The sequence below is a fragment of the Nocardioides marmoriginsengisoli genome (assembly GCF_003725695.1).
Classification (GTDB): Bacteria; Actinomycetota; Actinomycetes; order Propionibacteriales; family Nocardioidaceae; genus Marmoricola; species Marmoricola marmoriginsengisoli.
Genome location: NZ_RJSE01000007.1, coordinates 1361455 through 1584716, shown reverse-complemented (window position 1 = coordinate 1584716; position 223262 = coordinate 1361455). Strand labels below are relative to the sequence as shown.

The following is a 223262-nucleotide window of genomic DNA, read 5'->3' as shown; positions in this document are numbered from 1 at the left end:
GACAGGCTCGACGTCCGAGCGCACGTCACCGCGTCTCGACAAGCTCGACGTCCGAGACCGTCCCCGCAGATCGCCTACCCCGGACATCGAGCCTGTCGAGATGCCCGGACACCCGCAGTCAGGAGTCGAATCCCAACCCCAACCGATCCATCGTCTTCAGCCACAGGTTCTCCTTGCCGCCGTTCGCATCGGCCCGGGCCAGCGACCAGGTGGTCAGCCCGATCCCGGCCCAGCGCACCGGCTCCGGCGGGAACGGCAGCGGCTTCTCGCGCACCATCCGCAGCGAGGTCCGCTCGGTCTCCTCACCGGCGAGCTGGTCCAGCGCGACCTCGGCGGCGAACCGGGTGGCCGCCACCCCGAGGCCGGTGAAGCCGAGCGCGTAGGCGACCTGGCCGTCGTACGCGGTGCCGTGGAAGGCGGTGAACCGGGTGCAGGTGTCGATCACCCCGCCCCAGGAGTGCGTGAACGGCAGCCCCTCGAGCTGCGGGAAGGTCGCGAAGAAGTGCTCGGCGAGGACGTCGAAGGTCTCCGGTCGCTGGTCGTACGCCGGGCCCTGGCGGCTGCCGTAGTGGTAGATCGCGTCGTACCCGCCCCAGAGGATCCGGCCGTCCCGGGTGGTGCGGTAGTAGTGGAACCGGTTCGTCCGGTCGCCGATCCCCTCGCGCCCGGGCCAGCCGATCGCCGCACGCTGCTCGGTGCTCAGCGGCGCGGTCATCAGCGCGTAGTCGTAGACCGGCACGGTCATCAGCCGCAGCCGGCGCAGCAGCGGTCGGAACGCGTTGGTCGCCAGCATCACCCGCCGGGCGACCACGGATCCTCCGGACGTGCGCACCTCGACCCGGCCGCGGACGGTGCCGTGCGGCAGCCGACGCAGGCCCGAGACCGGAGTGCCCTCGTGGATCCGCACGCCCCGGCGCAGGCACGCCTCGCGCAGCCCCCAGGCCAGCCTGGCCGGCTCGAGGATCGCGGAATCCGGGTCGTGCAAGGCCCCCAGGTACGTCGGCGAGTCGACCCGCGCCCGGACCGCGGCGGCGTCCAGCAACGTCAGCCGGCTGTCGTGCTCGACCGCCTCCGCCTGCTCGTCGGCCAGCCCGGCCACCTGCTCGGGCAGGGTGGCCACGCTCAGCGCACCGGCGCGGACGAAGTCGCAGTCGATCCCTTCGTCCGCGATCGTCGTCCCGATCGCGTCCAGGTTCTCCCGGCCGAGCCGGACCAGCGTCGCCAGCTCCTCCGGCCACCGCGAGAGCCCGTTGCCGAAGCCGTGCGTCAGGCTCGCCTCGCAGAAGCCCCCGTTGCGCCCGCTCGCCGCGTGCCCGCAGGTCTCCCCCTCCAGGAGCAGCACGTCCCGCCCGGGTTCGCGCGTCACCGCCAGCAGCGCGGTCCAGAGCCCGAGGTAGCCGCCGCCGACGACCACCAGGTCGGCGCTGGTGTCCCCGACCAGCGGCGGAGCGGCGTCGGGACGGGAGCCGTCGTCGAGCCAGTACGGCGTCGGCGCGGCGCCGCGCAGGGACGAATGGGTCGAGCTCACGCCGCCAGCGCCCGGGCCTTCCGGCGGTTGTTCACCTCACCGCCGAGCACGATCGCGATCGAGATCAGGAACATGATCGTGCCGATCACGTTCACCTGCATCGGGACCCCGCGCTGGGCGGCGCCGTACACGAACATCGGGAACGTGGTCGTCTGGCCGGCGTTGAGGTTGGTGATGATGAAGTCGTCGAAGGAGAGCGAGAAACTCAGCAGCGCGGCACCGAGGATGCCGGGCAGCACCAGCGGGAAGGTGACCCGCCAGAACGTCTGCGACTCGGTCGCGTAGAGATCCATCGCCGCCTGCTCGAGGTTCGAGTCGAGTCCGGTCAGCCGCGCCTTCACGGTGACGACGACGAAGGACAGGCAGAACATCACGTGCGCGATGAAGATCGTCCAGAAGCCGAGGCTGAAGCCGACCGAGAGGAAGAGCGCCAGCAGCGACGAGCCCATCACGATCTCCGGCGAGGCCATCGGCAGGAAGATGATCACGTTGGAGGCGGACTTCCCCTTGAAGTCGTGCCGCACCATCGCGAACGCGGCGAGGGTGCCCAGGATCGTCGCGACGATCGTGGCGAGCAGACCGATCTCGGCGCTCTTCCCCACGGCCGCGCACATCCCGTCGGGCTTGCACATCCCGGTCCAGTTGTTCCAGGTGAAGTTCTGGAAGGCGTAGAGGTTCCGCGACTTGGAGTTGTCGTTGAAGCTCATCAGGATGACGACCGCGATCGGAACGAACATGTAGACCAGCACCAGCAGGCCGAGCGCCATCACCAGGTGGTCGCCGATCCAGCGCTTGATCCGCCCGAAGCCGCTCATACGAGGTCCTCCGTCCCGGCGGTGCGGACGTAGGCCATCACCATGCCGACGATGATCAGCATCAGGATCACCGACAACGCGCCGGCGGCTGCGTAGTCACTGGTCTTGGTGAACAGGTCCTGGATCACGTTGCCGGCCATCCGGGTGTTCGGGTTCCCGAGCAGCTGCGCGTTGACGTAGTCGCCCGCTGCCGGGATGAACGTGAGCAGCGTCCCGGCGACGACGCCCGGCAGCGAGAGCGGCCAGGTCACCTTGAAGAAGGCCCGGACCGGCGAGGCGTAGAGGTCTCCGGCCGCCTCGATCAGCCGGCCGTCGATCTTCTCCAGGCTCGCGTAGAGCGGCAGCACCATGAACGGCAGGAAGTTGTACGTCAGCCCTGCGATCACCGCGACCGGGGTGGCGAGCAGCCGGTCGTCGGCGCCGAGGATGTGGACCGACTGCAACGCGTCCACCACGAACCCGTCGTCGGCCAGGATCAGCTTCCACGAGAGCGTCCGCAGCAGGAAGCTGGTGAAGAACGGCGCGATCACCAGGACCAGCAGCAGGGTGCGCCACCGCCCGCCCTTGAAGGCGATGGCGTAGGCGAGCAGGTAGCCGAGGACCAGGCAGATCAGGGTGGCGATGCCGGCGTACCCGAGCGAGCGGAGCAGAGGCTCCCAGTAGTCCTTGATCGCGTCGACGAAGTTCGCGAAGTGGTACGTCATGTCGTAGCCGCCCAGGACCGACCCGTTCGGGTCGTACAGGCTGGTCGCGAGCAGCGAGTAGAACGGGACGACGAAGAACAGGCCGAGCCAGAGCGCCCCGGGCAGGATCAACCAGTAGCCGGTGAGCTTCCGCCGCGGCCGGACGGCGGGCGCGCGCGGCGGCGGGGCCGCTTCCGGCGCTTGGACCGCCATCTCAGGCCTCCTCGATCCCGGCGTTCACGTCCTGGCTGGCGTCGAGCAGGAAGGCGAACTCGGGCCGCCAGGAGACGTCGACGGCGGTGCCGACCGGGATGATCCCGCGGACCCCGGTGTTCTGCTCGAAGGCCATCAGCTCCTGGCCCCAGGGCATCCGGACCAGGTACTGGGTGCTGACCCCGACGAAGCTGACGTCGGTCACGTACGCCCCGGTCATGTGGTTGCCGGGGGCGTCGATCGGCTGGCCGGCCGGTGCGATCAGCACCTTCTCGGGACGGATGCCGACCCAGCCGTCGCCGTGGTCGGCGTGCGCCCGATCCGCCGGGATCGAGACGACGGTGCCTTCCATCTGGACCTTCACGACGTCACCCTCGCGGCCGATGATCTTGCCGGCGATCAGGTTCGACTGGCCGAGGAAGTTCGCGACGAAGGTGGTGGCCGGGTTCTCGTACAGCTCGGTCGGCGATCCCATCTGCTCGATGACCCCGGCGTTCATCACCGCGATCGTGTCCGCCATCGTCATCGCCTCCTCCTGGTCGTGCGTGACGTGCACGAAGGTGAGGCCGACCTCGGTCTGGATCCGTTTGATCTCGAGCTGCATGGAACGGCGGAGCTTGAGGTCGAGGGCGCCGAGCGGCTCGTCCAGGAGCAGCACCTCGGGCCGGTTGATCAGCGCGCGTGCCAGGGCGACCCGCTGCTGCTGACCCCCGGAGAGCTGCGGCGGCTTCTTCCGGGCCTGGCTGGTCAGCTCGACCAGCGCGAGCATCTCGTCGACCTGCCGGGCCACCTCCGGCGACCTGCGCCGGCGGAGACCGAAGGCGACATTCTCGTAGATGTCGAGGTGCGGGAAGAGCGCGTAGTTCTGGAAGACGGTGTTGACCGGCCGCCGGTAAGGCTTCTCGTAGGTGACGTCGAGGTCGCCCAGGTGGATCGAGCCGGAGGTCGGCGTGTCCAGCCCCGCGACCATCCGGAGCGTCGTGGTCTTGCCGCAGCCGGACGGGCCGAGCAGCGCGAAGAACGACCCCTGCGGGACGACGAGGTCCAGCGACTTCACGGCGGTGAAGGTCGCGAACTCCTTGGTGAGCTTCGAGATCCGCAGGTCGCGGTCAGCCACTGATGACATCGGAAAAGTCTCCTTCGTAGCGACGGGCCTGCGCCTCGGTGAGTGCCATGAACCCGCTGGTCCGCGACAAGGTCTCCTCGTCCGGGAAGATCAGGTTCTTCAGGGTCTTGTTCTTCAGGAGGTCGGGATCGATCTTCTCCATCTCCGCCTCGGCGCCCTTGACCGGACAGATGTAGTAGACGTAGTCAGCGAGCCGGGCGGCGATCTCCGGCTCGTAGTAGTAGTCGATCCACTTCTCGGCGTTCTCCTTGTGAGTCGCCAGGTTCGGGATCAGCATGTTGTCGGCCCAGATCATCAGGCCCTCCTCCGGCGTGACGAAGACCAGGTCCTCGTTCTCCGCCGCGGCCACGTCGCCGGACCAGGCCTCGCAGGCCAGGATGTTGCCGGCCGAGAGGTCCTGGATGTACTCGTTCCCGGTGAACGCCCGGATCTGGCCGTCGCCGCGCGCCTTCTTCAGCGTCTCGACGCCCTTCTCCCAGTCGGCGTCGGTGAAATCGGACGGGTCTGCGCCGTTGATCAGCAGCATGAATCCCATCGTGTCCCGCATCTCGCTGAGCAGGGAGATCCGGCCCTTGAGGTCGTCGCGGGTCAACAGGTCGGCGAACGACCGGACCTCCTTGACCTTCTTCTTGTTGTAGGCAATGCCGGTCAGCCCGCTCTGCCACGGCGCGGAGAAGTCGCGCCCGGGGTCCCAGCCCGGTGCCTTGAGCGCGTCGATCACGTTCGCGTGCAGGTTCGGCACCTTGGCCGCGTCGAGCTTCTGGATCCAGCCGACCTGGATCATCCTGGCCGCCATCCAGTCGGTCAGCATGAACATGTCCCGCTTGGAGGACTCGCAGCTGCCGAGCTGGTTGCTGACCTTGGCGAAGAAGTCGTTGTTGTCGTTGACGTCGATGTCGTAGCGGACCTTGATCCCGGTGCGCTTCTCGAAGTCCTGGAGCGTCGTCGGCTCGTCCTCGTCCATGTAGCCGGGCCAGTTCGAGATGATCAGCTGCTTCTCGCTGGCCGACAAGTCCTTCGCGAAGCAGTCGGCCGGATCCTGCGTGCGGTCCGACGTCCCGAAGAACGGCAGCTTCAGCGCCGCCAGGCTACCCACGCCGAACGCGGCACCGGCGGCCCCCTTGAGGACCGTCCTGCGGCTGATCCGGGAATCTCCAGGCACGAACTCTCCCCTCTCGCTATTGCGAGGATCGTGACACGGGTCACGCCCTTCGACAAGGGATTCCGTCGTGAAGTTCTTGTTTCGCAACGAAAACCATCCGAAGAACTTGCCTTGCGCGAGCGCTGACGGGACGATTGCCGCATGGGTGACTCCGACCAGGGCCAATTTCGTCGCAAGACACCGCTCGACGACGTCTCGAAGGCGATCATCGAGCAGCTCCAGCAGGACGGCCGGCGCGCCTACGCCCGGATCGGCGAGGCGGTCGGGCTCTCCGAGGCCGCCGTCCGGCAGCGGGTGCAGCGGCTCATCGACTCCGGCGTGATGCAGATCGTCGCCGTCACCGATCCGATGGAGCTCGGGTTCGCCCGGCAGGCGATGATCGGCCTGCACGTGGACGGCCCGCTGGAACCGGTCGCCGACGCCCTCGCCGAGATGGCGGAGATCGAGTACGTCGTGATCACCGCTGGCGGATTCGACATCCTCGTCGAGGCGGTCTGCGAGAGCGACGAGCACCTCCTGGAGGTGCTCTCCTCCCGGATCCGGACGATCGAGGGCGTCCGCAGCACGGAGACCTTCGTCTACCTCAAGCTCCGCAAGCAGACCTACTCCTGGGGCGTCCGCTGAGCGTCGCTCTCTGGGGGGAGACCGCAGGCGACCTCCCCGCGGTACGCCCGCCTCTGGAGGGCCCGGCCGACGTCGACGTGGTGATCGTCGGCGGCGGCTTCACGGGCCTCTGGACCGCGTACTACCTGAGCAGGGCCGACCCCGCGCTGCGGATCGCGATCCTGGAGGCCGAGACCGTCGGCTTCGGCGCGTCCGGGCGGAACGGCGGCTGGTGCAGCGCCCTCTTCCCGACCCCGTGGAAGCGGCTGGTCGCGCGCTCCTCCCCCGCCGAGGCGCTCCGCCTGCACCGGGAGATGGCCGCGACGGTCCGCGAGGTCGGCCGGGTACTGACCGCTGAAGGCATCGACGCCGACTACGCGCCGGGCGGGACGGTCGTGCTGGCCCGGTCTGCGCCGCAATGGCGGCGACTGTCCGAGGAGGTCGCCACCGCGCACGCCCGCGGGCTCGGCGAGGACGACCTCCGCCTGCTCGACCGGGACGAGGCCCGGTCCCGGCTGGCGGCGACCGACGTCGTCGGCGGCACCTTCACCCCGCACTGCGCGGCGATCCACCCGGTGAAGCTGGTGCGCGGGCTGGCCGACGCCGTCGAGCGGGCCGGCGTCCGGATCCACGAGAGCACCCGGGTGACCGCGATCGGGCCAGGTCACGTCGACACCCCCGCCGGCCGGGTCCGCGCCGGGATCGTCGTCCGGGCGACCGAGGCCTGGACCGCGCGGCTGCCAGCCACCCGGCGCGCGATCGCTCCGGTGTACTCGCTGATGGTGGCGACCGAGCCGCTGAGCGCCGAGGCGTGGGAATCGATCGGCCTCACCGACCGGCCCACGTTCAGCGACGGCCGGCACGTGGTGATCTACGGTCAGCGCACCGCCGACGGGCGGCTGGCGTTCGGGGGCCGCGGAGCGCCGTACCACTGGGCTTCGCGGATCAAGCCGTCCTACGACGCAGCGCCGCGGGTGCACGCGCTGCTGCGGCGCACCCTCACCGACCTGCTCCCCCAGCTCGGCGCGCCGGAGTTCACCCACGCCTGGGGCGGATCGCTCGGCATCGCCCGCGACTGGGCCGCCTCCGTCGGCCTGGACCGGAGCACCGGCCAGGCCTGGGCGGGCGGGTACGTCGGCGACGGGGTCGGGACGACCAACCTGGCCGGCCGCACCCTGGCCGACCTGATCACCGGCGCCTCCTCCGACCTGACCACGTTGCCCTGGGTCGACCACCGCAGCCCCCGCTGGGAGCCGGAGCCGTTCCGCTGGCTCGGCATCAACGCCGGCCTCCAGGCGATGCGCCTCGCCGACGCCGAGGAGCGCGTCACCCGCCGGCCCAGCCTGGTCGCCCGCGCGATGTCCCCCCTCATCCACGGCTAGACCGGCCCAGGCACCCGGACGTCGAGCCCCGGACGTCGAGCCTGTCGAGACGCCCGCGCCCACCCACAAACTCAGCCGACATCCCGCGACTTCGACAAACCGGGCAGGTCGTCCAACCGATCGTCGATCAACGCCTGTCGCTTCGGACGCCCCCAGCCCTGGACCTGCTTCTCCCTCAGGAACGCGTCCTCGATGCGCGAGTACTCCTCGAACCACACCAGCCGAACCGGCGTACGACGTCGGGTGTACCGACTGCCCAGCTTGAGGTTGTGCTCGATGATCCGGCGTTCGAGGTCCCAGGTGCTTCCGACGTAGTACGAACCGTCGCAGCACTCGACCATGTAGACGTAGGGCATCCGGTCAGGCTGGCCCGACTCCCCCGCCGGACGGCGGTCGGGAGGTAGGCCTGTGGACAGACGTGGGCTACTCCCTGCCTGTGGGCGCCGCGTCTCGACAGGCTCGACGTCCGGGGCGGCCGACGTCCGGGGGCAGGCTCGACGTCCGGGGCGGGCGACGTCCGGAGCGGCCGGGGCGGGCCGATGACTGGGCTCTCGGGCGTGACCGCGGTCACGTTCGCTCGTTCACAGAGCACGGGGATCTCACCAACTCCAGGAGTCACGCATGCCCGAGCTGTCCCGCCGTACCTTGATCGCCACCGGACTCGGCGGGGGCGCCGTGCTGGCGATGAGCCAGTGGAGCGAGGCTGTTGCTGCCGGGGCGCCGTTCGTGCACGGCGTCGCCTCCGGTGACCCGCTGCCGAACGCGGTGATCCTGTGGACCCGGATCACGCCGTCGGTCGAGGCGACCCCGGGCTCGGGCGCCGGACCGGTCGTCAGCGTCGACTGGGAGGTCTCCACCAACGCCTCGTTCAGCGGCATCGTCGCCAGCGGGACGACCAGCGCCGGCCCGGACACCGACCACACCGTGCACGTCGACGCCGGCGGGCTGCAGCCCGGGACGAAGTACTGGTACCGCTTCCGCGCCCTCGACGCGACCTCGCCGGTGGGCCGGACCAAGACCGCGGCAGCACCGGGCACCAGTACGCCGGTCCGGTTCGGCGTGGTCTCCTGCGCGAACTACAACTGGGGCTACTTCACCGGCTACCAGCACCTGGCCCAGGAGCCCGACCTGGACAGCGTGCTGCACCTCGGCGACTACATCTACGAGTACGCCCCCGGCGGCGTCCTGGCCAAGGACATCCCGAAGACGGTGCGGACGGCCGAGCCGCAGCGCGAGTGCCTGACCCTGACCGACTACCGGATCCGGCACGGCTTCTACAAGCTCGAGCCGAACCTCCAGCAGCTGCATGCCGCGCACCCGATGGTGGCGGTCTGGGACGACCACGAGATCGCCAACGACACCTGGAAGAACGGCGCCGAGAACCACGACCCGGCCACCGAGGGCGACTGGGCCACCCGGGCGTCCGCGGGCCGCCGCGCCTGGCTGGAGTGGCTGCCGGTCCGGCACACCGACCCCGACGACTGGTACCGGATCAACCGGCGGCTGCGCTTCGGCGACCTGGTCGACCTCTGGATGCTCGACGAGCGCCGTTTCCGCGACCAGCCGCCGAAGAGCCTGCTGTTCGGGTACGGCGCGGCAGGCGGTCTCCTGGGCGGCACCTCCAGCAAGCCCGGCCGCGGCATGATCGGCGAGGACCAGACGCACTGGCTGGTCGACGGTCTCGCCGCGAGCAGCGCGAAGTGGAAGGTCGTCGGCAACCAGGTGCCGTTCTACCCGACCGTCCTGCTCGCCTCGGTCCCCGGACAGATCACCGACGTGCTCGGCCCGCAGCTCTCGAAGGTCTTCGAGCAGCCGCTGGTCCAGCTCCAGGTCGAGGACTGGAACGGCTTCCTCGACGAGCGCCAGCGGATCGTCGACGGGATGGCCGGGGTCGACAACGTCGTCATCCTCACCGGTGACGTGCACCAGAGCTACGCCAGCGAGATCCCGGTGAAGCCGAGCAAGTACCTGCTCGACCGGAAGTCCGCGGCCGTCGAGTACATCACCCCCGGGGTGGCGAGCCCGTCGCTGCAGACCCAGATCAACCAGATCGCCCCGGGCATCGGGACCCTGCTGAACACGGTGCTGGCCACCAACGACCTGCTGGCGAACCCCTGGGTGAAGTACTCCGAGGGCTTCAAGGCCGGCTACCTGGTCGTCGACTTCAGCAGCACCCGGGTCCAGGCCGACTTCCACCACCTCGCCGACAACTCCAAACCGAACACCACGGTGAAGGTCGCGGCGTCGTACCAGACCCTGGCCGGGACCAAGCGCGTCACGAAGGCTCCTGGACCGCTGAGCTGACGCCGTCGGGAGGGCCCCGTTTGCGTCCGGGCCCGTAGTTCGCAAGGGTTGTCCCATGGTGGGACGGATCCCCGTGATGGACGTGACGCCCGTGGTCGAGCGCGGGCGCTATCCCGCCAAGTCCATCGTCGGCGAGTCCTTCGCCGTCACCGCGGTGGTGTTCCGCGAGGGCCACGACCAGCTCGGGGCCGACGTGGTGCTCACCGACCCCGCGGGCGTGCGCCGCGATCCCGTCCGGATGCTTCCGGTCCCGGTGGGCGTCGACCGGCGCGCGGCCACGGTCGCGGCCGACACCCTCGGCGCCTGGACGTTCACGATCGAGTCCTGGAGCGACCCGCTCGCCACCTGGAGCCACGACGCCGGCATCAAGATCCGTGCCGGGGTCGACGTCGAGCTGATGTTCACCGAGGGCGCCGAGCTGCTGGAGCGCTGGGGACGCGAGACCCAGGCCCCGAAGGACGCGCGCGCGATCATCCTGGACACGATCACGGCCCTTCGCGACAGCGCCCGCCCGGTCGAGGTCCGGCTGGCGGCAGCCGAGGACCCGGCCGTGCTCGAGCTGATGGCGGCGTACCCGCTGCGCGAGCTGCTCTCGGTCGACGGCCCCTACCCGTTGCAGGTCGAGCGGGAGCGCGCGCTGGTCGGGTCCTGGTACGAGTTCTTCCCGCGCTCCGAGGGCGCGGTCGCGCACGCCGACGGGAGCATCACCCCCGGCACCCTCAGGACGGCGGCGAAGCGGCTCGACGCGGTCGCCGCGATGGGCTTCGACGTGGTCTACCTGCCCCCGATCCACCCGATCGGCGAGGTCAACCGCAAGGGCCGGAACAACTCGCTGACCCCGACCGCGACCGACGTCGGCTCGCCGTGGGCGATCGGCGCGAAGGCCGGCGGGCACGACAAGGTGCACCCCGACCTCGGCACCCTGAAGGACTTCGACGCGTTCGTGAAGCGGGCCACCGCGCTCGGCCTCGAGGTCGCCCTCGACCTCGCCCTCCAAGCCGCGCCGGACCACCCGTGGGTGCAGGCGCACCCGGAGTGGTTCACTACCCGCGCCGACGGCACCATCGCGTACGCCGAGAACCCGCCGAAGAAGTACCAGGACATCTACCCGGTCAACTTCGACAACGACCCCGAGGGCATCTACGCCGAGGTGCTCCGCATCGTCCGGCACTGGATGAAGCACGGCGTCCGGATCTTCCGGGTCGACAACCCGCACACCAAGCCGCTGGCGTTCTGGGAGCGGCTGCTCGGCGAGCTCCGCGCGACCGACCCGGACGTGCTCTTCCTGGCCGAGGCGTTCACCAAGCCGCCGATGATGCACGCCCTGGCCAAGATCGGTTTCCACCAGAGCTACACCTACTTCACCTGGCGCAACACCCGCCGCGAGGTCGAGTCCTACCTGCGCGAGCTGGCCGAGGAGTCGGCGGCGTTCTTCCGGCCGAACTTCTTCGTCAACACCCCGGACATCCTGCACGAGTTCCTCCAGCACGGCGGTCCGGCGGCGTTCCGGATCCGCGCCGTCCTCGCCGCCACCGGGTCACCCTCGTGGGGCGTGTACGCCGGCTTCGAGCTCTGCGAGCGGATGGCGGTGCGGCCGGGCAGCGAGGAGTACCTCGACTCGGAGAAGTACGAGGTCAAGGTCCGCGACTGGGAGGGCGCCGAGGCCGAGGGCCGGTCGCTGGCGCCGTACCTGACCCGGCTCAACGAGCTCCGCCGGCAGCACCCCGCGCTCCGGCAGCTGCGCGACCTGGTCGTGCACGACAGCGGCAACGAGAACATCGTGTGCTTCAGCAAGCGGGCACGTCCGGGCGTCTCGACAGGCTCGACGTCCGGAGGGGCACGTCCGGGCGTCTCGACAGGCTCGACGTCCGGGGCCGGCACCGACCTCGTCATCGTGGTGCTCAACCTCGACCCGCACTCCGCCCACGAGACGATGGTGCGCCTCGACCTGGCCGCCCTCGGCCTCCCCGGGGACGCGGTCCTCGAGGTGCACGACGAGCTCTCCGGACAGACCTGGTCTTGGGGCGCCGACAACTACGTCCGCCTCGACCCTTCCGTCGAGGTGGCCCACATCCTGAGCGTGAGGCTGAACCAGTGACCGGGCAAGCGACCGAGCAGACCACCGAACTCGCCCTGATCAACGAGGAGGCCGAGCACCTCGCCGAGCAGCCCGAGTGGTTCAAGACCGCGGTCTTCTACGAGGTGCTGGTCCGGTCCTTCAAGGACTCCGACGGCGACGGCGTCGGCGACTTCCGCGGCCTGACCGAGAAGCTCGACTACCTGCAGTGGCTCGGCGTCGACTGCCTCTGGGTACCGCCGTTCTTCACCTCGCCGCTGCGCGACGGCGGGTACGACGTCGCCGACTACACCAACATCCTCCCGGAGTGCGGCACCGTCGAGGACTTCGGCGCCTTCCTCGACGCCGCGCACGCCCGGGGCATGCGGGTGATCATCGACTTCGTGATGAACCACACCAGCGACGCGCACCCGTGGTTCCAGGCCAGCCGGAACGACCCGGACGGCGAGTACGGCGACTTCTACGTCTGGAGCGACACCGACGAGGAGTACGCCGACGCCCGGGTGATCTTCGTCGACACCGAGCCGTCCAACTGGACCTGGGACCCGGTCCGCGGCCAGTACTTCTGGCACCGGTTCTTCTCGCACCAGCCGGACCTGAACTTCGACAACCCGAAGGTCCTGCAGGCGATGCTCGACGCGATGGCGTTCTGGCTGGACCTGGGCCTCGACGGCTTCCGGCTGGACGCGGTGCCCTACCTGTTCGAGCGCCCGGGGACCAACGGCGAGAACCTCCCCGAGACCCACGAGGTGCTCAAGCAGGTACGCCGGTTCGTCGACGAGAACTACCCCGGGACGGTGCTGCTCTGCGAGGCCAACCAGTGGCCGACCGACGTGGTGGAGTACTTCGGCCCCGAGGCCCAGGAGGACGGCAGCGTCCTCGGCACCGAGTGCCACATGGCGTTCCACTTCCCGGTGATGCCGCGGATCTTCATGGCGGTCCGCCGCGAGTCGCGCTACCCGATCTCGGAGATCATGGAGCAGACGCCGGCGATCCCGGAGAACTGCCAGTGGGGCATCTTCCTGCGCAACCACGACGAGCTGACCCTGGAGATGGTCACCGACGAGGACCGCGACTACATGTGGTCCGAGTACGCCGCCGACCCGCGGATGAAGGCGAACATCGGCATCCGCCGCCGGCTGGCGCCGCTGCTGGAGAACGACACCAACCGGATGGAGCTGTTCACCGCGCTGCTGCTCTCGCTGCCCGGCTCCCCGGTCCTCTACTACGGCGACGAGATCGGGATGGGCGACAACATCTGGCTCGGCGACCGGGACGGCGTCCGCACCCCGATGCAGTGGACCTCGGACCGCAACGGCGGCTTCTCCGCGGCCACCCCGGGCCGGCTGCACCTGCCGGTGATTCAGGATCCGGTTTTCGGGTACCAGTCAGTCAATGTGGAAGCCGAGCTCGACAACTCCTCCTCGCTGCTGCACTGGACCCGGCGGATGATCCACACCCGCAAGCAGCACCCGTGCTTCGGCCTGGGCGAGTTCCATGACCTGGGCGGCACCAACCCGTCCGTGCTCTCCTACGTCCGCGAGTACGCCTGGACGGACGCGGACGGCGCGGCCCACAAGGACACCGTCCTGTGCGTCAACAACCTGTCCCGGTTCCCGCAACCGGTCGAGCTGGACCTGCGCCGCTGGGAGGGCGTCACCCCGGTCGAGCTGCTCGGCGGCGTCCGGTTCCCGCAGATCGGCGAGCTCCCCTACCTGCTCACCCTCGGCGGCTACGGCTTCTACTGGATCCGTCTCCCGGAGGTAGCCGATGACGCCTGAGGAGCAGCTCGCGTCCTATCTCTCCGGAGCCCGGTGGTTCGGCGGCAAGTCCCGCCCGTTCGAGGTCGCCGGCATGACCGTGATCGAGCTCGCCCCGGGCGTCAGCACCAATCTGGTGACGGTCTCGTCCGGTGACTCCGAGGACGTCTACCAGGTCCCGCTCTCCTCCTACGACGAGCCGCAGGAGCGGCTGGCCCACGCCCGAGTCGGCGCCTGGGACGACCGGCACCACTACGACGCGGTGCACGACCGCGACGCCATGCACGTCTGGCTGCGGGCCTTCGCCGGCGAGGCGGTGGCGGACGCGCGGGTCTCGTTCCGCCGTACCGACGACCACGCGCTGGACACCAGCACCCACTCGACGCTCTACTCCGGCGAGCAGAGCAACTCCTCGCTGGCCTTCGGCGAGGACAGCCTGCTCAAGATCTTCCGCCGGCTCACCCCGGGGCTGAATCCGGACATCGAGATCCACGAGGCGCTGACCCGGGCCGGCAACCCGCACATCGCGGCGCTGCACGGGTACGCCGCGATCACCACCGCGGCCGGGGACGAGCTCCAGCTCGCGATGCTGCAGCAGTTCCTGCGGACCGCGAGCGACGGCTGGGAGCTGGCGCTCGCGAGCGCACGCAACCTGTTCACCCAGGCCGACCTGCACGCCGAGACCGTGCACGTGGAGGAGGCCGGCGGTGACTTCGCCGCGGAGGCGCACCGCCTCGGCGCCACCCTGGCCGAGGTGCACGGCGTCCTGGCAGAGGCCTTCGGGACCTCGCCGCTCGACCTCGGCGAGGTCGCCCGGACGATGGGCCGGCGCTTCCACGAGGCCGTCGAGATCGTCCCCGAGCTTGCCGGTCTCAAGGACGGCCTGCTCGCCGAGTTCGCCGCCCTCGCCGGTGTCACGGACCCGGAGAGCGCCCAGCGGGTGCACGGCGACCTGCACCTGGGCCAGACCTTGCGCACCTCGGTCGGCTGGAAGCTGGTCGACTTCGAGGGCGAGCCCGTCAAGGACCTCGCCGAGCGGCGACTGCCGGACTCCCCGTGGCGCGACGTCGCCGGGATGATCCGCTCCTTCGACTACGCCGCCGCCACCGTGGCCCGCGACCTCGGCTCCACCAGCGACGAGGCGGCCCAGGTCTCCTACCGCTCGGGCGAGTGGACGGCGCACAACACCCAGGCCTTCCTGAGCGGGTACGCCGAGCAGCGGCAGCGGCCGATCTCGGCGGCCGAGCAGGTCCTGCTGGCCGCGTACGTCGCCGACAAGGCGGTCTACGAGGCGACGTACGAGGCGCGCAACCGTCCAGGGTGGCTGGCGATCCCGCTGACCGCCCTGACCGCACTCGGACAGGCCCGGCCATGACCCGCCCCGAGCTGGGCGACCTCGACCTGCACCTGATCGGCGAGGGGCGGCACCACCGGCTCTGGGAGGCGCTCGGCGCGCACCCGTACGGCGGCGGCGTCCGGTTCGCGGTCTGGGCCCCGAACGCCCGCGAGGTCCGCCTGGTCGGCGACTTCAACGGCTGGGACCGGGCGACGATGCCGATGTCGCGCCGACCGGGCTCCGGGATCTGGGAGATCGTCGTGCCCGGCGTCGCCGCCGGCAGCCGCTACAAGTACGTGGTCGCCGGCGCCGACGGCGTCTGGACCGACCGCGCCGACCCGATGGCCGTCCACACCGCGGTCCCCCCGGAGACCCACTCGGTGGTCTTCGAGAGCAGCCACGCCTGGTCCGACGGCGCCTGGATGGAGAGCCGGGCGGCGGACTCGGCGGACCGGCCGATGTCGATCTACGAGGTGCACCTCGGCTCCTGGCGCAAGGGCCTCTCCTACGACGACCTGGCCGAGCAGCTGACGGCGTACGTGGTCGAGCTGGGCTTCACCCACGTCGAGCTGCTCCCGGTGATGGAGCACCCGTACGGCGGCTCCTGGGGCTACCAGGTGACCTCCTACTTCGCCCCGACGTCGCGGTTCGGCGACCCGGACGGCTTCCGGCGCCTGGTCGACGCCCTGCACCGGGCCGGCATCGGGGTGATCCTGGACTGGGTCCCGGCGCACTTCCCGAAGGACGAGTTCGCGCTCGCCCGCTTCGACGGCACCGCGCTCTACGAGGACCCGAACCCGTCCCGCGGCGAGCACCCGGACTGGGGAACCCTGGTCTTCGACTTCGGGCGGCTCGAGATCCGCAACTTCCTGATCGCGAACGCGCTCTACTGGCTCACCGAGTTCCACGTCGACGGGCTGCGGGTCGACGCGGTCGCCTCGATGCTCTACCTCGACTACTCCCGCGACCCGGGGTCCTGGAGCCCGAACGTGCACGGCGGCCGCGAGAACCTGGAGGCAGTGGCGTTCGTGCAGGAGCTCAACCGGGCCGTCGCGGCCGAGGTCCCCGGCGCGCTGGTGATCGCCGAGGAGTCGACCTCCTGGCCGGGGGTGACCGCGCCCGCGGATCCGGGCACCGGCCTCGGCTTCGACTTCAAGTGGAACATGGGCTGGATGCACGACACCCTCGGCTACTTCGAGCGGGACCCGATGTACCGCGCGCACCACCACCGGCAGCTCACCTTCAGCCTCGTCTACGCCTTCTCCGAGCACTACGTGCTGCCGATCAGCCACGACGAGGTGGTCCACGGCAAGGGGTCGCTGCTGCGCAAGATGCCCGGCGACCGCTGGAAGCAGCTGGCCGGCGTCCGGTCGTTCCTGGCCTACCAGTGGGCGCACCCCGGCAAGAAGCTGCTCTTCATGGGCTCCGAGTTCGCCCAGGACAACGAGTGGGCCGAGTCCGGCGAGCTCGACTGGTGGCTGCTCGGCCAGGACGACGCGGCGTCGACCCACGGCGGCGTCCGGGCCCTCGTCGGCGACCTCAACCGCCGGTACGCCGGCTCGCCGGCCCTGTGGGAGCAGGACGTCACCCCGGCCGGGTTCACCTGGCTCGCGGCGGACGATGCCGCCGCGAACGTGGTCGCGTTCGTGCGCTGGAGCAGGTCCGGCGAGGCCCTGGTCTGCGTCGGCAACTTCTCCGGGCGACCGCACGAGGACTACCGCCTGCCGCTGCCGCGCGCCGGCGCGTGGGACGAGGTGCTCAACACCGACGCCGAGAGCTACGGCGGCTCCGGCGTCGGCAACCTCGGCGTCGTCACCGCCACCGCCCAGCCGTACGGCGACCAGCCGGCGAGCGCCACCCTGCGGCTCCCCCCGCTCGGGGTGCTCTGGCTGACGCCGCGCCCGGCCTGAGTCAGCCTTCGGGCAGGTCGACGAGCAGGTTCGCCATGTCCACCACCGGGCGGTAGCCGAGCCGCTCGTAGACGCCGTTCGAGGTGGCGTTGGCGGCGTCGGTGAACAGGCAGACCCGGGACCCGCCGGCCAGCAGCCGTGCCGAGACCTCGGCGACCGCCGCTGCGGCGTACCCGTGGCCGCGGTGCTCGTCCGGCGTGTACACCGGCCCGATCCGGGCGACCCCGAAGCTCGGCGGGTTGAAGCCGGTCACGTGCACCGGCACCCCCTCCGGGTCCTCCCAGAACCAGATCTCTCCGGCCGCGATCCGTTTCGCCAGGGAGTCCCGGCTCTCGATCGGCGGAGGGTGCGGGTCGTGGCGTCCGGCCTGGGCGGCCGCGGCGGCGCCGAACGCGTCGAACCAGCGGTGCGCCAGGTCCAGGTCCTCGGGGCCGGCGCTCCGCAAGCGACCCGAGGCTGCCCGGGCCGGGACCAGCTCCTCGACCTCCTGCAACCGCATCTGCTCGGCCTGGCGGACGGTGCCGCCCACGGCCTCGGCGTACGCGATCGCGCACACCTCGACGGCCGGCAGCGCCCCGTTCACCGCGCCGACCGGCTCGCCGCGGTCCGCGAGCACCCGCCCCAGCTCGGCCGCTGCGTCCTCGGGCATCGTCAGCAGGTAGAGCGGGTACGGCTCGAACGGGGCTGTCCGCATCCCGGCACCGACCACCTGCCCGGCCTCGTCGCGCACCACCAGCCACCAGGAGGCGAAGCCCGCGTCGACCGGGACGCCACCGGTCCCGTCGCGTTGCATCCGGGCGGCAACGCTCGCCACCACGGTGCTGCCGGTCGGGTTCGCGGCGAGGTGGTCGGCCGCGGCAGCCAGGAAGCCTTCCGCATCCGGGTGGAACTCCAGGGTCGTCATCCGCCGAGGCTGCCACCGGTGTTCCACCGGGGCCAACTGGTTTTCTGGAGCCCGGAGCCCGCCCGTAGCATTGCGCCCATGACCGAGACCCAGCACCCGTCCGCGAACCCGACGACCGCAGCGCCCGCCGCGGTCGACGTACCGGACAAGCCGGCGCTGGAGGGTCTGGAGGCCACCTGGGCGGCGAAGTGGAAGGCCGACGACACCTACGCCTTCGACCGCACCCAGCCGCGCGCGAACGTCTACTCGATCGACACTCCCCCGCCGACGGTCTCGGGCAGCCTGCACGTCGGGCACGTCTTCTCCTACACCCACACCGACCTGATCGCCCGCTACCAGCGGATGCAGGGCAAGTCGGTGTTCTACCCGATGGGCTGGGACGACAACGGCCTGCCGACCGAGCGCCGGGTGCAGAACTACTACGGCGTCCGTTGCGACCCGTCGCTGCCGTACGACGCCGACTTCACCCCGCCGGAGAAGCCCGACCCGAAGAAGCAGATCCCGATCTCGCGGCCGAACTTCATCGCCCTCTGCGAGGAGCTCGTCGAGCAGGACGAGGCGGTCTTCGAGTCGCTGTGGCGCACCCTGGGCCTCTCGGTGGACTGGAAGGAGCACTACACGACCATCGGCAAGAAGGCCCAGACCGTCAGCCAGCGCGCCTTCCTGCGCAACTTCGCCCGCGGCGAGGCCTACCTGCAGGACGCCCCGACGCTCTGGGACGTCACCTTCCAGACCGCGGTCGCCCAGGCCGAGCTGGAGGCCCGCGAGTACGCCGGCGCCTACCACCGGGTGGCGTTCCACCGTGCTGGCGGCGACCCGATCTACATCGAGACCACCCGCCCCGAGCTGATCCCGGCCTGCGTCGCGCTGATCGCGCACCCGGACGACGAGCGCTACCAGGGACTCTTCGGCAGCACGGTCACCTCGCCGGTCTTCGGCGTCGAGGTCCCGGTGGTGGCGCACGAGGCCGCCGAGCCGGACAAGGGCGCCGGCATCGCGATGTGCTGCACCTTCGGCGACCTGACCGACGTCCAGTGGTGGCGCGAGCTCCAGCTCCCGGTCCGCACCGTGATCGGTCGCGACGGCCGGATCCTGCGGGAGACCCCGGAGTGGCTCGCCGCGCCCGCTGCCGCGAAGGCCTATGCCGACCTGGCCGGCAAGACCACCTTCAGCGCCCGCGAGGAGATGGTGGCCAAGCTCCGCGAGTCCGGCGACCTGGACGGTGAGCCGAAGCCGACCCAGCGGATGGCGAACTTCTTCGAGAAGGGTGACAAGCCGCTGGAGATCGTCGCGACCCGCCAGTGGTACATCCGCAACGGCGGCCGGGACGCCGACCTGCGCTCCGAGCTGATCGCCGACGGCGATGCGATCACCTGGGTGCCGGCCCACATGAAGCACCGCTACGACAACTGGGTCGGCGGCCTGAACGGCGACTGGCTGATCTCGCGGCAGCGCTTCTTCGGGATCCCGTTCCCGGTCTGGTACCCGCTGGACGCCGACGGCGAGCCCGACTACGACCACCCGCTGATGCCGGCCGAAGCCGCTTTGCCGGTGGACCCGTCCACCGATGCGCCGGAAGGCTTCACCGAGTCCCAGCGCGGTCAGGCGAACGGCTTCATCGGCGACCCGGACGTGATGGACACCTGGGCGACCTCGTCGCTGACCCCGCAGATCGCCTGCGGCTGGGAGTCGGACGCGGACCTGTTCGAGCGCACCTTCCCGATGGACCTCTGCACCCAGGGCCACGACATCATCCGCACCTGGCTGTTCTCCCGGGTCGTCCGGGCGCACCACGAGAACGGCGTGGTCCCGTGGTCGCACGCGATGATGTCCGGCTTCGTGATGGACCCGGACCGCAAGAAGATGTCGAAGTCCAAGGGCAACGTCGTGGTACCGACCGAGATCCTGGAGAAGTTCGGCGCCGACGCCGTCCGCTGGCGCGCCGCGATGGCCCGCCCCGGTCTGGACTCGCCGTTCGACGAGGCCCAGATGAAGGTCGGCCGCCGGCTCGCGATGAAGGTGCTGAACGCGTCGAAGTTCGTCCTCGGCGGCTTCGGCGACACCGACACCTCCCCCGCGCTGATCACCGAGGCGATCGACCTCGCCCTGCTCGCGCAGCTCCGCACCGTGATCACCCGGGCGACCGAGGCGTTCGACGTCTACGACTACACCACCGCCCTCGAGGCGATCGAGAAGTTCTTCTGGGAGTTCTGCGACGACTACCTCGAGCTGGTCAAGGAGCGGGCCTACGACGAGGGCGGCAGCCCCGAGACCGCCTCGGCCCGCGCCGCCCTGGTCACCGCGCTGCACGTCCAGCTCCGCCTGCTCGCGCCGTTCCTGCCGTACGTGACCGAGGAGGTCTGGTCGTGGTGGGGGTCGGCCAACGCGGGCGGCGGTTCGGTGCACCGGGCGCCCTGGCCGACGACGGACGACCTCGGCGCCGTCGACGCGGGCGACCCGGCGATGCTCCCCGCGGTCGCGGCCGCGCTCGGAGGCATCCGCGGCGCCAAGTCGCAGGCGAAGGTCTCGATGAAGACCGAGATCACCCGCGCCGTGGTCTCCGGTCCCGCCGACCTGGTCGCCGCCGCCGAGGCGGCCGCCGCCGACCTGAAGAACGTCGGCCGGATCACCGGCGACCTGGTCTTCACGCCGACCGACGCGACCGAGCTGGCCGTCGAGGCCGAGCTGGCCCCGGTGGTCGAAGCCTGACGCGAGCCCCGGACGTCGAGCCTGTCGAGACGCGGTGAGGTGTGGCTGGGTCCCAGCGCACCTCACCGGGTTTCGAGCTTAGGCCGACTTCTTGGCCTTCTTCTCGGGCTCGCGCGGAATCAGCGTCGGGTTGACGTTGTCGGCAACGACCTCGCCGGTGACGACGACCTTGGCGATGTCCTCGCGCGAGGGCACCTCGTACATCACGTTGAGGAGCACCTCCTCGATGATCGCGCGGAGTCCGCGTGCACCGGTGCCCCGCTCCATCGCCTTGTCGGCGATCGCGGTGATGGCGTCGTCGGTGAACTCCAGCTCGACGCCGTCGAGCTCGAAGAGCTTCTGGTACTGCTTGAGCAGCGCGTTGCGCGGCTCGGTCAGGATCTGCACCAGGGCCGGGTTGTCGAGCTTGTTGACGCTGGCGATCAGCGGCAACCGGCCGATGAACTCGGGGATCAGGCCGAACTTCACCAGGTCCTCGGGACGGACCTGGGCGAACATCTCGTCCGCCTCCATCTCCTTGGAACCGCGCATCTCGGCGGTGAACCCGAGGGTCTTCTTGCCGACCCGCTGCTCGACGATGTGCTCGAGCCCGGCGAACGCACCGCCGACGATGAACAGGATGTTCGTGGTGTCGATCTGGATGAATTCCTGGTGCGGGTGCTTCCGGCCGCCCTGCGGCGGCACCGAGGCAGTAGTGCCCTCGAGGATCTTCAGCAGCGCCTGCTGGACGCCTTCACCGGAGACGTCGCGGGTGATCGACGGGTTCTCGGCCTTGCGGGCCACCTTGTCGATCTCGTCGATGTAGATGATCCCGGTCTCGGCCTTCTTGACGTCGTAGTCCGCGGCCTGGATCAGCTTGAGCAGGATGTTCTCGACGTCCTCGCCGACATACCCTGCCTCGGTGAGCGCGGTGGCGTCGGCGATCGCGAACGGCACGTTCAGCATCCGGGCGAGGGTCTGCGCGAGGTAGGTCTTGCCGCAACCGGTCGGACCCATCACCAGGATGTTGGACTTGGCGACCTCGACGACGTCTTCCTTGCCCTTCGAGGTGCCGGCGGCAACACCGGACTGGACCCGCTTGTAGTGGTTGTAGACCGCCACCGCGAGGGACTTCTTCGCCTGCTCCTGGCCGATCACGTACGAGTTCAGGAACTCGAAGATCTCCCGGGGCTTGGGCAGCTCCTCGAGACCGACCTCGCTGGTCTCGTTGAGCTCCTCCTCGATGATCTCGTTGCAGAGGTCGATGCACTCGTCGCAGATGTACACGCCGGGGCCGGCGATCAGCTTCTTGACCTGCTTCTGGCTCTTTCCGCAGAAAGAGCACTTGAGCAGGTCCCCACCGTCACCGATGCGTGCCACTGGCGGCCACTCCCCTCATCCTTGTCGACAGCCCGTCGACGGAACTCACCGAACCGGTCACGTGCGTGCACGCCCGGCCTCGTTGTCCTGACCGTACTCCGTCAAGGCGACGAATTCGGCCATAAGGACAACTGGACACGACAGAAACTCCGTACTGCGCTCAGGCGAGCGCCGGCACCTTCCGCGACTCCAGGATGGAGTCGATCAGGCCGTACTCCATCGCGCCGGCGGCGGTCAGGATCTTGTCGCGCTCGATGTCCCGGCTGACCTCTTCGGTCGACTTGCCCGAGTGCTCGGAGATCAGCTGCTCGAGAAGCTCGCGCATCCGGAGGATCTCGTTGGCCTGGATCTCGATGTCCGAGGACTGCCCGTAGGTGCCCTCGGTGTACGGCTGGTGGATCAGGATCCGGCTGTTCGGCAGCGCCATCCGCTTGCCCGGCGTACCGGCGGCGAGCAGGATCGCGGCGGCCGAGGCGGCCTGGCCCAGGCAGACCGTCTGCACGTCCGGCTGGATGAACTTCATCGTGTCGTAGATCGCCGTCATCGCGGTGAACGAGCCACCGGGCGAGTTGATGTAGATCGAGATGTCGCGCGCCGGGTCCATCGACTCCAGGCAGAGCAGCTGCGCCATCACCGCGTTGGCGATGTCGTCGCTGATCGGGGTGCCGAGGAAGATGATCCGGTCCTCGAAGAGCTTGGCGTACGGGTCGATCCGGCGGATGCCGTACGACGTGCGCTCTTCCCACTGCGGGATGTAGTAGTTCATCGTGTCCTCAGTCCTTGTTGCGAGCCGGACGGCCCTGGTCGGCGGCTTCCCGGGCACTGGTGATCACCTTGTCGATGAACCCGTACTCCAGGGCCTGGTCGGCGGTGAACCAGCGGTCCCGGTCGGCGTCGGTCTCGATCTGCTCGACCGGCTGGCCGGTGTGCTCGGCGATCAGGTCCAGCAGGACCTTCTTGATGTGCAGCGACTGCTGGGCCTGGATCTTGATGTCCGAGGCCGAGCCGCCCATGCCGCCCGAGGGCTGGTGCATCATGATCCGCGCGTGCGGGAGGGCGTACCGCTTGCCCTTCGTCCCGGCGCAGAGCAGGAACTGCCCCATCGAGGCCGCCAGGCCCATGCCGACCGTGGCGACGTCGTTGGGGATGTAGTTCATCGTGTCGTAGATCGCCATGCCGGCGTCCACCGAGCCGCCCGGGCTGTTGATGTAGAGGAAGATGTCGGCCTCGGGGTCCTCCGCCGACAGCAGCAGCAGCTGGGCGCAGATCGCGTTGGCGTTCTGGTCGCGCACCTCCGACCCGAGGAAGATCGTGCGCTCCTTGAGCAGGCGCTGGTAGATGTGGTCGTCAAGCCCGTACGACGCGGCGCCGCCGTTCATCTGAGGCGCGGAGGTCATCTGGGGAGTCAGGATCTCGTTCACGTCCACGACACTAGACGGAGCCCTCGTCAAATCCACGGGCAATAGGCCCTTGTTCGCTCACGGCGGATTCTGCCCGCCGTACCCGAGCCTAGGCGCCTTCGACGGCTGCCTTGATCCGCTCCAGGGTCGCGGCGATGCCGGCGTTGAGCTCGTCGTCGTGCCCGGCGGCACCGCCGATGAGCGGCCCCATCAGCTTCGTCGCGACCGTGTACGCCGGCAGCACCCGTCGGCCGGAGACCTTGGTCCCGGTCGCGGTCGGCTCCAGCTCGTAGACCCAGGTCGCGCCGCTCTCCCGGGTCTTCCAGGCCACCGCCTGGTTCGGCTCCCAGCGCACCACCTTCGAGGTGGTCGGCCAGGCGACGGCCTTGCGGCGGTTGATCCCGATGATGTTCGCGCCGAGGCCGGGCCGGCCGAGCACGAACGCCTTGCGCAGCTCGGGGCTGAACTCGGGCATCCGGCCGAGGTCGGCGAGGACCGCCCAGACCTTCTCGGGGGCGGCGGCGATCTCGACGCTGGCGGCTACGGCGGGGGGTTCATCTCAGCTCCTGGTGTTCGCGAGCCAGCCCCGCAGGGCGGCGTACACGTCGTCGTGGTTGAGCAGGTCGAAGTGGTCGGCACCGGGCACGTGCAGCACGTCGGCGCCGGGGAAGATCTCGACGTCGCCGGGAAGCAGCCCGACAGCGGAACGGTACGGGACCAGGTAGTCGCCGATCGTCGCGGCCATCGGGCTGGTCGGCGACTTGCCCAGCGTCGCCGCCACCAGGTGGTACCGGGCGTGCGGGACCGCCGCGACGTCCTCGGGCATCCCGTCGTGCAGGTCGAGGACGCCCACCGAACGCTGCTCGAACACCCGGGCCAGCGGCATCAGCTCCGGGGCGTGTGCGGCGAGGCGGATGCCGCGGGCGATCGAGCGCTCGACCGGCGACCCGGTGTGCGGTCCGCCGAGCGTGACGATGTCGGTGACCCGCTCGGTCCAGGGCTCGTCGACGTCGAGGGCGACCGCGCAGGCCGCCCGGGCGATCAGGGCACCCATCGAGTGCCCGACCAGCGCGATCCGGCGGACCTCGGTCGGCCAGTCCTGCACCAAGCGGGTCAGCAGCGAGCTCAGCGCCACCCCGGTCTCGGCCAGGGAGAGCCCGGTGTTGGCGCGGACGTAGACCGGCGTCCAGCCTTCGTCCTCGGCCAGCCGGGTGCCGTACGACGACGTGGTGCTGCCGTCCTCGCGCTTCGGACGGCTGCGCCGGTCCCAGTAGCTCTCGGTCTCGCAGAGCCCGTGCAGGAAGACCACGATCGCGTCCGAGGGCTCGGGGAACGCCTCCGCGAGCCCGGCCGGCGTCAGCGCGACGTCCCGGCCGTCGCGGCGGACGCCGATCTCGATGGCCAGCGGGGACCCGTCGGCGACCAGCTTGTCCCCGATCAGGCCGTTGACCGCGGAGACCACGAACCGGCCCCGCGGGGAGGCCTCGATCCGGGGGCCGACGCCGAGCTTGTCCGCCTGGCGCATCGCGAGGGCGGTGGCTCTGAGCCCGAGCCCGATGCCGACGTACACGCTCGTCGCGATCCCGTCGTGGAGCCGGTGCGCCAGGAACGGCCGCGGTGCCGGGCCGCCGGCGACCCGGTCGAGCACGGTGTGCACCCGCTCGCTGACCGCCGCGTGCACGTCCCGGACGCCGCCGAGGACCAGCAGGTCGAGGTGCTCGGTCGCCAGGGCCGTGGCCTCCAGGACGCTGGCTGCCGACGCTGGTGTGGTCATGTGCCAAGACAACGCAGCCCCGGATCGCAAGTCAACGATCCGGGGCTGCGGTCTTGATCACATTCAGTGAACAGATGTTCACTCAGTCTCGGCGGGCTCCTCCGCGGCCGTGGCGGCCTCGGCAGCGGCAGCCTCGGCGGCCGCGATCTCCTCGGCGGAGGCGATGGTGCCGTCCGGGCGCAGGTTCTTCAGCTCGACGTGACCACCGGCCGAGTCGGTCACCTTGGCGCCCTCGACGATCAGCGCGAGCGCCTTGCCGCGGACGACCTCGGCCACCATCTCGGGGATGTGGTTGTGCTCGACCATGTGCTTGACGAACTCGTCGGGGTTCTGGCCGGACTGCTGGGCGCGGCGCATCAGGTGCTGCGACAGCTCCGCCTGGTCGACCCCGAGCTCCTCGGACTTCGCGACCTCGTCGAGCAGGAACTGCGCCGCCATCGCGTCGCGGACCCGCTTCTCCAGGTCGGCCTCGAACTCGTCGACGGTCTGCTTCTCGTTGTCGAGGTACTGCTCCATCGTCATGCCGGCGTACATCAGCTGCTGCTCGATCTCGCCCTTGCGCTCGGCGAGCTCGGAGGCGACAGCGCCCTCGGGCAGCGGGATCTCGGCGCTGTCGAGCAGCTTCTCCAGGACGGCGTCGCGGGCGGCGGCCGCCTGCTCCAGGCGCTTGCCGCGCTCCAGGCGGGTCTTCACGTCCTCGCGCAGCTCGTCGGCGGTGTCGAACTCCGACGCGGTCTGAGCGAACTCGTCGTCGAACGCCGGCAGCTCCTGCTCCTTGACCGAGCCGACCTTGACGGTCACGTCGACGTCCTCGCCGGCCAGGTCGCCGCCGAGGAGCTGGCTCACGAAGGTGGCTTCCTCACCGGCGGAGAGGCCGCGCAGGGCGTCGTCGACGCCGTCGAGCATGTCGCCCGCGCCGACCTTGTACGAGTAACCGGTGACCTCGCCGCCCTCGACGACCTCGCCGTCCTTGGAGGCGACCAGGTCGATCGAGACGATGTCGCCGTCCGCAGCCGCGCGCTCGACGTCGTTCAGGGTCGCGAACCGCTCACGGAGCGCCTCGACCTGCTCGTCGATGTCCTCGTCGCTGAGCACGATCGCGTCCACGTTGACCGCCAGGTCGTCGTACGACGGCAGGTCGATGCTCGGCCGGACGTCGACCTCAGCGGTGAACTCCAGGGTGTCGTTGTCCTCGAGCTTGGTGATGTCGATCTCCGGCTGGGCCAGCGGCTGCAGGTCGTTCTCCTGCAGCGCCTGCACGTACAGCTTCGGGAGCGCGTCGTTGATCGCCTCGTCGAGGACGGCGCCGCGGCCGACCTGGCGGTCGATCACCGAGGGCGGAACCTTGCCCTTGCGGAATCCGGGGACGTTCACCTGCTTCGCGATCCGCTGGTAGGCCGCGTCGAGGCTCGGCTTGAGCTCTTCGAACGGGACCTCGATGGTGAGCTTCGCCCGGGTGGGGTTCAGCGTCTCGACGGCGCTCTTCACAGGTGTTCTCCTTGTAACGGATGGTCGTGGTGCGATCGGGGCGCCCAGAGTTGCGTCAGATCGCATCCGGGCGCGCGGCACCGACGAGTCAGCCTACTTCAGCGACCTGGCCGCCCCGAAATCGCGCCCGCCGACCAGGATCGGCACTCGGCCGATCAGTCGGGGCGACAGGACTCGAACCTGCGGTCTCCTGCTCCCAAAGCAGGCGCGCTAGCCACTACGCTACGCCCCGTTCTCGACCCGCGAACGAGCCGAGCGACGAGTCTAGAGGACTGCCGACATGCGAGCGCTACGGGTGCTGTGGCACCATATGGCCGCAGCCTTTTCGCGACGCCTCACGGCTCCGGGAGAAGACTCGGGGATGTAGCTCAATGGTAGAGCTCCAGTCTTCCAAACTGACTACGCGGGTTCGATTCCCGTCATCCCCTCACAGACAGAAATAGCAGGTCAGGGCCGGGTTTGGTACCCCGGGCTGATGGGTCTAGCGGCGTCACTGATCGGCACTCGTGCCGATCAGTGCCCAACGCGCGCAAAGGAACGACCCTCATGACCGCAACCGACCGAACCCCGCAACGCCCCGTAAACGCCATCGCGCCACGCCCAAGCACAACGGAGCCGGCGCAGTCCGCCGCCTCGACTCCGGGCGCCGGCAGGCCCGCGAAACCGACGCCGACGGCGTCCGCCGGCCAGCATCCGCCGCGAGCTGCACGGTTGGAGTGCCGACGTCGGCCAACGGGCTAGCGTATCTCCGTGCGCAATGCTGACGATGACTTCGAGTACGACGTGGCCCTCTCGTTCGCGGGCGAACAACGCGAGTACGTCGCCGCTGTCGCGACGGAGCTCCGGTTCGCCGGCCTTAGCGTCTTCTATGACGAATTCGAGATCGTCCGACTCTGGGGCAAGGATCTTTCTGAGCATCTGGACTACGTGTACAACCGAGCCGCACGATTCTGCGTGATCTTTGCGTCAAGCCAGTATGCAGAAAAGGCCTGGACGACACATGAGCGCCGATCCGCCCAAGCTCGGGCCCTTGAGAGTTCATCTGAGTACATCTTGCCTGCACGTTTCGACAGCACGGCAATACCGGGCCTGCGCTCAACCGTTCAATACGTCGACCTCGCAGAGGTCGAACCGACCGGTCTCGCAAACATGATTGCCCAGAAGGTTGGGCGCAAACAGAGGAAGAACTTCGTACCGCCGGTGCCGGACCTTCTTTGGGAGGAACTCGGCCTAACTCAGCGCTGGCAAATGGACGCCGCTGCGCGCATCGCTCGAAGCTTGGTGGCTTCGCTTAATCGATTCACGACCGACGAACTCCACGCCGTGACCGCAGTGTTCGTCGATGGCTGCAAGCACAAGCTGCCAGAGAACATCCATGTCCAAGCCGAGGTCATCTCACGCGAACTCAACCAGCCGATCGCGGAGGTCATGAACACCCTGGGCGGCCTTCGTCCGTTCGGGGTACAGGTTGAACTGCGCGAGATGTCAGACCCCGACGCGCATCCTGGTGAGGCATCCGTGAATCTGCGCTGGGGCCCAAGGGCGTGGCCATCAGAGGAAGACTGGGAAAGCCCCGACGCCGAGGAACGCGACGATTTCTACCAGACCCAAACCCTGCCTGTGCTGCTAGCGATGTTCGAGCGCATGCGGGTGGACGGCGGATGCCTTATCTGTCATCCGGAGATGTTGGATCGTCTCGACTTCTCGGGTTTGTCGTCTGAACTCGCACGCTGACCCGTGCCGATCCGTGCCCATCCGTGCCCATCCGTGCCCAACGTCCCAATAGACCAGTCGGTTCGGGCCGGAAACTGGCGATCCTGGTCAGGTCGAGTGTTAGCGACTTCCAGGTCAGACGCCACAACACGGGGCCTGACCTGCACGAACGCTGTAACCGGTGAACCGCTTCCAAACTGACTACGCGGGTTCGATTCCCGTCATCCCCTCCAGACCCGACTCAACCAGCCCGCGCCTTGCCGAAGCGCTGGTACGCCGCCTGCTTGGTAACACCGAGGGCCGCCCCGATCATCAGCCACGGGTCTCCGGCTTCTCTGGCAGCGGCTACGGCGTCGCTCAACTCCTGCTCGGCGGCATCGATAGCCTTCTGAGCGGCGATGATCCGACGAAAATGAACGGCATCTCGAAACCCTTCAGCGTCGAGGTCCAGATCATCCAGCCCGGCATCCGGGGGTGCGTGGTGCTTGGTCGTCATGCGTCGCCTCACAAGTAGTCGTAGTAGCGCTTCCGCAATCGCTGCGCATGGATCACCAGGTCCGGCACCAAAGCTGGAACCGCCACCAATTCGATAAGCGTCCCGGAAGCATCCGGGCCAATCACCACCAGCCGCTCCTCGCCGTCGCACTCAAGGCGCCGCGCCCGGATCGCGAACTCCCACGCGTGCCGAATCGCCTCATCAGTGATGCCGTGCTTACGAGCCGATTCCGCGATCTCCACGCGTAAAGACAATCTTTACACGCAGACCGACGCTCCTCAAGACATCCGACCTGTGGAGAGCACGGCACCAGGTGCCGTTGTGGACGGAGAACCTGCTACAGCGTGACGCTCGAGACCGGGTGCCAGCTCAACGTGTCGTCCGCGCGGAGCACCAGGAATTCCGGCGGGCTCGCGTTCGACATCGCCACGATCTTGACGTCCTCGTCTGGCCCGTCCTTGACCAGCTGACCCGCCACGGTCGGGTTCAGGGGGATCACCTGGGTCCGCGCCTCGGCCGCCGCCTTGGCACCGGCGGCGGACTTCTCGGCCGAGGTCGCGATTCCGCGAGCGAGCACGTCTGCCGCTGAGGTCAGTGCAAGCAGAGCGAGCAGCGCGACGATCATCGCGGTCACCTCACCGGAGGAGAAGTCCGTCTTCCCGACCTTGTCGGTGACGAGCGTGACGATCGTGGTGACCAACGGAGCAAGGACGATCATCACCTTGGTCAGGCTGAAGGCCGGCGCTTCGACGACCTGGCCCTCCTTGGACTCCTTCGAAGTGTTCAGGAAGAAGTCGACGACCTTGGATGCAGGCATGGCTGACCTCCGCACGGATCAGAGGGAGAGGGCTCTCCCGTTCACAGCATCGTGGCACGGCGAAAAGTCCCCGACGATGGCCCGTTCTGCCCATGCGATTTCGTCGGAAACACGCCGAAGAGCGTACGAATCGCCAGCCCTAGCCGGCAGCCCGCGCCGCCTTCACCGCCGGCATCACGGTCTCGCACACCAGCCGCAGGCTCTCCCAGGACGGTTCCGTCGGCAGGCCGCCGCAGAGCGGGTGGCTGCTGACCACCCGGATCTCCCGGCTCAGGCACTTCGCGATCAGGTCGTCCGGGGTCTCGACGACGTACACGCCGGCTGCCCGCATCTCCTCGACCGATTCCGAGGCGTCCCGGACCAGCGACTTCGTGGTGTTCTGCCAGGCGTTGTACCCGCGCGCCTCGGCGAGCAGGTAGGCGCCGTTCTCGGCCCAGAACCGGTCCGGGTCCTCGGAGCAGAACACCGTCGCCGGGCCCCCGGGCGGGAGCAGCACGAAGCCCGGTTCCCGCCCCAGCGCGCGGCACTCCTGCTGGTAGAGCTCCTTCAGCGACGGGTCGGCGGCCTGCGGCTGGAAGTGCAGCCCGAGGCGGGCGGCCCGGCGCGCGGCCGCCTTCGACCCGCCGCCGTAGAACAGCACCGGATCCCGGTACGGCGTCGGCAGCACCCGCACGGTGCGCCCCCGGTAGTCGAACGGCTCGCCGGTCCAGGCCTGCCGCAGGACCCCGATCGCGGACTCGATGTCGGCCCCGCGGGTCTCCCACGGCGCTCCGAACATCGCGTACTCCTCGGGGCGGTACCCCAGCCCGATCGTGTAGCTGACCCGACCGCCGGAGAGCTGGTCCAGGACCGCGATGTCCTCGGCCAGCCGGATCGGGTCGTAGAGGTTGGCCAGCAGCGCGGCCACCGAGATCGGGACGGTGCGGGTCCGGGCTGCGACCGCGGACGCCGCCAGCAGCGGGCTGGGCAGGTAGCCGTCGGTGGTCGCGTGGTGCTCGGAGAGCACGATCGCGTCCTGCCCGTGCTCCTCCAGGTACGACGCCTGCTCCAGGCAGCGCGCGAACATCTCCTGGTGCCGGGCCAGGGCCTCCCCCGGCGCGCGGAAGTCGTACCGGGTCACGAACGCGGTCATGGGTGCCTCTCGTCGGCGGCCTGCTCGAGCATGCGGGCACCTTAGTGGGCGAGGTGCGAGGACCGCCGGTGAACGAGCACGAGGGCTCCGTCGTCGTTGCTGCTGGCCAGCTCGTCGATCAGCTTCCGGGCGCCGCGCTGGTAGCCCGACGGGAACAGCAGCTGGCCCCGCCCGGCCAGCTTGTCGATACCGCTGGCGATGTCCCGGCTGACGGTCTCGACCAGGCCGTCGGTGTACATCAGCAGAGCGTCGTCGGGCATCAGCCGGCCGCGGACGACCTCGAAGGCGCTGTCCGGGATCAGACCGAGGACCGGTCCGTCGGAGTCGAGCACCGACCAGCGTCCCGAGCCGGCGTGCAGCCAGACCGCCGGCGGGTGTCCGGCCTTGCGGAGCTCGAAGTCCCCGGTGCGCAGGCTCAGGTGCAGGTGGATCGCGGTGGCGAAGCCCTCCTGCCACTCCTGGCGCAGCAGGTACTCGTTCGCCTCGCAGAGGAACCGTTCCGGCGCGACCGCGGAGGCCAGCCCGCCGAAAGCACCGGAGAGCAGCAGCGACCGGGTGCCGGCCTCGATGCCCTTCCCGGAGACGTCGACGACGATCAGGTCCAGCGTCGAGCCGTCGGTGGCCTTGCTGGCCACGATGAAGTCGCCGCCGAACGAGGTGCCGCCGGCCGAGCGGGAGGCCGACTCGACGTGCCAGCCGGACGGCAGACCGGGGATCGTGCCCTGGTTCGCGATCCGGTCCCGTAGGTCGACGAACATCGACTCGCCCCGCGGACCGGCCACGCCCAGCTTGGTACGGCGGAACGAGGTCACCATGATCAGCAGCGCGATCGCGAACGTGATCAGCACCCGGACGACGGTGACCAGGGTGATCTCGGGCAGGGCCAGCGTCAGGACCAGCACGCCGATCAGGCAGAGGCCGACCAGCCACGGCAGCGTCCGCGGGCCCAGCCACAGGCTGGCCAGCACGATCGGCAGGAACATCGCCGTCTGCGGTACGACGTCCGGGCTGAGCAGGCCGCCGGCGACCAGGCCGGCGGTCAGCAGCACCAGGAACACGAAGGCCGGGTGATCGGAATCGACCATCTGCCGCTGCAGCCGGACGACCCGGGCGCGGGCGCGCTCGCGGGGACCTGCGACGAGGTCGCTCATCCCGGGCATCGCTCGTCCCCCTCGGTTCCGATCTGGGTCAGCCTACGGCCCGGGAGCGAAAGACGGGCTGGCATCGCGGGCACCAGAACAGGTTTCGCCCGACCAGGATCTCGGTCCGCACCCGCGCGCCGCAGACCAGGCACTCCTGTCCCGACCGCCGGTACACGTAGACCTCACCGCCGTGGTCGTCCTTCCGCGGCGGCCTGCCCATCGCCTCCGGGGTGTGCTCGGGACGCACCGTGTCGATCCGACCGGTCAGCACGCCGTACTCCATCAGCTCGACCAGGTCCGCCCACAGCCGCTGGAACTGCGGTCGGCGCAGCGTCCGGCCGGGACGCAACGGGTGGATCTTGTGCCGGAAGAGGATCTCGGCCCGGTAGACGTTGCCGACGCCGGCGACAACACCCTGGTCCATCAGCAGGTCGCCGATCGGCCGGTTGCTCCGCGAGATCCACGTCCAGGCGCGGTCCCACGCCTGGGGGTCCGGCTTGAGCGGGTCCGCACCGAGCTTGTCGAGGATCGCGGCGCGCTTCTCGGCGCCGATCAGGTCGCACTGGGTCGCGCCGCGCAGGTCGGCGTACCCGGTCTCGTTCTGCAGCCGCACCCGGACCTGGCCGACGGTGACGGCCGGCGGCGTGCCCGGGTACAGGTCGAACTTCCCGATCAGGCCCAGGTGGACATGCAGGTAGCGCTCGCCGGCGAACTCGACGAACAGGTGCTTGCCGGCCGAATCGGCACGGACCACCTCACCCCCGTCGAGCAGCGCCGCGTCGGCCGCGAACCGGCCCTGGGGGCTGCTGACCCGGACCGGCCGGCCGGCGAACGCGGCGTCCAGGTCGTTCGCGAGCTTGAGGAGGGTGTGGCCCTCAGGCATCCGCGCCCGGGTCCGAGAAGTGACCCACGGCGGACTCGGGCAGCGGCGGCAGCTCCCGGGTGGTCTCGTAGTCGGCCATCATCGCGATCCGCCGGACGTGCCGCTCCTCGTCGGTGAACGGGGTCGCCAGGAAGACCTCGACGAAGCTCGTCATGTCCTCCAGGCTGTGCATCCGGCCGCCGACCGAGATCACGTTGGCGTTGTTGTGCTCGCGGGCGAGCACCGCCGTCTCCTTGCTCCAGACGAGGGCCGAGCGGACGCCGATCACCTTGTTCGCGGCGATCTGCTCACCGTTCCCGGAGCCGCCGATCACGACGCCGAGGCTGCCCGGGTCGTTCACCACGCCCTCGGCGGCCCGGATGCAGAAGACCGGGTAGTCGTCGAGGGCGTCGTACACGAACGGTCCGTGGTCGATCGGCTCGTGGCCGTTGTCGCGGAGCCAGCCGAGCAGGTGGTCCTTGAGCTCGAGGCCGGCATGATCGGATCCCAGGTGCACGCGCATGGCGTCAGGGTATCGAGGCTCCGAGCAACGACGTCGAGAGGGCGACCGGCAGCTCTGCGGCACGCGGGGTCCAGTCGTGGACCACGGCCGAGCGGGCGACCAGGTCGTGCAGCGCGCGACGGTCCCGCTGCACCACGGCGAGCAGGCAGCCGAGTCCGCCCAGGCCGAGGCTGACCGGGAACATCAGCGTCCTGGCGAGTGCGGCCCCGGGCCGCAGCGGACTGCCGTCCCAGCTGACCACCCGCAGGCCGAGCAGCGCCTTGCCGGGCGTCCGGCCGGCGACCTCGAGGCAGAGGAAGACGAACAGGAACCCGGTCGCGACGAACGCCGCGACCCAGCCGGGCGCCGACGCGTCGACCGTGATCGAGCGGTCCAGCACGGTGCGCCCGAGGTAGTCGATGCCGGCCAGCACCAGGGTGCCCGCGGTCAGCATCGCCCAGGCGTCGACCAGCACTGCGATCGCCCGCGGCACCACGCCGGCGTACCGGCCGCTGACGTCCAGGCGCCCGTCGGCCCCGACCCGCGGCTCCTCGGTCCGCAGCAGCGGCGGCGCGTGCGACCAGATCCGGCGCTTGCGGCGCAGCAGCGCGTCCAGGACCTGACCGGCGACGACGTCGACCACCAGCACCTGCCGGCGGGCGAGGTCCAGCGCCGACCCGGCGAACCGGCCGGTGCTGGCCGCCACGATGTCCGGTACGCCGGAGCGCCGGACCAGCGCCTCGACGTCGGCCGTCGCCAGCAGCTTGTCGATGTCGACCCGGGCCAGCAGCCGCTCCACGTCGACCCGGTCCAGCAACCGGTCGACGTCGATCCGGTCGAGCAGCGCATTGACGTCGATGTGGTCCAGCACGGTGTCCGGGTCGATGGTGTCGAGCACCTTGCCGGTCACCGCGCCGGTGAGCCGGCCGAGCACCGACTGCTGCTCCGGCCCGGTCACGACGCCGCCTCGGTCGCGGAACGGCCGGACATCCACCCGGCGCCCACGGCGACCAGTGCGCCTACGACCATCGCGACCAGGACGCCGGAGCGCAGGTCGGAGACGACCACGTCCCAGATCACCCGGGTGACCTCGGGGTCGCCGGACGATCCCGCCAGCGCCGAGCGCACCCAGGCGAGCAGCAGCAGGAGCAGGATCATCGCGACTGCGGAGACGGTGCCGAGGGATCGCAGGGTCCGCCAGCGCCGGCCGCTCAGCACGAGCGCCAGGACCGCTGCCGCGAGGCAGGCGATCGGCAGCCAGAACCCGGCCGCCTTCAGCGTCTCGTAGGCGAACCGGGCGTTGTCCAGGTCGTCCGCCTTGACCAGCGCGAACGACGTGTCCACCGTCGGCAGCCGGCTCAGGCCCACCGGCAGCCCCTGGCGCTGCAGGGCGGCCCGGATCGTGTTGAGCACGGTGCCGAGCTCGATGCTGACCCGGCCCTCGTCGTCCAGGATCGCCCCGCGCCGCCCCTCCAGGACGGCGACCAGCTGGGCGTGGGCGGACCGGTTGGCCTCCCGCCACGCGTCCGCGAAGTACGGGCTCTCCACGGTCGTGACGACGACCGCCCGGACGGCACGCTCGAGCTGCGGGCGGACGGCGTCGGCCAGGGCGTCGTACCCGAGCCGGCGCAGGACGTCACCGATCCGCGGATCGTCGGCGGAACCCTCGACCAGCTTGACCGTCTCGCGGGTGAGGTGCTTGACCGCCGCCTTCTTCACCACCGGGTCGCTGGCGAGCGGAGCCACCGTGTCGACGTACCGGTCGGTGTCGCTGAGGACGCTCGCGGTCCAGGACGAGAGCATGCCCAGCGGGAGCAGCAGCGCGACCAGGGCGACAGCGCCCCGGACCAGGACGACGCGGATCAGACTCTGGCCGGCCAACCGGTCCTCCTTCGAGCGACAAGCACACGGATGCACTCGGACAGCGCCATGATGGCACCCCGAGACCCCTCCGTACGACGAAAGGACCGCCGTGAGCCCCACCGGGGACACCTCCACCGACCTGACCCTGCTCGGCGTGATCCTGGCGGCGCTGGGCCTGACCGCGCGGGTCGTCGCGCTCGGCGTGATCCCCGGCGGACGCCGACCCTCGACCGGGATGGCCTGGCTGCTGCTGGTCCTGCTCTCCCCGCTGATCGGGCTGGTCGCGTTCTGGTTCTTCGGGTCGAACCACGTCGGCAAGTCCAGGCGCCGCCGGCTGAGCGAGGTCAACGAACGGATCCGGGCGGCCACGGCGGCGGTCCCGGAGGCGAGCACCGACCTGCGGCCGAGCGTGCTCGGCGTGACCCGGCTGAACCGGACGCTGACCTCGTTGCCCGTCACGCCCGGCAACGCGGTGACCGTGCTCGAGGACTACCGCGGCTCGATCACCGAGATGGCGGCCGCGGTCCGCGCGGCCCGCGAGTACGTGCACGTCGAGTTCTACATCACCGCCTGGGACGAGGTGACCGAGCCGCTCCTCGATGCCCTCGCCGAGGCGGCCGAGCGCGGCGTCGAGGTGCGGCTGCTCTTCGACCACCTCGGCTCACGCGGCATCCCCGGATACCAGGACCTGCTGACCCGCCTCGACGCCACCGGGATCAGGTACCACCCGATGCTCCCGATCGAGCCGTTGCGCGGCCGGTTCCGCCGCCCGGACCTGCGCAACCACCGCAAGCTGCTCGTCGTCGACGGGTCGGTCGGCTTCACCGGCTCCCAGAACCTGACCGAGCCCGGCTACAACAAGCCGAAGAACCACAAGGTCGGCCGCGCGTGGGTCGAGCTGATGGTGCGGCTCGAAGGCCCGGTCGTCGCCGAGCTCGACGCGGTGTTCGCCTCCGACTGGTTGCTGGAGAGCGGCGAGCCTCTGGAGGTCCGGGTCCGGACCGCGCCGGGCAGTGCGGACGTCGACGCGGCCGGCGTCCTCGCCCAGGTGGTGCCGAGCGGTCCCGGCTACGACACCGAGAACAACCTGCGGATGTTCACCAGCCTGATCTACGCGGCCGAGCGCCGGATCTCGCTGACCAGCCCGTACTTCGTCCCCGACGAGTCGCTGCTGTACGCCGTCACGACAGCAGCCCAGCGCGGCGTCGAGGTGGAGCTCTTCGTCAGCGAGGAGTCCGACCAGTTCATGGTCGGGCACGCCCAGTCGTCGTACTACCGCGCCCTGCTCGAGGCCGGCATCACCGTCCGGCTCTACCCCGCGCCGTACGTGCTGCACTCGAAGCACTTCACCATCGACGACGACGTCGCGGTGATCGGGTCGAGCAACATGGACCTGCGCTCGTTCGCGCTGAACTACGAGGTCTCGCTGCTGATGCTCGGCGAGGACGTGGTCCGCCGGATGCGGACCGTCGAGGACCACTACCGGTCGCTGTCCCGGACGCTGACGCTCGACGAGTGGTCGCGACGGCCGGCCCGGCTGAAGTACCTGGACAACGTGATGCGGCTGACCGCGGCGCTGCAGTAGGGCTACCGGTACTGGCCGAGGAAGCCGGCGATCTGCCGGGTCAGCGGCTCGGCCGCGTCGAAGACGTCGACCTGGCGCCAGAACCCGTGGACCTGGCCGAGGTACCGGGTGGCGGTGACCACGACGCCGAGCTCGGCGAGCCGGCGGGCCAGCTCCTCGCCCTCGTCGCGCAGCGGGTCGTGCTCGGCGGTGACCACCAGCGTCGGGGGCAGCGTGCCCAGCCGGTCGCTGAGCAGCGGCGCCAGGTCGGGATTGACCAGGTCGGCCTCGGTGGCGGCGTACTGGTCCCAGTACCAGGCCGCCTCGTCCGGGTCGAAGCCCACGCCGGTGGACCGGTAGGAGTCGAAGCCCGCCGACGGGTCCAGGAACGGGTAGGTCAGCGCGACGGCCGCGAACCGGCCGGGATTGCGGAGCGCGGCCACCAGGGCCAGGTTCCCGCCGGCGCTGTCGCCGTGCACGAACCAAGGCCCGGACAGGCCGAGACCGGCGGCCTCGCGCCCCAGCCAGCCGAGCACGGTGTCCACATCGTCCGGTGCCGCCGGGAAGCGGTGCTCGGGCGGCCGCCGGTAGTCGACGCTGAGGACCGCCGTCCCGGACCGGTTCGCCAGGCGCCGGGCGGCGGCGTCGTGCACGTCGATGTCGTGGAAGACGAACCCGCCGCCGTGCAGGTGCACGGTCACGGCGGTCGCTCCGGCCGGGCGGTAGAGGCGGCAGCGAACCCCGTCGGCATCGATCTCGTCGACCCGGTCCACCGCCTCCCGGGGAGCGGCCGCGGCCACGGCGCGCGCCTCGGCCCGGGCGGCCACGATCCCGTCGGCGTCCAGCTGCTCGCTGACGTACTCCGCCACCGCGGCCCGCGCCTGCGGGTAGAGCGTCACGCTCAGCGCCCCATCAACGCGTCCAGAGCCACCGTCATCGCCGCGGCCAACCGGAAGTCCAGCCGCGGGTCGGGCACCTGGACCTGGTACCGGTCGCGCATCGAGAACTGCCGGTCGACGTGCATCACCGGGCGGCCGGCCTGGTCGACGAAGTCGAAGTGGAAGGTGAAGGGCAGCTCGATGAAGCGCCGGATGATCGCGATCGCCTGGTTGCGCTCCTGGCCGATCGCGTCCAGCCCGTGCGGGCCGTTGAGGTGGAAGGTCGAGCGCAGCAGGCTCTTGCCGAAGTCCTTGCGGAAGAAGCCGATCGCGTCGCCGCGCTCGTCGTACACGTCGTAGCCGGAGGAGAGGTCGATGACCTGGCGGGCCTTGAAGGAGAACACCGCCCGGGTGCGCTGCTCGTCGGAGTAGAAGGTCACCTGCTCCTTGAACGCCATCCGCTTCTGCTGCGCGAACGCGATCAGGTCGCCCGGACCGCCGTCGGGTCCGACCCCGCGGATCTCGTAGCGGTTCACCATCAGGGTGAGCTTCTGCTTCATGAAGAAGGCGGGCAGGTGCATCGGCGGCTCGTGCTTGGGCTCGGTCACGGGGTAAACCCTAGTTCCTGGTCCTAGGCTGCGAGCATGGCGATCTTCGGTTGGTCCGTGCTGTTCCTGGTCTTCGTCGACGAGCTGCTGGCGATCTCCGCCGCGGCGACGTGGGGCGAGTACCAGGGCGGCACCCCGCTGGCGATCGCGGCCGCACTCGCGGTGGTCGTCGTCTGGTACCTGTTCGCCTCGCCCAAGGCCCGGTACGGCGGCCGCTGGGTGCGCCCGGTCGTCAAGGTGCTGGTCTTCACGCTCGCCTCGGTCGGCCTGTGGGTCTCCGGGCACGAGACCCTGGCGATCGCCTACTTCGCGTTCTCCGTGCTGATCAACGCGCTGGCGCAGCTGCCGTCCATCAAGGTGCTGGTCACCGACTAGGAGTCCAGCCGGGCGAGCTCCTCCTCGATCACCGACGGGTCCAGCTTGGTGAACACGGGCGTCGGCTTGGCGACCGGGGTGCCGACCACGAGCGGACGCCGCTCCCACGCCGGTACGCCGGTGTAGTCACCGGTGAGGATCGGGTAGCCCGCTCCCCCGTCGAGGTCGTCGGCCTCGACGATCCGCGGCATCGGCGCGATCTCCCCGCTGCCGCCGAAGGTCGCGTCGACGGCGTTCGCCGAGAACGGCAGGAACGGCGACAGGATCAGGTTGAGGTCGGAGACGCACTGCGCGATGACGTGCAGCACGGTGCCCAGTCGCTCACGGTTCTCCTCGCCCTTGAGCTTCCACGGCTCGGTGTCGGTCACGTACTTGTTGACCTCGCCGACCAGCCGCATCGCCTCGCTGATCGCCGCCTTCTGCCGGTGCCGCCCGATCAGCTCACCGACCGCGCCGAACCCGGCGTCGACGGCGGCCAGCAGCTCGGCGTCCTCGGTGGTCAGCGCGCCGGCCGGCGGGATCGCCTCGAAGTTCTTGTTGATCAGGGTCGCGGTCCGGTTGACCAGGTTGCCCCAGCCGGCGACGAGCTCGTCGTTGGTACGCCGGACGAACTCGGCCCAGGTGAAGTCCGAGTCCTGGTTCTCCGGCCCCGCTGCCGCGACGAAGTACCGGAACGCGTCCGGCTGGTAGCGGGACAGCAGGTCGTGGACGTAGATCACGACCCGCTTCGAGGAGGAGAACTTCTTGCCCTCCATCGTCAGGAACTCGCTGGAGACGACCTCGGTCGGCAGGTTCAGCTCCCCGTACGCGTGCAGCGAACCGCCCTTGTCGCCCTTGCCGGCGTAGGCCAGCAGCTCGGCCGGCCAGATCTGGCTGTGGAAGGTGATGTTGTCCTTGCCCATGAAGTAGTAGCTCAGCGCCTCCGGCGAGTTCCACCACTGCCGCCAGGCCTCGGGGTCGTCCCCGCGCCGGGCCCACTCGATCGACGCCGACAGGTAGCCGATCACCGCGTCGAACCAGACGTAGAGCCGCTTGGTCGGGTTGTCCCGCCAGCCGTCCAGCGGGATCGGGATCCCCCAGTCGATGTCCCGCGACATCGCCCGCGGCCGGATGTCCTCGAGGATGTTCTGGCTGAACTTGATCACGTTGGGACGCCAGGTCCCGCTGGCCTCGCGCTCGTCGAGCCAGGTCTTGAGCGCCTCGGCGAGCGCCGGCAGGTCCAGGAAGAAGTGCTGGGTCTCGATGAACTCCGGAGTCTCGCCGTTGATCTTCGAACGCGGGTTCTTCAGGTCGGCCGGGTCGAGCTGGTTGCCGCAGTTGTCGCACTGGTCGCCGCGGGCGCCGTCGTACCCGCAGATCGGGCAGGTGCCCTCGATGTAGCGGTCCGGGAGCGTCCGGCCGGTCGACGGCGAGATCGCGCCCTTGGTCGTCCGCTCCAGGAAGTAGCCGTTCTCGAAGACCCCGGTGAACAGCTCCTGGACGACCGCGGTGTGGTTGCGGGTCGTCGTCCGGGTGTAGAGGTCGTAGGAGATCCCCAGAGCGGCCAGGTCACCGGCGATGATCCGGTGGTTCTGGTCGGCCAGCTGCTGCGGCGTCATCCCGGCCTCGTCGGCCGCGATCAGGATCGGGGTGCCGTGCTCGTCGGTCCCCGAGACCATCAGCACGTCGTGGCCCGCCATCCGCATGTACCGGCTGAACACGTCGGAGGGAACGCCGAAACCGGCGACGTGCCCGATGTGCCGGGGCCCGTTCGCGTACGGCCAGGCAACGGCGGAGAGGACTCGGGTCATGACGTTGATCCTAGTGAGCGGCGGCGGCGTGCCTGTACCGCCCCGACCGCCCTAGCTGAAGTCCAGCTCGCCCGTGCGGGTGCGCTTGAGCTCGAAGAAGTGCGGGTACGCCGCCAGCGCGACCGCGCCGTCCCAGAGCTTGCCGGCCTCCTCGCCGCGCGGGATGGCGCTGAGCACCGGCCCGAAGAAGGCGGTCCCGTTGATCGCGATCGTCGGGGTGCCGACGTCGTCGCCGACCTGGTCCATGCCCTCGTGGTGCGACGCGGCGACCGCCTCGTCCAGCGAGGAGTCGTCCATCGCGTCGGCCAGCTCGGACTCGAGGCCGACCTCGGCCAGGACCGCCTCGATCATGTCCCGGTCGATCGGCAGCTTCTGGTGGTGGATCCGGGTGCCGAAGGCGTTGTAGAGCGGGAACAGCACCTCGTCGCCATGCTTGGCCGACGCGGCGATCAGCACCCGCACGGGGCCCCAGGCCGGTGCCAGCAGCTCGCGGTACTGCTCCGGGATGTCCTTGTCCTTGTTCAGGTACGCCAGGCTCATCACGTGCCACTTCACGTGGACGTCGCGGACCTTCTCGACCTCGAGGATCCAGCGAGACGTGATCCAGGCGAACGGGCACAGCGGGTCGAACCAGAAGTCTGCGGTTCCGGTCGCGGCGTCAGAAGTCGTCATGACTGCCGCAACCCGGCGCCGCCGACCGGTATTCCCACGAGCACCACCACAAAAGCGACGTTGCGGAACAGAACGCCGGGCCGGCAACAAAAACGTAACGCCGACCCGCCGTCCGTCCGTTGTAAATCGCGGGGACCGCGCCTACAAAGAGAGAGCACCTACCCGGGCCCCCAGTCCGGGAGACAACGAGATGGGGTACCTCATGAACACCTTCAAGGACCTTGCACCCACCGAGACCGACGCCTCCGGTGTCGTCGGCGGAGCGGCCTTCCTGGACATCGGACCGGCCGTGATCGCCCTCGTCGGCGGCATCCTCGTGACCGTCTTCGGCCACATCGACTGACCCTGCTCAACGACCGCCGGGTCTTCACCGCGAACGGCGTCGTCTTCACGGTCGCCGACCTCGTACGACGTGCGCGGGTCGGCGACCGCGGAGCAGCCGTCACGGCGGCGAGCGCGGAGCGCGCCGAGGAGGACTTCCGCAGAGCGCGCGGCCTGCTGACCGCAGATCAGCTGGAGGCATGGCTGGCCGCGTGGGACCTCACCGGTGACGACTTCCGGAGCTGGACCCGGGACGCAGCCGCCGGCACCTCCACGGCGTCCGACTGGTGCACGCTGCTGTGCTCGGGCACCTTCGACGCGATCACCGCGGAGGTGGTGAGCGCCGCCGCGGCCGCCTGCGAGCTCGGTGCCGCCCCCATGGACGCGGCCGGCTTCGACCCGGCCGGCTGGACCGACCGGCTGATCGGTGCGAGCACCACGACCGAGGCGCTGACCTCGGCGATCGAGTCGCGTCGACTCGACTGGACCCACCTGGACACCCTCAGCGTCACGACCGAGCGCCGCGAGGTCGCCGAGGAGCTGCGCCACCAGGTCCTCCACGACGGAGCCGACCTGCGCGACGCCGCCCGCCGGGCAGGGACGTCGGCGCAGGAATCCGCCGACGTCCTCGGCAGCATCGGCGCGCCGAACCTCCGCGCCGCTCTGGCGGGAGCCCGCACCGGAGAGCTGGTCGGACCCGTCCAGGCCGATCCCGGCTGGGCCCTCGTCACCGTGGTCGCCCGCACCGAACCGACGCTGGCCGACCCGGCGACCCGGGGTCGTGCCGAGGCCGTCGTCCGGGCCGACGCCCTCTCCCGGGCCGTGGCGCGGCACATCGGGACCTGAGCAGCGATGGATCTCGGATCACGCCTGCCGGCCGGGCTCCTCGACCTCGACGACGCCCCGTTCGAGGTACGCCGGCTGATCGCCGGGGCTCTCGGCGCCGCGCACCACGACCTCGGCGACGAGCTCGTGACGGAGGGCGCCGTCCCCGACACCGTCCACATCGTCGTCCGCGGCCGGGCCCGGGCGAGCGCTCGCGGTCACGACGGGGCCGAGGTCCAGCTCGGGCTGCTGGGGCCCGGCGCACTGATCGCACCGGAGGCGGCCGCCCGGGAGCCGTCACCGGTGAGCGTCCGCGCCACCGGGCCGCTGCAGACGCTGACGTTGCACGGCACGATCGCGAGGTCGCTGACCAAGCTCTGGCCACCGACCGGAGCGGCCTTCCGCGACGCCACGATCGCGCCCCCGCCGGAGCGGCGCCGCCGGCGCCGGCACGCGCGGCTCCCCGATCCGCCGGCTTCCGATCCCGTTGGCGCCGCGCCCCCGGCGGCGGAGACCGCGTCCAGCGACGACTGGGCGCCCTTCCGCTCCCGCAAGCGCCCCCGGGTGCCGCAGGTCTTCGCGCTCGACCAGATGGACTGCGGCGCGGCGGCACTGGCAGCGATCTGCCGCGCCTTCGGCCACCCGGTCAGCCTGGTCGCGGTCCGGGAGGCCGTGTCGTCGGCCTCGGACGGCACCAGCCTGCTCGGCCTCCACCACGGCGCCCAGGCGCTGGGCCTGACCTCGGCGATGACGACGGTCTCGCCGTCGCGCCTCGACGAGCTGCCCCTCCCGGCGCTCTGCCACGTCGACGGCAACCACTGGGTGGTGCTCGACAAGGTCGACCGCAAGCAGGTCCGGGTGATGGATCCGGTCGGGTCCTCCGGGTCGCTGAGCCGGTCGGCCTTCGAGGAACGCTTCACCGGCTTCGCGCTGCTGACGGCACCCACCGAGAAGCTGGCCGAGGCACCGGTCGCATCCTCCGGCGGACCGTTCTTCCGGCCGTTCCTGCGGGCCGAGTGGCCGGCGATCACGATCGCCACCCTCTGCGGGATCGGCATCGCCGCATCGACCCTCGCGGTACCGCTGTCCAGCAAGTGGGTGATCGAGAAGGTCATCCAGCGCGACGACACCGCCTCGCTGCTCCCGGTGATGCTGATCGTGCTCGGCGTCCTCGGGCTCGCGGCCGGCCTCACCGTGGTCCAGCGGTACGTGATCACCCGCGCGGCGCTGCGGATCGACCGGGCCAGCCTCGACCGGGTCGCCGAGACGCTGCTCGCCCTCCCGGTGACGTTCTTCGCGAACCGCAGGACCGGCGACATCGAGCGCCGGCTCAACGGCCTGCGCGAGGTGCGCAGCTTCTTCCTGACCCGTGGGGTCGGCGCCTTCGTGGCACTCTTCCAGGTCGTCGGGGCCTGGGCGATCATGGCGCACTGGGACGTCCGGCTGCCGGCCGTCTACCTCGTGGTCGTCCCGTTCTACCTGGTGCTGATGTACATCTCGCGGCGCAAGCTGCGCCCGGCCTTCCAGAGCCTCGAGGAATCCTGGGGCCGCTACAAGTCCCGCCAGATCGACGCGATCCGCGGGATCGACACGGTGAAGGCCACCGGCGCCGAACCCCAGCTCCAGCGACGCCTCGCCGGCCAGTTCGACGACCTCGCCGGCCGGCTGTTCAGTGCCGACTTCACGATCATGCTCTACGAGGGCGCGCTCGCGGTGGTGGCGCTGGTGCCGCTCGCGCTGGCGATCTCCTACGGCTCCTACCAGGTCGTCGAGGGCACCATCCCGATCAGCGAGTACGTCCCGTTCCTGTCCCTGGTGATGCTGACCAGCGCGCCGCTGACCCAGCTGCTGTCGCTGTGGGACGTCTTCCAGCAGGGCCGGGTGCTCCTCGACCGTCTCGGCGAGTTCGTCGACCACCGGCCCGAGCAGGTCGGCGAGGGCATCGCGCCGGCACCGGGCGACGGCCGGGTCCGGTTCGACCGGGTCGGCTTCCGGCATCCCGGCGCGACCGGCCGGCGGGTGCTGGACGACATCACCCTGCAGGCGGGCCCCGGCGAGACCGTCGCGATCGTCGGGCGGTCGGGCGCCGGCAAGAGCACCCTGCTGCTCCTGCTCGCCGCGCTGCTGCAGCCCGAGTCCGGCACGATCACCTGCGACGGCGTCGACCTCGCCGGCATCGACCTGCGAGCGCACCGGCGCCGCCTCGGGATCGTGCTCCAGGACAGTCACCTCTTCGACGGCACGATCGCGGAGAACATCGCCGTCGGCGCGGACGAGGTCGACCCCGAGCGGCTCGCGCGGGCGGCTCGCGCGGCGACCGCGGACGACTTCGTACGCCGGTTGCCGCTCGGCTACCAGACCCGGGTGGGCGAGCGCGGCACCCGGCTCTCCGGCGGCGAGCGGCAGCGCATCTGCGTCGCCCGCGCGCTCTACCGGGACCCGACGATCCTGCTGCTCGACGAGGCCACCAGCGCCCTCGACGCCGAGTCCGAGGCGGCCCTGCAGGCGAGCCTGCGCGCGGCAGCCGCGGATCGCACGGTCTTCGTCGTCGCGCACCGGCTCTCGACGGTCCGCGACGCCGACCAGATCCTGGTCCTCGACGCCGGCCGGGTGGCCGAGCGCGGCACCCATGCCGAGCTGCTGGAGCGCCGCGGCCTCTACTTCGAGCTCGCGGCCGACCAGGTCGGCTGACCTACTTGATCGTGAAGGTCTTGGTCAGGCTCCGGGCCTCGACCCGGTACGAGCCGAGGTAGCTGACCGTCAGCGGCCGGTTGCCGGCGTACAGCCAGTCCGGGGAGAAGGTGACCTTGCCGCGGACCAGCGGCAGGGTGCGCTTGGTCCCGGCCCGGTTCGTGAGCACCACGTCGCCGCGCACCGGGCTGACCCCGTTGGCCAGCACCGTGACGGTGACCGAGCGGTGCGCCTTGGACTTGACGTAGATCCGGGCGAGCGAACGCACCGCCGTCCGCGGCTTGAGAACCCGGTCGATCGGGGTGTAGCCGAGCTTGGAGTAGCGGACCTGCACGCTGAGCCGGACACCCGGGTCGGTCAGCGTCGGGGTGTACGACGCGGCGGTCGCACCCGGGATCGCCTTGCCGTCGCGGAACCACTGGTAGGTGGTGGTCACGTCGGTCGGATCGGTCACGCCCGGCTTGACGCTGAGCGCGCGGCCGACGTACGGCGAGCCGGAGAGCACCGGCTCCTTCCCGACGCTGAGCTTCTCCGGACCGACCGCGGTGGTCGCCTCGGAACGGGCCTGCGCATCCGTGTAGCCGGGGCGCGAGCCCACCGAGACCACCCGGATCGCCTTGCCGAGCTGGGCCGGCTTGAGGGTGAGGGTGGCCTTCGAGCCGCCCGGGATGTAGACGCCGTTGGCGAACCAGGCCCACTTCGACGCCGACGGCGCCGGTGCCCAGGTCGGTGCCGAGGCGGCCAGCACCGCGCCGACCTTGGGGATGCCGCTGATCACCGGGGTCGCCGCGACGTCCATCGTGCCGGGCACCGTGGCCGCGGTCGCCTTGGAGACGCTGCTCCCGGTCCGGTAGCCGGACTTGCTGGCGGTGACCTTGACCGTGAACGCCGCGCCGACCTGGGTTGCCGACGGAACGTACGACGAGGCCGTCGCACCGGCGATCGCCTTGCCTCCGGCGAGCCACTGGTAGGCGTAGCTGGCACCCGTCTTGCTCCAGGTGCCCGGCTTGGCCGTCAGCTTCTTGTCGACCTGCGGCGTTCCGACGACGGTCGGCGGCGCGGTCGCGGTGATCGCCTCGTCGACGAGGTGGATGAAGCCGGTCGGCCAGCCTCCACCGGCCCGGACGATCTTGCGCCAGTCGAAGTCACCCCGGTAGTGGTCCTCGGAGATGATGATCGTGTTGGCGTCGATCACCTGCTCGACGTACGCGACGTGGTTGCTGCTCCACCACGCGACGGAGCCGACCGTCGGCGTCTGGTTGGTCTTGGACTTGAAGACGACGCCCCAGTTGCGGGCGTCACCGCTGCCCGACCACGGACGGGTCTCGGGCATGCCGGCCTTGATCATCCGGTAGGCCATGTAGTTGGTGCAGTTGTGGCCGGAGTACATCCGCCACCACATCTTCTTGTAGTTGGTCGGGCCGTAGCCGAAGCTGCTGTACCCGGCCTTCGCGCACGCCGTGAACCCCTTGCAGAGGAGCGTCGAGGTGGCCTGCGCGGACGGGGCCGTCACCAGCAGCCCGAGGAGCAACCCGAGCAGGGTCGCCACGAGGGCAGGGAGGCATACGCGACGGGACGGCACATCCGTACGCTAGAGCAACTTTCGTCACTCTGACTACCACCTTCACCAAACTACAGCGCTGCGACACGCCGTTACACCGCTGTCATTCTTGAACTTCCTCTGCCCTATTTCTGACGCTTCGGCGCGGGTGAGAGGATGCGTCGCATGCCAGGAACCAACCTCACTCGCGACGAGGCGCAGACCCGCGCCCGGTTGATCGACGTCGACTCCTACACCATCGAGCTCGACCTCACGACCAGCGAGACGACCTTCGCGTCCACGACCACCATCGAGTTCACCTCGACCCAGCCCGGCGGCAGCACGTTCGCCGACCTGGTCGATGCCGAGATCCACGAGATCACCCTGAACGGGGTCTCCCTGGATCCCGCCCAGGTGTACGCCGACAGCCGGATCCAGCTCGACGGCCTGCACGTCGAGAACGTGCTCGTCGTCCGTGCCGACTGCACCTACAGCAACAGCGGCGAGGGCCTGCACCGGTTCGTCGACCCTGCCGACGACCGGGTCTACCTCTACAGCCAGTTCGAGGTGCCGGACGCGCGCCGGGTCTACACGACCTTCGAGCAGCCCGACCTGAAGAGCGTCTTCACCTTCCACGTCACCGCACCCGAGCACTGGAAGGTCGTCTCGAACGCGCCGACCCCGGAGCCCTCCCCCGCCGGCGCCGGCAAGGCGGTCTGGAGCTTCGCGACCACCAAGAAGATGTCGACGTACATCACCGCGCTCGTCGCCGGTGAGTACTACGAGGTCCAGGACGTCTACGAGGGCAAGTTCGGCACGATCCCGCTGGGCCACTACTGCCGCCAGTCGCTGGTCGAGTTCCTCGACCGCGACCGCGAGGAGATCGTCAAGCTCACCAAGCAGGGATTCGCCTTCTTCGAGGAGGCGTTCGACTTCCCCTACCCGTTCGAGAAGTACGACCAGCTCTACGTCCCCGAGTACAACATGGGCGCGATGGAGAACGCCGGCGCCGTGACGCTGCGCGACGAGTACCTCCCCCGCAGCCGCCAGCCGCGCTCGTTCTACGAGTTCCGCTGCAGCGTGATCCTGCACGAGATGGCGCACATGTGGTTCGGCGACCTGGTCACGATGAAGTGGTGGGACGACCTCTGGCTCAACGAGTCCTTCGCCGAGTGGGCCTGCTACCACGCCGAGGTCGAGGCCACCGAGTTCACCGACTCCTGGACCGGCTTCGCCAACGCCCGCAAGCAGACCGGCTACCGCCAGGACCAGCTGCCCAGCACGCACCCGATCGCGGCCGACAACTACGACCTGCACGCGGTCGAGGTCAACTTCGACATGATCACCTACGCCAAGGGCGCCTCGGTGCTCAAGCAGCTGGTCGCCTGGGTCGGGCTGGAGCCGTTCCTGGCCGGCCTGCGCCAGTACTTCAAGGACCACGCGTACGGCAACGCCGAGTACACCGACCTGCTGGCCGCGCTGGAGAAGTCCTCCGGTCGCGAGCTCCAGGGCTGGGCGACGGAGTGGCTGCAGACCGCCGGCGTGAACACCCTGACGCCGGAGTTCGAGCTCGACGCCGACGGCGGCTACACCTCGTTCTCGGTCCTCCAGACCGCCGACCCGGACTGGCCGACGCTGCGCCGGCACCGGATCGGCATCGGCCTCTACGACCTGGTCGAGGGCCGGCTGGTCCGCCGTACGGCGATCGAGACCGACATCGAGGGCGCCTCCACCGCGATCACCGAGCTGGTCGGCCTCCGGCAGCCCGACCTGCTGCTGCTCAACGACGAGGACCTGGCCTACGCCAAGATCCGGCTCGACGAGCGGTCGCTGGCGACCGTGGTCGACGGCCTCGGCAAGCTGGACGACTCGCTCGCCCGGGCTTTGTGCTGGGGCGCCGCCTGGGACATGACCCGGGACGCCGAGATGTCGGCCACCGACTTCGTGCAGCTGGTGCTCGCGAACATCGGCTCGGAGACCGACGCCTGGGGCATCAGCCGGATCCCGATGTACGCCGCCCAGGCGGCCAACTCCTTCTCCGCGCCGGCCAACCGGGCAGCGCTGAAGGATCGCTGGGAGCGCGGCCTGCGCACCCTGCTGACCGAGGCCGAGCCGGGCAGCGACGCCCAGCTCACCTTCGCCCGGACGTACGCCGGCGCGGCCGTGAGCGACGGCGCCCTGACCGAGCTCGAGCAGCTGCTCGACGGGTCGCTGGCCTTCGACGGCCTGGCCGTCGACCAGGACCTGCGCTGGACGCTGATCGGCGCCCTCGCCCGGGCCGGCCGCGGCGACGCCCGGATCGACACCGAGCTCGCCGGCGACAACACCATCTCCGGCCAGGAGAAGGCCGCCGCCGCCCGGGCCGCACGCCCGACCGCGGAGGCGAAGGCTGAGGCCTGGCAGGCAGCCGTCGTGGCGACCGACACCGCCAACGAGACGCACCGCTCGATCGTGGGCGCGTTCAACGCCCACGACCAGGACGACGTCCTGACGCCGTACGTCGCGAAGTACCTGGAGGCAGCCGAGACGCTCTGGGAGCACCTCGGCACCCACAAGGCGTCGGTGGCCCTGGAGGCCCTGTTCCCGCGTCAGCTCGCCTCGGCGGAGCTGCTGACCCAGGTCGACGCCTGGCTCTCCACGACGACTGCCAACCCCGGCGCGAAGCGCTACATCGCCGAGGGCCGCGCCGACGTCGCCCGCTACCTGAAGGGTCAGTCCAAAGACGCCCGTTGAGTAGGCCCGTTCTGCAGCACGAGTAGGCCCTTCTTGCGCGCCAGCGGCCCGGTCACCTGCGTACCGCGGGCCACGAGGGCCTACTCAAGGAACGGAAAGGGCCTGCTCAACTACTGCTGTGCAGGGTCTCCGGCTGGCGGGCGGCGTCGGCCAGTTGGTTGACCCCGCGCGTGATACCGCCGACGAGGTCACCCTGGGCGAACGCGGACTCCATCGCGGCCGCGGCGAGGCGGACGGCGTCGTCCGCGAGCACCCGGCGTACGACGGACCCGGTGACGATCTCCAGCAGCCGCGCCGCCGGGTCGACCATGATCAGGACGCTGCGCGCCGGGGCGATCAGCGAGGCGTGCAGGCGTTGCGCGAAGGCGCCGTGGTCCGACTCGGCAGCGCCGACGAAGACCGAGAACTCGTAGCGGCTGACGGTCTCGGCGGCGCGAATCGCGCGGTCGATCTCGTAACGCTGGTCGGCGGAGAAGCCGTCACCACTTGCCACTGGTGCCACCTCGGTCGGCCTCGGCCGCCTCGATCTGCTTGTCGGTCAGCTCCTCGGCGGACTCGACGCCCTTGCGCGGGCCGCCGAACCACTCCGGCTCCGAGCGCCAGGCCTGACCGGGCTCGTAGCCCTTGTCCTTGATCATCGACGGCAGCGCCGCGAGCAGCGCGATCACCGCGAACAGGCCGACCGGGATCAGCACCAGGACGACCAGGAACTCCAGGCCGGAGACGTGCGGAGCGTCGTCCCACGCGGCCGGGGTGTCCGCGACAGCGGCCACCGGCAGCGACACCAGGGCGACCATGCCGACCGCGAACGCGATCACGGCGCGACGCGCCCGGGTCCGGGATGAGGCGGTACGGGTCTTGTCCTGGGCCTGGCGTGTGCTCACACACCGAAGGATACTCAGTGCGGCGCCGGTCGAGCACCTCAGCACCCGTTATGGTCGCCCCATGTCCGTCGCACAGAGCCTGATCCCGATGACCGACACCTGCATCCGGGGCGGCGACGAGAGCTGGACCTGTGCCGCGGTCCTCGACTGGACCGGCAACAAGGACCTGGCCCACGCGGCCGGCTGGCTGATCGGGAAGCCGTTCGCGATCCTCTGGCTGGTCATCCTCGGCCTGGTGGCCCGCTGGCTGCTGCTCAAGCTGATCGACCGCCTGGTCAACCGGGCGATCGGCGGCGTGGTGCCGACCAAGCTCGCCAAGGGCCCCCTCGGCGGCTTCGCGGATCCGGGCGGGGAGCCGGGAGCCCACCGCCGGGTGCAGCGCGCCCGGACCATGGGCAGCCTGCTCAAGAGCATCGTCACCGGCCTGATCTTCGTCGTCGTGCTGATGATGGCGATCTCCGAGCTCGGCTACGACATCGCGCCGCTGATCGCCAGCGCCGGCATCGTCGGCGTCGCGCTCGGCTTCGGCGCGCAGAGCCTGGTGAAGGACTTCCTCTCCGGCATCTTCATGATCTTCGAGGACCAGGTCGGCGTCGGCGACACCGTGAACCTCGGCGAGGCCAGCGGCACGGTCGAGGCGGTCAGCCTGCGGGTGACCCGGCTGCGCGACGTCGACGGCACCGTCTGGTACGTCCGCAACGGCGAGATCCTCCGGGTCGGCAACCAGTCCCAGAACTGGTCGCGCTCGGTGCTCGACGTCACCGTCGGGTACAAGGAGGACATCGCGAAGGTCCGCCGCCTCCTCAAGGAGGTGGCCCACGAGCTGGCCGACGACAAGAAGTTCCGCGACCAGATCATCGAGGAGCCGGACGTCTGGGGCGTCCAGTCCCTCGGCCCCGACTCGGTCGTGGTCCGGGTGACCATCAAGACGATGCCGCAGCAGCAGTGGAAGATCCTGCGCGAGATGCGCGAGCGGGTCAAGGCCCGGTTCGATGCCGAGGGCATCATCATGCCGCTCCCGCAACGGGTGGTCTCGCAGGACCCGACCAAGCCGCAGTAGGCGCCCCTGAGCACCCGTACTCAGGCCGGCTGAGTGCCGGCGCGGATGCTCCACGGCCGGCCGCGGCCGACGATGAGGGCATGAGCAAGCTCCTCGATCCCCTCGCCTGCCCGGACTGCCGCTCGCTGCTGGACCCCTCGTCGGTCTGCACCGGATGCGGCCTCGCCCTCATCGGACCGGACGCCTCGGCGCTCTGGCAGCACCTGATCAGCGCCGACCGGCTGATCGAGAGGCTCCGTCTCGCACCGGCGTTAGCGGCAGCGCCGGCAGCACCGGCGCCACCGATCAGGACCCTCGACCTCCCCGCCGCCCCGCCGCGCGCGTCGTCGACCCAGCCGTCGGCCGCTCCCCCGCGGGTCTCGACGTTCTCGGCCCAGGTGGTCCTGCTCGCCGTCGGCGGGCTCTGCCTGCTGGTCGCGGCCGCGGTCTTCGTCGCGGTGAGCTGGAGCGACCTCGGCCTCGGCGGCCGGACCCTCGTGATGACCGCGATCACCCTGCTGGTCGGCGGCATCGCGGTGGCCCTGACCCGGCGCGGGCTGCGCGGCGGCGCGGAGACGCTGTGGCTGCTGACCGGGGCTCTCGTCGCGATCGACGTCGTCGCCGCCCGCTGGGCCGGCCTGATCGACGACCTCGCTCCTCGGCACGTGGCCGCCCTGCTCGGCGGGATCCTGCTGCTCGGATCGACCGCCGTCGCCGCGTGGGCCACCACGACCGCCACCCGCCGACTGAGCGGACCGGTCCTCGGCGCCGGCCTCGGCGCCCTGCTGCTGACCGCTACCGAGGCCTGGGCCGCCGACCGGGCCGAGGTGGCGACCGCGATCACCGTGCCGCTGCTGCTCGGCACGGCAGTCCTGCTCGGGGGCTCGTTCGCCGGCCGGTTGCGTCCGCTCGGCTATGCGGTCGGCACGATCGGCGTCCTGAGCTGGGCGATCCTGGTCGGCCAGGGCCTCGACCGGACCGGGATCGACGCCGCCGACTGGTGGCAGCACCTCCGCGGGTGGCCGCTCCTGGTCGCCGCACTCTGGGCCGCTCCCTGGGCCGCCGCACCGACTGCCGTGCGGCGGATCCCGGAACCCGTCCGGTACGTCGCCGCGTCCGCCGCTCTGCTCAGCCTGGTCGCCTTCACGCTCGGTGGGACCCTGGACGCCGATCCCCAGACGATGCTGCTCTCCGGCGTGGCCCTGAGCCTGGCCGGGGTGGCGGCGATCGCACCGCGGGTCTGGGCACGGCCCGCCGCGGCGATGACCCTCGGTGCCGGCCTGACCGCCGGCCTCCTCACCGCGAGCCGCCCCCTCGACGTTCTCCTGCAGCTCCCGACCACCGGTCCCGCTTTCGCACTGAACCTGGGCGAGCAGCTGCCGCGGACGACCTGGGAGGTGGCGTCCTGGACCGCCCCGCTGATCGCGACGGTCGCCGTCCTGACCGCGCTGAGCCTGATCCGGCACCTTCCCGAGGCGGCCCGAGCCGAGGCCCGGACCGCGTGGCTGGTCGGCGCCCCGGCAGTGGTCGCGCTCGGCCTGGTCACCGCCGTCCTGGAGCAGGGCCCGACGCTGCTCCCGGCGGTGCTCACCTGGGCCGCCCTCACCGCGGTCGCGGCCGCCCTCGCCGTCGCCGGCCGGAACACACCGGTCGCTCTGGTCGGCGGCCTCGTCGTCACCGCCTACCTGGTCGCCGTCGGAATCAGGCTCGCGGTGCCCTCGCACCTCCTGGTCGGCCTGTTCGCCACCCTGGTTGCCGGAGTCCTCTCCGCAGCCGCGACCCGGACCCGCGCCGATCGCCTCGACGGCGTCCTGGAGCCGTTCCTGGCCGGTGCGGCCGTCGTCCTGGCCGGCTTCGCGGCCACGCACTGGCCCTACCTGGCGCACGCGACCGGTGACACCGCCGCCCTCACCCTGGCGCTGCTGATGGCCGCCGTCGGCCTCGCCGCGGCCCCGATCGGCCGGACCCCGGCCACCCGGGTCACCCTGGAGCTCACCGCACTGCTCTGCGCGCTCACCGCACCGTTCTTCGCGAACTCCGACGTCGTCGTCGCCCTGACGCTGAGCGTCACCGGTTCGGCCGTCGCCCTGGTCTCGATCCTGAACCGCGACCGGGACCGGCTCTCCTGGCTGGCCGCGGCGCTGCTCGCGGTCGCGACCCTGTACCGGCTCGCCGACGGCGCAGTCGCGCCCGAGTTGTACGCCGTCCCGGCCGCCGCCGTCCTCGTCACCGCCGGCGTCTGGAGGCTGCTTCGCGACGAGCCGGTGAGCAGCTGGCGCGCCCTCGGCAGCGGACTGACCGTCGGCCTGGTGCCGAGCCTGCTGCTCACCCTGGAGGACCCGGTCTCGGTCCGGGGCGCGCTCGTCGCCGCTGCCGGAGTGGCCGCGCTCGCCGTCGGTATCCGGCAGCGCTGGGGAGCTCCGTTCCTGGCCGGCGCGGCGGTCGTGGGGATCCTGGCGGTCCGCCACCTCGGCCCCGAGGCCGCGGCGCTCCCCCGGTGGATCTCGCTGGGCTCGGTCGGCGTGGCGCTGCTGCTCGTCGGGATCACCTGGGAGGCCCGTCGTCGCGACGCGGTGGCGGCGGAGCGGTACCTGGCTGACCTGCGTTGAACCCGGCTCGGCACAATGGACCCATGGCAACGTTCTATGACGAGATCGGCGGGATGGAGACGATCACCGCGATCGTGCACCGCTTCTACGAAGGTGTTGCCGCCGACGAGGCCCTGCGACCGATGTACCCCGAGGAGGACCTCGGTCCTGCCGAGGAGCGCTTCCGGTTGTTCCTGGCGCAGTACTGGGGCGGGCCGACGACGTACTCCGAGACCCGCGGGCACCCGCGGCTGCGGATGCGGCACGCGCCGTTCGAGGTCACCCCGGCCGCGGCCGGGCTGTGGTTGAAGCACTTCCGCGCCGGCCTGGACAGCGTCGACCTGACCCCTGAGCAGGACGCCCAGTTCTGGGACTACGTGACGCACGCGGCGCAGTTCATGGTGAACACGCCCGAGGGCTGAGCCCTAGCCGAGGCCGGAGAGCGCGAGCTGCTCGAGCAGCCGCCCGTGGTGGTCCGGCGGCAGCGGAGCTGAGCGCTGGGTGTCGGGGTCGAACCCGACCGCGACCACCTGGCTCCTCGCCAGCACGGCGTCGCCGTCCCGGATCTCGCTGGCGAACACCGCCGAGGTCCTGCCGACCTTGCTGATCCAGTTGTGCGCCTCGTACGGTTCCGCCCGGTAGGTGATCGGGCGGAGGAAGTCGACGTCGATCCGGGCCACCACGAACGCACCGAAGACGTCGCCCTCCTGGTGGAACGACCGGGTGTAGGCGATCCGGGACTCCTGGAAGTACTCGATGAACTTCACGTTGTTCACGTGGTGGTAGGTGTCCAGGTCGGACCAGCGGACGTGCACCGGGTAGACGTGCTGCGACCGGCCCTCCGCGGTGAGCGCCGTCCGGGGCTCGGCCGGCTCGACGTACGCCGCCAGGGCATCACGCTCCTCGGCACCGAGTCGCCGCGGCGCTCCGGTCGCCAGCGACATCGGCGCCAGCCGGGACCACGCCCGCAGGTAGACGACCCGCCCCTCGGGAGTCTCGTCGTAGATCTCGTACGCCGTCGTGAACGAGCCCGCGCGCACCTCGCTGACCCAGGTATCGATCAGCACCGGGCGCTTGCGGTACTTCAGCGGCGCCGCGAAGTCGAGCTCGTGCCGCACCACGACGACGCCCTCCTCCGGACGGCTACCGACGATCTTCCGCACCTCGGCCAGCATCGCGATCCGGGCCTCCTGGAGGTAGTCCACGTAGGCGACGTTGTTGATGTGGCCGAGCAGGTCCATGTCGGCCCAGCGCAGCGGGCACTCGTAGGTGTGACGCACACCCCAGATCCAACCATCAGAACTGGTTCTAAGATGACGGAGGACAGCCGCAGAGTTGTCCACCTCACAGACGATGATCGGAGAACCACCCATGCCCGAGGCAGTGATCGTTTCCGCAGCCAGGACCCCCATCGGCCGCGCGAACAAGGGCTCGCTCAAGGAGTTCCGTCCCGACGACCTCAGCGCCCTGATCATCAAGGCGGCCCTGGACAAGATCCCCGGGCTCGACCCGAGCACGATCAACGACCTGATCCTCGGCTGCGGTCTCCCGGGCGGCGAGGCCGGCAACAACATGGGCCGGATCGTCTCGACGCTGCTCGGCTACGAGATCCCCGGCACCACGATCACCCGGTACTGCTCCTCCTCGGTGCAGACCTCCCGGATGGCGTTCCACGCGATCAAGGCCGGCGAGGGCGACGTCTTCATCTCGGCCGGCGTCGAGACCGTGTCCCGCTTCCAGTTCGGCACCTCGGACCACCTCCCGAACACCAAGAACCCGATCTTCGCCGACGCCCAGCAGCGCACCGAGGAGTACGCCAAGGGCGGCCAGGACTGGCACGACCCGCGCGAAGACGGCCTGGTCCCGGACATCTACATCGCGATGGGCCAGACCGCGGAGAACGTCGCCCGCCTGCGCGGCCTGAAGCGCCAGGAGCTCGACGAGTTCGCGGTGCGCAGCCAGAACCTCGCCGAGAAGGCGATCGCGGACGGCTTCTGGGCCCGTGAGATCACCCCGGTGACCCTGGCCGACGGCACCGTCGTCACGGCCGACGACGGCCCGCGCGCGGGCGTCACCTACGACGCGATCGCCGGCCTGGACCCGGTCTTCCGCCCCGACGGCGTGGTCACCGCGGGCAACTGCTGCGCCCTGAACGACGGCGCCGCCGCGGTGATCGTGATGTCCGACACGAAGGCCAAGGAGCTCGGCCTGACCCCGCTCGCGCGGATCGTCTCCACCGGCGTCACCGGCCTCTCCCCCGAGATCATGGGCCTGGGCCCGGTCGAGGCGACCAAGCAGGCGCTGAAGCACGCGAACATGTCCATCGGCGACATCGACCTGGTCGAGATCAACGAGGCGTTCGCCGCGCAGGTCGTGCCGTCGTACCAGGACCTGGGCATCGACATCGACCGGCTCAACGTCAACGGCGGCGCGATCGCGGTCGGCCACCCGTTCGGCATGACCGGCGCCCGGCTGCAGAACACCATGCTCAACTCGCTGGAGTGGCACGACAAGTCCACCGGCCTGATCACCATGTGCGTGGGTGGCGGCCAGGGCATGGCGATGATCCTCGAGCGCGTCTGATCCAACGACGAAGCGCCCCGGACCCAGTGGGTCCGGGGCGCTTTCGCTTGGGCTCAGGCCTGCGGGGCCTCGAGCACGGCCTCCACGGCGAGGTGGATCTTCACCGCGTCGCCGATCAGGAGCTTGCCGCCGTCGAGCGGGATGTTGAAGTCGACGCCGAAGTCCTTGCGGCTGATCTCGGTGGTCGCCTCGAAACCGATCCGGGTGCCGCCCCACGGGTCCTTGTCGATGCCGAGGAACTCGACGTCCAGGTCGACCTCACGGGCGACGCCCTTGATGGTGAGGGTGCCCTTGGCGGTCGCGCCGTCGAAGGAGAGCGACGAGAACGTCATCGGGCCGGTGTTCTCGGTGTCGAAGAAGTCGCCCGAGCGCAGGTGGCCGTCGCGCTGCTCGTCGCGGGTGTTGATCGAGTTCAGGTCGATGGTCGCCTCGGCGGCGGTCTCCGCCAGGGTGGTGCCGGTGGTGAGCTTGCCCTCGAACTTCTCGAACTGGCCGCGGACCTTGCTCATCAGGTGACGAACGGTGAAGCCGACCTCGGAGTGGCTGGGGTCGATGGTCCAGACGCCGGCGACGACGTCGGTGCTGGGAGCGGTGCTGGTCATGTGAGTGCCTCTTCCTGAGATCCTGGTTAGTTGAACTTTCAACTCTTGAACGACCTTAGCATCAGGTCGTACAAAGTTCAACTACTGGCGCGGCGAGATATTCCCGGGGCTCGTCAGGCTTAGACTCCCGCCCATGACCGGATCAGAAACACGTTGGCTGGATCCCGACCAGCAGAACGACTGGCGTGCCTACCTGGTCGGCTCGACCCTGCTGATGGACACCCTGGATCGGGAGATGCGCACCGAGCACGGCATCTCGATGGCCGAGTACGAGATCCTGGTCCGGCTCTCGGAACGCCCGGACAAGACGCTGCGGATGGCGCAGATCGCCGAGTCGATGCAGCACTCGCGGAGCCGGGTGACGCACACGGTGAGCCGGATGGAGAAGGCCGGGCTGATCCGTCGCGAGGCCGCCGAGGGTGACAAGCGCGGCGTCGACGCGGTGATGACCGCGGCCGGCTGGGAGCTGCTCCAGGCCGCCGCGCACACCCATGTCGCCGGCGTCCGGGCGCACTTCGTCGACCTGGCCGACAAGGACGACTTCGCCGCCCTCGGCCGGGTGATGAACGCGGTCAGCGATCAGCTGCTCGAGGAGAACCCGAAGTTCGAGGACATCCGCGAGCACTGAGCCCTAGTCGCGGGTCAGCCGCCGGTGGGTGACCCGGTGCGGCCGGGCCGCCTCGACGCCGAGGCGCTCGATCTTGTTCTCCTCGTACGACGCGAAGTTGCCCTCGAACCAGAACCAGTTGCCCGGCTCGTCCTCGGTGCCCTCCCACGCCAGGATGTGCGTCGCCGTACGGTCCAGGAACCACCGGTCGTGCGAGGTGATCACGGCGCAGCCGGGGAACTCCAGCAGCGCGTCCTCCAGCGAGGAGAGCGTCTCGACGTCCAGGTCGTTGGTGGGCTCGTCGAGGAGCAGCATGTTGCCGCCCATCTTCAGGGTCAGCGCCAGGTTGAGGCGGTTCCGCTCACCACCGGAGAGCACCCCCGCCTTCTTCTGCTGGTCGGGCCCCTTGAAGCCGAACGACGCGACGTAGGCGCGCGAGTTCATCTCGAAGTTGGCGACCTTGATGAAGTCCAGGCCGTCCGAGACGACCTCCCAGACGTTCTTGTTCGGGTCGATGCCGCCCCGGCTCTGGTCGACGTAGGAGATCTTGACGGTCTGCCCGACGGTGAGCGAGCCCGAGTCCGGCTGCTCCTGCCCGACGATCATCCGGAAGAGGGTCGTCTTGCCGACGCCGTTGGGGCCGATGACGCCGACGATGCCGGCCTTCGGCAGCGAGAACGACAGGTCGTCGATCAGGATCCGGCCCTCGAAGCCCTTGGTGAGCTTGTCGGACTCCAGGACCACGTCGCCCAGGCGCGGACCGGCCGGGATGTTGATCTCGGAGGTGTCGATCTTCCGCATCCGGTCGGCCTCGGCCGCCATCTCCTCGTACCGCGCCAACCGGGACTTGCTCTTGGTCTGGCGCGCCTTCGCGTTGGAGCGGACCCAGTCGAGCTCGCGCTCGAGCATCTTGGCGCGCTTGGCGTCCTTCTGCCCCTCGATCTTGAGGCGTTCCTTCTTCGTCTCCAGGTACGTCGTGTAGTTGCCCTCGTACGGGTGGGTCTGGCCCCGGTCGAGCTCGAGGATCCAGCTGGCCACGTTGTCGAGGAAGTACCGGTCGTGGGTGACGGCCAGGACCGCCCCCGGGTACGACGCCAGGTGACCCTCCAGCCACTGCACCGACTCGGCGTCCAGGTGGTTGGTGGGCTCGTCGAGCAGCAGCAGCGACGGCTGCTGCAGGAGCAGCTTGCAGAGCGCCACCCGGCGGCGCTCGCCACCGGACAGGTTGTCGACGATCGCGTCCGGCGGCGGGCAGCGCAGCGCGTCCATGGCCTGGTCGAGGCGGCTCTCCAGGTCCCAGGCGTTGATGTTGTCGAGCTCGGTCTGCAGATCGCCGGTCTCGGCCATCAGGGCGTCCTGATCGGCGTCCGGGTCGCCCATCTCCATGTAGGCCTCTTCGAGGCGCTTCATCTTGGCCAGGACGTCGCCGACCGCCTCCTCGACGTTCTCCAGGACGGTCTTGCCCTCGGTCAGCGGCGGCTCCTGCTGGAGCATGCCGACCGTCGCCCCCGGGTCGAGCAGCGCGTCGCCGTTGTTGGCCTTGTCCAGCCCCGCCATGATCTTGAGCAGCGTGGACTTGCCGGTGCCGTTCGGGCCGACCACGCCGATCTTGGCGCCGTGCAGGAACGACAACGTCACGTTGTCGAGGACCACCTTGTCGCCGTGAGCCTTACGGACATTGCGCAACGTGTAGACGTACTCACCCATAACCGAGAAGCCTACGGGCCGCGCGCCCCGGATCACGCAGCGGGTTCGCGCCCCGGATCAGGCAGGGCGTTCCCGTCCGAGTCCAGCCGCGGACCGACCGGGTCGTAGGAGTGCACCAGCTCACGGACGCCCTCGTCCAGGGCCTGCTCGGCCACCGGAGCCCGGGTCGACCGGGCGAACGCGCTGGTGCCCTTGCTCAGGTCGTGGCCGACGAAGGTCGCGTCCACCAGCCAGCTCACCGACGCCTGCTGGTCCTCGCGCTCCCACACGTCGACGCGGACCCGGCCGTGCACCACCACCGCGTCGCCCTTGCGGACCGAGTCGGCCACGTTGCGACCGAGGCCGCGCCAGCAATTCACCGTGTACCAGGAGGTCTGGCCCTCCACCCAGTCACCGCCCTTGAGGTACCGCGGCGTGCAGCCCACCCGGAACGACGCGCACTGGGTGTCGCCGACGTCCCGGACGTCCACCTCGTTGCCGACCCATCCCTGCAAGGTCACGTAGGTCTCGTTCATCTCGTCCTCCTCCAACTAGTAGTCGGAGCAAGCCTGGAGAACCGTCGACCTCGGTGCCGCTCGGCGCCGGAGGCCTGTGCACAACCCTCGGGCCCGAGGGCCCTGTGGACTCAGCCGCGAGCGGTCTTCAGCCCCTCGACGGTCGTCCGGTAGGCGTCGAGCTCGACCCGGAGCGGTCCGACGACCAGCTCCTCGGTCACCTCGTCGACGGCCTTGCGCAGCCGGACGTCCGCCTGGTGCGCGCGGCGCTTGGCGCTCCGCGAGACCAGGGCGTGGCACGCCGCGGAAAGCAGCAGCCCGAGTCCGACACCGCCGGCGAGCAGCAAGGTCGGGACCGGGATATCGGCGAGCTCCGGGCTGGGCACGTCCAGCTTGAGGAAGTCGACCGCCGCCAGCGCGACCAGCCAGAGACCGCCGGCGACCGCGGCCAGCAGCAGCAACCACTGGATGCCGCGGACGGCGCGGGTCCAGAGCGGGATCCGGCTGACGCCGAGGTCGGTCGAGCCGACCGCCCGGTCCAGCCGGTCGTCGAGCTCGGCGAGGCGCGAGGTCGAGGCCCGCCGTACCGCCGTCGCCCACGGGCGGCTCAGGTCGGCGGACAGCCGGTCGGAGAGCTGGCGCACCGCGGAGTCGACCCGCGCGTGCTGGACCTGGTTGGCGTCCGGAAGCGCCACCCGCGCGCTCGCGAGCAGGTCCTTGCCGGAGGCGCCGAGGTCCAGGTTGAGCTTCTTCAGCGGGTCGCGCCGCAACCGGGAGAGCCAGGAGGTGACCGGCCAGCCGGTCGCCCGCTGGGCCCGGATCAGGCTGGCGCGCTGGACGGCGTCCACGACGATCGGCACCCCGGCCGCGTCGGCGATCGCGTCCCGGACCTCCACCTGGTCGCGATCGGTCACCTGGGGAGCCGGCGCGGTGCCGCTGACCGCGCTCAGGGAGGCGGTCACCTCGGTGAGGTTGGTCGAGATCCGGGCCTTGGTGGCGGCCTTGTCGGCGACCCGCTTGGTGATCGCCCGGCGCAGCTCGTCGATGCCGATGCCCTCGCGCGCCGAGACCGCGATCAGGGTAATGCCCTGGAGGCCGTCGGCGTCGAGCAGCCGGCGCAGGTCCGCGACCATGCCGTCGCGCCGGTCCTCGGCCACCTCGTCGATGTGGTTGAGCACGACCATCATCACGCCCTGGTGGGCGGCCAGCGGCCGCAGGAAGCCGTCATGGATGGCGGCGTCGGCGTACTTCTGCGGATCCAGGACCCAGATCAGCAGGTCGGCGAGCCGGACCAGGCGGTCGACCTCGAGGTGGTGCGAGACCTCGGTCGAGTCGTGGTCGGGCATGTCGAGCAGCACCAGGCCGTTCATGTCCTTCGCCTCGCGGCCGGTGTCGAGCATCGAGTCCCGGACGACCTGGTGGCGCGGCGGGATGCCGAGCCACTCCAGCAGCTCGCCGGCACCGTCGGTACCCCAGGTGCACGCGGTCGCCCACGAGGTGGTCGGACGCCGGACGCCGACCGAGGCCAGGTCCAGCCCGACGAGGGCGTTGAAGGTGGAGGACTTGCCCGAGCCCGTCGCCCCGCCGAGCGCGACCACGGTGTGGTCGGCGGAGAGCCGCAGCCGCTCGCTGGCCCGGGTGACCACCTCGGCCGCGGGATCGAGCAGCGCGTCGTCGAGGCGACCCCGAGCCGCACCGACAGCGGCATCGAGGCCCTTCACGCGGACGCCGATGTCGGTACCGCGGGTGACCAACTTCTTGGCACCCTCAAGCAAGGAGGTCATGCGCTCAGCCTACCGACCTCAGGTGAGGTGGGACGCGAAGCGGATGTCGTCGATGTGCCGGGCGCCGGCACGCAGCTCCTCCTCGGCCGTCGCGGAGAGCGCGAGCGCGTCGAGCAGGTCGCCGAACCGGCGGCGCTCGCTCTCCAGCAGGTGCAGCATCCGCAGGTTCAGGTCCTCGCGCGCCCGCTCGATCAGCCGGCGTACGGCCTGGTCACCGAAGACGGCCTCCAGGATCTTCTGGCCGAGGACCGCGGAGCCGCCGGCGATGCCGACCTCGGCACCGGTGACACCACCGGTGGAGGCGAAGACCGTCACCATCAGCGCGACCGAGAGGCCGTTGACGCCGTACGCCAGGAACCGTGCGGTGGAGCGCTTGTCGGCCCCCTCGTCGCGGACCATGTCGAGGACGCCCTGCTGCCACTCGCGGATCACCGTCTCGGCGCGCGGGCGCAGGTCGCGGGAGGCCCGGGAGAGGTCCTGCTCGGTGGCACCCAGCAGGTCCCGGCCGGCCGCGATCATCCGCCAGGCCGCGTCGGTGCGCTCGGCGGCGGCCTCGGCGTGCTCCAGGATCAGCGTCTGCAGCCCGGACTCGACCGCCACGGTCACCCGCTCGGCGTGCTGCGGCTGACCCTTGACCGCGTTGGTGACCCGGTCGCGGAGCCAGCTCACCTTCGACTCCAGCGTCTTGAGCAGCTCGCCGGTGCCGACGAACTCCTGCCAGCGGGCGAGCACCTCGCCGCGCAGCAGGGTGCCGTCGGCGCAGGCGTGGTCGATCTCGTTCAGCGCGGCCTCGTACGACGCCTCCGCGTCGCGACGCAGCCGCCCGGCGATCTCGACCTGGTCGTGGCAGGCGTCGGCGACCGCGTAGGTCCGGGTCGACAGGGACCGGATCGCCCCCTCCAGCGTCGTCCGTACGACGGCCTGGCGCGCGCCCGCGTCGGCCGCGAGCGAGCTCAGCCAGGCCCGGATCTCCCGGACCGTCGTCGAGGGCAGCAGCCCGGCCTCGTCGACCTTCCCCTCCGGCACGATGAAGAGCGGCGAGTCCCGCAGCCCGCGCGCGCTGAGCATCCGGGCCAGGTGCGTGCTGACCTCCTCGATCGCGCTCGGCGCGGTCCGGTCCAGCACGATCGCGACGGCGGCGCTGCGGTCGGCCGCCTGCTTGAGGAACTCCCACGGGACCTGGTCGGCGTACCGGGCGGCGGAGGTGACGAAGAGCCACAGGTCGGCCGCGCCGAGTAGCTGCGCGGCCAGGGTCCGGTTCTGCTCCTCCACGGAATCGATGTCCGGCGCGTCCAGGACCGCGAGCCCCGGTGGGATCGCCTCGGACCGGACCAGCTGAAGCCGGCCGGTGTCGGTCGAGGCCTCCAGGGTGCGCTCGAGGTCGGGCAGGATCCGCGCCTCCTCGAACCACTCCGCGTCGGCCGGGTTGAAGACCAGCACCGGCGACCGGGTGGTCGGCCGGAGCACGCCGGGCAGCGTCACCCGGGCGCCGACGAGCGAGTTGACCAGGGTCGACTTGCCGGCGCCGGTGGAGCCGCCGACCACGGTCAGCAGCGGCGCGTCGATCTGGATCAGCCGGGGCAGGATGTAGTCCTCGAGCTGGTCGAGCATCTCCACGCGGGCCTTGCGGGCGATCTCGACGTCCGGGATCTCCAGCGGCAGCCGGGCGGACTCCAGCGCCTCGCGCAGCCGGACCAGGGTCGACAGCATCTGGGCCGCTGCCTGGGCGGACAAGGGTGAGGCGTTCATCGGAGTGCTCCTGCAACCTGGGGCCAGACCAACTGGGGTCGAAGCGCGAACATGCGTTGGACGTGGGCCTGGCCTAATTCCTCGTAGCGCGCGGGGGCCGTGCCGCGCAGGAAGCGGTGGTGCAGGAAGCCGAGCTCGATCGCCTCCACCTGGTAGCTCTTCATCGCGGCCAGCGCCTCCGGACCACCGTGCCGCGCCGCGTGCTTCCGACAGGCCTTGCGGGCGGGGATGCGGGTCAGCCACGGCACCTCGCGCGCGTCCAGGAACCCGCGGCCGGCGCAGTCGGTCAGCGAGGTGGCCAGCAGCACCCCCTCGCGACGCCGGGACCAGACCGCGAACGCGACCATCACGAAGAACGCCGGCACCATCAGCAGCAGGTACGCCGCGATCGCACCGCTGCCGCCGTCGATCAGCAGCGAGCCGTTCCAGGCGGCGTGCGACCCGACCGCGAGCAGGTAGCCGAGGGTCGGCGCGAGGATCCGGACCTGCCGCGACCGGCTGCCGACCGCGATACCGACTCCGATCCCGACGAACGCGGTGAAGAAGGGGTGCGCGAACGGGCTGCCGATCCCGCGGACCACGAAGAGCGCGATCGCGTTGTCGAGGCCGCCCGGCTGGTTGTCCTCGCCGATGTAGGCCGAGCTCAGGTAGAGGATGTTCTCGGTGAACGCGAAGCCGACGCCGACCATGCCGGCGTACACGATCCCGTCGAGGATGCCGTCGAGCTCCGCGCGCCGGTAGAGCAGGAGCAGCAGGATGAAGAGCCCCTTGGCGGCCTCCTCGGTGACCGGAGCCACCAGGACCGACTCGACCGCCTCGCCCGGGCCGAACGCGAACGCGTCGAAGGCCTGCAGGAAGATCGCCGCGCTGGTCGCGATGAACGCGCCCCAGCCCAGGCCGAGCAGCAGCAGCGAGCGCGGTTCGGGCTCGTAGCGGTCCAGCCACAGGTAGCAGCCGATCACCGGACCGACCGGGATCGCGGCCAGCACCAGGCCGATCGCGACCGCGTCCGGAGCCCCGGAGGCGAGCAGGATCACGGCCATCAGGACGGCACCCAGGAGCAACGCCGCACCGAGGGTCACGGTGAAGGCGATATTGCTCCGGGCGCTGCGCATGGGCGGAAGCCTATCGGCAGAGCTCCGGCGACAAAGTCAGGCGAGATGTCCCTGTTTGTCGTCGTACAGTGGCGGGATGCAGAACACCGCCGACGACCAGCCCAGCAGCGACGCTCCGCGCACCGAGAACCACGACCAGCCGGTGCCCGAGAAGTACGCCGCGTTCATGCGGACCGGCTGGGGCGAGCGCGAGCTCGACCTGCCCCCGCACCCGGTCGCCGACCCGGCCGCGAGCCGGCGGGCCCGCCTGGCCGCGATGTTCCCCGACGAGCGGCTGGTGATCCCGGCGGGTGTGTTCAAGACCCGCGCCAACGACACCGACTACCGGTTCCGCTCCGACTCCGCGCACACCCACCTGACCGGCAACCAGACCAGCGACGCGGTGCTGGTGATCGAGGACGGCGAGTCCACCCTGTACGCCCGCCCGCGCAGCTCGCGGGACACCGACGAGTTCTTCCGGGACCGCCAGTACGGCGAGCTCTGGGCCGGGCGCCGGCCCTCGCTGAACGAGATCTCGGCATCCCTCGGGATCACCACCCGGCACGTCGACGAGCTCGCCGCCCGGTTGGAGGGCGAGGCCAAGACCCGCGTCCTGCGCGGCGTGGACCCCCGGGTCGACACCGCCGTCGGAGCCGACCCCGGTCGCGACGACGACTTCGCCCGGGTGCTCTCCGAGCTCCGTCTGATCAAGGACGACTGGGAGGTCGCCGAGCTTCAGCACGCCTGCGACATCACCACGTTCGGCTTCGAGGACAGCGTCCGCGAGTGGGACCGGGTGCTCGAGTTCGGCGAGCGCTGGATCGAGGGGACCTTCTTCCGCCGGGCCCGGGCGATGGGCAACGACATCGGCTACGACTCGATCGTCGGCGGCGGCCGGCACGCGACCACGCTGCACTGGATCGACAACTCCGGCCCGCTGGTCCCCGGTGAGCTGATGCTCCTCGACATGGGCGCCGAGGCGTCGTCGCTCTACACCGCCGACGTGACCCGGACGCTGCCGATCATCGGCACGTTCACCCCGCTGCAGCGCGAGCTGTACGAGATCGTGCTGGCCTCCCAGCAGGCCGGCATCGACGCGGTCCGGCCGGGTGCCCACTTCCGCGATCCGCACCACGCCGCGATGGACGTGCTGGTGCACGCGCTCGCCGACCTCAAGCTGCTGCCCTGCTCCGCCGAGGAGGCGCTCGCCCCGGACAGCAAGGTCTACGCCCGCTGGACGCTGCACAGCACCAGCCACATGCTCGGTCTGGACGTGCACGACTGCGCTGCCGCGAGCAACGAGGCCTACACCGAGGCGAACCTGGCCGAGGGCATGGTGCTCACCGTCGAGCCGGGGCTGTACTTCCAGGAGGACGACCTGCTGGTCCCCGAGGAGCTCCGCGGGATCGGCATCCGGATCGAGGACGACGTGCTGGTCACCGCCGAGGGCAACCGCAACCTCTCGGCCGCGCTCCCCCGCGAGGCGGACGCGATCGAGCAGTGGATGGCGGAGCTGCGCGGCTGATCAGCCCAGGCGCGCGCAGACGCCCGGCTGCGGCGATCCCCGGAACCGGGCGCTGATCCAGTTCAGCGCGTCCGGGATGAAGACCGCGAACCCGCCGACGTGCTCCAGGCCGGTGTACTGGTGGTACGTCACCGCGGCGCCGCGGGCGCAGTAGCTCCGCGCCAGGTTCTTCACGTCGTCGGTGACGATGATCCCGTCACCGGTCCGGTCCAGCTTCGCCGAGGCCAGGAACAGCGGCGTCGTCGGCGGATTCCCCTGGCCCATCACCAGCTTCTTCCGGATCGTGACGAACTCGGCGATCTTGTCGAAGCTGCTGTACTGCGGCTTCATCAGCTTGGCGAAGGTCAGGCCCGGGTAGACCCCGAGCACGTCGACGATGCACTGGTCCGCGACCCGGGCGAAGATCTTCTTGCCGTAGTCGCTGGCGTACTTGTCCAGGTCGACGTCGTAGGCGCGGGCCAGGCCGACCAGGCCGAGCGGGATCGCACCCGCCCAGAGCAGCGAGCCGTCGGCGTACTCGAGGTTGTGCGGCAGGTCCGTCGGCACCCCGCCGGCGGCGGCACCGACCAGGCGGCGGTTGACGTCCGGCGCGTACGACGGCGCGAGCTCCGCGGCCCACTCGGTCGCGATCGAGCCGCCCGAGTAGCCCACCATCGCGGCCTTCGTGGTGGCGTCGAGGCCGTAGGACTTGTCGTTGAGGGCGGCCCGGATGCCGTCGAGCGTGTTCATCCCGGATTCGCGGCCGGCCGCGAAGTGCCGCTGGGTGCCCTCGTAATCGGGCACCACCACCGTGTAGCCGCTCAGGATGTAGCCGAGCAGGGCGCTCTGCTCCCCCGCGGTCGCGCCTCCGGAGAGGTTGAAGCCGCCGGAGAAGAAGTACGACGGCGTGCACTGCTGACCCAGGGCGTCGTACTCGTACTGGTAGGAGACCAGGCGCGGCTCCGGGAACGTCTTGAACACCGGCGGGACCACGGTCGCCACGGTCACGGTCGGCTCCCCCGCCGTACCGGTCGTGCGGTAGAGCAGCTGGGTGACCTTCAGCGGGGTCGGCAGCCCGACGTAGTGGTGGGTGACCACCCGACGCTTGAGCACCGTCCCCGGGGCGAACGAACCCAGCGGCTCGGACCCCGTGTAGGAGTAGAACGGGTCGTCGTCGGGCAGCGTCGCCGCGGTCGCCGGTGCGGCCTGGACGCCGATCCCCGCGAGTGCGGCGATCAGGGCGACGGCGAGGACGAGGGTGAGACGACGCACGGTGACTCCTCCGGGGCTCAACGACAGGTGCTCGGAGCAGCCTTCCCTGCGAATCGGGCTTTTGTCCAGGCGAGCAAATCGGAGAGCATCGGTGACTCCGGGGCGATGATCGTGACGTGCCCCAGCTTCTTGTAGGTGCGGTAGTCGAGCGGGCCGCCGCTTCCGGAGGCGCACCGCTGGGCGACGTACGCGTCCTGCGTCGCCGGGAGCACCAGTGCGTCGGTGGTGCCCTGGGCGATCAGCACGGGCGCGTCGATCTTCCCGGTCGGGCTGTTCTCCGCCAGGCGCGCGCCGAGCGAGCCGGAGTCGGGGTCCCGGGAGTAGTAGTTCTTCGCCAGCGCGGGTGACTGCGCCAGGTCGATCAGCGGCTGGGTGTCGGAGATGCAGTGGTCCGCCATCTCGCGGAGCGGTTCGAGGGCCGCGACCCGGACGTAGTCCTCGAAGTCCAGGCTCGGGTAGGCGGCCGAGTACGACGCGATCAGGTAGGCGCCGAAGACGACCCCGCCCGGTGCGCTCGCCAGGTTGCGCGCCAGTGCGCCGAGGTTGGTGGCCGGTGCGATACCGGCGACGCCGACTACGTCGACGTCCTTGGCGTACGTCGGCGCGAGGATGCCCGCCCAGAGCGCGGCGTGACCGCCCTGGGAGTGCCCCCAGACGACGGTCTTCGACTGCAGCGACACCTCGGAGAACTGGCGGGCGGCCCGGACCGAGTCCAGCACCGACCGGCCTTCGCCCTGGCCGATCAGGTAGGGGTGGGGTCCCCGGGTGCCCAGGCCGACGTAGTCGGTGGCGACCACGACCCAGCCCTGCTCCACCACGTTGTCGAGGTCGGCGATCGCGCCGAAGGTGAGCTGATCCATCTGCACCGACGGGGCGCAGTCCTGAGCGACCCCGGTCGTTCCGTGCGCCCAGGCGAGGACGGGCCGCTCGCCCTCCACGCCGGACTTCGCGATCACCAGCGCACTGGCGACCGCGGGCTCGCCCTTGTCCCGGGTGGTCGTGTAGAGGATCCGCCACGCCCGGGTGTCGTCGGGCAGGGCGCCGAAGGCTTCCTCGGAGCGGATCAGCGTCCCGGGCTTGCTGGGCAGCTCGGCCGGCGCGGCGTAGAAGTCGACGACCGGGCGCTCCCCGGGATCATCGGACTTCGGCCTGGTGAGCAGCACGAGCACGGCCACGACCACGCCGATCAGGGCGAGGACGGCCACGGTGCGGATGCGGGCGGAGGGGCTCATCGGCGCCATCCTCCCATCTCGGTGGTAGGGATCGGCGCATCGGAGGTGCGCATAGAGTGCGCGAATGCCGATCACCCCCGACCCCACGGCGGTCCACCGCGAGGCCGCCGAGCACTGGTTCGTCTCCCGGGGTCTCCCCTACTTCGTCGACGACACCCGCACGGCGGTCCGCCAGCGGCTGAGCCGGCGCCGCCTGCTCGGCCTCGCCGCGGTGGCGGCCGCCGTCGCCGCGGCCACCGCCGTCGGCACGGCCTGGTGGTGGCAGGACGCCAGCAACAGCGTGCTGACCGCGGTGGTGGCGGCCGGGATCCCGCTGGTCGGCTACGCCTTCCGGTCCCTGCACGCGGGCTCGGTGGCCCGCTGGGCGATCGGTCGCACGTTCTCCTCGCTCGGCCTGCTGATCCCGCTGGTCACCAAGGCGCTGCCGTTGCTGCTGCTGTTCGTGACCTTCCTGTTCATCAACACCGAGGTCTGGCAGGTCGCGTCCTCCCTGGACGACGGCGTCCTCTGGGTCGCGGTGCTGCTCTTCGCGGCGGTCGCGGTGGCGTTCCTGCTGGTCCGGCTCCCCGAGGAGCTCGACCAGGTCGACGACGTGATGACCGGGGAGCTGCTGGTGGCGGCCTGCGCCGGGACGCCGCTGGACACCGAGGCGGTCCGATGCGCGGCCGAGGTCGACGACCGGACCCTGCTGGAACGGGCCCAGGTCACCGGGCTGGCGAAGGCGAACCTGGTGGTCGCGCTGCTGATCTCCCAGGCGCTCCAGGTGCTGCTGCTCAGCCTGGCGATGTTCACCTTCTTCCTCGTCTTCGGAGCGGTCGCGATCAACGACGACGTGATCACGTCCTGGCTCGGTCACCCCTCCACCCCGTTCGTGGACTGGTTCCCGGTGCTGACCCACGAGCTCGTCCGGGTCGCGACGTTCCTGGCCGCGTTCTCCGGGCTCTACTTCACCGTCTACGCGGTCAGCGACGAGACCTACCGGAGCCAGTTCTTCGGCTCGTTGATGAAGCAGCTGCACCGGGCCGTCGGGGTTCGGACCGTTTACCGCTGCCTCGCGTAGCGAGCACTGTCCGAAAGTCCAGAGACGGGGCACCGCCCTGGAGCCGCACCCCCTTCCCAAGCGCTGCGAAACATGGTGAGGTTTTACAAACCACCAACGTTTGTAAACAACCGAACGAGGCCCCATGTCGCAGACCGCCCTGCCGCCAGCGCCCCAGCCCGTCCTCGGGCTCCCGGACCCCGGCGAGAAGGTCCCGCAGCTCGCCTGGCCGACGGCGGCCCTGTACGCCGGCACCCTGGCACTCTTCGCCGCCGAGGCGTACGGCGTCCTCGCGGGCGACTGGTCGCGCTGGCTGACGGTGCCGATCGGGGCCGCGGTCACGTTCCTGATGTTCAGCGTGCTGCACGAGTCGACCCACCACGCGATCAGCACCAACACCCGGGTCAACGACGCCTTCGGGCACCTCTCGATGCCGTTCGTGGTGCTCTGGACGACGTTCCCGGTGGTCAAGTTCATCCACATCGAGCACCACCGCAACACCAACGAGCCGATGACGATCGATCCGGACAACTGGACCAGCGCCGGGCCGGCCTGGCAGCTGCCGCTGCGCTGGGCCACCATCGACCTCTGGTACCTGGTCTTCTACCTCAAGGGCATCGCGCACCGGCCCCGGCAGGAGGCGGCTCTCGCCCTGACGACCTTCGTGGTCGTGATCGCGGGGATGACGGTCGGGATGACCACCGGGTACGCCGCCGAGATCCTCTGGCTCTACCTGATCCCCCAGCGGATCGGCCTGGTCGTCCTCGCCTGGTGGTTCGACTACCTGCCGCACCACGGCCTGACTGTCACCCAGCGCGAGAACAAGTACCAGGCGACCCGGGTGCGGGTCGGCGGCGAGTTCTGGCTGACCCCGTTGTTCGTCTACCAGAACTACCACCTGGTCCATCACCTGCACCCGAGCGTGCCGTTCTACCGCTACGTGCGGGCCTGGCGCCGCAACGAGCAGGCCTACCTGGACCGCAACGCGGCCATCTCGACCTGGTTCGGCCGGTCGCTGACCCCGACCGAGTACCGCACCTGGCGCCGGCTGACCGACGACCTCGGACCGACCCCCGACCGGGCCTCGGCGCAGCGGCCGGTGTTCCACCCGTTGCGGGTCCGCTCGGTCGCGAGGCTGACCGAGGACAGCACGGTCGTGACCTTCGACGTACCGGCGGACCTGGAGCACGAGTACCGCTACGTCCAGGGCCAGCACATCACCCTGCGCGCGGTCATCGACGGGGCCGACGTCCGGCGCAGCTACTCGATTATCGAGCCGGTCTCCGCCAACACGCTGCGGGTCGCGGTGAAGCGGATCGAGGGCGGCGTGTTCTCCACGTACGTCCACCGCGACCTGGTGGCCGACGACATCCTCGACGTGATGTCGCCGACCGGGCGTTTCCACCTCGCGCTCGACGCCTCCGCGCGGCGGAGCTACGTGGCGGTCGCGGCGGGCTCGGGGATCACCCCGCTGATGTCGATCATCGCGACCACGCTGGAGGCGGAGCCGGAGAGCACCTTCACGCTCGTGTACGGCAACCGCACCCCGCGGTCGGCGATGTTCGGTCCCCAGCTGGACGCCCTCGCCGGAGACCGGCTCACCGTCCACCACGTGCTGTCCCGGACGCCGGGAGCACCGCTCGAGGGCCGGGTCACCGCCGAGCTGGTGCACGAGCTGGCGCCCCACGACGTCGACGCCTGGTTCCTGTGCGGGCCGCAGGAGCTGGTGGACTCGCTGAGCGCGTCGATCGACGGCACCGTGCTCACCGAGGTCTTCCACACCGAGCCCTCCCAGGTCGAGGTCGGCGTCGACATCGAGAGCCAGGTGACGGTCGCGCTGGACGGCGTCGAGACCACCTTCGGGTTGCGCTCCACCGGCGACACGATCCTGGACGCCGCGATGCAGCAGGGCCTCGAGCCGCCGTACTCGTGCGCCGGCGGTGCCTGCGGGACGTGCCGCGCGAAGGTGCTGCTCGGCAAGGCCGTGATGGACCAGAACCACGCGCTCGACGAGGACGAGATCGCCACCGGCTACGTGCTGACCTGCCAGGCGCACCCGGTCAGCGAGGAGCTGCGGATCGACTACGACGCCTAGGACCGCGTTCCGGCCCGGCACCGTCCCTGCCTGCAATAATCAGCCGCGGAGCCCGGGGGTTCGGTCGGCCAGTCGCGCGACCACACTCTCGGTCCCGGCCCCCGTAGCTCAGCTGGATAGAGCAAGAGCCTTCTAATCTCTAGGTCGCACGTTCGAATCGTGCCGGGGGCGCCCGTTCCTCGTTCGCACGGCCCTTTGGAGCGTCCTGGTTTGATCGGGGCAGTGTCCGGGTACGTCCCGGTCACCCCCTGAACGGGCGCCCGACTTGAGCGGGCGTCCTACGAAGCCCGCCTCGCCGTACCGCACTGCGACGAGGCGGGCTTCGCTCGTCAGCGCCGGATCTCACCGTGCAATTTCCGGCGAATTCACCCACTGAACGGTGATTCGCACCACCTCGTACGCGTGTCGTGGCCAGGCTGACCCCTGCCACTGACGTAGAAAAGTGGTGGGCCAGCCGAGTATGAGTCGGCTGGCCCTCAATTCTTCCCGGACGCCGCCACGTAGCCGTCGATCTCCGCGCAGAGCTCGCGCTTGTACGCGTCGTCGGCGAACGACGCCCCGACGGCCGCCTTCGCCAGGTCCCCGAGACCGGCCTCGTCGAGGTCGAGCAGGTCCGCGGCGATCGCGTACTCCTGGTTCAGCGAGGTCGAGAACATCGGCGGGTCGTCGCTGTTCACCGTGACCACCACGCCCGCGTCGCGGAACGCGGCGATCGGGTGCTCGGCCAGGGTCGCCACCGCCCGGGTCGCGATGTTCGAGGACGGGCAGACCTCCAGCGGGATCCCGGTCTCGGCCAGGTGGGCGAGCAGCTCCGGATCGGTGGCGGCCGAGGTCCCGTGACCGATCCGCTCGGCGCCGAGCACCCGGATCGCGTCCCAGATCGTCTCCGGTCCGGTCGTCTCCCCCGCGTGCGGGACGCTGTGCAGCCCGGCCGCCCGCGCCGCGTCGAAGTGCGGCTTGAACTGCGGCCGCGGTACGCCGACCTCGGGACCGCCGAGGCCGAAGCCGACCAGCCCGTCGGTCGGGTGCTTCAGCGCGTACTCCAGGGTCGCCTCGGCGGCCGGCAGACCGCTCTCGCCCGGGATGTCGTAGATCCACTGCAGCCGGAGCCCGAAGTCGCGCAGCGCCGCCGTACGGGCGTCCTCGATCGCCTCGCTGTACGCCTCGATCGGGATCCCCCGGATCACCGAGGTGTACGGGGTACAGGTCAGCTCGGCGTACCGCAGCGACTGGCCCTCGGCCATCTCCCGGGCGACCTCGTAGGTCAGCAGCCGGATGTCCTCCGGCGTCCGGATCAGGTCGACGACGGCGAGGTAGACCTCGATGAAGTGGCCGAAGTCGGTGAACTCGAAGAACGCTGCCAGCGCCTCCGGGTCGCTCGGCACGGTGCCGGGATACCGCTGGGCCAGCTCGGCGACCGCCCGGGGCGAGGCCGAACCGACGTGGTGGACGTGCAGCTCGGCCTTCGGGAGCCCGGCGATGAACGAGGTCAGATCAGTCACCAGGACACTTTAGGACCCGTTGTCGACCGCGTTCTCGATCTGCGACACCAGGTCGCCGATGCTGGATCCCGTCAGCTCCTTGCCGTCGACGAAGACCGTCGGGGTGCCCTGGATGCCCTGGTCCGTCATCGCCTGGGACGCGGCGGCGAAGAACGCCGTGTCCTGGGTCTTCATCGCCTTCCGCACGGCCGCGTTGTCGCCGCCCGCCTTCGTGACGAGCTTCGCGATGTCCGCGTCGGTGGTCTTGTCCGCCGACCCCTCGTAGGGCTGGTTCTCGTAGAACAGGTCGTGCAGCTTGAGCGCCGCGTTCGGGCTGGCGTTCTTCAGCACCGCCGCCCACGCGTTCAGGGCCCGCGCCGAGTACGTCGTCTGGGTGAGCAGGTTGATCGGCCGGTACTCGACCTGGACCTTGCCCTTCGCGGCGTTCTCGCGGAGGAACTCGCGGGTGGAGTCCTCGAGCTCGCGGCAGTACGGGCAGAGGAAGTCCTCGTAGACGACGACCTTGACCGGGGCGGTCGTCTTGCCGACGAGGACCGAGCCGTCACCGATCGCGACCTCGACGCTGGAGTTGTCTCCCGGAGCGGTGTCGTCGGAGGAGTACCACGCGCCGGCCGCGACGATCGCGCCGAGCACCACCAGGATGCCGGCCACGATGGCGACTCGCTTGTTGCGCTCCTTGCGCGCCTGGTCGGCGCGGATCGCGGCGGCCTTCTCGGCCCGGTTGCTCTCACGGTTCTGCTTGGACATCTGTTCCCTGCTTCTGGATCTCGTGCGTGGATGGAAAGAGGAGGGTGTCCACGGCATACGGCGTCCGCGGCCGTACGACGAGGAGGAGGGAGAGCGCCATCAGCCCGACGTCGCGGGCGATCTCCCAGGGGTACTTGCTGAACGCGTCGGGATCCGGGCCGCCGTCGCCGAAGCAACCGCAGTTGATCGCGATCCCGCGGCTCCAGACCGAGATGATCCCGACGATGAACGCGACCTGCAGCAGCGCCGAGAGGGCGCCGCTGAACCGGGTCAGCAGCCCGAGGATCAGGCACACCCCGAGGACGACCTCGAGCATCGGCAGCACCCGCCCGACGGTGTCCGCCATCCCGGTCGGCAGCAGCTGGTAGGCGCGCACCGCGGTCACGCTGGACTCGGGGTGCGGGAGCTTCAGCAGACCTGCGTAGACCCACACCCCGCCGACGACGAGTCGGGCCGCGAGGCCGGTCCAGCGGAGCATTCCTCCAATGTAGGGGCGAGTCCTGAAGCGAACCTGAGTAGGCTCCGCAACGTGAATGACCGACTGGTGTGGATCGACTGCGAGATGACCGGACTCGACCTGGGCGCGGATGCGTTGATCGAGGTGGCGGCCCTGGTGACCGACTTCGACCTCAACGTGCTCGGAGACGGGATCGACGTGATCATCGCGCCACCCCCCGGCGCGCTGGAGCAGATGGTGCCGTTCGTGCACGACATGCACGTCAAGTCGGGACTGCTCGACGAGCTCGGCACCGGGACCACGATGGCGGACGCCCAGGAGCGCGTGCTCGCCTACATCCGGGAGCACTGCCCCGACGGCAGCCGGCCGCCGCTGGCGGGCAACACCGTCGCCACCGACCGCTCGTTCCTGGCCCGCGACATGCCCGAGCTGGAGGCGTTCCTGCACTACCGGATCGTCGACGTCTCCTCGATCAAGGAGCTGTCGCGGCGCTGGTTCCCGAAGACCTACTTCAACGCCCCGGCGAAAACCGGCGGGCACCGCGCGCTGGCCGACATCCAGGAGAGCATCGAGGAGCTGCGCTTCTACCGGGAGGCGGTCTTCAAGCCGTCGCCGGGCATCGACGCCGACGAGGCCAAGCGGATCGCGGCGGTCCACCAGGGCGCTCTGACGGGCGCGACGAAACCCGGTTAAACGCAGACCGATTCATTCGGTATGCTCTTCCCTGCTCGTGCCGGTGGCGCGAGCGATGGTGGGTATAGCTCAGCTGGTAGAGCGCCGCCTTGTGGTGGCGGATGTCGCGGGTTCAAGTCCCGTTACTCACCCTGAGACGAGGAACCCCGTCGGATTCTCCGGCGGGGTTCCTCGCATTTCCGGATACGCCTCGACCGTCCCGTTCCGCAATGTGATCCAGGTCACGGCGGCGTTGGCGTCAGAAGGCGATCCGCGCGAGGTCTTCCTGGCGAGAGTCCCCTCCCCTCCCAGGGGGCTAGTCCTCCCAGGAGACGCCTGTGCCCAGCCCCGACGAGACCCCTCCCCGGCACCGCAAGCCTGGTCGCGCGCAGAAGCGCGGCCGTGCGATCCCCGGCCGCCGCATCCGCGACGGCGGGCCTGCCGACTGCGGCTGCCCGCCCGGCTACCACGAGTACGGCGCGCACGCGCCCGGGGCGTGGCCGGACGCCGACATCAACCCGCCACCACCGGGCGCGTACCCGGTCGAGGACCTGGCCGGGATGTCGACCGGCGCCGCCGCACTGCTGCTGCACCGGGCTACCCTCGAGGCGGAGGCCGAGGCAGCCACCTGCGCGCACATCGTGATCACCCGGGACGTCGCGACCGGGGTGGTCACCTCCAGCGGCCCGTTCGACACCGGCCTGGAGGCGCTGACCTCGGCGCACGACTTCCTGGAGCGCCAGCGCGCCGCCGACCCCGCCCGGGCGTTCACCCTGACCGTCGCACCGCTGTTCCCGCACTGACGGGGACTCCCGGCTGAATCTGCCCGGTTCTCGGGGCGGTGCGTCGAGCCGGCGGCCCTGCGGAGGTCAGCCCTCCTGCAGGGTCGTCGGTGCCCCGTGCACGCTCGGGATGGTGCCGAGACGGCCCTTCTGGAAGTCCTCGAACGCCTGCATGACCTCGGCCTTGGTGTTCATCACGAACGGGCCCGCCATCGCGATCGGCTCCCGGATCGGCTTGCCGCCGAGCACGATCACGTCGAAGGCCGGCGTACGGCTGTCCTGGGTCCTGGAACCCTCGACGGTGACGAAGTCGCCCTTGCCGAGCACCGCGAGGTTGCCCATCCGCAGCGGCTTCTTCTCCAGGCCGACCGTGCCGTGCCCGGAGAGGACGTAGACCAGCGCGTTGTACTCCGGGTCCCAGGGCAGCTCGAGCTGGGCACCCGGGGAGACGGTGGCGTGCACCATCGTCATCGGCGTGTACGTCGACCCAGGACCCTCGGTCGCGCCCAGGTTGCCCGCGATCACCCGGACCAGGGCGCCGGCGTCGGCGGAGGTGGTCAGCCCGACCTGGCCGGAGCGGATGTCCTGGTAGTGCGGCGCGTTCCACTTGGCGTCCTTGGGCAGGTTCACCCAGAGCTGGATGCCGTGGAAGAGGCCGCCCTTCTGGACGAGCCACTCCGGCGGCGCCTCGATGTGCAGCAGCCCCGCGCCGGCGGTCATCCACTGGGTGTCACCGTTGGTGATGGTGCCGCCGCCGCCGTGGCTGTCCTGGTGGTCGAAGACGCCGTCGATGATGTAGGTGACGGTCTCGAAGCCGCGGTGCGGGTGCCAGGGAGTCCCCTTGGGCTCTCCGGGTGCGTACTCGACCTCGCCCATCTGATCCATGTGGATGAAGGGGTCGAGGTCCCGCAGGTCGACACCGGCGAAGGCCCGGCGTACCGGGAACCCCTCGCCCTCGTAGCCCGAGGGGGCGTCGATGATCTGCTTGACAGGGCGGACCGTGTCGCCGAGCCCGGGAACGGGCAGACGGTTCAGCACGGTCAGGTCGTCGACTGTTACGGCTGGCATGCCTCAAAGATTAGTTCAAGATTAAACTAAATGCAAGGGTCTGATTCAGGGACAGACACCGAGCACCCAGAGGTCGTCCGCCTCGGACTCGTTGTGGTTCGTCCGCCAGGCCTCCAGGAACGGCAGCCGCACGGTGGCGTCGTCACTGAACCGGTGCACGACCACGGCCGAGCCGAGGCGCCCCTCGGGCCACGACGCCGTCGGCACGCAGTCGGGCTGCGCGGCGCGATCGGCGACGGACCAGGTCGGTGCCACCCGGGGCAGCGCCTCCGCCGGCGCGGAGGACGGACTGACCGCCATCGCGCTGCCGACCAGCAGCACCCCGGACAGGGTCGCGAAGACCAGCGCCCGCGGCACCAGCACCCGCAGCACGGTCGACCCCAGCGAACGGGCCGGACGCGGCCGCTGCGCGAGCCGGAGTGCCGGCCGGAGGGAGGGGACGTCCATGCCAGGTCAACGAGGCAGTCCGGGGATGCGTTATGTCCCGGTGACACACGACACGTCCCGATTGCTCCACTACGGTGCTCCTATGAGCTCGCGGGGGAACTCCTACGACGTCGTGATCGTGGGCGGCGGACACAACGGCCTGACCGCGGCGGCGTACCTGGCCCGGGCCGGGCTCTCCACGCTGGTCCTGGAACGGCTCTCCCACGTGGGAGGCGCGGCGGTCAGCACCGAGGCGTTCCCGGGGATGGGCGCGCGGCTGTCCCGGTACTCCTACCTGGTCTCGCTGCTGCCCGAGAGCATCGCCCGCGACCTCGACCTCAACGTCGAGCTGCGCTCGCGGGCGGTGGCGTCGTACTCCCCCGCCTTCCGCGACGGACGCAACGTCGGCCTGCTGGTCGAGCACGAGCCCGGTCCGGCCACCGCGCAGTCGTTCCGGGACCTGACCGGAGGCACCGAGGAGTACGCCGCCTGGCAGCAGTTCTACGCCGAGGTCGCCGAGGTCGCGGCCCGGGTCGCGCCGACGCTGACCCAGCCGCTGCTGACCGCCCGCGCGATGGCGTCCGGTATCGGGGAGGAGATCTGGTCGGCGCTGGTCGAGCGCCCGATCGGCGAGGTCATCGAGGCGCGCTTCGCCGACGACCTGGTCCGCGGCGTGGTCGCCACCGATGCCCTGATCGGCACCTTCGCCGACGTCCACGACCCGTCGCTGATCCAGAACCGCTGCTTCCTCTACCACCTGATCGGCAACGGCACCGGCGAGTGGCGGGTGCCGGTGCGCGGGATGGGCGCGGTCACCGACGCGATGGCGCGCGCGGCAGTCGAAGCAGGTGCCGAGATCCTGACCGGCGCCGGGGTCAGCGCGATCCGTGCGGACGCCGGTGGTGACGGTGCGGGCGGCGCCGAGGTCACCTGGCACGACGGCTCCCGCGAGCACAGCGTCCGGGCCGGAACGGTGCTCAGCAACGTCGCACCGTGGGTGCTCCGGATCCTGCTCGGGGAGGACGCCGCCGTCGACACCAAGCCGGCGGGCGCACAGCTCAAGATCAACTTCCTGCTCTCCCGGCTCCCCCGCCTCAAGTCCGGGGTCGACCCGCGGACCGCCTTCGCCGGGACCTTCCACGTCGCCGAGGAGTACGGCGCCCTGGCGACCGCGTACGCCGAGGCCGCCGCCGGCCGGGTGCCGAGCACGCCGCCGGGCGAGCTGTACTGCCACTCGCTGACCGACCCGTCGATCCTCGGTGGGCTCGCCGACTACGGGTCGCACACGCTGACCTACTTCGGCTTGCACATGCCCGAGGCGCTCTTCGCGGTCGACACGGAGACCCGCCGGCTGGACGCCGTACGGCGCGCGATCGATGCCATCGACGCGCACCTGATGGAACCGCTGCTCAGCTGCGTGATGACCGACCAGGCCGGCAACCTCTGCGTCGAGGCCAAGTTCCCGCAGGACGTCGAGGCCGATCTGGCCATGCCCGGCGGCCACATCTTCCACGGCGACCTGGCCTGGCCGTGGGCGTCGAACCGCGAGGCGCTGGAGACCCCGGCGCAGCAGTGGGGCGTCGCCACCGACGTCGGCTCGGTGCTGCTGTGCGGCTCCGGATCGCGTCGCGGCGGGGCCGTCAGCGGCCTCGGCGGGCACAACGCGGCGCAGGCGGTTCTGGCACTCCGGTAGGCGAGCGCCCGAGGGTGCCCCCCGATTTCAGTTCCGCCGGAACCGCTGCTAAAGTTTGCACCGCTTCAGGCGCCAATAGCTCAATTGGCAGAGCAGCTGACTCTTAATCAGCGGGTTCGGGGTTCAAGTCCCTGTTGGCGCACAGCAAGCACGAGGAAGCCCCCTCCCGACCTAGGTCGGGAGGGGGCTTCCTCGATGTTCAGGGCCTGTTCGGGCCTCTCCCTAGGGAGCCGGCAGGACCACGTCCGCGAGCACCAGGTTGTGGTCCGAGGGCGTCGTCCGGGTCCCGGGCAGGAACCGGTTGATCACGTTCTCGTACCGCAGGCTGCCGCGGAAGCCCTTGAGCATGAGGTAGTCCGCGCGGGTCGCGACTCCGGAGGCGTTCGCCACCGAGGTCGAGTGGTTGTCCTGGTTGGTCGGGTACTTGAAGTTGACCTTGGTGACGGCCGCCATCGCGTCGTAGTAGCCGCCGCGGACGAAGGTCGGCGGCGCCTCGATGTCGCAGGCCGGCTCGTCGCAGAACGGCTCCCGCTTGTAGCGGAAGTCGCCGCCCACGATCACCGGGACGTTGTCGCGGTTTATCCGGGCGAGCTCCGCGATGGCGTCCCGGGCCTGGACGCCGGTGGACGCCTTCTGCGAGTACGCGCTCGCCGCGGTGTTCTCCAGGAAGTGCACCGAGGACACGATCACCGAGCGCTCCACGGCCGCGGGGTCGGCGTCCTTCACCTTGAGCCGGGCCCACGGCGTGACCAGCGGCTTGTTCGGCGGCCGGGGGTTCGGGCCGACCTCGAAGGTGTTGTTCGCGACGAGGTCGAAGTAGGTGTTCCGGTAGAGGATCTGCTGGTCGGACGCCAGGATCGAGTCCACCTTCGACCAGGTGCTGCCGAGGGCGCGGGCCACCGACTCGGCCGTGGCCGCGTTGGCCTCCTGGAGGAGCACCACCTGAAGGCCGTGGTCGCCGATGTTGTCGGCGATCGTGGCCAGCCGGGCCCCGGTCGGGTTCGCCTCGACGTTGTAGGTGCCGACCCGGAACTTGTCACCGGTGCCCGGGTCCGGAGCCTTCGGGAACGCGTAGATGAACTGGTTGTGCGGGATGTCGGTCGGCTTGCAGGCGTTGTTCGCCTGCATCTGCGCGTAGACCGGGTTCGCGTAGGCGACGCCCATCATCTTGTCGCCGATCTTCGGCACGGTCGGCAGCTTCAGGGTGGCGCTCCGCGCGGTCTGGCCGAACCAGCCACCGCCGACGTACGTGGCGGCGCCGGGGAACCTGCCGAACGGGGCCGCGTTCCACAGCACCCGGTAGCGCGAGGCGAACGAGGTGTACGGCCAGCTGAAGGTCACCCCGTCGGTGATCCCGGTCCCGGTCATCGCGACCGGGTTGGCACGCTTGTTGGTGAAGCGGAGGCCCTTGGGCGTCGACCACTTGCCGGCGACCCGGCCCTTGAAGGCGCGCACCTGGACGTACGACGTCACGCAGCGGTTCAGCGTCGGGGAGGTCGCCCGCGGGACGCGTGCCGCGATCGGCTTGGCCCGCGCGAGTCCGGCCTTGGAGGACGCCCAGCGCACCTGGTAGATCGTGCCGCGCACGGCCTTCCAGCGCACCGTGAGCTTGGAGTTGTACCAATCCGCGGAGACCGAGGTGACACCGCTGACCTTGGCCACCGCGGCCTCGGCCGAGGGGGCCGTGAGACCGACGACCACAGCGACAGCCAGAGCCACCGCCGCCGAGACACGCATACGAGAAAACACGGGGATCCCTTCGAGCATTAAACCGTCGATCCAGACTAGGTCGGGCGCGCCCGTACTGCAGCCGTATTCGGAACTGTTGCGTACCGATCCGTACCTCTCGCGCCGTTATGCCGGAGATCGGCCATTTGTGCCCGGATCCGAGGATTTCTAGGAGCTGTACGGGATCACCAGGCGCGCGAAGACCAGGTTGTGGTCGCTCGGCGTGACGTGATCCGTCACGTACCAGTTCGTGACGTTCTCGTAGTACGCGCTGCCGTTGAATCCGCGGAGCAGGATGTAGTCGGCGCGCGGCGAGGAGGGGTAGACGAGCTGGTCCGCGCCGGTGTGCGCGTTGACGGTGTTGTAGTCGATGCCGACCTTCTGGACCGCGGCCATCGCGTCGTAGAACCCGTTCCGGATGTACGTCGGCTGCCCCTCGACGTGCTCCTGGTCGAGCGGGTCGTCGGCGTACGGCTCCCGGACGCCCTGCAGGTCTCCGGAGAGCACCAGCGGCACGCCGACCACGGCGGGTTCGCCGTTGATCTCGCCGAGCAGAGCGACGGCCTCGTCGTGCGCGTCCTTCTTCTGCGCGGCCCGGTCGGCCCCGTCGAGGGTGGTGTGCACCGCCACGACGACGAGGTCCTGGTCCTTGTCCGGGTCACTCGGGGCGACCTGGGAGAAGCGCGCCCACGGGGTCAGGATCGGAACTCCGGGTCCCGGCGCATCGCCCCCGAACTCGCCGCTGGAAACCAGGCTGAACACGTCCGAGCGGTAGAGGATCCGCTGGTCCGGGTCGCCGGCGCTCGCGACCGCCGTCCAGCCGGTGTTGCCGGGAAGCAGGTTCAGGGCGTCCACGATGTCGGTGGCGGTCTGCGCGTGCGCCTCGACCAGGGCGACCACCTGAAGGTCGCGCTGGTCGATGTTGGCGACGATCGAGGCGATCCGGGCGGAGGCCGTCGGCAGGGTCGGCGAGGCCTCGACGTTGTAGTTGCCGAACGAGAACGCGTCCCCGGTGCCCGGGTCGGGAGCCTTCGGGAAGACCCGGATGTACTGCTGGGACGGGATGTCGGTCGGCTTGCAGGCGTTGTTCGCCTGGATCTTCGCGAACACCGGGTTCGCGTAGGCGACGCCCATCATCTTGTCGCCCGGCTCCGGCACGGTCGGCAGCGCCAGGGTGGTGCTCGTCGCGGTCTGCGGCATCCAAGTGCCGGTCGGGCTGTTCACGTACGTCACCGGACCGGGGAACTTGCCGGAGACGGCCGCGTTCCAGACCACCCGGTACCGCGACGCGTAGGCGGTCCGCGGCCAGCTGAACTTCACCCCGTTGGGCACTCCGGTCCCGGTCATCGTGATGGGTCCCGGACGCGTGTTCGTGAACAGGAGCTTCTTCGTGGTCGACCACGCCCCGGCCTTGCGACCGCGGACGGCTCGGACCTGGACGTACGCCGGCACGCACCGGTTGAGGGTCGGTGAGGTCGCGGAGGTGGCCGTGGTGCCGTAGATCTTGGCCTTCGCCAGCTTGGCGGGCGCGGCAGCCCAGCGCACCTGGTAGCGCGCCCGGGCGACGCGCTTCCACCTCACCTTGAGCTTGGAGTTGAACCAGTCCTGACCGGCGGCGGCCAGGCCGCCGACCTTCGGCACCGACGCCGCCTTCGCCTCGGCGGCGGGGATCGCCAGGCCGACGACGAGCGCAGCGAGCAGGGCGAGCACGAGAGGGAGACGAGTGCGCACGGCCATCCTTCGGGAGAGAGGCTCAAATGCTAGGCGGGCACGCGGTCCGGGCGTCGGCGAATCCGGCAATCCGGCTCAGGCGCGCAGCAGCACCCGCACCGCGCGCATCGCCGCGGCGACGTCCGCCTCGCCACCCGCGATGATCCGGGCCCAGCAGTACGTACTGGTCACCGAGACGAGCACCTCCGCAAGCTCGCGCGGGTTCGGTCCGGCAGGGTCCGACCCGTAGCCGGCCAGCGTCAGCCGGTCGGTGGCCCAGTCCCCCAGCGCGACCACCAGCGGAGCGTCCGGCTCGAGCAGGGCGCGGAGCGCGAGGGTCGGTTCGGCGGCCAGGAACCGGCGCAACGGCTGGAACTCGCTGGTCACCTGCATGAACGCGGCGATGGTGTCCAGGGCGTGCTCGGTGTCCCCGGGCTCGGACTGGTCCGCCAGCCACTGCAGCGCCTGCCGGCTCAGGTTCCAGAGCACCTGCCCGACCAGCCGCTCGCGGTCGCCGTACCAGCGGTAGAGGGTGGCGCGACTGACGCCCGCCTCCAGCGCGAGGATCTGCATGTCGATCCGCTGGCCGGCCAGGAACTGCCGTGTCGCCGTCGCCAGGACGATCTCCGGAGTGGTGGCCCCGTCTGCGCCACCGGGGGTCACTCGCAACTCGCGTTGCAGCTGCATGGCCAAGTCCATGGCGCCATCCTAGTTGACGGTGAGACATTCCGTGATTATGTTTCACGCCATGCGCCGACCTCGAGCCACGGCCCTACGCCTCCCTGCGGCGTTGCTGCTCGCCCTGGTGACCGTGACCGCTCCCGCGCTCGCCGGCTCGCGGGCGATCCCGATCCCGTCCGACCCGCGGGACGCCATGCTGCACCCGTTCACCGGAAGCCCCGCGACCGCCCGCCCGCTCCCCCGGCAGAACATCCCCCAGCACCCGTTCATGGCGCGCAACGAGGAGAACAACCTCCACAACGACGCCTACCAGTCCGACACCTACAACCGGCCCGGGCCGCTGGGACGCAATCTCAAGGTCACCAGCACCGCCTTCCTGGCGGACTGCGGTTCGGTCACGTTCGACCGCGCCGGGCGGATCATCACGGTCTGCGTCGGCATCACCGGAGCCACCCTGCGGGTGCTCGACCCGACCACGCTGGCCACCCTGGCGTCGTACAACCTGCCGGCCCGGAAGAACCCGCTGTCGTTCTCGTTCCAGAACTTCTCCGGCGGCGGCTACTTCTACCTCGACAACGCCGACCGCGCGGTGGTTCCCACGTTCAACGGGCACATCCTCACGCTCCGGTACGACGGCGCCAAGCTGGTCAAGGTGCGCGACATCGACGTCTCCGGGGTCGCCCGGGGCTCGGGCATCCAGTCGGCCCTCCCGGACTGGGCCGGCCGGCTCTGGTTCGTCACGGTCTCCGGCAAGGTCGGCATGATCACCACCGCCGGCGTCGTGCGCAGCGTCGCGCTACCGGCCGGCGAGACCATCGCGAACAGCTTCGCGATGGACGAGTCCGGCGGCGTCTTCATCGTCTCCACGCACGCGCTGTACCGGTTCGACGTGACCCGCGGTCGGCCGTCGGTCACCTGGCGCCGGACCTACGACAACGGGTCCCGGATCAAGCCCGGCCAGGTCAGCCAAGGGAGCGGCACCACCCCGACGCTGATCGGCTCCGCCTCGTCGAAGGGCGGCGGCTCGATCGCGATCACCGACAACGCCGACCCGCGGATGAACGTCCTGGTCTTCCGGCGCGGCAAGGCCGGACCGGGGCCGGCGCTCTGCAAGCAGCCGATCTTCGGCGCCGACAAGGGCTCCGACGAGAACAGCCTCGTCTCGGTGCCCGGCGGGCTGATCGCCGAGAACAACTACGGCTACACCGGCCCGCTGCCGAAGAACGTGACCACCCGTTCCCCGGACACCGAGCCGGGCCTCGTCAAGGTCGCCGTCGACTACCGCAACGGTGGCTGCCACATCGCCTGGAACAACACCACCATCCGGATCCCGACCCTGGTCAGCAAGGCCAGCCTCGCGACCGGCCTGCTCTACGCCTACACCCACCCGAGCGCCGCCGAGCTGCCCTGGAAGGGCCTCCCGCTGGCCAACGCGCTCGCCCCCGAGTCCTGGTTCCTGACCGCGGTCGACCTGCGCACCGGACGCCAGGTGTGGTCCCGGCTGGTCGGCACCAACCTCGGGTACAACAACAACTACGCCCCGGTGACCCTCGGCCGGGACGGGGCCGCGTACGTCGGCACGCTGGGCGGTCTGGTCCGGATCGCCGACACCCGCTGATCGATCGGGTCCGGCCCGAGTCGGGCACTACTCTGAGCCCTGGTCCACGTTGCCGAAGGAGGCCGGATTGACCAGGGTTCAGGCACTCCGCCTCGTCGCGCTGCTGGCGGCGATGTTCGGCCTGGGGCTCGGCGCCATCCTCTACGGACCTGAGGGCGGGCACATCGGCTACATGTGGCCGGTCGGGCTGGCAACCGGCGTCCTGATCCTGGTGCCGCGCCGCCTGGTGCCGATCCTGTGCGTCACGATCGCGCTGCTGGCGACCGCGTCGTTCGCGATCGGCGACTTCGACACCAGCATCGCGGCCGGCTTCGGTCTCGGGATCGCTCTGGAGGCACTGGTCACCCAACGGGTCATCACGGTCGGCTGGTCACGGCGGTGGAGCCTCGCCGAGGTGAACGACCTCGGTCGGTACGCGCTCGCCTGCACGGCCGGCGCCCTGGTCGGAGCACTCGTCTTCGCCGGTGTCGCGCAGCTCAACGACTTCGCGGTGCCCTGGCGGATCGGTGTCGCCACCTTCACCACCCACCTCGCCAGCCAGGCCGTCCTGGTGGCGCTCTTCCGCGACCACAAGGGGCCGCGGACGTCGTACGGGGCGACCGAGCGGATACTGGTCTGGTCGGTGACGCTCGGCTACACGGTGGTCGCGTTCATCCCGACCGAGCTCCCGAGTCTCGCGTTCCTGATCATCCCGCTGCTCGGCTGGGTCGCCTTCCGGGCACCGACCCGCGAGTCGCTGCTGCTGCTGGTCGCGGTGGCCAGCATCTCCAGCACGATGAGCAACGAAGGACTCGGACCGTTCTCGGACGGGTACCTGGTCAACCGGCTCGACCCGGAGTTCCGCTACCTCCCGCAGCAGTCCTTCCTGATCGCCTGCGCGATGGTCACGATCCCGTTCTCGATGGCGGTGGCGATGCAGCGGTGGAGCGCTCTGCAGGCCCTGCGCGAGCGCGCCCGCAGCGAGCTCCTGGTCCAGAGCGCCCGCGGCATCGCGATCATCGGCACCGACCGGCTGGGACGGATCAACCTGTTCAGCCCCGGCGCCGTCTCGATCCTCGGGTTCGAGCCGGAGGAGGTCTACGGCCAGTCCACCCGGATGTTCCACACCGAGGCCGAGCTGGCCCGGCACGCCGAGGAGCTCGGCTCCGACCCGACGTACGTCTCGGTCGTCCAGGCGACCGGCCAGCTCCCGCCGGGAACGGCCCGGGTCTGGCAATTCGTGCGCAAGGACGGCATCCCGCGCACGCTCTCCACGATCCTCAGCCCGGTCACCGACGACAACGGGGACTTCATCGGCTACGTCGCCACCGCCGACGACATCACCGACCGCATCGACGCCGAGGCAGCCCTGGAGAAGGCGTTGCGCACCGAGCGCCGGGCGGTCCGGCGGCTGACCGAGATCGACCAGGTCAAGGACGCGTTCGTCTCGTCGGTGAGCCACGAGCTGCGGACGCCGATCACCAACATCGTCGGGTACCTCGAGCTGATGATGGACGGCGTGTACGGCGAGCCGAGCGCCCGGCAGGCCGACGCGATGGCCCGCATCGACATGAACAGCCGGCGGCTGCTGACCCTGATCGACGACCTGCTGACGCTGTCGAGCATGGAGAGCATCGACCACCGGCGGCGGCGCAGTCAGGTCGACCTGGGAGCGGTGGTCCGGCGCGCCGAGGAGATCGTCCGCCCCAGTCTCGACCAGCGCGACCTGCGCCTCGACCTCGAGCTTCCCGCAGAACCGGTCACCGTCGTCGGCGACGCCGGCGAGCTCGAACGGCTGGTGATCAACCTCGCCACCAACGCGGTGAAGTTCACTCCGGACGGCGGTCGGATCGTCGTCCGCCTCCTCCCGGGCACCGGGACCGCCGGCCCGGCCCTGGAGGTCGTGGACACCGGCATCGGCATCCACGCCGAGGACAAGGCGATGCTGTTCACCCGCTTCTTCCGGACCAGTCACGCGCACGAGCTCGGCGTCCCCGGCAGCGGGCTCGGGCTCTCCATCGCCAAGGCGATCGCGGACGTGCACGGAGGGACGATCAGCGCCGAGTCCGTGCACGGAGCCGGGTCGACGTTCCGGGTCGACTTCCCGGAGTCGGCCTAGGCAGGTGGGATGCGGCGCCACCCCGGGCCGGTGAGGAACTTCTTGCGCTGGGCGGGAGTGAGGTCGGCGGGTTCGCCGTCGTCGCCCCGGACCGGGCCGCCCGACGACTCCAGCAGCCGCCATTCCTCGTCCTGGCGCACGACGCCGAAGCGCAGTTGACTCCAGCTGCCTGATCCGGTGGCCTCGGTCGCGTCGTGGGCGAAGACCTCCACGTCGACGCGATGTGGACGTCCCGGATCGCCGTGGGGTGCCGATCTGATCCACATCTCGAGGCTGGTGTCGTAGTGCTGCCCCCACCCGAGCTTTCGGAGCCCGTCGAGCTCCAGGGTCAGGTAGCTACGAAGCTCCGTCGGCATTGCCCGTGCGGCGACCAGCCTCAGCATCTGCTCGGCGGAGAAGCCGGGACGAGAATCCGTGAAGAGATGTGCGACTGCGAGCGCGAACGTCTCAGCCTCCAGCCGACTCGGACCAGCGGCCGCCACCTCCGCGACACGTGCCAGGGACGGCTGGCCTGACAGCGCACCGGGAACCTCATTCGCCGGCGCGGCGGTGGTCAGCGGTGTGAAGGGCGGTCCGTCGGGCATCGTCGTGACCTTGGCAGCGGGTCCACCCTTGGCCTGATCTCCGTCGTTGCTGCACCCGGAGATCAGTACTGCCCCGAGCAGGGCTCCGGCGACGACCCGGCGGTTCATCGGAAGAGTCCGTTCAGAGTGCCCTGGAAGACCTTGGCGTAGCCGGCTTGGCCCAGGTCGTTGGGATGGAACGATTTCGGGCTGATCGGATTGCCATGACCGCCGTAGCCGATCGCGACCCCGTTGATCCAGGGGCGGCCGCTGCAGACGTTGTGACCACGGAAGGCGTCCCGGACACGCTGCCCTACCGACCAGACGCCAGCAGCCTTGGCGGCCGCTGTGATCCGGGCGTTGAGCCGGGAGGCGAGCCGCGCGATCATGTTGCGCTCGTCGGCCGTGAACCTGAGGCAGACGAAGTCCGACGACACGTCACCCGGCTCGACCACCGAGGGATAGCCCCCGACGACGATGTCGGCGAACGGCTGCGCCTTGCGGACCTCACGGTAGACGGTCCGCAACAGCGCCTGGACCCGATCGATCCGCTCGACCAGGTCACGCTCTCTCGAGACGCAGTTCTGTCGAACGCACTCCTCCAACGCACCCACGAACCCGACGTCGTTCCCGCCGATCGTCAGCGTGACCAGTTGCGGCGAGCCGCGACGAGATCCGAACACCTTGTTCATCGTCTTCACCTGCTCGCGCACCCCCGGCACTCGCGCACCTGAGCAGGCCGGGTGCGAGATCAGCGCGCGAGCGACCTTGTTGATGGCGTAGGGCCAGGCGCTCGTGCTCCGCAAGCACCGGTAGTCCGTGTACTGGCGGCGCGACCCGAGACCGGCGGAGTACGAATCCCCCAGGGAGACCTGCACGCTGTGCATCGCCCATCCCCGCATCCGGGTAACCGCACTGGTGCGCCAGGCGCCGCGCAGGAAACCCCGCGCTCCCCGCATCCGGAACTCGTAGCGGCGCCCCTGCTCCAACCCCTGGAAGGTCCACGCGGGCTTCGTCACCGGGTAGGGCAGGTCCTCCCAGACGAGCTTGCCGTTGCTCATCCGCCGCTGGGCGACCAGGTAGGCGTTGGCGTGGGCGGACCGGCTCCAGGTCGTGCTGCCGACCTTGCCGCCGTACAGGGAGTTGCCGCCGGCAGTCACCTTGATCGACTTGATCGGGCCCGGCTTCGGCCCGGTCACCGTCGCGCGGGTCACCGGACCCGCTCTCCCGACGCTCGACCCCTTCACCGGCACCAGGCGGAACTCGTAGCGCCCGCCGGCGGTGAGCTGCTTCGAGACCCAGCCGTTCGCGGCGACGGCGTACGGCATCCGCCGCCAGGCCTCGCGCCTGTCGCGCAAGCGCTGCTCGACATACATCCCGGTGGATCCGGTGGCGGCGCGGTTCCAGGTCAGTGCGACCTGGTCCGCGCCGGGCTCGAGGGTGGCCGCAGGCCCCGGGACCGACCACGACCTGGTCCCCGAGACGTCCGGCCCGGCCGACCCGATGCCGATCCTGGCGAGAGCCTGGGAGACCCGCTGCGCGATCAGCGCCTCGCCCGTCGAGTTGGGGTGGGTGCCGTCCCAGGTGTGGCGGGCGGGATCCCAGCCGTCTCCGGTGCGGGCGGTCACGACCCGCTCGGTTCCGGTGTCGAGGCGGTCCGCCAGCGCCCGCAGACGACTCGCGTAGTCCGCGGCCTGGGCGCGGAGCTGGTACTTCCTGGACCAGGGGTCGTACCTGGTCGGCACCTCCCCGACGACCACGTCGAGTCCGGGCCGGGCGGCGCGTGCCCGGGCGATGTAGGTCCGCACGTTCGCGATCGTCGCCAGCGGCGAGGTCAGGTGGCTGAGGTCGTTGCCGCCCAGCATCACCACCAGGACGTCGGGCTTCGTGCTCCGCACCTGCGCGGCGATGGTGCCGACGCCGCTCCGGTACGAGTCGCCCCAGCCGGCGGCGTGCGCGGTCGCGGGGAAGCCGGCCGCGTAGGAGCGGGACCCGGGACGGCGGTTGACCACGTCGTACAGGTCCGAGCGGGTGCCGACGAAGGAGGAACCGGGAGCCGTCCGGGCGAGCTTCGCCCACAGCCGGTACCGCCAGGTGTAGTCGCCCGCAGAACCCTGAGTGATCGAGTCGCCGGTGATCAGGATCCGGTGGCGGTCCGCGGCCTGCGCAGGTTCGACCGGCCCGAGCGGAGAGACCACCACGGCGATCAGGCAGGTCAGCAGCAGTCCTCGCAGGGAGCGACGCACCGGACTCACCGGCCCGTTCCGCGTGCGAACGCGCGCCAGCCGAGTCCGGCCAGGGTCCTTGCGCGGTCCTCGGCCGTGAAGGTGCGGACGTCGGTCCGGGCCTGCTCCGGCTGCGGCAGCTCGCCCGGCCTGATGCTCACCACCCGCCAGCCCGAGGGGGTCCAGGCGACCACGCCGCCGACCCGCGACCAGCGGCTGGTGCCGGCCACCGTGAGCGGCGCCGCGACCTCCACCATCACCTCGGCGGGCGCCCGGGCGTCGCCCGAGAGGCCGAGCACGCGGTAGGCACCGGACTCGGCAGCGAAGTCGTCACCCGGGACACGCTGCATGCCGGCCAGCAGCTGAGCGTCCGCCGGGTTGACCGAGGCGCCGCCGACCGCACGGACCGCGCCGCTCGGATCGGCTGCCGCGGCCGGCGAGCCGATCAACCACGCGGCGTACCCGGCGAAGGCCGCGACCGCGCCGTCCGGCGTCCGGGTGCGACCCAGGGCGACCTCGGTGGTCAGGTCGCCGACGGCGTCGTCGACGACGACGGTGCCCTGCTGCAGCGGCGCCGCACTCGGCGCCCGCGGACCAGCAGCCGGCACCGATGCACGGGCGTCGCTCCCGGCGCCCGGGAGCCGCAACGCGGCGCCCCCGATCAATCCGATCGCGGTGCTGACGAGCAGCACCGCTCCGACTCCGGCACCGACCCGCCGGTCGCGCTTCCGAACACTCCACATGTCGCCTCCCGAGATGGCCGTCAGGCCGGTCCGTCCAGGCGTCTGCCTGGGTGCCGGGAATTGTGGTCACCCTCGGGGGTGGTCCGGGCGAGGTCGCTCGCGACCTGTGGATAACCTGCCGCCGGAGCGGGGCTGCTAGAGGTAGAGCCCGGTGGGACTGTCGCCCAACCGGTCGGCGGCGACCGCGTGGATGTCGCGTTCGCGGACGACGATGTAGACCTCGCCGTGCACCTCGACCTCGGCCTTGTCGTCGGGATCGAACAGAACCCGGTCCTCGACCTGGACGGCCCGGACCAGCGATCCGACGGCCACGACCTTGCACCAGGACAGCCGCTTGCCGCCCATCTCCGCGGTCGCCGGGATCAGGATGCCGCCGCTGGAGCGACGTTCACCGGCCTCGCGGTCGAGGGCGACCAGGACGCGGTCGTTCAGCATCCGGATCGGGATCTTCTCGGCGTCGACCCCGGTCGACGCGGCAGGCTTGGGTTTGGTCACTGAGGTTGTTACTTGACGATCTTGCGGATCAGCGCGAAGACGACGATGACGCCCGCGACGCCGCCGACGACCTTGATGATGTTGTCCTGGCGCGGCGCACCGTTGGCGTCGACGAAGTAGCCCTTGACCTGGTTGACCTCGCGCTTGGCGATCGTCTTGGGGCTGGTCCGGTAGGCGAGCTGGTCGATCGTCGAGGCCAACCGCTCACGGGTCAGCGCGATGTCGCTCTCGATCGAGCTCAGGTTCTTCTCTGCCACGACCACTCCTCATTGCTCGGACGTCTGCGACGGAACGTTACCGTGTCTGCCATGACCGAACGCAGTGAGGGAATCAATCAGTACAGCCCGGCTCGTGCCTCGGCCGCGCCCGGAGCGAAGCGAGGACGCGGATGAGTCTCAGACTGTCCCCTGGCGACACGGCTCCCGACTTCGACCTGAGCACCGATACCGGAACCGTCCGGCTCAAGGACCTCCGCGGCACGAAGGTGATCGTGTACTTCTACCCGGCGGCGATGACCCCCGGGTGCACCAAGCAGGCCTGCGACTTCACCGAGTCGCTGAACACGCTGGAGAAGGCCGGGTACACGGTCGTCGGCATCTCGCCGGACAAGCCCGAGAAGCTGGCCAAGTTCCGCGAGCGCGACGGGCTGACGATCACGCTCGCCTCCGACCCCGACAAGTCCGTGATGACGTCGTACGGCGCCTTCGGTGAGAAGAAGCTCTACGGGAAGCTCGTCCAGGGAGTCATCCGCTCCACGATCGTGGTGGACGAGAAGGGCAAGGTCGAGCTGGCGCAGTACAACGTCAAGGCGACCGGGCACGTGGGCAAGCTGCGCCGGGATCTCGGGCTGGACGGCTGACGACCTAAACTCGTCGCCGAGCCGGAGTGGTGGAATTTGGTAGACACGCCAGACTTAGGATCTGGTGCCTTCGGGCGTGGGGGTTCAAGTCCCCCCTTCGGCACTCACCCAGCGAGCGCAACCGTCACGATCGGGGCGATCGCCCGCACCGACTTCCCGCGGTGCGAGATCAGGTCCTTCTGCTCGGCGGTCATCTCAGCGCTGGTGAGCTCGCCGTCCTGGTCGTCGGGGACGAAGAGGACGTCGTACCCGAAGCCGCCCTCGCCGCGGAGTTCCCGGATCACCCGGCCGCGCATCACCCCGTCGACGACCTCCTCGCGCACCTGACCGTCGGGTCCGGCGTGCACGAGCGCGACGGCGCAGCGGAACTCCGCCCCACGGCGCTCGTCCGGTACGTCGGCCAGCTGGTCGAGCAGCAGCCGGTTGTTGCGCGCGTCGTCCTTCGGCGGACCCGACCACCGGGCCGAGAGCACCCCGGGCATCCCGTTGAGGGCGTCCACGCAGAGTCCGCTGTCGTCGGCGATCGACGGCAGCCCGGAGACCGCGAAGCCGGCGCGAGCCTTCAGCAGCGCGTTGCCGGCGAAGTCCGGCTCGTCCTCCACCGGTTCGTCGTACGCCGGCACGTCGTCCAGGCCGAGCACCCGCAGCCCCGGCAGCGTCTCACCGAGGATCCGCTCCATCTCGGCGATCTTCTTGGGGTTGCGGGACGCGAGGAAGATTTCGACAGGCTCGATCACCGGGCCGCCCGGAGTGCTTCCTGCTGGAGCCGGGTCAGGTCGGCGCAGCCCTTCTCGGCGAGCGCGAGCAGGGCGTCCAGCTCGGCGCGGTCGAAGGGGGCTCCTTCGGCGGTGCCCTGCACCTCGATGAAGGACCCGGCCCCGTTCATGACGACGTTCATGTCGGTCTCGGCGCGGACGTCTTCCTCGTAGGGGAGGTCGAGCCGCGGGACCCCGTCGATGATGCCGACCGAGACCGCCGCGACCGACCCGGTCAGCGGCTCGCCCGCCAGCGCGCCCTGCGCCTTGAGGTGGGCCACCGCGTCGGCGAGGGCGACGTACGCCCCGGTGATCGCCGCGGTGCGGGTGCCGCCGTCGGCCTGGAGCACGTCGCAGTCCAGCACGATCGTGTTCTCCCCGAGCGCCTGGTAGTCGATCGCGGAGCGCAGCGACCGGCCGATCAGCCGGGAGATCTCGTGGGTGCGGCCGCCGATCTTGCCCTTGACCGACTCGCGGTCCGAGCGGGTGTTCGTCGCGGACGGGAGCATCGCGTACTCGGCGGTCACCCAGCCGAGTCCCGAGCCCTTGCGCCAGCGCGGCACCCCGACCGAGGCCGAGGCGGCGCAGAGCACCTTGGTCCGACCGAACTCGACCAGCACCGATCCGGCGGGGTGGTCCTGCCAGTTGCGGGTGAAGGTGATCTGTCGGAGCTCGTCGTCGGCACGGCCGTCTGCGCGGGTCATGGGAGGAGCGTACTGAGACACGAAGACGCCGGCGCTCTCGGGAGGGAGTGCGCCGGCGTCGTCCGTGGGGGTGCCTACTTCAGCTCGGCCCGGAGCATCCGCCAGGTGCCGACTGCCAGCGGGATGCCGACCCAGATCACCGCGGTGACCCCGAGCTGGGTCCACTCCTGACCGGTCAGGCTCTCGGCGCCGTCGAACAGCGGCGTCTGCGCGGTCCCGAGGTCGAACCAGGCCGCCTTGTCCGCGAACGCCGGCCAGATCCCGCCGATGATGCCGAAGATCGTCGGGAGCGCGAAGTACAGGACGATCGCGGCTGCGCTGTTCAGCAGCACCAGACCGAACCCGAGCCCCTGCAGGATCCCGAGGATCTGGAGCATCCCGAAGGTGCCGAGGTCGAGACTGCTGAAGTCGTCGAACGCCCCGCTGCCGCCCAGGACCAGCGCCGACAACAGCGCCACGACCATGGCGAGCACATACGCGCCGAGGCCGATGACCAGAGCAGCGGCAACCTTCGCCGTCAGAATCCTGCTCCGGTGCGGCTCAAGCGTGAACGTCACCATCGCCGTCCGCTGTCCCCACTCCTGGGTGATCAGCAGGATCGCCATCACCGGGAGGAGGAAGCCCTGCGGAGTGGCCGCGAAGCCCGAGAAGTTCGAGAACGTCTTGTCGGCGTCCTTGGCGAACACGCCAAACAGGACGATGGCAAGCGTGGTGACGATCCCGATGATGGCGAGCAGCCAGAGCCCTGCCCGGGTGTCGTACATCTTGCGCAGCTCGACCCGGATCAGCCGTGACAACGGGACGGCCGGCGTCTGCGACACGTCGAGCGTGTCGGGGAGGGCAGTCGTGGTGCTCATGCGGGGGCTCCTTGCTGGGTGGTACCGGTGGTGCCGACGGGCTCGCGCGCATCGTCGGCGGTGAGCTCGAGGAACAGTTCTTCGAGGCCCGCGCCTTCTGCGGGCTTCAGCTCCATCAGGACGACACCGGCCGCAGCGGCCACACGGCCGACGTCGATCGGGTCGACCTCGGCACGGAATCCGCCGTCGCCGGACGCGCTGGCCTTGATCCCGGCCTCACCGAGGGCTGCCGTCAACTTCTCCGGGGACTCCGCCTTCACGAACGTCCCGGCGGTCTGCAGCAGCTCGGCCTTGGTCCCCTGGGCGACGATCCGGCCGCGGCCGATCAGGACCAGCTCGTCGGCGATCATCTCGACCTCGTGCAGCAGGTGCGAGGACAGCAGCACCGTCCCGCCGCGCTCGGCGTACCCGCGCAACAGGGTGCGCATCCAGTGGATGCCGGCCGGGTCGAGACCATTCGCCGGCTCGTCCAGGATCAGCACCGACGGGTCGCCGATCAGCGCGTTCGCCAGCCCGAGACGCTGACGCATGCCGAGCGAGTAGTTCCGCACCCGTCGTCCGGACTCGTTCTCGGTGAGTCCGACCAGCGTGAGCATCTCGTCGACCCGGGATTCGGGAAGTCCCATGGTCAGGGCGCTGAGCGCGAGCACCTCGCGGCCGGTGCGGCCGGCGTGCTGGGCCGAGGCATCCAGCAGGACGCCGACGTGCCGTCCCGGGTTGGGGATGTCGGCGTAGTTGTGGCCGCCGATGGTCGACGTACCGCGGTCCGGCGGGGTGAGCCCGACCATGATCCGCATGCTGGTGGACTTGCCCGCTCCGTTCGGCCCGAGGAAGCCGGTGACCCGGCCCGCCTCGGCGACGAAGGAGACGTCGTCCACGGCTTTGAAGCCGCCGTAGGTCTTGGAGACACCTTCGAATTTGATCATGGGTCAAGCCTGCCCGATCGCACCTACGACCACATCGGCCCAGAGGCTCGATCCGGGGTAGACGAAAGTAGGGGTCGCCCCGAACCCGTGGGCACTGTCGCGGCGCGCGCCCGCGCCCCTAGTCTCGGATCGTGCTCCAGGCCGTTCCCGAGAACTACAACCAGCCGCTGACCCGATGGGGTCACAGCTGGCGCACCTTCCTCTGCCTGGTCATCTCCGGCGTCGCCTGGGCCAGCGTCGTGGCACGGCAGTGGGAGGACTTCCAGGCGTGGTTCTGGCTCGACCTGGGTGTCGGGCTCGCCTCGTTCGTGCTGGTCAGTTTCCGACGCCGGTGGCCGGTCCCGGTCGCGGCGATCCTGAGCCTGACCGGCCTGGTCTCGATGACGGCCGCCGGGCCGGCCACCCTGGCCGTGGTGTCGCTGGCGACACGGCGCAAGCTCCCGTCGATCATCCTCGTCAGCCTGCTCAGCATCGTCTGCGGCCAGGCGTACACGCACTACCAGCCGGCGTACTCCAGCGAGGACCCGGCGTGGCTGAGCTTCGCCTTCCTGCTGCTCATGACCATCGCCGTCGCCGTCTTCGGGATGTACATCGGGTCCCGGCGCGAGCTGGTCTGGACGCTGCGCGAGCGCGCCCACCAGGCCGAGTCCGAGCAGGAGCTCCGGGTCAGTCAGGCACGCTCCGGCGAGCGGGAGCGGATCGCGCGGGAGATGCACGACGTGCTGGCGCACCGGATCTCCCTGGTCACCATGCACGCCGGCGCGCTCGCCTACCGCACCGACCTGCCGCCCGAGCAGATCCGCGAGACCGCGAAGCTGATCCAGGAGAAGGCGCACGAGGCACTGACCGACCTGCGCCAGGTGCTCGGGGTGCTCCGCGACGACGGCATCGGCGACCGGCCGCAACCGACGCTCTGCGACCTGCCCGCACTCATCGAGGAGGCCGCCGGCAGTGGGATGCGGATCGACTTCGCCAGCGAGATCGAGGACGGTACGCCGCCCAGCGACCAGATCGGCCGGACGATCTACCGGATCGTCCAGGAGGCGCTGACCAACGCCCGCAAGCACGCGGTCGGCAGCCACGTGACGGTGCGGATCGTCGGCGACGAGGAGAGCGGCGTGACGGTCACGATCCGCAACGGCATCCGGGTCGGTTCGCTGGGGATGCCGACCACCCCCGGAGCCGGCCTCGGCCTGGTCGGGGTCCGCGAACGCGCCGCCCTGGCCGGCGGCACCCTGGAGGTCAGCCGCACCGCGGACACCTTCACCCTGAGATGCTGGCTCCCGTGGACATGATTCGGGTACTGATCGTCGATGACGATCCCCTGGTGCGCAGCGGCCTGACGATGATCCTCGGCGGCAGCCCGAACCTCGCGGTCGTCGCCCAGGCGGCCGACGGATCAGCCGGCCTGGACGCGGTGGCGGAGCACCGGCCGGACGTCGTCCTGATCGACATCCGGATGCCGGTGATGGACGGCATCGAGGCCACCAAGGCGCTCGTCGAGCTGGACGACCCGCCGAAGGTGATCGTGCTGACCACCTTCGACGCCGACGACTACGTGCTCCGCGCCCTGGCCGCCGGGGCGAGCGGGTTCCTGCTCAAGGACACCGCGCCCGAGGCCATCGTCGAGGCGATCCACAAGGTGGCCGACGGTGAGCCGATGCTCTCCCCCAGCGTGACCAACACGCTCATCCAGCAGGTCACCACCCAGCACGCTCCCGAGCGGAGCAACGCCGCCCTCGAACGGCTCTCCCGGCTCACCGAGCGCGAGCACGAGGTCGCGCTGGCGGTCGGCCGCGGGCTCAGCAACGCCGAGATCGCCCAGGAGCTCTTCCTGAGCGTGCCCACCGTGAAGGCGCACATCGGCAGGCTGTTCACCAAGCTCGACGTCGAGAACCGGGTGCAGATCGCGTTGTGCGTGCACGACGCGGGGTTGAGCTGAGTCTGCACGGACGTCACCACATCTCGACTGCTCGGTCGCCGAGTTCGTGCCTCACTTCGGCGCTCGCTGCTCGATGACCGACGATCAGATCCGCTGGCGCGTCTCTGATCAGATCTCGTACGTCGTCCCCGGCTCGGCCAGCTCGGTCGGGCCGTCGTACGTGAGGTGCGCCTCGGCCAGCATCACCTGGGCGTCGTGCCACGGCGGGACGTGGGTCAGCACCAGTCGGCGGGCATCGGCCTGGGTGGCCATCACCCCGGCCTCGGCGCCGGTCAGGTGCAGGTCCGGCGGGTTGGCGTGGCCCTCGATGAACGACGCCTCGCAGAGGAAGAAGTCTGCGTCGCGCGCGGTCTCGACCAGCGCGTCGCAGGTCCCGGTGTCGCCGGAGTAGGCCAGCGTGCGGCCGTCGGCCCGGATCCGCAGCCCGTACGCCGGCACCGGGTGCGCGACCTGCCGGGCGGTCACCTCGAACGGCCCGACCTGGAACGTCTCCTCGGGGTACAGGGTGAAGTCGAACTCCTCGTTCATCCCCGGGTCCTCGTCGAGGTCGTACGCCTTGGCCATCCGGCGGTCGGTGTCCACCGGACCCCACACCGGAATCTTCGGCTGGGCGCCGGTCGGGTGGTACTTGCGCAGCACGTAGAAGCCGCAGAGGTCGAGGCAGTGGTCGGCGTGCAGGTGCGAGATCAGCACGGCATCGACGGTGACCGGGTCGATGTACCGGTGCAGCACGCCCAGCGCGCCGCTGCCCAGGTCGAGCAGCACCCGGAAGGTGGCGCCCTCGTGCTCGGTCTCCAGCAGGTAGCAGCTCGCGGGCGAGTCCGGGCCCGGGTAGGAGCCCGAGGCCCCGATCACGGTCAGCCTCACAGGCCCACCACCCGGGAGATGACCGGGGCGCCCCCGGCGAACTGCGCGACGGACTCGAGCTCGGGGCCGAGGAACCGGCGGCCGATCGCGGCGAAGTCGTCCGGCTGGCCGGTGGTCAGGAACCGGTGCACCGGGTCGGTCGCCACGGCGTGCTCGAGGCCGCCCTCGGTGAGCACCCGGTAGACGTCCTTGGCGCACTCCTCGGCACTGCTGACCAGGGTGACGTTGTCGCCCATCACGTAGGAGATCACGCCGGTCAGCAACGGGTAGTGGGTGCAGCCGAGCACCAGGGTGTCGACGTCGGCCGCGACCAGCGGGTCCAGGTACTCGTGCGCGGCGGCCAGCAGCTCCGGTCCCCCGGTCACTCCCTGCTCGACGAACTCCACGAACAGCGGGCAGGCCTGGGTGGTCAGGGTGACCTGGGGCGCTGCGGCGAAGGCGTCGTCGTACGCCTGCGAGTCGGCGGTGGCCCGGGTGGAGATCACTCCGATCCGGCCGCTGCGCGTCGCTGCGACCGCTCGCCGGGTGGCCGGCAGGATCACCTCGACCACCGGGACGTCGTACCGCTCGCGGGCGTCGCGGAGCATCGCCGCGCTGGCGGAGTTGCAGGCGATGACGAGCATCTTCACGCCTTGCTCGACCAGGTGGTCCAGGCACTCCAGCGCGTACTCGCGGACCTCGCCGATCGGCTTGGGGCCGTAGGGCTGGCGAGCAGTGTCTCCGAGGTACAGCACCGACTCGTGCGGCAACTGGTCGATCACCGCGCGGGCCACGGTGAGGCCACCGAAGCCGGAGTCGAAGATGCCAATCGGAGCGTCCGCCACCCCGCAAGGTTAGTGGGCCGGGCGAGAAATGGGCACGACCGCGACCGAAGTCACGTCCCGGCGCGTTGCCCCGCGGATTTCACGCGCAGGCCGATCGCGAAAACGCTCAGTCCGAGCACCGCGAGGCCGGCCCCCACCAGGCTCGGGGAGCGGTAGCCGTGACCGGCCTCGATCACCACCGAGCCGAGCCAGGCGCCGAGCCCGTTGGCGACGTTCAGCGCCGAGTGGTTCAGCGCCGCGCCCAGCATCTGCGCGTCGCCGGCTGCGCTCATCAGCCGGATCTGCAGGTTGATCGCGAGCACCGAGCCGAGCACGCCGATGCCGCCGACCAGGACCCACAGCAGCAGCGGCAGACCGGCGAGGGCGAAGACCAGCAGCAGGGTCAGCACCGAGGCCGCGAAGCCGACCAGCACCGAGCGCACCACGTCCCAGTCGGCCAGCCGGCCCGCCAGCCAGGCTCCGAAGACCGAGCCGATCCCGAACGAGAGCAGGAACCACGGGATCGCCGAGCGGGGCAGGTCGGCGACGTCGGTGACCAGCGGCGCGACGTAGCTGTACATCGCGAAGATCCCGCCGAAGCCGATCATCCCGGCGGACAGCGCGAACAGCACCTGCGGCTTGGTCAGCGCCTGCAGCTCGCCGCGGATCGTGGCATCGGGGTTGCCGTGGCTGCGCGGCACGAACATCAGCAACCCGAGGACCGTGACCACGGTGATCCCCAGCACCGCCCAGTACGCCGACCGCCAGCCGAGGCCCTGCCCGAGCCAGGTGCTCGCCGGCACCCCGGCGACGGTGGCCACCGACAGGCCGAGCATCACGCCGCTGACCGCGCGACCCTTGCGCTCCTCGGGCACCAGCGAGGCGGCGATCAGCGACGCCACCCCGAAGTACGCGCCGTGCGGCAGCCCCGCCAGGAACCGGGCCGCGAGCACCTGCTCGTACCCCTGGGCCAGCGCGGTGACCGCGTTGCCGAGCCCGAGCGCGAGCACCAGCCCGATCGCCAGTCCGCGACGCGGCAGCCGGGCACCGAGCGCGACGATCACCGGGGCGCCGACCACCACGCCGAGCGCGTACGCCGTGATGATGTGCCCGGTCTTCGGGATCGAGGTGTCGATGCCGCGGGCGATCTCGGGGAGCAGGCCCATCGTCACGAACTCGGTGGTGCCGATCGCGAACCCGCCCAGCGCCAGCGCGGTGATCGCCAGGCCGACGTGCGCGCCGTGCACCCGCTCGGTGCCCGCGGCGGGCTTGTTCAGGAGACTCACCACAGGTCAAGCGTTCCGGGGTCGCAATCATTCCGGCAACCCGATTTCCCGCGGGGATCGATGCAGCGCACGAACTGATCGTTGCGCATCCGGGCCCGCGGTGTTTGGATCGATCGGTCAGGGGCGGCTCGGCGCAACCCGTGGAGTCGTCTTGTTATTCGGGTGAAAGAGATGACACATGCCTCGCAGCAAGCGAGCCGCATGGGGAGCTCTGGCAGCTATCGCTGGCCTGCTCTCCACGTCGGCACTGATGAGCACCACGGCGTACGCCGATCGGCAGGACCCGGGAACGGGCTCCGGCGACGCGACCACCGGCGACGTCCGCACCGTCGGACCGGACTACAACGGCGGCAAGCAGCTGAGCCTCACCAAGGGCATGGCCAAGCAGCGGTCCCGCAGCTCCGCCGCGGCGGAAGCCTCCGCGGAGGTCGGTACGTCGAAGACCTGGCTGGCGCTGAACGACGTCACCGGCCAGATCTACCTGAAGAGCTACACGATGCGAGGCCTCGGCGACCACATCCAGGTGTGGGTGGCCGACGACACCAAGTTCCCGGCCGGCGACTGCCGTGACAACCTCGGCCTGAGCGACATCACCGACGCCCAGGTCTCGAGCTTCGTGCACGAGTTCGACACCAACATCTACCCGACCGAGTCGGCCGCCTTCTCGGTGCCGCCGTCGCGCGACGGCACCGGTGGCGCGGACCTGGCCGGCCAGATCGGCCAGCCGGCCGACTACTGGAAGGTCGACGCCGGCCAGTCCGACGACATCGTCGTGCTCGTCGACAACGTGAAGGACGCGAACTACTACGACCCGAGCACCCCGGACGGGCAGACCTACATCGCCGGCTTCTTCTACTCGGTCTTCAACGAGTACGTCGACCGCAACGTGATGACCATCGACGCCTTCGACTGGCTGCACCGCACCGGCGCCACCCCGCCGGACGACAGCGCCACCGCGCCGTACACCGCGTGCACCGCCGACCTGGGCAGCAACCGCCCGCTCGGCCAGTCCAAGCCGCACCTGTACGAGGGCACCTTCGCCCACGAGTACCAGCACCTGCTGGAGTACTACGCCGACGCCGACGAGGAGTCCTGGATCAACGAGGGCCTCTCCGACTGGGCGCAGACGCTGGTCGGCTACGTGGACCCGTCGATCGCCCCGGACAAGCCGGGCGCCGACAGCCACCTGTCCTGCTTCCAGGGCTTCGCCGACCCCGCCTTCGGCGGACCCGAGAACTCGCTCACCGAGTGGCAGGACCAGGGCGGACCGGAGATCCTCTGCGACTACGGTGCGGCGTACTCGTTCATGGAGTACCTGGCCAGCCACTACGGCGAGGCCTTCATGAGCAAGCTGCACACCAACCCGGGCAACGGGCTGGCCGGCCTGGACGCCGTCCTCAAGGCCTCCGCGCCCAAGGTCAAGGGCAAGCCGGGGCCGCACAAGACGGCGATGCAGACGCTGCACGACTGGGCGGCCGCGATGGCGCTCGACTCGGCCGCGCAGCGCAAGCACACCATCCGCGGCGGCGTCTTCAAGTGGCTGACCATCGCGTCGATGAACGCGAAGATCAACTGGGACAACGCGCAGGCCTACAGCACCCCGGGCGCCCCGCCGAACGGTTCGGACTACGTCCGGCTCCGGAAGGCGAACGGCTCCTACCTGGGCGCCAAGGACCTGCGGTCGCTCACCTTCGACGGTGCGTCGACGCTGGCTCCGACGCCGGTGGAGTGGACCGAGAGCGCGACGCCTCCGGACGCCACCACCGACACCACCACCTGCGACAACACCGGTAACGGTGCCGGCCCGGCCGCGCTCTACTCCGGCTGCGGGGAGAACCTGGACCGGTCGATCGTCCGGTCGGTCGCGGTTCCCTCCGGTGGTGCCACCCTCTCCTTCGACGCCCTCTGGGACGCCGAGGACCAGTGGGACTACGGCTTCGTCCAGGTCTCCGCCGACGGCGGCAAGACCTGGCAGAGCCTGGCGACCGCGGACACCACCACCGAGCACGACCCCGGTGCCGTGGCCGCCGTCGTGGAGAACCTGCCCGGCTTCACCGGTGACAGCGGGTCCTGGAAGACCGAGACGGCGGACCTGTCGGCGTACGCCGGCAAGAACGTCCTGGTCGGGTTCCGCTACATCACCGACTCCGGGGTCAACGAGGCCGGCTTCTGGGTGCGCAACATCAAGGTCGGTGCCACCGAGCTGCCGAGCACTCTCGCGGGCTGGCAGACGATCTCGCAGGCGAACCCGACCAAGGTCGCCGGCTACACCGTCCAGCTCGTGGCGTACGACGGCCGCGGCCGGTCCTGGTACACCTCGGTCAAGCTGAACAGCGCGTTCGACGGCAGGCTCAACGCCTTCGACCTGTTCCGCAAGCTCGGCTTCCGGGCGACGACCGTCGGCGCGATCGTGACCCAGGACGACCCGACCGAGAGCGTGACGCAGTACGCGCGCTACCAGCTGAAGGTCAACGGGGTGCTCCAGCCGGGAGGCTAGGCACCGGGCCGGACGTTGAGCTTGTCGAAACGCCTCACCGCGTCTCGACAAGCTCGACGTCCGGGCTACCTCGACGTCCGGGCTCGCTCGACGTTCGGGGGCTACTTACCCGCGCTTGCGCAACAGCCACCACAGGCCGACCACCGGGAGCACCAGCGGCACCCAGCCGTAGCCGGCGCCGAAGTCCGACCAGACGCTGGCCTCGGGGAACTTGTCGGTCCAGACGAGGCTGCTCAGCCCGACCGCGACGACGCCGACCAGCTCGAAGGTGACCGTCGCCAGCGCGATCGTACGGCGGTTCGTGGCGAGCGCCCAGGTGGCGACCACGTAGACGACGGCGGCGATGATCGAGAGCGTGTACGGGAACGGCGCCTCGGTGAACTTGGTGGTCAGCTCGAACGACGCCCGGCCGCTGGCCGCGAACGCGAGCACGCCGTAGACGAAGACCAGCAACCGGCCGAGACCGTTGCGGGTGGTGCCGACCTCAGACATGCCCGGCCCAGATGTCGTGCAGCCGGAGGAAGAGCGCCGGCAGCACCAGGACGGCGACCAGCAGCACCGCGGTGCCGCTCCGGCTCTTCTCCGAGGCCGACCAGACGAAGCCGATCGGCAGGATCACCAGGGCGCCGACCAGGTAGCCGAGGTAGGGGCCGACGGCGACGCCGGGGTGGTCGCCGAACAGCCGGGCCAGCCCCCAGACGAACTGGACGACCAGGCCGATCTCGATCCCGACCAGGCCGAAGAAGCTGATGTTGCCCGGCTGGCGGTTGCGGATGATCTCCACGATCAGCGACAGCGCGGTCAGCCCGCAGAGGATCCCCAGACCCCAGTGCAGATCGCTCATGCCCAGAGCTGGCCTTCGAGCCGCTCCTCGGCCTCGTCGATGGTGCCCTCGTAGGCACCCGTCGACAGGTACTTCCAACCGCCGTCGGCGACCACGAACGCGATGTCGGCGCGCTCCCCCGCCTTCACGGCCTTCGCCGCCTGGCCGAGCGCGGCGTGCAGGATCGCGCCGGTGGAGATGCCGGCGAAGATGCCTTCGGACTCGAGCAGCTCCCGGACCCGGCGGACCGCGTCCCGCGGTCCCACCGAGAACCGGGTGTCGATCAGCGAGGCGTCGTACAGCTCGGGGACGAAGCCCTCGTCGAGGTTGCGCAGGCCGTAGACCAGCTCGCCGTACCGGGGCTCCGCCGCGACGATCCGCACGTCCGGCTTGGCCTTGCGGAAGAAGCGGGAGACGCCCATCAGGGTGCCGGTGGTGCCGAGGCCGGCGACGAAGTGGGTGATCTCCGGGAGGTCGGCGAGGAGCTCCGGGCCGGTGCCCTCCTCGTGCGCCAGCGCGTTGGCGGCGTTGCCGTACTGGTAGAGCATCACCCAGTCGGGGTGCTCGGCGGACATCTGCTTCGCCACCCGGACCGCCTCGTTGGAGCCGCCCGCGGCCGGCGAGGAGTAGATCTCCGCACCCCACATCCGGAGCAGCTGGCGACGCTCCTCGGAGGTGTTCTCCGGCATCACGAAGACGGTCCGGTAGCCCTTGAGCTTGGCGGCCATCGCCAGGCTGATCCCGGTGTTGCCCGAGGTCGGCTCCAGGATCGTGCAGCCCGGACGGAGCAGTCCGTCCTTCTCACCCTGCTCGATCATCTTCAGGGCCGGGCGGTCCTTGATCGATCCGGTCGGGTTGCGGTCCTCGAGCTTGGCCCAGATCCGGACGTCGGGGCTGGGCGAGAGCCGCGGGAGTCCGATCAGCGGAGTCCCGCCGACCGATTCCAGCAGGCTGTCGTAACGCACTAGCGGGCCGCCGGCTCCGCCTGATCGCCGGCTCCGCCGGCAACGGCCGGCAGCACGACGACCTGGTCGCCGTCGGCGACCGCGGTCTCGAGCCCACCGGTGAAGCGGACGTCCTCGTCGTTGACGTAGACGTTCACGAAGCGGCGCAGGTCACCGTTCTCCAGGAGCCGGTCCCGGAGACCCGGGTGGTTCGCCTCGAGATCGTCGATGAGCGCGGACAGGGTGGCGCCGTCGGCGTTCACCGCCTTCTCGCCGCCGGTGTACGTGCGCAGGATCGTGGGGATCCGGACCTCGATGGGCATTGCTCTTCCTCAGTTCTCTGTATCGCCGATGGCGACGTCTTCTTCGGTGACGTTTCCGTCAATGATCCTGTACGACCTGAACTCCACAGGGCCCTCACTATTCCCGTGAGCGGCTGTGGAGACCAACACGTAGTGCGCGCCGGGCTCGTTGGCCAGGCCGATGTCGGTCCGGCTCGGGTAGGCCTCGGTCGCGGTGTGCGAGTGGTAGATCACCACCGGCTCCTCGTCGCGGTCCCACATCTCCTTGTAGAGCGCGAGCAGCTCGGTCGAGTCGAACTCGTAGAACGTCGGCGACCCGGCGGCGTTGATCATCGGCACGTGCCGGCTGGGCACGTCGGAGCCCTCGGCCCCGGCCACGATCCCGCAGGCCTCGTCGGGGTGGTCACGCTTGGCGTGCGCGACGATCGCGTCGTACGTCGCCTGGTCGAGTCTCAGCACGTGGACAAGCCTAGGCGGTGCCCCGGACCGGCTCGACCGCTGCCCGGCCCTCGGACGGTTGCGCCGGGTGCCGGACGGCTACCGAGCCGCCTGGACCAGGGTCTCCTGGAGGAAGCCGACCCACTCGTAGATGTCGTGCACCTGCGCCTGCGGGTCGTCGTCCGGGAGCGCGTGCCAGCGCGCCTCGTCGCCGTCCTCGATCCCGAGCCGGGTGGCGATCGCCAGCCGCATGTCGGTGAACGACCGCATCCAGGTCAGGGTGAGCTGCTGGTCGAGCTCGACGTCGATGAACATCCCGTCCTCGGGCTGGTCGTCGAGGCCGGCCTCCTCGAGGGTGTCGATGATCGCCGCGGCACCGGCCGCCTTGCCGTTGCGCAGGTCCGTCTCGGTGTAGCGGCGGAACTCGGCCGCGGCCTCGTCGTCGGACGGGTACGCCGTCGGGAAGAGCCGCAGCAGCACCGGGTCCTCCGGGGCGCGCGTCGGCCCGGAGAAGTCGAGGAGCGCCTCCAGGGGATCCTGCGTCTCCGGCGCGGCGGCCTCGTTGCGGAGCAGCTCGATCAGCTGGCTGGCCAGCGAGCGCAGCAGGTCGGCCTCGAAGGCGGTGAAGGTCGCGAGCGCGTGGCCGGACCTGCGGTGACGCGTGAACCCGCTCACGCGTCCGCCTGCTGCATCGTCGCCCAGAGGCCGTACTCGTGCATCGCCTGCACGTCGCGCTCCATCTCCTCGCGGCTGCCGGTCGAGACCACGGACTTGCCGTCGTTGTGCACTTCGAGCATCAGCTTCTCGGCCTTCTTCTTCGAGTAGCCGAAGTACTTGGTGAACACGAACGAGACGTACGACATCAGGTTGACCGGGTCGTTCCAGACGATCGTGACCCACGGCGTGGCCAGCACGGTGAGGTCGTCGGTCACCGGCTCGTCGAGCTCGACGGGGCTGGGAGCGGACATGGGTCCAGCCTACGGTGCGCCGGCCGACGGTTCTGTCGGTGCGTGCCGACTACGGTGGCCGCATGCCCACCCACATCGGCTTCCTGCGCGCGGTCAACATCGGCAAGCGCCCGTACAAGACCGCCGACCTGCGCGCGGCGCTGACCGCTGCCGGGTACGACGACGTCGACACCTACATCCAGACCGGCAACGTCCGGGTGGGTTCGCCGCTGCGCTCCCGCGCCAAGATCGAGGCCGAGCTCGAAGGAGTCTTCCTCGCCGATCGCGGCTTCGAGGTGCCGACGATGGTCTTCACCCCCGCCGAGCTCCGCGCCGTCGCCGCCGAGGCCGACGAGATCGCCGAGCAGGGCTACACCTCGGGTCACTACATCAACCTGCTGAAGCGCCCGATCCCCGCCGACCTGCTCGACGAGCTGACCGAGCTCACCCAGGAGGGCGTGCGGTTCGTGGCCAGCGACCGGGCCATGCACCTGCTCTACGACATCCCGTTCGGGACCGCGAAACCCGCCACCGCCCGGGCGAACAAGATCATCGGCGTCGCGACCAACCGGAGCGCCAAGGTGATCCGGGAGATCGCCGAGCGGTGGTGCTGAGCCTCAGCGGAAGGCGGCCTTCCGGGCGGCTCGTCGCAGCGTCGCCAGGATCGCCGGGCCGGTGACCAGGATCAGCACGGCGTTGGTCAGCGCTCGGCCGAGGTCCCACCCCAGCGCCGTGGTCACCGTGAAGACGGCGAAGTGCTGGAGGTTCTCCAGCAGCGGAGCTCCGGGGACGAAGCTGATCGAGGTGTCCTCGCCCAGGTTGTAGGGCCAGAAGGACAGGTTCTGCAGGACGCCGTAGAGCAACCCGGCGAAGGCGCCGTACGCCGCCAGCATCAGCAGCTCGACCCGGCCGGTGGCCCGCGGCAGCAAGCCGGCGAGCAGGCCGACCAGGGACGCGCCGAGCATCTGGTACGGCAGCCAGGGTCCGACTCCCCCGGTGATCAGCGCCGAGCCGAAGAGCGTGGTGGCGCCGAGCACGAAGCCGAAGCCGGCACCGAAGACCCGGCCCGCCAGCACCAGCAGGAAGAACACCGTCTCCAGGCCGGCCGTGCCCGCGCCGAGCGGACGGATCGCCGCCCCCACCGCGGACAGCACCCCGAGCATCGCGACTGCCTTGGGGTCGAGGCCGCCCTCGCTGATCTCGAACAGCACCACGGCGAGCACCACCGGGAGCACCAGCCCGAGGATCAACGGTGCGGCGGTGTTGGTGGCCAGCACCGAGTCCGCCGAGACCAGCAGCGGCCAGCAGAACGCCAGCAGCGCGGCCACCGCGGCTACCGCGATCGCGACCGTCGAGCGCGGGCGCAGCCGGATCGCCGGCGGCGTGCGCACGGTCTCCGTCACGGCCGTCATCGTGGACCCTCGCCGACGTGCGCGACCGCGTCCGCCACCGTGAGCAGCCCGTGCCCGAGCACCTTGGCGACCTGCGGCGCGAACGCCGGGCTCGAGGTGACCACCTCGCTGGTCGGGCCGTCGGCCACGATCTCGCCGGCCGCGATCACCAGCACCCGGTCCGCGCTCTCGGCGACGAACTCGACGTCGTGGGTCGACAGCAGGATCGACCGGCCACGACCGGCCAGCTCGCGCAGCACCTCGGCCAGGACCGCCTTGCCCTGGTAGTCGAGACCGCGGGTCGGCTCGTCGAGCAGCAGCACCGCCGGATCCGCGCTCAGCTGGATCGCCAGCACCAGGGCGAGCCGCTGCCCCTCGGACAGGTCCCGCGGGTGCAGCCGGCCGTCGATCTCCGGGACGATCCGGTCGAGGAGCGCCCGGCAGGTGCCCGGCGCGGCGCCCGTCTCCTGGTCGGCCTGGGCGCACTCCTCGCCGACCGTCGGCAGGTAGAGCAGGTCGGCCGGGGTCTGCGGGACCAGGCCGACCCGGGTCCGTCGTACGGCGGGAGCGAGGTCGGCGGGGTCGCCGCCCTCGGCGAGGGCGACCGTTCCCGACGTCCTGGTCCCGGAGCCCTGGAGCGCCCAGAGCAGACTGGACTTGCCGGAGCCGTTGCGGCCCATCAGCGCGGTCACCGACCCGGCGTGCACCTGCAGGTCGACCTCGCGGACGGCGACCAGGTCGTGGTGGTGGACGGAGAGCTTCGCGGCGGAGAGGAGCGGACGAGCGCCTCCAGCTACGTCGGGACGTCTCGACAGGCTCGACGTCCGGGCAGGCGGCGCGTCCGCGAGCGCGCGGCGCAATCCTGCCCCGGCCCTCCAGGCGTCGCGAACCGACATCGGCAGCGGCTCCCAGCCGGCCCAGCGGCCGAGCTCGACCACCGGCGGGGCGATCGTCGACGTCCGCATCATCGCCGCGGGCAGCCCGGACTCGACCCGGCCGTCGACGACGTGGACCACCCGGTCGGCATAGGCGAGCACCCGCTCGACCCGGTGCTCGGCGATCACCACGGTCACGGCCAGGTCGTGGACCAGGCGGGTGATCGCCGCGAGCACCTCCTCCGCCCCGGTCGGGTCGAGCGCCGAGGTCGGCTCGTCGAGGACCAGCACCCGCGGGTGCGCGGTGAGCACCGACCCGATCGCGACCCGCTGCTGCTGGCCGCCGGAGAGGTCCGCGAGGGCGGCGTCACGCAGGTCGGCGATGCCGAGCAGGTCGAGGGTCTCCTCGACGCGCTTGCGCATCACGTCCGGTGCGAGCCCGAGCTGCTCCATCCCGTAGGCGAGCTCCTCCTCGACGGTGTCGGTGACGAACCCGGCGAGCGGGTCCTGACCGACCACTCCGACCAGGTCGGCGAGGTCGCGCGGCCGGTGGTCCCGGGTGTCGCGGCCGTGCACCCGGACCGAACCGGTGAGCGTCCCGCCGGTGAAGTGCGGCACCAGCCCGTTGAGCGCGCCGAGCAGCGAGCTCTTCCCGGAGCCGGTGCGCCCGACGACGAGGACGAGCTCGCCCTCCTCGATCGTCAGGTCGACGTCGCGGAGCACCGGCCCGGCCGCGTCGGCGTAGGTCACCGAGACGCCGGCCAGCTCGACCGCAATGCCGTCGTGGGTCGTCATCGGGCACGCACCTTCGGCGTCGGCGGGGTGACGAACGCGGGCAGCGCGGCGACCAGGACACCCACGGTCGCCAGGATCGGGAGCCCCGGAGCGGCGAGCGGCTGCAGCGGCATCACCATCAGCGCGGGCGTGGCCTGCTGGCTGAGCACGGCTCCGGTGGCGGCGGCGACCCCGGCGAGCACGGTGACCGTCTCCGCCCAGCGCCACGGGTCGCGGCGGTAGCGGGTCACCCGGATCTCCCGGCCGCCGAGGGCCATCCCGCCGAACGCGAGCAGCATCCCGAGGACCAGGACCGGTACGCCGGACCAGCCGGGCGTCCGGGTCGGGTCCAGGACGCCGTACATGCCGAACGCGATCGCGAGGAGTCCGATCAGTGTCGAGCCGCCGATCGCCAACCGGCCGGCCGCGCCGCTGCTCGCCTCCCGCCGGCTGCCGTAGCCGCGCGACTCCATCGCGGAGGCCAGCATCAGCGACCGGTCCAGGGTGTCCTGGAGCACCGGCAGCGCCACCTGCGGCACGGCCCGGAGCCCGCGCCCGGACTGGCCGCGGAGCAGCCGGGCCCGGAGCACCCGCTGGACGCTCTCGGCGAGCTGCGGCGCCACGCTGACCGAGACGACCACCGCGGTGCCGACCTCGTGCAGCGCGTGCGGCATCGAGCGGAGCAGGCGCTTGGGGTTGGCCAGGGCGTTCGCGCCGCCGATCGCGATCACCAGGATGCCGAGCTTGGCCCCCTGGAGCGCGGCGCCGATCCAGCCCTCGAGGTAGATGGTGCCGAAGAGGTTGATCCCGTCCGCCCAGCTCGGCAGGGCGACCTCCGGCAGCGGCAGCACCTTGATGGTGCCGAACTTCAGGCCGACCAGCACGTGCCAGAAGATCCGGACGACGACGATCACGATCCCGAGGATGACGTAGAGCCGGAACGCCCGCGCCCACGGCGAGTCCGAGCGACGCGCGACCACCACCAGCCAGACGACGGCGAGGATCAGCGCGAGCAGCAGCGGGTTGGTGGTCAGGCTCGCGGCGACCGCGAGCCCGATCGCCCAGCCCCACCAGGCCAGCGGGTGCAGCGATCGCGGGAGTCGACCGGCCGTCATCTCAGCCTCGGCGGCGGGCTACCGCAGTCGCGCCGCCGGCCAGCGCGAGCACGCCGACCAGGAGGACGCCGAACACCCAGGAGATGCCGCCGTCGTCGTCCGAGGCAGCAGCGCCCTGGGACGCCGACGACGAGGCGTCAGCCGAGGCGGACGGTCCGGCGACCGGGTCGGAGGTGCTGGTGCCCGGGGCAACGGGGGTCGAGCCCGAGGTCGGGGTCGAGCCCGAGGTCGCGGTCGGGGTCGCGGCGGCCGACGTACTGGGGGTCCCGCTCGGTGTCGCGGTCGTGGTCGCCGTCGGGCTGGGCTTCCGGGTGGGCCGCTTGGTCGGGGTCGGCTTCGGCTTCTGGGTGGGCTTGGGGGCCACGGTGGCGAAGGCCGCCGGCGGCGCCTGGCTGGGCGCGGTCCTGTTGCCGAACCGCCAGCCCTCGACCGAACCCGGCGCCGGGTCGTAGGTACCGGCTCCCTCACCGCTGTAGCGCCAGGACCCGCCGCGCTCGGCGTGGTAGTAGTTCCAGTACCGGCCGCCCCAGCAAGGGCCGCTTCCGGGCGCGCCGTTGATCTCGCAGACGGTGTCGCTCGGGCTCCGCTCCGAGTTCCAGCTGAAGCCGGCGGCCTCGAGCGCACGGAGGCCGGAGCTCGGATCGCCCGGCGCGCACCCGGTCTCGATGTGGTCGTCCGGGAACTGCACCACCACCGTGACACCGCTGCGCCCCGAGCAGACGGCGGCCTCGGCCGGGGCCTGGCCGACGTACCCGGCAGCCAGGGCCAGCAGGCCGGCCAGCAGGAAGCGCTTCATGATCTCTCTCCAGGTCTGCGACGCGAACCTGGAAGGGAGTCCCCCAGGCTCCGTCCCGCGACCTCGACGGGTGGTGGGAGCCGTACCGAGCGCTCAGGTGTTCCGGCTCGTCGCCGGGCTTCCGGCGACCTACGGCTGCGGGTCAGCGCCGGCATCGGACCGGCTTCCCCTGCGCGCTACGGGGGTGAATCTACACCGCGACCGGCCCAGCTCCAGGCGTACGCCGGGTCCTCGACGGCCCGACCGCCCTCGCCGAGCTCCAGCGGCCGGAAGGTGTCGACCATGACCGCCAGCTCGTCGAAGTACTCCGCCCCGATCGACGCCTCGATCGACGAGGGCTGCGGACCGTGCGCGTAACCGCCTGGGTGCAGGGAGATCGACCCGATGCCGATCCCGCTGCCCTTGCGCGCCTCGTAGTCGCCGGCGACGTAGAACATCACCTCGTCCGAGTCGACGTTCGAGTGGTAGTACGGCACCGGGATCGAGTCCGGGTGGTAGTCGACCTTGCGCGGGCAGAAGTTGCAGACGACGAAGTTGTACCCCTCGAAGACCTGGTGCACCGGCGGCGGCTGGTGCACCTTGCCGGTGATCGGCATGAAGTCCTCGACGTTGAAGGTGTAGGGATAGAGGCAGCCGTCCCAACCGACCACGTCGAACGGGTGCGTCGCGTAGGTCAGGCGGGTGCCGACCAGACCGCCCGGCCCGCTGCCGCGGTGCTTGACGAGCACCTCGACGTCGGTGACCGGTTCGGACGTCGAGCCTGTCGAGACGAGGGTGCCGGTCGGACCGTACAGGTCGCGCTCGCAGTACGGCGCGTGCTCGAGCAGCTGGCCGAACCGGGACAGGTAGCGCTTCGGCGGGCCGATGTGGCTGTTCGCCTCGATCGCGTAGAGCCGGCTCGGCTCCGCGGGGACCCAGCGGTGCGTGGTCGCCCGCGGGATCAGCACGTAGTCCCCGGACCGGTAGCCGAGGACGCCGAAGACGGTCTCCACGGTGCCGCTCCCCGACTCGACGTAGACGCACTCGTCGCCGACCGCGTTGCGGTACAGCGGGGAGGTCGCGTCGGCGACGACGTACGAGATCCGGACGTCGGCGTTGCCGAGGACCAGGCGGCGGTGCTCGACCGGGTTGGAGCCCGCCGGCAGGTCGTGGAGCTTGAGGTGCCGGGGCTTCAGCGGATGGTTCGGGACCGTGCTCAGGTCGGGGAGCTCCCAGACCGTGCTGCCGACGATCGCCGACGGCACCCCGGAGTGGTAGAGCAGCGAGGAGTCCGAGGAGAAGCCCTCCTCGCCCATCAGCTCTTCGTACCGCAGCGAGCCGTCCGGGGCCCGGAACGCGGTATGACGGGTCTTCGGCACCTCTCCGACTGATCTGTAATACGCCACGTCGACAGCCTGCCACGAGTTCGGGCATCTCGACAGGCTCGACGTCCGGACCAGTCGATGTCCGGACCCGTCGTCCGGGCCGGACGTCCGGGCGGACCGGTTAGCGTGGCGGGGTGAGCGCTCCTACCTGGCTGACCGGATTCATCGACGACGCGGCGATCTTCCCGCCGGGCAACCTCCCCCTCGGCCGGGCCGTCGCCGAGCACCGGGAGCACCGGAGCGCCGAGTACGCCGACCTGGTCGGCTCGTTCGTGGTCGGCGACGGCAAGGTCCCCGAGCTGATCGACGTGCTGGACGAGCAGGACCATGCCGAGCCGCTGGACGTGAACGTGGTCGTCAGCGGCGGCGCCGGGGCGATCGCGCCGTCCGTGCGCTGGGCCAGCCGGGCACCGTCGCTGCGGCTGCGGGCCCTCGAGTTCGCGCTCCGCGACGAGGACGACCTGGCGCACAACGCGCGCCGGGTGCTCACCGCCCTGGACGCAGTCGAGGAGGACCTCTCCGAGGTCCAGGTGTACGTCGAGCTGCCGCGCTGGACGGTGGGCACGCACGGCTGGCTGAGCGCACTGGACGTGCTCGCGACCGCGGAGCTCCGGGCGAAGTTCCGCACCGGCGGCGTCGAGGCGGAGATGGTGCCCTCGGTGGCCGACCTCGCGACCGGCATCGACGCGGTGCTCGACCGGGAGCTGCCGTTCAAGTGCACGGCCGGCCTGCACCACGCGCTCGGTCAGGTCGACGCCACGGGCGTCCGCCAGCACGGCTTCCTCAACGTCCTGGTCGCGACCCGGGTCTGCCTCGACGGCGGTGACACCGCGGCGGCGCTGGCCGAGGAGCGCGCCGAGGTGCTGCTCGACGGGATCGACACCGAGACGCTGGCCCGGACCCGGCGCTGGTTCACCAGCTTCGGCAGCTGCAGCATCCTGGAACCGCACGACGACCTCGTCGACCTCGGCCTGGTGGAGGCGCGATGAGCTGGGTCACGGGGGCGGCCGGGTCGCTCTTCGACCTCGACAACCTCCCCTACGGCGTCTTCTCGTACGCCGGCCAGGAACCGCGGGTGGGGGTCCGGATCGGCGACTTCGTGATGGATGCCAGCGCGGTGGCGGCGTACGGGGGCGACCCCGGCGACGGCCCGCACCTCGCGGAGGTATGGAGCCGGCCGTCGCTGAACCCGTTCCTCGCCCTGGGCCGCGAGGCCTGGGACATCGCCCGCGACTGGTTGATCGAGGTGCTCGGCAACGACGTGCACGAGCCCCGTACGGCGGCGCACCTGATCCCGCTGGACAGGGTGACCCTGCACCTGCCGTTCGAGGTCGCCGACTACGTCGACTTCTACGCCTCGGTGCAGCACGCCACCAACGTCGGCCGGATCTTCCGCCCCGACGGGGAGGCGCTGACCCCGAACTGGCGGCACCTGCCGATCGGCTACCACGGCCGGGCCGGGACCGTCGTCGTCTCCGGGACGCCGGTACGACGACCGGTGGGTCAGGGCCGCCCGGGTGCGGGAGAAGCACGGCCGGCGTTCGGGCCGAGCCGCAGGCTGGACATCGAGGCCGAGCTGGGCTTCGTGGTCGGCGTGCCGAGCACCCAGGGCGACCGGGTGCCGGCGAGCGCGTTCGCCGACCACGTCTTCGGGGTGACCCCGCTCAACGACTGGTCGGCGCGGGACATCCAGGCCTGGGAGTACGTGCCGCTCGGGCCGTTCCTGGGCAAGTCCTTCGCCACCTCGATCTCGCCGTGGGTGACGCCGCTGGCCGCGCTGGAGGCGGCCCGGGTCGACCTCCCGGCCCAGGACCCGGAGCCGCTGGAGTACCTGCGGGTCGGCGAGCGCGCCGGCTTCGACATCGCCTACGAGGTGCTGCTCAACGGCGAGGTGGTCAGCCGACCGCCGTACGCGGCGATGTACTGGTCCCCTGCCCAGATGCTGGCGCACCTGACCGTCAACGGCGCCTCGCTGCGGACCGGCGACCTCTACGCCTCCGGCACGATCAGCGGTGACGAACGCGACCAGCGCGGATCGTTCCTGGAGCTCTCCTGGGGCGGGTCCGAGCCGTTCGCGCTGAGCGACGGCCGCGCGCGCACCTTCCTCGAGGACGGCGACGAGATCGTCCTCCGGGCCACCGCCCCGGGGGTCCTCGGCGGCCGGATCGGTTTGGGCGAAGTGACCGGAAAGATCTCACCTTCATAACGTCTCGGATACGGGATGGAATCTCCTTCGCCGAACCTGACGAGATGTCGATTCGCGGGACTAGGGTCAGCGCATGACGACCCGAAATGTGTGGAAAACCCTGGCCCTGACCTCCGTCCTGGGACTGGCCCTGGCCGCCTGCGGCGACTCCGGCGACGACGGCAAGACCGGAAGCGCCGACATCGGCCTGATCAACGCCGGCACGCTGACCGTCTGCTCCGACGTCCCGTACCCGCCGTTCGAGGACTTCGACAAGTCGTCCCCCACGGGCTACAAGGGCTTCGACATCGACGTCGTCTCGGCGATCGCCGAGAAGCTGGACGTCAAGGTCGCCGTGAAGGACTCCGACTTCGACGCGCTGCAGAGCGGTGTGCTGCTCAACGGTCGCCAGTGCGACCTCGGCGCCAGCGCGATGACGATCACCGACGAGCGCAAGAAGAACCTGCTGTTCAGCGACGGGTACTACACCTCCAAGCAGTCCCTCCTGGTCCCGACCGGTTCGGACGTCAAGAGCATCGCCGACCTGTCCGGCGTCAAGGTCGGCGTCCAGAAGGGCACCACCGGCGAGACGTACACCAAGGAGAACGCCCCGGACGCCAAGCCGGTCCAGTTCGCCGACGACGGCAAGATGTACCTGGCGCTCAAGGCCGGCACGATCGAGGCGATCCTGCAGGACCTGCCGGTGAACCTCGACCACCAGAACGACCCCAAGGAGCCCGGCAAGTACACGGTCGTCGAGACCTACGACACCGCCGAGGAGTACGGCTTCGCTGCCCGCAAGGACAACCAGAAGCTGATGGACGCGATCAACGAGCAGCTCGCCGCGATCAAGTCCGACGGCGAGTACCAGAAGATCTACGACACCTACTTCGCCGTCAAGTGACCTGGTGAAGCGCAGCACCAAGCGGCGGCTCCGGCACGGCGCGCTCTACGCGCTGTTGCTCGGAGCTGTCGCAGCCATCGCCCTGCTCGCCGACTGGAAGGCGATCCAGACCAACTTCCTCGACAAGGACGTCCTGGCGAGCATCTGGCCCGAGATCGTGACCGAAGGCGCCAGGAACACCGTCGTGTACACGGCGATCGCGTTCGTCGGCGGCCTGGTGCTGGCCCTCGCGCTCGCCCTGATGAAGTTGTCACCGGTGGCGCCGTACCGCTGGATCGCCACCGCCTACATCGAGTTCTTCCGCGGCCTGCCGGTGCTGATCGTGATCATCGCGTTCGCGTTCGCCGTCCCGATCGCGTTCGGCTCCACGTTGCCCGGCGGTTCCCGCGGCGCCGCTGTCATCGCGCTGATCGCGGTCTCGGCGGCCTACATGGCCGAGACCCTGCGTGCCGGCATCCAAGCCGTCCCCAAGGGCCAGATCGAGGCGGCGCGGTCCCTCGGGATGAGCGAGACGCGGACGCTGGTCTCGGTCGTGCTCCCGCAGGCGGTCCGGATCGTGATCCCGCCGCTGACCAACGAGTTCGTGCTGCTGCTCAAGGACACCTCGCTGATCCAGGTCGCCGGAGTCGGACTCGGCGAGAGCGAGCTCACCAACTTCGCGTCGGACAACCTGAACATCACCAGCAACGGGACTCCCCTGCTGGCCGCAGCCATCTTGTACCTGATCATCACGTTGCCGCTGACGCGCGTGGTGGCCTACCTCGAACGTCGTACCCAGAAGGCACGGTGAGGACATGACAGCCGCCATCGAGGTGCGCGACCTGCACAAGTACTTCGGCGAGAACGAGGTGCTCAAGGGCATCGACTTCACCGTCGAGCAGGGGCAGGTCGTCTGCGTGATCGGCCCGTCCGGATCCGGCAAGTCGACGCTGCTGCGCTGCGTGAACCGGCTGGAGGAGCCGACGTCCGGTGTGGTCCTGATCGAGGGCGAGGACATCACCGACCCCGAGGTCGACCTCAACAAGGTCCGCAGCCGGATCGGGATGGTGTTCCAGTCGTTCAACCTGTTCCCGCACATGACCGTGCTGGAGAACCTGTGCATCGCCCAGAAGCGCGCCAAGAAGCGGAGCAAGGCCGAGGCCGAGCAGGTCGCCCGGGCCAACCTGGAGAAGGTCGGCCTCTCGGACAAGGTCGATGCCTACCCGGCCCACCTCTCCGGTGGTCAGCAGCAGCGGGTGGCGATCGCCCGGGCACTCTCGATGGACCCGGACATGATGCTCTTCGACGAGCCCACCAGCGCGCTGGACCCGGAGCTGGTCGGCGACGTGCTCGACGTGATGCGCCGCCTGGCCGGCGAGGGCATGACGATGATGGTCGTGACCCACGAGATGGGTTTCGCCCGCGAGGTCGGGGACAAGCTCGTCTTCATGGACGGCGGCGTGATCGTCGAGGAGGGGGTGCCGCGGGAGGTGCTGACCAACCCGCAGCACGTGCGGACCCAGCAGTTCCTCTCCAAGGTGCTCTGAGCCGCCGGGCGATCAGTCCTTCGGCAGCAGGAACGATGCGTGCCAGGTCTGCCGGTTCCGACCGGACTCGGGGATGAGCCCCTGCTCGGCCAGGTACGGCACCATCTTCTCGCCCATCCAGGCGATGGTGGCCCGGTAGTTCGGGTTGCCGAGGGCGGCGCGGCGGCCGACGGCCGGGTCGATGCCGACGGACTTGTAGACGTCCGGGTGCACCAGCGACCGCATCGTCACGTACGCCGCCTGCGCGACGACGAACTGGTGCCACTTCAGCTCGCGCTTGGTGATCCCGACCAGGGACTTCTCCAGCTCGTCTCGGGCGAAGGAGACGTGCCGGGCCTCCTCGACGACGTGGATCCGGGAGATCATCCGGACCATCGGCTGGATCCGCTCGTCGTGCATCATGTCCCGCTGCCACCGGTCCACGGGCTCCTCACCGATCAGCGTCGAGGCGTAGGCACTGGCGCCGCGCAGCACCTGCGGGACGAGGTGGCCCATCCGGCGCGCGGCCGGCCGCGGTCCGTACGCCGGCACCCCGAACCGGCCGATGGCGCGGCCGAACATCGTCGAGTGCCGGCACTCGTCGGCGATCTCGGTGAGCTCGTAGTGCGTCCGCGCGCTCCGCGGGTCGTTGCGGTAGACGTCCTTGAGCAGGAGCTGCATCAGCACGATCTCGAACCAGAGGCCGACGCTGGCGATCGAGGCGATCTCGTGCTTGGACAGCTCGATCCGCTGCTCCTCGGCGAGCCCGTCCCACAGCGGGGTGCCGTAGAGCGACATCCGCTCCGGCTGCATCCACCAGAGACCCGGCACCGGCGGGGCGTCCCAGTCGACGTCGACGTCCGGGTCGTAGGACTGACGCGCGGAGGACTTGAGCAGGCGGTCGACCAGCGCGGAGTCGGCGGTGTCGGCTGTCAGGGTCATGAGGCTCCTCGGAGAGTCCGGAAACTCGGAGAGTCCGGAAACATAAGCGTTACTATCGGTAACAGGTACTGCTAAGGTTACCCGCATGGCATCGCTAGTCAAGGGCGGATCGAGCAAGGACGGCGACGGGCGCAGCACCCGTTGGGACGAGCACCGCGAGGCTCGCCGGGCGGAGCTGGTCGCGGCCGCGGTCAGCGCGATCGACACCCACGGCCCGAACGCGTCGATCGCCGAGGTCGCCGCGTCCGCGGGGGTCAGCAAGCCGGTGCTGTACCGCTACTTCGCCGACAAGGACGACCTCTACCGGGCCGTCGGGCAGTGGGGCGCCCAGCAGGTGATCGATCGTCTGGTGCCGATCCTGACCGGTGCCGTCGAGGTCGGCGACGGCAGCATGCGCGGACGGATGCTCGCCGGCTGCGAGGACTACCTCGAGTTCCTCGACGAGCACCCGCAGGTCTTCCTGCTGCTCGTCGAGCACCGCTCCGCGAACGACCCGCTCGCGGACGGCAAGGACCAGATCGCCAGCACGCTCGCGAAGCTGATGGGCGACACCCTGCGCCGGCTCGGCGTCGACGCCGCCGGAGCGGAGCCCTGGGCCCACGGCCTGATCGGGATGGGGCTGGCCGTCGGCGAGTGGCGGATCCGCCGCGACATCATGAGCCGCGAGGCCACCGCCGGCTATCTCGCGACCTTCGTCTGGCACGCCTTCAGCGGGTACGCCGCCGAGGTCGGCGTGGCGATGGGGACGACGGGCGAGCTCCGCGTCCTCCCGGACGCGACCGAGCCCCGGTCCCGGCGGAAGGACGCCCGGTGACCGGACGGCGGGAGGCCGGCGAGGAGTACGCCGGCCCGGCCCAGGTGCTCGGCGACTCCCCCGAGCCGATCGACGTCGAGGTCCAGCTCCGCGGCCACTTCGAACCCAACGACGGCCGCTTCCACTGGTACGGCCGGATCGCCGCCAACGAGGCCCTCGACGCGCAGCACCGCTCCGGGGCCCGGGTCGCGCTGCGGACGCCGTACGGGATCGCCGCCGGGAAGATCGCCGACGTGGACCCGTGGGGACGGTTCCGGATCACCGGCCTCGGCACTCCCCCGTTCTGACCTGACGGCGTGGCTCGCCGACACCCGGGTCGCGCCTGCCTAGGCTTGCCCGCATGCCCTGCGACTACTGCGGACAGCAGTTCGACCCGATCTCCACCCGCTGGCTCTGCCCGCACTGCCACATGAAGGCGAACTGCTGCGACGGAGCACCGCTGGCCGAGCGGGTCTGCGAGCTGCCCGCGAGCTAGGCCGCTCAGAGGTTCCCGCGCTTCTCCTGCTCGCGCTCGATCGCCTCGAACAGCGCCTTGAAGTTGCCCTTGCCGAAGCCCAGCGACCCGTGCCGCTCGATCAGCTCGAAGAACACCGTCGGGCGGTCGCCGAGCGGGCGGGTGAAGATCTGCAGCAGGTACCCGTCCTCGTCGCGATCGACCAGAATGCCTCGCGACTTGAGCTCCTCGATCGGGACCCGCACCTCGCCGATCCGGCGGCGAAGCTCGGGGTCGTCGTAGTAGGAGTCAGGCGTCTCCAGGAACTCCACCCCGTTCGCGCGCAGGGCGTCGACGCTCGCCAGGATGTCCTCGGTCGCCACCGCCAGGTGCTGGGCACCGGCGCCGCGGTAGAACTCCAGGTACTCGTCGATCTGGCTCTTGCGCGCCGCGATCGCGGGCTCGTTGAGCGGGAACTTCACCCGGTGGTTGCCGTTCGCGACCACCTTGCTCATCAGCGCGGAGTAGTCGGTGGCGATGTCGTCGCCGATGAACTCCGCCATGTTCACGAACCCCATCACCCGGTTGTAGAACGAGACCCACTCGTCCATCGCACCGAGCTCGACGTTGCCGACGATGTGGTCCAGGGCCGCGAACACCCGGAGCGGCCGGGTCATGCTCGACGACCGGGCGACGTAGCCCGGCAGATACGGACCCGCGTACGTCGTCCCGCCGACCTCGCGCTGGACCAGGGTGTGCCGGGTCTCGCCGTACGTCGCGATCGCGGCGACCCGCACCGTCCCGAACTCGTCGGTGCGGTCCTCCGGCTCCAGCAGCACCGTCGCGCCGGCCGATCGGGCCTGGGCGATGCAGCGGTCGACGTCCGGCACCTCGAGCGCGATGTCGACCACGCCGTCCCCGTGCCGGCGGTGGTGGTCGGCGAGCGGACTGTCCGGGTCGACCGCACCCATCACCACGAACCGGATCGACCCCGAGGCCAGCACGAACGCCTTGTGGTCCCGGTTGCCGGTCTCCGGACCGGAGTAGGCGACCAGCTCCATCCCCCAGGCCGCCTGGTAGTAGTGCGCCGTCTGGGTGGCGTTGCCGACCACGAAGACGATCGCGTCCCACCCGGTCACCGGGAAGACGTCGCCCGCCTCGTCGTACTCGACCAGGCCCACCAGCTGCCGCAGCTGCTCCAAGGTCAGGTCGGCCCGCAGCTCATCCGTCGTCAAAGTCATGGCTCAGGATCGATCGAACCTGCCACTCTGCGCAACACATCGCCGAAACAGTGAACACTCTGTACAGTCTTGAGCATGACCCTGGACGCCTTGGACGTCACTCTGCTCGATCTCTTCACCGCCGAGCCGCGGATCGGCGCCCTGGAGGCCTCCCGCCGCCTGGGGATCGCCCGCGGCACCGTCACCGCCCGGCTGGACCGCCTGGAGCGCTCCGGAGTGATCACCAGCTGGGGCCCGCACCTCGATCCGGCCGCGCTCGGCCACCCGGTCACCGCGTTCCTGACCCTGGAGATCCGCCAGGGCGCCGGCCACGACGTCGTTGGCGAGCACCTGGCGACCATTCCGGAGGTGCTCGAGGTCTGCACCATCACCGGCGCCGGCGACCTGTGGTGCCGGGTGGTGGCCCGCAGCAACGCCGACCTGCAGACGGTGATCGACCGCGCCCTGGGGCACCCGGGCATCGTCCGGTCGTCGACCGTGATCGCCCTGGCCACGCAGGTCCCCTACCGGGTGCTGCCGCTGGTCACGAGCTCTTCCGGGTAGCCCACTCGCGGACCTTGTCGATCCGCGCCTGCAGCTGACCCGCGGTCGCGGTCGCCGCGGCCGGGCCGCCGCACTCCTTGCGCAGCGCCGCGTGGGTCACCCCGTGCGGCTGTCCGGTGCGGTGGTTCCAGGCGGCGACCAGGCCGTTCAACTCACGACGCAGGATCGCCAGCCGCTCGTGCGCGATCACGTCCGGCTCCGGGTCCGGCTGGATCGAGAGGGCTGCACCGCCGGCCTTGCGCTCACGGCCCTGCTTCTGCCGGTTCTGCAGCAGGCTGCGCACCTGGTCGGGCTCGAGCAGCCCCGGGATGCCGAGGAAGTCCATCTCCTCCTCCGAGCCGACGTGCACCTCGCCGGCGTGGCCGAACTCGGCGCCGTCGTACAGCACGTGCGCGAAGGTCGCCTGCGAGCCGAGCGCCTCGAACGGCACCAGGGCCTCCTCGGCCATCGCGGTCTCGCCGGCCTGGGCCCGCGCCATCATCGCGTCCTCGGCGGCGAAGATGTCGCCCTCGTCGGCGACCTTGCGCCCCAGGACGTGGTCGCGCTCCACCTCCATCTCCGAGGCGAAGCCGAGCAGCGAGGCCGCCGAGGGCAGGAAGATCGAGGCGGTCTCGCCGCGGGTGCGCGCGCGCACGAACCGGCCCACCGCCTGGGCGAAGAAGAGCGGCGTGGAGATGGTCGTCGCGTACACCCCGACCGCGAGCCTCGGTACGTCGACGCCCTCGGAGACCATCCGGACCGCGACCATCCAGCGCGCGTCGCCGGCCGCGAACTTCGCGATCCGCTTGGACGAGGACTTCTCGTCGGAGAGCACCACGACCGGCTTCTCCCCGGAGATCGAGGCGAGCACGGCGGCGTACGCGCGCGCCGAGTCCTGGTCGGTGGCGATCACCAGCCCGCCGGCGTCGTGGACGTTCTTGCGCACCTCGGTGAGCCGCTTGTCGGCGGCGGCGAGCACTGCGGCGATCCACTCCCCGCCCGGGTCCAGCGCGGTCCGCAGCGCGTGCGCGGCCATGTCCTTGGTGAGCGGCTCGCCCAGCCGCGCCGAGACCTCGTCACCGGCGCGGGTCCGCCACTGGAGGTCGCCGCCGTACGCCCAGAAGAGGACCGGCCGGACGACGTGGTCGCGCAGCGCGTGACCGTAGCCGTAGGTGTAGTCCGCAGCCGAGCGCGGGACGCCGTCGTCGCCGGGGGCGTAGGTGACGAACGGGATCGGGTTGATGTCGGAGCGGAACGGCGTCCCGGTCAGCGCCAGCCGCCGCCGGGCCGGCTCGAACGCCTCCCGGACCGCGTCGCCCCAGGACAGCGCGTCGCCGGCGTGGTGGATCTCGTCGAGGATCACCAGGGTCTTGAACCGCTCGGTGCGGATCCGCATCGCCAGCGGGTTGGTCGCGACCCCCGCGTAGGTGACCGCGATCCCGATGAAGTCGTTGCTGGTCTTTCCCTTGCCGCCCGAGTACGCCGGGTCGATCGGGATCCCGACCCGGGCGGCTGCCTCGGCCCACTGGGTCTTCAGGTGCTCGGTGGGCGCCACGATCGTGATCCGATCGATCACCCGCCGGGAGAGCAGCTCGGCGGCGATGGTCAGCGCGAAGGTCGTCTTCCCGGCGCCCGGCGTCGCCACCGCCAGGAAGTCGCGCGGGTCGGATGCGAAGTACTGCTGCAGAGCGTCGCTCTGCCAGGCCCGCAGGCTCTGCACGGTCCCCCAGGCGGCCCGGGCCGGGTACGCCGGGGAGAGCTTGTCGAGCGGTGCTGGCGGGTTGAGGTCGAGTTCGTCGGGAGTGTCGCTGCCGGTCAACGTCCGGCCCGATAGCGCATGAACGACGCGACCATCCGGGTCCGCTGCCCCGGGGTGAAGTGGTTCATGCAGGAGTCGTAGGAGTAGTCCATGAAGTTGGTGACCGGGTCCGGGACCGGCTCCGGGAGCGGCTGGCCGGGCAGGTAGTCCGGCGGCAACTCGGTGGGGCAGGTGTCCCGGGTCTTGTCGCAGGCGAAGCTCGGCTGACCCTCCGGCGCGGTGTCCGCGACGTAGTCGCCCGGCGCCTCGCAGCCGCCCTCGAAGGTGTGCAGCAGGCCGAGCCAGTGGCCGGTCTCGTGCACCACGGTGTCGCCGAGGTTGTAGCCCCGCGCGCGGCCGCCCGGGAGCGTCTCGACGTTGATGGTGACGCCGTCCAGCTTCGGGTACCGGCCGGCCAGCCACGGGAACCGGGCGAAGCCGAGGAGTGCCTGACCCGCCGACTTCTCGTTGTTCAGGTAGATGTTCAGCACCTGGCGCTTGCCGCGGTGGAGCTTCCGCTTCATCTGCTTGTCGGCCGCGGATCCCGGACGCGCGTGGAACCACTTGTCGTTGCGCGAGATCGTGATCGAGTGCAGCTGGAACTCGATCCCGGTCGGGGTCATCGAGGAGTTCTGCCGGCCGTTGAACGCGCCCCGGAGGGTGTAGAACATCCGCCGCGCACCGGTCCTGGTGATCTTCCGGTCGGCCTTGTGGCGACCGTGGATCACGTGGATCCGGACCCAGATCCGGATCTTCGCCGGCAGCGGCGCCGCGCCGGTCCGCGCGGCGCGCGCCCGGGCGGTGCTCAGCGTCGAGGCCATCTCGGCGGCGACCTGCTCCTTGACGGCCTTGCTCACCGCGGGGGTGTCGGCCGGGCCGCGGGCGGCGGTCGGCGTACCGGAACCGGCCAGGCAGACCGGGGCCGCGACCACGGCGTCAGCGGGCGTGGACAGAGCCACCGGGCCCGCGAGCAGCGCGATCGAGACCAGGCCGATGGCGAAGCGCGAACGACGGAGGTCGATCGAGGGAGCCCTCACGCGGAGCCGCCTTCCGGGGTGCCGTCCTGCATGCTTTCCCAGATCTCCTTGCAGTCGGGGCAGACCGGGAACTTCTGCGGGTCCCGACTCGGAACCCACACCTTCCCGCAGAGCGCGATCACCGGAGTGCCGTTGACCATGGCCTCCATGAGCTTGTCCTTGGGCACGTAGTGCGAGAACCGCTCGTGGTCGCCCTCATCGTTGGTGAGGTGCTCCTCGGCGACGGACTCGTCCTCCAGGACGTCCGTCCCGAAACCGGCTCTCCGCTGGACGCTCATCGGGGAATCCTAGCGCGAGGCTCAGTTCATCGTCGGCTCGGAGGGCATCGTGGCGAGCATCGCGAGCTGGCCGCCCTGGCGGCGCAGCACGGTGGCCCAGAGCCCGGCGGGGTCGGCCCCGAACGCGTCGGACTCCTCGGCCGGGACGACGTACCAGGCGCCGTCGGCGATCTCGTCCTCGAGCTGACCCGCGGACCAGCCCGCGTAGCCGGCGAAGATCCGGAGACTCGACACCGCCGAGGCCAGCAGCTCGACCGGTACGTCGAGGTCGACCAGCCCGGTCGAGGCGAACACCCGTCGCCAGCCGACCGGCTCGTCGTCGTCGGGAACGTTCGCGACCGCGAGCGCGCTGTCGGTCTCGACCGGCCCGCCGGAGAACAGCACGTCCGGCCCGGAGACGACGCCCGCCCACGGCTGCAGCACCGCGGCCACCTCGAGGTCGGTCGGCCGGTTCAGCACCACCCCGAGCGCGCCGTCGTGACCGGCGTCGAGGAGCAGCACGATCGTGCGCGCGAAGTTCGGGTCGCTCATCGTCGGTGCGGCGACCAGCAGACTCCCAGCTACCGGCTCCATGTCCCTATGGTCGCACTCATGACGAATCCCCGGGGCCTCAAAGGGAGGGGAGGCACCCGGGGATCGTCGTGGGAGTTCGGATCAGGCGGCGAGAACCGCGCGGATCCGATCGACGAGGGAGGGAGTTGCCACTGCGTCGACATTCGGGGATCCGGTCGGCACGGGCGCGCCGATCCGGGCGTTGCGGGAGACCCGCTCACCGGCACGAGCCGCCGAGGCGCTCTCGTCGCTGGCGAGACCGGCCGCCGAGGCCAGCTTGAGCCATTCCTTCTCCTGGGCCCGGCCCAGCGCCGCCGCCATCTCCGGGTCGCTCGGCGACTCGGTGTAGCGGTCGATGATCAGGCGGATGCCCGGCGCCTCCTGGCTGGACTTGCTCCAGGCGTGCGTGATCGCGGCCTCCAGGTCCAGCGGCTGAGCCATCAGCTCGCGCTCGATGTTGCCGGACAGGCGGGCGTGCCACTTCAGGCTCAGCGCTGCGATCAGGTCGAGCTCGTCGTGGAACGTCTCGGGGACGCCCGGAAGGTCCATCGGCAGGACGCCGTCGAGGCGCAGGTCTGCGGTGTCGATAACGGTTTGGAGGATCTCTCCGCGGTGATGGAAAGCGTTCCAGGTCATGGTCCACATCCTTTCTCATTCACATACCGTTGGTACGTACTCAGAGTATGCAGACGATCCGGCGGAGGCAATCCAGATCGGCGTTCCGCGACCGTGACGTCTCACACATACCGCCGGTCGGTTCTAGACTGAGGGAATGCCATCCCGCTCACCGGCCGAGAAGATCCGCGCCACGCTCCCCAAGGTGCCGAAGGTCCCGGTCGTCTCCCGGCGGGCGCAGTACTCGGCCTCGACCAAGCGCGCCCTGGTCGACGAAGCCCTCAAGCTCTTCACCGATCAGGGGTACGCCGCCACCAGCCTGGACGCGATCGTGACCGCCGCCCGGGTCACCAAGGGCGCGCTCTACCACCACTTCACCGGCAAGCAGGCGGTCTTCGAGGCCGTCTTCGAGCAGATCGAGGCGGATGCCTCCGCCCAGATCCGGACCGCCCTCAAGAAGTCCAAGGACCCCTGGGACAAGGCCCTGATCGGCCTGCGCGCGTTCCTGCAGATCGTCCAGGACGCGTCGTACCAGCGCGTGGTCATCCAGGAGGGTCCGGCAGTGCTCGGCTACGAGCGGTTCCGCGAGCAGGAGGAGCGCTCCAGCTACGGGCTGGTCCAGGAGATGGTGCGACTGGTCCTCGAGGACTCCGCCTACGACCTCTCCGAGGACATGCTCGAGACCTTCAGCCGGATCTTCTTCGGTGCGATGTCCGCGGCCGGGGAATCGGTCAGCACCGCGGCCAACCCGAAGGTCGCCGTGGCGCAGGTCGAGACCGCGATCGCGTTCATCCTCGCCGGTCTGCGCTCGCTCGCCGAGAGCGGCGTCGCGCTACCGGACCCCGAGGACTTGCTCCCCGACGACGAGGACGACGAGTAGCGCCGCTACTTGAAGGTGACCTTGCCGCCCTGGCTGTCGCGGGGCAGCAGCTCGATCCAGACGTGCCCGGCCGGCACCTTGAGCGGGCCGGCGGCGGTGTTCAGCACCAGCGGCGACTCACGGGTCTCCTTGGCCCAGGTGCCCCGGACGACCTGGCCGTTGTGGAAGAGCAGCAGCTGGCCCTTGCCGAAGAACAGCGTCTCCGGCACCGGGTTGCCCGCCGGATCGCGGTAGCCGGCGTCACCCTCGCGGGTCCGCAGCACCAGCACCGAGTCGGCCTTGAACTGGTCGCCGGCGCGGGCGTAGGTGTCGGTGTTCAGGTACTTCTTGCCGTTCCACTTGAACTTCGTGGTGGTGATCGGGCTGAACCGCACCGAGACGCTGGTGGCCGGTGCGACGCCGACGAAGTCGGACTCCGAGCCCCACGGCAGGTAGCTGGCCGGGACGAGCGCCTTCTTCTTCAGCGACTTCGCGAACTTCGGCAGGTCGATGAAGACGCTGTGCAGCGCGTCGTGCTCGGAGGAGTCCCGGTAGGTGCCGGCGACGCCCTCCTCGTAGAAGCGGACTCCGGCCCGGGCCAGCCGGCGCTTCGTCGGCGGAGCGGCGCCGCTGGCGACGAGCGCGGCGTGGGTCGGCGTGACGATGCCGATGTCGGAGGCGCGCGCCGAGCGGACCGGGCCGGCCTTCTTGGGGAGCTTGGAGTAGAACGCGGTCGCCAGCCGGGTGTAGCCGCCCTCGACCATCTCCTCGACCACCAGGTCCGCCGAGCCGAGCCCGTACTGCGGGTCGCTGGCCTGGGAGTTGTCGATCTTGACCACGATCACCGGGTGGTCCGGCGTCTCCGTCTCCACCGGGAGGCCGGTCAGCGGCCAGACCGCAGCGAGCTCGGTGCCGCCCTCGGTCGGCTGCGAGTCAGGACGCTCGGCCTTCTTCTCCTTGCCGCCGCAGCCGGCGAGCACCAGGCTCGCGGCGAGCAGCAGGGTCAGCGCGGTCAGGGCGCTGCGACGGGTACGGGAGGTCCGGGACGCACGTGCTCTCATGGCGCCAAGCATGACGGAGGCCCCCTCCCGAATCCGGGAGGGGGCCTCGCGTGTTGGAAAGTCGTGTGTGTTAGGTGACTTTCGTCAGATCTTGGCGCCGCCGTCGACGTACAGGGTCTGACCGGTGATGTACGACGCCTCGTCGCTGCAGAGGAATGCGGCCGCGGCGGCGATGTCCTCGGGGAAGCCGACCCGGCGGACCGGGTTCGCCTCGGCGTTGAGCTTGCGGAACTCGTCGACGTCCATCTTGAGCCGGCGAGCGGTGTCGTCGGTCATCTCGGTGGCGATGAATCCGGGCGCGATCGCGTTCACGTTCACGCCGAACGGGCCGAGCTCCAGCGCCAGGGTCTTGGTGAAGCCCTGGACGCCGGCCTTCGCGGCCGAGTAGTTCGCCTGGCCGCGGTTGCCGTTGGCGGAGATGCTCGAGAGGTTCAGGATCTTGCCGTACTTCTGGTCCACGAACGTCTTCTGCGCGGCCTTGCTCATCAGGAACGCGCCCTTGAGGTGCACGTTCATCACCGAGTCCCAGTCGTCCTCGGTGAGCTTGAAGAGCAGGTTGTCGCGGGTGATGCCGGCGTTGTTGATGATCACGTGCAGGCCGCCGAGCTCGTCGATGACCCGGGCCACGCCGGCGTCGACCGAGGCCGCGTCGGTGACGTTGACGCCCACTCCGATCGCCTGGGCGGCGCCACCGAGACCGGCTGCCGTCTCGGCCGCCTGCTCCTCGTTGATGTCGAAGATGGCGACTGCGGCGCCCTCGTCGGCGAACCGCTTGGCGGTGCCGGCGCCGATCCCGCGCGCCGCTCCGGTGATGATGGCGACGCGACCGTCGTAACGACCCATGAATGCTCCTTGTTCAGATTCGGTGTGACGCGCTCGCCCTGCGAGCGGCACCGCCACTCTAGGTCCTGCACCGCGCCGTACCGAGGTCGGTCGACGCACCTGGACCGGCAACCGCTTAGGCTGCACCCCGTGGGAAAAGCCAACTTCATGTTCGGGGGGGCGTGTGCACTCGCACTCGCAGTCGCGACGTGGGTGGTCTCCTACGTCCAGGACCTGCCGATCCGGGATCCGGACGGCGTCGTCGTACCGGCGTACATCCAGATCCCTGCGATCCTCGGACTGGCCTGGTTGCTGGACGTGCTGCCGCGCGCGATCGGTCGCAGCCGGACCGACTGGAGCGGGTTCCGGGACCGCTTCGCCGAGGTCGTCCAGGAGCGCTGGAACCGCCGGCACACCGTGTTCGCCCTCACCGGCCTGGCGACCTGGTACGTCTCGTACGCCGCGTTCCGCAACCTCAAGAGCTACGTGCCGTTCGTCAACGAGCACATCTGGGACGAGCGCCTGGAGAGGATCGACCACGCGCTCTGGTTCGGCAACGACCCGGCCAACGTGCTGCACAGCATCTTCGGCACGTCGTGGGCCGCGGAGTTCTTCTCGTTCATCTACGTCTCCTGGATCGTGCTGGTGCCGGTCTCGATCGCGATCGCGCTGATCTTCACCCGCGCGCCGGCGGCCGGTTCCTGGTACGTCACCGCGATCTCGCTGTGCTGGGGCCTGGGCGCCGTCGGCTACTTCAGCCTGCCGACCCTCGGCCCGGCGTACAGCTACCCCGCCGACTTCACCGACCTGAAGCGGACCTACACCGAGCAGCTGGTCGACAACCTGCTCCGCGACCGGATGCTGGTCGTGCCGGGGGTGCCGCCGTTCGGCGGTCCGGGCGGCGACCCGCACGGCACCAACGTGCTGCAGACGATCGCCGCGTTCCCGTCGCTGCACGTCGGGATCATGGTCACGATCTCGCTCTTCCTCACCCTGATCGTCGCGCCGAAGGCGGCCCGGATCGTCTCCTGGACCTACCTGGGGCTGACGATCGTGGCCACCATCTACTTCGGCTGGCACTTCTCGCTGGACGCGCTCGGCGGCTTCGTCCTCGGCGCCCTGGCCGTGTACCTGGCGGCGCTCGGCACCGGCAACCACGTCAACGGGATACCGAAGCTGATCGAGCGCGGAACCCGCAAGGACTTCGACGGGGACGAGGATCAGCTGAGCGAGGACGCCAGCCGGCTCGCGTAGTCCGCGGACTCGGCGGCATCGGCGTACTTCGTCCGCGGCCAGAAGAAGCCCTTGAGCCCGTCGCCCTTGGTCCGGGGTACGACGTGGCAGTGCAGGTGCGGCACGGACTGCGAGACGGTGTTGTTCATCGCCACGAATGATCCCTGGGCGCCCAGGGCGTCGAGCATCGCGGTCGCCAGCCGCTGGGCGCGCTCGAGGAACCCGTCGCGCAGCCCGGCCGGCAGGTCCGGGAGGGTGACCAGGTGCTGCCGCGGCACCAGCAGGGCGTGCCCCTTGAAGAGCGGGCGGATGTCGAGGAACGCCACGAAGTCGTCGTCGGCGAGGACGACGTCGGCCGGTGTCGCGCCGGCGGCGATGTCGCAGAAGAGGCAGGTCATCCGGTGAGGCTACTCAGGAACGACGACCTGGACACCCAGCGTCTGCGCCGCGGTCGCGAGGGGCCGGTCGAGCGTGACCAGCGGGACTCCGAGCCGGGCAGCCAGGTGGACGTAGGGAGCGTCGTAGAAGGAGAGGTTGTGGCGTCGGCCCCACACCCACGCCAGCAGGTCGGACTGGACGGCGCTGTACCGCACCCGGCGGGCAACCACTCGTTCGGCGTGCGCGTCGGCCGCCTCACGGGTCAGGTGGCCCGCTCGCTCGAATTTGCCGAGCGTGCGAAGCACCTCCAACGGTGCGTGAGACGGTGCCGCCCAGTCGAGATCGGTCTCCAGCGCCGCCCGAGCACGAGCACCCGATTCCGTGCTGTCGAGGAACGACATCGCCCAGGCCGACGCGTCCACGACGATCAACGGTCCGGCTCGGCGCGATCGATGCCGAAACCGCCGTCTCGACCCTCACGAACGATGGCCACGGGATCGAGCCCGGTCGCTGCCACGTCGATCCTGAACTCCGCAGGCGGCCAGAACAGATCCACCTTCGACCCCAGCTGCGCTTCCCGTACCACGACATCGAGCAGGTACGCCTGCATCGACTGACCGCGGGTGCGTGCCTGCTCGGCGAGCAGATCACGGATGTCGTCGGGAACGTCTCGGATCTGAAGTGCAACCGTCATGCATGCATTTTACATGCGCGGCGCAGAAGGTCGACCCAGCTTCAGAACGCCGTGCACGACCAGGCCCGCCAGCAACGCCCAGAACGCTGCCCCCACTCCCCCGAACGCCACCCCGCTGGCGGCGACGACGAACGTGACCACCGCGGCCTCGCGGCCGGTCTCGGACTCGGTCGCACCCTTCAGCGCTCCGCCCAGGGTGCCCAGCAGCGCCAGCCCGGCGACCACCTCGACGAGCCCGTGCGGAGCCGCGGAGACCACGCCGACCAAGGCGGTCGACACGGCGGCCAGGACCAGGTAGGCCCACCCGGAGGTGTACGCCGCGATCCAGCGCCGGTCACGGTCCGGGTGCGACTCCGGCGAGGCCGCCATCGCCGCGGTGATCGCGGCCAGGTTGACCGCGTGCCCGCCCGCCATCGCACCGGCCGCGGTGCCCAGGCCGGTCACCGTCATCGACTCGCGCCACGGCACCCGGTAGCCGAAGGTCGCCAGCACCGCGACGCCAGGGACGTTCTGCGAGGCCATCGTGACGACGTACAGGGGGACGGCGAGGCCGACGACCGCCTGCCAGTTCAGGGTCGGCTCGGTCCAGACGACCTGCGGCGCCAGGCTGAGGTCCGGGGCGCCGTGGTCGACGAGGTAGCCGGTGATCACCACCAGGGTGGCCACGAAGGCTCCCGGCACCGCGAGCTTCGGCGCCACCCGCAGCAGCACCACCCAGACCACCAGGATCGGGGCCACCAGGAACGGCCGGTCGAGCAGCACCCGGACCGGCTCCACGCAGATCGAGAGCAGGACGCCGGCCAGCATCGCCTGCGCGATCGGCGTCGGGATCGCCGCGATCAGGTCGCCGAGCCGGGGCCAGAGCGCGGTCAGCAGGATCAGCGCGCCGACGACCAGGAAGGCTCCGACCGCCGCGCGCCAGCCGCCTTCGACGGCGCCCGAGCTGACCAGGAGCGCGGCACCCGGGGTGGACCAGGCGAGCACCAGCGGGATCCGGTGCCTCCGGGACAGCCAGATGACGCCGACCGCCTGGGCGATCAGGAGCGCGAGCAGCCCGGAGGCCGCCTGCTCCGAGGTGGCCCCGACCGCCTGCAGCCCGGCCAGCACCACCGCGAACGAGCTGGCGAAGCCGACCAGCGCCAGCATCACCCCGGCCAGGACCGGCTGGAGTCGATCCGCTGTCATGGCAGCACCCTAGGGGCAGCTGTGGACAACGCCTGGTGATTTCTCGCGGGGTCCGATTGCATGGGCGGATGACCGAGGCCCGGATCACCCACATCGGCGGACCCACCGCGCTCCTCGAGGTCGCCGGCTGGCGGATCCTGACCGACCCGACCTTCGACCCGCCCGGCAAGCGCTACTTCTTCGGCTGGGGCACGACCTCGCGCAAGTTGGTCGGCCCGTCGATGGCGGCCGACGAGCTCGGGCCGATCGACGCGGCGCTGGTCTCGCACCACCACCACGGCGACAACCTGGACCCGTCGGCGGCGGCCCTGCTGCCCTCCTGGGGTACGACGGTCACCACCGTCAAGGGAGCGGCGAAGCTCGGTCGCGGCGCGGTCGGCCTGGCTGCGTGGGACACCTTCACCCTGGAGGCCCCGGGCAAGCCGACGATCACGATCACCGCGACGCCCTGCCGGCACGGCCCGGTCGGCAGCGACCCGATCACCGGGCCGGTGATCGGTTTCGCGCTGGCCTGGGAGGGCCAGCAGCACGGCCAGCTCTGGATCACCGGCGACACCGTGCTCTACCCGGCGCTGCGCGAGGTCCCGCAGCGGATCTCCGTCGGCACGCTGCTGCTGCACCTCGGGTCGGTCCGGTTCCGCTACCTCTCCGGCTGGCTGCGCTACACGATGGACGCCCGGGAAGGCGCCAAGCTGATCGACCTGGTGGCGCCGACGCACGTAGTCCCGGTGCACTACGAGGGCTGGTCGCACTTCCAGCAGGGTCGCGGCCCGGCCGAGCCGGTGCTGGCCACGTCGTCGTACGCGGACCGGATCAGCTGGCTCGACCCCGGCGAGGCTACGACGCTGGAGGTCTGAGGGACCGCTCACCCGAGGTGCTGGGCCAGCCTCTCCAGCAGGCCCCGGCTCCCGGCCTCGCGGTTCGGCCCGTCGGCGTGGAACCGGTCGAAGAAGACGCCGTGCTCGACGTGCGTGAACCGGGTCCCGCCGCCGTCGATCGGTTCGAGCTCCAGTGTGGCCACGGACGTCGACATGTGCACCCCGTCGAGCCACATGTCGTACGTAGTGACGATGCGGACGTGCTCGACGATGTCGGTGTAGGTCGCCTCGTACCGCGAGAGCGGACCGTCGTGGAACCTGCCCTCGGCGACGTCGCGCCCGCCGACCCGGAAGTCGAAGGCCCACTCACCGGCCACGAAGGCGTCGCCGGCACCGAACCAGTCCCGCTTCTGCGCCTCCTCGGCGAAAGCGCCCCAGACGCGTTCCACCGGAGCGGGGTAGTCACGGGTCAGGGTGAAGCCGGCGTGGGCCAGGCGTCGTTCGATCGTCACGGGTGTCCTCCTAGCGGGTGAAGGTGACGTGGGTGGTGCCGCTCTCGGCGACCTCGGAGCGGACCGCATGGGTGCGGTCGAGGCCGCGGAGGTCGTCCCAGAACCGGGTGCCCGCCCCGAGCAGGACCGGAGCGATCGCGACGTGCAGCTGATCGACCAGCCCGGCGCGCAGGAACTCCCGCGCCGTACCGACTCCGCCGCCGACGCGCACGTCCCGGCCGTCGGCAGTCGCGGTCGCCTCGGCCAGCACCTCGGCGATCGGGGCGCTGCGGAAGTGGAAGGTCGTCCCGCCCTGCATCGCGATCGGCGGGCGCGGCGCGGTGTGGCTCAGGACGTAGACCGGGCAGCCGAACGGCGGCAGGTCTCCCCACCAGCCCTTCCACTCCGGGTCGTCGGGGAACGAGTGCAGTCCGAACATGGCCGCCCCCATGATCTCGGCACCGAGGCCCTCGAAGTAGGCGGCGGCGTAGGAGTCGTCGACGCCGGTCGTGCCCTCGGCGTCGGCGTTGCCCAGGACGCGGCGCTGGAACGTGCGGGTGGCGGCATAGGCGCCGGTGAGCCGGTCCCAGTCGGCGCCCATCGGGTTGTCCGGCGTCGCCTCCCCCGCGGCGAAGCCGTCCAGCGAGATGTTCAGGTCGATACGAACGCGGGTCATGTCATCAATCCTTCGGGGTCGTGCGGGTCAGGTGGACGCCGAGCCGGTCGGCCTGGCGTTCGGCCGGCGTGCGCTGCTCGCCGAGCCACAGGTGCAGGACGTCGAGCGCTCCCGGGCGCAGGCTCACGGTGCGGACCCGTCCGTGCTTCTCCGAGGTCACCACGCCCGCGTCCTCCAGGATGCGCAGGTGCTGCAGGAGTGATGGCAGCGCCATCGAGAACGGAGCGGCCAGCTCGGAGACGACGGCCGGCGACGATGCCAGCCGCTCCACGACAGCGCGACGCGTCGGGTCCGCGAGAGCGCGGAGCACGGCGTCGAGCTCGTCGTGATACTTAGGCATATGCCTAACTATTAGCCAAGACCGCGGATCCGTCAACCCGCGCGGCCTCCTGCGGTCAGTCCTCGGGGAGGGTGAGCCGCGGACTGGCCGCGAGCGCCAGGAGCTCCGCGACGCTCGGCGTCCTCGCCGACGCGGTTCCAGAAACGACGTTGTTGCCCCAGACCCCGGCGGCGTCGACGGCGACGGCGAGTCCGTCCGCGCGCTCGGCGACGACGGCACGGCCGCCGCCGTCCTCGTAGTACACGACGACGCGGGCCTTGCGGACGCCGGCGGGGAGGGCGCCGTCGTACGGGCGCCAGCCGTCGTGGGCGAGCACGATCTGCGGCTTCTCGTCGTGCTCGGGCGCGACCACCTCCAGCTGTACGACGCCGAGCGCGTCCCCGGTCGTCCAGCCGAGCTTGGTGCCGAGGCTCGTCAGCTCCTTCGCCCGGCAGTCGTACCCCGCCTGGACGTTGTCGTTCCGCTCGCTGCCGACCGGTTCGAGGTGCCTGCCGGCCGGATCCAGGACCGCCGCCGCGGCTGCCCGATAGGAGGCGAGCGCGGCGACGACCTCGGGGGTCTCGGCGTACTCCCGTGAGCCCGACAAGGGCGTCACCCCCTGCCCCCGTCGGACGGTGATCACGCACGGGTCGGTCGTCGGTGTCGTATCCGGCGTGACGGCTCCGGACGGGCTCGCCGCCGGCTGCAGCGCCGGATCGCCGGAGCCCCGCGGGGCGAGGAGCGGCACGGTCACGGCGACGGACCCGACGGCCACGACAGCGGTCGTCAGACCGGCGACGCTCCGGGCCCGGCGACGGCGCAGCGCGAGGCGTCCGCGGCGGATGTCGAGGAGCGGGTCGGCGACCGGCACCGGCGCACGCTGGCCGAGGTCGCGGAGGCGGTCGGTGAGCACATCGAGGTCGTTCATCGGTTTTCTCCTGGGTCGTCGTGGGTGGTCGAGGTCCCGGCCAGCTCGGGACTGAGGATGCGGCGGAGCGACGCGAGCGCGGCCGAGGTCTGGCTCTTGACGGTCCCGGTCCCGACGTTGAGATCGGCTGCGGTCTCCTCGATCGAGAGCCCCCAGTAGTGGCGCAGCACCACTACCCGGCGCTGCCCGGCCGGGAGCGCTCGGAGCGCGGCCCAGAGGTCGTCGTCCTCCTCCGCTCCCAGCCCCGGGCTCGGTGAGTCCGGCGGCTCCGCGGTCGGCCGCTCCCGGCGCCACGGCCGCCGGCCCTCGTCGATGTGGCCGTTGACGAGCATCCTTCGTACGTACGCGTCGACGGTGTCGAGGCGCGACACCCGCGGCCAGGCGACGTACAGCTTGGCGAGGGTCTCCTGCACGAGGTCCTCGGCGCGGTGCGAGTCACCGCAGAGCAGCCAGGCGCTCCGGAAGAGGTGGGGACGGCGCGCCGCGACGTACGCCCCGAACTCCTCGTCCCGCAGCACGCGTCCACCCTTCTCCTCGGCCCTCATCCACCTTGACGGAAGTCGGGGCACCAAAGGTTGGCTCAAGTCTGCGCCGATCTCAGCCGCCCCCGCGACCGCCGTCTGGCTGTGCGAGGATCGCGAGCACCAGCGGAGGAGGACGAGCGTGGCGTACATCGAGGCTTCGGAGCGCAGCCGCCTGTCGGTGGCCGCCGCCCGGGCGGTGATGGCGCGCGACGGCGTGGCCGCGACCACCGTTCGTGCCGTAGCCGCCGAGGCCGGCGTCCCGCTGGGGACCCTGCAGTACGTCTTCCCCACCAAGGAGCTGCTGCTCAAGGCCGTGATCGAGGACGTGGTCGACGAGATTGCCGCTCTCCTGGCGGCGTCGCTCCCGACCGAGGGCGGACTGGCGCGAGCGATCCGGGAGGGCATGGAGGCGTTCTGGGCGACCCTGGTGACCGATCAGGTCCAGCTGCAGATCATGCAGGGCGAGCTGCTCAACTACAGCCTCCGCAAGACCGGGCACGAGCACCTGGCCCAGTGGCAGTACGACCGCTACCGCACGGTGCTCGCCGACTGGTGCGAGCGAGCCGCGACGGCCGCCGGCGAGACCACGGCGATCCCGTTCGACCGACTCGCGCGAGTGCTCCTCGCCGGCGTGGACGGACTGATCCTGCAGTACGTCTGCGAACCGGACGACCAGCGCGCGGGTGAGGACCTGGCGCTCGTCGTCGCGATGGTGGTCGACGCCGCCCGGATCGAGCCTGGTCGCTGACCCGGTCGCGGGTTGCCACGGGTGGACGTGTCGCCTAAAGTCAGTCATACGACTGACTTAGGAGCACCGTGGAAGAAGCAGCAGATGTAGTGGTGGTGGGTGCCGGCCTGTCGGGCCTGATCGCGGCACGCGAGCTCCGACGTGCCGGACTCGAGGTCCTCGTGCTGGAAGCCGCTGATCGGTGCGGCGGGCGCGCGTACTCGGTGACCTCCAGCCTCGGGTCGCGTCTCGACCTGGGCGGGCAGTGGGTGGGGCACGATCATCACCGCCTAGCGGCACTGGCGGACGAGCTCGGCGCCACTCGCTTCGTGATGCACAGCGGCCTGGCACCGAGGATCGTCGACGGCGTCGGCCGGGTGCGCCTGTTCTCACCGTCGCTCCTGACCGCAGCGGCCGCGCTCGCCCTCCTGAACCTGGCCCGCCGTACGCGCAACCCGGAGGCGTGGGCGACGACCAGCGTGCACGCCTGGCTCCAGAAGGTGCCCGGTCGCGCCCGCCGCCTGCTGGAGGTCACGGCGCTGATCTCCTGGACGGCCGACCTCGAGCGCATCTCGGTCCGCACCATGATGAGCCTCGTCCGGAAGCAGGGAGGACTCCTCACCATGCTGTCCACCAAGGGCGGAGCCCAGGACGGCCTGATCACCGAAGGAGTCGGCCACCTGGTGGACCACCTGGCCGACGACCTAGGAGACCTGGTGCGCACCGGTACGACGGTCACGACCGTCACCCGGAGCGCTGACTCCGTGACCGTGCAGACGTCGGCCGGCTCTGTTCGCGCGCGCCGCGTCGTCATCGCAGTCCCCCCGCCCACGGCCGCACGCATCGCGCACGACCCCGAGCTGCCACCGGAGCGGATCGGCCTGCAGCAGGGCACCTTCCTGGGGTCGGTGTACAAGGCGATCGCCGTCTACCCCGACCCCTTCTGGCGCACGTCGTCGACCGGCGAGCTGCTGCTGCTCGACTCCCCCGGAGTCGCGGTCTTCGACACCTCGGCACCCGGCGGACCCGGCCACCTCTGCCTCCTCGTCGGCGGCCCCGATGCTCGCGATCTCGACGACCTCGACCCGACCGAGCGCCGGGAGTCGTTGCTCGGGCGCATCGCGGAGCACCTCGGTGCCGGCGTCCTGGAACCGGCGGACTGGCACGAGAAGGCCTGGCACCTCGACCCGCACGCGGGCGGCGGGTACATCGCCATTCCGGCACGCGGATCACTCCAGGACCAGCTGCCGATGTCGGCCCGGCCGGTCGGACGGGTGCACTGGGCGGGAACCGAGACGGCCTCCGAGCATCCCGGCTACCTCGACGGCGCCATCGAGGCGGGCGAGCGGGCAGCCGGCGAGGTGGTCGCCGCGCTCGCGGGCGCGAGCTGACCTGACGCCGACCAAGGCCAGAGCCTCCCCGGCAATGCCGAGGAGGCTCTGGTTCAAGAGGGCTGGAGCCGGCGTCGCCGCCGGCCCGGCTGGGTGGAGCTGGCGGGAATCGAACCCGCGTCCTTGAGCGCCGTACCAGGTCTTCTCCGGGTGCAGTCTGCAATGGCGTGTTTCTCGGCCCCGGCGCTTGCACAGACACGTGCGCCGACGGGCTCAGCCGGGATTAAGTCCCGATCAACCCTCCCCGCGGAAGTTGATCAGCAAGCCTTCTGGATGACGCCAGGATCTGGGACGAAGGCGGATGCCCAGTCTGACGCTTCGATCACTGCTCAGGCAGCGAGAGCGAAGGAACTGCGAGTGTTGTTGGCAGTTATAGGTTTCCAACGAACGTTTACGAGATGACGTTGGCTTCTCGACCCGCTTCTCCTGGGACTAACGTCCCTAGTCGAAACCAATCAGCCCCTCTTGAGTTGTGGGACCAGTCTACGGGGCGGCGCCGAGGCAGCGCGAATGGTTAGCCGGCCAGGTGTCCCTGGTCGACGGCCTGGATGCTGCCGTGCACCGAGGCGGCGTCGTCCGACGCCAGGAACGCGATCACCGCGGCGACGCTGTCGGCGGTCATCATTCCGCGCTTCGCGGCGACCCGCATGATCAGCTCCCAGTCGGCTCCCTCGGGGACCGAGATGGTCTGCACCTGGGCGGTGTCCATCCCCCCGGGGCAGACGCAGTTCACCCGCAGCGGCGCGTTCAGGTACTCGACCGCCAGCGCCTTGGTGAGACCGACGATGCCGTGCTTGGCCGCCGTGTACGCCGCGGAGTAGGCCTCCCCCATCAGCCCGGCCACCGAGGCGACGTTGACGATGTTCCCGCCGACCTCGAGCAGGTGCGGGATCGCGGCCTGGGCGACGTAGAACGCACCGCTGAGGTTGAGCGCGATGTCGTGGGCCCACTCCTCGTCCGTGGTCTCGGTGGTGATCCGGAAGTCGTGCCGGCCGGCGTTGTTCACCACCACGTCCAGGCGCCCGTACGCCGCCACCGCGGCCGCGACCGCCGCCCGGCAGTCCGCGGGCGAGGTGATGTCGTGGGAGCCGAAGGCGACCTCACCGGGCAGGTCCGCGCAGGAAGCCGCCACCTCCGCCAGCAGCTCGGCGTTCCGCGACGCCGCGTAGACCTTCCCGCCGCCGGCCGCGAACCGGCGTACGGTCGCGGCGCCGAGGCCGGAGGATGCTCCGGTGACGAGGATGGATCGTCCGGTGAAGGAATTCATGCGCACAGCCAACCGTGTCTCCGAGCCGCTCGCAGCGAAACCACAGGGACGGATTCTGGGAGGTTGTCCACACTCTCCGAACAGCCCTGGCGCCTCGAACATCTGTTCGATAGCGTTTTCGTCATGACCACTCTCCTCGACGCACCACCGACATGAAACCGACGGCATCCACTTCACTCAGCGGGAATGACGTGCTCCGGGGTTGGTGTCGGGTCCGGCGTTGGCTCCGGGTCCGGAGTCGGGTCCGGAGTCGGATCGGGCGTCGGGGTGGGATCCGGCAGTGGATCGAGTTCCGCACCGGTCAGGTAGCTGCCGGCCAGGTCGAAGGTCCGGTCCAGTCCCGGCCCCTGGTACCTGATCGATCCGAGCACGTCGAAGCTGACGACCGGACGGCCGTACACCAGGATGCTGCGCGAGAGGTCGGTGCGGAACTGGCCGCCGTTGGACTGGTGCGCGTCCAGGTAGCCGTCGAGGCTGGCGCTCAACCAGATGCTGACGTCGACCGTCGTCCCGGCGAGCACGGCCCGGGGCTCCACGATCTCGAAGCTGTTCGGCGTCACGACCACGCTCGGCTCGCTGGCCAGGACGGCCGGCGGCACCCGGTAGACGGCCACCTGGCTGACGGCGTCGCCGACCCGGTTGGACGCGCTGACCTGGAAGCGCACCGGCGCTGCGATGTAGCCGAGCTGGGCGAGCCTGGCGAGGGAGACCGAGAACCGCGGCGTCGAGGAGGTCGCCACCGGACCTCCGAGCTCGGGCGACGACAGCGTGTACGTGACTTTCCCGGACAGCGAGGTGACGGCCGGGGTGACGATCTCGACGCGGTTCCCGACCTGGGCCGCGGTCGGCCGCTGCGGGGCGGGTGCCGGGACCAGGCATCCGGCCCGCCGGCCGAGGCGTCGCAGTCCGGCCCGGTCGCCGGCGCCGTAGTGCGCGGGGCCGCGATCGAGGACCACGGAGTTCATCACCTGCCGCCTGTCCCGGACGTCGTCGAGGCCGAGCACGTGACCGAGCTCGTGCAGCGCGACCAGGTACTGCTTGCGTGCCGACATCCGGAAGATCCGGGCGGCGTCGAAGACCACGAACCCGGACCTGGCGACCCGGAACCCGCGCGCGCTCCGCTCGGTGTCGTACCCGCCCACGGCGGCCAGCCGGGCCACCCGCGGCAGCAGCGCCGAGCGCCGCTCACCGACACCGCGGTAAGCCCAGGTGATGACGAGGTCCGCGCCGGCGGCGCGCGACACCGCACGTCCCCGGACGTCCGGAACCGCCCGGGTGGAGCCCAGGTAGCGGAACCGGATCCCGCTGGCGCGAGCGGCTTCACCGATGGCGCGACGCACCCGTTGGACCGACGCCGGGCCGGCGAGCCCGTTGGTGTTGATCCGGTAGGTGATCGGCGTGCACGGGTTCCAGCGAATCGGCTCGGACGGGCGCCCTTGCACCTGGTAGAAGCGGTAGCCCGATCCGGCTCCGACGGCCGGCGAAAAGCTCAGGACGACGGCCACGACCAGCACCAGGATTGCGGCGCCACTCGACCTACGTACCCGAGCCATAGTGCGGATCACAGCAGATGTCGCGGGCGAGCACCACCCGCGGCACACCCGCGTGACCGAGACCTACCGTTGTGTCCCGATTTCATTCGAGCATCACCACCGGACGGTGCAGCGCCTTCATGTCGTCGGCCACCAGGTCGTCCAGGCGAACGTCAGGGTCGGACATCTCTGCTCGCGGATAGCTGATGCCGCCGTTGGGCCCGTTCGACACGATGAGGCCTTGGGCGGCCGGGATCCAGAGGGGCTCGCCCGCGGGTCGGCCCGCGCCCGGATTGACCGGCGGAACGGACGCATCACCATCGAGCGGCGACAGCATCAGCGCGACGGCCGTGCCGACCGGGATCGCCTTCGCCGCATCGCGCGGCCCGGCAGCGCCGAGCAGTTGGGCGTAGACCATCCGAGACTTCGGCACCGTTCCCTTCAGCACGCCCTCCACCCGCACCGCCATCACCGTGGTCCGACCACCGGGATCGTTCTCGAACTCGCGGTAGTGCGGACCTTCCGCAAATCCCGCTACCGAACCAACGACCCCGAGCTCAAGCTGTGGGACCGGGAGGTAGTCGCGGATCGGTTGCTTCGAGGTCATCGCAAGGTTGGCAACGCTGGAGTAGAGGCCGTACGTCCGCTCCGCCGCTACCCCCGGGGCTGAGTCGACGAGCGCGGACAACGATCGTGCATCCGCCTGATGGCTGCTGTCCGGCGAGGAACCGCAGCCGGATGCTGCGAGCGCGAGGATCAGCGTGCCCGCCAGCACGCGCAGGGGTGGTTTCATCACGTCTCCATCGGTCGGGCGCCTCTAGGAAGCGGCAGCTTCGGGATCGACGAATCAGTCCCTTAGATGCTGTGACACCCAGAAACCCCGGTGAGTACGCGGATCCCGAAGAAAGTTCGGAAACGTCAGGCGCCGAACAAGCCCACCGCGTTGTGCCAGCACACCTTGGCCAGCCAGGCCTCGTCGAGACCGGGGGCGGTGCCGAGGAGGCGGGCGAGTCCTTCCAGCTGGTGGCCGTACTCGTAGGGCAGGTTCGGGAAGTCGCTGCCGTAGAGGATCTTGTCGCCCAGCGTCGCGAGGCGCGGAGCCAGCTCGTCGGGGAACGGGACGAAGAAGTCGGTGAAGACCATCGTCGTGTCCAGGTAGGTGTGCTCGTAGGCCTCGGCGAGGTCGAAGAACTCGGCGAACTCGGGGGCGCCCAGGTGCGCGACGATCACCCGGAGGTCGGGGAAGAGTCGGAGCAGCCGGGCCAGGTGCTCGGGGCCGGTGAACGCGTTGCCGACCGGCCCGGAGCCGACGTGGATCACGATCGGCGTCCCGGCCGCTTGGAGCACCTCCCAGGCCGGTGACAGGGCCGGGTCGTCGAGCAGGAACTCCCCCACCTGGTTGTGCAGCTTGAAGATCTCGACACCCTCGGCGATCGCGGCGGCGACGTACTCGCCCACGCCCGGCTCCGGGTAGAAGGTGGCCGAGCGCAGGTTCTCGGGAACCTCGGCGGCGAACTCGGCCGCCCAGGTGTTCAGGTAGGCGGCCACGCCGGGCTTGTGCGCGTAGGGCAGTGCAGAGAAGCGCCGTACGCCGAAGGAGCGCAGCTGCTCGACCCGTTCCTGGACGCTGCCGCGGTAGCGGATCGGCCACTCCCGCCCGATCTTCGGGCCGGCCTCGTCGAACTGGCGCCAGACCGCCGCCTGGATGTTCGCCGGCAGGAAGTGCACGTGCACGTCGAACAGGCCCGGGATGCCCAGGTCGCTCGGGGTCACTCAGCACCCTTCATGCGACGACCCAGCGCCTGCTGCTTCTCCCGGTCGGCCTGGCGACCGGCGAGCGCCTGCCGCTTGTCGTAGGTCTTCTTGCCGCGGGCCAGGGCGATCTCCACCTTGGCGCGGCCGTCCAGGAAGTACATCGACAGCGGCACCAAGGTGAACCCGCGCTCCTTCACCTTCGCGTCGATCTTGTCGATCTCGTGCCGGTTGAGCAGCATCTTGCGGACCCGCCGCGGCTCGTGGTTCGTCCAGGTGCCCTGGGTGTACTCCGGGATGTGCACGCCGTGCAGGAACGCCTCGCCGTCGTGGATCTCGGCGAAGCCGTCACCCAGGGTCGCGCGACCGGCGCGCAGCGACTTCACCTCGGTGCCGACGAGGACCAGTCCGGCCTCGAAGACGTCCTCGACGTGGTAGTCGTAACGCGCCTTGCGGTTCTGCGCAATCAGCTTGCGCCCTTGTTCCTTGGGCATGAGAGAGAAATCTACATGTAGTTCTGAGGGTTCACCGGGTTGCCGTTGATCATCACGGTGAAGTGCAGGTGGCAGCCGGTCGACCAGCCGGTCGTGCCGGCGTACGCGATCGTCTCGCCGCGCTTGACCTTGTCGCCGGTCCGCGCCTTGTACGAGCTGATGTGGTTGTAGATCAGCGTCATGTTCTTGCCGTTGACCTTGCCGACGTCGAGGAACAGCCGGTTGCCCCAGACGTCGGAGTAGTACTCCTCGATCACGGTGCCGCTGGCGGCGGCCCGCTCCGGGACCCCGCACGGCGCGTGGAAGTCGTCGCCGTCGTGGAGGCTGTAGTAGCCGTAGATCGGGTGCACCCGGTAGCCGTACGGCGAGGTGATGTACGAGTTCGCGACCGGCGGCAGCAGGAACCCGCCGGAGTTGCCGGAGAAGCCGTTGCCGGACTGCTGCTTGGCGCGGGCCAGGATCAGCCGCTTGATCCGGGCGTCCTCCTTCTTCAGCTGCTGCAGCTTGCGCAGGTCCACCGCCCGGGCGGCGCGCGCCTGCGAGGCCGCGGCCTGGCGCTGCGCCACGAAGCTGGCGACCTGGGCGCGGTTGGTCTCGGCCTTCTCCTCCAGCGCCTTCTTGCGCGCGAGGTTCACCGCGGCCGCCTGGCGCTGCTCGGCGACGATGGCTTTGGCCGCGGCGACCTTGCCCTTCTGGACCGTGAGCTGGTTCTGCTTCGCCTTCAGCTCGTAGAGCATGTCCGCCTGCTGATCCATCAGGTTCCCGACGGCGTGCAGCTGGGTGCCCATGTCGTTGATGTCGCGGGCGTGCAGGATCGCGGAGAGACCCAGCAGCCGCGGGTCTCCCTTCTGGAAGTTCTCCGCCACCACCAGGCTGATCTCGTCACGCTTGTTCGCGACGTCCTCGATGCCGGCGGCCAGGTCGGCCTCGGCCTGGGCGAGCGCCGCCTGGGCGGCGACCAGCTTCGCCTGCATCTGGGTGTCGAGCACCCGGGCGGCGGTCAGCTCGCCCTGGGTCTTGGCCAGCGCCTTCTGCGCGAGGGCCAGCTTGCCCTGGGCGGCGGTCAGCCGCTTCGTCGCCGCGGTGAAGGCCGAGCTGGACTCCTCCAGCGCACCGGTCGCGTTCTTCAGGCCCTTCTTCACCTGGTTCTGCTTGTCGCGCAGGTCGTCGGCCCGGGCGGAGAGCATCGCCGGCCCGGTTGCGAGCGCGACGGTGCTCAGGAATGCCAGCGTCCAGGAGACGCGACGACGGGTGTTGCGGGGAAGAGTGCGTACCACCGGTCAGCCTGTTCAAATTGGGGAAGAAGTGAACAGAGTGACGTTAACCCGCCGATCTCAGACTTTGAGGTATTTGCGGGTCATCACGAGTGTCGGGATCAGCGTGATCACGACGCCCAGCACCGAGATCGCCCCGAGCGCCTGCCCCAGATCGGCCCACCCGATCCAGTCGGTGACCTGGAAGTTGTGCCGGAGCCGGTCCCGGATCACGAACTGCATCACCGCGCCGATGGTCGCCCCGGAGAGCACGATCGCGATCGCCGCGGCCGCCAGCGTCTCCAGCAGGAACGGCAGCGAGATGTACAGCGTCGAGGCGCCGACCAGCCGCATGATGCCGATCTCCTTGCGCCGCGCGAACGCCGCCAGCCGGATCGTGTTGCCGACCTGCAGGATCGCGGCCATCAGCAGGAACGCCGCGATCGAGATCGCGCCCCACTTCATCCAGGTGATCGCGTTGTAGATCGGTTGCAGCACGGTCCGCAGGTCCTCGACCGCCTCGACGCCGTCCATGCCCTTGAGCGCGCTCTCGACCTCGAGGTAGTTCCGCGGGTTCTTCAGCGTGACCCGGTAGGACTCCTGCATGTCGTCGGCGGTCACCACCGAGGAGATCGTCGAGTCCTTGTCGTCGGTGATGTAGACCCGCTTGAAGATCGCGAAGGCCTCGTCCTTGGTCCGGAAGTCGTAGGTGTCGACCTCGGGGTGGGACTTGAGGACGTCCTCGATCGCCGACTTCTGCGCCTGGTCCGCCTCGCCCGAGGTGCAGTGCTCCTTCTTGATGTTCGCGTCGTTGCACAGGTAGACGGTGATCTGCAGCCGGCTCCCCCAGTACTTCTCGGTCTTGTCGGCCTGGGCGTTCAGCAGCAGGCCCATCCCGACCAGGGTCAGCGAGATGAAGATGGTCACGACGACCGCGATGGTCATCGAGACGTTGCGCTGGAGCCCGATCCGGGTTTCCGTGAAGACATACTTCAGTTGCATAGCTGCAGTGCAGCCTTTCTAGTGCTGGAACCCGTAGACACCACGGGACTGGTCACGGACGACGGTGCCGTCGGACAGCTCGATCACCCGCTTGCGCATCTGGTCCACGATGCCGGCGTCGTGGGTCGCCATCACCACCGTGGTGCCGGTCCGGTTGATCCGGTCCAGGAGCTTCATGATCCCGACGCTGGTCGTCGGGTCGAGGTTTCCGGTGGGCTCGTCGGCGATCAGGATCATCGGCCGGTTCACGAACGCGCGGGCGATCGCCACCCGCTGCTGCTCGCCACCGGAGAGCTCGTCGGGCATCCGGTCACCCTTGCCCTCCAGGCCGACCAGCTCCAGGGTCTCCGGTACGACGGCCGCGATGTGGCTGCGCGGCTTGCCGATCACCTGGAGTGCGAACGCGACGTTCTCGGCGACGGTCTTGTTCGGCAGCAACCGGAAGTCCTGGAAGACGGTGCCGATCTTGCGGCGCAGCGCCGGCACCTTCCAGCTCGCCATCCGGTTGATCTCCTTGCCGGCGACGTAGACCCGGCCGTCGTTGGGCCGTGCCTCCCGGATCACCAGGCGCAGGAAGGTCGACTTGCCCGACCCGGAGGCGCCGACGAGGAAGACGAACTCGCCCTTCTCGACATCGACGTTCACGTTGGAGAGGGCGGCGCGGTTCTGGCCGGGGTACGTGGTGGAGACGTTCTCGAATCTGATCACAGTGCTCCCGAGTTTAGGCGAGCCGGTTCAACCTGCCCGGGACGCAGGCGGCTTCGGTGTTTCGTCTACCGTCTCTGCATGCGCACCCGCCGACTCGTCACGCTGGCGCTGGTCGCCGTGACAGTGCTCGCGGGCTGCAGCGACGGCGATCCGGCGGCACCCGTCTCGTCGGCGCCTCGGGCGATCAAGGACCTCGATCCGGCCTCGATGAGCCTGGTCCGGGTCGAGTTCTGCGACCTGGTGCCGGTCGCGGCCGTCCGAACGGCCCTGGGCAGCGAGCCGCGCACACCCGACGAGTGGCGCAACGGCGATCCGATCCCGGGCGGCGGCCCGGGCGGGATCGGCCACGAGTTCGGCTGCTCCTGGACCTCGCCCGCCGGACGGATCGCCCGCGCCTGGGTCTTCGCCCGGCCGATCGCGCCGGCGTACGCCCGGACGCTGGTCCGAGCGGCCGGCCGGAAGACGGGCTGCACGACGACGGCCAGCGCCTTCGGCGAACCCGGCCTCCTCCAGTCCTGCTCCGGACCGGGCAAGAGCCTGGTGGCGCGGCACGCCGGTCTCTTCCAGGACACCTGGCTGAGCTGCGAGGTGACTCAGACGAGCACCCGCAAGGCGGTCACGGCGCGTGCCGACGCCTGGTGCTCCGCGGTCGCCTCGGCGCTGGACACCAGCAAGTAGGCGTCAGTCCTTCAGCTCGGCCCCGCGGCGCCAGCGGATCCCGGCCTCCAGGAAGGCGTCGATGTCGCCGTCCAGGACGGACTGCGGGTTGCCGGACTCGTACTCGGTGCGCAGGTCCTTGACCATCTGGTAAGGGTTCAGCACGTAGTTGCGCATCTGGTCGCCCCAGCTGGCCTGGACGTCGCCCTTGAGCTCGTCGAGGTGCGCCTTCTCCTCGGCCTTCTTCAGGGCGAGCAGCTTGGCCTTCAGGACCACCATCGCGGAGGCCTTGTTCTGCAGCTGCGACTTCTCGTTCTGGCAGGACACCACGACGCCGGTCGGCAGGTGGGTCAGCCGGACCGCGGAGTCGGTGGTGTTGACCGACTGGCCGCCGGGGCCGCCCGACCTGTACACGTCGACCCGGATGTCCTCGTCGGGGATGTCGATCTCGTCGGTCTGCTCCAGCACCGGGACCACCTCGACCGCGGCGAAGCTGGTCTGCCGGCGGCCCTGGTTGTCGAACGGGCTGATCCGGACCAGGCGGTGGGTGCCGGCCTCGACCGAGAGCGTCCCGTAGGCGTACGGCGCGTGCACCGCGAAGGTCGCGGACTTCAGGCCGGCCTCCTCGGCGTACGAGGTGTCGAAGACCTCGACCGGGTAGCCGTTGCGCTCGGCCCAGCGGGTGTACATCCGCATCAGCATCTCGGTGAAGTCGGCGGCATCGACGCCGCCCGCGCCGGCCCGGAGGCTGACGATCGCCTCGCGGGCGTCGTACTCGCCGGAGAGCAGGGTGCGGACCTCGAGGGTCTCGACCGCCTTGGCGATCCGGTCCAGCTCGTAGTCGGCGTCCGCCAGCGCGGACTCGTCCGCCTCCTCGGTCGCCATTTCGAACATCAGCTCCACGTCCTCGAGCCGGGTGCTCAGCGCGGTGAAGCGGTCGAGCTCGCCCTGCAGCGTGGAGAGCCGGCCGGTCACGCGCTGGGCGTTGGCCTGGTCGTCCCACAGGTTCGGGTCGGCGACGTCTTCGCCCAGGCTCGCGATCTCCACCCGCATGGCGTCGAGGTCGAGCACCTTGCCGATCGTGCCCATGGTCGCCTGGAGCTGCTTGATCTCGGAGTCGTAGTCGCGTGTAGCCACAAGAGAGAAGGTTACCTGGCTCGCCAGGCAACCTTCTCTCTTGCTGGGCCGCAGCTAGCGCTTGACGGTGATCGCCTTGCCCGCGGCGGTGGCCGCCAGGTACTTGGCGTCACCCGCGTACCCGATCGCGACCTTCCAGCCGCCCTTGGCCAGCTTCGGCACCGTGACGGTCACGACGCCGGCCTTCAGGGTGCCGACGACCTTCTTCTTCGCGGCACCCTTGCTGAGCGTCAAGGTCACCTTGCCGGTGGCCTTGACCAGGCCGGCCGGGGTCGCCACCGTCACCTTGTAGGTACCGGCCTTCTTCGAGGTCGGCACCTTCACCGCGGCGCCCGAAGCCTTGGCCTTCGCCTTGGCAACGGTCAGCGTTCCGGCCTTGGAGAACGACACGATCTGGTCGTCACCGGCGTAGCTGACCGTGAACGGGTACGAGCCCGGCACCAGCTTGGCCACGGTGAAGACCGCCGCGTTCTGCGCGACCTGCACCGGGTACGACGCCCCGCCGACCGTGAGGGTGGCGGTGCCTGCGGGGAGCCGGCCGAACTTGTTGGCGATCGCCACCGTGATCTTCGGCGCCGTGCCGTAGGCGACCGTCGGAGCCGTCACCGTCTGGGTGGAGACGACCGCGCCCGGGAGCCCGCCGAAGAAGTCGTCCAGCTTGGCCAGCGCGTCCTGGGCGAACGTCACGTTGTCGCGCGCCTGGGAGAGCTGGGTGGCCTGCGGAGCGGTCAGCGTGGACTCGTCGGCCGGGATCGGGAAGCTCAGGCCGAGCTGCGCCGACGGCTTGGTGAACCACCACTCAGACATGTACTCCCGGAAGGTCGGCAGGCCGGTCGAGGCGTCCAGGTTCTGCTGGATCCACTGCCGCTTCACGGCGGTGCTCGACGGGTTGGTGCCGGTCCCGCGCTGGTAGTTGATCAGGAACGGCACCTGGAGCTTGCGGACCACGTCGGGGAACGCGGCCAGGTCGCCGTTCGGGTAGTAGGAGACCCGGCTCCCGGTGTTCGGGTCGTACTCGGTGACCAGGTTGCGGAACGAGGACCGGACCACGTCGCCGTACACGTACGACGGACGGAAGTTGAAGGTCGAGCCGCTGTTGGCGTTGTCCCGGACGTGGATCGGGTTGGACCCGCCGTTGGTGCCGTTGGTGGTGCCGCCGTCGAGGACCAGGTCGAAGTTGTAGACCGTGGTGACGCCGTTCTCCTGGGCCTCCTCGTTCACGTGCTTGAGCACGGCCCGGGTGTTGTGGCACCAGGTCCCGCCGAAGAGCAGCACGAAGTTCTTGTCCGCGGTGTCCTTGATGCTCAGCAGGTGCAGCAGCTCGGGGTAGGTGATCTGCTTGACCCGCCAGCCGTCGGCGTTGTCGGCGTCGTCGAGGATGTTGCCGCCGTACCGGGCGTCATCGGTGTAGGAGAGGTCGTGCTTCCGGTTGGCCGCGTCCTTCCACCAGTGGAACTGGTCCAGCTGGTCGATCGCCGCGGCGCCGCCGGTGACGCCGGCGAGCGCCGCCGTCACGGCGGTGCCGACCGAACCGGTGGCGGTCGCGGAGAGGTTGACGCCCTTGACGATCTTGTCGGCCTGACCGCCCGAGGTGTTGTCCTTGTCGTAGACGAAGAACACGTCGTCGGCTGCCGCCACCGGCGGTGCCGCCGGGCTGCTGCGGTAGTCCCACAGCGGGTCGACCGCGTCGTTGACTACGGTGTCGTCGGCGCTGACCGTGGCGGTGGTCTGAGCGGCGTTCGGCACCGACTTGATGCCGTTGCCGAGGTACTGGCCCAGCGCGTTCTTCCAGATGTTGCCGTAGATCGTCTGCGACCCCGTCGCCAGGTTGATGCCGCCCGGGTTGCGGGTGTCGAGGTTCTTGACCCCGGTCTGACCGGTCAGGTTCGGGTCGAACCAGTAGACCTTGACCGCACCCGCTGCCTTGGCTGCGGCCTCGGCGGCGACCACCTTGGCCGGGAAGTCGGCGTCAGCGGCCGAGCCGATCAGGAACGCGTACTGGCCGGACTGCTGGAGCAGCCACTGGAAGCGGTCGTAGGTGACCGTCTCCAGGACCGGGCTCGCCGACAGGCCCGGGAAGGTGTCGGAGAGGTAGGTGGTGTCGACCGCGGTGGCGGCGCCCCGGACCGGGGCGGCTCCGCTGGTGGCGGCGAGGGCGCCGGCGGCCAGGGGGCTGCCGGCGACCGCGAGGCCGAGGGTCGCGGCGACCAGGCGGCGCCGCAGGTGGGTGGTGCTCATGACAAGGGATTCCTGTTCTGTCGGGTGAGGTGCTTCTGTTGGCGGTGCTCGGATGAGGGGTGGTTCAGGAGGCGGACGGCTTGCGGGACTTCCCGAAGACCGAGTAGCCGGCGAAGGTGATCAGGCCGGCCCCGGCGAGACCGCCGAGGATCAGCAGGCCGGCGCCGGAGCCGCCCTGCTTCGCCGACGAGGAGTCGCCGCTGGAACCGGCGGCGAGGGTGACCTCGTCGGTGGCCCCGTCAGTGGCCCCGTCGATGGACCCGTCGGTCGCGCCGTCGGTGGCCTCCGGTGCGGCGCCCTTCGCCTGGGCATCCGGGGTGCTGCCGTCGGTCGGCGTGGCACCGGCGGTGGCTCCGGTCCCGGCGTCGGGGGTGGAGCCGGTGGTCGACCCGGTCGCCGAACTGCCGCCCTTCGTCGTGGGCGACTTGGTGCCCGACGGCTTGGACGTGCCGGACGGCTTCGGGGTGCTGGACGACTTCGGCGGCTTCGGGGTGGAGCCCCCGGTGGAGCCGCCGTTCTTCTTGGCGAGCCACTGCTTGTAGCCGGTGGCCCGGTCCCACTCGGTCCACGGGATCGACTGGCCGTCGGCGTACCGAACCCGGTTGTTGTCGAAGTCGAAGTAGGCCCCCGGGATGTAGGTGCAGGCCTCGTCGTCGTACCCGGGCAGGGTGTCCTCGCCGTCGGTGTAGGTCTGCCCGTCGTCACCCTTGACGGTGATCGGGTGCGGGTTGTCCGCGGGGTTCGTGATCGCCTGGGCCGACGGGGCCAGCGCAAGCGTGGCCAGGGCCAGAACGGTCGCAGCCAGGGCTGCCGGGATGACGCGCTTCATTGCTTTCTCCTGATGGGTTGGTCGCCGGCTCAGGCCGACGTGGACAGATGGGTGGGTTGGTGGGTCGCCTCGTCGGCGTCGAAGACCTCGTCGTCGAGCAGGCCCGTCTGGCGGGCGACGATGGTGGCGCTGACCGCCGCCGCGGTGACGTTGGTCGCGGTGCGGGCCATGTCGGCGATCGTGCTGATCGGGAGCGTGACGGCGATGAAGTCCAGCGGCAGGCCGGCAGCGGCGAAGACGGTCGCTGCCGCCACGGTCGCGGTGCCGGGGACGCCCGCCGTACCGATCGAGACCAGCGTGCCGAGGATCGCCAGGACGACGTAGTCCTTCACGGAGTAGTCGATCCCGTAGGCGTTGATCCCCCAGACCGCGATCAGCATCGGCCAGATCCCGGCGCACCCGGGCATCCCGATCGTGGTGCCCAGCGGGGCCGTGAAGTGCGCGATCTCGGGGTGCACGCCGACCCGCCTGGTGAGCACGTCGGTCGTCACCGGCAGGGTGCCGACGCTGCTCTGGGTGGAGAACGCGGTCGCCTGCGCCGGGAAGATCTTTCGGAAGAACCTGGTCGGCGAGACGTCCGCGAAGACCCGGAGCAGCACGCTGTTGAACGCGAAGGTGTGCACGAAGCAGGTCGCCCAGGCCAGGCCGAGGAGCCCGATCAGGGACCAGAACTTGTCGCCGAGGTTGGTCGAGTTCGCCACCACGGTCGCGGTCAGCGCGACGATCGCGTACGGCGTCAGCCCGATCACGAAGCCGACGGCCTTGAAGACGACCAGCTTCAGCGCCTCGATGCCGTCGCGGAACGGCCGGACGGAGGCGGCGTCGCGCTCCGCCAGGGTCAGGTAGGCGATCGCGACCGTTACCGAGATCAGGATCACCGGGATGATGTGGTTGGCCCCGAAGTCGCCGACCACGTTGGACGGGAAGAAGTCGACGACCACCTGGGTGAAGTCCTGGACCGAGTTCTGCAGCACCGAGAGCTGCTGCCCGCCGATGGTCTCGTCGACGCCGCTCCCGGTGGCCGAGGCCAGTCCGACGCCGAGTGCCAGGACGACGGCGACCGCGTTGCTGAGCAGCAGCCAGCCGATCGAGCGCAGGCCGATCGTGCGGAGCCGGTCGATGCTGCCGAGGGAGGCGATGCTGGAGATGATCGCCACCGCGATCAGCGGCGCCACCACGGCGAGCAGGACGTTGATGTAGATCCGTCCGATCGGCTCGATGTACGCCACGTGGTCACGGGCGAGGAGGCCGATCGGGATGCCGACGGCGAGCGCGATCAGCGTCAGCACGCTGAAGTTCGTCCGCCGCCGCCGAAGCAGGTGCAGGCCGACGAACACGACGACCACTCCCGCGAGCACAGCTAGGTCCGGCCACTTCACTGGTCGATCTCCTTGTCATTTATGTTTACTAAGTTAGGTGACTTTATAGATATCAGATCGGAGCCCCGGACGCGCGTCCATTCCGGAATCGGAGACGCAGGACCTCAGAGGGGCGGCAGCGGCCTCGGGTCGGGGGCGGGGAGCCCGTCCGCGCCGTAGGTCCACCGCGGACCCGCGTCGACCAGCTCCCGGACACCGTCGAGCAGCCGGTCGACGTCCGAGCCCGAGGAACCGAGGCCGAGACTCGCCCGGACCGCCGTACGGCCCTCGTTGAGCCGGTCCAGCAGCGGGTGCGCGCAGAAGCGGCCGTCCCGGACGCCGATGCCGTGCTCGGCGGAGAGGTAGTGCGCGACCAGCTCGGCGGGATAGCCGTCGACGACGAAGGTGACCAGGCCGACCACGTCGACCTCACCGGACCAGAGCTCCAGCAGCCGGACCCCGTCGATACCGCCGAGGCCGTCGGCGAGCCGGGTCCGGAGCGTGCTCTCGTGGCGCTCGAGCGCACCGTCGGGCAACCCGGCGAGAGCCTCGCACGCCGCCGCCAGCGCCACCGCGCCGACGACGTTCGGGGTGCCGCCCTCGTGGCGGGCCGGGGCGTCGGCCCAGGTCGTCCGGGTGACCGTCACCCGGCGGACCGCTCCCCCGCCGGCCACGTACGGCGGCGCCGCGTCCAGCCAGTCCCGGCGACCGATCAGCACGCCGGCACCGTATGGCGCGTAGAGCTTGTGCCCGGAGAACGCGAGGTAGTCCAGGTCGAGGGAGCCCAGGTCGATCCGCCGGTGCGGGACCAGCTGGGCGCCGTCGACCGCGATCCGGGCGCCGTGCCGGTGCGCGATCGCGGTCAGCTCGGCCAGCGGCAGCACCTCGCCGGTCACGTTCGAGGCGCCGGTCACCGCGAGCAGCGCGGCCGGCTTCCGGGCGAGCTCCTGCTCGAGCGCGGCGAGCGTGTCCGCCACCGTCTCCCGGGCCGCGACGACCCGGCTGCCGAGCGCCTGCCAGGGCAGCAGGTTGGCGTGGTGCTCGAGGTCGAGGTGGACCACGGACCCGGGACCCCAGTCCGGCACCGCGGACGCGAGCAGCCCGAAGGCGTCGGTGGTGTTGCGGACGATCTGCACCACGTCGTCGGCCCGGGCGCCGACGAACTCGCCGATCCGCCGACGGGCCGCCTCGTAGGCGGCGGTGCTGACCATCGACGCGTACCCGGCACCGCGGTGGACGCTGGAGTACGACGGCAGGAAGTCCGCCACCCGGTCGGCGACCGCCGTCAGCGCCGGAGCACTGGCGGCGAAGTCGAGGTTCACGTAGCGGGTCGAACCGCCGGTCACCAGCGGCACCTGCTGGTCGGCACCGACGAGCGCGGCCAGCGGAGCGAGCTGCGGGTCGGCAGGCAGGTCGGCGGGGAGAAGTTCTTGGAGGGGCACGGTCCGGTTCCATCGTCCAGGGACCCGAGGGCGAGTCCACGCTTGCCCGACTGCACGGCGCAGCAGGCCACGTCCTCACCCGGGGCACCCCACCGTGGAAGGAGGGTTGCCGACTGACCAGCCGGGGCTTCGCATCAGTACTCGTGACGTTGAAAGAACACTAACACACTCGACTTAGATGTCAATTCACGGCGCGTCGCGCTCCAGAACCTCCTCGAAGCGGAGCTGCTCCAACCCGAGCGGGTCCTCGGCACCCTCCTCGATCTCGTCCCAGGTCCGCGGGGCCGCCACCGTCGGGAACTCCCGCCCGCGCAGCGAGTACGGCGCGATGGTGGTCTTGGCGCCGACGTTCTGGGACCAGTCGAAGAACACCTTGCCGCCGCGGCGTGCCTTCGTCATCTGCGAGACCACCAGGGACGGCTTCGCCGCTTCGAGCTCCTCGGCGATCCCCTTCGCGTAGTCGCGGATCTCGTCGGAGGACCGCGAGCCGTCCAGGTCGGCGTACAGGTGCAGGCCCTTGGAGCCGCTGGTCACCGCGGTCGTCTCCAGGCCGTCGGCGGCGAGCCGCTCACGCACCAGCAGCGCCACCTGCGAGCACTCCATCAGTCCGGCCGGGTCACCGGGGTCGAGGTCGATCACCATCCGGTCGGGGTGCACCGGGCGGCCGTCGGTGTCGACCCGCCACTGGTGCACGTGCAGCTCGAGGGCGGCCAGGTTCGCCATCCAGGTCAGCGTCGCCAGCGAGTCCACCACCGGGAACCGCAGCTCGCCCTCCTCCTTGCTGGCGGTGCGCGAGCCCGAGGTCGGCACCGTGACCACCCGCACCCAGCTCGGGGTGCCGCCGGGGACGTTCTTCTCGAAGAAGGACTTGTCGCCGGTGCCGTGCGGCCACCGGATCCGGGTCACCGCCCGGTCCGCGAGCACCGGCAGGATCAGCGGCGCGATCCGCGCGTAGTAATTGAGCACCTCGGCCTTGGTGGTCCCGGTGCGCGGGTACATCACCTTCTCGAGATTGACCAGGGTCAGCGTCCGGCCCTCGACGTCGACCTGCACCTCGGTGCGCGGCGGCTTCTCCGGCATCAGCTCTCCTCCACGTCGTCGGGACCGAGGTCGGCCCGGATCCCCCGGTACGCCGGCTGCCGGAGCCGGCCGTCGGGCGTCAGGTTCAGGTACTGGACGTCGACCACCACGGTCGGCTCCACCCAGACCGTGCCCTCGCGGTCGGGCCGGGGCAGCTCGTCGGCGAACGGCGAGCTCCCGCGGACGAGCGGCCGGAGCAGCTCGCCCAGCCGCTGCCCGGCCTTCCCGGCGATCCCGGAGCCGACCCTCCCCCGGAACACCAGCCGGTCGCCGTCGGGGACACCGACGAGTACGGCTCCCAGGCGGGCGTCGCTCCCGGTCTCGTACCGGTAGCCGCCGACGACGTAGGACCCGGTCGGCCGGATCGGGAATTTCAGCCAGTCCTTGCTGCGCCGGTCCGGGTGGTAGCGCGAGGACAGCTTCTTGCTGACGATCCCCTCGAGCCCCTGCGCCTCGGCGGCGTCGAGCAGGACGGCACCGTCGTCGTACGTCGGCGGCACCTGCCAGGCGGCGTCGTCGAGCCCGAGGTCGAGGAGGGCGGCCCGGCGCTCCGACAGCGGTCGCGCGCACAGGTCCGCTCCGTCGAGCCGGAGCAGGTCGAAGGCGATCAGCGTGACCGGGTTGTGCCGGGCCAGCCGGGCGGCCTTGACGGCGTCCCGCACGTGCATCCGGTCGGCGAGGTCGCGGAACGACGGCGCCCCGGAGCCCAGGGCCACGATCTCGCCGTCGAGCAGCAGGTCGCGGGAGCGTGCCCAGTCGCCGAGTGCCGCCAGCTCGGGGTACGCCGCGCTGACGTCGTTCTCGTTGCGGGAGGTGACGACCACCCGGCCGTCGCTGACGTCGACCAGCGCCCGGATCCCGTCCCACTTCACCTCGTGCAGCCAGCCGGGCCCGGTGGGCACGTGGTCGCCCCGGGTCGCGAGCATCGGCTTCATGACAGTCATCCTGTCAGCCGGCGCCCGCGCCCGGGGCGCGTCTGGGGTGCGGCTACTTCCCGGACCGGTAGATCTGCGGACCGCCTCCGCCCGGGGCGGCGCCGCGGAACTGCGCGACGGGCATGCCGCCGAAGCCGCCGCGCTGGTTCAGCTCCGAGCTGGCTCCGTCGATCGGGTCGTCGATGGCCGCGAGGACCACCTCGTCCCCGGCCTTCAAGCCGCTGGTGACCTGAACGGTGCGGGTGCCGGCGGCACCGAGCGTCACCGACTTGGTGGAGAGCTTGGTGCCGTCCCAGGTCCGCACGGTCGCGGCATCGCCGTCACCGCGACGGGTGACCGCCGAGGTCGGCACCGTCACCACCTCCGTCACCGTTGACAGCACGATCTGCAGCAGGGCGCTCGATCCGGTCGGCAACGCGATCGACGGGTCCTCGACCGTCACGGTCACCGGGTACGACGTGGTCCCCGACGAGCTGTCCGCGACCAGTCCGATCGCGGTCACGGTGCCGTCGGCCGGCTCGTCCGACCCGGGCACGGTGACCCGGACCTTCTGGCCGACCCGGACCTGGTCCACCTTCTCCTCGCTGACCGAACCGGTCACCGTGATCGCCTTGCCACCGACGATGGTCACCACCGGGTCGCCGGCCGAGACCGAGTCACCCTTGCCGGCCGCGAGCGCCACCACCTTCCCGGACCGGGTCGCGCGCAAGGTGGCCTGGTCGCGCGCCTGCCGAGCCGTGACCAGGTCGGCCCTGGCCTGCTCGATCTGGGCCTGGTCAGCGGCCAGCCGGGCCGCAGTGACGGTGCCCCCAGCCGACGAGGCGCCGTCGGTGGACGGCGTCTCCGAGCTGGGCGTCGTCCGGGCGTTGCCGGTCTGCGGCGAGTTGCCGCCCCGGGTGACGCCTCCCAGCGCCTTGTTCAGGGCAGCGGTCAGCTCGCCGAGCGCCTTGGCCAGCGCGTCCTGGGCGTCGGCGACGTCCTGCTGCTTCGCCTGCACCTCCGCGAGCGCGGCGGTGCACGCCGCGCTGTCGTCGTCCGGGGCCCCTGACGGATCTGCAGTCGGGTCCGCAGTCAGGTCTGCAGTCGGGTCCGCAGTCGGCGTCGTGAACGCGTCCGCGCAAGCCTCCGTCTGGGCCGCCAGCGCGGACTTGGCGGCGGCCAGTGCCGCACTCGCCGTGCTCTGCGCGGCGATCACCTTCTCCTGGAGCGCCTTGAGTGCCTTGAGCGTCGCCGCGGTGGCGGCCGCGTCTCCGTTCGAGGACGGCGTGCCCGAGGTGCCCGCCGGTGTGTCGGCCGCGTTCTCGACGGCATCGTTCTGAGCCGCCTTGTCCGAGGCGAGCTGGGCCACTGCCTGCGCTACGGCCGCCTCGGCCTCGGTGACCGCGGCGTCGAGCTCACCGGTCTGCAGCTCGGCCAGGGCCTGGCCGGCCTTCACGGTGTCGCCGACCGCGACCTTCATCCGGGCGATGGTGCCGTCGACGCCGAACCCGACGTCGGCCCGGTTCGCAGCATCCACGGTCCCGCTGGACGCGAGCGTCTGCTCGATGTCGCCGGTGCCGGCCGCCACGATCCGGTACCGCGGGACGCTGTCGCCACTGGCCACGGCATACGCGGTCCCGCCGCCGACCAGGAGGACGGCGACCAGCCCGACGGCCGGCCATCGGAGCTTGCGACGATGCATCACGACGCGCTTCCGGGGGCACCGCTGCTGAACCGGACCATGCCGCCCGAGCACTCGCCCTCGACCGTCGGCGTCACCGCGATCCGGGTCGCGGTGACCGCACCCGTGTCGTCGGTCTTGCCGTCGGCGTTCACGCAGACCCCGACCTTGACGTCGGCGGCGGAGCCGGGCGCAGTGGTCCTGTACGTCGTGGCCTTGCCGACCGTTACGGTGACCTCGGTCGAGGTGGTCTTGGTCGGGTCGTCCCCGGTCGGCATCTCGGTGGTGACGACGAAGCTGTTCGCGGCCACCGCCTTCACCTCCCCGAACGCGCCGCCGAAGCCGCCCCTGGTCGGGCGGGCCCCGGTAGCGCCACCTCCCGGGTCCCCGTCGAGCTGCGGCCCCCCGCCAGATCCCCCGCCGGGCCGGCCGACGCGGACCGGTGAGCAGGAGCCGTCCACCTTCTCGGTGATCCGCACCGAGGACGCCGTCACCGCGGTCGGCGGGGTGGTGGCACCGGTGCCGTCGTCCGAGTCGACCGGCGTCACCACCACGCAGTCACCGACCGAGAGGTCGGCCAGCTTCGCGCTGACCTGCTTGGTGAACGCGGTGCTCGCCGTCCAGGTGACCGCCACCTGGCCGCTGCCCATGCTCTGCACCTGGGCGGTGCTGCCGCTGACGGCCGCGACCTTGCCGTTGGCTCCGGGGCGCTGGCCGCCTTGGGTACGGTCCTGAGCGCCGTCCTGCTGCGTGGTCCCGGGACCGGCGTTCGTCCCGCTGTCGGCGCCGGCGTTCGCCGGGTCGTCGCTCCCGCAGGCCGCCGCACCCAGCAGCAGGACGCCCGCGCCGCACGCGGCCGCGATCCGGGTAGTCAGGTTCTCGTTCATGGGTCGTATCTCCTTGATCATTCGCTGCGCAGGGCATCGATAGGGGTGAGCCGGGCGGCTCGACTGGCGGGGTAGACGCCGAAGCCGACGCCGAGACCGAGGGCGACGCCGAGCGCGGCCGCGATCGCCGGGGCCGAGATGCTCACCGGCTGGTCGATCATCGACGGCAGCACGATCGCCCCGACGACACCGATCGCGACGCCGATCACGCCGCCGGAGACGCCGAGCAACGAGGCCTCGATCAGGAACTGCCGCCGGATCGCCGACGGGGTGGCGCCGAGCGCCTTGCGGAGACCGATCTCGCGGACCCGTTCGGTGACCGAGACCAGCATGATGTTCATGACTCCGATGCCGCCGACGAGCAGCGAGATCGCGGCGATGCCGGCGAGCAGGATCGTCATCGTCTTGTTCGTCGAGTTCGCGGTCTCCAGCAGGGCGTCCTGGGTGGCGATGCTGAAGTCCGCCTCGGCGCTGGTGACGCCGTGCGCGGTCAGCAGCGCGGCGTTGACCTCCTGGTAGGCGGCGCTGAGGGTGTCCGCGGACTTCGCCTCGACGTACACGGTCGAGACCGAGGTGCTGGTCGATCCGCTCAGCCGCTGCGCGGTGGTGATCGGCATCACCGCCAGGTCGTCCTCGCTGGAGTCGTCCGAGGTGGCCCCGGAGGTGTCGAGCACGCCGATCACGGTGAGCGTCGCGCCGTTGACCGTGACCGTCTGACCGACCGGGCTGCCCCTGCTGAACAGCTCGTTGGAAGTGTCGGCACCGAGCACCACCACGTTGGCTCCCGAGGCCAGCTCCTTCGCGGTGAAGAACCGTCCCGAGGCCAGGGTCCGGGCACGGACCTGCTCCCAGGTCGTCGTGGTGCCGACCAGGCGACTGGTCCAGTTGGTGGTGCCGGCGGTGAGCGAGGCCGAGGTGGAGGTCACCGGCGCGACCCGGGCGACGTCCGGGGCGACCGCCTTGTCGGCGAGCGCCTCGGCATCGGCGAGGGTCAGCGTCGAGGAGGACCCGAATCCGCCGCGCACTCCCCCGCTGCCGGTGCTGCTGCCGGGCGAGACGATCAGCAGGTTGGACCCGAGCGCGTCGATCTGGTCGCGGACCTTGTCCTGCGCGCCGAGCCCCAGGCCGACGGTGAGCACCACCGAGGAGATGCCGATCACGATCCCGAGCATGGTGAGCAACGACCGCAGCCGGTGGCTGCGGACCGCGTCTCCGGCGGTCCGCAGGGTCTCGAACCAGTTCATCCGCGGACACCCGCCTCGACGACGCCGTTCTCGCTGATCTCGCCGTCGCGGATGGTGAGCACCCGCCCGGCCTGGGCGGCGATCTCGTTCTCGTGGGTGATCAGCACGATCGTGCGACCTGCCACGTGCAGCTCGCGGAAGAGTCCGAGCACGTCGGCAGAGGAGACCGAGTCCAGGTTGCCGGTCGGCTCGTCGGCCAGGATCATCGACGGCTCGGTGACCAGCGCCCGGGCGACGGCCACGCGCTGCTGCTGACCTCCGGAGAGCTCCCCCGGACGGTGGTCGGCGCGGTCGGCCAGGCCGACCCGCTCCAGGGCGACCCTGGCCCGCCGCTCGCGCTCGGCCGCGGCGACCCCGGCGTAGACCAGCGGCAGCGCCACGTTGCGCAGGGCGGTCAGGTCCGGCAGCAGGTTGAACTGCTGGAAGACGAAGCCGATCTCCCGGTTGCGGATCTGCGCCAGCTCGGCCTCCTCGAGGTCGCTGACGTCGCGTCCGGCCAGGGAGTAGTGCCCCTCGGTCGGCACGTCGAGGCAGCCGAGGATGTGCATCAGCGTCGACTTGCCCGACCCGGACGGGCCGATGATCGCGACGTACTCGCCCTCGCTGATCCGTACGTCGACGCCGCGCAGCGCCTCCACGGCGATCGCGCCGGTCGCGTAGGTCTTGCGGACACCGGACATCGCGATGATGGCGCTCACTTGCCGACCTCGAACACCGGTCCGCTGGGGCCGGCGCCGCCGCCGGAGAACCTGACCTCGCCGCCGGGGAGCTCGCCGCCGCCGTTCCGGGTGTTCCCCGAGCCGCTCGGCCGGGTGAAGCTGATCAGCTCGACCACGTCGCCCTCCGCGAGGCCCTTGAGCACCTCGGTCTGCATGCCGTAGGCGGTGCCGATGGTGACGTCCTTCCGGGTGCGCTTCTTGCCGTCCATGACGTACACGAAGGTGCCCTTGGCGTCGGTGTGCAGCGCCTGGGTGGGCACCGCGAGCACGTCGGTGGCCTGCTTGATGGTGATCGCCAGCGAGGCGGTCGACCCCGGGTAGAGCCCCGCGGGCTTTCCGGTGACCTCGACCGTGACCGGGAACTGGGCGGCGCCGGTCTCGGAGGCGCCGGCGATCACGCCGACGTCGGAGACGGTGCCGTAGACGACCTCGCCCCCGCCGGTCGGGGTGATCTCGACCTGCATCCCCTTCTTGACCTGGCTGACGTCGGAGGCGGAGACGTTCGCCTCGACCAGCAGCGTCCGCGGGGAGATCACCGTCACCGCACTCGTCGTGGAGTCGCCGTCCGCGGCCGGGGTGTTGCCGCCCGAGCCGGCTTGGTCGCCGACCTCGACGCCGACCGCGCTGACGGTGCCGCTGAACGGCGCCGTCAGGGTGGCCTCGTCGACCGCGTCCTGGGCGGCGGCGAGCTGCGACTCGGCGGAGGCCAGCGACGCCCGGTCGGCGCTGAGCTGGGTCGCGCTCCCGCCGGCGTCCTCGGCGAGCTGCGCCTCCGCCGCGGTGACCTGGGCCTCGGCGGCGTCGCGCTGGGCGATCAGCGAGGTGGCGTCGATCTTGGCGAGCACGTCACCCTTCGTCACCTTGTCCCCGACGCTGACCGCGACCCGGGTGACGACGCCCGAGGACGAGAACGAGAGGTCGGCCTCGCGCTTCGGGGTGATCGTGCCGGTGGCGGAGACGGTGGACTTGTAGGTACCGCGGGCGACGGTGGCGGTGATGCTCTGGGTCTTGGCGTCCGACTCGGGGCCGAACTTGATCCAGCCGCCGACGCCGGCGAGGACGACGACGAGGCCGAGGACCAGCCAGCGCCGGCCGGGCAGGGAAGGGAGTGAAGGCATGGCCCGAGGTTGTCGAGGCTGGCTGTGCGCTCCCCCCGGGCACCTTGTGAGGAGCCTGTGAGGTGGACGGCGTCCGCCCCCTCGGGTCATCCTGGGGGCATGCGAGCGATTTGGAAGGGCGCCGTCTCCTTCGGCCTGGTCAGTGTTCCGGTGAAGCTGTACTCCGCCACCGAGAGCAAGGACATCTCGTTCCGGCAGGTGCACGCCAAGGACGGCGGCCGGATCAAGTACCAGCGGATCTGCTCGCTCGACGGCGAGGAGGTCGCGTACGCCGACATCGCCAAGGGCTACGAGACCGAGGACGGCGAGATGGTCATCCTCGACGAATCGGACATGGCGGACCTTCCGGCCACCAGCAGCCGCGAGATCAGCGTCGAGAAGTTCGTGCCCAGCGAGCAGATCGACCCGCTGCTCTTCGAGAAGTCCTACTACCTGGAGCCGGAGAAGACCGGGGCGAAGCCCTACGCCCTGCTCCGCCAGGCGCTGCTCGACGCCGACCGGATGGCGCTGGTGACCGTCTCGCTGCGCAACCGGATGTCGCTGGCCGTGCTCCGGGTCCGCGACGACGTGATCGTGATGCAGACGATGATGTGGCCCGACGAGGTCCGGTCCCCCGACTTCGGCTCGGTCGACGTCGAGGACGCCAAGCCCGCCGAGGTCAAGATGGCGACGATGCTGGTCGAGACCTTGGCCGGCGACTTCGACCCGGACGAGTTCGAGGACGACTACCGCGAGGCGGTCGAGGCCCTGGTGAAGGCGAAGATCGAGGGCGGCGAGATCAAGGCCGCCCCGGCGGCCAAGAAGACCGGCGGCGAGGTCGTCGACCTGCTCGCCGCCCTGCAGCGCAGCGTCGATGCGGCGAAGACCGCCCGCGGAGAGACCCCGGAGCCGGCGAATCCCGCGAAGAAAACGGCGTCATCGTCAGCCAAGAAGTCCGTTGCTCAGGAGAAGGTCAAGAAGACCGCCAAGAAGGCCACCAAGAAAGCGGCCAAAAAGGCTAGTTGACCGATTTAGCCGTTCTTATGACGTTATGAGATGCAATATGGCTGAATGAGTATGTAACCTTGGTCATGTTTTGCCACAGGAGCGTCAAAACTCCTAGGATGAGCCACGATTGACTGGTGCGCACTGGAGCGCACCAAGATTAATTTCATGCGGCGTCGCCTACCAAGAGCGGTGCCCTGCCGGGAGGATCCATCTTGAACCGACGTGTGTTGCGCTTTGGCGCCATCATCGGGGCGGCGGCTGTTTCTGCACTCGCCGTATCGCCTGTCTTCGCTGCCGCGCCTGTCTCGCAGGCCGACGCGCAGAGCCTGCAGCTCTCGCTCGCCGGCAACAGCCTCGTGACCCAGACCAAGACCGCGAGCAACGACGGCACCACCGAGACCACCAACAACGCGAGCACGCTGCCCGACCTGGTCAGCCTGATCCCGGGCAACAACGCCATCAAGGCCGGTGTCGCCATTCAGAGCGCGAAGGCCAACAAGGACGGCACCTCCTACGCCTGCGCCGGTCTCGCCGGCACCGGTGGCGGCCTCGTCACCGTCGGCACCGAGAGCTGCAACCTCGAGGGCGGCCCGCTCACCCTCGACCTGGGCTCGCTCGACCTCGACCTGGTGAACCTGCTCGGCGGCAACGGCGCGATCAGCACCGCGCTGAACGGCGTCCTCGGCTCGACCCTCGCCCCGGTCCTCGGCGGCCTGCAGACGGTCGTCAGCCAGCTGACCGGCGCGCTGGCGTCGACCCCGCTGAACATCGGCCTGAGCGGTGGCCTCTCGGTCATCGAGGCGAGCTGTGTCGCCAACCCGACCAAGGCGACCGGCACGGTCAACCTGCTCGACACCAGCGGTGACAAGAGCATCCCGATCACGCTGACCCTCGCGGGCCAGAAGCTGACCCTGCTCAACCTGAACGTCGACGTTCCGGCCAAGCCGGGCGGCACCGACGTCCTCGTGAACCTGAACACGGTCCTCGACGCACTGAAGGACGCGCTGCTCACCCAGATCGCCACCATGCTCCAGGGCCAGCTCGCGGGCATCACCGACGGTGCGCTCAAGCCGCTCCTCGACACCGTCATCGGCACGATCGTGGCCCCGCTGGTCAACGCGCTCGAGCCGCTTCTCGTCGCGGTCAGCGACAACCTGCTGAAGATCACCATCAACGACGTCACCCCGGGTGACGGCGGCCGCAGCGTCAAGGCGACCGCTCTCAAGGTGAAGGTGCTCGGTGCCGCGGCTCCGTTCCTGAACGGCGCCGGCCTGGTCGACGCCACCGTCGGCAAGGTCTCCTGTGGCCCGAACCGCGCGATCGTCGACACCCCGACGCCGACCCCGACCCCGACCGAGGAGCCCCCGGGCACCCCGACCGTCGTCGACTCGGGCGTCTCGGGTGCGGACCACACCACGCGCGACGTGCTGATGGCGACCACCGCGCTGGTGCTGCTCGCGGGTACGGCCGGCCTCATCGGCTACCGCCGCATGCTGCTGACGAAGTGACGCAGTACCGCTAAGTGAACGAAGGCAAAGCCGGCGATCGCGTCGGAGGAGCAACCAAACGACTCGTCGTCCTGCTCCTCGCGATGGTGATCGCCGGCTTTGTCATTCCCTCCCCGGGCCTGAGCACCCCGGACCCCGAGTACGGGGACAGCTCGGAGTACCGCCCGCTGGCGGCCCCGTCGAACCCCGAGCTGCTGATCGTCCCGGCGATCAAGCTCCGGGCGCCGATCATCCCGATCTCGATGGTCCTCGAGGGCGGCGTCAACGTGCTGCACCCGCCGGAGGACTACCGCGAGGTCGGCTGGTGGAAGAGCAGCGCCAAGCCCGGCTCGCCGAGCGGCCAGACGCTGCTGACCGGCCACACCGTGCACACCGGCGGCGGCGTGATGAACAAGCTCGGCGAGCTCCGCCCGGGCGCCGCCGTCCAGATCAAGACCAAGCGCGGCACCGTGGAGTACCTGACCACGAAGGTCTTCGTCTACACCCGCGCCCAGCTGGCGAAGCACTCCGAGGAGCTGTTCAGCCAGGACCGGCCGGACAACCGCCTGGTGCTGGTCACCTGCACCGGCTGGACCGGCTCGGAGTACACCAGCAACATCATCGTGTTCGCGACCCCGCTCGGGGTCCGCAAGAACGACGACGAGCCCCGCTAGTCCCCGCGCGCGGCCCGCGAGTCCGGGTACCGCTGGGACGCCTTGGCCGCGACCGCGTCCATCAACCGCGGCGCCACCAGGTTCAGCACCTCGGCGACGTTGCCGATCGCCGTGCTGATCGTCAGAGGCCGGTCCTCCAGCGCCCGTACGACGAGCGCGGCCGCCTGCTCGGGCGTCTTCGCCGGCGCGCGGTCGTAGGCGTCCGTGGCCGCGATCATCTCGGTCCGGACCAGCGACAGCCGGAGGTTGGTGAACGTGACGTTGTCGTCGTACGCCTCCCGGCCGGCGATCCGACTGAAGGTGTCCAGGGCCGTCTTCGAGGCGATGTACGCCGCGAACCGCGGTGCCTTGATCTGGACGCCCCAGGTGACCACGTTGACGACGTGGCCGAACCGCTGCGCGCGCATCGCCGGGAGCAGCCCGAGGATCAGCCGCACCGGCCCGAAGTAGTTGATCGCCATCGTCCGCTCGAAGTCGTGCATCCGGTCGTAGGAGTACTCCAGCGAGCGGCGGATGGAGCGGCCGGCGTTGTTGACCAGCATGTCGACGGCCCCGTGCTCGGCCAGCAGCCGGACCATCAGGGCGTCCACGTCGTCGCCGTCGGTCAGGTCGCAGACGTAGGCGTGCGCCTCTCCCCCTCCTGCGACGATCCGGGCCCGCACCCGCTCCAGCTCGTCCGCACGACGTGCCGCCAGCAGCACCACCGCGCCCCGGGACGCGATCGCCTCCGCGGCCGCCTCGCCCACCCCCGACGACGCCCCGGTGATCAGCACCGTCCGCCCGACCAGCGGGCTGGGCAGCGTCCGCACCCGGCCGACGACCTGGCGCCGTACCCAGGCCCGAGGCGTCAGGAGGAGGCTCATGCGTCCGGGTCCGTCAGCAGCGGCCAGGGCCGGGCCCGCTCGAGCTGGGCCGACAACGAGAGCAGCGTGGTCTCGTCCGCGACGCGGCCCACCAGCTGGACCGCCACCGGCATCCCGTCCGCGGCGATCCCGGTCGGGACCGAGGCGGCCGGGTTCCCGGTCACGTTCCACAGCGCCGTCCAGGCGACCATCGGGCGGGACTTCATCGCGGCGGCGACGGTGCCGCCGCGCGCAAGCGCGCCGACCCGGCGCGGCCGCGGCCCGATCACCGGGCTGAGCAGCACGTCGACGCCGGCCTGCCCGGGGAACCCCGTGAAGATCCGGTTGGCCCGCTCGGAGACCCGCTCCCCCGCAGCCAGGGCCTTCTCCAGGACGCCGTCGGTGACCCACGCGCCCAGCTTGTAGGTCTGCCGGGTGCGTGCCTCCAGCCGGCCGAAGTGCTCCATCTCGTCGGCCTCGGCCCGGACGCCGCCGAAGAACTGCGGGACGAAGGCGGCGGTCGCGTCCGGGTACCGCGGGTCGATCTCGCGGACGTCGTGCCCGAGCTCGGCGAGCAGCGCCGCCGTGGCGACCACCGCGTCGGCGTGCTCCCGGGCCGGCTTCACCCCGGGGACGGCGGACGCGTTCGACCAGCCGATCCGGAGCCGGCCGGGATCGGCTCCGGCGGCGGCCATGAAGGTCGTCGCCGGCTCGACCGCGGTGAACCGGTCCCCGGCCAGGTTGCCGCGGACCACGTCGTAGACCAGCGCCGCATCCAGGACCGTCCGGGTCAGCGGGCCCGCCGTGCCGAGCGCGTACCAGAGGTGCGCCATCGGGTCGCTGGTCACCCGGCCACGGGTCGGCTTGAGTCCGTAGAGCCCGCAGCAGGCGGACGGGATCCGGATCGACCCGCCTCCGTCACCGCCGATGGCGACCGGCACCATCCCGGCGGCCACCGCGGCGGCACTGCCTCCGCTCGATCCGCCCGGGGTGCGGCTGCGGTCCCAGGGGTTGCGGGTGATGCCGCCGTCGACGGACTCGGTGAACGGCCACTGCCCGAACTCGGGCATCCGGGTCTTGCCGACGATCACCGCGCCGGCGTGCCGCAACCGGCGGACGATCTCGGCGTCCCGGGCGGCCGGGGTGCTGTTCGCTGCACCGCCGAAGGTGGTCACGCAGCCGGCGACGTCGATCTCCTCCTTGATCGCCACCGGCACCCCGTGCAACGGCCCGCACGGTTCTCCCGCAGCCCGCGCGGCGTCGAGCCGCGCAGCCTCGGCGCGGGCCTCGTCGGCGAGCACCACCGAGAAGGCGTTCAGGCCCGGGTCGCGCTTCTCGATCCGGTCCAGGCACGCCTCGGCGACCGCTGCCGCGGTCAGGTCGCCGGTGGCCGTACGACGGGCCACCGCGTACGCCGGCAGGTCGGCAGGATTCATGCGCTGAACCTATCGGTCCGGCCGCCGCTACGGCCCCTCGACCAGCGATCGCAGCACCCGCAGTGCGACCGACATCCGGGCCAGGTCGGCGTCCTCGTCGGCGCAGATCATTGCGAACGTGGCCGCCGCCCGCTCGACCGCGGCGGCGTTGGCCATCCGCCACGCCTCCAGGTCGGTGGCGTCGAGCGCCTGGCCGGTCAGCTGGGCGTGCACGCTGTGCAAGTCGTCGCGGAGGGCCGCCCTGGCCATCGTCTGCCACCGGTCGCGCCTCGGCAGCGCCAGGATCCGGGTCACCAGCCCGGGCAGGCCGAGCAGCTCGGCGAGCGCGAAGTGCAGCCGGGCCACCTCCAGCGGGTCGGCATCGGCCCGCGCCGCCGTCTGCACGATCCCGAGCACCATGTACGCCGGCGGGCAGGCGGCCACCTTGGCGGCCAGGTCGGCGGGCACCCCGATCGCGACGAACGCCTCGGAGCGAGCCTCGAAGGCTGCCAGCTCGAGTCCGGTCATCAGCTCGGGCAGGGCCGCGGTCACCTTCTCGACGGTCACCTCGAACTCCTCGACGACCGCCTCGCTGTCCAGCGGCAGCCGGCGGTTGTTGACCAGCCAGCGGCTGGCCCGCTCGACGAGGGTGCGCACCTCCAGCCGGACCCGGGTCTGCACCTCGGCGTCGAGCTGGTTGTCGAGCGCGTTGATCTGCCGGTTCAGCGCGGCCGCCCCGAAGATCTCCCGGGAGACGAAGTTGGCCAGCGCGAGCTGGTCGGTCGACGCCGAGGTCTCCCCGGCGAGCCGGTGCACGTAGGTCATCCCGGCGCCGTTGACGAGCTGGTTGACCAGCTGGGTCACCACGATCTCGCGGCGCAGCGGGTGCGCCTCCATCGCGGTCCGGTAGTCCTGGCGCATCGTGGTCGGGAAGTACCGGTACAGGTCGCCGCGGAGGAACGGGTCGTCGGCGATCGCGCTCTCCAGCAGCTGATCGGCGAGCACGATCTTGGTGTACGACAGCAGCACCGCCAGCTCGGGGCCGCTGAGCCCCTCACCGGTCTCGATCCGGGCCGCCACCTCGCGGCGGGACGGCAGCGCCTCCAGCTCCCGGTTGAGCAGGCCGGCGGCCTCCAGCGACCGCATCCAGTCCTCGTGGACGTGCAGCAGGGCGGGCGCCTGGGCGCCGGCGTTGGCCAGCGCCAGGTTCTGGTCGTAGTTGTCGGCCAGCACCAGGTCGCCGACCTCGTCGGTCATCGAGGCGAGCAGCTCGTTGCGCTGCTTCCCGGTGAGGTCGCCCTCGCCGACGACCTTGTCGAGCAGGATCTTGATGTTCACCTCGTGGTCGGAGGTGTCCACGCCGGCGGAGTTGTCGATGAAGTCGGTGTTGATCCGGCCACCCGTCAACGCGAACTCGATCCGGCCGCGTTGCGTGAAGCCCAGGTTGCCGCCCTCACCGACGCAGCGCACCCGCAGGTCACCGCCGTCGACCCGGATCGCGTCGTTCGCCTTGTCCGCGGCGTCCGCGTCGGACTCGGCGGCGGCCTTCACGTAGGTGCCGATCCCGCCGTTCCAGAGCAGGTCCACCGGAGCGAGCAGGATCGCCCGCATCAGCTCGGCCGGAGTCATCGCGGACGCCTCCACGCCGAGCACGGCGCGCACCTCGGGCGAGAGCGGGATCGACTTCGCGGAGCGCGGGAACACGCCCCCGCCCGCCGAGATCAGCGCGGTGTCGTAGTCCTTCCAGGACGACCGCGGCAGGTCGAAGAGCCGGCGGCGCTCGGCGTACGACGCTGCCGGGTCGGGGCTCGGGTCCAGGAAGATGTCGCGGTGGTCGAACGCCGCCACCAGCAGGGTGTGCTCGGAGCAGAGCAGACCGTTGCCGAAGACGTCGCCGGACATGTCGCCGATGCCGACGCAGGTGAAGTCCTCCGTCTGGCAGTCGACGCCGAGCTCGCGGAAGTGCCGTCGTACCGAGACCCAGGCGCCGCGTGCGGTGATCCCCATCGCCTTGTGGTCGTACCCGACCGATCCTCCGGAGGCGAACGCGTCGCCGAGCCAGAAGCCGTACTCGGCCGAGACCGCGTTGGCGATGTCGCTGAAGGTGGCGGTGCCCTTGTCCGCGGCCACCACCAGGTAGGTGTCGTCGGCGTCGTGCCGGACCACCTGCGCGGGCGGCACCACGGTGCGGCCGTCCGGCCCGTCGACGAGGTTGTCGGTGACGTCGAGCAGACCGGAGATGAAGGTCCGGTAGCAGGCGATCCCCTCGGCCATCCAGGCATCACGATCGGCCGGGTCGGGCATCTGCTTGGCGTAGAACCCGCCCTTGGCGCCGACCGGGACGATCACCGTGTTCTTGACCATCTGGGCCTTCACCAGCCCGAGCACCTCGGAGCGGAAGTCGTCGCGCCGGTCCGACCAGCGCAGCCCGCCGCGGGCGACCGCGCCGAAGCGCAGGTGCACTCCCTCGACCCGCGGCGAGTAGACGAAGATCTCGAACCGGGGACGCGGCTCGGGGAGGTCCGGGATCGCCCCCGGGTCCAGCTTCAGGGACAGGTACGGGTGCGGCAGCCCGCCGGCGTCCGTCTGGAAGAAGTTGGTCCGCAGCGTCGCGGTGATCCAGGTCAGGTAGGAGCGCAGGATCCGGTCGTGGTCGAGGCTGGAGACGTCCTCCAGGGCGGCGACGATCCGCTCCTCGAACTCCGCGCAGGCCGTAGTCCCGTCGGGAGAGAACCGCGCCTCGAAGAGCTGCACCAGCAACCGGGTGATGTCCACGTTGACCCGGAGCGCCTCCTCGATCGTGGCCTGCGCGAACGGCGAGTTCCCCTGCTGCATGTGCCGGGCGTAGGCGCGCAGCACGACCGCCTGCCGCCAGGTGATCCCGACGGACAGCACCAGTGCGTTGAAGCCGTCCACCTCGTTGCGCCCGTCCCAGACCGCGAGCACGGTGTCCTGGAAGAGATCCCGCGCCTGCTGCGGCAGCCCGCCGCGGTAGCGGAGCCCGAAGTCGTAGACGAACGACGGCCTCGGCAGGCCCTCCAGCTCGTAGGGCCGCTCGTCGACCACCTCGACGCCCATCGCGGTCAGCACCGGCAGCACCTCGGAGAGCGAGAGCGGGGCGCCGACCCGGTAGACCTTGAGCCGAGCCTCTCCCTCCGGGGCGCCGACCTCCTGGTACAGCGAGAGGCCGATACCGTCGGCACCGTCGTCGAGCGCCTCCAGCCGGCCGATGTCGGCGGCACCGGTGCGGGCCGGGTAGTCCTCCTTGTACGCCTCGGGGAAGCAGCCGGCGTACCGGCGGGCCAGCCGGCTGCCCTGCTCCTCGCCGTACTCGGCGATCACGGCGGCACCGAAGTCGTCGGTCCACGACCGGGCGGTCTCGGCGCAGCGACGCTCCAGGTCGGCGACATCCACCTCGCCGACGACGTCGCCCTCCGAGGGGCGGACCACGAAGTGCAACCGGGCCGCGTAGGAGTCCCCGATGTTCGCGGTGAACTCGATCGAGGAGCCGTGCAGCCGCTCGGTGAGGATCGCGGCGATCCGCTCCCGGACGGCGGTGTTGTAGCGGTCCTTGGGCAGGTAGACCAGCACCGACCAGTACCGGCCGTAGACGTCGCGGCGGACGAAGAGCTTGAGCTGGCGGCGCTCGCGGGTGTGCATCACGGTGGTGGCGATCGGCACCAGCTCGGCGACCGGGGTCTGGAAGAGCTCGTCGCGCGGGTAGGTCTCCAGGACGTCGAGCATCGCCTTGCCGGCATGGCTCATCGGCTCGAACCCGGCGTCGGCGATGACGGCCTTGGCCTTCTCCCGGGCGAGCGGGATCCGGGTCACCGACTCGGTGTACGCCGCCGAGGAGAACAGCCCGAGGAAGCGGCGCTCGCCGACCACCTCGCCGGCGTCGTCGAACTTCTTGATCCCGACGTAGTCCAGCCGGACCGGGCGGTGCACGGTCGCCCGGGCGTTCGCCTTGGCTAGCACCAGCAGGGTCTTCTCGCGCGCCTTGGCGGCCACCAGCGGCGGCAGCACGCCGACCGCGGTCGGGTCCGAGCGGAGGATGCCGAACCCGGTGCCGGGCAGGGCCTCGAGCTCGAGGGTCTCGCCGTGGCCGGCGAGGGCGTACTCCCGGTAGCCGAGGAAGGTGAAGTGGTCCTCGCCGAGCCAGCGCAGGAAGGCCACCCCCTGCTCGACCTCGCCCTCGGGCAGGACCGGCGGGTCGGCCTCGAGCTCCGCCACCAGCGCATCGAGCCGGTCGTGCATCCGGCGCCAGTCCTCGACCGCCTCGCGGACGTCGGTCAGCACCTTCTCCAGGTTCGCGGCCAGCGCCGGGATCTCGTCGTCGCCGATCCGGTCGATCTCCAGGTGCATCCAGGACTCGCGGCCGACGTCGTGCCCTTCGGTCGCCCCGTGCTCGACGCCCAGCACCTCTTGCAGGTGGCCGGCGACGTCGCGCCGCACCACCAGCTGCGGGTGGATCACCAGGTGCACGCCGTGCCCGGCCTGGTCGAGCGCCATCGTGACCGAGTCGACCAGGAACGGCATGTCGTCGGTGACCACCTCGACCACGGTGTGCCCACCCGCGGACCAGCCGTCGATCGGCACCGTCGGGGTGAGGATCCGGACGGTCGCGGTGCCCTGCGGACGCTCGGTCCCGGAGCGGAGGTGGTGGGCGGCCGCGCCGTACAGGTCGACCTCGTCGCGCTCGGCCAGGTCCTCGTAAGCGGCGTGCAGGTAGTAGGCGCGAAGCAGGTCGCCGACGGCGAGGCCGGCCGGTCCCGCGGGCGGTCGTGACTCGGCGTACCGGCACAGCCGCGTGATCAGGTCAGACCTGCTGTCGTCCGGGCTCGTTGGCACAATTCGAGGCTAGGGCCGCGACGCCGACGGCGACAACAGTCCGGGCCCGTGGATCTCGGATCCGAGAGGCATTCAGAGCGCGGAGCGGAGCTCCCAGAGCAGCGGGTAGAACTTCATCGACAGCCGGCTGCGCAGGTACTCGGCGCCGGTCGATCCGCCGGTCCCCGTCTTCGCGCCGATCATCCGCTCCACCATCACCACGTGCCGGGCCCGCCAGGCCGCCGCCAGCTCGTCGTGCTGGAGCAGCGCCTCGGCGAGCCCCCAGAGGTCCGCGTACGACGACCGGTCGTGGGCGACCGTGCGCAGCGACGCGGTGATCGCCGCGTCCGAGGAGGCTTCCAGCCCGGCCTCGCCGAGCACGTGCACGAAGCCGTCCCAGAGCGACGGCTCGGCGAGCCGACGGTCCAGGCGGTCCTTCTCGGCTGCGGTGATGCCCTTGAACCGCTCCAGGTAGCGCGGATCCTTGGCGCCGGAGAGGAACTCCAGCTCGCGGAACTGCACCGACTGGAACCCGCTGGCCGGCGCCAGCCGCTGGCGGAACTCCAGGAAGTCCTGCGGCGTCATCGTCTCCAGCACGTCGACCTGCTGGACCAGGACCCGCTCGATCACGTGCATCCGCGTGAGCAGGTGCCGGACGAACCAGAGGTCGCGCCCGCCGCTGTCGGCGACGGTGCCGACCAGAGCGTCCCGGGCGGTCTGGGCCTCGTGCAGCAGCTGCTGGAACCAGAGCTCGTAGACCTGGTGGATGGTGATGAAGAGCAGCTCGTCGTGCGCGGGCGGATCCGACTCCAGGTGCTGCGCGTCGAGCAGCTGCGGCAGCCGCAGGTAGCTGCCGTAGGTGAGCAGCGCACCCTCCTCGCCGAAGCTGACGAAGTTCTCCGAAGCGTCCATGCTGCCAACATATGATGCCTCGCATGAAACTCCACCACGACCTGAGCTACGACGCCGCGCCCGCCGCGGTGTTCGCGATGCTGACCGATCCCGAGTTCTGGGACAAGGTGGCCGTCGCCACCGGAGCCATCTCCAGCACCGCGACCGTCGAGGACGACGGCGGCGCGACCAAGGTCGTCGTCGACCAGGAGCAGGCCGTGGTCGGGGTGCCGGGCTTCGCCAAGAAGTTCGTGGGCGACTCCACCCGGGCGATCACGACCCAGGTCTGGAGCGGGACGACGGCGGCGTTCTCGGTGGACACCCCCGGCAAGCCGACCAGCATCAACGGCACCGCGACGATCACCGAGCAGGGCGGGGGCAGCGTGCTGACCTACGACCTCGAGGTGAAGGCCAGCGTGCCGCTGATCGGCGGCAAGCTGGAGAAGCTGGTGGTCGAGCTGACCACCGAGGGCTTCGGCAAGGAGCGGGCCGTCGGCGCCGCCTGGCTGGCAGGAGACCGCTGATGGGCAAGGACGTCCGCTTCGAGCTCCGGTACGACGGTGCCACCCCCGAGCAGGTCTACGCGATGCTCGCCGACCCCGAGTTCCGCGACCAGGTCTGCGAGTTCCAGCGCTACCCGCGCCGCGAGGTGACGATCACCCCGACCGGCGCCGGGATGGACGTCAAGGTCGACCAGTACCGGCCGGCCACCGAGGTGCCCTCGTTCGCCCGCAAGCTGGTCGGCGAGGAGCTCAACATCGTCCAGACCGAGTCCTGGTCGTCGCCGACCAGCGCCGCGCTGCACGTGACCATCCCCGGCAAGCCCGGGGACATGAAGGGCACCGTGACCCTCACCGCAGCCGACGGCGGCACCACCGAGGTCGTCCAGGTCACCGTGAAGGCCTCGATCCCGCTGATCGGCGGCAAGATCGAGTCCTTGATCGGCGACATGCTCGGCAAGGCGCTGCGCGCCGAGAACAAGGTCGGCCGGGACTGGCTGGCCCGCTAGCCGGCAGCCCTACTCGTCCTCGGCCGCGTTCCGCTTGCGGGCGATCCTGATCGTGATGGCCAGCAGCAGGATCGGCCCGAAGGCGAGCAGCAGCACCAGCACGTGCTCGTAGGCGTGCAGCTTGCCGAGGTGTTCCAGGATCACCCGGCCAGTATCCCTCAGCCCATATGCGGGTAGCCGACCGAGGTCGGCGCCACGAAGGTCTCCTTGATCGACCGCGGCGAGGTCCAGCGCAGCAGGTTGCCGGCCGCGCCGGCCTTGTCGTTGGTCCCGGACGCCCGGGCACCACCGAACGGCTGCTGGCCGACGACGGCACCGGTCGGCTTGTCGTTGACGTAGAAGTTGCCGGCCGCGAACCGGAGCCGCTCGCTGGCCCAGTCGATCGCATGCCGGTCCCGGGCGATCACGGCGCCGGTCAGCGCGTACGGCGCGAAGGACTCGAGCTGGTCGGCGACCTGCTCGAACCGGCTGTCGTCGTACACGTGCAGGGCCAGGATCGGGCCGAAGTACTCGGTCGCGAACATCGCGTCGGTCGGGTCGGTGGACGTCACGATCGTCGGCCGGACGAAGTAGCCGACCCGGTCGTCGCACTGGCCGCCGGCGACCACGTCCAGCTTCGGGGCGCGCTTGGCCCGGGCGATCGCGGCCTTGTGCTTGGCGAAGGCCCGGTCGTCGATCACCGCGCCCATGAAGTTCGACAGGTCGGTGACGCTGCCCATCGTGAGGCCCTCGGTCTCCGCGACCAGCGGCTCCCGGAGCTTCTTCCACAGCGACTTCGGCACGTACGCGCGCGACGCCGCCGAGCACTTCTGGCCCTGGTACTCGAACGCCCCGCGGACCAGCGCGACCCGGAGCACGTCGAGGTCCGCCGACGGGTGCGCGAGCACGAAGTCCTTGCCCCCGGTCTCCCCCACGATCCGCGGGTAGGACCGGTACGACGGCAGGTTGGCCCCGACCTCCGACCAGAGCCGCTGGAAGGTCGGCGTCGACCCGGTGAAGTGGATGCCGGCCAGGTCGGGGTGGTGCAGCAGCACCTTCGAGACGTCGATCCCGTCCCCGGGGAGCATGTTGATCACGCCCGGCGGCAGGCCGGCCTCCTCGAGCAGCTGCATGATCAGGCCGGCCGCGAGCTGCTGCGTCGGGGACGGCTTCCAGATCACCGTGTTGCCCATCAGCGCCGGCGCCGTCGGCAGGTTGCCGGCGATCGCGGTGAAGTTGAACGGCGTGATCGCGTAGACGAATCCTTCGAGCGGGCGGTGGTCGGTGCGGTTCCAGATGCCGGGGGCGTTCGCGATCGGCTGCTCGGCCAGGATCTGCCGGGCGTAGTGCACGTTGAAGCGCCAGAAGTCGATCAGCTCGCAGGCGCTGTCGATCTCGGCCTGCCAGGCGGTCTTCGACTGGCCGAGCATGGTGGCGGCGTTGAGCCGCGCCCGCCACGGGCCGGCCAGCAGGTCGGCGGCCTTGAGCAGCACCGCGGCGCGCTCGTCGAAGGGCAGCGCACGCCACCCGGGCGCCGCCTTCGCCGCGGCCCGGACGGCCGCCTCGGCGTCCTTGGTGGTGCTGTGCCGGGAGACGCCGAGCACGGAGGCGTGCTCGTGCGGCTGCACGACCTGGAATTCCTTGCCGCCGCCCATCCGCCGCCGGCCGCCGATGGTGGCGGGCAGGTTGACGGTGCGGGCGGACTGCCGGGTGAGCTCGGCGACGAGGTCGGCCCGTTCGGGGCTGCCCGGCGCGTAGTTCAGGTTCGGCTCGTTGGTGGGAGCCGGTGGGTGAGTGATCGCGTCCATGCCTCGCGACGTTACCCTCAGCCGATCAGGTCGTCGATCTCCTGGGTCGCGTACCAGCCGAGATCGGGCAGGTCGTCCGAAGCCGGGTCGACGTCGTCGGTGTCGGCGTGCACCGCCTCGATCAGGCTGATCGGGAAGGCGGCGTCCTCGTCGGGGACGTCGGCGACCACCACGACCCGGCGCCCGGGCTCGTCGAGCAGGGCGGTGGCGGCCTCCGCGGCCTCGGAGAGCGCCTCGTACTCCGCCTCCTCGGTCTCGTCGTCGGGGACGAAGCGCTCGGCCGTCGAGGGGACGGCGTCGGCCCGCAGGTAGGCGGCCAGGCCGGGCAGCGTGGTGGGGACGTAGATCCGCATCGTTACCTCACTTCTTGCGGCCGCGCGGCGCCCGCGGGCGGTTGTCGCTGGAGGAGTCGACCAGCTCGTCGAGCGACTCCCGGACGCAGGCTCCGAGCACGTCGACATCGGGCAGGATGTCACGGTCGGCGGTGATCCCGTAGTAGACGCCGCCGTCGTACGACGTCACGCCGATCGCGATCGCGAACCCGGGCTGCAACGGCGGCACCGGGTAGGTCTCGGTCATCTCCGCGCCGGCCATGAACATCGGGAACTGCGGACCGGGGACGTTGGTGATCACCAGGTTGACGCCCTGGGACTCCTCGACGGCGACCCGTGACCCGAGGGCGTGGAAAGTGGTCGGCGCGAACCCGGCCACCCCGGCGATCCGGTCCGCGGCGACGGCGCGGCCGGTCTCGCTGTGCGCCTTGAACGCGTAGGAGACCTGGTGCAGCCGGATGATCGGCGAGGCCTCCCCGATCGGCAGGTCGAGCCGGTGGCCGATCACCTGGGAGCCGAGCGAGGTCGGCTCGAGGTCCTCGTCGATGACGCTCATCGGGACCAGCGCCTTGATCCGGCGGCCGCTGTTGACCGACTCCGCCCTGGTCATCAGCCAGGACCGGATCGCGCCGGTCAGGGTCGCCAGGATGACGTCGTTCACGGTGCCGCCGTGCACCCGGCGGACCCGCCGGTAGTCCTTCAGGGCGGTCCGCACCAGGACCACCCGGCGCTGCTCGGACGGCTCGACGTTGAACGGGCTGTCGGGCGTCGGCCGTCGGTTGGACAGCGCGCCGGCCGCCAGCGTGCCGACCCGCCCGAGGACGGAACCGGCGGTGGTCAGCACGGTCCGGGGGTCGCGGGCGGTGTCGGCGATGGCGCCCAGCACCAGGCTGGCCTGGGACGGCTCGTCGTCCGGCCGCCAGTCGTCCGGGACCAGGTGCCGCGGCCCGGGGTCGACGTCGAGCAGCACCTGGCCGAGGTCCACGGTCGCGATCCCGTCGACCAGGATCTGGTGCGACTTGGACAGCACCGCGACCCGGCCGTCCTCGAGACCCTCGACGAAGTAGACCTCCCAGAGCGGCCGGGACGGGTCCAGCCGGCGCGACATGATCCGGGCGGTCAGCTCACGGAGCTGGTCGAGGGTGCCCGGGCGGGGCAGTGCCGAGCGTCGTACGTGGTAGCCGAGGTCGAAGTCCGGGTCGTCCACCCAGACCGGGTTCGCGAGCCGGCCCGGCACGGTCCGGATCGCCTGCCGGTAGCGCGGGACGAAGGTGATCCGGTCCGCGATGTGCGCGATCAGCGCGTCGTAGTCGAAACCGGAGTCTCCCGGCTCGAAGATCTCCAGGGTCGCGTTCTGCATCGGCGTCCGCGGCGTCTCCGCGGTCAGCAGCGCCAGATCGGAGGCGCGTAGTCGCTCGCTCATCGTGTGGCCTCTCCGCCGGGTCGTCTTGCTGAGAACTCCCCTAGAGTTCCCGCGCCAGTTGGGGCAATCGCTGCCCGTCATGGGATTCTGGCAGAGCACCAGCGGCCGATGTCGCACGTCCCACCGATGGAGTTACCCATGACGCCCCGTCCCCGCGCGCTGCACGTCGGCGCCGCCACCCTGCTGCTGCTCGCCCTGACGGCCTGCGGCTCCTCCGCGAAGGACACCAGGGAGGCGGAGGAACCGACCGTCGTGGCCACCCCGACCGCCCAGGTCACGGGCACGCCGGCCGCGGACGCGAAGGTCGTCGACATCACCATCACCGCGGACTCGGTGACCCCGAGCGGAGCGCAGATCGCGATCAAGCGGAACCAGCCGGTGGTGCTGCGGATCGACGCGGCGGAAGCAGGTCAGCTGCACGCGCACAGCAGCCCGGAGCAGCACATCGGCTTCCCGGCCGGCGACTCCGAGGTGACGATCTCCTTCGACAAGCCCGGCGTGATCGCTGTCGAGGACCACGCCCTCGACCGGCTGATCGTCCAGTTCGAGGTCAGCTAGGTGGTCTCCGGCCTCGGTTCGTTCGTACCCCTGCACGCCTTCGGCGGTGCCCGCGACCTCCCGATCCCGGCTCCGCTGGCGATCTTCGGCGGCGCCGCCGCCCTGGTGGTCTCGTTCTGCGTCCTGATCCTGGCCTGGCGCACCCCGCGCTACGACGACGCCAGGCGGGAGCGGCCGGTACCGGCTCGGCTCGCCCGGGTGATCGACAGCGCCGGCTTCCGCGGCGCCCTGCGCGGTTTCGGGCTGGTCTTCACGGCGTACGTCGTCTGGGCGATGCTCGCCGGCCCGGACCTGCTGAACAACCCGATCTTCGGCGCCTTCTACGTCCTGCTCTGGATCGGCATCGTGCCGGCGTCGCTGCTCTTCGGCCGGTTCTTCCGGGCCGTCAGCCCGATGCGGACGCTGAACCTGGCGTTCGCGGCCGTGACCCGGTCGGATCCCGCCAAGGGCCTCTACGCCTACCCGGAGAAGCTCGGCTACTGGCCCGCCGCCGCCGGGCTCTTCGCGTTCGTCTGGCAGGAGCTGGTGAACCCGTACGCCGGCTTCATCGGCGCCAACGGCTTCTACCCCGGCGTCGCCTTCTGGATCGCGATCTACGCCAGCGTGATGCTGATCGGCTGCGCGCTCTTCGGCGAGGTCTGGCTCTCCCGCGCCGACCCGTTCGAGGTCTACTCCGACCTGGTCGCGAAGCTCTCCCCCTGGGCACGCGGTGAGGACGGCCGGCTGGTCTGGCGCAGCCCGCTCGCCAACGTCGCCACGATCACACCGCGCGCCGGCCTGGTCGCCGTGGTCGCGGTCCTGCTCGGCTCCACCGCCTTCGACTCCTACAAGGAGTCGTTGCACTGGTTCCGGATCGTCAAGGACCTCGGCATCGACGTCGTCGCGCTCAACAGCATGGCGCTGCTCTTCTTCTGCGGCGTCGTCGGCATCACCTTCACGATCGCCACGATGTCGACCGGGGTCGACCGGGCCACCACGCTGCGCTCCACCCTGCCGCGGCTGTTCGCGCACTCGGTGGTGCCGATCATCGTCGGCTACATGGTGGCGCACTACCTGAGCTACTTCGTCGAGTACGGCCAGATCACCCTGCACCAGCTCAGCGATCCGCTGGTCAAGGGCCAGAACCTGCTCGGCATGGACAGCGTGCCGTTCAACTACTGGCTCTCCGCGCACCCGACGTTCCTGGCCACGGTCAAGGTGCTCGCGGTGGTCCTCGGCCACATCGTCGGCGTGGTCTCGGCCCACGACCGCGCGCTGGCGCTGCTGCCCAAGAAGCACCAGGTCACCGGCCAGCTCGGCCTGCTGGTGATCATGGTGGCCTACACCTTCACCGGCCTCTACCTGCTCTTCGGCGCGAAGTGAGCCGCACCGTCTAGCTCCACACCCGCCCGCCCGCACGGACCCGTCCACAATCCGTGCGGCTCTTCGCGTGCGCAACGGCGCCTCTGCGTGTCATCTCTGGTAACGAACTGGTCAGCTCTCGGGCCGGGTCGTCCCCAGGAGACCGCTCGGAGGACTCATGCACAGCACACCGCAGCACGCGGCGATACCGATCGCGCCGGCCCAGGGCCTCCTGGCCCTGGACTTCAACGGCGCGACCGACATCCCGATCCGCCCGAACCTCAAGCTGGTCACCAGCGACGAGCCGGAGCTCGACGCCTTCGCGACCCGGTTCTCCCAGGCCGTGGTCGAGGTGATCGGCGGAGACCGCGGAGTCCACCAGTTGATGCGCTGGACCACCGACACCGTCTACGAGGACCTCCAGCTGCGCTGCAACGCCCTGCACCGCACCACGCCGCAGGTGAACCGCCGTCACCGGCTCCGCGCCCACGTCCGCAGCGTGCACCTCTCCCGCCCGCACCCCGAGGCGGCCGAGATCAGCATCCACGTGCGTCACGGGGACCGCTCACGGGCGATCGCCGCCCGTATCGAGCTGATCGAGCGCCGGTGGAGGTGCACCGACCTGGAGTTCGGCTAGCCTCCGGCGCGGGTGGTGAGTCCGGTGGCGTTGGGCGCTCCGTGGCACTGCTTGTACTTCTTGCCGGAGCCGCAGGGGCACGGGGCGTTGCGGCCCACGTTGGCGAAGGGGTCGTCGGCGTCGTTGGTGACCGTCTGACCCTTGAGCTCGACCTCGCCGTCCTCGCTCGGGCCGGCGTAGGTGAGGTTGGCCGGGGCACGAGGGGCGTCGAGCCCCTTGGCGGTGAAGTGCACCGCCGCGGCCTCGTCAGCCGCTCCGGAACCGATCGGACGGAAGATCGGGTCGTGGTCGTGGTCCTCGTGACCGGGCTCGATCTCCATGCCCTCGGGAACCTCGATCTCGCCGGGCTCCTCGAGCTGGACCTCCAAGTTGAACAGGAAGCCGACGGTCTCCTCGCGGATGCCCTCCTTCATGGCGGCGAACATGTCGAAGCCCTCGCGCTGGTACTCGACCAGCGGGTCGCGCTGGCTGTAGGCGCGCAGGCCGATGCCCTCGCGGAGGTAGTCCATCTCGTAGAGGTGCTCGCGCCACTTGCGGTCCAGCACCGAGAGCAGCACCCGGCGCTCGAGCTCGCGGATCACCTCGGTGCCGATCTCCTCCTCGCGGGCGGAGTAGGCGGCGTGGGCGTCGGCCTGGAGGGTCTCCAGCAGCTCCTCGCGGTCCATGCCGGCGCGACCGCCGGCCTGCTCCTCGAGGTCCTGGTAGCGCAGCGAGACCGGGTAGAAGGTACCGATGGCCGTCCAGAGCGCCTCCAGGTCCCACTCCTCCGGGAACCCGTCGGTGGCGGCGGTGACGTAGGTCGCGATGGCCTCGTCGATCATCACCCGGATCTGCTCGGTCAGGTCGCGGCCCTCGAGCACCTCGCGGCGCTCGCCGTAGATGACCTCGCGCTGCCGGCTCATCACGTCGTCGTACTTGAGGACGTTCTTGCGGGACTCGAAGTTCTGGCCCTCGACCTGGCCCTGGGCGGACTGGATCGACCGGGTGACCGACTTGTTCTCGATCGGGACGTCGTCGGGGACCTTGAGCGCGATCAGCACCCGCTCCACGAACGCGGCGTTGAAGAGCCGGAGCAGGTCGTCCTCCAGCGACAGGTAGAACCGGGACTCGCCCGGGTCGCCCTGACGGCCGGAACGACCGCGCAGCTGGTTGTCGATCCGGCGGGACTCGTGCCGCTCGGTGCCGAGCACGTACAGCCCGCCGAGCTCCTTGACCTCGTCGTGCTCGGCCTTGACCTGGGCGGTGACCTTCTCCAGGGTGCCGGCCCAGGCCGCCTCGTACTCGTCGGCGTTGTCGACCGGGTCGAGGCCCTGGCTCCGCAGCTCCTGGTCGGCCAGGAACTCCGTCGAGCCGCCGAGCATGATGTCGGTACCGCGACCGGCCATGTTGGTGGCCACCGTGACGGCCCCCTTGTGACCGGCCATCGCGACGACCTTGGCCTCGTTCTCGTGCTGCTTGGCGTTCAGCACGGTGTGCGCCACACCGCGCTTCTTCAGCAGGCTCGAGAGCAGCTCGGACTTCTCGACCGAGGTGGTGCCGACCAGGACCGGCTGGCCGGTGCGGTGGCGCTCCTCGAGGTCGTCGGCGACCGCGTTGAACTTGGCCTCCTCGGTCCGGTAGACCAGGTCGGGCTGGTCGATCCGGGCGAGCGGCTTGTTCGGCGGGATCGGGACGACGCCGAGCTTGTAGATCTTGTCGAACTCGCTGGCCTCGGTCATCGCCGTACCGGTCATGCCGCCGAGCTTGGTGTAGAGCCGGAAGTAGTTCTGCAGGGTGATCGTGGCGAGGGTCTGGTACTCCTCGCGGACGACGACCTCCTCCTTGGCCTCGATCGCCTGGTGCAGGCCGTCGTTGTAGCGGCGACCCGCCAGGATGCGGCCGGTGTGCTCGTCGACGATCAGCACCTCGCCGTCCATGACGACGTACTCCTTGTCCTTGCGGAACAGCTCCTTGGCCTTGATGGAGTTGTTCAGGAAGGAGATCAGCGGGGTGTTCGCCGACTCGTACAGGTTCTCGATGCCGAGGTGGTCCTCGACCTTGGTGATGCCCGGCTCGAGGATCGAGATGGTGCGCTTCTTCTCGTCGACCTCGTAGTCGACCTCGGCGACCAGGTTGGTGGCGACCTTGGCGAACTCGGCGTACCACTTCACCTCGTCCTGGGTCGGGCCGGAGATGATCAGCGGGGTCCGGGCCTCGTCGATCAGGATCGAGTCGACCTCGTCCACGATCGCGAAGTTGTGGCCGCGCTGGACGCAGTCCTCGAGCGCGTTCGCCATGTTGTCGCGCAGGTAGTCGAAGCCGAGCTCGTTGTTGGTGGCGTAGGTGATGTCGCAGTTGTAGGCCTCGCGGCGCTCCGCCGGGGTCATCTCCGGCAGGATCACGCCGACGGTCAGCCCGAGGAAGTGGTGCACCCGGCCCATCCACTCGGCGTGGTACTTCGCCAGGTAGTCGTTGACCGTGACGACGTGGACGCCCTTGCCCTCCAGCGCGTTCAGGTACGACGGCAGCGTGGACACCAGCGTCTTGCCCTCGCCGGTCTTCATCTCGGCGATGTTGCCCAGGTGCAGCGCCGCGCCGCCCATCAGCTGCACGTCGAAGTGCCGCTGGCCGAGGATCCGCTTGGCGGCCTCGCGGACCGTCGCGTACGCCTCCGGCATGATGTCGTCCAGGGTCTCGCCGTCGGCCAGACGCTTCTTGAACTCGTCGGTCATGCCGCGCAGCTCGTCGTCGCTCATCGCGACGAAGTCGTCCTCGATCGCGTTGATCGCCTTCGCGATGGTGTCGAGCTGGCGCAAGATCTTGCCCTCGCCGATGCGAAGGATCTTGTCGATGATGGCAGGCACGTTCTCAGGCTCCAGACAGTGGCGAATGACAGGGCGCCGTGCGGGCACGGCCTGTGGAGGGTGTCACAGCCGCCAACTCTACCGACACGTGCGTGAACACAGGTTCGCAAGCCGCCAAACATCTCCGCCGCAACTTTCATGTCCATCCCCATTGACATCAAATCCATTTTCATGTCAACTGCAACTGACATGAAAACCTCACGCAGCTATCGCCAGACCGCACGCGCCGAAGCCTCCGAGCAGACCCGCCGGCGGATCATCGAGGCGGCCTTCGCCCTGCAGGCCGAGCGGCTCTCGGCCGAGATCTCGCTCGACGACGTCGCCGAGCGTGCCGGCGTGAGCGTGCAGACCGTGCTGCGCCGGTTCGGCAGCAAGGCGGCGCTGATCGAGGAGAGCATCCGCTGGATCAACGCCGAGATCGCCGAGGAGCGCCGCGCACCGGCCGGCGACGTACCGGCCGCGATCCACGCACTCCTCGACCACTACGAGAAGCGGGGCGACTTCGCCCTGCTGATGCTGGCCCAGGAGAACGCCTACGACCACGTCCGGCAGCTCAGCGACGCCGGGAAGGGGACCCATCGCACCTGGGTCGCCGAGGTCTTCGGGCCGTACCTCCCGCACGGGGCCGGCAGGCGCGACGAGCTGCTCGACCTCCTCGTCGTCGCCACCGACGTCTACACCTGGAAGCTGCTGCGGCGCGACCGGGGACTGACCCGCAAGGAAACCGAGAACCGCATCACCACCCTGGTCACCGCCCTGCTGCCGCAGCTCACGACGGAGGCGACCACGGGGAAGGAGTCGTCATGACCGAGATCCTGATCGTCACCTGGGACGGCGGCGGCAACGTGCCGCCCGCACTGCTGATCGGCGCCGAGCTCGCCCGCCGGGGCCACGGCGTCCGCGTCCTCGGCCACGCCACCCAGCGCGAGGACGTCACCGCGGCGGGCCTGGAGTTCCGCGCCTTCCCGACCGCCCGGCCCTTCTCCAGCCTCGATGACAACGCCCCGCCGCGGCTGTTCGCGCTCTTCTCGGACAAGGCCCTGGGAGCGGATACCGTCGACGAGGCCCGCCGGGTGCCGACCGACGTGGTGCTGGTGGACTGCCTGCTCACCGGCGCGACGAAGGCCTGCGCGGACGCGGGACTGACCTACGTCTCGCTCGAGCACCTCTTCGACGCCTACCTCCGCGGCGGCTGGCTCAAGGGGCCGATGGGCCTGGTCTCCCGACTCAAGGGCCTGCGCCCGGTGACGACCTGGGACGGCGCCGCCCGGGCGCTGGTGGTGGCGCCGGCCGAGCTCGACCCGGCGGGCTCCCGGCGGCACCCGGCCAACCTGGTCCACACCGGACCCGCTCTCGACCTGCCGGCGTCGGCGCACGACCTCGACGCGCACCCGCCGGCGGTGCTGGTCAGCCTGAGCACCTACAAGTACGCCGGGATGGCCGACTGCCTCCAGCGCATCCTCGACGCGACCGCGGCACTGGACGCCCGGGTGGTGGTCACGACCGGGCCGGCCGTCGATCCCGCCGAGCTCCGCACGGCACCGAACCACGAGGTGCACCGGTTCGTCCCCCACGACGAGCTGATGCCGCAGATGTCCCTGGTCGTCGGGCACGGCGGCCACGCGACCACGATGCGCGCGCTCGCCCACGACCTGCCGCTGGTGGTGATGCCGATGCACCCGATGCTCGACCAGCCGATGGTGGGCAAGGCGGTCGCCGCGGCGGGCGCCGGCGCGGTGGTCGCCAAGAAGGCCCGTCCCGAGGAGCTGACCCCGGTCATCTCGCGGCTGCTCGCCGACGGCCCGCACCGCGCGGCTGCGGCACGCCTCGGCGCCTCCATCCGCTCGGCACGCGGAACCGAGACCGCCGCCGACCAGATCCTGGCCGCTCCCGCCCTGGTGGGCTAGGCCTCGCCCTCGTCCTGCTCGCGGCGCTTCTTGTCCTCGGCGGCCTTGCGGCGCTGCTCCTCGGCGCGCTCCCGGATCTTGCGGAGGAACTCCTCGTCCGACTCCGGGGTCAGCCCGGCCGCGCGTCCGGGGCGGTCGTACTCCGGGAAGGTCGGCGCCTGGCGCTCGTACGGCGACCGCCCTCCCCCGGGCGCGAGCTGGGGCCTACCGGCGACCAGCCAGGCGATCGACCCCACGAACGGGAAGATCAGCACCAGCAGCAGCCAGGCGATCTTCGGCAGGTTCCGGACCTTCTCCTCGGGGCTGACGATCACGTCGATCACGCAGAAGACCTCCAGCGCCAGCACGAGCAGGACGGGGAGAAAGCGGACCATCGGACACCTCCAAGGGTTCAGGCCGGAACGGCTGATCCTAGGGCAGAGCGGAGCGCGGCACTCAGATCTCCGCGCCCGGCCACCGTGATCAGCTCGAGACCCAGCCAGTCGGCCAGCGAGCGCAGCTCCTCGGCGAGCTCGGCCGCCGTCTCCGGCGGAGCGTGCTCCTCGGCGTACGCGGCCTTGACCTGCAGCGTTCCCGACCTCCGGTCGGCCTTGAGGTCCACCCGGGCCACGATCCGCTCCCCCAGCAGGAACGGCAGCACGTAGTAGCCGAACTCGCGCTTCTCCGCCGGCACGTAGATCTCGATCCGGTAGCGGAACCCGAAGAGGTGCTCGGCGCGGGCCCGCTCCCACACCAGCGGGTCGAAGGGGCTGAGCAGGGCTCGCGCCCGCACCCGTCGGGGAAGCCGGGCATCGCGGTGCAGGTACGCCGGCCGGGTGCCGCCCTCGATCCGGACCGGAACCAGCTCGCCGTCCTCGACCAAGGACGCCACCGCGGCCTGGGACTCGGCCGGCTTCATCCGGTAGTAGTCGCGCAGGTCGGGCTCGGTGCCGACCCCGTGCGAGATCGCCGCCCGGCGGATCAGCTCCCGGTGCGCGTCGGCGGGCTCGGGGACCGGACGGTCGAGGACCGCGTGCGGGATCACCCGCTCGGGCAGGTCGTAGAGCACCTCGAACTGGGAGTTGCGCCCGGCGATGGCCACGTCGCCGACGACGTAGAGGAAGTCGAGCGCCTTGCGCGTCGCCGACCAGTTCCAGCCCCAGTGCTTCTTGTCGCGCGGCAGGCCGTCGTCCAGGTCGCGCGACGTGCTGGGACCGCGATCCGCGATCTCCGCCAGCAACGAGGCCTCCAGCTCGGGGGTGACCTGGTCGGTCCACCACTTCCCGCGCTGCGGGCGGTACTGCTCCATCCGGTGCCGCATCAACGGCCACAGCTCCACCGGCATGAAGGCCTGGACGTGCGCCCAGTACTCGACCAGGCGGCGGGACTTCTGCCCCGAGGACGCCCGCCGGAGCAGGTCGACGTCGTACGGGCCCATCCGGCTGAACAGCGGCATGTAGTGCGCGCGCTGGAGCACGTTGACCGAGTCGACCTGGAGGACGCCGGTGCGCGAGACGGTCCGCGCCAGCGTCGCCATCGTCGGGGCGGCGTGCGGTGCGTCCAGGAAACCCTGGGCGGCCAGGGCGACCCGACGTGCCTGGGCGAGGCTCAGCGACTGCATGCGGTGAGGCTAGAGGACGCCACCGACTACGGCAGGTCGAGCAGCTTCTCGCGCACCGCGTACATCACCGCTTCCATCCGGGAGTGCAGCTGCAGCTTGTCCAGGATGTTGCGAACGTGGTTCTTGACGGTGTTCTCGCTGATGAACAGCTGCTTGGCGACCTCGCGGTTGTTCAGGCCGGTGGCGACCAGCCGGAGCACCTCCAGCTCCCGGTCGGTCAACCGGGGCGCGTTCCCCGGCTCGCGGTCGGTGCGGGAGATCTCCTTGAACTCGTCGATCAGCTTCGCCGCCATCGACGGGCTGATCAGCGACTGCCCCTCGGCGACCACCCGGACCGCCTGGGCGACCTCGTCGATCGAGGAGTCCTTGAGCAGGTACCCGGAGGCCCCGTTCTTGACGGCCTCGTAGAGATCGCCCTCCTCGTCGCTGACGGTGAGCATGATGATCCGGGTCGAGGGCGCCTGCGCCTTGATCTGCATGCAGGCCTCGAGACCACTGCGCTTGGGCATCCGGACGTCGAGCAGCACGATGTCCGGCGTGGTCTCGACGACGAGCTCGACCGCGCTGACGCCGTCACCGGCCTCGCCGACGACCTCGATGTCGTTCTCGACACCGAGCAGCATCGTCAGCCCGCGCCGGAACAGCTCCTGGTCGTCGACGACGACGACCCGAACCGGCTCCGCAACCCCCGACCGCTCTGGCACGCTTGAATGATGTCAGATCCGGCGACGGCTCAGGTCAGATCGAGGGAGATCACTCCGTAGTCGTACCCCTTGCGCCGGTAGACGACAGAGGGCCGCTCGCTCTCCTTGTCCACGAACAGGTAGAAGTCGTGACCCACGAGCTCCATCTCGTAGAGCGCCTGCTCCAGGTTGATCGGGGTCGCCGGGTGCGTCTTCTCACGGACCACCAGCGGTCCGTCCCCGGTCACGGCCACCGGTCCGACCCAGTGCTCGGCGATGTCCTCGCGCTCCTCGACGACGAGGGCGCCGTTGCTGGCCGCGGTGCCCGGGTCGGCGGCCCGGCCCATCGCCCGGCTCACCGACTCCGGCGCGTGCTGACCGCGGTGCACCTTGCGGCGGTCGGCCGCGCGGCGCATCTGCGCGGACATCTTGTCCAGGGCGAGGTCCAGCGCCGCCATCTTGTCCTCGGCGGCGGCCTCGGCCCGCAGGATCGGGCCCTTCGACTTCGCGGTGAGCTCGACCCGCACCTGGCGCTCGGGCTGGCGGGCATTGCGCTCCCGCTCCAGCAGCACCTCGACGCGGATGATCCGATGATCGTGCTTCTCCAGGCGGGCGAGCTTGTCCTCCACGTGCTCGCGGAACCGCTCCGAGACTTCACAGTGCCGACTGCTGACCACAACGTCCATACAGACCTCCCGGTTGGTTGAGCGCGCTACTGCACAGGGGTAGAACGATCGGAGGAGTCCGTCCGGCCGACCTGGTCTTCTCCCCCACACCCGCCTGCTGAGACGTTCGCAGCTTGTGCCACTACTGGCCTTCTCCCTCGCGTCCCCGTATCTGACGAGGGGCGATGGGCAGGACTTACGACTAAGCCGCACCGTGATCGGCGTTCTACCGCCTTACGTGGGTCGTTTCGCCTGCGACTGGCATCGACTTGCCAGGAGGTACTCCTGACGCAACCACGGACCCGGACGGACTCCATGTACAGACGTTAGCCGCCACCTGTACAAATCGGTAGCAGTCATCCCGATTCCGTTCCGATTCCGCCTCCGGGTCGCAGCCAGGGACGTCACCGCGGTCACCGGGAGACCGACCGCCTCCAGTGCTCGCTGCGCCTCCCGGGCGGTCGCCCCGGTGGTGATCACGTCGTCGCAGACCAGCACGCGGACCGGTCGGCCGGACCGGGCGAGCGCCCGCTGGGCCCGCGGCCGGACCCGCAGGCTGCCGTCCAGGTTGGCGGCCCGCGCCGCTGCGTCCAGGCCGGCCTGGTCACGCACGTCGGCGCACTGCCGGAGCAGTGCCGGTACGACGACCGGGACCCCGTCGCGGCGCAGCGCCCGGGCCGCGGCCAGCACCATCCGGCGTACCGGGTCGTGGCCGCGCTCGCGCACCGTCGCGGCCCGCGAGGGAACCGGCACCAGCACCAGCAGCGCGTCGGGCAGATCCGCCGGGACCGCTCCCCCGACGACCGCGCCCAGCACCTCGCCGAGCGGTCGGGCGAGCGCGAACGCCCGGCGCTCCTTGTGCGCCAGCAGCAGCGGCCGGAGCGGGGCGTCGTACCAGCCGGCGGCGAAGGCGGGGGCGAGACCGGGCGGCGCCGGATCGGGACGGACCGGGAACCCCGAGCTCGGCAGCAGCGGGCGGCAGTCCCGGCAGAGGATCCGTCCCGGACGCCGGCAGCAGGCGCAGGTCGCCCCGAACGCGAGGTCGAGCGCGGCGTCCAGCACCCGGCCAGCCTGCGCCCGCCGACCGGACCGAGCAACGGCCACCGGACGCCCTGTGCAGAACTTACTGCGCGTAGGTCGCTGTGAGGACGTCGGACGCGATCCGCGCCCACTGCCCGGAGCCGGTGAGCTCGAGCAGTCGACCATCGGCCGCCACCGCACGTGCCGGCAGGCTCGGGTCCGGACTGACGACCAGGGCGACCAGGTGGTCCGGCACCGGGTCCGGGGTACCGATCTGGTCCCCCGGCGAACCGTCCAGCTCGACCGACAGCACGTGCCGGGTGCCGGAGTCGCTGAGCGTCAGCACGGCCGCGGTGGTCGGCCCGTCCTGGCCGACGTCGACGATCGAGCCGAGGTTGCTGCCCGGCACCGTGACCCGGCCTCCCTCGACCACCCGCGCCACCCGGCCGCGCTCGGCCCGGACCACTTCGGCCACCGCGAGCGAGGTCGACGACGAGCCGGCGATCCCGGCGACCAGGCGGGCACCGTCCCGGGTCACCGTGAACGCGCTGATCCGGCGGCCGCTGATCCCGGGCACCCGGACGACCCGGTCCGTGCCGGCCGTGACCAGGTGCACCACCGCGCCGCCGCGGGCGGCATCGACCGCCCAGAGCCCGCCGAACCGGTCGTAGGCCGGCCGGAGCAGGTTCTCGGCACCGGTGATCGGGGTCTGCACCCGAGTAGCGCCGGTGGCGCCCCGGTCGCGGGCGACGTACAGCTGCGAGCCGTTGCCGGCCACCGCGGCCAGCTCTCCGCGCTCGACGCTCTGCGCGACCGAGCGGAGCGCGAAGCCGGGCTGGCCCAGCGGGCCGCCCACCGGCGTCGCGCCCTGCCGCTCGATCCGCTGGACCCGGCCCTCGGAGATCGCGACGACCTCGCGCGCCGGCGCCGTCACCGGGTCGTACTCCAGCCGCTCGGTCAGGCTCACGTCGCTCTGGCCGTCGGGCAGCGGCACCGGGACCCCGTCGGCCGTCACCCGGAGCCGGGTGATCCCCGGGACCTGGCGCAGGGTCCAGGAGAGCTGGACGATCAGCCGGTGCAGGTCCGGCGGCGTGAGCCGCTGCGCCTCCGGGCCGAGTCCGACCTCGGCGATGCCGTCCGCGTTGGTGGTCACCCCGGAGTCGAGGCCGGCGACGGCGGCACCCGGTCCGTCGAGCAGCCCGCGCACCAGGTTCGACGCGATCTGCTCGCCGCGCGGGAGGTAGATCCGGGTCGGCACCAGGACGCTGCCGGTGCGGTCGTAGAAGTACAACGTGTACGGCACGTAGAGGCTGCGGAAGTACGACGTCGGCACCGGCAGCGAGGTCGGCGGGTTCGCGATCCGCCACTCCCCGTGCTCCTGGGTGAGCACGAACGGCAGCCGGGACGTCGAGCCGGCCGAGGCGCCGAGCCAGGCGCCGCGCTGGTCGAGCAGGTGCGAACCGGAGAGCCGGACGTCCACCCGCTGGCTGCCGTCCTCCTCGACGTCGGCGCCGTCGTACACGATCGTGCCCTGCACCGGCTTCCAGGTCGTCCTGGCCGCGTCGGAGAGGAACGAGCGCGCGACCGCGGTGCTCGGCGGGTTCGCCTGGATGGCCAGCAGGAAGCCGTTGACGATCGCCGTCGTACTGGCGCCCGGGGTCGGTCCCGGCGGGGCGAAGTACGGCGCCTGGTTGAGCGAGTTGGTGTCCTCGTCGGCACGGGTGTGCACCGGGCCGGTCACCGGCAGCGTGCTGCATCCCGCGGCCACCGCCGCGGCGAGCAGGCCGGCGAGCAGCGCGGCGAGTCGCGTGCGCGTCATGAGGCTGCCTCCGGTGCGTCGGCGGGAACCAACGGTAGCGGGCTGTGCCCGAGCGGATCGCCGGCGTGCCGGGGCACCGTCACCCGGAACTGGGCCCCCGCGGACGGCGCGCCCCAGACCTGCAGCCAGCCACCGTGCAGCTGGGCGTCCTCCAGCGAGATCGCCAGCCCGAGGCCGGTACCCCCGGTGGTGCGCGCCCGCGCGGGGTCGGCGCGCCAGAACCGGTTGAAGACCATCGCCAGCTGGCCCGGCTGGAGGCCGACGCCGTAGTCGCGGACCGTCACCGCCGCCGCGTGCGCGTCCCCGCCGACCGTGACCACGACCCGTGCGTCGCCGCGGATGTTGGCGTGGTCGATCGCGTTGGACACCAGGTTGCGCAGCACCCGCTCGATCCGGCGCTCGTCCACCTCGGCCACGCAGGCCTGCGAGGCGTTCAGCACCAGGGTGACACCGCGGCCGCGCGCCACCAGCTCGGACTGGTCGACCACCCGGTGGGCGATGTCGACCAGGTTGACCTCGGCCAGCTCCAGGCCGGCCGCGCCGGCGTCGAACCTGCTGATCTCGAGCAGGTCGGCGAGCAGGTTCTCGAACCGGTCCAGCTCCTTCTGCAGCAGCTCGGCGGCCCGCGCCGTGACCGGGTCGAAGGACGCGCGGGAGTCGTGCAGCACGTCACCGGCCATCCGCACCGTGGTCAGCGGTGTGCGGAGCTCGTGGGAGACGTCGGAGACGAACTGGCGCTGCGCCCGGGAGAGCTCGACGAGCTGGCGGATCTGCTGCTGCAGCGCATCGGTCATCTGGTTGAACGAGGTCGCCAGCCGGGCGATGTCGTCCTCGCCGTGGACGTGCATCCGTTCCTCGAGCCGACCGGACGCGATCCGCTCGGCGACCCGGCGGGCGAGCCGGATCGGGTTGATCACCTGGCGGGTCACCAGGAAGGCGACCCCGGCGGTCAGCAGCAGCAGGAGGGCGCCCGAGGTCAGCAGCGAGCGCCGTACCAGGTTGAGGGTGCGCTGCTCCTCCTTCATCCCGAACAGGTAGTACACGGTGTAGGTGCCGCCGTCCGAGGGCAGCACCACGCGCGAGCCGACCACGACGGCCGGGACGTCCCGGACCTGCGAGTACGTCCAGGAGGTGCCGGCGGTGTCCTCGACCCGGTCACGGAGCCGCTGCGGGACGCTGTCGGCCGAGACGCCCACGGTGGTGCGGACACCGGCGTCGGGGATGGTGGTGGAGCCGACCGGACCGAGGACGACGATGTCGAAGCCGCGGACCTCGCCGCGCGAGACCAGGGTCTTGACCAGCTGGTCCAGCTGCGTCGAGGGGTCGAAGTCGCTGGTACCCGCGGACGCGAGCCGGTCCCGGGCCCCGCTGGTCTCGCTGATCGCCTCGGCGACCGAGGCTGTGACCCGGCTGCGGACCAGCCCGTCGGAGATCTGCTGCATCAGCAGCAGGCCGACCGATCCCGCGACCAGGGCGCCGAGCACCACGATCGCCACCACGACCCGGGTCCGGATCGACCGGCGCCAGAAAGTGAAGACCCGGGTCACCGAGTCAGTGAGACGGGACGTCACCGGATGCACTGTCGGGCGTGGCCCCCGCCTTGTAGCCGACGCCGCGCACCGTCAGCACGATGGTGGGCACCTCGGGGTCGTGCTCCACCTTGGCCCGGAGGCGCTGGACGTGCACGTTGACCAGGCGGGTGTCGGCGGCGTGCCGGTACCCCCAGACCTGCTCGAGCAGCATCTCCCGGGTGAAGACCTGCCACGGCTTGCGCGCCAGGCAGACCAGCAGGTCGAACTCCAGCGGGGTGAGGGCGATCTCCTCGGCGGCGCCGCGGGTCACCGAGTGGCCGGCGACGTCGATCATCAGGTCGCCGACGCTGAGCATCTCCGGGTGCGGCGCCTCGAAGTGCCGCATCCGGGCCCGGATCCGGGCGACCAGCTCCTTGGGCTTGAACGGCTTGGCGACGTAGTCGTCGGCACCGGACTCCAGGCCGACGACGACGTCGATCGTGTCGCTCTTGGCGGTCAGCATCACGATCGGCACCCCGGAGCCGGAGCCGGGGGTGGCCCGGATCTGACGGCACACCTGGATGCCGTCGAGGCCGGGGAGCATCAGGTCCAGCAGGACCAGGTCGGGCTTGTAGTCCACGAAGGCTGCGTACGCCTCGTCCCCGCGGCCAACGATGCGGCTCTGGAAGCCTTCGTTGTGCAGGACGAGCGAGAGCATCTCCGCGAGGGCGGCATCGTCGTCGACGACGAGGATGCGCGCCCTCCCGGCCTGGTCCGGCTGGATCACTGAGTGGCTACTTGGCTCAGTAGCGGTAGAGGTCCGACTTGAACGGGCCCTCGACCGGAACACCGAGGTAGTCGGCCTGCGCCTGGTTCAGCACGGTCAGCTCGACGCCGATGGCGTCGAGGTGCAGGCGCGCGACCTCCTCGTCCAGGTGCTTGGGGAGCACGTAGACGCCGATCGGGTACTCCTCGAGCTTGGTGAACAGCTCGATCTGCGCGAGGACCTGGTTGGTGAAGGAGTTCGACATCACGAACGACGGGTGTCCGGTCGCGTTGCCGAGGTTCAGCAGACGACCCTCCGACAGCACGATGACCTTCTTGCCGTCGGGGAAGATCCACTGGTGGACCTGCGGCTTGATCTCGTCCTTGACGATGCCCTCGATCTTCGCCAGGCCGGCCATGTCGATCTCGTTGTCGAAGTGGCCGATGTTGCCGACGATCGCCTGGTGCTTCATCCGCTCGAAGTGCTCGACCCGGATGATGTCGAAGTTGCCGGTCGTGGTGATGAAGATGTCGGCGAAGTCGACGACCGACTCGAGGCGCTTGACCTCGTAGCCGTCCATCGCCGCCTGCAGCGCGCAGATCGGGTCGATCTCGGTGACGATGACGCGAGCACCCTGGCCGCGGAGCGACTCGGCCGAGCCCTTGCCCACGTCGCCGTACCCGCAGATGACCGCGGTCTTGCCGGCGATCATCACGTCGGTGCCGCGGTTGATGCCGTCGATCAGCGAGTGCCGGCAGCCGTACTTGTTGTCGAACTTCGACTTGGTGACCGAGTCGTTGACGTTGATCGCCGGGAAGAGCAGCGAGCCCTCCTTGAAGCGGTCGTACAGCCGCAGGACACCGGTGGTGGTCTCCTCGGTGACGCCCTTGATGCCGGCGCCGATGTTGGTCCAGTACGTCGGGTCGTTGGCCACCGAGCGAGCGAGGACCCGGAGGACCTCCTTGTACTCCTCGTTGTCGGTGGAGTCCTGCGACGGGACCGCGCCGGCCTTCTCGAACTCGGTGCCCTGGTGGACGAGCAGCGTGATGTCGCCGCCGTCGTCGAGGATCATGTTCGGGCCGATCGCGTTGCCGTCGGCGTCCTTGAACCGGAAGACCTTCTCGGCCTCGTCCCAGTACTCCGCGAGGGTCTCGCCCTTCCAGGCGAAGACCGGCGTACCGGTCGGGTTCTCGGCGGTGCCGTCACCGACGACGACCGCGGCGGCGGCGTGGTCCTGGGTGGAGAAGATGTTGCAGGTGGCCCAGCGGACGTCGGCGCCGAGGGCGACCAGGGTCTCGATCAGCACACCGGTCTGGATCGTCATGTGCAGCGAGCCGGCGATGCGGGCGCCCGCGAGCGGCTTCGACGCGCCGTAGCGACGGCGCATCTCCATCAGGCCGGGCATCTCGTGCTCGGCGAGGGTGAGTTCCTTGCGGCCGAAGGCGGCCAGCGAAAGGTCAGCGACCTTGTAATCCATGGTTTCGTCCTTGCAGGGTGAAGTGTTGGTTTTGGGCTCGATGAAGACAGGCAAAAACCTGTGCAAGGCGTCTGGCCACGATCTCGTGCGCGAGGCGCGGCGTCCATAGTAACCGGCCCGGACACCTCCAGTGGGGTAACTCGCTAGGCTCTGCACGTGAGCGCTGGCCTCTTCGGACTTCTTGACGACATTGCCGCGCTTGCGAAGCTCGCCGCGGCCTCCATCGACGACGTCGGCGCTGCCGCCGGCCGGGCCGGTGTGAAGGCGGCCGGCGTGGTGGTCGACGACACCGCGGTCACCCCGCAGTACGTCCAGGGAGTCGCCGCGCAGCGCGAGGTGCCGATCATCAAGCGGATCGCCAAGGGCTCGCTGCGCAACAAGCTGCTCTTCATCCTGCCGGCGGCGCTGCTGCTCAGCCAGTTCGCCGACTTCCTGCTCACCCCGCTGCTGATGATCGGCGGCACCTACCTCTGCTTCGAGGGCGCCGAGAAGATCTGGGCACGCCTCTCCGGCCACGGCAAGGGCGAGTCGGTCGACACCGCCAAGAAGCAGCTCGACTCCGAGGCCGAGGAGACGGTGGTCTCCGGCGCGATCCGGACCGACTTCATCCTGTCGGCCGAGATCATGGTGATCTCGCTGAACGAGGTCTCCGACGAGCCGTTCGTCTCCCGCGCGGCGATCCTGATCGTGGTCGCGTTCGCGATCACCGCGCTGGTCTACGGCGTGGTCGCGCTGATCGTGAAGATGGACGACGTGGGCCTGCACCTGGCGCAGCGCTCCTCCGCGGCGGTGCAGAAGATCGGACGCGGCCTGGTCCGCGGCATGCCGGTGCTGCTCTCGGTGATCTCGGTCGTCGGCGTCGCCGCGATGCTCTGGGTCGGCGGCCACATCCTGCTGGTCGGCCTCGACGACCTCGGCTGGCACGCCCTGTACGACGCGGTGCACGACCTCCAGCACGAGGTCGAGCACGCGGTCGACGCGATGAGCAGCGTGCTCGGCTGGCTGACCAACACGGTCGCCTCGGCGATCCTCGGAGTCGTGGTCGGTGCCGTCGCGGTCGCGGTGATGCACGTGCTGCCGACCAAGAAGGCGCACTAGCCAGCCAGGGCTAGCTCCCGGCGAGCCCCAGCTGCAGGTACTGCGCCGCGAAGGTGCCGGTGGCGAGCAGCGCGGCGTAGCGGGCCACGTCCCCGTCCGCCTCGGTGGTCACCTGCTCGATCCGGACCCCGGTCGCCTCCGCCTGCGCCCGCAGCCGGTCCCGGGTCTCCCCGACCACCGGGTCCGGGGAGCCGTCGTCGAGGATCACCAGCGAGGGACGAAGCTCGGCGGCCTCGTCGGCGAACGGATCGGCGAAGACATCGGTCCGCGGAGCCTGGGCGAGCACCGGGAGCAGGTGCTCGGCATCCGCGGCCAGCGCCGCCCGTCCGGTGGCACGGCGCAGCGACTCCGCCACCCGACGCGCGGCACGGGCCGCCAGCACGGTCCCGCCCCAGAGCAGAGGGCTGGTCTCGGCGATGCCGCTGGCCAGCAGCTTGGCAGGGTTGACCGCGAGGTCGCGGTGCGGGCCGCAGGCGACGGCCACGTCGTCGAGCGCGGACGCGACCACCTCGGGGTCGGTGTCCGGGCCGAGGCCGAGCCGGTCGAGCAGGTCGAGCATCACGGTCGCGGTGGCGAGCTGGTCGCCGGTGGTCGTCGGCAGCAGCGTCGAGTAGCGCCCGGGCACGTGCCGGCCGACCAGCGAGTCCTCCGGGGTGGCGACCACCAGTTGGCAGCCGCGCCGCACGGCCTCGGCGACACCGGCCGCGGTGGCCGGGTCGGCGCCGTCGGGCACCAGCACCACGACCAGGTCCAGTGCGCCGGCCCAGCCCGGCAGACCGGCTCCCGGCCAGGCCACGAACGGGACCGGGCAGACGGGTTCGAGAACGGCCCGGAGCAGGCGCGAGTCCGGGCCTGCGGCGACAATCGCGCGCGGCGGCGTCTCGGCGAGCCGGGCGACCGCGGCCAGCAGCGGCTCGGCGGCGGAGACCGCCTCCCGGCGTACCCGGGACCCGCCCTCGGCGAGGTTGCGCAGCCCGGGCTCGGCCCGCCGCAACGCGTCGGTGTCGTCGAGCAGTCCGTCGTCGAACACGGGTACGCCGTCCCTACGCGGGCTTGCGGGCCTCGTCGACCAGCAGGACCGGGATGTCGTCGCGGACCGGGTAGGCCAGGCCGCAGCCGGTGCAGATCAGCTCGGCGGCCGCGTCGTCGACGGCGAGCTTGCCGTGGCACGCCGGGCAGACGATCAGGTCGAGCAGCTTCTGGTCGAGATTCATACCGACTCCCCTAGGTTCAACTGGTCAAGAACGGATCGCAGCGAGGACCTCGTCGCGAATCTGCTGCATCGTCGCGTCGTCCTTGCCCTCGACGTTGAGGCGCAACAACGGCTCGGTGTTGGACGCCCGGACATTGAACCACCACTCGTCGGCGGTGATCGTCAGGCCGTCGAGCTCGTCGACCGCGACACCGGGTCGCGCGCCCCACTCGGTCTTGATCGCGGCCACCACGGCCGCCTGGTCCGCTACCTCGGAGTTGATCTCTCCGCTGGCGACGTGGCGCGAGTACGGCGCCAGCACCTCCGACAGCGGGGCGTCGGTCTCGGCAAGGGCCGCCAGCGCGTGCAGCGCCGCGAGCATGCCCGAGTCGGCCCGCCAGAAGTCGCGGAAGTAGAAGTGCCCGGAGTGCTCGCCGCCGAAGATCGCGTTGGTCTCCGCCATGGTGGCCTTGATGAACGAGTGCCCGACCCGGGTGCGCACCGGCTTCCCGCCCAGCTCGGTCACGATCTCCGGCACGGCGCGCGAGGTGATCAGGTTGTGGATGATCGTCCCGCCCGGCTCCTTGGCGAGCTCGCGGGCGGCGATCAGCGCGGTGAGCACGCTCGGGCTGACCAGGTCGCCCTTCTCGTCCACCAGGAAGCACCGGTCGGCGTCGCCGTCGAAGGCCAGGCCGATGTCGGCACCGGTCTCCCGGACGCACGCCTGCAGGTCGACCAGGTTGGCCGGCTCGATCGGATTGGCCTCGTGGTTCGGGAAGGTGCCGTCGAGCTCGAAGTAGAGCGGGACCACCTCGGCGTCGATCTGGCTGAGCACGGCCGGCGTGGTGAGTCCGCCCATGCCGTTGCCGGCGTCGACGGCGATCTTGAGGCGCCGGCCGGCGACCGGTGCGAGTCGGAGCAGGTAGCCGGCGTACTCGGCCAGGAGGTCCTGCTCGTCGAGCGCACCCGGGACCTCGGCGGTCAGCGTCTCCCCCGACGCGACCCGGTCCCGGATCTCGGCGAGACCGGTCTCCATCCCGATCGGTGCGGCGTTGACCCGGCACATCTTGATGCCGTTGTACTGCGCCGGGTTGTGGCTGGCGGTGAACATCGCACCGGCGCGGCCGAGGTGCCCGGAGGCGAAGTACAGGCCGTCGGTCGAGGCCAGCCCGATCAGCGTGACATCGGCGCCGGCCGCCATCGCACCCTCGGCGAACGCCCGGGCGAGCTCCGGGGAGGACGGCCGCATGTCGTACCCGACCACGATCGGCTCCGCGCCGATCACGGCCACGAAGGCGTTGCCGACCCGTCGTACGAGGTCGGCGTTGATCTGGTCCGGCACGGTCCCACGGACGTCGTAGGCCTTGAAGAACGCGTTGAGGTCAGTCGACATGAGGCGAACCCTAGTGCCGGAAGGGTTCCCCCGCCGGATCGGGTGCCTAGCCGGGCGGGCCGCCGAACAGCAGCAGGTAACCGACGACAGCCACGGCCAGGATCACCAGGACGCCACCGACGACGAGGTTGCTCCGGTCGCGGCGCTGGTCGTCGGTCAGCGGCCCGCCACCAGCTCGTACCTGGATCGCCTCCCGGCGCCGCTCCGACCAGTGATGGAGCCAGACGAACGGCATGAACGGTGCTACGACGGGCGCGAGCCAGAGCGCTCCGATTCCTTCCAGCGCCGAGCGGTCGCTGGTCCCGAACCGGTCGCGCACGTATCCGTACGCCTTCACCGACAGGAACAGGAACCCAGCGAGCAACAGCCAGGGTCCGACGGTTTCCATGCGCGGATCATGCCACCATCGCCGGCGGCTCGACGGGTCTCGCGGTGATGTCCCGGGTGCCGTCCGCATCGCGCAGGTAGGTGTAGCCCAGGGGTGATCTCCAGAGGTAGGTGCCGGGATCGAGGGTGCTGTAGGTCCAGCCGCCGTGGGTCTTGAGGCGGTGGTGGCGTCTGCACAGGGCGGCGAGGTTGTCGGTGCAGGTCTGGCACGGAGGCCCACCGGGATCGTAGGGAGTGATGTGGTCGCAGTCGCAGCGACGGGCGTTGCGGTTGCACCAGGGAAATACGCAGGTGCGGTCGCGCAGGAGGACGTGCTCGCGGATCCTCTCGGGGATCGCGTAGCCGTCGGTCCCCAGCGGGTCGTCCAGGTCGATGACCGGCTTGACGATGACCTGGGTGGTGGTGCCGGGAGTGTCGCACCAGGCGCGGACCTGGTTGACCGTGATCAGCTGCCCGCCCGCGTTCTCCAGGGTGGCGACGCCGCCCTGGGTGGCGAGGTTGTCGTGGGTGGTGTGGACGTAGAGCACCACCTGGCGGACCGGCCGCTGGGCGTGCCCCTCGAAGGTGCTCGTGAAGGTCCGCGCGATCAGGCCGAGCGCCTGGCTGCGCCGGACGTCGAGGGTGGCGCTCGAACCTTGGTCGGCGAGGTGCGCCGCACCGACCTGGAGCGCGGCCTCGAGGTCCAGGGCATCGGCCAGGTCGAGATTGCCGGACACGTAGCTGGTCCCGGAGAAGGCCGGGTCGTGGTGCAGCGCGACCTTCCGGGTCTCGGCCGCCTCCTGCGCCAGCTCGAGAGCCGTCTCGGGCATGAAGGTCGCGATCGCCTCATCGACGAGCCGGTCCAGACGGGCGACTCCGATCTGGTGGGCGAGAGGAGCCACGACCAGATCGACGTGCGCCGCAGCATCCGGCGTCAGGGCCAGGGTCTTCTCCGCGATCCGCCGGGCCCGCCAGACCTGGAGCTCGCCGGCCTGGACCCGGGACCAGACGTTGGGGAGTCGGTAGGCCAGCTCGAGAGCGTGGGCGATCATGAACCGCCCTGACTCCGTCGTGCGTCCGATCGCGGCGGCGAACTCCGCCAGGCAGAACTCCGAGACCGTCGGCGCCCCCGGTCCGGCGATCGGGACGGGCGAGTCACCCCAGGTCGCCGCGTCGTCGCTCCCGGCATCCTCGGCGACGAGGTGCAGGCGGGCCCACGCCAACGCGTCGTTGAGCAGGCTCACCTCCGCGCGATCCGCCGCAGCTTTGTGCTCCCGTGCAGCCGCCAGCACGTCGGCAGCACCCCGGGCCGAGCTGGTCCGGAGCGCCCGGCGCGGGCGATGCGTGGAGGAGGTCATGCGTCCATCGTTTCTCGAACACCTGTTCGAGAGAAGGGCTCTTCGCAATTTGTGGAGAACTATTTCTGGGAACGCATCCTTGCGCCATCCTTCTGCGACGGAGGACGCGTCGACGAGCTCGGTTGGTCTCCTCGGCGATGAACCGCGCCTACTCCTCCGAGCGCAGCGCCCTCAGGTGACCGCGCCGGGTGCCTTCGTGGGCGTCGACCGGCTCCCGCACCGCGGCAGGGCGCGGCTGGGCTGCCTCGCGGACCGCGTCGGCGAGGGCGAGGAGGTCGTCGGAGGAGTGCGCGTGCGGGTCGTCCTGGACCAGCCGGAGGACCTCCCAGCCGCGGGGTGCGCTGAGCCGCTCGCTGTGCACCTCGCAGAGGTCGTACGCGTGCGGCTCGGCGTAGGTGGCGAGCGGGCCGAGGACGGCGGTCTGGTCGGCGTACACGTAGGTCAGGGTCGTGGCGGCAGCGCGGCCGCACGCCGTACGCGAACAGTGACGAAGACTCACAGGCGTGAGGCTACCCGCCGCCGCCCCCGGGCAGGACTAGGCTCGCGGCGTGAGTTCGAGGATCCGTGACCGCCACGACCGCGGCATGCGTGGGCCCGCGTTCGGCAAGGGCCCGTGGGCACCGAAGGGCGTGCCGGCGGCCCGGACCCGGTCCGAGCGCTTCGACGACATCGCGCTCCGGGTGATGCGGGTCGTGGTGGCGCCGTGGCTGGACCGGCTCGGCGACCTCGAGCTGGCGGTCGAGGAGGTCCCGGTGATCCCGGCCGGCTGGTCGAACACCAGCGTCCCGCTCGCCTCGTACGTCGAGAAGTCCGCTGCCGGCGGCCCACGGCTGGTCCTCTTCCGGCGTCCGCTGGAGCACCGTGCCGAAGGCGTGCTCGAGCTGGAGACGCTGCTGCTGACCGTGATCGTGGAGCAGGTCGCGGAAGTCCTCGGGATCCCCGCCGAGGATGTCCACCCCGGCTACGAGGCGGACTGACTCACCAGCCCGGGCGCACCTGCGGCAACCGGATGGACCTGATCGCCGGCAGCACGCCGGCGGCGGTGATGCCCCGCTCACCCTCGATCACGAACCCGCCGACAACGTCCGCCCGGTCGGAGACCAGGCGCAGGTAGCGGGCTTTCGCGGGCAGCCGCACCGGCACGCTGGTCCGGGCAGGAACCTTGACGGTGCGGTCCCCCAGCACCTTGCCGGCGGCGTCGTAGGTGGCGACCCGGAGTCCGGCGCCGGTCCGCAGCGAGGAGAGCACCAGCTGGCCGGAGCCGTCCGGGAGCACCACGGCGGTACTGCCGCGAATCACCCGGACGCCGGTGGCGAACGCGACGTCCCCGCCCTTGATCGAGCGGACCGTCGCCGTGACCGGACGGCTCGCCGAGATCTGCAGCGCCATCGGGGTGCCGTCGAGGACGGTCCGGATCGGCACCGTCGCCACCGACTTCGGCGGGATCGTCACCGGCAGCAGGTCCTTGGGGGCGAAGGTTCCGGTCGCGCCGATCACCTTGACCCGGGCGATCGCGTCGACCTCGCCGGGATTGACCACCATCAGCGCCGCCGTGGTCGGCTTGGCCGGCAGGCCGGCAAGGGTGATCTCCGCGGCGGGCAGGGACTGGGCGGGCAGCCACTCGTCCACCTCGGAGCCGATTCCGCCGAGTGCGAACCGGTCGGCGACCGAGGCCGCCACCAGCCCGCGCTTCGCCAGCACCCGGAAGGCCAGGTTGCCGACCAGCGGCGCCGTCCGGGCCAGGTCGAAGGACCGGGTCGCGCCGGCGGCGAGGGTGATCCCGTGCAGGCCCGGTGAGGCGACGACGCCCTCGGGCCCGAACACGTCGATGTCGATCACCGCGGCACCGGAGCGCGGGTTGCTGACGGTGAGCACGCTGTCGTGGGTGACGGCCGCGGCACCGGCGCCGACGAACCACCAGCGCGCCCGCGGCTCCGGGCACGGCGTCCAGGCCAGCGTCTTCGACGTCCGCGCCTGCTGACCCGCGAAGGCGCCCTGCGCCAGGTCGGTGTCGACGTCGAACCGCCGCGGCCCCGCCTCGACGGCGAGGTCCGCGGACAGCCCGGTAGTCAGGTCACCGGTACGGGCCACGCTCCCTTTGATCCCGCCGGTGCAGGTGAAGATCCGCTCGTCGAGTTTGACCCGCGATCCCGGGTCGACCGCACGGCCGATGCCGGAGGGGGTGTTCCCGGCCAGAGTGAGCATCACGACGGTGAGGCCGACCAGCATCACCCCGAGGACCGCGGTGCGGTCGGGCTTGGTGGTGGCCCGATTGGTAGCCCGGCGTCCGGGCGCGGTGGTCATCGTCGCCGCCGTTCCGGCGCCGCCAGGACCGCGCAGGTCAGCAGCGCGATCAGGCTCACCGCGGCCCAGACCGGCCGCAACCAGGCCCGGTCGTCGGCGACCGCCTCGAGGTTGGTGTCGTCCAGGACCACCCAGGCCCGCGAACCGCGCGCCGGACCGCTGGCCCCGCCGAATCCCGCCGCCGCGTCGAAGCCGCCGCTGACGACCCCGGCGACCGGGGCCGGCGCGTACACGTACTTGACCCCGTACGACGCCAGCTCGGCCGCGTCCTCGGGGCGCGGCGAGGAGAGCAGCTGCTCGACCAGGCGCTGGAACCCGCTGTTCGTCGGCGTCATCGCCAGCACGCCGTCGTCGCCGAGGCGCTGCGGGCCGGAGCGGAGCACCTGGTACTCGATGCCGTGCCGGACACCGCCGGTGATCCGCAGCACCGCACTGCGCTCGTTGCCCAGTGCCAGCTCCTGCATGTACGTCGGGATGGTCTTCGACGGCCCCCGCTCGAGGATCCCGTCCGGGTGCCCGAGCCACCAGCCGAGGCCGAGCACCGGAGCGGCCACCGCCAGCGCGCAGGTGATCGCGGCGAGCGGTTGCCGCCAGGTGAAGCTGGCGTCGGAGATCAGCTTGACCGCGCCGTCGGCGGCGATCGCCGCCGCGAGCACGAACCCGGCCTGGATCAGGATCAGCAGGAACCCGGGCCACGGCCGGAACTCGACGGAGATGCCGGGCAGCGTCACCGGGACCCGGGACGTGGCGGCCAGCACGACGGTCGCGGCCAGGACGACCACCCACACCCTCAGCACCCGGCTGCGGGTGTCGGGCCGGACGAAGGCGATCAGGGCGGCGATCGGCAGCCCGATCGCGATCCAGCCCGGCGCCTCGGCCACTCCCCCGGTGCGTCCCAGAAGGAGGTCCCAGAACGACGGCTCCGCCGGCAGCGCCGCGGCACGACCGGCCTCGACCAGCCAGGCGCCCGGGGCTCGCAGGGTGCCGATCACCCAGGGCAGGTTCAGCAGCAACGGCACCAGCGTGATGATCGCGAGCTCGCGGCGACGGCCGACGGCGGATCCGCCGACCAGGGCGAAGAGCGCCACCAGCACCAGCACCAACCAGGCGGGAGGAACGAAGGCGATCAGCAGGCCGGCGAGGATCGCGACCCGCCACGCCGCCAGCGGGGTGCCGAGCCCGAGCGCCGCGGTGGCCAGCCAGGGCAGGATCGCCGCGCCGACGACCGTGCCCAGTCGGCCCTGACCGACCGCGCCGGAGAGCACCGGGAGCAACGCGTACGTCGCAGCCCCCCAGAGCGGGGCGAGCGAGCCGGTGGAGAGCCGGCGCAGGAACCGCAGCGCGCCGACGAACGCGACCGGGACGGCGAGCAGGAAGATCAGGTTGATCACGGCCCCGACGTGTCCGAGCATCAGGGTGCCGAGGACCGCGAGCGGGAGCAGGTACGCCGGCCCCGGGGCGTGCGACCCGGTGCCCAGCGAGTGCCGCCAGCCGCCCCAGATCTGCCACCAGTGGCCGACCCCGTCGGGCACCGGGAGCAGCGCGCCGCCCTGCAGCAGACCGCCGCCGAAGTAGGCGCGTCCGGCGACCAGACCGATCAGCACCGCCCAGACCACCGGCGAGCGGAGCACCCGCAAGAACCAGGGGGTCTCGTCGGTGACCCCCGCCGGGCGCCGGCGGGCCGCCTCGTCGCGCACGCTGTTCGCGATCGCCACCCCGATATCGGTGAGGTAGTCGAGCCCGTGCCGGTAGGGCAGCCAGAACGGGGCGAGCAACCCGCGGATCTCGCGGTGCTCGACCTTCGCCGTACCGGCCCGGGCCTTGCGGGCCCGCAGGATCCGGCGCGGGTGGCTGAAGATGTCGAGCAGGGCGGCGATCTCGTCGGCTGCCTCGCCGGGTGCCCGGACGAGCAGCAGGCCGAGCGCCCGCAGCAGGCCGCCGAGGATCATCCGGGCCGACCGGAACGGGATCGTCCAGCCGGGGCTGTTGACCAGCAGCGTGTACTGCGCGCCCTCGCGCTCCTGCCGTCCCGGGTGGTCGACGAGCTCGGACTCGCGGCGGCCGCGGCGCGACGCCTCGAGGTGGAAGACGACGGCATCCGGGACGACCCGGGTGACGTACCCGGCCCGCGCGACCCGCCAGCCGAAGTCGACGTCGGTCCCGAAGACCGGCAGGTACTGGTCGAGCCCCACGGACTCCAGCACGCTGCGGCGGACCAGCATCCCGGCGGTGTTGACCGCCAGCACCTGGTGCGGCTCGTCGTGCTGGCCCTGGTCGTACTCGCCGCGCTCCAGGCCGGTCTCGCGCTGGCCGGTCCCGGTCAGGGTCACGCCGACCTCGAGGAGGCGCTTGAGGGACGGCCACTCGCGCAGCTTCGGGCCGAGGACGGCGAGGTCGGCCGGCGCTGTCTCGGCGGCCGCGACCAGCGTCTCCAGGCAGGACGGCTCCGGGTTGGAGTCGTCGTGCAGCAGCCAGACCCACTCGTCGGGCTCGGCCGGATCGGCCTCGGCGAGAGCGATGCGCACCGATTCGGCGTACGGCGTCCGGGGGTCGAGCCGGATCACCGGGGTACCGGTGGCTTCCTCCACGAGGGCGGGCGAGTCGTCGGCCGAGCCGGTATCGACGGCGACGATCGCGTCGATCCCCCGGGTCTGCTCTCCGAGGCCGCGGAGCACCGCCGGGAGCCAGCGGGCACCGTTGTGGCTGACCAGGAGCGCGGTGACCTTCACGAGGGGTCAGCCTAGGGGGTCACCCCACGTGCGTCAGACTGCCCTCTTCTTGAGCTTGCGCCTCTCGCGCTCCGAGAGTCCGCCCCAGATGCCGAAGCGCTCGTCGTTGCCCAGCGCGTACTCCAGGCAGTCGCCGCGGACGTCGCAGGTGAGGCAGACACGCTTGGCCTCGCGGGTGGAGCCACCCTTTTCCGGGAAGAACGCCTCGGGGTCGGTCTGGGCGCACAGGGCCCGCTCCTGCCAACCGGCCTCGTCTACGTCCCCCTCGAGCAGATACAGCTCGCGCATCTTGTTCCCCTTCGACCCAGCAACCCTGACGGGCCGCGATTTGTGTGAGGAGTGACCTTCCTCACCCGACGAGTGTCGGACTGGAAAATCACACTGATGTGATTACATGCCTGTCGCGCCCTCGAAGTCAAGCCCCGATCTGCTAATGAAATTCACCAGGGGCCACACTTCTGCCATGACTTCTGCTTCCTCCGGCCCCGCTCGCACCCTCCCGGCACGCATCACCGTGCTGTCCGGCGGCGTCGGCGGAGCCCGGTTCATCCAGGGCGTCCTGCGCCTGATCGAGCGCTCCGGCGCGGACACCGCGGTCACCGTGATCGCCAACACCGGTGACGACATCTGGCTGCACGGCCTGAAGGTCTGCCCCGACCTCGACACCGTGATGTACACCCTCGGCGACGGCATCGACACCGAGCGCGGCTGGGGCCGTACCGGCGAGACCTGGCACGCCAAGGAGGAGCTGGCCGCCTACGGCGTGGAGCCGACCTGGTTCGGCCTCGGCGACAAGGACCTGGCGACCCACCTGGTCCGTACCCAGATGCTGGACGCCGGCTACCCGCTCTCCGCGGTGACCGAGGCGCTCTGCCGCCGATGGCAACCCGGCGTTCGCTTGCTGCCGATGTCCGACGACCGGATCGAGACCCACGTGGTGATCGACGACCCGGACACCGACGAGCGCCGCGCGGTGCACTTCCAGGAGTACTGGATCCGGCACCAGGCGAACGTGCCGGCGCACGCGGTCGTGCAGATCGGTGCCGACGAGGCCACCCCCGGCCCGGGCGTCCTCGAGGCGATCACCGACACCGACCTGGTGATCCTGCCGCCGTCCAACCCGGTGGTCTCGGTCGGCGCGATCCTCGCGGTCCCCGGCGTCCGGGACGCGCTCGCCGGCACGCCCGCGCCCGTGTACGGCGTCTCCGGCATCGTCGGCGACGACCACGTCCGCGGGATGGCCCGTCAGCTGCTCGGCATCATCGGTGTCGAGGTCTCGGCGGCCGCGGTGGCCGAGCACTACGGCGCCCGCGCGAACGGCGGCGTCATCGACGGCTGGCTGGTCGACACCGTGGACGCCGGCGCGGTGGCCCGGATCGAGGCCGCCGGGATCAAGGCGAACGCGGTCCCGCTGATGATGACCGACCACGACGCCACCGCCGACATGGTGACGGCGCTGCTGGACCTGGCCGGCTTGTGACCGACCTGCAGGTCACCTCGCCGGACGGGATCGGCGAGGTCGTCGCGGGGACCGACCTCGCTGCGCTCGTCGTCGAGCGCGGCGACCTGCGCGACGGCGACGTCGTGGTGCTGACGAGCAAGATCGTCAGCAAGGCCGAGGGCCGGGTGGTCCGTGGCGATCGGGACGAGGCGATCGTTGCCGAGACCGTCCGCCTGGTGGCCCGCCGCGGGCCGACCAGCATCGTCGAGAACCACCTGGGCCTGGTGATGGCCGCCGCCGGCATCGACGCGTCCAACGTCGAGCCGGGCCTGCTGGTGCTGCTGCCGCTGGACCCGGACGCGACCGCTCGCGCGCTGCGGGAAGCGGTGCACCAGCGCACCGGCCTGAACATCGCCGTGCTGATCAGCGACACCGCCGGCCGGGCCTGGCGGCACGGGCAGACCGACCTGGCGATCGGTGCGGCGGGGATCGAGCCGATGGTCTCCTTCGACGGGCGCACCGACTCCTACGGCAACCCGCTCGCGGTGACAGCGCCGGCGGTGGCCGACGAGATCGCCGGCATCGCCGAGGTCGTCAGCGGCAAGCTCGGCGGCCGGCCGCTGACCGTCGTACGAGGTCTCGCGGAGCGGGTGCTGGCGCCGGGTGAGCACGGTCCGGGCGCGCGCAGCCTGGTCCGGGAGGTCGGAACCGACATGTTCGGGCTGGGCAGCCGCGAGGCCGTGGCGGCCGCCCTGGCCGGCACCGATCGCACGCCGTTCGGAGCTCCGGCGCTGGCCGCGGACCTGCTCGACGCGCTGGGGGCGTGCGGGTTCACCGCCGAGCCGGAGGGCACCGGCGTCGCTGTCGCCGCGCCGGCCGACGACGTACGGCTGGGCGCGCTGCTGTTCGCGTTCGGGTGGACCGTAGGATCCGACCAGTCCTCGGAGACCCGCACGCGGCTTGCTCCACTTTCGTAGACTTCCACCGATCCGCCCCGCCCAGAGAGAGCAGCCCCGTGGCCAAAAAGAACCCGAAGAATCTCGAGCGTCGCGCAATGGTCGAGAAGATGCGTCAGGACCAGCAGCGCAAGGAGCGCACCCGCAGCTTCGCCATCCTCGGCGTCTGCGTGCTCATCGTGGCCGCCCTGATCGGGACCGCGAGCTGGAAGGCGATCCAGTCGAACAACGAGAAGAAGGAACGCGCCGCCAAGGCGATCACCGAGCTCGGCAAGGCGGCCGCCGCTGCCGACTGCGACGCGATCCTCACCAAGCCGACGGACAAGTCCCAGACGCACATCAGCGCACCGCAGCCGATCACGTACGCCGACGCCCCGCCGTCGTTCGGTCCGCACCGTCCCGCCGCGGCGCCGTTCGGCCGGCCGTTCTACGGTGCCGACGACCGTCCCGAGGTGGCCGAGCTGGTGCACAACCTCGAGCACGGCTACGTGATCGCCTGGTACGACGACACCGCGGCCAAGGACAAGGCCGAGATGGACAACCTCAAGTCCATCGCGGAGAAGTACCAGGACGCGCAGGAGCGCTTCATCGCCGCACCGTGGCACCCCTCCGACGGGGCGGCCTTCCCCGAGGGCAAGCACATCGCGCTGACCCGGTGGTCGGCCGACGACAAGGACCAGGCGGACGAGTCCAAGCAGCGCGGCAACTGGCAGTACTGCGGCTCGGTCAGCGGCGAGGTCACCAACGACTTCTTCAAGAAGTGGACCAACGACCAGTCCCCCGAGCCCGGCCTGATGTGAGCCGGCGCGCCGGCCTCAGGTGAGGTCGGCGCGTCCGGCCGCCTTGAGCGCCTCGACGATCGACTTCACGTCCTGGGCGTGCTCGGTCGTGGTGACCAGCACGGCGTCGCCGGTGTCGACCACGACCACGTTCTCCAGACCGAGGACGGCGATGGTGCGCTCCGTCCCGGTGACCACGAGCCCGGAGCTCTGCTGTGCGAACACGCGCGCGGCGTCGCCGAGGACCTTGATCCCGGTGCCTTCCCGGGTTGAGTCCTGGGCAGGCGTCAGGTCGGTCAGGGCCTCGAAGTCGCCGATGTCCTCCCAGCCGAACGAGCCGGGGACCACGGCGACCTTGCCGGCGGCCGCGGCGGGCTCGGCGATCGCGTGGTCGATGGCGATCTTGGTGAGCCCGTCCCACAGCTCGTCCAGCTGCTGGGGTTCGGCGGCGATCGCCCGCAGGTCGCGGGCCAGGTCGGGGTGGTTCTCGGCGAGCAGGTCCAGCACCACGCTCGCGCGGGCGACGAACATGCCGGCGTTCCAGCGGTAGTCACCGGAGTCGACGTACGCCTGGGCGGTGTCGGCGTCGGGCTTCTCCACGAACGAGTCGACCGCGTGCGCGGTCGGGAACCCGTCGAGCCGCTCCCCCAGCCTGATGTACCCGAACCCGGTCGAGGGGCTGTCCGGCGTGATGCCGAGCGTCACCAGCAGTCCGGTCCGAGCGACCGCGGCGGCCTCGGTGACGCAGGCCCGGAAGGCCTCGGGGTCGGCGATCACGTGGTCCGCCGCGAACGAGCCGATCACCGCGTCCGGGTCCTGGCGCTCGATGATCGCCGCGGCCAGACCGATCGCCGCCATCGAGTCCCGGGGGCTCGGCTCGGCGATCACCTGGTCGGCCGGAAGCTCCGCCAGCTGACCCCGTACGGCGACCTGGTGCGCCGCCCCGGTGACCACCAGCAGCCGCTCGCCGACCAGCGGCTGCAACCGGTCGTAGGTGGCCTGGAGCAGCGTGCGTCCGTCACCGGCCAGGTCGTGCAGGAACTTGGGAGCGCCGGCCCGCGAGAGCGGCCACAGCCGGGTGCCGGCGCCGCCCGCCGGCACCACTGCCCACAGGTCGCCGTGATGGGTCGCAGGAATGCTCGCAGTCATGGGAGGCATCATGCCGGGTGGTCCATCCGGGTGGTCCATCCGGGGCCGAACGCGGCTACCGTGTCTCCTGCCATGGCCAACTTCCCCGACCTCCTCGCCCGTCGCCTCGCCGCCGACCCCGGGCAGCCGTTCGTCACCTTCTACGACGACGCGTCCGGCGAGCGCACCGAGCTCTCGGTGCAGACGTACTCGAACTGGGTCTCGAAGACGGCGAACCTGTTCGCCGACGAGCTGATGCTCGACCCGGGCGACGACCTTCGGATCGACCTGCCGCCGCACTGGCTCGGCGTGGTCTTCCTCGGCGGTCTGCTTAGTTGCGGCCTCGGCCTGGACGACGGTGCCCCGGTGGCGATCGTCGGCCCCGACGGGGTGTCCGGCGGCGCGGGTCTGGGCGTCGCGACCACGATGGCCTGCTCGTTGCGCCCGTTCGCGGTGCGCTTCGCCGAGCCCTTGCCGCCGGGGGTGCTCGACCACGGCGTGCTGTGGGCCGGGCAGAGCGACGTCTTCTCGCCGATCGAGCCGACCGAGCTGGATCCGCCGACGGCCGACGACCGACGGGTGATCACCGACCTCAATCCGCTCTCCGCCGAGGGCCGCGAGCTGGTGCTCGGCCTGGTCGCAGGCTCCGGCTCCCTGGTGCTGGTGACGAATTCGGACGACGGCAAGTGGCCCGCCCACTCCCAGAGCGAGCGGGTCACTGCCGCCGTACGGGCTACCGGCTGATCTAACCGATCAGCTGGTAGCCGGCGAATCCGGTTGCCACCCACATCCGGGGGGCGAACCCACCGGACGTCTTCCCCGGGAGCAACCAGATCACGCCAGTCCCCTTCTCCCTGGCCAGGAGATCCGCCACGCCGTCCCCGTCGACGTCACCGACGCCCACGTAGGAGTCGTAGGCGGGATTGACCGCCCCGTTGGCCGAGCGCAGCGCGGTCCCCACCGCCGCACCGCCGGCCAGCGGCACGAACGAGCCGTCGGCGGAGACGAACGCCGCACCTCGGGTCGACCAGGCGGCGGTGCCGATCTGGTTGAAGGTGCGCAACGAGGCCGGGGCGAGCCGCGGCGCCTTGAACGCCTTGAGCCCGTAGCCCGGGAAGATCAGCATCGGTCCGGATCCGATCCGGCCCATCAGGTCCGGGTAGCCGTCGCCGGTGACGTCGCCGACGGCGGCGAGCCTGGTGACGGACTTCCAGCCGGTGCCCAGCGAGCGCGGCTGGCCGAACTTGCCGTTGCCCAGACCCGGGTAGAGGACCAGCTGGTTCCCGCTCGAGGTCCGGACGACGACATCGCCCTTGCCGTTCCGGTTCCAGTCGCCGACGTTGAGCACCTGGGTGGCACCCGGCACCTTGAGGTTGGACGGCAGCGGCGCGCTGGTGTTGCGGCGGCCGTTGTTGGGCACCACGACCAGGCGGCTCGCGGAGTCGAGGGCGACGACGTCCGCGGCCCCAGACCCGACCATCGGGGCGAGCGACGCCTTGGCCAGGCCGGCCAGGCTGCGGAACGGCCCGAAGGCCTGGCCCAGCGCGCCCTTGCCGGTGCCGGAGTAGATGCTGCTCAGTCCGGTGCCGTTGCTGCGCACCATCACGTCCGGCTTGGAGTCGCCCGAGAGGTCGCCCCACCCGAAGAGGGTGTTGACCCCGGCGCCGAGCGTACCGATCCGGACCGGCTTGGCGAGCTTGGTGCCGCGCGCGGCTCCCGCGATCAGGTAGAGCGTCCGGTCACCGGAGACGGCCACCAGGTCGGGCTGCTTGTCCCCGTTGAAGTCGCCGACGCCGGCGGTCCGGCTGTACGGCCAGGTCCGGCTCAGCACCACCGGCGGCTTGAACGTGCCGTTGCCCAGGCCGCCGTAGAGCAGCAGGGCGCCGGTCTTCTTGTCGATGCCGACGACGTCGTTCTTGCCGTCCCGGTTGAAGTCGCGGACCGCGGTGATGGTCTTGACGCGGGCGAACGCCTTGGTCGGAGCGATCCCGGCACGGGACACCCGCCCGGCTCCGTCGCCGAGGAAGACGCGGGTGGTGCCGGTCTTCCGGTTCTTGCCGAGCACGTCCGACTTGCCGTCGCCGTTGAGGTCGCCCACCGCGGCGAGGATCCCCATCGCGGACCAGTTCCCCTTGCTCACGATCCGGCCGCTGTAGGAGAGGATCCCCTGGGTCGGGACCACCTGGATGGCGCCGGTGCTCTTCGACTTGACCAGCAGGTCGGGCCAGCCGTTGTCCGCAATGCTGGTGCGCGCCGGCAGGGTGATCCGCGGCTGCGCGACCGCGCTCGCCGGCGTCGTCGTCGGCGGCTTGAGGTCCTTCGGCGCGGCCACCATCGGGCGGTTCACCGGGTCGGCCGGGATCTGGGCACCGTTCTGGATCGCCTGGGCCGCGGCCCGGATCGACGGGATCTTGGCGTACAGGTACTTGCCCGGGCACGCCGTCCGGCCGACGTCGCGGTGCCCGTTGATGGCGTACAGGTTGCGGTCCTTGACCCAGAGCTTGGTCGCGTCGGCGCGGATGTTGTACAGCGAGAGCTTCCAGGCGAACAGCTTGGCGTAGGCGTCCAGGACGGCCTGCGGCGGCTGGGCGATGTCGAAGTTGCCGATCGCGGACATCGCGAAGGCGTACTCGTTGTAGCCGAGCGTGTGCGCACCGACGACGGCGCGGTCGACGCCGCCGTACCGGCCCTCCCAGATCCGCCCGAACCGGTCGACCAGGTAGTTGTAGCCGATGTCGGACCAGCCCCGGGACTGGGTGTGGTACGCGTAGATGCCCCGCAGCAGCGCCGGCACCTGCTCGGCGGTGTAGTTGTTCGCGTTCACCGTGTGGTGGATGAAGCCGGTCTTGACGGTCCCGTAGCGCAACGATCCCTTGTCCCGGAGCTTCTCGTTGGCGCCCCACTGCGCCCGGGAGTAGATCGTCGGCTTCGGGGCCGTCTTCATGGCCACCAGATCCAGCTCGGCTGCGGCCCCATCCCCATGGGTCGCAGCCGAGCCGGATCCGAGCTTGGCGGTGTCGATCGCGGCCGGCTCCTTGACCACCTTCGCGGCACCCGGGTCGATGACCGCGAGCTCCAGGTCGGCCGGCGCCTTGCCGTCCTTGGTCTCGGCGCGCATCTGCACCTCGTCCACGTCGCCGACCACGACCGCGTCGGTGCCCGGGCGGCTCGCCAGCGCGGCCTCCGCGGTGCCCGCGTCCGGGCCGTGCTCGTCGTGGTACTCGGCCGTGGTCCACCCGGACCAGGCCCCGTCCTTGCGGGTCCGCACCTGGACGGCGATGTCGTCCTCGGCCAGCTCGGTCCCGGCCTTCCAGGTCACCCCCACCGTCGCGTACCCGGTCACCTTCGTCGGCGTCGAGACAGCAGCGAGCTTGCGCGCCGACGACGTGGTCGGCGCCTGGGACTGCGTCCTGGAGGAAGACTTCGCAGGTGTCTTGGCGGGTGTCTTGGCGGGGGCCTTCGCGACATCCTCCGCGATCCCGCTGACCTTCACCTCGCGCACCTTCGGCGTCACCGCCTCGGTCGCGGCATACCCCTCGGTCACGTCGACCGCCGGAGCCAACCCTCGAGCATCCACCACCGGAGCCTGAGCCTCAGGCGTGACGATCTCCAGCGTCATCACGCCCGCAGCGGACGCACCAACAGCCACGACCGTGGCCGTGACAAGGAATTGCTGGCAGATCGTGACGTACCGATCACGGGTCAGACGCATCGCAGAACTCCAGTGTGATTAGGGGAAGTTATTCACACGAGCCCCTATTGTCACATCAGTAACATGCATTCTGGCAAGGCATTCTTGGCAATTACAATCGTGTAATTCGTGAATTACAACGCTGTAATTAAATACATTCCTGCGTCTGCACAATCGGCGTCCTGCGGGCACACCTGAGGACAGCGACGTCCTCTCCCCTCACCAGTGGGGCCGTACCAGGCGGGGGTCGACGTGCAGAGGCCGGAGCTGCCAGCCTCCAGGCTTGGCATGGCGCTGCAAGCAAGGGCAAGGCACCGCGCAGAAGTCGCAGCGACAGGGCAAGACCGCTGGAGCGAGGACCTCTGGACGGCGGCCCCCGCAAACCCAGCCACAAAAGCCCGCCGCAGGCGCAAGCCCCTCGCCGGAGGCGAGAACTAGATATCCGCCCCGAGCTCCTCGTCGGTGTTCCCGGCGGCGGTGGTCGGCTGATCCGTCGGGTCGTCGTCGTACTGGAGGTAGCGGATCCCCTCCTCGACGTCCCCGTCGAAGTTCAGGTGCCCCGACTCCAGCACCAGCACCCGGTCGCACATCGAGCGGACCGAGGCCGTGGCGTGCGAGACGTAGAAGATCGTCGTCCCCTGCTGACGGATCTCCTGCATCTTCTGGACGCACTTGCGCTTGAACGGGCGGTCACCGACGGCGAGCACCTCGTCGGCGAGAAAGATGTCCGCGTCGACGTGGATGGCGATCGAGAAGCCGAGCCGGGCGTACATCCCGGACGAGTAGTGCGACACGGGGGTGTCGAGGAACTTGCCGATGTCGGCGAACGCGACGATGTCGTCGAACTTCCGCTTGATCTCGGCCTCGCCCATGCCGAGGATCGCGCCGTTGAGGAAGAGGTTCTCCCGGCCGGTCATCTGCGGGTGGAAGCCGGCTCCGGTGGCGATCAGGCCGGCGATGCGGCCCCGCGTCCGGATGCTCCCCTGGTCGGGACGCATCACCCCGTTGATCAGCTTGAGCAGGGTGCTCTTGCCACTGCCGTTGAGCCCCATCAGGCCGATCGACTCGCCCTGCTCGACGGTGAACGAGACGTCGTTGACGGCCTGGAACTGCTCCTTGAGCGGCAGCCCCTTGAAGGTCGCCACCGCCATCTGCTTCAGCGAGCGGTGGTACTGCATCGTGAAGTCCTTGGTGACGTTCTGCACCACGATTGAGTCGACCATCTACAGACGCTCCGGGAATCGGGACTCGAGGCGCGAGAAGAACTTCTGCGCCAGGTAGAGCAGGACCAGGCAGATGCCGAGCATGATGAAGCCGCGCTCGAAGAGGTCCGGCGGGAATTCGTTCGTGTACTTCTCCGGGTCGTCCAGGGTCGGGTACCAGAAGAAGCGCTGCATCAGCAGCACGGACTCGGCCAGCGGGTTCGCCATGTACAGCTGGTAGATCCACGGGTGGTTGTCGCCCAGCTTCGCGATGAACGAGTAGCTGTACATCATCGGCACCATGAAGTGCAGGAACTGGGTGAACGTCGAGACGATGTTCTGGAAGTCCTTGTAGTAGACGTTCAGCGCCGAGAAGAACAGCGCCATCGACATCGCGAAGGTCAGCAGGATGAGGAGCCCGAGCACGCCGGCGGCGACCGCGGTGAACGTCAGGTGCCAGCCCGCGATGACGCAGAACACCGTGAGGATCAGGATCTGCGGACCGGTGTGGTACATCGCGGTCACCATCGCGGCGACCGGGAAGATCTCCCGCGGCATCCGCATCTTCAGCAGCAGCGCCCGGTTCGAGCGCACCGACCGGGTGCCGCCGCTCCAGGTCTCGCTGAAGTAGTGCACGAAGACCATGCCGGCGAACAGGTGCAGCGCGAAGTTCGGGGTGCTCTTGTGCGCACTGAGCACCACCCCGAAGACGAAGAAGTAGACGCCGAAGCGCATCGCCGGCTGGATGTAGGACCAGAGCAGGCCGAGCACCGAGGCGGCGTACTGGGCAGCGAGCTGGCGGCCGACGATGAGTCGGAGCAGGTAGCGCTGCTGGAAGACCTCGGCGATGCCGCCGCGCGGCGAGGGGTCGACCAGCTCGGCGTCGACCACGCGCACGCCTCGGGGGCCGTCCAGCGGCGCGGCCACCGGCATCGCGTCGGACTTCTTCTCGGCGAGCGCCCGGGCACGGCGCGCGGCGTTCCTGCGCCGGCCGTTCTCGTCGACCGCGTGCGCCTTGGCGGCCCGCCGGGCCGCTCGGTCCGCTGCCTTGCTCACTTGCCGCCCGCCTTCAGCGACGCCTCGAAGGTGGGCTCCCAGGCCTCTGGCGAGGTGATCTCACCGAGGGCCTCCCGGTAGCGCCGCGCCATCGTCGGCCACTCGCGGTAGAGCCGCTCGTGGATCTCGAGGGTACGGCGGAACAGGTCCTTGAACTGCTCGGGCTGGCGCCGGTAGAACGCCGCCGAGGTGCCGTCCGGCATGCTCACGATCGCCGAGTCGAGGGTGGCCAGGTGGTACCAGCGGGCGTCCATCGCCGGCATGTTCCCCTCGGGGAACTCCCGCGACAGCGGCCGGGTGCCGCGGAACTGCCGGATCCCGCCGAGCACCGCCGAGATCAGCTGGGACGGCTTGCTGGGGATCTCCGAGGTGTCGCTCTTGCGCCGCGGCTTGGAGTGCCGCACCGGCGGGAATGCGTCCGGGTCGGCGGAGAGCTCGGCGTCGTCCCAGCCCTTGCGGAACTCCCGGACGTCACCGAGCTTGCTGCCGAGCACGGCGTGCAGGCCCTCGGGTCCGGCCAGCGCGTCCTCGAGCGCCTGGTGGCGCAGCTCGACGGTGGAGTACTGCATCGCGAACAGGTGCTTGAGCTGGTGGTTCAGGCTCTCCCGGATCAAGCGGCCGCCGTGCTCGAACGGCGAGTGCAGGAACGCGGCCACGAACCGGTTGCGCTGGTGGAAGTAGGCCTGCCAGTCCAGGGCGTCGTTCTTGTCGGTCCACGGCACGTGCCAGACCGCGGCGCCGGGCATCGACACCGTCGGGTACCCGGCGGCCTGGGCGCGCAGCCCGTACTCCGAGTCGTCCCACTTGATGAACAGCGGCAGGCTGAGCCCGATCTCGCGGACCACCTCGAGCGGGATCAGGCACATGAACCAGGGGTTGAAGTCGACGTCCAGGCGGCGGTGCAGCCAGCGCGAGCTGCGCAGGTTGCGGGCACCGAAGTCCCAGTCCGCCTCGGCCGACTTGGGCGACATCCACCAGAACCGGTGCCGGTTGATGATCTCGCCGAAGCTGTGCAGGCGCGCCTTCGCGAAGATGCTGAACATGTGGCCGCCGACGATCGTGGGGCGGCGGGCCAGGTCGCCGAAGGTGACCGCCCGCAAGATGCTCTCCGGCTCGGCGATGATGTCGTCGTCCAGGAAGAGCACGTACTTCGACCGGTCGGACTTGAGCGCCTCGAACTGCGCCCGGGCGAAGCCGCCGGAGCCGCCGATGTTGCCCTGCTCGATCACCCGGAGCTTGCCGCCGAGGGAGGCCTCCGCCTTGGCGAAGCCCGGGTCGTCGACGACCTTCTGGGTGCCCTGCTCCATCACCAGGACCTCGTCGACGAGCGCGTTCACGTCCGGATCCTCGCCGACCTGCGCCACCAGGGCGGCGCAGAAGTCCGGGCGGTTCATCGTGGTGATGCCGACGGTGACCGAGCCGACCTCGGCACGGTCCGCAGGGACCTCGGCCGACCAGGTGGCCTCCTCGATCACGGCGGCCTCGTCACCGGCCACGACGTCGAACCAGTACCAGCCGCCGTCCACGAACGGGGTCAGGGTGAGGTCGAACGACGCGGAGCTCGGTCCGGAGGTCTCGCAGGTCCAGCCGTCGACCCGCTGCGAGCGGCCGTTGGCCATCGAGCGGTAGACGATCACGCTGGCGCCGAGACCGGAGAGGGTCAGGTCGAGCCGGACCTGCTGCACGATCGTCCAGCGGCGCCAGTAGCTGGCCGGGAAGCCGTTGAAGTAGGTGCCGAGCGAGATCCGCTGGGCCTCCTCGACGCGGAGCCGGCGACGGTCCAGGATCGCGTCCGGGTGCAGCGAGGTGCCCGAGGAGATGGCCTGCCGGGCGGCGGCCTTGTTCAGCTTCTGGGCGCCCTTGTTCGAGCCGATTGTCTCCTTGTCGGCGTCGAGCATCGCGTCCTCGGTGTCGACGTACAGGGGTACGACGTCCAGGTCGCGGTCACCGGGCAGCACGAATCGCTGCAGCACCCGCCGTACAGTCGCCTCACTCACCGTCAACGCCTCCGGACTTCAGTTCGGCACCCTCGGCGAAGTGCGGCTTCAGCTTGTTCTCGTACATCGAGAGTGCCGACCCGATCGCCATGTGCATGTCGAGGTACTTGTAGGTGCCGAGGCGACCGCCGAACAGGGTCAGCGGCTCCTTCTTGGCGAGGTCCCGGTACTTCAGGAGCTTCTCGCGGTCCTCGGCGGTGTTGATCGGGTAGTACGGCTCGTCGTCCTCGGTCGCGAAGCGCGAGTACTCGTGGACGATGACCGACTTCCCGGGCAGGTGCGTCTTCTCCCGCTCGGGGTGGAAGTGCTTGAACTCGATGATCCGGGTGAACGGGACTTCCTGGTCGTTGTAGTTCACGACGCCGGTGCCCTGGAAGTCGTCGACGTCCACGACCGACTCCTCCAGGTCCACGGTCCGCCAGGACAACCGGCCCTCGGCGTTGCCGAAGTACTCGTCGACGGGCCCGGTGTAGACGATCGGGACCTTGCCCTGGAACTGCTCGCGCACACCGTTGGCGGCGTCGAAGAAGTCGGTGTCGAGGCGGACCTCGATGTTCGGGTGGTCGGCCATCTTGGTGAGCCACGCGGTGTAGCCGTCGGTGGGCAGGCCCTCGTAGGTGTCGGAGAACCAGCCGTTGGCGAACGTGTACCGGACCGGGAGGCGGGTGATGATGTCCGCGCTCAGCTCCTTCGGGTCCGTCTGCCACTGCTTGGCGGTGTAGCCCTTGATGAATGCCTCGTACAGCGGGCGCCCGATCAGGCTGATCGCCTTCTCCTCCAGGTTCGAGGCGGTCTCGGTGTCGAACTCGGCCGCCTGCTCGGCGATCAGCGCCCGGGCCTCGTCGGGAGTGTGCGACTTCCCGAAGAACTGGTTGATCAGCGCCAGGTTGAGCGGCAGCGAGTAGACCTGGCCCTGGTACTTGCCGAAGACCTTGTGCCGGTAGTCGGTGAAGGTGGTGAACCGGTTGACGTACTCCCAGACCTTCTCGTTCGAGGTGTGGAAGAGGTGCGCGCCGTACTTGTGCACCTCGACACCGGTCTCCGGGTCGGCCTCCGAATAGGCGTTGCCGCCCAGGTGGTGGCGCCGCTCGAGGACGAGCACCCGGAGGCCGAGCTCGTTCGCACAGCGCTCAGCGATGGTCAGACCGAAGAATCCGGATCCGACAACGACGAGATCGGGGTCCACACACACTCCTCAACGACAGACAGGCCCGGGTCAGTCTAGCGGCGCGGCGAACCGCTCCGGTTCGCCAACAGGCGTCGGTAGGCGACCTTTCTCACACCCTCCGGCACCAGCCGGTAGCCGCCGCGGACCGAGACGTTGCGGGCGTACTCGAGCCGCGAGGTGATCCCGAGCTGCCGGAACCGCCGCTGGAGGCGCAGCTCGCTGCGCAGCAGGTCCCGTCCCCCGCGGCGTGCGTAGGCCCCGGCTCCGACCCGGTAGTAGACCAGCGGATCGCCGATGTTGGCCGGCACCGCGCCGCCCTCGACCATCCGGGTGAACAGCAGGTAGTCCTCGAGCAGCGCCATGTCGGTGTACCCGCCGGCGGCCAGGACGGCGCTGCGCCGGTAGACCACGGTCGGGTGGTTGAACGGGTCCCGGAAGCGGATCACCCGGCGGATCTCGGCCGGGTCCGTGGGCGGCGTACGGCGGCCGACGACGTCGTCGGTGTCCTCACCGAACTCGACCAGCCCGGAGCCGACGATGTCCGCGCCGGCCTCGATCAGCGGCAGCTGGCGCTCGAACCGGTCCGGCATGCTGACGTCGTCCGCGTCCATCCGGGCGATGATCTCGTGGCTGCTCGCCGCCAGGCCGGCGTCCAGCGCCGGCCCGAGGCCGATGTTGTCGACCAGGGCCACGTGCTGGACCGGGACCGGGCTGGTCGCGACGATCTCCGCGATCGCCTCGGCCAGCTCGTCGGGCACCGGACCGTCCTGGACCAGCACCACCTCCGCCGGCGGCCGGGTCTGGTCGACCACCGAGGACTCGAAGGCCAGCCGCAGGTAGCCGGGGTCGTCGTTGCCGTAGGTGCTGATCAGCAGGCTGAACGGTTCCGGGCTCGCTGCGGGGACCGGTCCTGGGCGGGCCTCGGCCAGGACGTCGGCGTTGGGGCGCGGCCGGCGCACGCCCGCGACCACGCCGCGGCGCAGCGCTCGTCGCAGCGTCGCCTTGTCCGAGGACCCGCGGAAGGTGCGGAACCAGCGGCGGGCGGTGGCGGCGGAGTACAGGCCGCGCTCGGAGAGGCTGAGGCCGTTGGAGCGGGAGAACACCCAGAGCTTGTTGCGGACCTCGAAGAAGAACCGCTCCCCCGGGTCGGCGTCGGTGGAGCCGAACACCTTGGTCTTGTGCACCACCACGCTGGAGGGGCAGGCCAGCCCGACGCCGCCGCGGATCAGCCGGGTGGAGTACTCGAAGTCGTCGTTCCAGAGGAAGTAGTCGGCGATCGGCAGGCCGCGCTCGCGGACCGTGCTCGCGTCGCACATGATCGAGACGAACGAGGCCGACCGGATCGGGATCGCGCCGACCGCCGCCGCGTCGGCGCGCTCGGCCTCGGTGGCGCCGGGCTTGGTCCGCGGCGTGTTCATCGGGTGGTCGCGGCCGTCGGTCCAGACGACCCGGCTGGCCAGCACCGCGGGGCGCTGCCCGGGGTACCCCGCCCAGGCGGCGACCAGCTCGGCGGCCGCCGTCGGCGTCGGCACGGTGTCGTCGTCGAGGAGCCAGATCAGGTCCGGGTGGTGCGCGAGCGCCCGCTCGATGCCGACGGTGAAGCCGCCCGCCCCGCCGGTGTTCTCACGCAGCCGCAGGACGTCCAGGTCGCGGCCGTAGTCCGAGCCGAGCAGCGCCGCCGTACCGTCCGTGGAGTCGTTGTCGATCACCACGATCGCGGCCGGCGGGTGCGTCTGGGCCCGGAGGGCGTCGACCGCCTCGGTCAGCAGCGCCTGGCGGTTCCAGGTGACCACCACGGCGACGACGCGCGCCGACGTGGGGTCTGGGTTCGGGGACACGACGAGAACCCTAGGTCACCCCGGTGTCAGCAGGCTGCGCCGAGGTCGTCGGCCTGGTTCGCGGCGTACCCGGAGCGCAGGCTGCCGATCGCTCCCCCGGTGGTGCCCTGGTTCTTGGCCGGTGAGCCCGCCTTCGCGGTGCCGCTCTTGCCGGCGCCCTTCTTGGCCTTCTTCGGGTGGATCGCCTGCTTCACCGCCTTCTTGATCTTGGCGATGTCGGGCTTGCCGGTGTTGATCATCGGCGGCACGAACGACACCGTCCGGACCGGCTGCGACCGCGCCTTGAGGGCGAGCTCGGTGAAGGTGCTGATCTCGGAGCGCGGGATGTTCGTCTTGATCAGCTGGGTACTGGCCTTGGCGATGTCCCCGAACTTGGTGACCACCTTGGTCGGGCTCAGCTGGTGCAGCATCGCGTTCATCACGCACTTCTGCCGGGCCATCCGGGAGTAGTCGTCGGCGGACTCGCGCGACCGGGCGAACCAGAGGGTGTCGAACCCGTTGAGCTTCCGCTTCCCGGGCTCGATGTAGCCGGTCACCGGGCCGCCGACGCCGCCGATCGGGATCCGGTCGCGGACGTTCAGGGTGACGCCGCCGACGGCGTCGACCATCTTGCGGAAGCCCTTCAGGTTGACCATCGCGAAGTAGTGGATCTTCAGGCCGGTGATGCCCTCGACGGCCTCGCTGGTGGCCTCGACCCCGGGGTTCTTGACGCCCTTGAAGAGCGGCTTGTGGTCGGCCGCCCAGGTCGCCAGCGAGTTCAGCTCGCACTCCGGGCCGCAGTTGAACCCGTCCGGGAACTGCATGTCCATGATCGAGCCCTTGGCGAACGGGAAGTTCAGCATGTTGCGGGGCAGCCCGAAGAGCACCGACTTGCCGGTCTTGGCGTCGATGCTGACCACGGTGATGCTGTCCGGCCGCAGTCCCCAGCGGTCGGCCCCCGAGTCCCCGCCGAGCAGCAGCACGTTGTAGCGGCCGTCCGTCGTCTCCTGGGCCTTGCCGGTGCCGAACATCGTGGTGATCCAGTCCTTCTGGACGGTCACGATGTGCGAGGCGAAGAGCAGCGCTCCGGCGACCGCGAAGCAGAGCACGCCGTTGATGCCGACCATCGCCAGTCGCTGCTTCTGCGCCAGCGCGAGCGGCTCACCGATCCGCCAGGCGTCGATGAACAGGTAGGCCCAGCCGATCGCCAGGCCCATCAGGCCGAACCGCAGCAGGGTCAGGATCGTGGTGTTGGTGAAGAACTCGATGACGAAGGTGTTGTTCACCAGCCCGATCAGGAGCAGCAGCCCGAACGACACGATCAGCCCGAACCAGATCCGCATCGCGATCCGTCCGGTCTCCTTGCGACCGGCGACGAGCTGCGCCGACCCGGGCAGCACCAGGGTCATCAGCATCAGTGCCACGGCACGGCGGAACCGGATGCGGCCTAGCTGGCGGCGATGGTCCGGGGGAAGGGCGGACTGCATAGCCGTCAGTATCACCAGTCACAAGCGTCACACCGGTCACGCCGCGCCGAGATCCGGCCTATCCGTTGTCGCGCGCCGCCAGGATCTCCTGCTTCTGCGCGAGCCGGTGAGCGCGCCGGATCTCGGCCTCGCGGGCCCGTCGTACCTCGTCCGGGGACTCGGGGAGCAGCGGCGGAACCGGGCGCGGTTCGCCGTCCGGGTCGATCGCGACGAAGACCAGGTACGCCGACGCGACGTGCACCGGATCGGTGCCGGCCTGGTTCCACGGCTCGCTCTCCACCCGGACGCCGACCTCCATCGAGGTGCGGCCGGCCCAGTTCACCTGGGCGGTAGCGCGCAGGATGTCACCGACCTTGACCGGGGCCAGGAAGGCCATCTCGTCCATCGCGGCGGTCACCGCGGGCCCGCCGCTGTGCCGGCCGGCGGCGGCCCCGGCGGTCGAGTCCACCAGGCGCATCACCTCGCCGCCGTGCACGTTGCCGAGCAGGTTCACGTGGTTCTGGTTGGCGAGCAGGGTCAGCACGACCCGCCCGTACGACGGCGGCAACGGCTCCATGAGTCGCACCCTAGGGTCCCGGTGGCCGATCCGTACACGGTTGACCTTCGCACCTCCCTGTACCGTCGTCGCCATGCCTGACCGCCCCTCCGACGAGCCGGAGTACGACTGGCTCTACGGGAAGAAGGGTCGTCCCGTGGGCCGGACTCCCGACGAGCCCGAGCACACCCAGGTGATCCCGGCTCCGCCCCGGTCACCGTCCGCCGCACACTCCGGGCCGCCGCCGCGCAGGCCGGGCGGCAAGGGGCTGCCGACGCCGGGCCTGCCGCCGCGCCCGAAGCCGGTCAAGTACGCGCGCCGGATCCTGCTGCTGCTCCCGCTGCTGCTGCTCGCCTGGGTCGCCTACCTGGTCGCGGTCCCGGTGATCGCGGTCAAGAAGATCGACTCGGTGGACGCGTTCCCCGCGAAGGGCCGGCCGGCCGAGCAGGACGGCACCACCTACCTGATCGTCGGGTCGGACAGCCGGGCCGGGCTGACCAAGGCCGAGCTCAAGAAGTACGGCGCCGGCGGCGTCGGCAAGATCGGCCAGCGCACCGACACGATCATGATGCTGCACCTCGGCTCCGGGAAGCCGCTGCTGATGTCGATCCCCCGCGACTCGCTGGTCCCGATCCCCGGGTACGGACGGACGAAGATCAACGCGGCCTTCGCGTACGGCGGCCCCAAGCTGCTGGTCCGGACGATCGAGAACAACACCGGCGTCCGGATCGACCACTACGTCGAGATCGGCTTCGGCGGTCTGGTGAAGGCGGTCGACGCGGTCGGCGGGGTCGAGATCTGCCCGACCAAGCGGATGCGCGACAAGAAGGCGAACCTGAACATCAAGAAGGGCTGCCAGAACGCCAACGGCGTCACCGCGCTGGCCTACTCCCGCTCCCGGTACGTCCAGAAGTACGGCGACATCACCCGGGCCCAGCACCAGCGCGAGGTGGTGACCGCGCTCGGCAAGAAGGTGATCTCGCCGTGGACGGTGATCAACCCGTGGCGCTACTCCCGGGTGATCAACGCCGGCACCTCGACGCTGAAGGTCAGCGACGGCACCGGCATCATCGCGCTCGGCAGGTTCGCCCGGGCGATGACGCAGGTCAACGGCAAGGACGGACTGACCTGCGGGATGCCGATCCGCGACCAGGCGATCAACTGGGACCGCGACCGCGCGCTCGCGCTGCTCAAGCTCATCAAGGAAGACCGAACCGACGAGGTCGGCGCCGACCTCTGCACACCGACAGGATTCGTCAAGTGACCTTCGAGACCCTCTCCGTGACCGTCGACGACGACGGCATCGCCACCCTGCTGCTGGACCGCCCGGACGCGCTGAACTCGTTCACCGTCACGATGGCGCGCGAGCTCGAGCGGTTCTTCCTCGACGCCGCCGGCGACGACAGCATCAAGGCGATCGTGGTGACCGGCTCCGGGCGCGCGTTCTGCGCCGGCATGGACCTCTCCGCCACCGGCAACGTCTTCGGCCTCGACGAGACCGTGGCGCCGACCCCGGCCGACCTCGCCGGTGACCGCCTGTACGACGAGCCGGTCCAGTCCGGCGTCCGGGACACCGGCGGCAAGGTGACCCTGGCCATCCACGCCTGCCCCAAGCCGGTGATCGCGGCGATCAACGGCCCGGCGGTCGGCATCGGCGCCACCATGACGCTGGCGATGGACATCCGGCTGGCCTCGACGAAGGCCCGGATCGGCTTCGTGTTCGGCAAGCTCGGCATCGTCCCGGAGGCGGCGTCCTCCTGGTTCCTGCCGCGGATCGTCGGCATCCAGCAGGCCCTTGAGTGGGTGTACTCCGCCGAGATCCTGACCGCGGAGCAGGCCCTCGCCGGCCGGCTGCTGCGCTCGGTGCACGAGCCCGAGGAGCTCCTCGACGCGGCGTACGGGCTGGCCCGCTCGTTCGTCGTCGGCCGCTCCCCGGTCGCCCTCGGCCTGGCCAAGCAGATGCTGTACCGCAACTCCGCCGCCGCCCACCCGATCGAGGCGCACCGCGCCGACAGCCTGGCGATGTGGCACGCCTCCGTCGGCGACGGCAAGGAGGGCGTCGCCGCGTTCCTGGAGAAGCGCGAGCCGACCTTCACCGGCAAGGCCAGCGAGCTGCCCGAAATCTACTGACCCGGACGTATCACCGGCCCGGGTGAGCGCTCTGGGTCGGCATGGATCTGATCAGGGCGGGCTCTGGCCCCGCATCCGCACCCTCCACTAGATTCGACGGGTGCAGGGATGTGGTCAGCGTTTCTGAGGGGTTCGGTACCGAGGTGCCTGCGAGCGCCCGCTGGACCGCGTCCGCCGCTGCCTTCACGGCCTGGCGCGACGGCGACCGGGACGCGCTCGACGAGCTGGTCCGGCTGCTCAGCCCGATCCTCTGGCAGGTCGTGCGCGCGACCGGCCTGGACCGGGCGACGGCCGAGGACGTCGTCCAGAACACCTGGCTGACCCTGGTCGACAACGCCGAGGCGATCAGCAGCCCGCTCGCGGTCTCCGGCTGGCTCTGCACCACCGCGCGCCGGGAGGCGTGGAAGGTCAGCAAGCGGGTACGCCGCGAGGTCGCCACCGACGGCGACGTGCTGTCCTGGGCGCTGCCCGCCGTGGACGGCCCCGAGGACGGGATCGTGCTGGCCGACGACCAGGTCGTCCTGCGGCGCTGCCTCAGCCGCATCTCCGAGCGCTGCCAGTCGTTGCTGCGGATGCTCGCGGCCGGCCCGCGTCCCGAGTACGCCGAGGTCTCCGAGGCGCTGGACATGCCGGTGGGCAGCATCGGCCCGACCCGGGCCCGCTGCCTGGACAAGCTCCGCGGCGAGCTGATCAGCGAGGGGGCGTTCTGATGGCCGGCCCGGACGACGACGAGCTCCTGGACGCGATCGCCGCGCTCTGGGAGAAGCTCGACCCACCGCCCGACGACCTCGCCGAGGGCGTCCTGGCCCGGATCGAGACCAACGACCTCGACGCCGAGCTGCTGACCCTGGTCGAGTGGGACAAGGAGCTCTCCGGGGTCCGCT

The 223262-nt window shown here is 70.5% G+C and carries 212 protein-coding genes, 6 tRNA genes, 1 other RNA gene, 1 pseudogene and 2 riboswitches (1 of these 222 running past the window's edge); of the genes and pseudogenes, 73 read left to right on the top strand and 147 right to left on the bottom strand.

The features are described from left to right. Positions 1–118: 118 nt before the first annotated feature. Genes EFK50_RS16130 through EFK50_RS16110 form a run of 5 tightly spaced genes read right to left on the bottom strand, consistent with a single transcriptional unit; the run spans position 119 to position 5527 of the window. Entirely contained in the window at positions 119–1528 is a 1410-nt protein-coding gene (locus EFK50_RS16130; protein ID WP_123228514.1) for an NAD(P)/FAD-dependent oxidoreductase, read from the bottom strand. Continuing rightward, positions 1525–2343 (bottom strand): ABC transporter permease, encoded by an 819-nt coding sequence (locus tag EFK50_RS16125; protein ID WP_123228513.1) that lies wholly within the window; start codon positions 2341–2343, stop codon positions 1525–1527. Before EFK50_RS16125 ends, EFK50_RS16130 begins: the two co-directional genes overlap by 4 nt. Further along, the gene (locus EFK50_RS16120) at positions 2340–3239 is read right to left on the bottom strand and encodes an ABC transporter permease (RefSeq protein WP_123228512.1); all 900 of its coding nucleotides are present in this window, start codon (positions 3237–3239) and stop codon (positions 2340–2342) included. The genes EFK50_RS16125 and EFK50_RS16120 overlap by 4 nt, the downstream gene beginning before the upstream one ends. Position 3240: 1 nt before the next feature. After that, entirely contained in the window at positions 3241–4365 is a 1125-nt protein-coding gene (locus EFK50_RS16115; RefSeq protein ID WP_123228511.1) for an ABC transporter ATP-binding protein, read from the bottom strand. After that, positions 4349–5527, bottom strand: a complete 1179-nt coding sequence (locus EFK50_RS16110) for an ABC transporter substrate-binding protein (protein ID WP_123228510.1) — start codon at positions 5525–5527, stop codon at positions 4349–4351. Before EFK50_RS16110 ends, EFK50_RS16115 begins: the two co-directional genes overlap by 17 nt. Before the next feature lie 141 nt (positions 5528–5668). On the opposite strand from EFK50_RS16110, the gene EFK50_RS16105 reads away from it, so the two are divergent. Together EFK50_RS16105 and EFK50_RS16100 are read left to right on the top strand one after the other, a co-directional pair. After that, positions 5669–6151 (top strand): Lrp/AsnC family transcriptional regulator, encoded by a 483-nt coding sequence (locus tag EFK50_RS16105; RefSeq protein ID WP_123228509.1) that lies wholly within the window; start codon positions 5669–5671, stop codon positions 6149–6151. Between the two features lie 77 nt (positions 6152–6228). After that, on the top strand, positions 6229–7512 hold the full coding sequence (locus EFK50_RS16100; protein ID WP_246004177.1) for an NAD(P)/FAD-dependent oxidoreductase: 1284 nt from the start codon (positions 6229–6231) through the stop codon (positions 7510–7512). Between the two features lie 71 nt (positions 7513–7583). Here the strand turns inward: EFK50_RS16100 and EFK50_RS16095 are convergent, their stop codons facing one another. Next, positions 7584–7868 (bottom strand): GIY-YIG nuclease family protein, encoded by a 285-nt coding sequence (locus tag EFK50_RS16095; RefSeq protein ID WP_123228507.1) that lies wholly within the window; start codon positions 7866–7868, stop codon positions 7584–7586. Positions 7869–8133: 265 nt separating this feature from the next. Between EFK50_RS16095 and EFK50_RS16090 the strand changes: the two genes are divergently transcribed. Genes EFK50_RS16090 through glgB form a run of 5 tightly spaced genes read left to right on the top strand, consistent with a single transcriptional unit; the run spans position 8134 to position 16899 of the window. Continuing rightward, positions 8134–9816 (top strand): alkaline phosphatase D family protein, encoded by a 1683-nt coding sequence (locus EFK50_RS16090; RefSeq protein ID WP_123228506.1) that lies wholly within the window; start codon positions 8134–8136, stop codon positions 9814–9816. A 55-nt stretch (positions 9817–9871) separates the two neighbouring features. After that, on the top strand, positions 9872–11914 hold the full coding sequence (locus tag EFK50_RS16085) for an alpha-1,4-glucan--maltose-1-phosphate maltosyltransferase (protein ID WP_123228505.1): 2043 nt from the start codon (positions 9872–9874) through the stop codon (positions 11912–11914). Between the two features lie 35 nt (positions 11915–11949). Next, positions 11950–13674, top strand: coding sequence for a maltose alpha-D-glucosyltransferase (gene treS, locus EFK50_RS16080; RefSeq protein WP_246004208.1), 1725 nt, complete (start codon positions 11950–11952; stop codon positions 13672–13674). Beyond that, positions 13664–15028 (top strand): maltokinase N-terminal cap-like domain-containing protein, encoded by a 1365-nt coding sequence (locus EFK50_RS16075; RefSeq protein ID WP_123228503.1) that lies wholly within the window; start codon positions 13664–13666, stop codon positions 15026–15028. The genes treS and EFK50_RS16075 overlap by 11 nt, the downstream gene beginning before the upstream one ends. Continuing rightward, the gene (glgB, locus tag EFK50_RS16070; RefSeq protein WP_123228502.1) at positions 15025–16899 is read left to right on the top strand and encodes a 1,4-alpha-glucan branching protein GlgB; all 1875 of its coding nucleotides are present in this window, start codon (positions 15025–15027) and stop codon (positions 16897–16899) included. The genes EFK50_RS16075 and glgB overlap by 4 nt, the downstream gene beginning before the upstream one ends. A gap of 1 nt (position 16900) precedes the next feature. Here the strand turns inward: glgB and EFK50_RS16065 are convergent, their stop codons facing one another. Next, the gene (locus EFK50_RS16065) at positions 16901–17803 is read right to left on the bottom strand and encodes a GNAT family N-acetyltransferase (RefSeq protein WP_123228501.1); all 903 of its coding nucleotides are present in this window, start codon (positions 17801–17803) and stop codon (positions 16901–16903) included. 78 nt (positions 17804–17881) lie between these two features. Here EFK50_RS16065 and valS point away from each other — a divergent pair, with 78 nt between their 5' ends. Beyond that, positions 17882–20512: a valine--tRNA ligase gene (gene valS, locus EFK50_RS16060; protein WP_123228500.1), complete on the top strand. Its 2631-nt coding sequence runs from the start codon at positions 17882–17884 to the stop codon at positions 20510–20512. A 78-nt stretch (positions 20513–20590) separates the two neighbouring features. Here valS and clpX read toward each other — a convergent pair whose 3' ends face one another. The 7 genes and pseudogenes from clpX to EFK50_RS16025 all read right to left on the bottom strand — a co-directional run bounded on the left by clpX (position 20591) and on the right by EFK50_RS16025 (position 26765). Continuing rightward, on the bottom strand, positions 20591–21871 hold the full coding sequence (gene clpX, locus EFK50_RS16055; protein ID WP_123228499.1) for an ATP-dependent Clp protease ATP-binding subunit ClpX: 1281 nt from the start codon (positions 21869–21871) through the stop codon (positions 20591–20593). Positions 21872–22031: 160 nt separating this feature from the next. Further along, positions 22032–22637, bottom strand: a complete 606-nt coding sequence (locus EFK50_RS16050; RefSeq protein ID WP_123228498.1) for an ATP-dependent Clp protease proteolytic subunit — start codon at positions 22635–22637, stop codon at positions 22032–22034. 7 nt (positions 22638–22644) lie between these two features. Further along, a complete protein-coding gene (locus EFK50_RS16045) occupies positions 22645–23268 on the bottom strand; it encodes an ATP-dependent Clp protease proteolytic subunit (protein WP_123228708.1) in 624 nt (207 codons plus the stop codon). 112 nt (positions 23269–23380) lie between these two features. Next, positions 23381–23806, bottom strand: a pseudogene (locus tag EFK50_RS16040) (SRPBCC family protein); the annotation flags it as partial. Between the two features lie 24 nt (positions 23807–23830). Beyond that, the gene (locus EFK50_RS16035; protein ID WP_123228496.1) at positions 23831–25045 is read right to left on the bottom strand and encodes an alpha/beta hydrolase; all 1215 of its coding nucleotides are present in this window, start codon (positions 25043–25045) and stop codon (positions 23831–23833) included. A gap of 78 nt (positions 25046–25123) precedes the next feature. Further along, on the bottom strand, positions 25124–26533 hold the full coding sequence (gene tig / locus EFK50_RS16030; protein ID WP_123228495.1) for a trigger factor: 1410 nt from the start codon (positions 26531–26533) through the stop codon (positions 25124–25126). A 159-nt stretch (positions 26534–26692) separates the two neighbouring features. Continuing rightward, positions 26693–26765, bottom strand: a tRNA-Pro gene (locus EFK50_RS16025). Between the two features lie 125 nt (positions 26766–26890). Here EFK50_RS16025 and EFK50_RS16020 point away from each other — a divergent pair. Next, a tRNA-Gly gene (locus tag EFK50_RS16020) sits at positions 26891–26961 on the top strand. Positions 26962–27283: 322 nt separating this feature from the next. Next, on the top strand, positions 27284–28267 hold the full coding sequence (locus EFK50_RS16015) for a toll/interleukin-1 receptor domain-containing protein (RefSeq protein WP_183407860.1): 984 nt from the start codon (positions 27284–27286) through the stop codon (positions 28265–28267). A 220-nt stretch (positions 28268–28487) separates the two neighbouring features. On the opposite strand, the gene EFK50_RS16010 is transcribed toward EFK50_RS16015, so the two are convergent. The 9 genes from EFK50_RS16010 to EFK50_RS22245 all read right to left on the bottom strand — a co-directional run bounded on the left by EFK50_RS16010 (position 28488) and on the right by EFK50_RS22245 (position 35078). Continuing rightward, on the bottom strand, positions 28488–28742 hold the full coding sequence (locus EFK50_RS16010; RefSeq protein ID WP_123228493.1) for a hypothetical protein: 255 nt from the start codon (positions 28740–28742) through the stop codon (positions 28488–28490). A gap of 8 nt (positions 28743–28750) precedes the next feature. Next, positions 28751–28984, bottom strand: a complete 234-nt coding sequence (locus EFK50_RS16005) for a hypothetical protein (RefSeq protein WP_123228492.1) — start codon at positions 28982–28984, stop codon at positions 28751–28753. A gap of 95 nt (positions 28985–29079) precedes the next feature. Further along, positions 29080–29559, bottom strand: coding sequence for a hypothetical protein (locus EFK50_RS16000; protein ID WP_123228491.1), 480 nt, complete (start codon positions 29557–29559; stop codon positions 29080–29082). 139 nt (positions 29560–29698) lie between these two features. Beyond that, complete coding sequence (locus EFK50_RS15995) at positions 29699–30691, bottom strand: LLM class flavin-dependent oxidoreductase (protein WP_123228490.1); 993 nt, start codon at positions 30689–30691, stop codon at positions 29699–29701. Positions 30692–30732: 41 nt separating this feature from the next. Further along, positions 30733–31842: a PP2C family protein-serine/threonine phosphatase gene (locus tag EFK50_RS15990; RefSeq protein ID WP_123228489.1), complete on the bottom strand. Its 1110-nt coding sequence runs from the start codon at positions 31840–31842 to the stop codon at positions 30733–30735. Positions 31843–31879: 37 nt separating this feature from the next. Next, positions 31880–32716 carry an Fpg/Nei family DNA glycosylase gene (locus EFK50_RS15985; protein WP_123228488.1) on the bottom strand — a complete coding sequence of 279 codons (837 nt, stop codon included), beginning with the start codon at positions 32714–32716 and terminating at the stop codon, positions 31880–31882. Beyond that, positions 32709–33218: a ribose-5-phosphate isomerase gene (locus tag EFK50_RS15980; RefSeq protein WP_123228487.1), complete on the bottom strand. Its 510-nt coding sequence runs from the start codon at positions 33216–33218 to the stop codon at positions 32709–32711. Before EFK50_RS15980 ends, EFK50_RS15985 begins: the two co-directional genes overlap by 8 nt. A 4-nt stretch (positions 33219–33222) precedes the next feature. Continuing rightward, the gene (locus EFK50_RS22250; RefSeq protein ID WP_183407859.1) at positions 33223–34155 is read right to left on the bottom strand and encodes an RDD family protein; all 933 of its coding nucleotides are present in this window, start codon (positions 34153–34155) and stop codon (positions 33223–33225) included. Further along, positions 34152–35078 carry a hypothetical protein gene (locus EFK50_RS22245; protein WP_183407858.1) on the bottom strand — a complete coding sequence of 309 codons (927 nt, stop codon included), beginning with the start codon at positions 35076–35078 and terminating at the stop codon, positions 34152–34154. Before EFK50_RS22245 ends, EFK50_RS22250 begins: the two co-directional genes overlap by 4 nt. Positions 35079–35169: 91 nt before the next feature. On the opposite strand from EFK50_RS22245, the gene cls reads away from it, so the two are divergent. Continuing rightward, positions 35170–36645 carry a cardiolipin synthase gene (gene cls, locus EFK50_RS15970; RefSeq protein ID WP_246004176.1) on the top strand — a complete coding sequence of 492 codons (1476 nt, stop codon included), beginning with the start codon at positions 35170–35172 and terminating at the stop codon, positions 36643–36645. 2 nt (positions 36646–36647) lie between these two features. On the opposite strand, the gene EFK50_RS15965 is transcribed toward cls, so the two are convergent. Next, positions 36648–37523, bottom strand: coding sequence for an alpha/beta hydrolase (locus EFK50_RS15965; RefSeq protein ID WP_123228486.1), 876 nt, complete (start codon positions 37521–37523; stop codon positions 36648–36650). Positions 37524–37525: 2 nt separating this feature from the next. After that, positions 37526–38110 (bottom strand): LURP-one-related family protein, encoded by a 585-nt coding sequence (locus EFK50_RS15960; protein ID WP_246004175.1) that lies wholly within the window; start codon positions 38108–38110, stop codon positions 37526–37528. 36 nt (positions 38111–38146) lie between these two features. Between EFK50_RS15960 and EFK50_RS15955 the strand changes: the two genes are divergently transcribed. Continuing rightward, on the top strand, positions 38147–38485 hold the full coding sequence (locus EFK50_RS15955) for a DUF2568 domain-containing protein (protein WP_123228485.1): 339 nt from the start codon (positions 38147–38149) through the stop codon (positions 38483–38485). On the opposite strand, the gene metG is transcribed toward EFK50_RS15955, so the two are convergent. Then, complete coding sequence (metG, locus tag EFK50_RS15950) at positions 38482–40275, bottom strand: methionine--tRNA ligase (RefSeq protein ID WP_123228484.1); 1794 nt, start codon at positions 40273–40275, stop codon at positions 38482–38484. The genes EFK50_RS15955 and metG overlap by 4 nt on opposite strands. Positions 40276–40326: 51 nt before the next feature. Next, on the bottom strand, positions 40327–40947 hold the full coding sequence (locus tag EFK50_RS15945) for a mycothiol-dependent nitroreductase Rv2466c family protein (protein WP_123228483.1): 621 nt from the start codon (positions 40945–40947) through the stop codon (positions 40327–40329). Between the two features lie 202 nt (positions 40948–41149). Here EFK50_RS15945 and EFK50_RS22240 point away from each other — a divergent pair, with 202 nt between their 5' ends. Continuing rightward, positions 41150–41290 carry a hypothetical protein gene (locus tag EFK50_RS22240; RefSeq protein WP_183407857.1) on the top strand — a complete coding sequence of 47 codons (141 nt, stop codon included), beginning with the start codon at positions 41150–41152 and terminating at the stop codon, positions 41288–41290. Between the two features lie 166 nt (positions 41291–41456). On the opposite strand, the gene EFK50_RS15940 is transcribed toward EFK50_RS22240, so the two are convergent. Next, entirely contained in the window at positions 41457–41648 is a 192-nt protein-coding gene (locus EFK50_RS15940) for a hypothetical protein (protein WP_123228482.1), read from the bottom strand. On the opposite strand from EFK50_RS15940, the gene EFK50_RS15935 reads away from it, so the two are divergent. After that, a complete protein-coding gene (locus tag EFK50_RS15935) occupies positions 41647–42114 on the top strand; it encodes a peptidylprolyl isomerase (RefSeq protein WP_148046201.1) in 468 nt (155 codons plus the stop codon). The two genes, EFK50_RS15940 and EFK50_RS15935, sit on opposite strands and share 2 nt — an antisense overlap. Before the next feature lie 6 nt (positions 42115–42120). Continuing rightward, complete coding sequence (locus EFK50_RS15930) at positions 42121–44784, top strand: peptidase domain-containing ABC transporter (RefSeq protein ID WP_123228480.1); 2664 nt, start codon at positions 42121–42123, stop codon at positions 44782–44784. A gap of 1 nt (position 44785) precedes the next feature. Here EFK50_RS15930 and EFK50_RS15925 read toward each other — a convergent pair whose 3' ends face one another. Beyond that, positions 44786–46333: a CHAP domain-containing protein gene (locus tag EFK50_RS15925; RefSeq protein WP_123228479.1), complete on the bottom strand. Its 1548-nt coding sequence runs from the start codon at positions 46331–46333 to the stop codon at positions 44786–44788. Between the two features lie 177 nt (positions 46334–46510). On the opposite strand from EFK50_RS15925, the gene pepN reads away from it, so the two are divergent. Continuing rightward, a complete protein-coding gene (gene pepN, locus EFK50_RS15920; protein ID WP_123228478.1) occupies positions 46511–49057 on the top strand; it encodes an aminopeptidase N in 2547 nt (848 codons plus the stop codon). Between the two features lie 106 nt (positions 49058–49163). Here the strand turns inward: pepN and EFK50_RS15915 are convergent, their stop codons facing one another. Further along, positions 49164–49550 (bottom strand): DUF5130 family protein, encoded by a 387-nt coding sequence (locus EFK50_RS15915; RefSeq protein ID WP_123228477.1) that lies wholly within the window; start codon positions 49548–49550, stop codon positions 49164–49166. Then, positions 49537–49941: an aa3-type cytochrome oxidase subunit CtaJ gene (ctaJ, locus tag EFK50_RS15910; protein ID WP_148046200.1), complete on the bottom strand. Its 405-nt coding sequence runs from the start codon at positions 49939–49941 to the stop codon at positions 49537–49539. The genes EFK50_RS15915 and ctaJ overlap by 14 nt, the downstream gene beginning before the upstream one ends. Positions 49942–50002: 61 nt before the next feature. Between ctaJ and EFK50_RS15905 the strand changes: the two genes are divergently transcribed. The 3 genes from EFK50_RS15905 (at position 50003) to EFK50_RS15895 (ending at position 53990) form a co-directional block, all read left to right on the top strand. Continuing rightward, on the top strand, positions 50003–51001 hold the full coding sequence (locus EFK50_RS15905) for a mechanosensitive ion channel family protein (protein ID WP_246004174.1): 999 nt from the start codon (positions 50003–50005) through the stop codon (positions 50999–51001). Between the two features lie 80 nt (positions 51002–51081). Further along, the gene (locus tag EFK50_RS15900; RefSeq protein ID WP_123228475.1) at positions 51082–53589 is read left to right on the top strand and encodes an SCO7613 C-terminal domain-containing membrane protein; all 2508 of its coding nucleotides are present in this window, start codon (positions 51082–51084) and stop codon (positions 53587–53589) included. A gap of 23 nt (positions 53590–53612) precedes the next feature. Continuing rightward, positions 53613–53990: a globin gene (locus EFK50_RS15895; protein WP_123228474.1), complete on the top strand. Its 378-nt coding sequence runs from the start codon at positions 53613–53615 to the stop codon at positions 53988–53990. Positions 53991–53993: 3 nt separating this feature from the next. Here EFK50_RS15895 and EFK50_RS15890 read toward each other — a convergent pair whose 3' ends face one another. Then, positions 53994–54848: an acyl-CoA thioesterase gene (locus EFK50_RS15890; RefSeq protein ID WP_123228473.1), complete on the bottom strand. Its 855-nt coding sequence runs from the start codon at positions 54846–54848 to the stop codon at positions 53994–53996. 91 nt (positions 54849–54939) lie between these two features. On the opposite strand from EFK50_RS15890, the gene EFK50_RS15885 reads away from it, so the two are divergent. Further along, positions 54940–56151: an acetyl-CoA C-acetyltransferase gene (locus tag EFK50_RS15885; protein WP_123228472.1), complete on the top strand. Its 1212-nt coding sequence runs from the start codon at positions 54940–54942 to the stop codon at positions 56149–56151. A 53-nt stretch (positions 56152–56204) separates the two neighbouring features. On the opposite strand, the gene EFK50_RS15880 is transcribed toward EFK50_RS15885, so the two are convergent. Continuing rightward, on the bottom strand, positions 56205–56753 hold the full coding sequence (locus tag EFK50_RS15880; protein ID WP_123228471.1) for a YceI family protein: 549 nt from the start codon (positions 56751–56753) through the stop codon (positions 56205–56207). 133 nt (positions 56754–56886) lie between these two features. Here EFK50_RS15880 and EFK50_RS15875 point away from each other — a divergent pair, with 133 nt between their 5' ends. Further along, a complete protein-coding gene (locus EFK50_RS15875; protein ID WP_123228470.1) occupies positions 56887–57381 on the top strand; it encodes a MarR family winged helix-turn-helix transcriptional regulator in 495 nt (164 codons plus the stop codon). 3 nt (positions 57382–57384) lie between these two features. Here EFK50_RS15875 and ettA read toward each other — a convergent pair whose 3' ends face one another. From ettA to EFK50_RS15850, 5 genes are all read right to left on the bottom strand, one after another. Beyond that, positions 57385–59067, bottom strand: coding sequence for an energy-dependent translational throttle protein EttA (gene ettA / locus EFK50_RS15870; protein ID WP_123228469.1), 1683 nt, complete (start codon positions 59065–59067; stop codon positions 57385–57387). Positions 59068–59099: 32 nt separating this feature from the next. Next, positions 59100–59582, bottom strand: coding sequence for a single-stranded DNA-binding protein (locus tag EFK50_RS15865; RefSeq protein WP_123228468.1), 483 nt, complete (start codon positions 59580–59582; stop codon positions 59100–59102). 110 nt (positions 59583–59692) lie between these two features. Further along, entirely contained in the window at positions 59693–61345 is a 1653-nt protein-coding gene (locus tag EFK50_RS15860) for a GTPase (protein ID WP_123228467.1), read from the bottom strand. 18 nt (positions 61346–61363) lie between these two features. Beyond that, positions 61364–63094: a dynamin family protein gene (locus tag EFK50_RS15855; protein ID WP_246004173.1), complete on the bottom strand. Its 1731-nt coding sequence runs from the start codon at positions 63092–63094 to the stop codon at positions 61364–61366. After that, the gene (locus EFK50_RS15850; protein WP_123228465.1) at positions 63091–64209 is read right to left on the bottom strand and encodes a PrsW family intramembrane metalloprotease; all 1119 of its coding nucleotides are present in this window, start codon (positions 64207–64209) and stop codon (positions 63091–63093) included. Before EFK50_RS15850 ends, EFK50_RS15855 begins: the two co-directional genes overlap by 4 nt. A gap of 76 nt (positions 64210–64285) precedes the next feature. On the opposite strand from EFK50_RS15850, the gene EFK50_RS15845 reads away from it, so the two are divergent. Beyond that, positions 64286–65713, top strand: coding sequence for an aminopeptidase P family protein (locus EFK50_RS15845; RefSeq protein WP_123228464.1), 1428 nt, complete (start codon positions 64286–64288; stop codon positions 65711–65713). On the opposite strand, the gene EFK50_RS15840 is transcribed toward EFK50_RS15845, so the two are convergent. Together EFK50_RS15840 and EFK50_RS15835 are read right to left on the bottom strand one after the other, a co-directional pair. Next, the gene (locus tag EFK50_RS15840) at positions 65714–66964 is read right to left on the bottom strand and encodes a lipase family protein (RefSeq protein ID WP_183407856.1); all 1251 of its coding nucleotides are present in this window, start codon (positions 66962–66964) and stop codon (positions 65714–65716) included. It abuts the gene before it with no gap. A gap of 17 nt (positions 66965–66981) precedes the next feature. After that, a complete protein-coding gene (locus EFK50_RS15835; protein ID WP_183407855.1) occupies positions 66982–68196 on the bottom strand; it encodes a lipase family protein in 1215 nt (404 codons plus the stop codon). Between the two features lie 64 nt (positions 68197–68260). Between EFK50_RS15835 and EFK50_RS15830 the strand changes: the two genes are divergently transcribed. From EFK50_RS15830 to EFK50_RS15820, 3 genes are all read left to right on the top strand, one after another. After that, on the top strand, positions 68261–69256 hold the full coding sequence (locus EFK50_RS15830) for a hypothetical protein (protein WP_123228461.1): 996 nt from the start codon (positions 68261–68263) through the stop codon (positions 69254–69256). A gap of 124 nt (positions 69257–69380) precedes the next feature. Then, entirely contained in the window at positions 69381–71330 is a 1950-nt protein-coding gene (locus EFK50_RS15825) for a fatty acid desaturase (protein WP_123228460.1), read from the top strand. Between the two features lie 97 nt (positions 71331–71427). Next, positions 71428–71501: transfer RNA gene (locus EFK50_RS15820), tRNA-Arg, on the top strand. A gap of 305 nt (positions 71502–71806) precedes the next feature. On the opposite strand, the gene EFK50_RS15815 is transcribed toward EFK50_RS15820, so the two are convergent. Genes EFK50_RS15815 through EFK50_RS15805 form a run of 3 tightly spaced genes read right to left on the bottom strand, consistent with a single transcriptional unit; the run spans position 71807 to position 74057 of the window. Then, on the bottom strand, positions 71807–72832 hold the full coding sequence (locus tag EFK50_RS15815; RefSeq protein WP_123228459.1) for an adenosine deaminase: 1026 nt from the start codon (positions 72830–72832) through the stop codon (positions 71807–71809). A gap of 9 nt (positions 72833–72841) precedes the next feature. After that, entirely contained in the window at positions 72842–73579 is a 738-nt protein-coding gene (locus tag EFK50_RS15810; RefSeq protein ID WP_123228458.1) for a DsbA family protein, read from the bottom strand. After that, a complete protein-coding gene (locus EFK50_RS15805; protein ID WP_123228457.1) occupies positions 73560–74057 on the bottom strand; it encodes a MauE/DoxX family redox-associated membrane protein in 498 nt (165 codons plus the stop codon). Before EFK50_RS15805 ends, EFK50_RS15810 begins: the two co-directional genes overlap by 20 nt. Positions 74058–74108: 51 nt before the next feature. On the opposite strand from EFK50_RS15805, the gene orn reads away from it, so the two are divergent. From orn to EFK50_RS15790, 3 genes are all read left to right on the top strand, one after another. Beyond that, positions 74109–74729 (top strand): oligoribonuclease, encoded by a 621-nt coding sequence (gene orn, locus EFK50_RS15800; RefSeq protein WP_123228456.1) that lies wholly within the window; start codon positions 74109–74111, stop codon positions 74727–74729. Between the two features lie 58 nt (positions 74730–74787). Beyond that, positions 74788–74860 (top strand) — tRNA-His (locus EFK50_RS15795). Positions 74861–75046: 186 nt separating this feature from the next. Then, positions 75047–75511: a hypothetical protein gene (locus tag EFK50_RS15790; protein WP_123228455.1), complete on the top strand. Its 465-nt coding sequence runs from the start codon at positions 75047–75049 to the stop codon at positions 75509–75511. A gap of 66 nt (positions 75512–75577) precedes the next feature. Here EFK50_RS15790 and EFK50_RS15785 read toward each other — a convergent pair whose 3' ends face one another. Beyond that, entirely contained in the window at positions 75578–76558 is a 981-nt protein-coding gene (locus EFK50_RS15785; protein ID WP_123228454.1) for a pirin family protein, read from the bottom strand. A 45-nt stretch (positions 76559–76603) separates the two neighbouring features. After that, complete coding sequence (locus EFK50_RS15780; protein WP_123228453.1) at positions 76604–77005, bottom strand: hypothetical protein; 402 nt, start codon at positions 77003–77005, stop codon at positions 76604–76606. A gap of 82 nt (positions 77006–77087) precedes the next feature. Here EFK50_RS15780 and EFK50_RS15775 point away from each other — a divergent pair, with 82 nt between their 5' ends. Together EFK50_RS15775 and EFK50_RS15770 are read left to right on the top strand one after the other, a co-directional pair. Beyond that, on the top strand, positions 77088–78677 hold the full coding sequence (locus EFK50_RS15775; protein ID WP_123228452.1) for a phytoene desaturase family protein: 1590 nt from the start codon (positions 77088–77090) through the stop codon (positions 78675–78677). 69 nt (positions 78678–78746) lie between these two features. Beyond that, positions 78747–78819, top strand: a tRNA-Lys gene (locus tag EFK50_RS15770). 80 nt (positions 78820–78899) lie between these two features. Here EFK50_RS15770 and EFK50_RS15765 read toward each other — a convergent pair. From EFK50_RS15765 to EFK50_RS15755, 3 genes are all read right to left on the bottom strand, one after another. After that, entirely contained in the window at positions 78900–80378 is a 1479-nt protein-coding gene (locus EFK50_RS15765; protein ID WP_148046199.1) for an exonuclease/endonuclease/phosphatase family protein, read from the bottom strand. A 195-nt stretch (positions 80379–80573) separates the two neighbouring features. Next, positions 80574–82136, bottom strand: a complete 1563-nt coding sequence (locus tag EFK50_RS15760) for an exonuclease/endonuclease/phosphatase family protein (protein ID WP_148046198.1) — start codon at positions 82134–82136, stop codon at positions 80574–80576. A 75-nt stretch (positions 82137–82211) separates the two neighbouring features. After that, the gene (locus EFK50_RS15755; protein ID WP_123228449.1) at positions 82212–82814 is read right to left on the bottom strand and encodes a QsdR family transcriptional regulator; all 603 of its coding nucleotides are present in this window, start codon (positions 82812–82814) and stop codon (positions 82212–82214) included. A 49-nt stretch (positions 82815–82863) separates the two neighbouring features. Between EFK50_RS15755 and EFK50_RS15750 the strand changes: the two genes are divergently transcribed. Together EFK50_RS15750 and EFK50_RS15745 are read left to right on the top strand one after the other, a co-directional pair. Further along, complete coding sequence (locus EFK50_RS15750; RefSeq protein WP_123228448.1) at positions 82864–84414, top strand: hypothetical protein; 1551 nt, start codon at positions 82864–82866, stop codon at positions 84412–84414. A 67-nt stretch (positions 84415–84481) separates the two neighbouring features. Further along, positions 84482–86512, top strand: coding sequence for an ATP-binding protein (locus EFK50_RS15745; protein ID WP_123228447.1), 2031 nt, complete (start codon positions 84482–84484; stop codon positions 86510–86512). On the opposite strand, the gene EFK50_RS15740 is transcribed toward EFK50_RS15745, so the two are convergent. From EFK50_RS15740 to EFK50_RS15720, 5 genes are all read right to left on the bottom strand, one after another. Continuing rightward, positions 86509–87096, bottom strand: coding sequence for a hypothetical protein (locus EFK50_RS15740; protein WP_148046197.1), 588 nt, complete (start codon positions 87094–87096; stop codon positions 86509–86511). The two genes, EFK50_RS15745 and EFK50_RS15740, sit on opposite strands and share 4 nt — an antisense overlap. Positions 87097–87200: 104 nt before the next feature. Then, a complete protein-coding gene (locus EFK50_RS15735; RefSeq protein WP_148046196.1) occupies positions 87201–89321 on the bottom strand; it encodes a GDSL-type esterase/lipase family protein in 2121 nt (706 codons plus the stop codon). 5 nt (positions 89322–89326) lie between these two features. After that, a complete protein-coding gene (locus EFK50_RS15730; protein WP_123228444.1) occupies positions 89327–90043 on the bottom strand; it encodes a hypothetical protein in 717 nt (238 codons plus the stop codon). 135 nt (positions 90044–90178) lie between these two features. Next, positions 90179–90478, bottom strand: a complete 300-nt coding sequence (locus EFK50_RS15725; protein ID WP_123228703.1) for a GroES family chaperonin — start codon at positions 90476–90478, stop codon at positions 90179–90181. A 68-nt stretch (positions 90479–90546) separates the two neighbouring features. Beyond that, the gene (locus EFK50_RS15720; RefSeq protein WP_123228702.1) at positions 90547–90795 is read right to left on the bottom strand and encodes a DUF3618 domain-containing protein; all 249 of its coding nucleotides are present in this window, start codon (positions 90793–90795) and stop codon (positions 90547–90549) included. Between the two features lie 131 nt (positions 90796–90926). Here EFK50_RS15720 and bcp point away from each other — a divergent pair, with 131 nt between their 5' ends. Both bcp and EFK50_RS15710 read left to right on the top strand, forming a co-directional pair. After that, the gene (gene bcp / locus EFK50_RS15715) at positions 90927–91397 is read left to right on the top strand and encodes a thioredoxin-dependent thiol peroxidase (protein WP_123228443.1); all 471 of its coding nucleotides are present in this window, start codon (positions 90927–90929) and stop codon (positions 91395–91397) included. A gap of 20 nt (positions 91398–91417) precedes the next feature. After that, a tRNA-Leu gene (locus EFK50_RS15710) sits at positions 91418–91500 on the top strand. A gap of 1 nt (position 91501) precedes the next feature. Here EFK50_RS15710 and EFK50_RS15705 read toward each other — a convergent pair. The 4 genes from EFK50_RS15705 to EFK50_RS15690 form a co-directional block, all read right to left on the bottom strand. Further along, positions 91502–92134: a non-canonical purine NTP pyrophosphatase gene (locus EFK50_RS15705; RefSeq protein ID WP_123228442.1), complete on the bottom strand. Its 633-nt coding sequence runs from the start codon at positions 92132–92134 to the stop codon at positions 91502–91504. Then, a complete protein-coding gene (rph, locus tag EFK50_RS15700; protein ID WP_123228441.1) occupies positions 92131–92856 on the bottom strand; it encodes a ribonuclease PH in 726 nt (241 codons plus the stop codon). Before rph ends, EFK50_RS15705 begins: the two co-directional genes overlap by 4 nt. Positions 92857–92930: 74 nt before the next feature. Beyond that, positions 92931–93713 carry an ABC-2 transporter permease gene (locus tag EFK50_RS15695; protein ID WP_123228440.1) on the bottom strand — a complete coding sequence of 261 codons (783 nt, stop codon included), beginning with the start codon at positions 93711–93713 and terminating at the stop codon, positions 92931–92933. Then, a complete protein-coding gene (locus tag EFK50_RS15690) occupies positions 93710–94639 on the bottom strand; it encodes an ABC transporter ATP-binding protein (RefSeq protein ID WP_123228439.1) in 930 nt (309 codons plus the stop codon). The genes EFK50_RS15695 and EFK50_RS15690 overlap by 4 nt, the downstream gene beginning before the upstream one ends. 131 nt (positions 94640–94770) lie before the next feature. On the opposite strand from EFK50_RS15690, the gene EFK50_RS15685 reads away from it, so the two are divergent. After that, the gene (locus EFK50_RS15685) at positions 94771–95934 is read left to right on the top strand and encodes a sensor histidine kinase (protein ID WP_123228438.1); all 1164 of its coding nucleotides are present in this window, start codon (positions 94771–94773) and stop codon (positions 95932–95934) included. Next, positions 95931–96581 carry a response regulator gene (locus EFK50_RS15680; RefSeq protein WP_123228701.1) on the top strand — a complete coding sequence of 217 codons (651 nt, stop codon included), beginning with the start codon at positions 95931–95933 and terminating at the stop codon, positions 96579–96581. The genes EFK50_RS15685 and EFK50_RS15680 overlap by 4 nt, the downstream gene beginning before the upstream one ends. A 108-nt stretch (positions 96582–96689) precedes the next feature. On the opposite strand, the gene EFK50_RS15675 is transcribed toward EFK50_RS15680, so the two are convergent. Genes EFK50_RS15675 through EFK50_RS15665 form a run of 3 tightly spaced genes read right to left on the bottom strand, consistent with a single transcriptional unit; the run spans position 96690 to position 99540 of the window. After that, positions 96690–97448: an MBL fold metallo-hydrolase gene (locus EFK50_RS15675; RefSeq protein ID WP_123228437.1), complete on the bottom strand. Its 759-nt coding sequence runs from the start codon at positions 97446–97448 to the stop codon at positions 96690–96692. Then, positions 97445–98272 (bottom strand): glutamate racemase, encoded by an 828-nt coding sequence (murI, locus tag EFK50_RS15670; RefSeq protein WP_123228436.1) that lies wholly within the window; start codon positions 98270–98272, stop codon positions 97445–97447. Before murI ends, EFK50_RS15675 begins: the two co-directional genes overlap by 4 nt. Before the next feature lie 50 nt (positions 98273–98322). Then, positions 98323–99540 (bottom strand): MFS transporter, encoded by a 1218-nt coding sequence (locus EFK50_RS15665; protein ID WP_246004172.1) that lies wholly within the window; start codon positions 99538–99540, stop codon positions 98323–98325. A 175-nt stretch (positions 99541–99715) separates the two neighbouring features. On the opposite strand from EFK50_RS15665, the gene EFK50_RS15660 reads away from it, so the two are divergent. Continuing rightward, positions 99716–102034, top strand: a complete 2319-nt coding sequence (locus EFK50_RS15660) for a M6 family metallopeptidase (RefSeq protein WP_123228435.1) — start codon at positions 99716–99718, stop codon at positions 102032–102034. A 105-nt stretch (positions 102035–102139) separates the two neighbouring features. Here EFK50_RS15660 and EFK50_RS15655 read toward each other — a convergent pair whose 3' ends face one another. From EFK50_RS15655 to clpS, 7 genes are all read right to left on the bottom strand, one after another. Continuing rightward, positions 102140–102526 (bottom strand): hypothetical protein, encoded by a 387-nt coding sequence (locus EFK50_RS15655; protein WP_123228434.1) that lies wholly within the window; start codon positions 102524–102526, stop codon positions 102140–102142. Then, the gene (locus tag EFK50_RS15650) at positions 102519–102878 is read right to left on the bottom strand and encodes a hypothetical protein (protein WP_123228433.1); all 360 of its coding nucleotides are present in this window, start codon (positions 102876–102878) and stop codon (positions 102519–102521) included. The genes EFK50_RS15655 and EFK50_RS15650 overlap by 8 nt, the downstream gene beginning before the upstream one ends. Next, positions 102875–103822, bottom strand: a complete 948-nt coding sequence (locus EFK50_RS15645; RefSeq protein ID WP_123228432.1) for a PLP-dependent cysteine synthase family protein — start codon at positions 103820–103822, stop codon at positions 102875–102877. Before EFK50_RS15645 ends, EFK50_RS15650 begins: the two co-directional genes overlap by 4 nt. Continuing rightward, positions 103822–104124, bottom strand: a complete 303-nt coding sequence (locus tag EFK50_RS15640; protein WP_123228431.1) for a ubiquitin-like small modifier protein 1 — start codon at positions 104122–104124, stop codon at positions 103822–103824. Before EFK50_RS15640 ends, EFK50_RS15645 begins: the two co-directional genes overlap by 1 nt. A 9-nt stretch (positions 104125–104133) precedes the next feature. Next, positions 104134–104562, bottom strand: coding sequence for a M67 family metallopeptidase (locus tag EFK50_RS15635; RefSeq protein ID WP_123228430.1), 429 nt, complete (start codon positions 104560–104562; stop codon positions 104134–104136). 78 nt (positions 104563–104640) lie between these two features. Further along, positions 104641–105216 carry a DUF2017 domain-containing protein gene (locus EFK50_RS15630; protein ID WP_123228429.1) on the bottom strand — a complete coding sequence of 192 codons (576 nt, stop codon included), beginning with the start codon at positions 105214–105216 and terminating at the stop codon, positions 104641–104643. Next, positions 105213–105509: an ATP-dependent Clp protease adapter ClpS gene (gene clpS, locus EFK50_RS15625; RefSeq protein ID WP_123228428.1), complete on the bottom strand. Its 297-nt coding sequence runs from the start codon at positions 105507–105509 to the stop codon at positions 105213–105215. Before clpS ends, EFK50_RS15630 begins: the two co-directional genes overlap by 4 nt. A 62-nt stretch (positions 105510–105571) precedes the next feature. Here clpS and EFK50_RS15620 point away from each other — a divergent pair, with 62 nt between their 5' ends. Continuing rightward, positions 105572–106102 carry a DUF1697 domain-containing protein gene (locus EFK50_RS15620; RefSeq protein WP_148046195.1) on the top strand — a complete coding sequence of 177 codons (531 nt, stop codon included), beginning with the start codon at positions 105572–105574 and terminating at the stop codon, positions 106100–106102. A 3-nt stretch (positions 106103–106105) separates the two neighbouring features. On the opposite strand, the gene EFK50_RS15615 is transcribed toward EFK50_RS15620, so the two are convergent. From EFK50_RS15615 to EFK50_RS15595, 5 genes are all read right to left on the bottom strand, one after another. Continuing rightward, the gene (locus EFK50_RS15615; protein ID WP_123228426.1) at positions 106106–106900 is read right to left on the bottom strand and encodes an ECF transporter S component; all 795 of its coding nucleotides are present in this window, start codon (positions 106898–106900) and stop codon (positions 106106–106108) included. Beyond that, on the bottom strand, positions 106897–108549 hold the full coding sequence (locus EFK50_RS15610) for an ABC transporter ATP-binding protein (protein ID WP_123228425.1): 1653 nt from the start codon (positions 108547–108549) through the stop codon (positions 106897–106899). Before EFK50_RS15610 ends, EFK50_RS15615 begins: the two co-directional genes overlap by 4 nt. Beyond that, the gene (locus tag EFK50_RS15605) at positions 108546–109643 is read right to left on the bottom strand and encodes an energy-coupling factor transporter transmembrane component T family protein (RefSeq protein WP_123228424.1); all 1098 of its coding nucleotides are present in this window, start codon (positions 109641–109643) and stop codon (positions 108546–108548) included. The genes EFK50_RS15610 and EFK50_RS15605 overlap by 4 nt, the downstream gene beginning before the upstream one ends. A 1-nt stretch (position 109644) precedes the next feature. After that, complete coding sequence (locus EFK50_RS15600) at positions 109645–110439, bottom strand: hypothetical protein (protein WP_123228423.1); 795 nt, start codon at positions 110437–110439, stop codon at positions 109645–109647. A gap of 96 nt (positions 110440–110535) precedes the next feature. Beyond that, positions 110536–110608: riboswitch (cobalamin riboswitch) on the bottom strand. 7 nt (positions 110609–110615) lie between these two features. Then, positions 110616–111824, bottom strand: a complete 1209-nt coding sequence (locus EFK50_RS15595; protein ID WP_123228422.1) for a homogentisate 1,2-dioxygenase — start codon at positions 111822–111824, stop codon at positions 110616–110618. Between the two features lie 113 nt (positions 111825–111937). Here EFK50_RS15595 and EFK50_RS15590 point away from each other — a divergent pair, with 113 nt between their 5' ends. The 5 genes from EFK50_RS15590 to EFK50_RS15570 all read left to right on the top strand — a co-directional run bounded on the left by EFK50_RS15590 (position 111938) and on the right by EFK50_RS15570 (position 116418). Then, positions 111938–112792, top strand: a complete 855-nt coding sequence (locus EFK50_RS15590) for a hypothetical protein (RefSeq protein ID WP_123228421.1) — start codon at positions 111938–111940, stop codon at positions 112790–112792. Continuing rightward, positions 112789–114009, top strand: a complete 1221-nt coding sequence (gene fahA / locus EFK50_RS15585) for a fumarylacetoacetase (protein WP_123228420.1) — start codon at positions 112789–112791, stop codon at positions 114007–114009. Before EFK50_RS15590 ends, fahA begins: the two co-directional genes overlap by 4 nt. Positions 114010–114082: 73 nt before the next feature. Continuing rightward, entirely contained in the window at positions 114083–114892 is an 810-nt protein-coding gene (locus tag EFK50_RS15580) for a transporter substrate-binding domain-containing protein (RefSeq protein WP_123228419.1), read from the top strand. 4 nt (positions 114893–114896) lie between these two features. After that, on the top strand, positions 114897–115682 hold the full coding sequence (locus EFK50_RS15575; RefSeq protein WP_123228418.1) for an amino acid ABC transporter permease: 786 nt from the start codon (positions 114897–114899) through the stop codon (positions 115680–115682). Between the two features lie 4 nt (positions 115683–115686). Then, positions 115687–116418 carry an amino acid ABC transporter ATP-binding protein gene (locus EFK50_RS15570; RefSeq protein WP_123228417.1) on the top strand — a complete coding sequence of 244 codons (732 nt, stop codon included), beginning with the start codon at positions 115687–115689 and terminating at the stop codon, positions 116416–116418. Positions 116419–116430: 12 nt separating this feature from the next. On the opposite strand, the gene EFK50_RS15565 is transcribed toward EFK50_RS15570, so the two are convergent. Next, positions 116431–117339: an AurF N-oxygenase family protein gene (locus tag EFK50_RS15565; protein WP_123228416.1), complete on the bottom strand. Its 909-nt coding sequence runs from the start codon at positions 117337–117339 to the stop codon at positions 116431–116433. A gap of 85 nt (positions 117340–117424) precedes the next feature. On the opposite strand from EFK50_RS15565, the gene EFK50_RS15560 reads away from it, so the two are divergent. The 3 genes from EFK50_RS15560 to EFK50_RS22870 are packed head-to-tail and all read left to right on the top strand — an operon-like array spanning position 117425 to position 118628. Beyond that, complete coding sequence (locus tag EFK50_RS15560) at positions 117425–118153, top strand: TetR/AcrR family transcriptional regulator (protein WP_123228415.1); 729 nt, start codon at positions 117425–117427, stop codon at positions 118151–118153. Continuing rightward, positions 118150–118440, top strand: a complete 291-nt coding sequence (locus EFK50_RS15555) for a DUF4873 domain-containing protein (RefSeq protein ID WP_123228414.1) — start codon at positions 118150–118152, stop codon at positions 118438–118440. The genes EFK50_RS15560 and EFK50_RS15555 overlap by 4 nt, the downstream gene beginning before the upstream one ends. Positions 118441–118493: 53 nt before the next feature. Further along, on the top strand, positions 118494–118628 hold the full coding sequence (locus EFK50_RS22870; RefSeq protein WP_281274035.1) for a hypothetical protein: 135 nt from the start codon (positions 118494–118496) through the stop codon (positions 118626–118628). Between the two features lie 5 nt (positions 118629–118633). Here the strand turns inward: EFK50_RS22870 and hppD are convergent, their stop codons facing one another. Further along, positions 118634–119827 carry a 4-hydroxyphenylpyruvate dioxygenase gene (gene hppD / locus EFK50_RS15550; RefSeq protein WP_123228413.1) on the bottom strand — a complete coding sequence of 398 codons (1194 nt, stop codon included), beginning with the start codon at positions 119825–119827 and terminating at the stop codon, positions 118634–118636. A 75-nt stretch (positions 119828–119902) separates the two neighbouring features. Between hppD and EFK50_RS15545 the strand changes: the two genes are divergently transcribed. Continuing rightward, complete coding sequence (locus EFK50_RS15545) at positions 119903–120370, top strand: Lrp/AsnC family transcriptional regulator (protein WP_123228412.1); 468 nt, start codon at positions 119903–119905, stop codon at positions 120368–120370. Here EFK50_RS15545 and EFK50_RS15540 read toward each other — a convergent pair. The 5 genes from EFK50_RS15540 to EFK50_RS15520 all read right to left on the bottom strand — a co-directional run bounded on the left by EFK50_RS15540 (position 120351) and on the right by EFK50_RS15520 (position 124650). Further along, positions 120351–122168, bottom strand: coding sequence for a DEAD/DEAH box helicase (locus EFK50_RS15540; RefSeq protein ID WP_123228411.1), 1818 nt, complete (start codon positions 122166–122168; stop codon positions 120351–120353). The genes EFK50_RS15545 and EFK50_RS15540 overlap by 20 nt on opposite strands. Continuing rightward, positions 122165–123184: a zinc metalloprotease gene (locus tag EFK50_RS15535; protein WP_123228410.1), complete on the bottom strand. Its 1020-nt coding sequence runs from the start codon at positions 123182–123184 to the stop codon at positions 122165–122167. The genes EFK50_RS15540 and EFK50_RS15535 overlap by 4 nt, the downstream gene beginning before the upstream one ends. Then, positions 123181–123462, bottom strand: coding sequence for a DUF3039 domain-containing protein (locus tag EFK50_RS15530; RefSeq protein WP_246004171.1), 282 nt, complete (start codon positions 123460–123462; stop codon positions 123181–123183). Before EFK50_RS15530 ends, EFK50_RS15535 begins: the two co-directional genes overlap by 4 nt. Positions 123463–123483: 21 nt before the next feature. Then, entirely contained in the window at positions 123484–124035 is a 552-nt protein-coding gene (locus tag EFK50_RS15525; protein WP_123228409.1) for a YqgE/AlgH family protein, read from the bottom strand. Positions 124036–124116: 81 nt separating this feature from the next. Further along, a complete protein-coding gene (locus EFK50_RS15520; RefSeq protein ID WP_123228408.1) occupies positions 124117–124650 on the bottom strand; it encodes a hypothetical protein in 534 nt (177 codons plus the stop codon). A gap of 136 nt (positions 124651–124786) precedes the next feature. Between EFK50_RS15520 and EFK50_RS15515 the strand changes: the two genes are divergently transcribed. Next, positions 124787–125509 (top strand): TetR/AcrR family transcriptional regulator, encoded by a 723-nt coding sequence (locus EFK50_RS15515; RefSeq protein ID WP_123228407.1) that lies wholly within the window; start codon positions 124787–124789, stop codon positions 125507–125509. Positions 125510–125514: 5 nt separating this feature from the next. Here the strand turns inward: EFK50_RS15515 and EFK50_RS15510 are convergent, their stop codons facing one another. Beyond that, on the bottom strand, positions 125515–126549 hold the full coding sequence (locus tag EFK50_RS15510; protein ID WP_183407854.1) for a DUF3048 domain-containing protein: 1035 nt from the start codon (positions 126547–126549) through the stop codon (positions 125515–125517). A gap of 84 nt (positions 126550–126633) precedes the next feature. Continuing rightward, complete coding sequence (locus tag EFK50_RS15505; RefSeq protein ID WP_123228405.1) at positions 126634–127392, bottom strand: glucose 1-dehydrogenase; 759 nt, start codon at positions 127390–127392, stop codon at positions 126634–126636. Between the two features lie 129 nt (positions 127393–127521). On the opposite strand from EFK50_RS15505, the gene EFK50_RS15500 reads away from it, so the two are divergent. After that, positions 127522–128625: a phosphatase PAP2 family protein gene (locus EFK50_RS15500; RefSeq protein ID WP_148046194.1), complete on the top strand. Its 1104-nt coding sequence runs from the start codon at positions 127522–127524 to the stop codon at positions 128623–128625. Here the strand turns inward: EFK50_RS15500 and EFK50_RS15495 are convergent. The 4 genes from EFK50_RS15495 to EFK50_RS15480 are packed head-to-tail and all read right to left on the bottom strand — an operon-like array spanning position 128592 to position 130861. After that, positions 128592–129002 carry an HIT family protein gene (locus EFK50_RS15495; protein WP_123228403.1) on the bottom strand — a complete coding sequence of 137 codons (411 nt, stop codon included), beginning with the start codon at positions 129000–129002 and terminating at the stop codon, positions 128592–128594. The genes EFK50_RS15500 and EFK50_RS15495 overlap by 34 nt on opposite strands. 9 nt (positions 129003–129011) lie before the next feature. Continuing rightward, on the bottom strand, positions 129012–129404 hold the full coding sequence (locus EFK50_RS22730; RefSeq protein WP_281274043.1) for a type II toxin-antitoxin system VapC family toxin: 393 nt from the start codon (positions 129402–129404) through the stop codon (positions 129012–129014). A gap of 5 nt (positions 129405–129409) precedes the next feature. Then, complete coding sequence (locus EFK50_RS15485) at positions 129410–129676, bottom strand: FitA-like ribbon-helix-helix domain-containing protein (protein WP_123228402.1); 267 nt, start codon at positions 129674–129676, stop codon at positions 129410–129412. Between the two features lie 9 nt (positions 129677–129685). Then, complete coding sequence (locus EFK50_RS15480) at positions 129686–130861, bottom strand: benzoate/H(+) symporter BenE family transporter (RefSeq protein ID WP_123228401.1); 1176 nt, start codon at positions 130859–130861, stop codon at positions 129686–129688. 68 nt (positions 130862–130929) lie between these two features. Between EFK50_RS15480 and EFK50_RS15475 the strand changes: the two genes are divergently transcribed. Beyond that, positions 130930–131718 (top strand): MBL fold metallo-hydrolase, encoded by a 789-nt coding sequence (locus EFK50_RS15475; RefSeq protein ID WP_123228400.1) that lies wholly within the window; start codon positions 130930–130932, stop codon positions 131716–131718. An 8-nt stretch (positions 131719–131726) separates the two neighbouring features. Here the strand turns inward: EFK50_RS15475 and EFK50_RS15470 are convergent, their stop codons facing one another. From EFK50_RS15470 to EFK50_RS15450, 5 genes are read right to left on the bottom strand one after another with little or no spacing between them, the layout of a single operon-like run. Continuing rightward, positions 131727–132191: an SRPBCC domain-containing protein gene (locus tag EFK50_RS15470; RefSeq protein WP_123228399.1), complete on the bottom strand. Its 465-nt coding sequence runs from the start codon at positions 132189–132191 to the stop codon at positions 131727–131729. A gap of 10 nt (positions 132192–132201) precedes the next feature. Continuing rightward, a complete protein-coding gene (locus EFK50_RS15465) occupies positions 132202–132846 on the bottom strand; it encodes a dihydrofolate reductase family protein (protein WP_123228398.1) in 645 nt (214 codons plus the stop codon). A gap of 4 nt (positions 132847–132850) precedes the next feature. After that, positions 132851–133186: an ArsR/SmtB family transcription factor gene (locus tag EFK50_RS15460; protein ID WP_123228397.1), complete on the bottom strand. Its 336-nt coding sequence runs from the start codon at positions 133184–133186 to the stop codon at positions 132851–132853. A gap of 55 nt (positions 133187–133241) precedes the next feature. Further along, positions 133242–134093 (bottom strand): hypothetical protein, encoded by an 852-nt coding sequence (locus tag EFK50_RS15455; RefSeq protein ID WP_123228396.1) that lies wholly within the window; start codon positions 134091–134093, stop codon positions 133242–133244. Further along, a complete protein-coding gene (locus EFK50_RS15450) occupies positions 134090–134611 on the bottom strand; it encodes a SigE family RNA polymerase sigma factor (protein ID WP_246004170.1) in 522 nt (173 codons plus the stop codon). The genes EFK50_RS15455 and EFK50_RS15450 overlap by 4 nt, the downstream gene beginning before the upstream one ends. A gap of 145 nt (positions 134612–134756) precedes the next feature. On the opposite strand from EFK50_RS15450, the gene EFK50_RS15445 reads away from it, so the two are divergent. Further along, positions 134757–135365, top strand: coding sequence for a TetR/AcrR family transcriptional regulator (locus tag EFK50_RS15445; protein ID WP_123228394.1), 609 nt, complete (start codon positions 134757–134759; stop codon positions 135363–135365). 68 nt (positions 135366–135433) lie between these two features. Then, on the top strand, positions 135434–136735 hold the full coding sequence (locus EFK50_RS15440) for a flavin monoamine oxidase family protein (protein WP_123228393.1): 1302 nt from the start codon (positions 135434–135436) through the stop codon (positions 136733–136735). A gap of 91 nt (positions 136736–136826) precedes the next feature. On the opposite strand, the gene ssrA is transcribed toward EFK50_RS15440, so the two are convergent. From ssrA to ftsE, 9 genes are all read right to left on the bottom strand, one after another. After that, positions 136827–137198: a transfer-messenger RNA gene (gene ssrA / locus EFK50_RS15435) on the bottom strand. A gap of 51 nt (positions 137199–137249) precedes the next feature. Further along, positions 137250–138002: an SDR family NAD(P)-dependent oxidoreductase gene (locus EFK50_RS15430; protein WP_123228392.1), complete on the bottom strand. Its 753-nt coding sequence runs from the start codon at positions 138000–138002 to the stop codon at positions 137250–137252. 173 nt (positions 138003–138175) lie between these two features. Further along, positions 138176–139555 carry a matrixin family metalloprotease gene (locus tag EFK50_RS15425; RefSeq protein ID WP_183407852.1) on the bottom strand — a complete coding sequence of 460 codons (1380 nt, stop codon included), beginning with the start codon at positions 139553–139555 and terminating at the stop codon, positions 138176–138178. Between the two features lie 82 nt (positions 139556–139637). After that, complete coding sequence (locus tag EFK50_RS15420; protein WP_148046192.1) at positions 139638–140327, bottom strand: hypothetical protein; 690 nt, start codon at positions 140325–140327, stop codon at positions 139638–139640. A gap of 125 nt (positions 140328–140452) precedes the next feature. After that, entirely contained in the window at positions 140453–141307 is an 855-nt protein-coding gene (locus EFK50_RS15415; RefSeq protein WP_123228389.1) for an amidohydrolase family protein, read from the bottom strand. Next, a complete protein-coding gene (gene smpB / locus EFK50_RS15410) occupies positions 141304–141780 on the bottom strand; it encodes an SsrA-binding protein SmpB (RefSeq protein ID WP_123228388.1) in 477 nt (158 codons plus the stop codon). The genes EFK50_RS15415 and smpB overlap by 4 nt, the downstream gene beginning before the upstream one ends. A gap of 11 nt (positions 141781–141791) precedes the next feature. Continuing rightward, positions 141792–143057 (bottom strand): M23 family metallopeptidase, encoded by a 1266-nt coding sequence (locus EFK50_RS15405; RefSeq protein ID WP_123228387.1) that lies wholly within the window; start codon positions 143055–143057, stop codon positions 141792–141794. A 57-nt stretch (positions 143058–143114) separates the two neighbouring features. Further along, entirely contained in the window at positions 143115–144035 is a 921-nt protein-coding gene (gene ftsX, locus EFK50_RS15400; RefSeq protein ID WP_123228386.1) for a permease-like cell division protein FtsX, read from the bottom strand. An 18-nt stretch (positions 144036–144053) separates the two neighbouring features. After that, complete coding sequence (ftsE, locus tag EFK50_RS15395) at positions 144054–144743, bottom strand: cell division ATP-binding protein FtsE (RefSeq protein ID WP_123228385.1); 690 nt, start codon at positions 144741–144743, stop codon at positions 144054–144056. A gap of 78 nt (positions 144744–144821) precedes the next feature. Between ftsE and EFK50_RS15390 the strand changes: the two genes are divergently transcribed. Further along, positions 144822–145421, top strand: coding sequence for a hypothetical protein (locus EFK50_RS15390; RefSeq protein ID WP_123228384.1), 600 nt, complete (start codon positions 144822–144824; stop codon positions 145419–145421). A gap of 3 nt (positions 145422–145424) precedes the next feature. On the opposite strand, the gene prfB is transcribed toward EFK50_RS15390, so the two are convergent. The 12 genes from prfB to EFK50_RS15330 form a co-directional block, all read right to left on the bottom strand. Next, on the bottom strand, positions 145425–146537 hold the full coding sequence (gene prfB / locus EFK50_RS15385; protein ID WP_123228383.1) for a peptide chain release factor 2: 1113 nt from the start codon (positions 146535–146537) through the stop codon (positions 145425–145427). A 54-nt stretch (positions 146538–146591) separates the two neighbouring features. Continuing rightward, positions 146592–148775 (bottom strand): Ig-like domain-containing protein, encoded by a 2184-nt coding sequence (locus EFK50_RS15380; RefSeq protein ID WP_123228382.1) that lies wholly within the window; start codon positions 148773–148775, stop codon positions 146592–146594. A gap of 64 nt (positions 148776–148839) precedes the next feature. Beyond that, complete coding sequence (locus tag EFK50_RS15375; protein WP_123228381.1) at positions 148840–149604, bottom strand: hypothetical protein; 765 nt, start codon at positions 149602–149604, stop codon at positions 148840–148842. Between the two features lie 29 nt (positions 149605–149633). Further along, positions 149634–150983, bottom strand: coding sequence for a dicarboxylate/amino acid:cation symporter (locus EFK50_RS15370; RefSeq protein WP_123228380.1), 1350 nt, complete (start codon positions 150981–150983; stop codon positions 149634–149636). Positions 150984–151087: 104 nt separating this feature from the next. Further along, complete coding sequence (locus EFK50_RS15365; RefSeq protein WP_246004169.1) at positions 151088–152404, bottom strand: aminotransferase class V-fold PLP-dependent enzyme; 1317 nt, start codon at positions 152402–152404, stop codon at positions 151088–151090. A 33-nt stretch (positions 152405–152437) separates the two neighbouring features. After that, positions 152438–152553: riboswitch (SAM riboswitch) on the bottom strand. A gap of 37 nt (positions 152554–152590) precedes the next feature. Then, positions 152591–153484 carry a non-homologous end-joining DNA ligase gene (ligD, locus tag EFK50_RS15360; protein WP_123228379.1) on the bottom strand — a complete coding sequence of 298 codons (894 nt, stop codon included), beginning with the start codon at positions 153482–153484 and terminating at the stop codon, positions 152591–152593. Then, on the bottom strand, positions 153484–154419 hold the full coding sequence (gene ligD / locus EFK50_RS15355; RefSeq protein ID WP_123228378.1) for a non-homologous end-joining DNA ligase: 936 nt from the start codon (positions 154417–154419) through the stop codon (positions 153484–153486). The genes ligD (EFK50_RS15360) and ligD (EFK50_RS15355) overlap by 1 nt, the downstream gene beginning before the upstream one ends. A gap of 52 nt (positions 154420–154471) precedes the next feature. After that, a complete protein-coding gene (locus EFK50_RS15350) occupies positions 154472–156100 on the bottom strand; it encodes an efflux RND transporter periplasmic adaptor subunit (RefSeq protein WP_123228377.1) in 1629 nt (542 codons plus the stop codon). After that, the gene (locus EFK50_RS15345; protein ID WP_123228376.1) at positions 156100–156966 is read right to left on the bottom strand and encodes a DUF5666 domain-containing protein; all 867 of its coding nucleotides are present in this window, start codon (positions 156964–156966) and stop codon (positions 156100–156102) included. Before EFK50_RS15345 ends, EFK50_RS15350 begins: the two co-directional genes overlap by 1 nt. A gap of 17 nt (positions 156967–156983) precedes the next feature. Next, positions 156984–158210 carry an ABC transporter permease gene (locus EFK50_RS15340; protein WP_123228375.1) on the bottom strand — a complete coding sequence of 409 codons (1227 nt, stop codon included), beginning with the start codon at positions 158208–158210 and terminating at the stop codon, positions 156984–156986. Beyond that, complete coding sequence (locus EFK50_RS15335) at positions 158207–158890, bottom strand: ABC transporter ATP-binding protein (protein WP_123228696.1); 684 nt, start codon at positions 158888–158890, stop codon at positions 158207–158209. Before EFK50_RS15335 ends, EFK50_RS15340 begins: the two co-directional genes overlap by 4 nt. A gap of 14 nt (positions 158891–158904) precedes the next feature. After that, a complete protein-coding gene (locus EFK50_RS15330) occupies positions 158905–160047 on the bottom strand; it encodes an efflux RND transporter periplasmic adaptor subunit (RefSeq protein ID WP_183407851.1) in 1143 nt (380 codons plus the stop codon). Positions 160048–160146: 99 nt separating this feature from the next. On the opposite strand from EFK50_RS15330, the gene ku reads away from it, so the two are divergent. From ku to EFK50_RS15315, 3 genes are all read left to right on the top strand, one after another. Beyond that, positions 160147–161052, top strand: coding sequence for a non-homologous end joining protein Ku (gene ku / locus EFK50_RS15325; RefSeq protein ID WP_123228373.1), 906 nt, complete (start codon positions 160147–160149; stop codon positions 161050–161052). 194 nt (positions 161053–161246) lie between these two features. After that, positions 161247–162542, top strand: coding sequence for a hypothetical protein (locus tag EFK50_RS15320; protein WP_148046191.1), 1296 nt, complete (start codon positions 161247–161249; stop codon positions 162540–162542). A 14-nt stretch (positions 162543–162556) separates the two neighbouring features. Further along, a complete protein-coding gene (locus tag EFK50_RS15315; protein WP_123228371.1) occupies positions 162557–163195 on the top strand; it encodes a class F sortase in 639 nt (212 codons plus the stop codon). On the opposite strand, the gene EFK50_RS15310 is transcribed toward EFK50_RS15315, so the two are convergent. The 4 genes from EFK50_RS15310 to EFK50_RS15295 all read right to left on the bottom strand — a co-directional run bounded on the left by EFK50_RS15310 (position 163192) and on the right by EFK50_RS15295 (position 171194). Further along, positions 163192–164058, bottom strand: a complete 867-nt coding sequence (locus EFK50_RS15310; RefSeq protein WP_123228370.1) for an SDR family NAD(P)-dependent oxidoreductase — start codon at positions 164056–164058, stop codon at positions 163192–163194. The genes EFK50_RS15315 and EFK50_RS15310 overlap by 4 nt on opposite strands. Further along, the gene (locus EFK50_RS15305; RefSeq protein WP_123228369.1) at positions 164055–165473 is read right to left on the bottom strand and encodes an amidase; all 1419 of its coding nucleotides are present in this window, start codon (positions 165471–165473) and stop codon (positions 164055–164057) included. Before EFK50_RS15305 ends, EFK50_RS15310 begins: the two co-directional genes overlap by 4 nt. A 27-nt stretch (positions 165474–165500) precedes the next feature. Further along, a complete protein-coding gene (locus EFK50_RS15300; RefSeq protein WP_123228368.1) occupies positions 165501–170303 on the bottom strand; it encodes an NAD-glutamate dehydrogenase in 4803 nt (1600 codons plus the stop codon). 72 nt (positions 170304–170375) lie between these two features. After that, a complete protein-coding gene (locus EFK50_RS15295; RefSeq protein ID WP_123228367.1) occupies positions 170376–171194 on the bottom strand; it encodes a tryptophan 2,3-dioxygenase in 819 nt (272 codons plus the stop codon). A 23-nt stretch (positions 171195–171217) separates the two neighbouring features. Here EFK50_RS15295 and EFK50_RS15290 point away from each other — a divergent pair, with 23 nt between their 5' ends. Then, entirely contained in the window at positions 171218–171697 is a 480-nt protein-coding gene (locus tag EFK50_RS15290) for a DUF2505 domain-containing protein (protein WP_183407850.1), read from the top strand. Next, a complete protein-coding gene (locus EFK50_RS15285; protein ID WP_123228365.1) occupies positions 171697–172182 on the top strand; it encodes a DUF2505 domain-containing protein in 486 nt (161 codons plus the stop codon). Before EFK50_RS15290 ends, EFK50_RS15285 begins: the two co-directional genes overlap by 1 nt. 9 nt (positions 172183–172191) lie before the next feature. On the opposite strand, the gene EFK50_RS22865 is transcribed toward EFK50_RS15285, so the two are convergent. From EFK50_RS22865 to EFK50_RS15270, 4 genes are read right to left on the bottom strand one after another with little or no spacing between them, the layout of a single operon-like run. Further along, positions 172192–172326, bottom strand: coding sequence for a hypothetical protein (locus EFK50_RS22865; RefSeq protein ID WP_281274033.1), 135 nt, complete (start codon positions 172324–172326; stop codon positions 172192–172194). Positions 172327–172340: 14 nt separating this feature from the next. Then, positions 172341–173969: an L-glutamate gamma-semialdehyde dehydrogenase gene (gene pruA / locus EFK50_RS15280; RefSeq protein ID WP_123228364.1), complete on the bottom strand. Its 1629-nt coding sequence runs from the start codon at positions 173967–173969 to the stop codon at positions 172341–172343. A 17-nt stretch (positions 173970–173986) separates the two neighbouring features. Beyond that, complete coding sequence (locus EFK50_RS15275) at positions 173987–174322, bottom strand: DUF6912 family protein (RefSeq protein ID WP_123228363.1); 336 nt, start codon at positions 174320–174322, stop codon at positions 173987–173989. 7 nt (positions 174323–174329) lie between these two features. Next, positions 174330–175724: a WS/DGAT/MGAT family O-acyltransferase gene (locus tag EFK50_RS15270; RefSeq protein ID WP_123228362.1), complete on the bottom strand. Its 1395-nt coding sequence runs from the start codon at positions 175722–175724 to the stop codon at positions 174330–174332. Between the two features lie 138 nt (positions 175725–175862). On the opposite strand from EFK50_RS15270, the gene EFK50_RS15265 reads away from it, so the two are divergent. The 3 genes from EFK50_RS15265 to EFK50_RS15255 all read left to right on the top strand — a co-directional run bounded on the left by EFK50_RS15265 (position 175863) and on the right by EFK50_RS15255 (position 178260). Then, entirely contained in the window at positions 175863–176282 is a 420-nt protein-coding gene (locus tag EFK50_RS15265; protein ID WP_123228361.1) for a hypothetical protein, read from the top strand. Next, positions 176283–177644 (top strand): hypothetical protein, encoded by a 1362-nt coding sequence (locus EFK50_RS15260; protein ID WP_123228360.1) that lies wholly within the window; start codon positions 176283–176285, stop codon positions 177642–177644. A gap of 157 nt (positions 177645–177801) precedes the next feature. Then, the gene (locus EFK50_RS15255; RefSeq protein WP_123228359.1) at positions 177802–178260 is read left to right on the top strand and encodes an Rv3235 family protein; all 459 of its coding nucleotides are present in this window, start codon (positions 177802–177804) and stop codon (positions 178258–178260) included. Here the strand turns inward: EFK50_RS15255 and secA are convergent. Next, positions 178257–181103, bottom strand: a complete 2847-nt coding sequence (gene secA / locus EFK50_RS15250) for a preprotein translocase subunit SecA (RefSeq protein WP_123228358.1) — start codon at positions 181101–181103, stop codon at positions 178257–178259. The two genes, EFK50_RS15255 and secA, sit on opposite strands and share 4 nt — an antisense overlap. 189 nt (positions 181104–181292) lie before the next feature. Between secA and EFK50_RS15245 the strand changes: the two genes are divergently transcribed. After that, positions 181293–181910: a TetR/AcrR family transcriptional regulator gene (locus EFK50_RS15245; RefSeq protein ID WP_183407849.1), complete on the top strand. Its 618-nt coding sequence runs from the start codon at positions 181293–181295 to the stop codon at positions 181908–181910. Further along, positions 181907–183010, top strand: a complete 1104-nt coding sequence (locus tag EFK50_RS15240; protein ID WP_123228356.1) for a glycosyltransferase — start codon at positions 181907–181909, stop codon at positions 183008–183010. The genes EFK50_RS15245 and EFK50_RS15240 overlap by 4 nt, the downstream gene beginning before the upstream one ends. Here EFK50_RS15240 and EFK50_RS15235 read toward each other — a convergent pair. The 9 genes from EFK50_RS15235 to ahcY form a co-directional block, all read right to left on the bottom strand. Continuing rightward, a complete protein-coding gene (locus EFK50_RS15235; RefSeq protein ID WP_123228355.1) occupies positions 183007–183384 on the bottom strand; it encodes a PLD nuclease N-terminal domain-containing protein in 378 nt (125 codons plus the stop codon). The two genes, EFK50_RS15240 and EFK50_RS15235, sit on opposite strands and share 4 nt — an antisense overlap. 17 nt (positions 183385–183401) lie before the next feature. Next, on the bottom strand, positions 183402–184610 hold the full coding sequence (locus tag EFK50_RS15230) for a winged helix-turn-helix domain-containing protein (RefSeq protein WP_123228354.1): 1209 nt from the start codon (positions 184608–184610) through the stop codon (positions 183402–183404). A 26-nt stretch (positions 184611–184636) separates the two neighbouring features. Beyond that, the gene (locus tag EFK50_RS15225; protein ID WP_123228353.1) at positions 184637–185314 is read right to left on the bottom strand and encodes a response regulator; all 678 of its coding nucleotides are present in this window, start codon (positions 185312–185314) and stop codon (positions 184637–184639) included. A 29-nt stretch (positions 185315–185343) separates the two neighbouring features. Beyond that, positions 185344–185979 carry a ribosome hibernation-promoting factor, HPF/YfiA family gene (gene hpf, locus EFK50_RS15220; RefSeq protein ID WP_123228352.1) on the bottom strand — a complete coding sequence of 212 codons (636 nt, stop codon included), beginning with the start codon at positions 185977–185979 and terminating at the stop codon, positions 185344–185346. Between the two features lie 213 nt (positions 185980–186192). Continuing rightward, positions 186193–187062, bottom strand: a complete 870-nt coding sequence (locus tag EFK50_RS15215) for a ComF family protein (RefSeq protein ID WP_148046190.1) — start codon at positions 187060–187062, stop codon at positions 186193–186195. Between the two features lie 19 nt (positions 187063–187081). Beyond that, positions 187082–188797, bottom strand: a complete 1716-nt coding sequence (locus tag EFK50_RS15210) for an LpqB family beta-propeller domain-containing protein (RefSeq protein ID WP_123228350.1) — start codon at positions 188795–188797, stop codon at positions 187082–187084. Then, the gene (gene mtrB, locus EFK50_RS15205) at positions 188794–190368 is read right to left on the bottom strand and encodes an MtrAB system histidine kinase MtrB (protein ID WP_246004168.1); all 1575 of its coding nucleotides are present in this window, start codon (positions 190366–190368) and stop codon (positions 188794–188796) included. The genes EFK50_RS15210 and mtrB overlap by 4 nt, the downstream gene beginning before the upstream one ends. Then, positions 190349–191095, bottom strand: coding sequence for an MtrAB system response regulator MtrA (mtrA, locus tag EFK50_RS15200; RefSeq protein ID WP_123228695.1), 747 nt, complete (start codon positions 191093–191095; stop codon positions 190349–190351). The genes mtrB and mtrA overlap by 20 nt, the downstream gene beginning before the upstream one ends. Positions 191096–191111: 16 nt before the next feature. After that, complete coding sequence (ahcY, locus tag EFK50_RS15195; RefSeq protein WP_123228348.1) at positions 191112–192551, bottom strand: adenosylhomocysteinase; 1440 nt, start codon at positions 192549–192551, stop codon at positions 191112–191114. Positions 192552–192707: 156 nt separating this feature from the next. Here ahcY and EFK50_RS15190 point away from each other — a divergent pair, with 156 nt between their 5' ends. Beyond that, complete coding sequence (locus EFK50_RS15190; protein ID WP_123228347.1) at positions 192708–193649, top strand: DUF808 domain-containing protein; 942 nt, start codon at positions 192708–192710, stop codon at positions 193647–193649. Positions 193650–193659: 10 nt separating this feature from the next. Here EFK50_RS15190 and EFK50_RS15185 read toward each other — a convergent pair whose 3' ends face one another. The 6 genes from EFK50_RS15185 to EFK50_RS15160 all read right to left on the bottom strand — a co-directional run bounded on the left by EFK50_RS15185 (position 193660) and on the right by EFK50_RS15160 (position 198457). After that, positions 193660–194679 (bottom strand): SIS domain-containing protein, encoded by a 1020-nt coding sequence (locus tag EFK50_RS15185; protein WP_123228346.1) that lies wholly within the window; start codon positions 194677–194679, stop codon positions 193660–193662. A gap of 13 nt (positions 194680–194692) precedes the next feature. Beyond that, positions 194693–194863 carry a Trm112 family protein gene (locus EFK50_RS15180; protein ID WP_123228345.1) on the bottom strand — a complete coding sequence of 57 codons (171 nt, stop codon included), beginning with the start codon at positions 194861–194863 and terminating at the stop codon, positions 194693–194695. 24 nt (positions 194864–194887) lie between these two features. Then, positions 194888–196234: a phosphomannomutase/phosphoglucomutase gene (locus tag EFK50_RS15175; RefSeq protein WP_123228344.1), complete on the bottom strand. Its 1347-nt coding sequence runs from the start codon at positions 196232–196234 to the stop codon at positions 194888–194890. A gap of 46 nt (positions 196235–196280) precedes the next feature. Then, positions 196281–196622, bottom strand: a complete 342-nt coding sequence (locus EFK50_RS15170; protein ID WP_123228343.1) for a hypothetical protein — start codon at positions 196620–196622, stop codon at positions 196281–196283. 7 nt (positions 196623–196629) lie between these two features. Then, positions 196630–197958: an HNH endonuclease signature motif containing protein gene (locus EFK50_RS15165; protein WP_123228342.1), complete on the bottom strand. Its 1329-nt coding sequence runs from the start codon at positions 197956–197958 to the stop codon at positions 196630–196632. Positions 197959–198106: 148 nt separating this feature from the next. Continuing rightward, positions 198107–198457 carry a DUF3499 domain-containing protein gene (locus EFK50_RS15160; RefSeq protein WP_123228341.1) on the bottom strand — a complete coding sequence of 117 codons (351 nt, stop codon included), beginning with the start codon at positions 198455–198457 and terminating at the stop codon, positions 198107–198109. Between the two features lie 49 nt (positions 198458–198506). On the opposite strand from EFK50_RS15160, the gene EFK50_RS15155 reads away from it, so the two are divergent. Next, entirely contained in the window at positions 198507–198935 is a 429-nt protein-coding gene (locus tag EFK50_RS15155; protein WP_246004167.1) for a metallopeptidase family protein, read from the top strand. Position 198936: 1 nt separating this feature from the next. On the opposite strand, the gene EFK50_RS15150 is transcribed toward EFK50_RS15155, so the two are convergent. Genes EFK50_RS15150 through EFK50_RS15140 form a run of 3 tightly spaced genes read right to left on the bottom strand, consistent with a single transcriptional unit; the run spans position 198937 to position 203279 of the window. Further along, entirely contained in the window at positions 198937–200262 is a 1326-nt protein-coding gene (locus tag EFK50_RS15150; protein WP_123228339.1) for a DUF5719 family protein, read from the bottom strand. Then, positions 200259–202991, bottom strand: a complete 2733-nt coding sequence (locus EFK50_RS15145; RefSeq protein WP_123228338.1) for a glycosyltransferase family 2 protein — start codon at positions 202989–202991, stop codon at positions 200259–200261. The genes EFK50_RS15150 and EFK50_RS15145 overlap by 4 nt, the downstream gene beginning before the upstream one ends. 33 nt (positions 202992–203024) lie before the next feature. Next, entirely contained in the window at positions 203025–203279 is a 255-nt protein-coding gene (locus EFK50_RS15140) for a WhiB family transcriptional regulator (protein WP_123228337.1), read from the bottom strand. A gap of 175 nt (positions 203280–203454) precedes the next feature. Here EFK50_RS15140 and cofD point away from each other — a divergent pair, with 175 nt between their 5' ends. The 3 genes from cofD to EFK50_RS15125 all read left to right on the top strand — a co-directional run bounded on the left by cofD (position 203455) and on the right by EFK50_RS15125 (position 206188). Next, a complete protein-coding gene (gene cofD / locus EFK50_RS15135; RefSeq protein WP_123228336.1) occupies positions 203455–204471 on the top strand; it encodes a 2-phospho-L-lactate transferase in 1017 nt (338 codons plus the stop codon). Next, complete coding sequence (gene cofE / locus EFK50_RS15130; protein ID WP_123228335.1) at positions 204468–205409, top strand: coenzyme F420-0:L-glutamate ligase; 942 nt, start codon at positions 204468–204470, stop codon at positions 205407–205409. The genes cofD and cofE overlap by 4 nt, the downstream gene beginning before the upstream one ends. Before the next feature lie 77 nt (positions 205410–205486). Beyond that, complete coding sequence (locus EFK50_RS15125; protein WP_123228334.1) at positions 205487–206188, top strand: DUF3105 domain-containing protein; 702 nt, start codon at positions 205487–205489, stop codon at positions 206186–206188. A gap of 15 nt (positions 206189–206203) precedes the next feature. Here EFK50_RS15125 and EFK50_RS15120 read toward each other — a convergent pair whose 3' ends face one another. Continuing rightward, complete coding sequence (locus EFK50_RS15120; RefSeq protein ID WP_123228333.1) at positions 206204–207316, bottom strand: mannose-1-phosphate guanylyltransferase; 1113 nt, start codon at positions 207314–207316, stop codon at positions 206204–206206. 72 nt (positions 207317–207388) lie between these two features. On the opposite strand from EFK50_RS15120, the gene EFK50_RS15115 reads away from it, so the two are divergent. Next, positions 207389–208039 carry a TIGR03089 family protein gene (locus tag EFK50_RS15115; protein ID WP_123228332.1) on the top strand — a complete coding sequence of 217 codons (651 nt, stop codon included), beginning with the start codon at positions 207389–207391 and terminating at the stop codon, positions 208037–208039. A 1-nt stretch (position 208040) separates the two neighbouring features. Here the strand turns inward: EFK50_RS15115 and EFK50_RS15110 are convergent, their stop codons facing one another. The 8 genes from EFK50_RS15110 to EFK50_RS15075 all read right to left on the bottom strand — a co-directional run bounded on the left by EFK50_RS15110 (position 208041) and on the right by EFK50_RS15075 (position 220269). Further along, entirely contained in the window at positions 208041–211007 is a 2967-nt protein-coding gene (locus tag EFK50_RS15110; RefSeq protein WP_123228331.1) for an FG-GAP-like repeat-containing protein, read from the bottom strand. A gap of 413 nt (positions 211008–211420) precedes the next feature. Beyond that, complete coding sequence (locus tag EFK50_RS15105; RefSeq protein ID WP_123228330.1) at positions 211421–212209, bottom strand: ABC transporter ATP-binding protein; 789 nt, start codon at positions 212207–212209, stop codon at positions 211421–211423. Next, positions 212210–213244 carry an ABC transporter permease gene (locus EFK50_RS15100; protein ID WP_123228329.1) on the bottom strand — a complete coding sequence of 345 codons (1035 nt, stop codon included), beginning with the start codon at positions 213242–213244 and terminating at the stop codon, positions 212210–212212. Beyond that, entirely contained in the window at positions 213241–215241 is a 2001-nt protein-coding gene (locus EFK50_RS15095; RefSeq protein WP_246004166.1) for a glycosyltransferase, read from the bottom strand. The genes EFK50_RS15100 and EFK50_RS15095 overlap by 4 nt, the downstream gene beginning before the upstream one ends. Continuing rightward, the gene (gene glf, locus EFK50_RS15090; RefSeq protein ID WP_123228328.1) at positions 215234–216427 is read right to left on the bottom strand and encodes a UDP-galactopyranose mutase; all 1194 of its coding nucleotides are present in this window, start codon (positions 216425–216427) and stop codon (positions 215234–215236) included. The genes EFK50_RS15095 and glf overlap by 8 nt, the downstream gene beginning before the upstream one ends. 35 nt (positions 216428–216462) lie before the next feature. Next, complete coding sequence (locus tag EFK50_RS22725; RefSeq protein WP_123228327.1) at positions 216463–218247, bottom strand: glycosyltransferase; 1785 nt, start codon at positions 218245–218247, stop codon at positions 216463–216465. A gap of 26 nt (positions 218248–218273) precedes the next feature. Then, entirely contained in the window at positions 218274–219641 is a 1368-nt protein-coding gene (locus tag EFK50_RS15080) for an LCP family protein (RefSeq protein ID WP_246004205.1), read from the bottom strand. A 130-nt stretch (positions 219642–219771) separates the two neighbouring features. Beyond that, the gene (locus EFK50_RS15075) at positions 219772–220269 is read right to left on the bottom strand and encodes an acyl-CoA thioesterase (RefSeq protein WP_183407848.1); all 498 of its coding nucleotides are present in this window, start codon (positions 220267–220269) and stop codon (positions 219772–219774) included. A gap of 73 nt (positions 220270–220342) precedes the next feature. Between EFK50_RS15075 and EFK50_RS15070 the strand changes: the two genes are divergently transcribed. The 4 genes from EFK50_RS15070 to EFK50_RS15055 all read left to right on the top strand — a co-directional run. Further along, positions 220343–221512 carry an LCP family protein gene (locus EFK50_RS15070; RefSeq protein WP_123228324.1) on the top strand — a complete coding sequence of 390 codons (1170 nt, stop codon included), beginning with the start codon at positions 220343–220345 and terminating at the stop codon, positions 221510–221512. Next, positions 221509–222378 (top strand): crotonase/enoyl-CoA hydratase family protein, encoded by an 870-nt coding sequence (locus tag EFK50_RS15065; protein WP_123228323.1) that lies wholly within the window; start codon positions 221509–221511, stop codon positions 222376–222378. The genes EFK50_RS15070 and EFK50_RS15065 overlap by 4 nt, the downstream gene beginning before the upstream one ends. Before the next feature lie 143 nt (positions 222379–222521). Continuing rightward, positions 222522–223088, top strand: a complete 567-nt coding sequence (locus EFK50_RS15060; RefSeq protein WP_221177410.1) for an RNA polymerase sigma factor — start codon at positions 222522–222524, stop codon at positions 223086–223088. Then, on the top strand, positions 223088–223262 hold the 5' portion of the coding sequence (locus EFK50_RS15055; RefSeq protein WP_123228321.1) for a hypothetical protein. The gene runs 311 nt beyond the window's last position; 175 of the gene's 486 nt are visible here — the first part of the coding sequence; it begins with the start codon at positions 223088–223090; its stop codon lies beyond the right edge, outside the window. The genes EFK50_RS15060 and EFK50_RS15055 overlap by 1 nt, the downstream gene beginning before the upstream one ends.

Bases quoted from the DNA above. Each gene is read 5' to 3' on its own strand.
- EFK50_RS15560 (WP_123228415.1), top strand. From the start codon at position 117,425: ATGGCATCGCTAGTCAAGGGCGGATCGAGCAAGGACGGCGACGGGCGC.
- EFK50_RS15485 (WP_123228402.1), bottom strand. From the start codon at position 129,676: ATGACGGTTGCACTTCAGATCCGAGACGTTCCCGACGACATCCGTGAT.
- EFK50_RS15930 (WP_123228480.1), top strand. From the start codon at position 42,121: ATGGATCTCGGATCACGCCTGCCGGCCGGGCTCCTCGACCTCGACGAC.
- ftsX (WP_123228386.1), bottom strand. From the start codon at position 144,035: ATGCAACTGAAGTATGTCTTCACGGAAACCCGGATCGGGCTCCAGCGC.
- EFK50_RS15105 (WP_123228330.1), bottom strand. From the start codon at position 212,209: ATGGTCGACTCAATCGTGGTGCAGAACGTCACCAAGGACTTCACGATG.
- bcp (WP_123228443.1), top strand. From the start codon at position 90,927: ATGAGTCTCAGACTGTCCCCTGGCGACACGGCTCCCGACTTCGACCTG.
- EFK50_RS15240 (WP_123228356.1), top strand. From the start codon at position 181,907: ATGACCGAGATCCTGATCGTCACCTGGGACGGCGGCGGCAACGTGCCG.
- ahcY (WP_123228348.1), bottom strand. From the start codon at position 192,551: ATGGATTACAAGGTCGCTGACCTTTCGCTGGCCGCCTTCGGCCGCAAG.
- EFK50_RS15140 (WP_123228337.1), bottom strand. From the start codon at position 203,279: ATGCGCGAGCTGTATCTGCTCGAGGGGGACGTAGACGAGGCCGGTTGG.
- EFK50_RS15730 (WP_123228444.1), bottom strand. From the start codon at position 90,043: ATGTGGAGTGTTCGGAAGCGCGACCGGCGGGTCGGTGCCGGAGTCGGA.
- EFK50_RS15875 (WP_123228470.1), top strand. From the start codon at position 56,887: ATGACCGGATCAGAAACACGTTGGCTGGATCCCGACCAGCAGAACGAC.
- EFK50_RS15785 (WP_123228454.1), bottom strand. From the start codon at position 76,558: ATGCCAGCCGTAACAGTCGACGACCTGACCGTGCTGAACCGTCTGCCC.
- EFK50_RS15255 (WP_123228359.1), top strand. From the start codon at position 177,802: ATGCACAGCACACCGCAGCACGCGGCGATACCGATCGCGCCGGCCCAG.
- EFK50_RS15755 (WP_123228449.1), bottom strand. From the start codon at position 82,814: ATGGACTTGGCCATGCAGCTGCAACGCGAGTTGCGAGTGACCCCCGGT.
- EFK50_RS15865 (WP_123228468.1), bottom strand. From the start codon at position 59,582: ATGAACGAGACCTACGTGACCTTGCAGGGATGGGTCGGCAACGAGGTG.
- EFK50_RS15080 (WP_246004205.1), bottom strand. From the start codon at position 219,641: ATGCTGATGACCCTGGTGCTGCCCGGGTCGGCGCAGCTCGTCGCCGGT.
- EFK50_RS15455 (WP_123228396.1), bottom strand. From the start codon at position 134,093: ATGAACGACCTCGATGTGCTCACCGACCGCCTCCGCGACCTCGGCCAG.
- EFK50_RS15885 (WP_123228472.1), top strand. From the start codon at position 54,940: ATGCCCGAGGCAGTGATCGTTTCCGCAGCCAGGACCCCCATCGGCCGC.
- EFK50_RS15340 (WP_123228375.1), bottom strand. From the start codon at position 158,210: ATGAACTGGTTCGAGACCCTGCGGACCGCCGGAGACGCGGTCCGCAGC.
- EFK50_RS15850 (WP_123228465.1), bottom strand. From the start codon at position 64,209: ATGCGCAGCGCCCGGAGCAATATCGCCTTCACCGTGACCCTCGGTGCG.
- EFK50_RS15640 (WP_123228431.1), bottom strand. From the start codon at position 104,124: ATGCCCATCGAGGTCCGGATCCCCACGATCCTGCGCACGTACACCGGC.
- EFK50_RS15420 (WP_148046192.1), bottom strand. From the start codon at position 140,327: ATGAAACCACCCCTGCGCGTGCTGGCGGGCACGCTGATCCTCGCGCTC.
- metG (WP_123228484.1), bottom strand. From the start codon at position 40,275: ATGACCCGAGTCCTCTCCGCCGTTGCCTGGCCGTACGCGAACGGGCCC.
- EFK50_RS15245 (WP_183407849.1), top strand. From the start codon at position 181,293: ATGAAAACCTCACGCAGCTATCGCCAGACCGCACGCGCCGAAGCCTCC.
- EFK50_RS15750 (WP_123228448.1), top strand. From the start codon at position 82,864: ATGCGCCGACCTCGAGCCACGGCCCTACGCCTCCCTGCGGCGTTGCTG.
- EFK50_RS15660 (WP_123228435.1), top strand. From the start codon at position 99,716: ATGCCTCGCAGCAAGCGAGCCGCATGGGGAGCTCTGGCAGCTATCGCT.
- EFK50_RS15310 (WP_123228370.1), bottom strand. From the start codon at position 164,058: ATGAGCCTCCTCCTGACGCCTCGGGCCTGGGTACGGCGCCAGGTCGTC.
- EFK50_RS15985 (WP_123228488.1), bottom strand. From the start codon at position 32,716: ATGCCTGAGGGCCACACCCTCCTCAAGCTCGCGAACGACCTGGACGCC.
- valS (WP_123228500.1), top strand. From the start codon at position 17,882: ATGACCGAGACCCAGCACCCGTCCGCGAACCCGACGACCGCAGCGCCC.
- EFK50_RS15835 (WP_183407855.1), bottom strand. From the start codon at position 68,196: ATGAGCCCCTCCGCCCGCATCCGCACCGTGGCCGTCCTCGCCCTGATC.
- EFK50_RS15530 (WP_246004171.1), bottom strand. From the start codon at position 123,462: ATGAGCGTCCAGCGGAGAGCCGGTTTCGGGACGGACGTCCTGGAGGAC.
- EFK50_RS15725 (WP_123228703.1), bottom strand. From the start codon at position 90,478: ATGCTGAACGACCGCGTCCTGGTCGCCCTCGACCGCGAGGCCGGTGAA.
- EFK50_RS15570 (WP_123228417.1), top strand. From the start codon at position 115,687: ATGACAGCCGCCATCGAGGTGCGCGACCTGCACAAGTACTTCGGCGAG.
- EFK50_RS15380 (WP_123228382.1), bottom strand. From the start codon at position 148,775: ATGAGCACCACCCACCTGCGGCGCCGCCTGGTCGCCGCGACCCTCGGC.
- EFK50_RS15460 (WP_123228397.1), bottom strand. From the start codon at position 133,186: ATGCCTAAGTATCACGACGAGCTCGACGCCGTGCTCCGCGCTCTCGCG.
- EFK50_RS15120 (WP_123228333.1), bottom strand. From the start codon at position 207,316: ATGACTGCGAGCATTCCTGCGACCCATCACGGCGACCTGTGGGCAGTG.
- EFK50_RS15425 (WP_183407852.1), bottom strand. From the start codon at position 139,555: ATGGCTCGGGTACGTAGGTCGAGTGGCGCCGCAATCCTGGTGCTGGTC.
- glgB (WP_123228502.1), top strand. From the start codon at position 15,025: ATGACCCGCCCCGAGCTGGGCGACCTCGACCTGCACCTGATCGGCGAG.
- EFK50_RS15995 (WP_123228490.1), bottom strand. From the start codon at position 30,691: ATGACCGCGTTCGTGACCCGGTACGACTTCCGCGCGCCGGGGGAGGCC.
- EFK50_RS15330 (WP_183407851.1), bottom strand. From the start codon at position 160,047: ATGCCTTCACTCCCTTCCCTGCCCGGCCGGCGCTGGCTGGTCCTCGGC.
- hppD (WP_123228413.1), bottom strand. From the start codon at position 119,827: ATGACTTTGACGACGGATGAGCTGCGGGCCGACCTGACCTTGGAGCAG.
- EFK50_RS15880 (WP_123228471.1), bottom strand. From the start codon at position 56,753: ATGACCAGCACCGCTCCCAGCACCGACGTCGTCGCCGGCGTCTGGACC.
- EFK50_RS15905 (WP_246004174.1), top strand. From the start codon at position 50,003: ATGTCCGTCGCACAGAGCCTGATCCCGATGACCGACACCTGCATCCGG.
- clpS (WP_123228428.1), bottom strand. From the start codon at position 105,509: ATGTCCGCTCCCAGCCCCGTCGAGCTCGACGAGCCGGTGACCGACGAC.
- EFK50_RS15115 (WP_123228332.1), top strand. From the start codon at position 207,389: ATGGCCAACTTCCCCGACCTCCTCGCCCGTCGCCTCGCCGCCGACCCC.
- EFK50_RS15495 (WP_123228403.1), bottom strand. From the start codon at position 129,002: ATGACCTGCCTCTTCTGCGACATCGCCGCCGGCGCGACACCGGCCGAC.
- EFK50_RS15480 (WP_123228401.1), bottom strand. From the start codon at position 130,861: ATGACAGCGGATCGACTCCAGCCGGTCCTGGCCGGGGTGATGCTGGCG.
- EFK50_RS15860 (WP_123228467.1), bottom strand. From the start codon at position 61,345: ATGACCTCCTTGCTTGAGGGTGCCAAGAAGTTGGTCACCCGCGGTACC.
- EFK50_RS15270 (WP_123228362.1), bottom strand. From the start codon at position 175,724: ATGAGCGAGCGACTACGCGCCTCCGATCTGGCGCTGCTGACCGCGGAG.
- EFK50_RS15265 (WP_123228361.1), top strand. From the start codon at position 175,863: ATGACGCCCCGTCCCCGCGCGCTGCACGTCGGCGCCGCCACCCTGCTG.
- EFK50_RS15390 (WP_123228384.1), top strand. From the start codon at position 144,822: ATGCGCACCCGCCGACTCGTCACGCTGGCGCTGGTCGCCGTGACAGTG.
- EFK50_RS15580 (WP_123228419.1), top strand. From the start codon at position 114,083: ATGACGACCCGAAATGTGTGGAAAACCCTGGCCCTGACCTCCGTCCTG.
- EFK50_RS16050 (WP_123228498.1), bottom strand. From the start codon at position 22,637: ATGAACTACTACATCCCGCAGTGGGAAGAGCGCACGTCGTACGGCATC.
- EFK50_RS15505 (WP_123228405.1), bottom strand. From the start codon at position 127,392: ATGGGTCGTTACGACGGTCGCGTCGCCATCATCACCGGAGCGGCGCGC.
- smpB (WP_123228388.1), bottom strand. From the start codon at position 141,780: ATGCCCAAGGAACAAGGGCGCAAGCTGATTGCGCAGAACCGCAAGGCG.
- EFK50_RS16075 (WP_123228503.1), top strand. From the start codon at position 13,664: ATGACGCCTGAGGAGCAGCTCGCGTCCTATCTCTCCGGAGCCCGGTGG.
- EFK50_RS15990 (WP_123228489.1), bottom strand. From the start codon at position 31,842: ATGAGCGACCTCGTCGCAGGTCCCCGCGAGCGCGCCCGCGCCCGGGTC.
- EFK50_RS15855 (WP_246004173.1), bottom strand. From the start codon at position 63,094: ATGAACGCCTCACCCTTGTCCGCCCAGGCAGCGGCCCAGATGCTGTCG.
- EFK50_RS15125 (WP_123228334.1), top strand. From the start codon at position 205,487: ATGGTCGAGAAGATGCGTCAGGACCAGCAGCGCAAGGAGCGCACCCGC.
- EFK50_RS15170 (WP_123228343.1), bottom strand. From the start codon at position 196,622: ATGGAAACCGTCGGACCCTGGCTGTTGCTCGCTGGGTTCCTGTTCCTG.
- EFK50_RS16035 (WP_123228496.1), bottom strand. From the start codon at position 25,045: ATGACCACACCAGCGTCGGCAGCCAGCGTCCTGGAGGCCACGGCCCTG.
- EFK50_RS15210 (WP_123228350.1), bottom strand. From the start codon at position 188,797: ATGACGCGCACGCGACTCGCCGCGCTGCTCGCCGGCCTGCTCGCCGCG.
- EFK50_RS15150 (WP_123228339.1), bottom strand. From the start codon at position 200,262: ATGACCACCGCGCCCGGACGCCGGGCTACCAATCGGGCCACCACCAAG.
- EFK50_RS15845 (WP_123228464.1), top strand. From the start codon at position 64,286: ATGCAGAACACCGCCGACGACCAGCCCAGCAGCGACGCTCCGCGCACC.
- EFK50_RS15825 (WP_123228460.1), top strand. From the start codon at position 69,381: ATGTCGCAGACCGCCCTGCCGCCAGCGCCCCAGCCCGTCCTCGGGCTC.
- EFK50_RS15110 (WP_123228331.1), bottom strand. From the start codon at position 211,007: ATGCGTCTGACCCGTGATCGGTACGTCACGATCTGCCAGCAATTCCTT.
- EFK50_RS15235 (WP_123228355.1), bottom strand. From the start codon at position 183,384: ATGGTCCGCTTTCTCCCCGTCCTGCTCGTGCTGGCGCTGGAGGTCTTC.
- EFK50_RS15680 (WP_123228701.1), top strand. From the start codon at position 95,931: ATGATTCGGGTACTGATCGTCGATGACGATCCCCTGGTGCGCAGCGGC.
- EFK50_RS15295 (WP_123228367.1), bottom strand. From the start codon at position 171,194: ATGGACGCTTCGGAGAACTTCGTCAGCTTCGGCGAGGAGGGTGCGCTG.
- fahA (WP_123228420.1), top strand. From the start codon at position 112,789: ATGAGCTGGGTCACGGGGGCGGCCGGGTCGCTCTTCGACCTCGACAAC.
- EFK50_RS15940 (WP_123228482.1), bottom strand. From the start codon at position 41,648: ATGGGGGCGGCACCGAGCTCGCAGGCGGCCGCGGCGGCGCTCACCACC.
- EFK50_RS16120 (WP_123228512.1), bottom strand. From the start codon at position 3,239: ATGGCGGTCCAAGCGCCGGAAGCGGCCCCGCCGCCGCGCGCGCCCGCC.
- EFK50_RS15610 (WP_123228425.1), bottom strand. From the start codon at position 108,549: ATGACGACCCACGACGGCATTGCGGTCGAGCTGGCCGGCGTCTCGGTG.
- cofD (WP_123228336.1), top strand. From the start codon at position 203,455: ATGACTTCTGCTTCCTCCGGCCCCGCTCGCACCCTCCCGGCACGCATC.
- EFK50_RS15275 (WP_123228363.1), bottom strand. From the start codon at position 174,322: ATGCGGATCTACGTCCCCACCACGCTGCCCGGCCTGGCCGCCTACCTG.
- EFK50_RS16000 (WP_123228491.1), bottom strand. From the start codon at position 29,559: ATGCCTGCATCCAAGGTCGTCGACTTCTTCCTGAACACTTCGAAGGAG.
- EFK50_RS15525 (WP_123228409.1), bottom strand. From the start codon at position 124,035: ATGGAGCCGGTAGCTGGGAGTCTGCTGGTCGCCGCACCGACGATGAGC.
- ettA (WP_123228469.1), bottom strand. From the start codon at position 59,067: ATGGGTGAGTACGTCTACACGTTGCGCAATGTCCGTAAGGCTCACGGC.
- EFK50_RS15810 (WP_123228458.1), bottom strand. From the start codon at position 73,579: ATGTCCAAGCAGAACCGTGAGAGCAACCGGGCCGAGAAGGCCGCCGCG.
- EFK50_RS15900 (WP_123228475.1), top strand. From the start codon at position 51,082: ATGAGCAAGCTCCTCGATCCCCTCGCCTGCCCGGACTGCCGCTCGCTG.
- EFK50_RS15600 (WP_123228423.1), bottom strand. From the start codon at position 110,439: ATGAAGCGCTTCCTGCTGGCCGGCCTGCTGGCCCTGGCTGCCGGGTAC.
- EFK50_RS15605 (WP_123228424.1), bottom strand. From the start codon at position 109,643: ATGACGGCCGGTCGACTCCCGCGATCGCTGCACCCGCTGGCCTGGTGG.
- EFK50_RS15565 (WP_123228416.1), bottom strand. From the start codon at position 117,339: ATGACCCTGACAGCCGACACCGCCGACTCCGCGCTGGTCGACCGCCTG.
- EFK50_RS15780 (WP_123228453.1), bottom strand. From the start codon at position 77,005: ATGGACGTCCCCTCCCTCCGGCCGGCACTCCGGCTCGCGCAGCGGCCG.
- EFK50_RS15620 (WP_148046195.1), top strand. From the start codon at position 105,572: ATGCCCACCCACATCGGCTTCCTGCGCGCGGTCAACATCGGCAAGCGC.
- EFK50_RS15955 (WP_123228485.1), top strand. From the start codon at position 38,147: ATGGCGATCTTCGGTTGGTCCGTGCTGTTCCTGGTCTTCGTCGACGAG.
- EFK50_RS15230 (WP_123228354.1), bottom strand. From the start codon at position 184,610: ATGCAGTCGCTGAGCCTCGCCCAGGCACGTCGGGTCGCCCTGGCCGCC.
- EFK50_RS15430 (WP_123228392.1), bottom strand. From the start codon at position 138,002: ATGAATTCCTTCACCGGACGATCCATCCTCGTCACCGGAGCATCCTCC.
- EFK50_RS15520 (WP_123228408.1), bottom strand. From the start codon at position 124,650: ATGACCTGGAACGCTTTCCATCACCGCGGAGAGATCCTCCAAACCGTT.
- EFK50_RS16010 (WP_123228493.1), bottom strand. From the start codon at position 28,742: ATGACGACCAAGCACCACGCACCCCCGGATGCCGGGCTGGATGATCTG.
- EFK50_RS16095 (WP_123228507.1), bottom strand. From the start codon at position 7,868: ATGCCCTACGTCTACATGGTCGAGTGCTGCGACGGTTCGTACTACGTC.
- EFK50_RS22240 (WP_183407857.1), top strand. From the start codon at position 41,150: ATGAACACCTTCAAGGACCTTGCACCCACCGAGACCGACGCCTCCGGT.
- EFK50_RS15805 (WP_123228457.1), bottom strand. From the start codon at position 74,057: ATGCTCCGCTGGACCGGCCTCGCGGCCCGACTCGTCGTCGGCGGGGTG.
- EFK50_RS15650 (WP_123228433.1), bottom strand. From the start codon at position 102,878: ATGAGCGATCTGCACTGGGGTCTGGGGATCCTCTGCGGGCTGACCGCG.
- EFK50_RS15775 (WP_123228452.1), top strand. From the start codon at position 77,088: ATGAGCTCGCGGGGGAACTCCTACGACGTCGTGATCGTGGGCGGCGGA.
- EFK50_RS15545 (WP_123228412.1), top strand. From the start codon at position 119,903: ATGACCCTGGACGCCTTGGACGTCACTCTGCTCGATCTCTTCACCGCC.
- EFK50_RS15180 (WP_123228345.1), bottom strand. From the start codon at position 194,863: ATGAATCTCGACCAGAAGCTGCTCGACCTGATCGTCTGCCCGGCGTGC.
- EFK50_RS15515 (WP_123228407.1), top strand. From the start codon at position 124,787: ATGCCATCCCGCTCACCGGCCGAGAAGATCCGCGCCACGCTCCCCAAG.
- EFK50_RS15070 (WP_123228324.1), top strand. From the start codon at position 220,343: ATGCCTGACCGCCCCTCCGACGAGCCGGAGTACGACTGGCTCTACGGG.
- EFK50_RS15350 (WP_123228377.1), bottom strand. From the start codon at position 156,100: ATGCATCGTCGCAAGCTCCGATGGCCGGCCGTCGGGCTGGTCGCCGTC.
- EFK50_RS15830 (WP_123228461.1), top strand. From the start codon at position 68,261: ATGCCGATCACCCCCGACCCCACGGCGGTCCACCGCGAGGCCGCCGAG.
- EFK50_RS15945 (WP_123228483.1), bottom strand. From the start codon at position 40,947: ATGACGACTTCTGACGCCGCGACCGGAACCGCAGACTTCTGGTTCGAC.
- ligD (WP_123228378.1), bottom strand. From the start codon at position 154,419: ATGAAGCCGATGCTCGCGACCCGGGGCGACCACGTGCCCACCGGGCCC.
- EFK50_RS15075 (WP_183407848.1), bottom strand. From the start codon at position 220,269: ATGGAGCCGTTGCCGCCGTCGTACGGGCGGGTCGTGCTGACCCTGCTC.
- ligD (WP_123228379.1), bottom strand. From the start codon at position 153,484: ATGCCGGAGAAGCCGCCGCGCACCGAGGTGCAGGTCGACGTCGAGGGC.
- EFK50_RS15615 (WP_123228426.1), bottom strand. From the start codon at position 106,900: ATGACGGCCGTGACGGAGACCGTGCGCACGCCGCCGGCGATCCGGCTG.
- EFK50_RS15935 (WP_148046201.1), top strand. From the start codon at position 41,647: ATGGACGCGGCCGGCTTCGACCCGGCCGGCTGGACCGACCGGCTGATC.
- EFK50_RS15285 (WP_123228365.1), top strand. From the start codon at position 171,697: ATGGGCAAGGACGTCCGCTTCGAGCTCCGGTACGACGGTGCCACCCCC.
- EFK50_RS22870 (WP_281274035.1), top strand. From the start codon at position 118,494: ATGCCCTGCGACTACTGCGGACAGCAGTTCGACCCGATCTCCACCCGC.
- EFK50_RS16115 (WP_123228511.1), bottom strand. From the start codon at position 4,365: ATGTCATCAGTGGCTGACCGCGACCTGCGGATCTCGAAGCTCACCAAG.
- EFK50_RS15290 (WP_183407850.1), top strand. From the start codon at position 171,218: ATGAAACTCCACCACGACCTGAGCTACGACGCCGCGCCCGCCGCGGTG.
- EFK50_RS15690 (WP_123228439.1), bottom strand. From the start codon at position 94,639: ATGATCAAATTCGAAGGTGTCTCCAAGACCTACGGCGGCTTCAAAGCC.
- EFK50_RS16045 (WP_123228708.1), bottom strand. From the start codon at position 23,268: ATGACCTCCGCGCCTCAGATGAACGGCGGCGCCGCGTCGTACGGGCTT.
- EFK50_RS15980 (WP_123228487.1), bottom strand. From the start codon at position 33,218: ATGCGCGTGCACCTGGGATCCGATCATGCCGGCCTCGAGCTCAAGGAC.
- EFK50_RS15375 (WP_123228381.1), bottom strand. From the start codon at position 149,604: ATGAAGCGCGTCATCCCGGCAGCCCTGGCTGCGACCGTTCTGGCCCTG.
- pruA (WP_123228364.1), bottom strand. From the start codon at position 173,969: ATGGACGCGATCACTCACCCACCGGCTCCCACCAACGAGCCGAACCTG.
- EFK50_RS15175 (WP_123228344.1), bottom strand. From the start codon at position 196,234: ATGTCGACTGACCTCAACGCGTTCTTCAAGGCCTACGACGTCCGTGGG.
- EFK50_RS15465 (WP_123228398.1), bottom strand. From the start codon at position 132,846: ATGACCCGCGTTCGTATCGACCTGAACATCTCGCTGGACGGCTTCGCC.
- pepN (WP_123228478.1), top strand. From the start codon at position 46,511: ATGCCAGGAACCAACCTCACTCGCGACGAGGCGCAGACCCGCGCCCGG.
- EFK50_RS15345 (WP_123228376.1), bottom strand. From the start codon at position 156,966: ATGAACGAGAACCTGACTACCCGGATCGCGGCCGCGTGCGGCGCGGGC.
- EFK50_RS16125 (WP_123228513.1), bottom strand. From the start codon at position 2,343: ATGAGCGGCTTCGGGCGGATCAAGCGCTGGATCGGCGACCACCTGGTG.
- EFK50_RS15740 (WP_148046197.1), bottom strand. From the start codon at position 87,096: ATGCCCGACGGACCGCCCTTCACACCGCTGACCACCGCCGCGCCGGCG.
- EFK50_RS15305 (WP_123228369.1), bottom strand. From the start codon at position 165,473: ATGAATCCTGCCGACCTGCCGGCGTACGCGGTGGCCCGTCGTACGGCC.
- rph (WP_123228441.1), bottom strand. From the start codon at position 92,856: ATGACCCGCGCAGACGGCCGTGCCGACGACGAGCTCCGACAGATCACC.
- EFK50_RS15510 (WP_183407854.1), bottom strand. From the start codon at position 126,549: ATGAGAGCACGTGCGTCCCGGACCTCCCGTACCCGTCGCAGCGCCCTG.
- EFK50_RS15695 (WP_123228440.1), bottom strand. From the start codon at position 93,713: ATGAGCACCACGACTGCCCTCCCCGACACGCTCGACGTGTCGCAGACG.
- ku (WP_123228373.1), top strand. From the start codon at position 160,147: ATGCGAGCGATTTGGAAGGGCGCCGTCTCCTTCGGCCTGGTCAGTGTT.
- EFK50_RS15475 (WP_123228400.1), top strand. From the start codon at position 130,930: ATGACCGAGGCCCGGATCACCCACATCGGCGGACCCACCGCGCTCCTC.
- EFK50_RS15895 (WP_123228474.1), top strand. From the start codon at position 53,613: ATGGCAACGTTCTATGACGAGATCGGCGGGATGGAGACGATCACCGCG.
- EFK50_RS16085 (WP_123228505.1), top strand. From the start codon at position 9,872: ATGGTGGGACGGATCCCCGTGATGGACGTGACGCCCGTGGTCGAGCGC.
- EFK50_RS15655 (WP_123228434.1), bottom strand. From the start codon at position 102,526: ATGTCTGAGGTCGGCACCACCCGCAACGGTCTCGGCCGGTTGCTGGTC.
- EFK50_RS15335 (WP_123228696.1), bottom strand. From the start codon at position 158,890: ATGTCCGGTGTCCGCAAGACCTACGCGACCGGCGCGATCGCCGTGGAG.
- EFK50_RS16090 (WP_123228506.1), top strand. From the start codon at position 8,134: ATGCCCGAGCTGTCCCGCCGTACCTTGATCGCCACCGGACTCGGCGGG.
- EFK50_RS16065 (WP_123228501.1), bottom strand. From the start codon at position 17,803: ATGACGACCCTGGAGTTCCACCCGGATGCGGAAGGCTTCCTGGCTGCC.
- hpf (WP_123228352.1), bottom strand. From the start codon at position 185,979: ATGGACGTTGTGGTCAGCAGTCGGCACTGTGAAGTCTCGGAGCGGTTC.
- EFK50_RS15165 (WP_123228342.1), bottom strand. From the start codon at position 197,958: ATGACCTCCTCCACGCATCGCCCGCGCCGGGCGCTCCGGACCAGCTCG.
- EFK50_RS16105 (WP_123228509.1), top strand. From the start codon at position 5,669: ATGGGTGACTCCGACCAGGGCCAATTTCGTCGCAAGACACCGCTCGAC.